Genomic DNA, 230,686 nt, shown 5'->3' with positions numbered 1-230,686 from the left:
ATTTAATTGTTCGTGCAGTACTTGAATCAATTGTGTCTCGGTCAAATAGTTCAATCGCATGAGCGCATCCCCGAGCTTTTCCCCGGTCCGCTTTTGAACGAGCGCTTCGTCGAGTTGTTCTTGCGTAATTAACCCCGCCTCGACGAGCATCTCGCCAAGTCGTTTTTTCGTTCGTCTCACCTTACTTCACCATCCTCTGTGGTTCCTCCTGAGGCACCACCTGTGCGGAGCCTCGTTGTTCAACGAACGAACTGAGCGCCGCACCGCTAATTAAAACGAGTGCAAGGAGGGCCCAAATCCACCACGTTCGCTCGAGCCCTTCGTTATAAACGCTGTATACTCCAAGTGAAAGCAAAGCCACAAAAAGTGAAATAATACCTTTCGTCTCACGCTTTCGTGTGTGTGGAATGGATAAGGCGAACACGGTCAGAGTTGCGAGTACCCAAAAGGCAACCAATATCAAATATCCAATCATCCGACTGCCCCCTCATTTGGTACCGCGGTTGGATCTTCTTGTTGAACCGGCGGCTGTTGTTCATATCCGTCGTCGTTGTTATCTTGTACATCGTCATTTAGTAGCCATTCATTTAGCCATTCTTCCGGATTATCCGGCAAAATTGGAATAATAATCGGTTCAGTCGGTTCTGGTTCAGGCTCGGGCTCAGGAACCGGTACAGAACTCTTTGTCACGATTTCCGGAATTGGTTCGTAGAAATCAAAACCGAGAAGTTCTAATGACTCACCAGTCTCCGTAATACGGACACGATATAACTTGCCCGACTCACCCGTCTGTCCAGACTGAGTGACAGATGAACTGCCTGCTGTGAGTGCAGATGAGAAGCGAACGACATTCTGGAACGGTACGCTTGTCACGTCTTCGACACGTGACTCATAAGCTCCAACGAATGCTTTACCGAGCAATTGAATTGTCATTGTGTTCCCTTCTTCTAATACGATCAGCGCATATGAAGTTTGTTCCGTATTCTGCACAGCGAAGTTCGAACGATCGTCGATTTTGACATCGTAGCCGAGCTCAACGCCGGCCGGTAGCGTCTCATGTTGTACACGTTCAAGGATTTGGAACGGTGTCGCTGCGAACAGTTGATACATAGACGAACCAAGCGTACTGAGTGCGTCAAAGTCTTCTCCGAACGTCTTCAGACTGAAAATATCTCCAGCCTCCATCTCGAAACCATTCATGCGTTCAACTGCTGAACGCATCGCAGGCGTCGGACTTATAGTTATGGATGAGACAACTTCGCTCTCGGTAGCCGTCATCTCTAAAATAACATCTGAATTAAAGTTCGAAGCTGCTTCAACGAGGGGGGGCGTGACCATGGTGAGCGTCACCGGTTGATTATTGAGGTACGGAGTAAGTCGTTCTTCATCAACCGTCGTAACGAGTGAATAAGTACCGGACTCTGTTACTCCGTCGAGGGTTGCCTCGACATTATAAGCGACGGTATCCTTACCGACCTCGAGTACCGTTCCATCGACTAGTGTCAATGCGAATGGTGTATTATTAAAATCTTTGATTGCATTATCAAGTCGAATGATCGCCTCTTCTCTCGTCATCCCTGATACATCGATACCGGCAACCGTTGTCTCTTTATATGTAGCATTTGTCTTCGCTGATGCTTCGAGATAATTGACAAGACCAATCGTTGGCAGCGATACGAGTAAGACAAGTCCGATGAGGATGGAGACATGCATTCCAAACTGTTTCATTTAAATTCCTCCACTTTGTAAAAGTTCTCATGGGTTAGCAATTTCTCTAACAGTCCCTTTCTTTACAATCAAGTTTGTTTCTGAACTTGCCTCTCCGAAGAAGGGTAAGTCGTCTAATTCAATTGATGCTGCATTGACTTTCGCTCCACCGCTAATTGTAAACGTGTCGGAAACAATACCACCGTTTACCGTACCGCCTTCAATAATCTCGACATGGGCGTTCGGAGCAAAAATTAATTTTTTTGGTACATTGATTTGAGTCCCACCGGTAACTTTCACATTTTCCCCACCTGACAAAATACTTCCATTCAGGGAGGCCGAACCAACGAACTCTAAGTTGGCATCTTTCGCATAAATCGAGGCATTAAATTTCCCATAACCAGAACTCTTTACTAGTTTCGTTTGACCATTAGAAGGTCCGATATACATGAACAAATCATTCCCATCGCTTTCGTTCACATGACCGTTTAATGAAATGTTGTCAGCTAGGTACATCGTCAAACTCCCACCCGGTTGACTCTTCACATCTAAATGTCCGGTTCCTTGAATCGAATTAACATATAAGGACACATCCTTATCTTTCACGTTAATCGTCAAACGATAGTTACTACTCAAGTTAATGTCGTTCACTTTATAATCTTGATCCAAAATGAGCTCATAATCACTGACAATCCAGTTCGAAATATTGATGTTACCTTTTGAAATCACTTGGTATTGACTGCTGCCCGCTTTAAAAGTAGTATCGGGAATCATCTTATAATTGAAATCATTTGCTGACGGAAAGTCAGGAAGTGTTACACCTAAATTAAAGTTTTCTTTGTAAATTGTAGGTCTCTTTTGATCCAGCCACCAATTCGGCGCCAAAATAGTTTTGGAATGAGACGAGGGTAACGTGTAGACAGCTCCGTTGATTGTCGGATTTCCAGTAACCTCTAACATATTTTGAGCGTTCGATTCTAGGAGGATATTACCTGTCACAACTCCGTTAGCGAGCTTCATTTTTCCTTTGGAGTATATTCCTAAGTTGGAAGGAAGGGTTGGTCCTGGCGTCCGCTCGAGATCCAACGAGTAACTTGTTTGCAACGTTTTTTTTCGCTCACCGACCTGACCAGTCGATGTGATAATGTAGTCTCTAACCGTTCGATCAGATGAAACATTACTCATCTTTACAGTTACCATAGCCATCGGTTGAATGCCTTTCTGTTTCTCAAACGAAGAAAACACTCGAGGTTGAGTACCAGTTAAAATGTTGGCATTTACATAGTTGTAGTACTGTTCATCCGTCATTTTGTTTAAATCTTCCACCTCGTCGAGCGCTTGTTGAATCTGATCAAGTGTATACGTGATTCCACTTTCAGCGATGTAGTAGGCAGATTGTTCTTTGACTTCCCCATCCGAAAGCGACACAGAATTCAAACTAGACTGAATCATGCTTAAACCAATTGAAGAAAACAGTAAGATCACTATCAAGACTAAGATGAGAGTATTCCCTTTTTCTTCTTTGGCGAGGCGCCAATTATTCCAAGTTTTCAACTGCCACACCTTCCCCGATAAACAGTTTTGTCGTTACGACTTTTGAAGGTTGATTAACACCCTCAAGTTTTAAATCGATTGTTAACATTTGATCCTTGAAATTAAACGTCAACGATTCGATGCCTCGCGCAATCACTTCATTGTTTCGATAAATGACTCCATTACTCTCTTTGTATGTACGACTATTCACAGTCAAAGCTGAGGAATTCATTTCAAACGTGCTGCTTCTGCGAACATCAGTAGTAATCATCTTAATGACTAATCGCATCTCTGCCGTCTGATGATCTCGTACTTTTTCGGATTGATTGAATTGAACAAGACCAGTCAAAATATTTGCCAATACGATTACAACAATTGAGCTAATGACTATTGTCACCAGTAGTTCGACTAAAGTAACGCCTTTTGATTCATTACGGATTTTGATAACAAATTGCTTCATCCCCACCTCAAGACGCCCTCCAGTTTTGTATTAGAGTCAATCGTTGCCTCTTCAAACACTTCGATAATGATTCGATTTAAAGCTGAGGGACTATTCTCCACCCTTAAAACGATGCGCCGATTATCAAGTGGAATCGGTTTTGAGAATTCCAGCCATACCGTCCCATTTATTAAGGACGTTTGTCGATAGGTATAGCCGAGTTCTTCAACTATTTGAATTCTCGTCTTGGCACTAGTCTCCTGCCCTTTTGCTTTCATCAACTCGAATTCATTTTGAGCAACGTAAGATAAATCCATCATCGTCCGAGAAACCGTATTCGTTTGGGCACTTTGAACGAGAAGTCCATAAAAACTTGTAAAAATAATACCGAGGAGAACAATAGAAACTAATACTTCTACTAATGTGAAACCTTTCTCACTCTCCATATTGCACCTCACTACTCCTCAAAGTGGATTCCCATTCAGTTTATCCCAATCTAAGCCTATTATCCCACACCTATAATCTTTTTCTTACATTTTTTGAATATCTTTAGCTAAATGATTTCTGACCGCACTGATAAAGTAGAGCGACCCGGTCACGACAAGCGTCTCGGATTTCGGTGTCTCCAGCCATGCGGCCAACCAGTCTTGCCAGTCCACATAGCGGGCCCCGTCGGCAATTAGACTTTCTTTCGTCCGGGTGCGCGGGAAATCGAACGTCGTCTCATAGACATCCGCCACCATCTGGAGCGACGCGATCATCGCTCCCCGGTCCTTGTCGGCAAGAATGGCCGCGAGGACCGTCACGTCACGCTCGAGCTTCAACTGTTCAACGAGCGCGGCGACCCCTTCCGCATTATGCGCCCCATCGAGCACGATGCGGGGCTGTCTCGAGATGAGCTCATAGCGACCTGGGTGTTGTGCCGCCTCGAGCCCCGCTCGAATAGCTTCCGCCTTCCAGCCGAGGTGGCGCGCGACGGCGACGGCGCACGCCCCGTTATACGCTTGATGGTGTCCGGTCAATCCGAGCGTCACCGACTTCATCTCGTCATACGTGACGACCGTGTCGGTCCCGTCCTCGATTGACGTGACGAGTGGAGTGACGTCGTGAATCGATGCGTCCATCGCCTCTCCTTGTCGCTTGAGCAACGCGATCAACCGTTCATCCGTCAAACTGTGGAACATCGGCACGCCCCGCTTCATGATGCCAAACTTTTCGAGCGCGATCTCTTCGAGCGTGTCGCCGAGAATCCCTTGATGGTCGTGCCCGATCGACGTCACGACCGTCGCGAGCGGTCGCGTCAACACGTTCGTCGAATCAAGGCGGCCGCCGAGACCGACTTCCCAAATGACGAGGTCAGGTTGTTGCTCATGGAAGTAGAGCCACGCCATGACCGTCAGCAGTTCAAACTCCGTCAACGTCTCCGGTGACGCACTCGCACAGTCACGGACCCGATTAGCAATTCGGACGAGGTCGTCTTCCCGAATCGGCTCCCCGTTCAACATGATCCGTTCCTCGAACTGGATGATGTATGGCGAGATGAACGTCCCGACGTTCAACCCCTCCGCGAGCGCCATCGTCCGCAAGAAAGCGACCGTCGACCCTTTTCCGTTCGTCCCTGCCACGTGGATTGACGGCAACTCCTCGATTTGTAGTGCGTTCAACATCCACTCGATGCGTTCGAGTCCGGGCTTGATCCCGAACCGCAGCTGCCCGTTCAGCCATTCCAATACGTCTTGTCTCGTCTCCATCTTCCATCACTCCTGTTTTCACACTTCCCTCTCATCTTACCAAAATTCGCGAAGCGCTATGCAAGGAATCGGCTGTGCTATACTCGAGGCGAAGAAGGGGGAATTACTATGACCAACAGTTGGAACTTCGAGGCGACCTACCTCGATCTCCGTGACATTTTTTACGACCGGGGACCGGTCCATCCGGTCGACAAGCCCGAACTCGTCCTGTGGAACGAAGCACTCGCCAAGACGCTCGGTCTCGACGCCGAAACGTCTCAAGACGTCGCACTCTTCGCCGGGAATCGTCAGACCGACACGTCGTTCTCGCAAGCGTATGCCGGCCACCAATTTGCCCATTTCACGATGCTCGGTGACGGACGGGCGCTCGTGCTCGGGGAACACGTCGCCCCGAACGGAAAGCGTGTCGACGTTCAATTGAAAGGTTCGGGTCCGACCGAGTACTCGCGTGGCGGTGATGGACGGGCCGCCGTCGGTCCGATGGTGCGTGAATTCCTCATCAGTGAGGCGATGCACGCCCTCGGCATCCCGACGAACTGGGCGCTCGCCGTCGTGACGACCGGTGAGCCGATCATGCGCCAAGGACCGAAGCACGGCGCCGTCTTGACGCGCGTCGCAGCGAGCCATTTACGTGTCGGCACGTTCCAATACGCCGCCGCGGCCGGATCGATTGATGACGTCATCGCCCTCGCCGACTATGCGATTCAGCGCCACGACCCTGACCTTGCAGGACAACCGGACCGCTATGAACAGTTCCTCGGCCGCGTGATTACCCGGCAGGCGAAACTGATCGCGGATTGGCAACTCGTCGGGTTCATCCACGGCGTCATGAACACGGACAATACGTTTATCAGCGGTGAAGGGCTTGATTATGGCCCGTGTGCGTTCATGGATACGTATCACCCGAATACCGTCTTCAGCTCGATCGACCGCGAGGGACGCTACGCCTATGCGAATCAGCCGTATATAGGGTCATGGAACTTGGCCCGCCTCGCCGAGACGTTGCTCCCGCTCCTCGCCGCCACACAAGAAAAGGCCGTCGATATCGCCAACAAGCTGTTGAACGACTACACGGAAACGTATAAAGAGGCGTACTTTACTGGGCTCGCCCATAAAATCGGACTTTACGTGCGAAAAGACGGAGACGACGAACTGACGGATGAACTGCTCCGGCTCATGATGGAGTCCGAGGCCGACTTCACGAACACGTTCCGCGCCCTCACACTCGGCGACACGGAAGCGCTCGTTTTCGCTAAACAGGACGACGGCAAGGCGTGGCTCGCCGCTTGGCGGAAACGCCTCGGGGAACAAGGTCTTCCTGATGAGGACGTCATCCGCCTCATGCGTCAGCACAACCCGGCCGTCATCCCGCGCAACCATCACGTCGAGGCCGCCCTCATGGCAGCCGAACGCGGTGACTTCAAGCCGACGCATGCACTGCTCGACGTATTGCGGAAGCCATACGACTACGAAGCCGACTACGGACGCTACGTCTCACCCGGACCGCCGCGGACGTATCCGTATCAGACTTTCTGCGGCACATGAACCATCTCGCTTTCGGGGGATGGTTTTTTTGGAACCTTTTGGCTATTCGCCACGTAGAATAGACAAAGTCCGTTTGGAGGTTTTATAATGCGACTACTCGCTTCACTTATTTCGTTAGGCTTTGCCTGCATGATTTCGCTCGAGCTCTGGCAAGGTCCGTTTCTAAGCAATTGGGTCTGGACAATGCCGGCTTTCTTCCTAGGTGTCTCGTTTGTCCAGTTCATGAAGCATTTGAACGAGCTCGAATGGAGTGAAACAAAATGAAAATGACACTCTTGCTCATGACAATCATCGTAAGTTCAACTTCCTACCTCGTCTACAGTTTTTATCTGTCGTTGACAAGTCAGCCGATTCAGTCGCAAGTAAATGGACTCGCAATCGGCGTCCTGCTCGCGTCGTCTTACTTCGTGACGACCGGACGATTACCGTTTTGGACAGACCCAGAGGAAGAAGACGTATGAAAGTTCTTTTTTCCATCTCACTAGGATTCGGCAGCATCCTTTATGTCGTCTATGCCATGCACCTATTCCGCATTGGTTATCCTCAACCGCTCCTCTTGCATGTTTTGTTTGCCGCCACTGTATTTGGCATAATCTACATCGAACGCAAACGAAACCCCGAACATCGATGACGATGCTCGGGGTCGTTCTTTTCTATAGACTCATAGTCCGAAATGAATCATGTCCTTCTTGTCTACTTGGGCTTGTGTGATTTTGGAAATAAGTCGATTCAGTTGTTCCGACTCATGCGTGTACATCATCGCTTTGACGACTTGATAGAACAGCGCCAGTGACTCATATGGAATGAGCGTGATCCCGCATTCGTCTAATCCGAATCCAGGACGGTCATAGGAGTGGAAATACGTGCGCATCTCGTTCAGCTCCTCGATAAACTCATCCACCCACTCCCCATCCACCGAGACACAATCGAAGTGTTCAGGTGTATACGTATCATATGATGATTGACGATTTGTTGAATCCAATACACCGAATTCTTGTGTGTACGGCATGGCATTCCCTCCTCTTGAATAGTTGATGTCACAAGTATGATCAGTTCATCGGAAAATCCACCGACCACGCCTCTGGTAGCGAGTCCGAGAGGTCGAGCAACACCTCTTCCGACACATTGCCCGTCACGACGATGAGCTTGCCCTGGTCTACGTAAAACAAGCCGTTCCCTTCCGGTTGATTCAAGCGATACCGTTCATTTGAATCGTCTCGCCGGTCAATCAATTCTCCGTCTGCCACACTGGACGCATCGGTCACTAAAATCGTGATGCATTGCGTCTCATCATACAACGTCCACATCTCCACCGGCCGCTCGAGCTGACTCATCTCGAAGTTGGCGACAAACAGCTCTTCTTCAGGCAAGTCCAACCCGTGTCGGACTTTTTCGGCCGCCTCGGGAATCGTAAAGTTTTGAATCCCGTGCAACCCCCACTCCTCGTCCCGTGAATAGTTGAACACGCCAAACGCATCGTCGCGGTTTGGTAACTTAATGGCAATGAGCCCGAGATCATCGATGACGGTTTCATAGATTACACCGTCTCTCGCTGGTCGCTCGGACGTGCCATCCGTATATTGAAGCGTGTATTGGGCCGTGACCGCATCAACTAATCGAACGGTCCCTTTTGGCACGTCCTCGATGATCGAGCCGAACACTTCTTTGTCCGTCGTTACGGGAATATCTTTGGAAGACGTCTCTTCTGCACTTTCATTAATTGTCACTCCTGATTCCGTCGGTTCGATCGGTTCAGCTCGTTCCGCCACACACCCACTCAGTCCCATAACTGCCAAACTTAACATCATTCCGATTCGTCTCATGTCACACCACCTTTATATCGTCTCCTCTCCTAAATTCCACCAAACGACAAAAAAACCTTCTTCGGAGAACAAGTCTCCAAAGAAGGTTGATTCATTATTTACGCAACTCTTCCAAACGGGCACGGACTGCGTCACGCTTGTCGAGGTAGTCTTTCTCTTTCGCCTTCTCTTCGTCGATGACGTGAGCCGGTGCCTTGCCAGTGAAGCCTGGGTTGCCGAGTTTCTTCTGAACGCGCTCGACTTCCTTCTCGTACTTCGCCACTTCTTTTTCAAGACGGGCGATTTCTTCCTCAAAGTTGATGAGGTCGGCGAGCGGGATGAACAACTCCGCACCCGTCATGATGGCCGACATCGACTTATCAGGAGCCGCCAAGCCGCGTCCGATTTCGAGCTCGGTCGCGTTCGTGAACTTGCCGATCGTCGCTTCGTTTTCGCTCAAGTAACCTTGTGTCGTGTCGTCACTTGTCGCGATGAAGAGCTGAATCGGTTTCGACATCGGGGCGTTCACTTCCGAACGGATGTTACGGACCGAACGGATGACGTTCATGACCGCTTCGAACGCTGGTACCGAGTCCGCGAAGTGGAGCTCGTCGCGACGTGTCGGGTAGCTCGCACGGACGATCGAGTCGCCTTCGTGCGGCAAGTGCTGCCAGATTTCCTCTGTGAGGAACGGCATGAACGGATGCATGAGACGCATGATCGAGTCGAGCGTGTAGGCGAGCACAGAACGCGTCGTCGCTTTCGCCGCCTCGTCCTCACCGTAGAGCGTGAGTTTCGCCATCTCGATGTACCAGTTACAGAACTCTTCCCAGATGAAGTTGTACAAGTAACGGCCGGCTTCGCCGAACTCATACTTGTCGACGAGACGCGTCACTTGGTCGATCGTGTCGTTCAAGCGTGTGAGAATCCACTTGTCGGCGAGCGTCTTCTCACCTGACAAATCGATATCCTCATACTTCATGCCGTCCATGTTCATGAGGGCGAAACGGCTCGCGTTCCAAATCTTGTTCGCGAAGTTCCATGTCGATTCGATCTTCTCCCAATAGAAGCGAAGGTCGTTCCCTGGTGTCGATCCTGTAAGGAGGAACCAGCGGAGCGAGTCCGCGCCGTATTGGTCGATGACTTCCATCGGGTCGACGCCGTTTCCGAGCGATTTCGACATTTTGCGGCCTTCCGAGTCGCGGATGAGACCGTGGATGAGCACGTCGTTGAACGGCTGCTTCCCAGTGAACTCGAGCGATTGGAAGATCATGCGCGATACCCAGAAGAAGATGATGTCGTAACCCGTGACGAGCGCGCTCGTCGGGAAGTAACGTTTGAAGTCTGCTGAGTCCGTGTCCGGCCAGCCCATCGTCGAGAACGGCCAGAGCGCTGACGAGAACCATGTGTCGAGCACGTCTTCGTCTTGGTGCCAGTTCTCACTGTCAACCGGTGCTTCTTTCCCTACATAGATCTCTCCTGTCTCGTTGTGGTACCAAGCCGGGATGCGGTGGCCCCACCAGAGTTGACGGCTGATACACCAATCGCGGATGTTCTCCATCCAACGGAGGTATGTGCCTTCGAACCGCTCTGGGACGAAGTTGACTTTCGTATCGTCATGTCCTTGAGCTTCGAGCGCTGCTTTCGCGAGCGGCTCCATGTCGACGAACCACTGTTTCGAAAGATACGGCTCGATGACTGCGCCTGAACGTTCCGAGTGGCCGACCGAGTGCGTGTGCGGCTCGATCTTGACGAGCGTGCCGTCCGCTTCCAAATCTTTCACGAGTTGCTTGCGGCATTCGAAGCGGTCGAGCCCTTCGTACTTGCCGGCGTTCTCGTTCATCTTGCCGCCTTCATCCATGACGAGGATGCGCGGGAGCTCGTGGCGGTTCCCGATCTCAAAGTCGTTCGGGTCGTGCGCCGGTGTGATCTTGACGCAACCTGTACCGAACTCCATGTCGACGTAGTCGTCGGCAACGATCGGGATCTCACGGTTCATGACCGGAAGCATGATCGTCTTGCCGACGAGGTGCGCGTAACGCTCATCTTTCGGGTTGACGGCAACGGCCGTATCGCCGAGCATCGTCTCTGGACGCGTCGTCGCGATCTCGATGTGGCCTGAGCCGTCAGCGAGCGGATACTTCATGTGGTAGAATGCGCCTTCGACTTCTTGATAGATAACTTCGATATCCGAGACGGCTGTCTTTTGCGCCGGGTCCCAGTTGACGATATACTCGCCACGGTAAATCAAGCCCTTCTCATAGAGACGGACGAATACTTCTTGGACCGCTTTCGAGAGTCCTTCGTCGAGCGTGAAACGCTCACGTGAGTAGTCGAGACCGAGACCAAGTTTTGACCACTGGGCACGGATTGTGTCCGCGTACTCGTCTTTCCATTCCCACGTCTTCTCGAGGAACTTCTCGCGTCCGAGGTCGTAACGCATGATGCCGTCTTCACGGAGTTTCTGTTCGACTTTCGCTTGCGTCGCGATACCGGCGTGATCCATCCCTGGGAGCCAGAGGACGTCATAGCCTTGCATACGCTTGAGGCGCGTCAATAAGTCTTGGAGCGTCGTGTCCCATGCGTGTCCGAGGTGAAGTTTCCCTGTTACGTTCGGTGGCGGGATGACGATCGTGTACGGCTGTTTTGAATCGTCCTCGTCTGCTTTGAATACGTCGTTCTCTAACCAGTAGTCATACCATTTCGCTTCCGTCGCACTTGGATCGTACTTCGTCGGCATGGTGATTTCGTTTGTCTCGTTGGCCATATGCCCAACCTCCTCTAATAATGTGGACAAAAAAACGGCTACTCTCGTCCTTAACGCTAAGGACGAAAGAAGCCGTATCTTCCGCGGTACCACCTTAGTTCGCCAACAGGTGGCGCCCTCAAAATCGAATAACGGTCGATGGACCGGACCTTCCTACTTCGTTCAAAAGGTCAGCTCCGAGGCGACTTCCGCACCATCCTTCGCGGCCTCGCACCAAGTGGCCGCGTCTCTGAAAAAGGATGTCGATTGCGTACTATTCCTCATCGTAGCTTTTAATCGTATCTGTTAAACAATTGTAGCGACAGAAGATGTTTCCGTCAAGATTACAATGAAAACTCTTGTTGCAGCTCTTTGAACGTCGCGTCGACCGCTGCGAGCGTCAAGTCGATGTCTTCGTCCGTGTGCACGGTCGAGAGGAATAAGCCTTCGAACTGTGACGGTGGCAAGAACACGCCGCGCGCCGCCATCTTCTGATAGTAAGCGCGGAACAAGTCGAGGTTCGCCGTCTTCGCCTTCTCGAAGTTCGTTACTTTCTCGTTCGTGAAGAAGAATCCGAACATCGATCCGGCCCGGTTTGTGTCGTGCGGGATGTTATACTTTTCGGCCGCTTTCGTGTAGCCTTCGGCGAGACGGTCCGCTTTGCGTTCGAACTCGGCGTAGTGCTCAGGCTTGAGTTGCGACAGCGTCGTGTAGCCGGCGATCATCGCGAGCGGGTTCCCCGAGAGCGTCCCCGCCTGGTAAATCGGTCCTTGCGGCGCGATTTTTTCCATGATCTCGCGTTTCCCGCCATAGGCACCGACCGGAAGGCCGCCGCCGATGACTTTTCCGAGGCACGTCAAATCCGGCGTCACGCCGAAGTAACCTTGGGCACAGTTGTAGCCGACCCGGAACCCGGTCATGACCTCGTCAAAGATGAGGAGCGCGCCGTATTGTTCCGTGATCTCGCGGAGTCCTTCAAGGAATCCAGGTTGCGGTGGCACGAAGCCCATGTTGCCGGCCGCCGGTTCGACGATGACCCCAGCGATGTCGTCGCCGAACTTCTCGAACGCGACGCGGAGGGCATCCAAGTCGTTGTACGGCACCGTGAGCGTCTGGCTCGCCAAGTCTTTCGGCACGCCCGGTGAGTCCGGGAGACCGAGCGTCGCGACGCCCGAACCGGCCTTGATGAGGAGCGAGTCGCCGTGACCGTGGTAGCAGCCTTCGAACTTCAAGATTTTCGTCTTGCCCGTGTAGCCGCGTGCGAGGCGAAGTGCCGCCATCGTCGCTTCCGTACCCGAGTTGACCATGCGCACCATCTCGATCGATGGGACGCGCTCGATGACGAGCTCGGCCATTTTCGTCTCAAGCTCGGTCGGCGTCCCGAACGTCCAGCCTTTCTCGGCTTGCTCTTGAATCGCCTTCGTGACGACCTGGTCACGGTGGCCGAGGATGAGTGGTCCCCATGAGAGGACGTAATCGATATATTCGTTGCCATCGATGTCGTAGACGCGTGATCCTTCACCGCGTTCAGCGAAGATTGGCGTCATGCCGACTGATTTATAGGCACGGACCGGGCTGTTCACCCCGCCCGGCATGAGCGGACGTGCTTGTTCGAACGCCGCTTCTGAGCGTGTTTGTTTGTAGGTCATGAATAGTCTCCTTCCAAATAGCGACAGACGTCTTTTGCGAAATACGTGACGATGAGGTCCGCACCGGCCCGTTTGAAGCCGACCATCGTCTCCATGACGATCCGTTGTTCATCGACCCAGTCGTTCAAAGCAGCCGCTTTGACCATGGCGTACTCTCCGCTCACGTTATACGCCACGATCGGCATATCGAGCGAGTCGCGCATGTCACGGATGATGTCCATGAACGCGAGCGCCGGTTTGACGATCATGAAGTCGGCGCCTTGCTCGACATCCGATTGGGATTCACGGAACGCTTCACGGCGGTTGGCCGGGTCCATCTGATAGCCTTTGCGGTCACCTTCACCAGGTGCCGATTGGGCTGCGTCACGGAACGGTCCGTAGTACGCCGATGCGTACTTGACGCCGTAACTCATAATTGGGATATGGTTGAATCCGTTTTGGTCGAGCCCTTCACGGATGGCGGCGACGAAGCCGTCCATCATCGAGCTCGGTGCGATGATGTCAGCGCCTGCTTGCGCTTGCGTGATCGCCGTCTGGACGTGAAGCGGTAGCGACGCGTCGTTGTCGACGTCACCGTTCTTCACGATACCGCAGTGGCCCGTCGACGTGTATTCACATAGGCATGTGTCCGCGATGACCGTGAGCTGTGGCGCCCACTCTTTCACTTTACGGATCGCTTCTTGGACGATGCCGTGGTCATGATACGCTTCCGTACCTTCCGGGTCTTTATGTTCCGGCACGCCGAACAAGAGCACTGATTGAATGCCGAGGTCGACGATCTCCTTGATCTCGTCCTCGAGACGGTCGAGCGAGAAGTTGAAGACGCCAGGCATCGAGCTGACTTCACGTTTAATATCTGTCCCTTCGATGATGAAGAGCGGGTAAATCAAATCTTCTTTCCGAACATGGTTTTCACGTACGAGTGCACGCATCGACTTCGATGAACGAAGGCGACGGTGACGGTCGAACTGGTTCATGAAAAATCCTCCCCTATACACTGTATTAATGCATCCATAGTATAACACTCAGGCACTCGGACCGGTAATGTCGACACTTCCCGGACGGCGCGCTCGGTCACTTCACCGATGGCGTACCACGTCCCGTGGAAGTGTTCAAGGTACGGTGTGATCGCCTGGACGGCGGACGGACTGAGGACGAGGAGCGCGTCTACGTTCTCGAGCGCCTCGACTTCCGTCTCTGTCAGTTCACGGCCGATCGTCTCATAGACGACCCAGTCGTGGACGTTTTCGAGTTGCTTCATGTGGTCCGTGTTCGCCAAGTCGCCCCGGGCGAACAAGACGACCTCGCCTGCTGTTACGACGTCCGCGAGGTCGCGGAACAGCGCCTCGCCCGTGAACGTCTTCGGCATGAGTGCGACGGTGAAGCCCTCGCCCTCGAGTGCTTGTTTCGTCTTTTCCCCGACGGCCGCGACCCGGACGTCGCGCGGGACGTCACGGAGCGCCGGTACCGCCGTTTGACTCGTCACGACGAGCCAATCGAACCGGTGAATCGGCATCTCGCGATGTGTCAATCTCGTCTCGATGAGCGGGACGTGATGCACGGAAAGACCGCTCGCGGCGAGTCGGGCTCGCTGCGAAGCGGTCAGTCGTTTTGTCCCTGTGTACCAGACGTCACGCATTGACCGAGGCGAGAATTTCGCGCCCGCCGCGTCCGAGAAGATCGTCTGCTACCTCGTTCCCGAGTGCGACCGCGTCAGACGACGTCTTCGTCACGCGGAGCACTTCTTTGCCGTCGACCGAGGCGATGAGGCCTGTCAGTGTCACGTCGTCCCCGTTGACCGTCGCATAACCGCCGACCGGCACGTGGCAACTTCCTTCGATCGCCTTGAGGAACGTCCGCTCTGCCGTCGCCGCTTTCGCCGTCACGTCGTCATGCAGGAGTTGCAAGACGTTCGTCACTTCAGCGTCGTCTTTCCGGCTTTCGATGGCGAGCACGCCTTGACCGACCGCCGGGACCATCATGTCAGCGTCAAGCGCTTCGAAGTCGACGCGGTCCGTCCAACCCATGCGTTCGAGCCCGGCTTTGGCGAGCAAGATGGCGTTGAAGTTTTCCGTCTCAAGTTTTTTGAGGCGTGTGTCGATGTTGCCGCGGATCCATTGAATCTCGAAGTCCGGGCGTGCGGCGAGCATCTGCGCACCGCGACGAAGTGAGCTCGTCCCGATGACGGCACCTTCCGGGAGCGTCTCGAGCGTATAGCCGTTCTCGCAGATGAGCACATCACGGGCGTCGACGCGTTTCGGCATGCAGCTGATAAAGAGCTCTTCCGGCAACTCGGCCGGCACGTCTTTCATGCTGTGGACGGCGAAATCAATTTCCCCGGCAATCATTTGTTGCTGGATCTCTTTGACGAACAACCCTTTGCCGCCGACTTTCGATAACTGGACATCGACGATTTGGTCGCCTTTCGTCACGATCTCCTTAATCTCGAACTCGTTTTGAGCCCCGGCTTTCTTCAATTGCTCGATGACCCATTTCGTCTGTGTCATCGCAAGTTGTGAACGGCGTGAGCCGACGATAATTTTACGCATAGTCCATATCCCCTTCATAGAAAAAGGCGACGAGATCCGCCGCCTTTTTTGATTTTGTATTAGCGCATCAAAGCGCGGAGTGGTGCTTTCGCTGACATCGCTTCTGTCTCTTCCATTTCCGGCTCGACGTCAGGGACGTCGACATCAAGGCCGAACGTCTCGACGAACTGGTTGATACGTGTGTTCGCATCCGGTTGCGCCGCGGCGTCTTTGATGTAGTCGATCGGTTCACGAAGCATCTGGTTGATGATCGACTTCATATGTTTGCCGATGACTTTTTTATCCCGGTCCGATAGATGGTCAAGCTTACGCTCGAGGCTTTCCATCGTCTCTTCTTGAACAGTGAGGGCGCGGGCGCGCAACTCGTTCATGATCGGGACGACACCGAGTGTGACGAGCCACGTTTGGAACTCTTGAATCGCTTCGTCGATTTTGATTTCAATCTTCTCCGCTTCGACGAGACGGGCCGCCAAGTTTTTGTTGACGATCCCGTTCAAGTCATCCACATCGAACAAATGGACGCCCGGAAGCGCCCGGACCGCTGGATCGATATCTCGCGGCACGGCAATGTCGATTAATAACAGTGGACGTTCACGGCGAAGCAGTTGTGCGGCGGCGACATCGTCATAGCCGATGACCGCTTCTTTGGCGCCGGTCGAACTGATCAAAATATCGGCGTCGAGCAACCCACAGGCGATCTCACGGATCGAGTGGGCCCGGCCTTGGAACTTGTCGGCGACCGCTTTTGCTTTGCTCTCGGTCCGGTTAAAGACGGCAATCTGTTTCGCACCGGCCTCGAACAAGTTGAGCGTCGTCAACTCGCCCGTCTCACCGGCACCGACGACGACGACTTGTTTGTCATCGAGACGGTTGTACATCCCTTGAGCGAGCGTGACCGCTGCCGAGCTGACCGATACCGACATTTCCCCAATTTGTGTGTCGGTATGGGCGCGTTTGGCGAGCGTCACGGCCTCTTTGAACAGTTTATTGAACACCGTTCCCGTCGTTCCGTTCTCTTGGGCGCGGAAGAAGCTTGATTTCACTTGTCCTAAAATTTGTGTTTCCCCAATGATCATCGAATCGAGTCCAGACGTGACACGGAACAAGTGGCGAATTGCCTCTTCTCCTTCACGAATCGATAAATAAGGGGTGAATTGGTCCATCTCTAAATCAAACCAGTTCGCTAAAAAGCGTTTTGTATAATAACGTCCGGTGTGGAGCTGGTCTGTGACGACGTATAGCTCCGTCCGGTTACAAGTCGACAAAATAACCGATTCAAATATGCTCTTCTCTTCGCGAAGTGCAATCATCGCGTCCACGATTTCTTGCTCCCCAAACGAGAACTGCTCCCGAATCGCGACAGGGGCTGTCTTGTTATTTAGTCCAACGACGACAATATGCATGTACCTCTTCCCCTCATCCAAAATCCACCGACGGTTGTCTCTTCTTTTTCACATCTCTACCGTACATTATAACAATTTTTATTTAGGAACTATAATCTTCTGTTCGATTTTTGTGAAATAATTTAAGAACTTTTTGTGACAGAAAAAAGTAGAAACGGACATGGAGACCATTTCTACTTGTTTAATCATTTCAGAGACGACGGATCGGTGATGATTTGACTCTCTGGTTTCTCATCTTCCTCTTCCGCTTCGAGGTAATGTTTTCGCTCCCTCAGCTTGTAAATCCGGACGATGTTTTGAACGACGACTTTCGCCACCGCATAGAACGGCACCGCGATGAGCATCCCGATAATCCCGGCCAAGTTTCCGGCGACGAGCAAGACGATGATAATCGTCAGTGGATGCACCTTGAGCGACTTGCCTTGGATGAGCGGCGAGATGACGTTCGATTCGATTTGTTGAACGATGATGATGACGACGATGACCCAGAGCACTTTGATCGGGTCTTGGATGAAAGCGACGACGACAGCCGGTGCCGCACCGAGGAACGGTCCAACGTACGGGATGATGTTCGTCACCATCATGAAGAGCGCGAGCAAGATGGCATAGTCGAGTCCAATGATCCATAGCCCGATGAGCGACGTGATCCCGACGAAGAACGCCACGATCAACTGGGCATGGACGTAGTTTTTAACCGTCGTATGCATGTCATGCAAGATTTTACGAATCTCCGTCTCGTAGCTCGACGGCAACAATTTCACGATCGAGTCTGGAAGACGTTTCCCGTCAAGGAGCATGTACAAAAGCATGAACGGGATGACGACGATCGTAATGACGGCCGACGTGATGAAACCGACAAGACGACCGAACGATGAAGCGACATTCCCGAAGACGTCTCCGAGATACGACGTCACATTATTCGTGAAGTCGGTGAACATATCGTCATTCTCGGCGATAAAGCGTGACAAGAACTCGTTTTGCATGAGCGAGTCACGGACGGCGAACGCCTGTACTTGCAACTCCTTGGCGATACTCGGCATCGCGTTGACGAGCGACGTCACCTGTTCCGCGAGCACCGGTCCGAGGATGCTGAAGACGAGCGTAAAAATCAGCACGAGTCCGCCGAGCGTGATGCCGACGGCGAGCGGACGTTTGCCGTCCATCCGTTTTTCTAAGAAGTCGACAATCCCGACTAAGAAATAATAGAAAAGTCCAGCAATGATGAGTGGTACCGTGACGAGCGCCAAAATGACTTGAATCGGTTCGAACACGAAAGAAATCTCCGTCCCGACCCAGATGACCAAGAAAATCGTCAGCGTCCAAAATAAGAAGCGGTACCATTTGTTTTGAAACATGATTTGCATCTTTCCACCTCGTTCTCTATTCTCTTGTCTTATGTAATTAGGACAATTATACGATAATTACCCGCTCTCGTAACCCTGAAAACAAAAAAGACGAGGGGTTGCCCTCGTCTTCGGTCAATCTTCTTCGCGTGTCAATAAATCGTAAATCGCTTTCCACGCTTCGTCTTTGCCTTCTGCCGTCTCCGCCGAGAACGCGACGAACCGGTCAGTCGATTCAAATTGAAGCTTGCGTTTGACGGCCGCTTCATGTTTTTGACGCTGCGCTTTTTTGATTTTATCGAGCTTCGTTGCCACGACGATGACCGGAATCTCGTAATGCTTCAAGAAGTTGTACATCGTCACGTCGTCACTTGACGGCTCATGACGGATATCGACCAACAGGACGACGCCGCGAAGCGCGCTCTGTGACGTCAAATATTGCTCCATCATGATGCCCCACTTCTCCCGCTCCGTCTTTGAGACTTTCGCGTAGCCATAGCCCGGCACGTCGACGAACATGATTTCATCGTTGATGTTGAAGAAGTTCAGCGTCTGCGTCTTCCCTGGCTTTGAAGACGTGCGCGCGAGTGCTTTCCGCTGACAAATCTTGTTGATGAACGACGATTTCCCGACGTTCGAACGTCCAGCGAGTGCGACTTCCGGCAACTCGTGAATCGGATAATGGTCCGGTGCGACGGCACTCGTGACAAATTCTGCTTTAGTGATTTTCATTATTTAATTTCCTCCAAATGCTACTTCTAATACTTGATCGAGCGTCGTGACCGGGACGAACGTCAATTTCTCACGGACGGTATCTTGAATGTCATCGATGTCCCGCTCGTTGTCTTTCGGGATGACGATGGTCGTCAAACCGGCGCGGTGTGCGGCGAGCGCTTTCTCTTTCAATCCACCGATCGGCAGGACGCGGCCTCGGAGCGTGATCTCTCCGGTCATGCCGATATCACGGCGGACTTTCTTACCGGTCAATGCCGAGATGAGCGCCGTCGCGATGGTGATACCGGCCGATGGACCGTCTTTCGGAACGGCACCTTCTGGGACGTGGATATGCACGTCTTGGCGCTCGTAGAACGTCGGGTCAATCCCGAACCGTTCCGCGTTCGAACGGACATAGCTATACGCCGTCTGCGCCGACTCTTGCATGACGTCACCGAGTTTCCCGGTCAACTGGAGCTTGCCCTTACCAGGTGCGAGTGCCACTTCGATCGTGAGCGTGTCGCCCCCGAACGCCGTGTAGGCGAGTCCAGTGACGGCTCCGATTGAGTCTTCCGTCTCGCCTTTGCCGTAGCGGTACTTCGGTTTCCCGAGGTAGTCGCCGAGGCTCTTCAACGAGACCGTGACGCGTTTTTTCTCGCCGATCGCGATTTGCTTCGCCGCTTTCCGGCAAAGCGAACCGATGACGCGTTCCAAGTTACGGACGCCGGCCTCACGCGTGTAACGGCGGACGACCTCGTAAAGCGCGTCTTCTTTGATCGTGAGCTGGCTCTTTTTCAAGCCGTGTTCTTTATACTGCTTCGGCACCAAGTGACGTTTGGCAATCTCGACTTTCTCGAGTTCCGTGTAGCCGCCGATTTGGATGAGTTCCATCCGGTCGAGTAGCGGAGCCGGGATTTGCGAGACGTCGTTCGCCGTCGCGATGAAGAGCACGTTCGATAAGTCGAACGGTTCTTCAATATAGTGGTCCGAGAACGAGACGTTTTGTTCCGGGTCGAGCACTTCGAGCATGGCCGACGCCGGGTCGCCCCGGAAATCTGACGCCATCTTGTCGATCTCGTCGAGCAAGAAGACCGGGTTTTTGCTTTCGGCCTGCTTCAAGCCGCGGATGATACGGCCTGGCATCGCCCCGATGTACGTGCGACGGTGTCCTCGAATCTCAGCTTCATCGCGCACCCCGCCGAGCGAGACGCGGACGAAGTGACGCTCAAGCGCCGACGCGATCGACCGGGCGAGCGACGTCTTCCCGACCCCTGGAGGTCCGGCGAGACAAAGGATCGGTCCACGGAGCGAGTTCGTCAATTGGCGGACGGCCAAGTACTCGAGGATTCGATCTTTCACCGACTCGAGGCCGTAGTGGTCGTCGTCTAGGACGTCGGCCGCATGCTTGACGTCGAGTTTATCTTCCGTCTCGATGCCCCATGGGAGCGAAGCAATCCAGTCGAGATAGTTGCGGATGACCGCGTACTCCGGTGACGTCGCCGGGACGACGTTCAACCGTTCGGCTTCGCGCATGACGTTCTTCCGTGTCGTCTCAGGCAAGTCGAGTGCCTCGAGCTTCTCACGGAGACGATTCGGTTCAGACTCTTGCGACTGGTCGCCGAGCTCTTGCTGAATCGTTTTCATCTGTTCGCGCAAATAATACTCTTTCTGCGCCTGCTCAATCGTCTTTTTCGTCCGTTCGCGCAACTCTTGCTCGAGCTCGATGATTTCGACTTCATGCGTCATGATCTCGAGCAGCTCTAAGCCGCGTTTGACCGCGTCGGCTTCTTCGAGCATCGCTTGGCGAATGTCGACGTCGACATCAAGTTTCGAAGAGATATAATCGGTCAACGACTCGAGTCGCTCATACATCTCAAAGCGGCGCCGTTCGTCCGGAGACAACCCTTTGATCGTCCCGACGAGTTTGCCAAACTGTTCTTTCAATAGGCGCACGAGTGCCGTCCGTTCGACTTCTTCCCCTTCGACGAGGTCAAGCGCCTCGACGTCGGCGAACCAGCCTTCTTTCGTCTCTTCAATCGAGTTGATCTTGACGCGCTCTTTCCCGACAAGACGAACACGGACCGTCTCGTTCGACAGCTCGCTCATCTTGGCGATATGGACGCGTGTCCCGATCGCATATAAGTCTTCCGGTTCAGGTGATTCTTTGCCTGTCTCTTTTTGTGTCACGACAATCAAATCTGTCTCGTGTTCCTTTGCGGCAAGGAGTGCCCGCAGGGAGAGCGGACGCCCTACGTCGATCGTCACGCCGATGAGCGGATACACGACGACTCCACGCAAAGGAAGGATAGGTAACTGTTCCATTACAACGCCTCCTGTGCAAAAAGGCCCAAAACTCGGAGGTGCCGAGTGTTTGAGCCTTTTTCGTTAAAAATTATGCTGTCTCTTTATTGTCGCCTGTCTGTTCGACAGTACCATCGCGAAGCACGTATTTCGGACCGGCAAGACCCGTAATCGTTTCATCCGTGATGATGACTTTCTCGATATCGTCGCGCGATGGGACAGTGAACATCACATCGAGCATCATTTCTTCGATAATCGAGCGGAGACCGCGTGCGCCTGTCTTACGTTTGATCGCAAGCTTGGCGATTTCAACCAACGCCTCGTCAGTGAACGTGAGTTCGACATCGTCGAGTTCGAGCATTTTCTCGTACTGACGAACGAGGGCGTTCTTCGGCTTCGTCAAAATCTCGACGAGTGCTTCCTCGTCAAGCGTCGTGAGCGTCGCCATGACCGGTAGACGACCAATGAACTCCGGAATCAATCCGAATTTCTGAAGGTCTTCCGGAAGCGCGCGGGCGAGCAAGTCTTCTTGCGTCATCTCGCGGTTTTCTTGGTCGTTCCCAAATCCGATAACTTTTTTCCCGATACGGCGTTTGACGACCGCTTCGATGCCAGCGAACGCGCCGCCGACGATGAACAAAATGTTCGTCGTATCGATTTGGATGAACTCTTGATGCGGATGCTTCCGTCCACCTTGCGGCGGTACGCTTGCGACCGTACCTTCCAAGATTTTGAGAAGTGCTTGTTGGACACCTTCACCAGATACGTCACGCGTGATCGATGGGTTTTCCGACTTACGGGCAATCTTATCGATCTCATCGATATAGATGATCCCTTTTTCAGCCTTCTCGACATCGTAGTCCGCCGATTGGATCAGCTTGAGCAAGATGTTCTCGACGTCTTCCCCGACGTAACCGGCTTCCGTCAAGCTCGTCGCATCCGCGATTGCGAATGGGACGTTCAAGACGCGGGCCATCGTTTGAGCGAGAAGCGTCTTACCGCTACCAGTTGGTCCAATCATGACGATGTTCGATTTCGAAAGTTCGACATCATCAGAACGGCCACCGGCGTTGATGCGTTTATAGTGGTTGTAGACGGCTACCGAAAGCGCACGTTTCGCCCGGTCTTGACCGATAACATACTCGTCTAAGATGTTACGGATCTCTTGTGGTTTTGGAATGTCTTTGAATTCTACTTCTTCTTCGACACCGAGCTCTTCCTCAACGATTTCATTGCAAAGCTCGATACATTCGTCACAAATGTATACGCCAGGACCGGCGACTAGTTTACGGACTTGTTCTTGCGATTTCCCGCAAAACGAGCATTTAAGTTGTCCCTTTTCCTCGTTAAATTTGAACATTCGGTACACCCCTTCTGAATGAAAATGGATGTAAGTGCGATAAATCGCCTATTTGTATTTTCAGGTGCAAAGCACTCTCGAAAAAACATTTACATCTCTGCGTTGCAATAATTGTAGCATGAACAAATCACTTCATCAAAGATAAACACATGCAAAGTGTCGTGACGAAAAAAAGGACGACTGCTGAGCAGCCGTCCTTCTGTCATCCGATTACTTCGCTTTCCCGTTTTCAACGAGAACGTCGATCGCTTTACGGAATTTGAGGTCACCTTTAAGTGTCTCGATTCCGCCTTGTGGCGCGAGCATTGTACGGAGTTGATCCGGTGCGATGTTGTAAAGTTTAGACATTTCTTCGAGTTCTTTCTCAGCATCTTCGTCAGACACTTCGATCGCTTCTTTCTCAGCGATTGCTTTCAAGACGAGACGAGCTTTAACGCGCTCTTCAGCTTGCTCTTTCATCTCTTCGCGCATCGCTTCTTCAGAAGTACCAGTGAGTTCGAAGTACATGTTGAGGTCGATTCCTTGTGAAGAAACACGTGTGCCGAACTCTTGAACCATGCGGTCTACTTCTTGGTCAACGAGTACTGCAGGTACGTCGATTGTTGCGTTAGCTGTTGCTTGCTCGACGAGTTGGTCGCGCATAGTGCCTTCCGCTTCTTGTTTCTTCGCAGTCTCTAAGCGCTCACGGATTTTCGCTTTCAACTCGTCGAGTGATGAAACTGACTCGTCGATGTCTTTTGCGAACTCGTCGTCGAGCTCAGGAACTTGCTTCGCTTTGACTTCGTGAAGTTTGACTTTGAATGTCGCTGGTTTACCCGCCAAGTTGTCAGCGTGGTACTCTTCAGGGAATGTTACTTCAACGTCTTTTTCTTCGCCAGCCGTCATGCCAACCATTTGCTCTTCGAATCCAGGGATGAATTGGCCTGAACCGATTTCGAGTGTGTAGTTTTCAGCCGTGCCGCCTTCGAATTGCTCTCCGTCAGCGAAACCTGCGAAATCAAAGACAGCTGTATCGCCGTTTTCGATTGCGCCTTCTTTGACAGCAAGCTCTGCGCCTTGCTGTTGAAGCGCGTCAAGTTCAGCTGTAACTTCTTCGTCAGTGACTGTTGTTTCAACAGCTTCGTACTCGAGACCTTTGTATTCGCCAAGCTCAGCTTCTGGCTCAACAACGAACGTTACTTTGAACGTTACAGGTTGACCTTTTTCGAGCGTGCCGTCTACATCGATGTTTTCGAGAGCGATTGGTTCGAAACCAGCTTCTTCGACCGCACCTTGAACTGTGTCACGGTAGAGGATATCGAGCGCATCTTGATAGAGTGCTTCTTCTCCGTACATTTTGTTGAACATTGGGCGTGGCAATTTCCCTTTACGGAAGCCAGGCACGTTCAAAGTTTTGACGACATCTTTGAATGCGGCGTCAACTGCTTTATCAAAAGCTTCTGCAGGTGCTTCGTACGTGAGTACGCCTTGGCTACCTGATGTTTTTTCCCATTTTGCTGTCATGCTAAGTCCCTCCAACAATTCGTTTATACGTACAAAAATGTACAACAATCCGTATTATAGCATAAATCCGACGACTGCACACAAGGATTTAGTCTAGAAACGCCTCGGTGAAACGCATGTCCGCCTCAAGAATTTCGGCGGCGAGGCCGTCCGTTTCCTCATGTTGCAGGATGGCCGTTTTCGCTTGAGCGATCGCCGTCTCCACGGCAGACGCTTCCTCAGGCGTGAACGGGTAGTGCGTATACATGTAGTTCATGAGCAGCTGCGTCGCGATCTCGTCACCATATACCGCTCGCTGCAACCCGTTGACCATCGTCTCCCACGCTTCCGTGTGGATTTTCGCTTCGTCATGCGTCAATCGGTGACGCGTCCCGAGGTCGGTCCATTCGATGACCGGCAGCTCGTCGAACGCCTTTTGGAGCACGATCAACTTCATCAACTTCGGCCGTTCCGCGACGAGAAGCTCTTTCAAGACGTTGTCGAGGACGTCATCGATATTGAAATGGACGTGTTCGAGCGTCTCGATTTGTTCGCCGATCCCGCCCCGGTTAAGGATTCGCTTCACTTTGGCGATCGCGGCCGGGAACTCGGTCAACTTCAGCACTTGGAGCACTTGATGTGCTTGCGTGTTGACGTGATCGGTCTTTTCTTGCCACTCGAGATACAGGTTGATCCAATGGGCCGCCTCGAACGGTTGGTCACGCATGATGTAATACTGGGCGATTTGAAGCCCGCCGGCTGCAGGTTCTTCTGCCACCGTCATCTGTGTCGTGACGAGCTCTTCGAGTTTCTCGAGCGTCTCCGGTTCTTCCGGTCGTTCCATCAGACATTGGAATATTTCCATGAAAATAAATGGATCGCCGGGCACTGCCTCGTACCAATCCCACAGAATCGGTTCGACCCGTTGCCGTTCCCCGGCCGTGTCTGCCTCTTGAATCATCTTCTGAAGCCGCGACCAGTTCCCTGGAAACGGGTACGCTTGCTCTTTTGCCATCTCCCCACACCCTTTCCATTCATCTCCATCTTCCTTTAGGAATCGATTCGTTGTCAATCAATACCCCGAAAAACGAAAAAAGAGACAACCTCCGTGGAGGCTATCTCTATTTTAAATGGAAGTGTCCCAAGAGGGATTCGAACCCCCGACCGACGCCTTAGCTTACCACCATGGCTTTCGCCACCAACGTGTGTTGTTTGTAGTCTGGACTATATCTTCACCATTTCAGGTGCGACACGTGTAGTCTCTACGGAACCTCACGAGCAAACTGCTCCTTCAATGGCTCTACCTCTAAAGGATGACCTTTAGTCCTTCGAACCACCTTGTCCCCGAAAGGAAATAAGTTTCCTCGGTATTACCATCAGCATCATCTGTTAAGGCTTCACCGATATAGTGTCGTCCACTCTATAGGTTTCTGTTTCCCTATAAAGGCTCCTATTTGTCTTGAAGGGCGTTGCTCTATCCAGCTGAGCTATTGGGACATTGACAAGAAAACTATAATAGAAAAATGGTTTGCTGTCAATTCCTTCTTTTCATTCCGTCACAGCTTTCCGCTCACATCGAGATCTTCGACGGCCGAACCGTCCTCTGACCGATAAAAGCGGACCGTTGCCTGTCCGTTCTCGAGATCCATCAGTACATACGTCTTGTCACTCCGTCCGCGCGGCATGCGAATCGAACCCGGGTTCACGTAAAGCACCCCGTCCTCAATCACAGCTCCGGCGACGTGCGAGTGGCCGAATAAGACGACGTTCGCACCGACCTCTTCAGCCCGGTAACGCAACCGGTTCAAGTCGTACTTCACGTCGTGGTGATGGCCGTGGACGATGAGAATCGTCCCTTCAGCCGTCTCCTCGATTCGTTCGAGCGGAAGGTCGCCGCCGAAGTCGCAATTACCGCGCACCGTACGATATGGGAGCAGATGTTCATCGACGAGCGCGAGCTGGGAATCCCCACAATGGAACGCGTCATCGATTTCTTGTTCGTGCCGGTTGAAGATGATTGATAGTTCTTCTGTCAATCCGTGACTGTCACTGACTACGAGAAAACGCATACAGGTCACCCCTCCATAAACGGAATAATTTCTGCCTCTAACTTTCGTAGTGCTTGGCCGCGGTGACTGACCGCCGCCTTTTCGTCGCGTTCAAGTTCTGCTGCCGTCTTGTGAAGTGACGGAACGATGAAGAGCGGGTCGTAACCAAACCCGTTCTCCCCATGAGGCGCGTAGCCGATCGTCCCTTCGATCGTACCGCGTACCGTCAATGTCTCCCCTGTTGGTTTGGCGAGACAGAGGGCACAGATGAAACGAGCCGTTCGGTCGGTCGCTCCGTTCAACTTCTCGAGAAGAAGCGCGTTGTTCGCTTCATCCGACTTCTCCGGTCCGGCGAAACGGGCCGAATGGACACCGGGTGCCCCGTCGAGCGCATCGACTTCGAGTCCAGAGTCATCCGCGAGGACGGCGTGACCGAAATAGCGGGCCGCCTCCGTCGCCTTTAACTCGGCGTTCGCTTCAAACGTCGTCCCAGTTTCGTCCGTCTCTGGTGCGTCCGGATAATCAAGAAGTGATTCGACTTCGAATCCGAGCGGCGTGAGCATTCCTTCAATTTCTGCGACTTTTCCTTTATTGCGTGTTGCGACGATCAGTTTCATGTTGTTTCCTCCAATTGTTCCCCGACATACCACCACGAGGCACCGAGTGCGTCTTCGGCCGCTTTGAACAGCGTCTCGATCCCGCTTTGGGCCATGTGGAGCATCTCGTTCATCTCGAGCAACGTGAACGTCGCTTCTTCCCCTGTCCCTTGCACTTCGACGAAACGTCCGCTCGCCGTCATGACGACGTTCATGTCGACCTCGGCCGCGGCATCTTCTTCGTAGTTCAAGTCGAGGAGCAATTCGTCGGTCCGTCCGACCGAGATGGCAGCGACGCCTTCTTTGATCGGCGTGTCGTCGAGCTTGCCTTGCCGGATGAGCGCGTCGACCGCGAGGACGAGCGCGCAGAAGCCGCCTGTGATCGAGGCCGTGCGGGTGCCCCCGTCCGCTTGGATGACGTCACAGTCGATCCAAATCGTCCGTTCACCGAGCCGTTCCAAATCGACGACCGAACGGAGCGACCGCGAAATCAACCGTTGAATCTCCATCGTCCGGCCCGACTGTTTGCCGCGGACCGATTCGCGGACCGTGCGGTTACCGGTCGCACGCGGAAGCATGGCGTACTCGGCGTTGATCCAGCCTTGCTTCTTGCCGCGCAAGAAGTTCGGGACGCGTTCTTCGACGGTGGCCGTGCAGATGACTTTCGTGTCCCCGATTGAGATGAGGACCGACCCTTCCGCATGTTTATTCACATGGGGAACGATCTCGACGGGCCGGAGCTCGTCATGTTGTCTTTCGTTACGCATCGACACCGGACACCTCTACTTTCTCCGCTCTCACGGGTTGACCGAGCCATTCTGTCGCCAAACGGTCAAAGATGACGACATCCCCGGTCGCATAAAACTGGTGCACCGGGACCGTATCCAAATCGTTCTCGAGCTCTTTAAAGTCAAGGATGGCCGCTACTTCGAGCGCCGTCTCGTCACCGGACGAGATCAAATGGACGTCGGGTCCGACGGCGTCTTGAATGACCGGTGCGAGCAGCGGATAGTGCGTACAGCCGAGGATGAGCGTGTCCATCTCGGAAGACTGAAGCGGACGAATCGTTTCAGCGACGATGTCGCGGACGCGGTCCCCATCAAGTTCGCCGGCTTCGACGAGCGGGACGAACGGCGGACAGGCGAGCGAATATACATCGATCTCGCCGGCCACGTGCCGGAGTGCCGTCTCGTACGAGTTGCTTTCAATCGTCATCTTCGTTCCGATGACGCCGATATGTTTATTGCGCGTTCCTTTGACGGCCGCTCGTGCCCCCGGATCGATGACACCGATGACCGGAATATTGAGGCGTTTGCGCGCTTCTTTCAAGATGACCGCGGTCGCCGTGTTGCAGGCGATGACAATCATCTTCACGTTCTTACTTAACAGGAACTCGATCAGTTCCCACGTATAGGCTTCAATCTCATCGTGCGGGCGCGGGCCATACGGGCACCGTTCCGTGTCGCCGATATAAATTATTTCTTCTTTCGGTAGTTGGCGCATCAGTTCTTTGACCACAGTCAAGCCGCCAACTCCTGAATCGAGTACTCCAATCGCTCGTTTCATGATCATCACTTCCATTCCCATCTATCTTACCAAAAAAGCCGATTCTGAAAAAGAAACGGTCTCGTGACAAACAAAAAAGACGAGGTAGCCGATTGGCCGCCTCGTCCGTCGCTCAATTACTGAGCAAGACCTTCGCTTGTGAGCATGTCAGAAAGCGTGTTAACCGCTTCTTCTGCATCGTCACCAGCTGCAGTGATTTTGATTGTAGAATCTTTTGCGATTCCGAGTGAAAGTACACCCATGATCGACTTGAGGTTTACTGTCTTACCGTTGTACTCAAGGTTGATATCTGATTGGAATTTAGAAGCTGTGTTTACCAACTGTGTAGCTGGACGAGCGTGAATTCCTGAATCTGCAACGACTGTGAACGTTTTTTCCATGACGTGAGGTCTCCCTTCAAATTTCAATTCTACAGGCGAACCCGCAGAATAATTGTTTGTGAACTCATTATCAAATGATAGCGGATTCGCAAAAATTCTGCAAGCGATTTTTATATTCTGGAGTCCATTCGGTCGGACGACCGGATTTCGACAAGTGCACGAGGCTCGTACGCCCCGCAAACATGAGCTGGTCTCCATCATATGCCCCGTAATGAATATCACATGAAGTGTTTCCGACCGTCAAGACATTGGCATACACCACGATCGATTGCCGTGGCATCACTTGGCGAACGTAGTCGCACTGGGCATCTGCCACGACGACAAATCCATCTTTCAACGAAAAACCTGTCGCTTCAAGCAACTCGATCCGCGCGTCTTCGAAATAGATGAACGGAATTGTGTTATTCATGTGACCGTACGGGTCGCACTCCGAGAATCGGACTTTGACGTCTAGCGCGACCCCTGCTCTGACACGTGTTTCCCAATCGGCTTCCCGGAAGTACTTCGTCATCCGTAGCCCTTACGCCTCGACCGCAGAACCGGTGCGGCCTTTGTCGCTACCGAAGAACGATTTGAACGAGTGAAGCGTCGTCTGACGGTTCATCGCGGCGATTGATGTCGTGAGTGGAATACCTTTCGGACAAACTTCGACACAGTTTTGCGCGTTCCCGCACTGTGCGAGGCCGCCATCTTCCATGAGCGCTTCGAGACGGTCCTCCGCGTGGAAGGCGCCAGTCGGATGCGAGTTGAAGAGACGGACTTGCGAAATGGCGGCCGGTCCGATGAAGCTCGATTTGTCATTGACGTTCGGGCACGCCTCGAGGCAGACACCGCACGTCATACATTTCGATAGTTCATACGCCCATTGACGTTTGTTCTCTGGCATCCGCGGTCCTGGTCCGAGGTCGTACGTTCCATCGATCGGAACCCATGCCTTCACTTTTTTCAACGCGTCGAACATGCGCTGACGGTCGACTTGAAGGTCACGGATGACCGGGAACGTCTTCATCGGAGCAAGGCGGATCGGCTGTTCGAGCTTGTCGACGAGCGCCGTACACGATTGGCGCGGCTTGCCGTTGATGATCATCGAGCAGGCACCACACACTTCCTCGAGACAGTTCATATCCCAGTTGATTGGTGTCGTCTTGTCCCCGTTCGCATTGACCGGGTTTCGGCGGATTTCCATCAACGCCGAGATGACGTTCATGTTCGGGCGGTACGGGACGGTGAACTCTTCCGTATAAGCGGCTTGGTCCGGTCCGTCCTGGCGTTCAATGATAAAACGAATATCTTTTTGTTCAGATTGCATCGGCGTCGTCATTTCGTCTTCGCCCCTTTCTTCGAGTAATCCCGTTTGCGCGGCGGGATTAACGAAACGTCGATCTCTTCATACGAGATATCGACTTCCCCTGCGTTGTAACGTGCCATCGTCGTCTTCATGAACTTGTCGTCATCACGTTCCGGGAAGTCCGGTTTGTAATGAGCACCACGGCTCTCGTCGCGTTTCAACGCGCCAAGCGTGATGACGCGCGCGAGGTCGAGCATGTGGTCGAGTTGTCGGATGAACGATGCCCCTTGGTTGCTCCAGCGAGCCGTGTCGGTCGCGGAGATGTTGTTATAGCGTTCACGAAGCTCACGGAGTTTGAGGTCCGTCGCCTCGAGCTTGTCGTTGTAACGAACGACCGTGACGTTGTCGGTCATGAGTTCGCCGAGCTCACGGTGGATTTGATACGCGTTTTCCGTACCGTCCATCGCGAGGATATCGTTGAACCGCTCGATTTCTTCACGTTCGTTGAAGTTAAAGAGCGCTTCTGGCACGCTCTCTGTCGCCTGGTCGAGACCGCGCATATAGTGAACGGCCGCCGGACCGGCTTCCATCCCGCCGTATACGGCAGACAAGAGCGAGTTGGCCCCGAGACGGTTCGCACCGTGCATCGAGTAATCGCACTCACCGGCTGCGAACAAGCCTGGGATGTTTGTCATCTGATCATAGTCGACCCATAGTCCGCCCATCGAATAGTGAACGGCCGGGAAAATCTTCATCGGGACTTTGCGTGGATCGTCGCCGACGAACTTCTCGTAAATCTCAAGGATGCCGCCGAGTTTGATGTCGAGCTCTTTCGAGTCTTTATGCGACAAGTCAAGGTACACCATGTTCTCGCCGTTGACGCCGAGCTTTTGGTTGACACAGACGTCGAAGATTTCACGCGTCGCGATATCACGCGGCACGAGGTTTCCGTAGGCCGGATACTTCTCTTCAAGGAAGTACCATGGCTTGCCGTCTTTATACGTCCAGACACGTCCGCCTTCACCGCGCGCCGATTCACTCATGAGACGAAGTTTGTCGTCCCCTGGAATCGCCGTCGGGTGGATTTGGATGAACTCACCGTTCGCGTAGACCGCCCCTTGACGATAGACCGCTCCAGCCGCTTGGCCGGTGTTGATGACCGAGTTCGTCGATTTGCCGAAGATGACACCCGGGCCGCCTGTCGCGAGGATGACCGCGTCCGATGGGAACGCTTTAATTTCCATCGAGCGCAAATCCTGACAGACCGCACCACGGCACACACCTGCTTCATCGATGATGGCCCGGAGGAACTCCCAGCCTTCATACTTCTCGACGAGACCTTGCGCCTCGTAGCGACGAACCTGCTCGTCTAGTGCGTACAGGAGCTGTTGCCCCGTCGTCGCACCGGCGTAAGCCGTACGGTGATGGAGCGTGCCGCCGAAACGACGGAAGTCGAGAAGACCTTCTGGCGTCCGGTTGAACATGACGCCCATGCGGTCGAACATGTGGATGATCTTCGGTGCCGCTTCCGCCATCTTTTGGACCGGCGGTTGGTTGGCGAGGAAGTCGCCCCCATAGACCGTGTCATCAAAGTGTTGCCAAGGAGAATCCCCTTCCCCTTTCGTGTTGACGGCACCGTTGATGCCGCCTTGTGCACAAACTGAATGTGAACGCTTGACCGGTACAAGCGAGAATAGTTTTACCGGAACACCCATCTCAGCCGACTTGATTGTCGCCATGAGTCCAGCCAGACCGCCACCGATGACGATCAAACTTTGATTTGCCATGAACTTTTCCCCCTAATTACAAGATGCCCGCGAACGTCAAGATAGAACGGATGCCGACAAAAGATAGTGCCAAGAAGACGACGCCTGAGACATAGCTCATGAAGCGCTGTGAACGAGGCGACTGTGTGATCCCCCACGTGATGGCAAACGACCAGAGACCGTTCGCGAAGTGGAACGTAGCCGAGAGGATCCCGACTATGTAGAAGATGAGCATGAGCGGATTGTCGACGATGTTTTGCATCATCTCCGCGTTCACTTCGACGCCACGCAACTTCGCCAAGCGCGTTTCCCAAACGTGCCATGCGATGAAGATGACGAGGAAGACGCCCGTGAAGCGTTGGAGCATGTACATCCAGTTACGGGCGTATGAGTAACGGTTCGTGTTAATCGAACCGAGGAACGCGTAATACACGCCATACACTCCGTGGAAGATCATCGGCAAAGCGATGATGGTCACTTCAAGGAAATACAAGTACGGTAAGCTCTCCATAAATTTTGCTGCCTTGTTGAACGACTCCACCCCATCGACGATATAGTAGTTGACCGACAAGTGAACGATCAAAAACAAGCCGATTGGGATGACCCCAAGTAGCGAATGGACTTTACGACTGAAATAGTCACGACGCGCTGCCATTCTAGTTCCCCCTTTTCACGAGCCCTTGGCTCGTTTTGTAAATAAAAGCGTTTTCAAATGCAAATATAGCTTTCTGTCTCCTATTCTACTCTTGTGAAATTTGTATGACAAGACAACCCGACCGATTTGTGCCACATTCTTTTGCAAAATACCCGGTGACCAAAAGGCGAATCGTCGTTATAATGGTATAGAGAGAATGGAGTGATGGAAGAAGATGGAAACGATGAGCCAACCCACTTTCGCGATCGAACTGCTTCGCGATTATGTGTTGACGGATTTGCTCGGGGACGATTACGCCCAAGTCATCTATTGGTCGGGCAAACGGGTCGCACGCAAGTTCCCGGTCATGACGAATGACGAACTGAGCGCCTTCTTTATGGAGGCTGGCTGGGGGCAATTGACGCTCTTGAAAGAAAAAGGAAATAAGTTCTTGTTCGAACTACTTCCCCCGCCTGCGACCCAAGAAAAGGCAACCGGCTACTTCCAGCTTGAGGCTGGCTTTTTAGCCGAACAAATTGCCGGTCGTTTCCAATGCGTCGCCGAGGGCTACGCCGATGTGGCGCGCCAGGCCGTCCAAATCACCGTCCAACTAGACCGAAAAGATACGTATGAATGACGAAGAGCCGATGCGAACTGACCGCATCGGCTCTTTTTATATGTGTTGAAGGTGGTCCCGGGCGAAGTCTCGGAAGACATTCAGTTCATCTGCTATGAAGCTTACATCATTCCCGGCGTAAGCCGCTGCCGCTTTCTCGATTGTCGGTAACACATCGGTCGAGAAGCCTTTCGCTGTCGACCACTCAAACGCCTCCTGTTTCGATAAGACGAGGTCGTCGGAACAATACGCCAGGACACGCGTCAGATTGAGCACACTATACATCGGCGTGTCGTGGATCGAATCGAGACAGTCTCGCGCATCAAACAGGATGGCATCTCGATAGTCGACTTCATTGAAGCCGATGATTACGTCCTTGAGCGGACGACCGTAGAGCACGATGCCTCGCTCGCTAGTGATTTTTATATGGGCGGCCAAGTCGGGATCGGTCATTCCGGATTGTATGGTCGCTATTTCCCCCGTTTGAAGCGCCGATTCGAAACGCGAACGCCAACCCTCGCTGTAGTGAAAATCAAATGGACTCGGGTGCCTCCAAGCTGTCAGGTCACCCACTGTAAGGACACTCAACTCAATCGGATAGGGTTCGTTCGATGACTCAAGACAGAGACGTGTCAGTCCCACCTTTGTTTCAAGCGTTAGCGGACGACTCGTGACAATCAGAAAATCAAGGTCGCTATGATCCGGATGAAACCCTCCCATCGCGGCCGACCCATGCAAATAGAGGTGCTCAAGCGATGGGAGCACACCGTCGACCCGCTCGATGAACGCCTCGACGACCGGACGGATGATGGCAGGCATCTCGGAGGATGCCCCTCGACTCATTCGTCCGTCTCCTCATGAACGTATTGCAAAACGGTCTCGGCCAACTTCTCGGGCAGGCCTGCTTCCTTCAACTGTTCGAGCGAGGCGAGGCGGATTTGTTTCATCGAGCCGAAATGGCGGATCAACTGCTGACGCCGCTTCGGCCCGACGCCCGGGATATCATCGAGCACCGACTTCGTCATCTTCTTCGTCCGCAAACTGCGGTGGAACGTGATGGCGAAGCGGTGGACCTCGTCTTGCATACGTTGGAGCAAATAGAACGCGCTCGAGCGCGAATTCAGTTCGACGACCCCGCCGCCTTCCCCGAACAAGAGTTGGCTCGTCCGGTGACGGTCATCTTTTTTGAGCGACCCGACCGGCAAGTCGAGCCCGAACTCGTTCTGCAGGACGTCGAGGGCGGCGTTCAATTGCCCGATGCCCCCGTCAATCAACAGCAAGTCCGGTAGACGCTTCTCTTCCGTCAACAGGCGACGGAACCGACGACGGACGACCTCTCGCATCGTCTCGTAGTCGTCCGGTCCTTGGACGGTACGAATCTTGTATTTCCGGTATTCCTTCTTGAGCGGCTTCCCGTCTTCGAAGACGACGAGTGCCGAGACGGCGTCCGCCCCTTGGATGTTCGCGTTGTCGATGATGTCGACGCGCGACAAGTTCGGGATGCCGATCGCCTCACCGAGTTCACGCATGGCGAGGAGTGTCCGCTCTTCGTCGCGGGCGAGCAACTCGAACTTCTCGTTCAAGGCGATGCCCGCATTTTTCGTCGCCAAGTCGAGCAGCTGTCGCTTCGCGCCGCGCTTCGGTTGCATCACTTTCGTCCCGATCGCCTCGTTCAATAAATCGATGCGGACGATCTCGGGGACGAGCACTTCCTTCGGCAATACGTTCTGCTCGTAGAACTGGACGATGAAACTCTCGAGCTCCTCGGACGGCTCGCCGTGGAGCGGGAACAGTGATACGTCGCGCTCGATCATCTTGCCGCCCCGCATATAGAACACTTGGACGCACATCCAGCCGCGGTCGAGCGTATAGCCGAAGACATCGCGTGCTGTCGGGTCGGCCGTGATCATGTTCTGTTTGTTCATAATCGACTCGACGGCCCGGATTTGGTCACGGAGCTCAGCAGCTCGTTCGAATTGCATGTCTTCGGCCGCTCGTCCCATGTCGACTTGGAGCTTGGCGAGCGTTTCGCTCGTCTCCCCGTTCAGGAAGCGGCGAATTTCATGGACGATCTCTTTTTGCTCGTCCGTGTCGACGGCGAGCTCGCAAGGTCCGAGGCACTGCCCGATATGGTAATACAGACAGAGCTTGCGCGGCATCGGTTGGCATTTCCGGAGCGGATACAGTTTATCGAGCAACCGCTTCGTCTCGTTGGCGGCATAGGCGTTCGGGTACGGGCCGAAATAGAAGCCGCCGTCCCGCTTCAGCTTCCGCGTCGTGAGTAACCTCGGGTACGGCTCGTTCGTGATCTTGATGTACGGGTACGACTTGTCGTCTTTGAGACGGATGTTGTATTTCGGGTCATGCTTTTTGATGAGCGTCATCTCGAGCAGAAGCGCCTCGAGTTCGCTCGCCGTGACGATATACTCAAAGTCGCGAATCTCAGCGACGAGGCGCATCGTCTTGATGTCATGCGCCCCGGTAAAATAAGACCGGACCCGGTTTTTCAGATTTTTCGCTTTCCCGACGTAAATGATCTCGCCGTACTCGTTCTTATGCAAGTAACAGCCGGGCTCGTCCGGGAGGAGCGCCAATTTATGTTTAATGTGGTCAGAATGACTCAAATTCAATCACCTCAGTTTAAGTTCCTTCCAGACGGGAAAAATTTTGATGAAGTCTCAGAGGGAGGGTTTTGTTATGAAACGGTACGATGTCATCATCATCGGCAGCGGCTCGGCAGCGAGCCAAGCCGCTAACGTATTATGCGACGCCGGTAAACAAATTGCCATCGTCGAGAATTGGACGTTCGGCGGGACGTGTCCGCAACGCGGATGTGACCCGAAAAAGATGCTCGCGGAAGGAGCAGAGCTCATTGCCCGTACGGAACGGATGAAATCACTCGGTGTCCACGGCGAGCTCACGCTCGATTGGCACGCCTTTAAACGGCGTATCGACGAGTATCGTTTCGCCATCCCGACGACGAAGATGCATCATTGGAAAGAGCACGACATCGACTTGTTCGAAGGCGAACCCCATTTCATCGATGAAGACTCGATTGTCATTGATGGGCATGAAATCTCGGCGCATCAGTTTTTAATCGCTTCAGGCCTCATTCCGCGACCGCTCGACATCCCGGGTGGCGACTTGGCCATCACGAGCGACGACGTTTTCGACCTCGACGACTTGCCAAAACACGTCATCATCATTGGGGCCGGCTATATCGCGTTCGAGTTCGCTCATATCCTCCGCCGCTTCGGGAGCGAGGTGACCCTCCTCATCCGATCGCGGGCACTTAAACAATTCGATCGCAAAGTCGTCAAACGTCTCGTCGATGAGACGATTCGGATCGGCATCGATGTCCGTTACGGCATCGAGCCCGTCCGGATGGATGGGGACGTGCTGACGTTATCAAATGACTCTACCCTCGAAGGCGTCGTCCTTAACGCCACCGGGCGAATTCCGAGCATCGAACGGCTCCGTTTGGACGCAGCCGGTATCGAGTCCGACCACGGCGGCGTCCTCGTCAATGAGTTCCTGCAGACGACGAATGCGAACGTATATGCAGCCGGGGACGTCGCCAAGAGCCGCAACCCGGCCCTCACCCCGTTTGCGGGGCAGGAAGGACGCATCGCCGCGCTCAACCTGCTCCGCAACAACACGCGTCCGCTCCCCGAGCGTCCCGCCCCGACGGTCGTCTTCACGACACCACCGATCGCCAAGGTCGGGCTGACGGTCGAGGAGGTGAAAGCGCGCGGCATCGACTATGAATGTAAAGACAACGACTTGTCCCATTTCCTCACGTATGAGCGGATCAACGACACGACGGCGTTCTCCCGCATATTGTTAAGCAAGGACGGTCATGTGCTCGGCGCCCACTTGATTGGGCAACACGCGCCGGAACTGATCAACCTGTTCTCGTTTATTATACAAAACAATATGACCCATCAACACGTCAAACACTTGGAGTTCGCGTATCCGACGTCCGCGTCCGATATCTCGTACATCATCTAAAAAAGGCTCTTCCATCGTGCGATGGAAGAGCCTTTCGTCATTCGATTCCTTTGTCCTTATCTTCTCGAAGTGCATCTTGGAGCGATTTCTTCCAAAGCGGGACACCTTGAGAATGGGCCGCGCGGGCCACCAAGTGACTGCCGACCGGCGCCGTCAATAAGACGAAGAACAGTCCGAGCAGAAGCCGTGCGTCAAAGATGCGCTGGTCGACCCAGACGTGCAAGAGCGCCGCGAACAGGACGAACATGACGCCGAGCGTCGCACTCTTCGAGGCCGCATGGGCGCGGGAATAGATGTCCGGGAGCCGGATCAGACCGATCGCCGCGACGACGGTGAAGAACACCCCGATGATCGTGAAGACACCGGTCAAGATGTCATAAATCATTGTTGCGGTCATGTTGGATGATCTCTCCCTTCTCGAGGAATTTCGAGAACGCCACCGTTCCGATAAAGGCTAAAATCCCGAGCAAGAGGATGACCTCGAAGAACATCGTCGTATCGAGCAAAATTGATAACAACGACACGACCGAGATCAACCCGATGCCGATCGAGTCGAGGGCGATGACTCGGTCCGCTGTCGTCGGCCCTTTGACGACCCGGTACAGCATACCGAGCATGGCGAGCACGAGGATGGCGAGGGCGACGTAAATAATAATATTTAACATTAGCTGGTCGCCTCCTTGATGTTCGACTCAAAGTTATCGTAAATGTCTTGTTTGAGCGACTCTTTATCCGGCATATGGAGCGCATGGATGTAGAGCGTCTTATTGTCGTCTGACACTTGGACGACAAGCGTACCTGGTGTCAGCGTGATGAGCATCGATAGCCAACTCACTTTCCAACCGGCATCGAGTTCGGTGTGATACCGGAAGATGCCCGGTTGGATTTTTAGTTTCGGGCTCAAGACGAGCCGGAGCACTTCGATGTTGGCTACGACGAGTTCGCGACAGAAAATCAAGAACAGTTTAAACAGTTTCAAGACACGGGTGAAATAAAAGTCCGTGTTTTTGAAGAAGCGGCGCATCATGAAGATGACGAGTAACCCGAGCAAGTAACCGATGATGAATCCGCTCGTCGTGAACGTACCCGTGAAGAACATCCAAATGAACGCCAGGAAAAAGTTGATGAGTAGTTGGTAAGCCATCTCTAAATCACTCCTTAATCACGGCATCGATATAGATTTCGGGTTGCACGAGCGGTTCGATTGCCTGGGTAATGAACGGATGCATCGCTTCGGCACCAAACCCGTAGGCGACGGCGACGGCGACGAGCAAGAACGTCGGCACGATGAGGCGGTTCATATACGGCACGAGCGGACCGTCATAGACTCGTTTCTCTTCTCCCCAAAATCCGTACAAGAAGATTTTGATGACCGAGAAGAGGACGAACAGACTCGACAGCAAGATGAGGAGCGGCCCGAACAGGCTGCCTTCCCCGACCCCGCCTTGAACGATCAAAAGTTTCCCGAAGAATCCGCTGAGCGGCGGAATCCCGGCGAGCGACAACGCTGCGATGAAGAACGTCCAACCGAACAATGGGAAGCGGGTGATCAAACCGCCCATGTCGCGCAGTTGACCGGACTTGGTGATGCCGATCATCATCCCGACGAGCATGAACAAGGCGGCCTTGATCAACATGTCATGAATCAAATAGTAGAGCGCCCCTTCGAGCGACGTCTGCGTGTTGAGTGCGATTCCGTACAAGATGACGCCGACGGCGATCATGATGTTGTAGATGATGATCAACTTGACGTCGTTATAGGCGATCGCCCCGATCATCCCGATGACGATCGTCAACACGGCAAGGATAATCAAGAAGTTCTGCATGAACGCACTTCCACCATCAAACAGGAGCGTATACGTCCGCAAGATCGAGTAGACGCCGACTTTCGTCAACAGCGCCCCGAACATGGCGAGAATCGGTGTCGGCGCCACGACATACGAGCCCGGGAGCCAGTAATGAAGCGGCACGAGTGCCCCTTTCAAGCCGAAGACGATGACGAAGAACACACCGATGACGGTGATGACGCTTTGATTCTCCACGAGCGGAATCTTTTGCGCGAGGTCCGCCAAACTGAGCGTACCGACCGTCCCGTAAAGAAGCGCGACGGCCATGACGAACAGCGCCGAGGCGATGACGTTCACGAGCAAATACTTGATCGACTCGCGTAACTGGACGCCCTTCCCGCCGAGCACGATCAATACGTACGACGAGATGAGGAAGACTTCAAAGAAGACGAACAAGTTGAAAATATCGCCTGTCGTGAAGGCACCGTTCACCCCGACGAGGAGGAACAGCATCGCGACGTAGACGTAGTTCGATTCATAGGCGTCTGAGAAGTAATGGGTCGCAAACCAGACGATGAAAAAGACGAGCAACGTCGACGTGGCGACGAGTAGTGCCGACAGCATGTCCGAGACGAGCGTGATGCCGAACGGTGCCGGCCAGTTCCCTAAGTTGACGGTCATAATGCCGTCTTGAGACACGGTGAAGATGAGCAGCACCGTCACTGCAAACGTTACAAGTAAAGCCCCGAGTGCCACTCCGCGTTGCAGACGAACTTGCTTCGGTGCGAAGAGAAGAAAGATGGCCGCAAGCGCCGGGATGACAATCGGAAAGATCGGTAAGTTAATCATTCGATTCCGTTCCTTTCATTTCCTCAATATTATCCGTGTTCAGTTCCTGGTAAGCCCGATACGCGAGCACGAGGAAGAACGCGGTCACCCCGAAGCTGATAACGATCGCCGTCAAGACGAGCGCTTGCGGGAGCGGGTCAGTATATTCCGTGACCCCATCGACGAGGACGGGTGCCGCTCCGGTTTTCAGTCCACCCATCGTCAAGACGAGCAAGTGGGCAGCGTGGCTGAGCAACCCGGTGCCGATGATGATGCGCAACAAACTCTTTGAGAGAATCATATAGACCGCGCTCATCGTCAGGACACCGATGATGATGCTAACGAAGATTTCCATTATTCACTCTCTCCAATCGTTTGAATGATCGTCATCGTCACACCGATGACCACAAGGTAAACGCCAAGGTCAAAGGCGATCGCCGTGTGAAGCGTCTGTTCGCCCAAGAGCGGCAAATCGAATTTGTCATAGGCGTGCGTCAGGAACGGACGGTCCCAAAAGATGCTGTGCAGCGACGTCAGTAACGCGATGGCGAGACCGAGCGCCGTCATCTTGCGATAATCGAACGGGAGCACGTCAGCGAGCGTCTTCGAATCGAAGGCGAGCAACAGCAACACGAGCGCCGCGGCCGTCATCAAACCACCGATGAACCCTCCGCCCGGCGAGTAGTGCCCGGCGAAGAAGAGGTTAATCGAGAACACGATGATGATGAAAAAGATGATCACCGCGGCCGTCTGTAAGATGACGTCATTGACTTGATCATTTTTTCGGTTCATGTTCACGTGCTCCTTTCGTACGTTCTGTCGTTCTGAATTTGATCATCGTGTAAATCCCGATGGCCGCGATGGCAAGGACGACGATCTCGAACAACGTATCAAAGCCACGGAAGTCAACAAGGACGACGTTGACCATGTTTTTCCCGGCTGCCAAATCATAGACGTTTTCTTTATAATACTCGGAGATCGACGACAGGGAACGGTTCGATAGCGCCATGAAGCTGAGGAGCGTCACCGTCACCCCGACGAAAATCGAGACAATCGCATTCTCGATTTTAAACTTAACACGCACTTCTTTCTTGCTGATCTCCGGCATATGGTAGAAGACGAGCAAGAACAACGCGACCGATACCGTCTCGATGACGAGCTGCGTCAACGCGAGGTCCGGTGCATTGAAAAAGACGAAGAACAACGCGACCGAATACCCGACGACACCGAGCAAGATGATCGACGGCAGACGCGAACGCATGAACAGAATCGCGAGCGATGCCAAGATGACGACCGCCCCGAGGACGTATTCATACGGTGCGACAGGTTCCATCTCGCCGAACGAGAAGTCGAATAAGTCGAAGCGATACATCGAGAACAACATCATGCCTGACAAGAACAAGAAGATGTACACCAAATACGAGCGGATGAAGCCCGTCATATAGTTGTCTTTAAAGCGATACGCCGCCTTGTTCGACCAGACGAGCGTCCCGTCGTACATGCCATTGAGCGTCAAGCGATGCGGGATATGGTTGTAGATGCCCATCCACTTGTTGATCGTGAAGAACATGAGCGTCCCGAGCAGGACGATACCGATCGTCATAAGCAACTCAGGTGTGATGCCATGCCAGAAGTAGATGTCGACTTTCACGTCCTGCCCGCTCGCGACGAGCGTCGGATAGATCGACTCGACGGCCGGCTTGATGAGCGAGTTCGACAACACGTTCGGTACGAAACCGAGAACGACGACGAGGATAGCGAGAATCGCTGGCGAGATGAGCATCCCGATCGGTGCCTCGTGCGGCTGTTTCGGTAACCGGTCGAACTGGGCTTTGCCCATGAACGTCCGGGTGAAGATAATCAAGCTGTAGATGAATGTGAACACGCTCGCGATGAACGCGACGACCGGGATCAAGATGCCGATCGTATCGAGCGCGAAGAAGTCCATCGAGAACACTTTCGTGGTTGCCTTCAAGAACATCTCTTTACTGAGGAAGCCGTTGAACGGCGGCAATCCTGCCATCGACAACGAGCCGATGACGGCAATCGTGAACGTGATCGGCATGACGGTCATCAGACCGCCGAGCTTACGGATGTCACGCGTCCCCGTCTCGTGGTCGACGATCCCGACCATCATGAACAGCGACCCTTTGAACGTCGCATGGTTGATCAAGTGGAAGATTGCCGCGATCGTTGCGACCATATAGATGTTGTCATCCATGCCGTCATAATGTAGCGCCGCGGCCCCGAGGCCGAGAAGCGACATGATGAGACCGAGCTGACTGACCGTCGAGAAGGCAAGAATCCCCTTCAAATCGGTCTGTTTGACCGCGTTGAACGAACCCCAGAAGAGCGTGAACGTCCCGACCGAGGCAATAATCCATAGCCAGAGTGACGACTCTTGGAACACCGGACTCATCCGTGCGACGAGATAGAGACCGGCCTTGACCATCGTCGCCGAGTGGAGGTACGCACTGACCGGGGTCGGTGCCTCCATCGCATCCGGCAACCAGATGTGGAATGGGAATTGCGCTGACTTCGTGAAGGCGCCGAGCAAGATGAGAATCATCGCCGCGATAAAGAACGGGCTGTCGGCGATGAGTGCCTGATTGGCGACCATGTCGCGGATGCTGAATGAGCCGACGATCGACTCGAGGATCACAATCCCCCCTAGCATCGACAAGCCCCCGAACACGGTGATGAGCATCGACTTACGTGCCCCGTAGCGTGAGCGTTCTTTCTCGTACCAATACCCGATCAACAGGAACGACGAAATCGATGTGAGTTCCCAGAACATGTACATGACGACCATGTTATCCGAGAGGACGACACCGAGCATCGCACCCATGAACAAGAGCAGGTACACATAAAAATGACCGAGCGACTCTTTGTCTTTATTCAAATAGTAAATCGAATAGAGGACGACGAGCGCTCCAATCCCTGTAATGAGGAGGGCAAACAATAATCCGAGCCCGTCCACGTAGGCCGTGAAGTTGATGCCGAGCGATGGCATCCATTCGACCGTCTCCGTCACGACGTCCCCTGCGCTCGTGATTCCGATGAAGCGGAAGAAGTACACGAACAGGACGACCGGAACGATTAACACGAACCAACCCGTATGGATTCGCTTCAGCGCCCGGAACAAGAACGGGATGAACGGTGCCGCGAGAAGCGGCAATAAGATAGCTAAATGTAACACCGACAAGAAAATTCCTCCTTCGAACAGAGTCTTACAAACGATGGGCCAATTATTAAGGTCACTTGACGCCATCATGTCTTCCTCATGAGTATAGCGTAAATTTTCAGTCTGTTTCCATGATAAAACCTTGCCGCATTTTCCAGTCTCCTCAAAAATTCCCGAACTGTTAAATATGAAGATAGTCGACAAAAAGCGACGAAAAAAAATCTGATCAAGCGTCGTATGTATCCGTTTTCAGATAGTGATTTTTCCGGATTCCCCGCTAAATCCGTACTGAACCTTAACCGTTGTTATTCCATGCGAAACGACTAAACTCCTTCTTCCCTAACGAGCCCAACAAAAAACAGCCGACTAGTTCCCCGGTCGGCTGTACGTGATTATTGTGCTGTTGCGATAAACTCTTTGAGTGCTTCTTTTGGTTGGAAGCCCATTGTTTTCGAAACAGGTTGTCCGTCTTTGAACATCATAAGTGTTGGGATACTTTGAATTTGGAAAGCGCCCGCTACTTCTGGGTTCTCGTCAACGTCGAGTTTAACGATTTGGACTTGGTCGCCCATCTCTTGGTCAAGCTCTTCGAGTACCGGTGCGATCATGCGGCACGGTCCACACCAAGCTGCCCAGAAATCGACGAGGACGACGCCCTCTTTTACTTCTTGTTCGAATGTTTGAGTCGTTGCGTGTTTAATAGCCATTTGGTAAATACCTCCCCAGTAAGATGTGAGAGCCGATTAAGAACTCTCATGCATTTCATGTTCAGAGTATACCACGGAGGGTACGTTTCCCCAAACATTCTGCATATCAGCTATTGACGAGGTGTTTGCGGAACTCTTCCGTCAAGAGCGGGACGACGTCGAACAAGTCACCGACAATGCCGTAGTCGGCCACGGTGAAGATGTTCGCTTCCGGGTCTTTGTTGATGGCGACGATGACTTTGGCGTTGCTCATCCCGGCCAAGTGTTGGATCGCCCCAGAGATGCCGCAGGCGATATACAAGTCCGGCGTGACGACTTTCCCGGTCTGCCCGATTTGTAGCGCGTAGTCACAGTAGTCGGCGTCACATGCTCCACGTGAAGCACCGACGGCCCCGCCGAGCAATTCCGCGAGCTCTTCGAGCGGCTTGAAGCCGTCCTCGCTCTTGACGCCGCGCCCACCGGCGACGATGACTTTCGCTTCCGTCAAATCGACTTTCCCCGTCGCCTTGCGGACGACTTCTTTGACGATCATGGCGAGGTCCTTGAGCTCAACGCTCGGTGTCTCGACCGACACACTCGCTCCAGCCGTACGCGGAAGAGCGTCGATGTTGTTCGGACGGATCGTGAAGAACATGACCGAGTCTTTGAATTTCACTTTCTCGAACGCTTTCCCTGAATAGATCGGGCGGACGAACTCGGCGTCTTTGCCAGATCCTTCAATCGAGACGACGTCACTGATGAGGCCGGCGTCCAGACGAGCCGCAAGTTTCGGTGCGATATCTTTTCCGAGTGCGGTATGACCGAGGACGATCATGTCCGGCGACTCCTGGTCGATGACTTGGCGGAGCACTTGTCCGTAACCGTCTGGCGTATAGTGTTTGAGACGCTCGTCTTCGATGACGAGGACGCGTCCCGCGCCGTATTCCCCGAGTTCATTGGCGAGTGCTTTGACATCATCCCCGATGACGACCGCCGTCACGTCGTCCGTCAATTGCTTCGCTGCGGCGATTGCTTCAAATGATACGTTCCGTAACGCGCCTTCACGCGCTTCTGCGAGTACTAGAGCTTTCATCTATGTGTCCCCCTTAAATGACTTTGGCTTCCGTGCGAAGTAATTGAACGAGCTCGCTCACTTGTGACGACGTATCCCCTTCAAGGATGCGCCCAGCTTTCTTCTCTTCTGGCAAGAAACGTTCGATCGTCTCGATTTTCGCTTCGATCTCGTCTTCATCGAGGTCGATGTCCGACAGTTCGAGTTCTTCGAGTGGCTTCTTCTTCGCCTTCATGATGCCTGGAAGGCTCGGGTAACGCGGTTCGTTCAATCCTTGCTGCGCTGTCACGAGGAGCGGGAGCGCCACTTCGATCACTTCAGTGTCCCCTTCGACGTCGCGTGTGACCGTCGCTGTCGCGCCGTCGATATCGAGTTTCGTGATCGTCGTCACGTAGTTCATGTCCAACAGTTCAGCGACACGTGGTGCGACTTGGCCGCTACCGCCGTCAATGGCGACGTTCCCTGCGAAGATGAGATCTGGCGCTTGCTCTTTCAAGTACGTGGCGAGCACTTTCGAAATCGTCACATGGTCTGCGTCCTCGACGTCATCCTCGATTGAGATGCGGACCGCTTTGTCCGCACCCATCGCGAGCGCCGTCCGAAGTTCTTTGTCCGCGTCTTCTGGTCCGACCGTCACGACCGTGACTTCTCCCCCGAGATCGTCACGTTTACGGATGGCTTCTTCGACCGCATATTCGTCATACGGGTTGATGATGAACTCAGCGCCGTCTTCTTGAATTTCCCCATTCTCGAGCTGAATCGCTTCCTCTGTATCGAACGTACGCTTCAGCAACACAAAAATATTCATCGTAGTTCCCCCTTATAAGTTGTTCGCACCATCATTCATGAATCAGCGTTCATTTTTTGAGCTAGCGAGAGGGCTTACGGTTAAGCAAGCCCTTTTTTTAACATATGGTGTACTTTCGGTAGCGTCGACATCAAATCATACTTGAAGCCGCTCGCCATCCAACTCGTGACCACTTCATCGATCGTGCCGAAAATCATCTGGCGAGCCAGGCGATAGTCGAGTTCGCGATCGAATTCGCCGGTGTCGATCCCGTGTTGTACGACCGTGTCAATTAAGTTCAAGTACGGTTTGAGTACTTCGCTAATCTTTTGGCGGAGCGCCAAATTCGACTGCCGGAGCTCGATTTGCGTCACGACGGCGAGGTCGTAATCGGCCGATAGTTGTTTCAAATGCGACTCAATCAACTGATACAGCTTGTCGCCGGCCGTCGTCTCCCGCTCGATCTGTTGTTTCGAGTAGTCGATGAACAGGCCCATCTTCGTCTGGAACAATTCAATCAACAGATGTTCCTTGTTTTTGAAGTACAGATAAATCGTTCCGTCGGCGACGCCCGCTTCTTTGGCGATGGCCGTCACCTTTGCACCGTGATAGCCATGGTCCGCAATCACTTTCACTGCCGCATCGATAATGCGGTCACTTTTTGATCCATTCTTTGTCATAAACACCCAAGCTCCTTACCGCTGCATAAAAATGAATGATGGTTCATTCATTTATTATTCTATCATGTGACACCGTTGTGTCAACTGCTTTGTTTTACTTGTTTCGCCTTCTCTTCGTCGACGAGGATGCGGCGCAAAATCTTACCGACGAACGTCTTCGGCAACTCTTCCCGGAACTCATATAACTTCGGCACTTTATACGCGGCAAGCTTCTCGCGGCAGTGCTTGTCAAGCTCTTCTTCCGTCACGCTGGCCCCGTCCCGCATCACGATGAACGCCTTGACTGTCTCGCCGCGATACGGATCCGGCACGCCGATACAGACCGCTTCCTTGACGGCCGGATGTTCGTAAAGCACTTCTTCGATTTCACGCGGATAGACGTTGAAGCCACCGGCGATAATCATATCTTTCTTCCGGTCGACGATATAGAAGAAGCCGTCCTCGCCCATATAGCCGAGGTCACCCGTCGCGAGCCAGCCGTCTTTCAAGACGGCCGCCGTGTCTTCCGGCTTCTGCCAGTACCCTTTCATCACTTGCGGGCCGTGCAGCATGATTTCCCCAATCTCGCCGATATCGGCCAGCGTCTCTCCGTCTGCCTTTACAATCTTAGCAGAAGTGTCCGACAACGGCACCCCGATTGAGCCGACGATCCGTTTATCCCATAAGAAGTTCGCGTGCGTGACCGGTGACGTCTCCGATAACCCGTACCCTTCGACGATGCGACCGCCCGTGATGCTCTCGAACTGCTCCTGCACTTCGACCGGGAGCGGCGCCGACCCGGAGATACACGCCTCGATTGACGACAGGTCATATTTCTTCGATTTCGGGTCGTTGAGGATGCCGACATACATCGTCGGTGCACCTGGGAAGAAGTGTGGCTTCTTCTTGTGGATCGTCTTCAAGACGTCGGTGACGTCAAAGCGCGGGACGAGGACGAGCTCATATCCGTTCGCCATCCCGAAGTTCAGACAGCATGTCATCCCGTAGACGTGGAAGAACGGGACGACGCTCAAGACACGCTTTAGGTCGCCTCGGCTATATCTATAGAAGAAGTTCGAGATTTGGTCGACGTTCGCCGTCAAGTTGAAGTGGGACAGCATGACGCCTTTTGGCAACCCCGTTGTCCCGCCCGTATATTGCAAGACAGCGACATCCGCTTTCGGATCGATTGCGATCGGGGTGATCGGCCCGAAGTTCTTATAGTCTTTGAATGCGACCGAACCTGTCGTGTCGATGACGATGTTGTTCTCACGTTTCACTTTGATCGGGTACAGCTTGTTCTTCGGGAACGGAAGATAGTCGGCGATGCTCGTCGTGATGATCGTCTTAATGTCCGTCTTCTGTTTCACACGAAGCGATTTCGGATAGAGGAGGTCGAGCGTGATGAGGATGTTCGCACCTGAGTCGGTGATCAAATTCTCGAGCTCATGCTCGGTGTAGAGCGGGTTCGTCTGGACGACCGTTCCACCAGCGTACAAGACGGCGTAGAATGAAATGACGTATTGCGGACAGTTCGGGAGCATCAGGCTGACGCGGTCCCCTTTTTGCAGGCCTTTCGATTGGAGCATCGTCGCGAGTCGCTTCGCCGCGTCATCGACCTCGGCGAACGTCAACTCTTTGCCGATGAAAGAGACGGCGGTCCGGTCCGGATAATCGGAAGCGGCCCGGGATAGCGCCTCATAGAGCGGCTTCACCTCGTAATCAATCGTTTCTGGCATGTCAACTGGATAATCTTGCAACCACGGTTTGTTCATTGATTCTCCTCCTTGGAATGAATAGTCATTCAGTTAACTCTATTATAATGCCAAGAAAACGCTTTCATCTACCCTTTACCCGATAATTTTCAGAAAATATCGAAAAAACGTGTGCGGATGAAAGTTTCCGCACACGTTCAGATTCTCTTGAAATAGGCTTCGGTCTGCTCTTGGTTGCTGATTTTCTCGTCTAAGTGATCCTTTAACTCTTTTTCCCACTTGATCGTCGAGAAGTCGATGTCGAGCCACGCCTCCATCTCCGGACGCGAGAACGAATATGTCCGGTTCGGGAAAGCGAAGCGGACAATCTCCGTATTTTGCACGAGTGTGAAGTACGTCGCCGCATTCCGAATCGCGAGCCGCTCCTGTTCGATCCGTTCAATCTCAGGATCACTGTAACGAATCGTCAGCCCGTAAGGACGTTTTTTCGTCTGCAGCTCGATCGACTTGTAGCAGTCGTGCATCGGCAACGTCTGGGCGATGCCGGCGACGGCGCTGTTGTCCCCGACGTAAGACCCTTTGTATTGGAAAGCGTTCGATCGTTCGGTGTCCCCGCATCCAGCGAGCACGATGAGCAAGACGACGAGCAGAATGAGCCGTTTCATGAGAATCCTCCTATCAAGATTTTAGTTTCAAGTTCAAGCGATAGAGCAGACGTTTCGCAAGCAAGTGGGCGATGAAGCCGCCAATTAGGAAGCCGACGATGTATAGTGCAAAACCTGACTGCATCGAGAATGCTGAGAGAATGATTCCTCCTAACATGGCGAAACAGAGAACCATGATGATGTGGATCAGCCATAGCCAATTCGAGAACATAAAAAATCGTCCGTTGTTTTCTTGCGGTGCTCGGTTGAACATCCAAATGCCCAGCCCGAATGATAATGCGATGAAAGCTAGTGCGCTCCATGGCGCAATTGCTAAGAATTTCTGCCATTCAGCTTGGTTCGTAAAGTATTGATACATGTCTACGTTTGCCAAGTTCGAGAATGGCGATAAAACACGTAAGAACGTACTCTGGAATAAATCGTCGAAGAATGCATACCTAGAATCATACTGTTGCGAGAACGCATAGACGGATCCTTGTACGAGCGCAATCAAACCAATTGGGAAGATTAACGCAATGAACGTCCAAATTACTTGAGAAATCGATTCTCCTCCGAACGATCCCATCCATAGAGCAGCTGAGAAGAAAGAGATACCACTAAGCATCATAAGCACGACGAGCGCGATGACTCGATTCGTGCTTCCTTCCATCAAAAAAGCGTAGTCCGAGAAGCGAATCATCATTATCATGAGCGTCCCACCGAGCACAGACGACACAATAATCCCTACCGTCCCAATTAACCATTTCGATATGTAAAGCTGGTTCCTTGTGAACGGGAGAGACATCGTGAAATCGGACATTTGACTGTTCCGTTCTGCACCAATCAAGACGGATGCCATGAGAGCACCAAAAATAACGAATAAAAACAATACCCCACCCATAGGAATGAGCGATTGTAAGTCACCAATCCAATAGCCTGTTCCATTATTTTCGTTAAAAAAGTCTTGGACGGACAAATCAGACGAATCCCCATCGATCCAATCGGCATATTCACCTGGATTTTCTTGAATGTTACGAAGTTCCTGGTCAAAGTATTGCATCTGTGACCAAACTGGTACCGTGAAGGCAATCACTCCGAGAAAAACGAGCAACAGCCATAAAATCGATACTTGTTTCCAATCTTTCTTTAATAAGATTTTAAAAGACACTTGCCTCACCTCCTAATTGGACCCGGAAAATGTCTTCGAGCGACATTGGGATTTCTTCGACGAGCATCGGGTCGTGTGCATCGACGAACGTATCGAGTTCTTTCGTCCGTTCTTTCGCCATGAACAAGGCGACGCGTCCGGTCACATTGATGATTTCGATGTCCTTGCGCTCAAGCAGCTCGACCGGTACTTGATCGTTGAAGACGACTTGCAGTTTGACGCTCGTCTCTCGCGCCTCCTCGAGCGACATGATCGCTTTGACGCGTCCTTTCTCGATCATGATGATGCGGTCGGCGATTCGTTCGAGCTCATGCAACTGATGGCTCGAGACGATAATCGAACAGTTGCGTGCCTCGACTTGGGCGATCATCAGCTTCAAGACGTCGGATTTGGCGACGACGTCGAGTCCGTCCGTCGGTTCATCGAGCAGATAATATTTTGCTTGGACGGCGAACGCGAGCGACAGCGTCACCATCGCCTTCTGCCCTTTCGAGAGCTGGCGAATCTTCTTGTTGTCGATGTTATATCGTGTGAGCGTCTCTCTAAAGGTTGAACGGTTGAACGTCGGATAAATCGATTCGTAGAGCGCTGCCGCCTCGTTGACTGTGTAATGCTTAAGCGCGTCGGCCGAATCTGGGACGAAGATGACGTCACGCTTTAACTCTGCTTTTTCAAAGATGCTCGATGGACCGTAGCGGACGTCGCCCGTGTCCGGTCGGATGATGCCGACCATCGTCCGGAGGAGCGTCGTCTTGCCGGCCCCGTTCCGTCCGACGAGGGCGATGATTTCTCCTGCGCCGACGGTGAAATCGATATCATCTAGCACTTGCTGTCGATCGATTTTCTTACTCAGTTGCTGGACTGTCAGCATGGTTCTCCCCTACTTTCTTATACTCTGTCTCAAATAGCGTCAGCGCTTCAGTGAGCGCGATGTTCGCGTAATGGCAATCGATGGCGAGCTTCTTGATCGCCTCTAGAATTGGGGCGCGCGGTGAGTCCTGGTCGATCCAGTCCTCGGAGACGAACGTCCCCCGCCCGCGGTGCATCTCGAGCAATCCGAGCCGCTCGAGTTCCTGATACGCCTTACTGACCGTGTTCGGATTGATGACGAGGTCGGTCGCAAGTTCGCGCACCGACATGACTTTGTCGCCCGGCCGTAAAATCCCGCGGATGACGAGTGCCTTCGTCTGATTGACGATTTGTTCATACAAAGGTTCCGCGCTTTTCATATCAATTTTATATAACATGGGTCACACCCTCTCTTGTGTACGTGGTATAAGTGTATTATATGTATTAGTACACGTAAATACAATAGTTCTTAAAGGGCACTTTCAGTTTACAGGCATTTGGGAATAAATTGAATACGACTTTGGACCGAGGTAGTACACTTCCATTTCAGGTACATTGGTAGAGAGGTGAATCAGAAATGAGAAAACGATGGTTAGTCGCAACCGCTGTCGCCGTGACCGCGCTTGGCACGACATGGTCGACTTACGCAAAACAAGACGAGGAAGAACGATACGCGACCTATATTGAAGATACATATGGAGAAGACGTCGAGGTCACGCTCAAGCGCGACTGGAAGATGGGCGGCTATGCGGCCGAATTCACCCTGACCGATCCGATACTCGAAGGTGACTATTGGGCTGAGACGTATCAGACTGATCAAACGATCCATGACAACGTGCTCGAACATGTCTGGCAGCAAGAAGCCGAAGACACGTTCAAGGAGCGTCTCGAGCAACTCGACTTGTTGACGGAGGCGGAAACGGTCCGCGCGAGTGTACCGACCGGTGTGGATGAGGATGTTGCGACGACCGTACGCCCTACCCCGACGTCCGTCTTCGACGTCGAGTCAAAAGAGTTCTTGGACGTGTCCATCATGTTCCACGAGAAGTGGTCCAACACCGATGCGCAGAAACAACGGATGCTCGGCGTGATACGAGCTTTGGAAGATGACGTCTACTCGATTCATTTCTCATTCGACGGGACACCGTATGAGGATGACGACTTCAAAGAACGCTACATGAATGTCTCACACGACTCGTTCCCCGGCGAACCGGCGATGCATGAGATTCAGACAATCGAGGACTTGAATCGCCATGATCGACTGTATGGCTTCGACGAGACGACGTTCATCCATGACTACCACTTCGATGGCACCAAATATGAAGACTGATCACCATTCGCACGAGCGGATGGTTTTTTTGTGAGCAATCTCCTTTACAGCACAGCGTGAATGTTTTACATTTGACGAGTCAACAATTGACTTATCAAATGAGAGGGGTGAGACACCACAGATGGAATTACGAGATATCAGCCGACTGCTGTACCAAATCAAACTGGCGGACCAACGCGTCGCGACCTCGTTCGAGAAAGAGACGGGCTTCAGCCTGACCCGCTACGAAATGCTCATGATTGTGCATGACAAGGGCGTCTGTTCGCAAAGCGAGATTCAGCAGGCGATGAAAATTGACAATGCGGCCATCACCCGCCATTTGAAGATCCTTGAAGAAAAAGGCTACGTCCGCCGGGAACGGAACACCGCGAACCATCGTGAAGTGTTCGTCCATTTGACCGACGAAGCCAAACATGACTTGACGAGCTGTGAACAAGACCACGACCGCAGCAAGCATTTGATCACGAAAGTGCTGTCCGAGTCAGAAATCAATCAGCTGTCGAGTCTGCTGCAAAAGCTTAACCAACTATAACAAGAGAGAAAGAGGTAATATCCATGGCAACTACATTCGAAAACAACACATTCACTGACGTGATGCTCGGTCGCAAATCGATCCGCGTCTACGACGAGAACGTCAAAATCTCACAACTTGAAATGCTTCAAATGATCGAGGAAGCGACAACAGCCCCTTCTTCAGTCAACATGCAACCGTGGCGCTTCGTCGTCGTCGAGAGCCCAGAGGCGAAAGAAGCGCTCAAGCCGCTCATCCGCTTCAACGTCCGTCAAAACGACACGTCGGCTGCGATGGTCCTCATCTTCGGCGACATGGAATGCTACGAGCTCGGTGAAGAGATTTACGATCAAGCTGTCGCGGAAGGTAAAATGCCTCAAGAAGTGCGCGACCAACAGCTCGCTGCCATCCTCCCATACTACAAGAACTTGTCGACACAAGAGATGAACGACATCGTCAAAATCGACTCGAGTCTCGCTGCGATGCAGTTCATGCTCGTCGCCCGCGCTCACGGTTACGACACGAACCCAATCGGCGGTTTCGAGAAAGACCAACTCGCGGAAGCGTTCGGTTTAGATAAAGACCGTTACGTGCCGGTCATGATCCTCTCGGTCGGTAAAGCTGCAGAAGAAGGCTACCAATCGGTACGTCTCGACGCTGAAAAAATCACATCATTCAAATAATCGGAGGATACCCACATGATCTTAATCAATGCCATTTTCGACGTGAAAGAAACAGAGTTTGACAACTTCTTGGCCGACATCAACAAGCTTATCGACTCGTCGAAACAAGAAGCCGGTTGCTTGAGCTATGAACTGTTCCAATCGACGACGTCGGAGAACCGCTTCGTCATGATTGAGAACTGGGCCGACCAAGCGGCCGTCGAACAACACAACCAAAACCCGGACCTCATCGCGTTCGCCCAAAACGTAGGCAACTACGTGACGGCGAAACCAGTGCTCCATGTGACGGAAGTCGCGACGGCCAACTAACGTGTCCGGGCTCACCCTCGTCCTCGGAACACTCGTCGCCATCGAGTTCTTCTACATTATGTATTTAGAGACGTTTGCCACGCGTTCGAGAACGACGGCCCGTGTCTTCAACATGACGGAACAAGAGCTCGCACGCGACTCCGTATCGGTGCTGTTCAAGAACCAAGGCGTCTATAACGGGTTGATCGGCGTCGGCTTGCTGTACGGTCTGTTCGTCAGCCAGTCGATTGAGATCGTCACGATGCTTCTCATCTATATCGTGCTCGTCGCGTTGTACGGCAGTATCACGAGCAACAAAAAGATCATCCTCACACAAGGTGGATTGGCGATTTTGACGCTGTTATCCATGTTGTTGTGAGCTTGAAGCGGTCGACCTCGTGTCGGCCGTTTTTTTGTATGCGGCGTGCGCTATACTGAAAAGTGAGGTGATGTTCGATGACATACACATGCCCTTGTTGCGGCTATCAAACACTTAACGAAGAACCACCCGGCACGTATGACATTTGCGGCATCTGTTTCTGGGAAGACGACGGTGCTCAGTTCAGCGATCCAGATTATGAGGGTGGTGCCAATACGGTGTCGCTCCGACAAGCGCAACAGAACTACATTCATTTTGGCGCATGCGATCGAGGTTCGCTCAAATTTGTCCGGACTCCGAACGGGCACGACGTCAAAGACCCAAAGTGGCGGCCGTTCGCAGAAAAATAAGCACAAAAAAAACCGCTTCTACGCATTGGTAGAAGCGGCTGTTTGTTATACGCCGAGAACTGCGAACGAGACTCCAACGACACCGATTAGCGCCATCGCGTAAACTGGTACGCGCGGCATTTCACCGTTGTTATCGAGCGCCTTCCCGAACATGTAGAACACGAGCGGGTGGACGAGGAACGGCATCGAGAAGATGAGCGGGATAAGAAGCGACGCTTCCGTCCCGAACATGCCACCTTGGACGGCTGCGAAGAGACCGAAGTGCGAGATGGCTGACGATTGAGCCATCGTCGTGTAGTCGAACGCGATCGTGCTGAACGTAAGAAGGACGAGTCCACCGAAGACCGCCATCATCTGCCAACCGAACGAGAACTGCATGAGCGCCTTCACTTCTTTGAAGTCTTCGCCGTTGGCACCGCGCAAGTTTTTGAGCGAGAGCGCCGTCAACGTGAGACCGACCAAGACGATGATCGCCGTCGGCCAAATCCAGAGCGCCCCATTGTCGGCACTGACTGCCAAAATCGAGAACACGAAGATGTGACCGAAGAACGGGATGTTGATCATGATTGGGGCACGTTTCGCGGCCACTTGACCGAAGTCACCGGCCGTACATGCGCCTGTGAGACCACTGTGCGAGAGCGAGCCGGCCATACCTGGTGCGAGGTTGCGGATGTGTCCTGTGCGGGCGAACCACATGAGGAGCGCAATCCCACCGAACATCCAGAACAACTGACCGAAGAAACCGTACACGAGAATCGAGTTCATGCCTTCGATGGCGAACGCATCACCGATTCGCGAGCCACCGACCATGAAGTTGGCGGCCAAGACGACCGGGATTCCGGCGAACAGAAGCGCACGGACGGTCGGTCCATACGTCCAGTTGTGGAAGATGGCACCGAGTGCTGACGAAAGCAACATGGCGAAGAAGATTTGCGGCAGCGCGATAATCGGTTGAACCGCCACGGCGATGCCGTACGACACGAACAAGATGACGAGCATCAAGACTGTCTCGATGACGCCTTTACGCATGTATACATTCTTATCGTCGATTTGAGCCTTGTGGTCGATCAAGAGGAACGATGCCGCGAGACCGATCAACGCGAGGATCGGGTAATAGAGCATGATGCCCTCTGCCGCGCCCGGTTGAATCATCATGCGGAAGAACCCTTCGAGACCGACGAGCAAGAAGAATGAACGGAGGATGAAGATGAACTGTGTCCGTCCTGTTCCGAGGAACATCTCTTCTTTCGATGGCACGACGATGTCTTTCATGTCGAGCTCTTGCTTGCTTAAAATCTTGCGAAGTTCTTGTCCACCGACGAAGAACGATACGACGAGCGCGATGATCGTCGTCCGTGACATGAAGTCGACGAGCGGGAACTCAGGGAGACCCGGTGTCGCGATGCCCATCTCGACCATGGCGAAGCCAAGTCCGAGACCGAAGATGACGATGACGAGGATTGGTGAGAACCGTGAACCGGCCACGACCATCCGCGATAAAATGACCATTGGGATGACGAAGGCCATGAGCAACCAGAATTGGTTGAGTAATTGTACTTGCGATAATTGCTGAACGATTTCCATGGATAAACCCCTTATACATTTTTTTCACACTGTTTCGAAGTTTACAGGATTGAACATTCTGTGACAAGGGGGTGTGATGTTTTGTAAACATTGAAAGCGGAACCAACTGAAATGGTTCCGCTTTCGGTTAGTTATTCGATTGGCGAAGGCCCCAGATACCCTTATTTCCTGTGGAATAAAACAAGTCTTCTTTCCCCGCGAAGCTGGCCGAATCACTTGAATGGGCCCGAATCTGTTTATTGACGTGAGCCTTCCAGTCTTTATACCGATCGAGCTCGAGTTGATAGTATGACCGCTCGATATATGCGTTGATTTCTTTCAATGAAGCCGTCCCGCCATGATGCTGGAGGGCGAATTGGATTTTGCGAAGTAACATTCTTTTCAATGTAATCTCTCCTTACTATGTATATAGTCATTACATGGTTTATTTATCCAAACCCTTTCTAAAAAAGTTACAGGTTTTTAGGTTATTTTCCTTTATAATAACAATATAGTCCCAACATACTATTTTCTAGAAAGGATTTTACTATGAACCACAAGTTTTATGAGAATGAGCAAGAAATTCTAAAAGAAGTCTCTGCTCAACATGACCTATCTCCTAACCTACTTCAAAACGTTCTCACTACTTCAAAGGCCAATTATTACGGTGAAGCAACATCCCCTACCAAACGCCAAAAAGAATTAGAAGAAGAACTAAAATACCTAATAAAAAAAGGGAATTCGTTAACCCACCCTACTTCATCTGGAAAAAGGTCAGGGTTAAAGCTAGTACGTATTCAATTAAATAATTACAAAACATACTTAAATTCACAAACAATTAATTTCGATACACATTCTGAGGATAAAAACATCATTCTCATCGGTGGCTTGAATGGTGCCGGGAAGACCACGATTTTAAAGGCCGTAAGATACCTACTCTACGGAAAACGAGGAATGACTGATTCTGAATTCCAACAACAGTTCACGAACACCATTAATAATTCGTTCTTTGAACAAGGTGGACGTGAAGCCAGTGCGTCTCTAGTGTTTGAACCCGGAGATGGTCACCACTACGAAATTAAAGTCGTGTGGCAATACAATAGTAAGAAACAAGTTGTAAATGAAAATAAAACATTTAGCAAGCGCACCATTGGCGCGGCTCGCCCTAAACGGAACGAACAAATCGGTCCACACAATGTTGACGACTTCAACCGAACAATCGATAAATTGATTCCATTTGAAGCTTCGCAATTCTTAATCTTTGATGGTGAAGAGATTCGACGGATTATTTCGTCACGTAATTCAGCAGACTTTAAAGCAACAATCCGACGAATGAATGGGATGTCATACTTTAACGAACTTAAAGGTGATTTGGACAAAATCTATTCACGAAAAGTCAATGAGTTGGCCACTGCTCAAAAAAGCACCGAGCTATTAAAATTCAACAAAAAAATCTCTGAATTAAAAGACCAATTAAGTGAACTGACGGAAAAAAGAATCAAAGCTGAAGGACGTGTTTCAACATATAACAAGCAACTTGATCAATTCAAGAAGCTTCGTAATGAGAAACAAATGCAAAACAACGAATCACGAGAGAAGTTTATCTCAACGATGAGTTCGTTAACAGCTCAGCATGCGCAAATCATGGATCAAATCTCAAAACTGTTTAGCGAGCAAGGAATTCCGTCCTTTGCTCCTAAAAAAATTGATGCTTTAAAGAAACGGTTAAATGTAGAACAACAATATGTTTCTGACCAGCAAAGAGTTGAACAAATCTTGACCCCTTATCATCAATTTATGTCAAAACTTCTCTCAGAACCAATCAATCCGCCTTTGACTGAAGACCAATTACATCAAGTTGAAGAAATCGGAAAAACAATTTGGTTATCAAAGGAGAACTATAAGGCTACGACAGGAGTAGAGAATCAACAGACTTGGCATGACATTTCACCGAAGGATCGCAGATTTATCATGGGTGTTAATGCTTCTTCTGTTAAGCAACAAATTGTTGAGCTGATTAAGAAGGCAAACAACATTAAGCACTCTATTGATTCATTACAACAAAAAATTGATTTAGCCCCTTCGGCAATCAGTGTTGAAGAAGAAGATAAAAAAATTCAAGAAATTACCGAAGTGCTTGGAAAAACGAAGAGCATTCATATGAATATCAAGAAGAAAGAACAAGAGTGCGTCCAAGAGATTCGTTCGTTGGAAGCCAAGTTAAAAGGAACTAAATCTACAGCTTCAAATGCTGTTGAGTTGGCAGATGACGTTCAGATCTACGGTAAAATCAAAGAAGCCATCGATAAATACTCAGAAAAAGTTTTAGGCTGGAAAATTGATTTGATCAGTCGCGAATTCGATAAAATGCTCAATAGACTCATGCGAAAGCAAGATGAGTTTGGTCGTGCTTTCGTCGATCGTCATAAGATGATGATTCGAATCGAGAATGAGCGCGGTGCTGAAATTTCCGTTGAGGAACGTTCCGCCGGCGAGATGCAAATCATTTCTTCTGCATTTATTTGGGGAATGATTAAAGCAGCCGATTTGGACTTACCGATGATCATCGACACCCCGCTCGGCCGTTTGGACAGCTATCACCGTAAAAACTTAGTTGAACATTTTTATAAGCACCTTAGTAAGCAGGTCGTTATTCTTTCGACAGATACCGAGATTACACCTGAGTATGTGGAGCTGATGAAAGAATACACGTCTAAGCAAATCATGTTGGACTATAACCAAAAAGAGAAATATACACTGATTCGTGAAGGTTACTTCGAACTAGTGAAAGGATAAGATTATGGACTCAAAAGGAATTAAGCTATCAAAAGTAAGTAAAGACAGAATCGACAACATCATTAGTCATTTGGAGCACTATGTACCGAAAGATCCGAGACCATTTATAGTTAAGCTTAGTTTGATGCATGGAATCGAAAACTACTCTGTCACATCCGACCTCCCTTCTGAACTAAGTTCTGGAGCATGGGACATGGGTTCGATCATTAACGGCAATGACTACCTGCTCGCAAAACACCTCATCATTAATGAACTCCAAAAAGAGATTGAGAACGAAAAAATAATCCGAGATTATATGAAGAAGTTCATTGAATTGGGGGTAGCACATATTGCTTCTTTACTTGAATCAGACGATGCCATTTTTGAAGAAGAGTTTTTAATTAAACTATTGACTGCATGATCTCAGCGAATTATCGCTGAGATTTTTCTTACTATAAATTCTAATTTAATTGAGCTTTCCGCTATTTTTGAAAAGAATCATATGATAAACTTTACCTAATAAAACATTGTACTTTCTTTAAATTACGTACGTAATTTATTTTAAAGGAGATTGGCTATGGATCCTAATTTCAGTTATAACTTCCCTGCTTTACGAGGCCATCAAGCCGAAAAAGAATACTTCGTCGTAATGTGCCCCTTAAAATTGATTCCAAAAATCTTTTTATTTGATGAGGAAGAAGTTCCTCCACAATACCGTTCGCAACGTATATTGAATAAATCTCGAGTTCCTGAAATTACAAATTATATTGTAGATCAATCAAAGGATTATGTCTTTTCTTCTTTGACTGCATCTATTGATGGTGAGATTCAATTTACTCCCTTTTCAGATGAGCCAAATTTTAAAGATTTAGGAAAACTCTCTATCGCGCTAGATTCACGCTTTTTAATCAATGACGGTCAACATCGACGAGCCGCCATTGAAGAAGCTTTGAAGATTATGCCTGAGTTAGGTAATGAAACGATTTCGGTCGTCTTTTTCCATGATGAAGGATTAGAACGTTCTCAACAGATTTTCTCGGATTTGAACCGTCATGCCGTGAACACTACGTCTTCGATTGGAATTTTATATGATCACCGGGACCAATTGTCACTTTTGACAAAGGAACTTGTCGAAGAAATCCCGCTTTTAAAACGCTATACAGAAATGGAAAAGACTTCGCTGTCTAAAAATTCACCAAAACTATTGGCATTGAATCATATTTACAATGCGAATAAGCGCTTAATCAACAAGAAAAAAGGTGCGCTTCTAACTGAAGAAGACGCATTGAACATTAAAACGTTTTGGATGACTCTATGCAATAGTATTCATGAATGGGAGCAGGTGTTTAATAAAGAAATCTCTCCCCGTGATCTCCGTATGATTTCAATTGCCGGTCAAGGTCTATTCATCGAGGCTGCAGCAGAAGTAGCTCGTGCATTGATCGAACAGAAACCTGATACATGGACTGCATATCTTTCAAAATTCAAAGACATCGATTGGAGTCGATCGAATGAGAAGGATTGGAAAGGTCGTGCTTTTAATGAGAATGGAAGAATATTAAAGAATAACTATACGATTCGTTTAACTGCCATTCGCATCAAATCTTTACTTGGCATCGAACTTACTAAAGAAGAGAAAGACTTCGACCAACAAAAATCCAGCATGAACGTTATATAACTGTTTTGGCACGAGAGGATGATGATTTATGACACAAGGTATTATTAGTAATTTATTTACTCAGCATGAAGGAGACACGGTCTCTAGACGCTCTATCGATTTGATTAAACGAGTCTATTTAAATGACTCACGTCCCTGGGTAGTCGGATTCAGCGGCGGAAAAGACTCAACACTGACGACACAACTTATTTTTGAAGCGCTATTGGAGCTTTCACCAGAACAACTCCACAAAAAAGTATTTATCATTTCATCTGATACATTGGTCGAGAACCCGCTCGTCGTCTCGATGATTAATGGATCACTCCATCGGATGCAGGAAGCCGCGTTAAAATATAATCTCCCGATTGAAACTCAGAAGGTCAAACCGCTTACGGAAAAGACCTTTTGGACGAATATTATCGGCCGTGGGTACCCTACCCCTAACCAGACATTTAGATGGTGTACCGATCGATTAAAAATCGATCCAGCCAACCGTTTTATTAAAGATAAAGTTTCGAAGTATGGTGAAATCATCATGGTACTTGGTGTCCGCTCATCTGAGAGTACGAGCCGTGGTCAATCAATTAAAGATCATGAAATTTCTGGTAGCGAACTGATGCGACATACCTCATTGGCCAATGCGTATGTATTTGCTCCAATCAAAGAGTTCGTTTTAGACGATGTATGGAGCTATCTGCTTCAAAACCCTGCTCCTTGGGGCGAAGATCATCACAAACTTCAGAAGATGTATATGGACTCAAGTAGCGAATGTCCTTTAGTCGTAGACCAGAATATTAAGGAAAGCGCCGGTTCATGTGGGAATAGTCGCTTTGGCTGTTGGACATGTACCGTCGTCAACCAAGACAAATCGCTGACTGGTTTCATTCAAACTGGTGAACATGACTGGTTGAAGCCTTTATTGAAATTCCGTAATAAGATGGTACTTATTCGAGACGACCGTTCGAAACGGATGCATAAGCGGATGAATGGTGCCTTCTACTTGCTAGAAGTTCCACACGAAATTAAAGAAGATGGTATCTATATCGCTCAAAAGAAAAAAGGTGGTCGTGCAGCCACTTCTCATAAAGTTGTAGATCGTATTGAGGACTTAACAGACGAGAGCGTTCTTGCAGTTCCAAAACGTCAATTAAGTCAGTTCATTGCGACACATAATATTGATTTGAGTAAACCAGAGGAGTTCAATATTCAATTTGTCGTTCTTGAAACGAATGACGACGGGCAAGCTGTTTACTCACATCTTGGACTCGGACCGTTCACGTTAGCTACTCGAATTGAACTGATGCGTGATTTGCTCATCCTACAACGTGACTTAAAAGTTCCAAACTCGGTGGAGTATAAGTTGATTCAAAACGATGAACTACGTGCAATTCGTCGTCTATGGCTCCGTGAGGGTGATTGGAAAGACACGTTACCTGGACTATATCGTGAAGTATTCGGTGTCGATTTGGATTGGGAACAAGACGATCGCCAAATCTTGACGAGTGATCAAGCAAATGACTTGGAGCTACTCTCTCAAAAGCATGGTCTTGATTTCAACATGGTTCAAAAATTATTTACGACGGCAAATGATTTTCTAGGTGTAAAAGTAAAGCGTGGATTCAATAAAGATGTTGCTGCATTATTGAGCCAAGATTATTTGAATCTGTATAAAGAGCAAGGAGATTTAAAGAACTATGAAGATTGAATCGATTGTCCTGAAAAACATTGGAGCCTATAAGAATCAAACGTTTGATTTTACGAATCAAAATTCTAATAAAAATGTTGTTTTAATCGGAGGGAAAAATGGCGCAGGTAAAACGACATTTTTGAATGCTCTCCGCACAGGTTTATACGGGAGTCAGGCGTTTGGAATCAAAGCGCCAACTCCCTCTTATTTCCGTGAGATTGAAAAGTTAATCAATAGCGAAATTCGAGACCAGCGTGAATGGTATAACGTGAAAAAAGTGATTTCAAAAATTCAAATCACGTTCACTACGACTACAAACCAAACAACGTCTCGCTATCTGTTTGAACGATCTTGGGGAATCGACGCAAAGAATATTAAAGAATATTTTAATATCTATCGAGACGGGAGTACCCTTCCATTAGCAGAAAAAGATCAAAGCCAAGTCTATTCATTATTCTTGGAACGAACCCCATTATATCTCTTCAATGTCTCTTTATTTGACGGAGAGACAATTAACCAAATCATCAACGAAGGAAAACTTTCGGAATACCTTGATAACTTAATGAAAAGTGCCTTCAAGTTGGAAATTCCTGATTTATTAACTGAGACCATTGAAACGCTTGTTCGCGATGAAGCGAAAACGAAACTGAGTAAAGAAAAATCAAAACGTTTGGATGAAATCAAGGGTGACTTGATTGAGGCCGAACAAAAGCTTCAAAAAAATCAGATTGAAAAATCACAAGCTCTTCAGAAAATTGAAATCAGTGAAGCTGAAGTCGCCTCTTTCTCTGAATCACTAAAATCCCATGATGTGATTAGTAAAGAAGAAGAAGCGAAATTAAAAGATGACATTAGAAGACTCGAACATGAGCGTCAATCGTTGAAGCAATCGACTTCAAACTTCTTTAGTGAATATTATGCCTTTACGATTAATCACGACTTACTTAAGCAAGCTGCTGATCAAGTGGAGTCAGAATTATTAGTGCGAAGTGTGGAGGACTTAGAAAAGGTCTTCTCCGATGAGTTCTATAAAAATGTCTCACGCAACTTAGGCGGTACGGTTCAACATGATTTGTTAAAGAATGAATTCAATGCTGCTTTAAAAATGGCGGTTCCATCTACTGAAATCATTCACGATGCTTCATTCAGCTCGAAAGCAAAAGTAGAAAATATGCTCTCGCTTGTTGATGCTAATTCATCTGAAAATTTATTGTCAAACCTCAACCGAGATGATGAAATCATCGACGAATTGAAAACGTTGCGAAGAAAACTGATCATTCGAGAAGAGAATCATATCGATTTCGAGAAGCAGTTTGAAGAGCTAAATCGATTAAAAGTAAATCACCTTCACTTAAAAGAACGTTTTGAACACATCGTTCAAACTGAAGATGAACTTCATGCTCAATACTCAAATTTAGTAGAAGAAAATGCCCTGCTCAAGCAAGAAATTGAGAAAATCACTTCAAAATCGAGCCTTCTTTCGCAGAACGCAAATCTTACATTAGCTTTACTCGAAGACTTTAGACTACAACAACGCTACAAAGTCATTCGCAATGTTGAAGAAAATGCTTTACGGATGTTAAAAACATTGATGCGCAAAGAAGATTACATTGAGAAGCTATCGATTATGCCTGAAGATTTCTCTTTGACTTTATTATCCAAAGATCAATCTCGAATCTCTGTGGCCACTTTGTCTTCTGGTGAGAAACAGATTTTATTGCTTTCATTGATTTGGGCAATCTTTAAAGTTTCTGAAAACCAGATGCCATTTATTTTCGATACGTTGTTAGGTCGCCTGGACCGAGACCATCGTTATAATATTCTTCGCAACTTGCTGCCTAACTTCGGTGAACAGGTCTTAGTGCTATCTACTGACTCAGAAATCAGTAAAGATTACTATGACGTACTAAAACCGTCTATTTCTAGAGAGTATAGTCTCCAATTTGATAACGAGCTTTTAGAAACACAAGTCATTCCATCGTATTTTGAATTTGAAAACGCGCAGGTGAAAACTAATGAATTACCGTCTTAAACTAACTGAGCAAACTCATCTCTATTTTAAAGAGATTTCAAACTCGACTCATATCACGCCAAATATACTGGCTCGTTTTGCCGTGGGTATTTCACTAAAGAACAAACAAACTCCAACCAGCATTAAGGGCCAAACGATTTCAAATTTCGAAATCAATCGTGCGACGTTAACTGGTGAGCATGATGAGATGTTCAAAATGATGATTCTCCAACATGCAAATATGCACATTGAGGAAGAGCATTACTTTCCTGACTATTTCAATGCGCACATTACTAGAGGCGCTGAAGAACTTTATCAAATGTTTCAGTTCTCAAGAAGTACGAATCAATTCTTAAGAGAGTTATTGGCTCTACAGGAGGGGTAACATGCTATACCTAGACAACAGTTCGACGACACCTGTTTATCCTGAAGTACTTGAAGCGATGCTCCCCTACTTTCTTGAAGAATTCGGAAACCCTTCTAGTAAGTATTACTCGCTCGCAGAGAACTCCAAGAATGCTGTTGAACAGGCTCGAGAACAGTTAAGTAAGTTTTTTAACTGTTCTTCCACAGAGCTCTATTTCACTTCGGGAGCCACAGAAAGTAACAATTGGATTTTAAAAAGTGTGAGTTCTTCTCAACCGAACCATCAAGTGATTACAACGGTAGCCGAACATTCATCTAACTTGGAAATTGCCAAGTATTTGAGTGAACAATTGAAAATTCACGTCGAGTATCTATCTGTTGATCAGTTCGGAAGAATCAATTTCTCTGAATTAGAATCCCTACTAAAAAAACGCCCTACTTCACTCGTTTCAATCATCTGGGGAAATAACGAGTTAGGGTCGTTAAATGACATTCAGAGAGCTTCTGAACTAGCTGCTCAATATGGTGCACTCTTCCACACCGATGCGACACATGTCGTCGGGAAGATGAAAATCAACCTGTCAGAACTGACGAACGTTCATTTCTTATCCGCTTCTGCGCATAAGTTCAACGGTCCAAAAGGTGTCGGCGTAGCTTATGTGCAAAAGGATGAGGATGGTATTCCAAGAAAGTTGACACCCTTAATACACGGTGGTGGCCAAGAACAAGGCGTGCGCGGTGGAACGTTAGCGGTTCCTTTAATCGTAGGAATGGGGAAAGCCGCTGAAATGCATCAGGCATCTTTGTCTAAGAATATTCAAAAATTACAAAAACTTGAACAGCATTTGGTTCAACTTTTATCCCAAAAATTCGGATCGAATATTCGATTCAACAGTGATCATACTGATAAAATACCTGGTATTGTTAATGTTCAATTCGTCGGGATTAACAATGAAGTGCTCGTGAAACAGCTTGCGCCCGTGATGGCTGTCTCTACTGGTTCGGCATGTAGTTCGAGTAAGCCAAGTCATGTGTTACAAGCGATTGGATTAACATTGGACGAAGTGCGATCTTCGATTCGATTCTCGCTATCTTCAAGCATCTCTTTAAAAGATTTAGATATTTTCAAAGAACTTTGAAAGTATTTTGAAAGTATACAAATAAGACCGGCTCAATTGAAAATGAGCCGGTCTTCCTAATTTAAAATTTATTAATTTTAAATGTCTCGAGCATTTCTTCTCTAGGAATATCCTTTTTCCCGTGAACAATTGATTGTCGAATCTCTTCAATCGAATATGAACCACCACTGATTCCATATTGTTCTGGTAAATTGAGCAACAGGATGTCATCCTCGATTCGTTCTACTGACGAAATGGTCTCTTCGGTCTTGAATGACACGACCACACCTTTGTTGAAGTAATCTGCTAATTCGTTAGAGATCTCATAGTCGCCTTTCATCAGTTTCTCGACGACTGAAAGGCGTTCATTTTCAAAATCATAGTCGTTATCTTTTTCGCACCACAAGTTCCCTTCGAACAATTTCTTGGCATTCGCTAAGAATAAGTGGGCAAAGAACATCCGATAGTACTGTTGCGAGAATGTAGTCTCTCTCTCCCCAGCACCCAACTCAGTATCGAAAAGTTTTTTCGTCTTTATAACTTGTTCTCGTGCTTTATCTAGTACATTGCTCAAGTTTCTACCGATTTTCACTTCAATCGGATAGAAGTGCATTTTTAATTTGCCTTCTGTCTCTTGAATACCAATCAAGAGTAAGTCGTCTGAGTAGCTTCCTGACTTCCCTAGCGCTTTAACGGTGAACGGTGAACTTGCGTGGTTCAACCCGATTGCTTTTGCCACACGTAAAATTTCCTCTAGAGAGATTGGAACCCAGGTGATGTCGTCGGTTGTGAACATAGCCAACGAATATTTCACAGCGGCCAACAAACTGAATTTTTCTCGACTCTTATGAATATTTCGAGCCGTCTCATTGCTGAGCCCTTGTTGAATCATAGACAGCAGCCATTCACCGTTAATGACGTTGAACGTTTGAATAATCTCTTTGATACTCTCATCTGTATTCAAATCAGGTTTTTCATGGTTTAAATAATCTTTAATAACGGCTTGATATTGCGCTGTTTTTTTCGTAACAGTAATCGCATCATACCGATAAGAAGAAGATTGATCGTTATAGTGAATGATGATTAATTCATTATCTGGGTTTCCTTGCTTAGATGAAAAATATCCAAGGTCAACAGTCGGTTCAATTAACGTGACCCAGTGAGAACTTTCATAGATATTCTGCAACTTATAGCCATCTCTAGCATCAGTAATACTAGCCAGTGCCGTAACACCATGTGCGAATGAACTACTACCGTTGTCCTTCATATGAACGTTCAATTCATTAAATGACTTAGCACAGCGCAAGAGTAAATCATTGTCTTCAATTTCATAGCCGCGAAGTCCAAAGCCCATACTAAATTGACCGTCTTTGATGGTCGGTGCGAGCGTCGAATACAAACCACTCATCGCATTTCCGCTCTTAATGTACTCCATTTTATCGGTAATGACTTGCTCCTCACCACTCATCTTATAGAAACTGATGTGAGCATAATCAAAATCATTAAATTGCTCATTTTGAATATGATAGTGATTGATGAACGATTGAATCTTCTCTGCCACTTCTTGTGGAGAAAGAATAAAGTTTTTGGGAATGAGCGTGTATAAATACTCAAACTGCTCCCAATCGTCTTCCATAAAATCTTTAGCTGCAAATTGATCGAATGCACTTCTGTATCGACCGGAATCACAATAAAGTTTTACTTCAACCGGAATCACTTCATCTTTATTCTTTTCATAACTATCTTTCAGTTGACGGAAAATCCATTCAACAACACCTTTTAATACCATCTCATCATTTTTTATCTCAATCACATTTAAATATAAAGGAGCTCTAACGACTTGATTTGTCTGATAAAAGAGTGAGGTGAAATGGTCTACAAACTGATTTAACTTTTCTTTGACCACTTCTGACAGGAAGCGGTCAGCCTCAGCTACAACAACTTCTTCCTTTACTCGATAAATCATCCATTCCGGTAAATTCGACTGAGCTTCTGCTTTATATGCTTTACCTTCAAACCAAAGGTATGGGGCCAGTGCATCAGCACGTAAACGTTTAAGCACACTTTCCGACACTTCTTCATCCCCAAGTTGAGTGTTCAACTCTAATTGAAACGCAACGTTAACCGGATGGAATGGAGTGAAGTAGACGATTTCCTCTTTTTTGTTAAACAACACACCTAATTTTAAAATCGAGTGACCGACTTCAAATAACCGATCAGCCTCTTGAATCGATTCAATCGCTTTTACATAGGCTTCCACATAATTCAAAGCAACTCGTTTATATTCATCATCCCAAAATGCTAACATCGGGACAGTCTTTTTGATTTTAAAGTGATTTAGGAAGAGATTGTACGCTTCTCTCAACTCATAGAAAGCACCAAACTCCAAATTGACAGGACTGATTACACCTGAAGACAATACAGCTGTTTGCATACTTTGCTCAAGCCATTCCATTTCATACTCTAAAAAATCTTTATATTCATTTTGTGGATAGTAAATTTGGTTCTTTAAAATTAGTTTTCCATCCGTGCCATGGACAATCGAAGAACGCTTCTCACGTTTCTCTTTATACAATCTAATATTTGCGATTGGATGCGGTTTAGAGGCATCAACACTCAGCTTGATATTAATTGGAGTTGATTCTCCAACGCTTAATTGCAAAAATTGATCTTCTTCAAACAAATCTTGATCAAAATGATACGTGATGTTCGGTTCATCATCTACTTTTACCAGTGCTTGCTCTTGATACACAGGCGTTTGTGAACCGTCTCCTAATCGCAGCTCGCCTTCTTTGTTCCCTAAAATCAAATATTCGGTATCGCTTCCTTTTACTCGCTTCACTTCATAAGTTCCAGCGTAGTCTTTAAATACCTCGCTTGAGAATGGGAACACCATGATATTTAACTCTGAATACAGTGTATTTTCATTTTTCACTTTATATTTCACCGTACATTGTGTAGCGCTTTGGGTTTGAGTAGAAGAGAGCGTCACATATAGATTGTTTGTTTTCACACTTGGCGTCACTTCGAGCAATGGATTGCAATACTCAATTTTGACTTGTGATTCTTCCAAACTCTTGCGAACACCTTTTCCTTCAATTACATACTTAGCTCGCAATTTAATTTCTTGTTCGTGAGACGGATTGAAAATCGCGACATAGCGCGTACGTTTTCCAGTCTTAGTCGTTTTGTGTGGACGATCCCAAACAACTACTGACGAATGTTCATTGACGATTGTAATTTCATCAATTTCAAACACTTTATTGTTTTTTTCAGCTTTCAGCTTGATGACATCATGTAACGTGAGTTCATTCCAATGGTCATGCTTGAGTTTATTGACACCTTGTTCATTGAACTTTTTAGGTAATTGCGTCTCCGTCGTTTCGTTGAAATGACTATCTTGAACAAACTCAAATAAATCTCGGTTTTCACGCAGTCTCTCTCGTATTTCTTTTTTGGAAGATGTCTGCACGAATGATTCGAGCTCTTGGTCATGGAAAAATCGTAACGTTAGAAAATCAGACTTTGAAAGTTCTGATTTTTGCATGAGGGATAAGATTTCTTCAAAATCAAAGAACGAGACACCTTTGAACGAGCTGAATTCTTCTTCAATTTCTTTCAAATGAAAATCAATTACTTCAACTAACGCGCCCTTACGTTCGGCCATCTGTTTTAATTCACTCTTCAGTTCTTCTAGAATTTTTTGTGGGTTCAAAGGCATTCCTTCTTTTTGAAGGTTGGCGCCACCACCATCAATACTGTCGAGCTGTCCATGGTAAATCACAAGGAGTGAGCGGTTCACGCCTTCCCCTTCTTGTTCACTGACCAAGTTGCGAAGCTTAACGAAGAAATCGGGTTGGACGCCTTCGATTTGAGTCGCAATAATCAACTCGCTTGTCCCGTAATCAATTGCAATCGTGCGGTATTCAGTAACACCGTTCAGCTCGTACTCAAACATTCTTACTCGTTCGCTTGCTTCTTGTTCAAGATAGTCTTTCAAATATTTAACATGACTTTCTTCTTCTAGCTGCAAGTAATATTTGTCTCCAGGTTGCGGAGTGTTTACTAAAAAATGACCGTTTATTTTCTTGGTGACGTACTCATAAAATTGGTTTGACATACTGCGCCTCCCCACTATCGCTCTTCTTATCGATGACGTTTATTTTTTCTAATAATTGTAAGAGTGCTGTTGATGATTCGTTGTCAAAATTGATGCCTCTTTGACTCAAACGCTCCAGCAGCTCTACAAATGTAATTCGATCGTCTTTACAACTAACGGCACACATCAAAATCAGCATTTCTTGGTTCAACGATAATACGTATCCTAGACGTCCTCGACGTTTCGTAAAGTGCGACTTTGCAATGTTCTTGACGTGATCGCCATAACGTGACTGCGCCTCTTTAGGAGTCGTAATTTTCATCGTGTTGAACAATTGTTTAACCGCTTCGTTAAATGTCACACTACGTTTCACTTGATTTTCTAAGCCAGCGTATGTGAGAATCCGTTCACTTTGCAAATCAATATCATTTAAAAATTGATTTTGGTCCGCCTCTTCTAGGGATTCAAAATACTTATAAATCTCATCATAAGTCATGATTTTAGACTTATCTTGCTCTAATGATGGGTTATGAGAATTACAACTTAACTGTGCCATCGTCAACTCATGTACAAATATATTCTCACTAGCACTATTTAATAGCCCCATACCAGAGTTCATCGTCTTCCGTCTTGAAGTAACAGTCGTTTCATGATGAATGGTATAAAACAACTTAGATGGCTGATGCCAATTAGACGTTTCAAAATTATTAATCTTAATTGTCGTCTGGGAAACAACATAGTGTAAGTAGTACTTAAGTAAGTGGTTGATTTCTTTCAAAAAATATTGAGGATGCTGTGCTAAATAAATCAAATCTTCGCCCAGTAATTTTATTGGTAACGAAGAATAAAGAGCATGCTCCACGCTATACTTCTTCTCAGTAAGTTTAGGCAGTAAATTCACAATCATTTTGTCTAACAACGTCTCATTTTGCTCAGACATAAAAATTTGTCTAATCTGTTTGATTTGTTCTTCCTCCAAAGCATGATGTGTCAAGTCTGCTAAAAAAGTCCCTAATTTTTTCTTTGTAGCAGGATTTCCTTGAATGTACATGAACATACTCGGATGAGTAACATTCAATCCACCGTCTCTTTGAAGAAGCAAATCACTGAAAAAGGTATGGATTTCATCTTCGTGTTCAGGTAAACTCTCGACTCGATCCAAGACTCCTTCTAAAAGGTGATCTGTATTGAATGATTTGGCTGATAAATCTTGATTGAGAAGTCTTCTAGAGAACGCTCCGACTTCTTTTTCCCAGTCTGAAAGGGCATTTTTAATTGAATCACTCTTCCCTGTAGTAAAAGGAAGAACTTGATAAAAATTTGAGGTTTGACGTTTTGCTATTTTTTTTCGATCTTTATCTAGCACAATCACTTGTTTCTCATCAAATATTTTTTCTGGTAATAATCTCATCATTTACACCTGCTTTCAGAACTTACAATTTACTGAACACAATTTTTTCTTCACTACTAAATGGATCTGCTTCTTGTTTTAAGACAAATGTTTCTCCCGTTTGAATTACATAAATCAACACTTCTTCATTGTTTGAATTATATGTGCGGATGGCATTTGCAAATTCGCTGAATCGAATCGCATCATCAAAATCAATCTTGGATGGTTGGTAACCTTGATCAATTTTCGTAATCAAATTGAACATTTTATAATCGATTTCAAGTTTGATTCTTTGTTTATTTTCACCTACTGCGAACTGAATAAATAATGAGTTGCGGAACTGAACGACTTGTTCTTCATTCTTCGCCACCATGCTGATTGGATCTAACGTAAAGCTGACCGGTTTTGCAATGCGATAACGTTTTGAAACTTTTGCACTTGTGTCAAATAGATATTTCTTTTGGTCTTTTTTGAAACCAAACCATAGCATGAGCGCATTTTCAAATTTCTCATAAAGTGATTTGAGATCATATCTTTGTCCTGTGTAATAGGCATACAGATATTTTGAAAATGTCTCAATCGTTGTTTGAGAAATATTCATCTCTCGAGGGTTAGATAGATAAAGTAACCGCAACAACGATTGCGTATGTTCGGTGACAAGTGCTCGATCCAATAAATCAAGTTGATACGTTTGTCTAGTCGACTCATCGAACCTAGAAACGAAACCACTTACGTCAGCTTCAAGATTAATTTGAAGGATGATTTGATCAATTTCTTGAGAACGATAAGCAATTGGATCCTCATTTCTTAACATGACGGAAATCGGAGAATCATTTTGACTCGTAAATAGCTTTTGATGAAGACCATGAATTAGTAACGTTTCAAGTACAATTTTCTGTTTACTAATGTTTGACCAATTTCCTGGAACCATTACTTCATAAATTAAATTGAAAAATTGACGCATCGATAAAACCGCTTTTTCCTTCAAGAGAGAACGGGCGATCAGATTCACAAGGTTGCGCCGTGCATTCAAATTGTTCATGAGTAAAAAGTTACGATGTACGATGGAGTCAATGCCTTGCCTCATGTCCTCCTCATATGCCAAATAAAATGGATTGTCATCGTTTTGGTCGAACATCTTCGATAAAATTTGCATTAAGAAGTTCGACTCCACTCCACCCTTAGTGAGTTCGTACATTGGATAGTCCGAAAAACTAACCATTGAAAAACACTCATGCTCCGAAGCTTGAGAAATTTCATTCTCAAAGATTCCTGATTGTTCGACGTATGCGATCAACTCGTTAAATGTATTTTCACTGTCCAATGAGTTCACATAATCATACAAAAACTTATGTAATACACCTAAGTTTATAGCCAAAACAAACTCATCTGAGCCTTCCGTCAATCGTTGGTCTGAAAATGGAATGAGCTTCTCAAATAAGGTTTCCATCGCTGTCTTATGAGGAGAAAGACTTTCCGTCGCATCATTCCAAATTTTATTTTTGTATCGGTTCATCAATTCAGGCTCAGCAGATTGTAGATGTGATAGGATATGTGACTTTCCATCACCTACACTTCCAATCAAGAGTGTTAATCGTTTTTGCTCAGGCTGCTGTAAAAGCTGAACTAATTTTTTCTCAATTGGTCGTTCAACGTGTAGATACTGCTTTAGAGAACTTAATGGAAGTTCGGCACTTTCAACTGCCTCTTTTGAAGACTCGTTCAGCCTTGATAAAAGATTATACAAATAACTCTCATTTCCACTCTCAACCTGAGGTATAAATTCATATAATTTATTTTTTTCAGTTGCTTGTGAGTCATTTCCGGCGGAAGAACTCTCCCCTTTGTTACTCACATTTAAAGCTTTAATTTTAGCCTCAAGCTGTTCTTCCAAAATCTTTAAAATATCATCATGACCCCGACTACCATTTTTTTCTGCTGGATGTGTGGGTGGCGCATATTTTGGAATGGCTGGCGGATTTGCATAGTTAAGAACGTACGACTCTACGATGTCATATAGCTTTGACCATATTTGAGGTAAGATTTCATGAGCTTCTTTGGTAAACAATTCATGAGCTGCACTATTTCCATTTTTACGAATGTAATGAAGATCTGATGCAATTTCACGATTTATAATCCCTTCTGACTGAAGTAATCGTATATTATCATTTAAGTTATATGTATTATGTAAATCATTTACCTTTATCCAATCATTCACAATAACTTCAATCATTTTTCTTGCGTTTAGTAATGCAAATTCTGTTTCCTTCGAATAATATTTGTCCTCTATAATCTGCGCCAATTCTTCGGCTTTTGGATTAATGGGTTTTAGAAATGAGAAAAAATATTCCATGTCATTCATTCCTTTCAATCAACCTTAATAACTTTTTTATTAACTATATCCTTTATTATATCTATAATAAGAGTATATGGTAGGTTTTACCTACTTCTATATATGATAAAGGAGCTATAATATGGATTCAACCACTCAATTCCCTTCTTTACCTACATGGTTTATGCCTCGAGACTATCAACTTGAAGCAATCTCCAAATGGCGAGCCAATAATTATCACGGTCTATTAGAGATGGCTACCGGTACTGGGAAAACCCTTACGGCTCTTACTGCTATCACAAAACGAGTGGAAGAGACTGGGCGACTGGCCGTCATCATTTTATGCCCTTACCAGCACTTAGTAGATCAATGGGCAAAGGATGCAAGAGCCTTTGGCATGGATCCAATTCTATGTTACGGTTCAAAGTCCCAATGGAGCACTACTCTTTCAGGAAAAATCACGCAATATAATTTTAAAATCAAAAACTTCATGTGCGTCATTACTACCAACAGTACATTCAAAAATGATCATTTCCAGGCTCAACTTAGTAGAATTTCAGATGCTGGCATGCTTGTCGCCGATGAAGCACACAACTTGGGTACTAAACAATCGTTACAGTCTCTCCCAACACAATTTAAAAATCGACTAGCTCTCAGTGCTACGCCGATTCGACATCATGATGAAATTGGAACCGAGCAACTGCTAAATTATTTTGGTGGATCAATATATCAGTTTACTTTGGAAGAGGCCATTCAAAAAGGGTTTTTGACGAAGTATTATTATTATCCTCATTTGGTGTCCCTTACTGAAGAAGAGCTTGAAATTTATCATGAGCTTACAAATAAAATCTCAAAATTGATTAATCTTTCTGAGGACAAATCAATCGAATCTTCCGGAAGTGACACTGGAATGTTGGAAATGCTATTAATTAAGCGAGCCCGTTTAATTAATGCGGCGCAAGAAAAAGATATATTGTTGAAACAGCAACTTAGTACCCAAGATAACCTAACTCATACCATTGTGTATTGTGGTGATCATTCTAAGGAAGATCAACGTCATGTCGATCATATTGCTCAATTCTTAAACGACAATTTGAGGATTGTAGCTAAAACCTTCACTTCGACTGAAACAAAAGAACTTCGGCAGGAGCTCTTAAAAGATTTTTCAGAGAACACCATTCAGGCGCTTGTTGCCATTCGTTGTTTGGATGAAGGCGTAGACGTCCCTTCTGCTGAGACCGCTTACATTTTAGCGAGCACGACTAATCCTAAGGAGTTTATCCAACGCCGCGGAAGAATATTAAGAAAACACCCGGGAAAAGAGTACGCCTACATTCACGACTATATCGTTATTCCACGCCCCTTGTCAGAAATTGACTTGCTGACTGACAAAGAGTTTAACATTGAAAGACGACTTTTAATGAATGAACTGAAACGAGTTAATGAATTTGCATCAATATCTGAAAACCATTATCAAGCACTTCGTGTCTTAACTCCAATTAAAGAAGCATTTAATTTAGTCGATCTATAACGAACTATGAGGTGAATTCAATGAATCCGAACCAATCATCTAATGAACAAGATGTGTATGCATTATTAAACAATCTAACAGAAATAGAACAACAAATTCTTCAAAATATTATTCGATTAGAAAAAGACTACTTAGACAAAGAAGGATCATTTACCGCTGCACAACTGCCCGATGAATTCTCAAAACTCATTAAAAAGGAGTACATCTGACATGATTCTTAAGCAAATCGTCATTGAAAATTTTCGTCAGTATTATGGCCAGAATGAAATTGAATTTGCTCACGGATCAGGAAAAAATGTTACTGTCATCCATGGAGAAAATGGTAGTGGTAAAACGGCACTATTGACCGCATTAATTTGGGGGTTTTATGGCCGAGAACTCAAACTACCGAACCCTGAGTCTATTTTTAATAACAAAGCCATTCATGAAAGCACAAATCATCAAGAAGATTTAAGTACATCAGTTCGAATTAGATTCGAACACAACGACTACGAATATGACCTTCGTCGGCTTCTACATGCAAAATATGATGACGAGACAAACGTACTCAATCTCCCAAAAAATAAGACTGTGAATCAAAAAGTTGAACTTACTAAGCGTAATATTGCTACAAATCAATCAACAAAAATTAGAGATATTGCTTATGAAATTAATCGAATTTTACCATACAAACTCCATACGTTTTTTTTCTTCGATGGAGAGCGGATGGACCACTTAGGAAAGAAAGAGGCTTATTCTGAAATTCGAGACTCCATCAAACGAATGATGGGATTAGAACTATTTGATAATTCAATTGAGCATCTAAGTAAAACCATCGTGAAGTTACGTGACGAAGTATCAAAAAACGTAAAAAGTGAATTGAGCGAGAAATACTTGCGAATCAATCAACTTGAAGAAGACAAAGTAAAAAAGAAACATCAGTTAGCTGAAACAAAACAAGAACTGTCAGCCGCTCAAAACGAATTAAAAAGCATCGAGAATGCGCTTCGAAATGGAGAGGAGACTAGAACTTTTCAAACAACTCGGGACCATCTGGTTGAATCCATTACCGAAACGAAGAATGCATTTGATGACAAACTAAAAGAACTAAGAACTCAGTTGTCCAATTCCGGGTACCTTGCTTTCTCGAAGTTACCAATCAAGAGATTCCAGCGGATCGCCCGCACAGATCAGCGAGATACAATTGAGAAGTTGATTCATCCCGAGCTGATTCCATCTTTACTTTCAAATGGAAAATGTCTTTGTGGACATGAACTCGAATCAGCCTCTATTTCAACATTAGAAAAAGTACAAAATGAAGTGTTGGATTTATCAACATCGAAAAACGAAATGGATCATCTTTATTTTCAGTTAAGCGGTTGGGAAGTTGCTAGAACACATTTTTACTCAGAAATAAAACGATTGATTAGCGAGCGCGAAGAATTGCGAGCAACACTTCAAACATTTGAAGAGGAATTACGAGAAATTGAAGAGCGGATGAAGACGAGTTCACGCAATATCGAAAACTCTAGCAATTTAATTGAAAAAGAGTCAGCAGTCCGAACTGCTATTGTTAAAGCTGAGACACAAATTGACGATTTAATCCGTTCCATTGATGAACTTTCAAAAGAAGAAGAGCTTTTGAATAAAGAAGTAAGTAAATTAACTAAGGCCGAAGAGCGACAACTCAAACTTCAACTTGCTCTAGAGTCTGCGACTAAAGTAAAGGATACTTTGGTCGGTCTATTAAAATTAAGAGAATCTCAAGTTAAATCTGAATTAGAAGAGAAAATTAAGTTAACCTATTCGCAGTTGTTAAGAAAAGATTATCCGATTTCATTGACCGATAATTACGAGTTACTTGTGTCTGATGTGAATGGAGGAAATATCGGGCTGTCTCAAGGTGAATCTCAAATCACAAGCTTGGCTTTTATCGGAGCTATTGTAGATTTAACGCGGGAATATAAAGATAAAGAAAAAGGTCATGCTTTAGATGAAGATTTAAAGCTCGGAAACATTTTCCCCCTCGTCATGGATTCTCCGTTTGGAGCACTTGATGCCGATCATCGTTCTCGGGTAGCTACGAATCTTCCTAAATTATCTGATCAAGTAGTTGTAATCGTATCTACCTCGCAATGGCGTGGCGAAGTAGACGAAGCGATTAATCACCGGGTAGGTAAATCTTATAAACTTCTCAATCACACGAATGAAGTTTCAGGAGAATATACTGAAATTGCGGAGGTAATGTAATGGCAAAGCGATCAGTTCGTCGTGATAGCACACAAGATCATATGTACACGGCGTTAAGAGAAGATGCTCAATTGTTTGAGACATACAAAGACACATTTATGGCAGCGTTATTGTTTGGCTACAGTAACGAGCGTAGAAAGAAAATTAAAGCCGGTCCAGAAATTTTGCTAGGAATTTTTTCAGAACAAGATTTACAGTTCATGAAATTAATTATGCATCTAGAAGACGCATTTGAAAGCTTTTCAGTGAATCACGATGCAAGTGATGACACAGAAGATGCTCCTCTTGATAACTTTGAAATCATTGAGGAGTATGCAGCTGGTGGACTGGACATGCTTTACAAAAAGCTAGAAGTATTCTTGACCGACCCTGAAACTGCTCAAAATGCATATCTAGATTTGATGAATGAATATGAGAATCGAGAGTTTCACACTGAAGATTTAGTTAAAGAATTGCCATTTAATTAAAAGACAGCCTGCAAACTCATTACTAGTTTGCAGGCTGTAACTTTTCACTCTAGAACTTCCTCCAAAAACAATCCCTTCTCAAATCCACCTTTCCGTTCCCGCTTCTCGGCACGAATCGCATTCATCTCTTCAAACGAAGCCCCATGCATCTTCCCTAGTTCATACGCGAGTTCAAGGATATCTGCCAGCTCTTCAAGGCACTCCTCATCAATATTCGTATCTTCATACTCTTTTAATTCTTCATATAGCTTCAGTCGTGCTTGTTCGAAATGTTCGGCCTGATTCAAGTGCTTGACGATGACCTGCTTCCCTTCTGCTTGAATCAGTTCAGGCACACGGTCTCGAACCAACTTGTTATGCTTCACCATAGCTGCCCCCTACTCTACAATCTCAAACGCCTTCACATACACGACATGGTCGAGAAAGATGATCCACTCATTCTCGAACTGAACGAACCCGTCCGTCGCATGACGGAACGACTGATAAATCGATTCCAGCGCCGCATAGCGACTCTCCGCTTCCACCACTTGCGTCAACACTTCATCATTGATCATATGGAATTCAATTTCATACGATTTCATGTCGTCTCCTCCGTTACACTCATGATGTCCTTCTACCGCTCGTCACCGTCTGCCAAACTTATTTTCATCTCCTTGTTTACACGCTCGCTTGCAAAATTCCGAAATCTTTCTCAGTCACGTTCAGAATTTCTTGTTTCATCTCTTCGATACTCGCTACAAGTTCCTCATCAGAGAGATCCATGCTTTCCTCAAGTGCTGTCAGTAGTCTATTTCCCATTTGATGCATGGATGAATACGTGATCCAACCTGAAATCATACCTCCAGCAATCGGAATCACTTTAGAGATTCCTTGTGCGAAAGATTTTCTCGTCATCTTCAATCCGATGTAGCTTCCCATCTTCTTAAGAATCGGATAATAAATCGTCTGCATCATTGCTCGATTCGGAATTTTCTTTAATGCTTGTTTGGATAATTGCGAAGACAACACTTTAATGGTGGCCGTCGCTCCGCCGACACCAAACATGACACCGAGAAACAAAATCAATTCTCCGCTCACTCGATTGACATCTAGGCCATTCTCACTCCAAAAATCTTCATATCCATAGATATAACCAATTTCTTGAGCCACTCGAAGCGCTACACCAAAGAATTGAGTCGTGTCCGCTGGAACAGTGGCCGCCATGACCACCCCACCAGGTAACCCCGCAGCAAACGAAGCCGATGAACTTTTCATCGTTCGATTCAAGATGGTCTTCTTTGCGACTCGTCGAATCAATTTTTTTGAAACGTTTGATTGAACCGGTCCTTTTTCAAGGATGTCTGCTAATTGTCTTGCGGTCACGTGCTTACTAAAACTTTTTGCTAAAAACTCTGTTCGATCTACTTTCACCCCTGGCAATTTCACGACATTGATCACTAACTGTTCGAAAAATTTTGCCCCGTTCAACATGGTCCACACCTCGTCCCCTTTTATAGCACTCATCATCACTAAAATCCTACTCAGCTATATACTGTTTCCTTTAAGCTCGTCTAGAGAAACATTTCAGTATAGATTGATTGCCTTCTTAAGGGTTGATTTCTGTCACCAACTAAAAATCAAAAAACCTCACTACGAATTACGTCACCTAGCTGCGTTTAGGGCTGTGCGATGTAATCTGTAAGATTGAGGCTTCTTGAATACGCTGATATAGAGGCTGAAAACGTGTATCACATCTTCTGCATACACGTTTTCATACTCTGACTTTATGAAATAGCCGTTTATTTGGGCTCATATCGGAAGTCTGACACTTTTGCGTTTATTCGCGAGTAGAGCGACTCCATCGAAAATCGACTTGGGCGGCTCGTGCCTCCACCGTATAAGGCCTCGATGGTTTGATCGATATACGCGTTTTCAGCTTCTAAATATTCGACAATGAGGTCTTTGAACTGAACGGCCGAGGAATCCTCATGTTGCAAGCCCTCCAGTTCGGTCGAGTATATGTCGTTGTCTGCTTGCATGCCCTGCAACTCTTTAACCGCTCCGGATATGGCAACGACATCGGTCGGAACACTCGATAGCGTGAGCATCTTGATTTGATGGTCGCGTGCTGACGAAATGATTGTACCGGCATCGAAATGAATAACGGGTCTGTCGTCAATCGTTTCAACCATGTCCGTTCCTCCGCAACCGGTTAAAGCAAGCATTGCTCCTGCGAACAGAGCGACGGATAAGAGTAACTTCTTCATCATCGAACCTCCTCCGCATCTGCTAGATTTTTTAAGAAAGTTCATCTATAGTTTCGACCACAACCCCTGTATCCCCGGCTTTCCCCAAGTCGAGCACGGTCGGCTCTTCGTATGCCAAGATGTGAAACTCTTGCTCAAACGTCCGAATCACATAATGAGATAATTCGCCTCGGTACGTGTTGACACGTTCTGTCCCCATGTTCTCTGCGGCGAATCGTGTGAATCGGGACGTCTTCAGTTTCACGATTGGGTAAGCATTGCGTAGCCCTTCTTCATGAATACTATGGTACTCGATTGTCCCAAGAAACACCGCATATTGCTCGAAACGGATCCTGATGCGGTCGCGTTTCGCGTCCCACGTCAAGAGCATCGTCGGGTCGCTTGCCCCGAAAAACGTCCATTCGAGTGGATAATAGGTGACGCCCTTCATCTGGAACGACTCCGTCTCGAGCACATAGTCTTCCGTCGTCATCAAAAAGTTCAAATCGATTGCCACACTTGTCTCCCCCTTTCAAAAAAGCGACGTCCGAAAACGTCGCTCATTCTTCATTCATATCCCTTCTTCGCGCAAAAGCTCCTCGATTTCCACAAATTCAGCCTCAATGATGTCAAAATTCTCTCGCTTCATTTCTGCAAAACTCTCAACTAGTTCTTCTTCTGTCATATTTAAGCTGTCTTCAAGCGCATGCAAAAGACGGTTTCCCATCTTTGTCATCGAAGAGAAAGTGAGTCCCCCCGAAATGACGCCTCCTGCAAGTGGGATCATCTTCGACACACCTTTAGCGAACGTATCTTTTGTCATCTTCACCCCAATCATCGCTGACATCTTCTTAATGATTGGAAAATATACAGTTTTCGTCAACGCTTTCTTCGGGAGTTGTTTCAAGGCTTGTTTCGACAGTTGAGCGGACAAGGCTTTGATAGTTGCTGCCGCGCCTCCCACACCAAACATGACGCCCAAGAACAGGACTAAGTCCCCGTTTACCCGTTCGGCGTCAAGTTCTCCATTTTCCCAAAAGTCATCGTAGCCGTACAAATATCCTGTTTCTTGCGCCAAACGTAAAGAAAACCCAAAAAACTGTGCGGTATCTGCCGGAATCGTCGCTGCTAGTCCGATTCCTCCAGGTAATCCCGCTGCAAAAGAAGCACTCGAACTCTTCATCGTTTGGTTAGCGATATTGCGTTTCGCGATTTTTTTAATCAGCGTGAGTGGCACGTTCGCTTCAATCGGCCCTTTTTCAACAATATCCGCCAACTGACTGGCTGGAACGTGCTTACTGAAACTTTGAGCTAAAAACTCTTTTCGATCGACTTTCACCCCCGGTAATTTCACCGCATTTGTCATCAATACCTCAAACATTTCTGATCCATTCGACATCGTGTACACCTCATCTTTTGATTCGTTTTTACTATTTGACCTTCATATGTATATAATTCCAAATTCTAGTTTTAGTATAAATCGTTTCATATATAAAATGTAAAATATTTTCCTTTCACCTAGATATTTTATATTATAGGTTTCTAAAATCGAAAAAGGAGCGCCCATCTCGGACGCTCCATGCTTCGAGTTAATAAAAGATAAACCACAGTCCCGCTGCCACCAAAAACAGGCCGGCCCCGATGAAGAGAATCTTCGCTAGTCTCTCATATACCATGTCTTCACCTCACCAACGCCGCGCCGACGACGAGCGAGACCCCAATCGAGAGCAGGAACGCCATCAGGCCGACAGCGATATTCCCTTTCCCGATCTCCTCGTTCACTTTGAGCGACGGCGTCAAAAATTCGAATAACCAATACGTCGTCAAGAGAAGGAAGAAGCCGAAGCTCCCCCCGACCAACACATCCATCGTTTGGTCGTGATGGCTCTCGACGACACGGAAGATGTTGGCGAGACCGACGATTTTCCCGCCGGTCGCGAGTGCGACGGCGATGTTTCCTTTTTGAATCTCGCGCCAATTGCTGTACGGTGTCGTCACCTCGAAGACGGCGAGACCGACGACAATCATGAGTCCGGCGATTGAATACAGACCGAGCGATTCAAGCAATACACCAAACGTTACGTTCCCCATTATCATCATACCCTCACTTCAGTTCGACGACCGTGACACCGAGTCCGCCTTCACCCATCCCACCGGGGCGCTGACTCTTCACGTGACGATGTCCTTTTAGGTACTCTTGCGTCGCCTGTCGCATCGCACCGGTCCCGAGACCATGGATGATACGGACGTTGTCATACCCGGACACGAGCGCCTCGTCGATATATTTGTCGAGGCGGGAAAGCCCTTCTTCGACCCGGACGCCGCGCAGGTCGAGCTCCGACTTCGTCGAGCTCTGACGCTTGAGCGAGCTGCCTTTCGACTGGAGCGACTGCTCTTTCGATGGGCCGATCTTCTGAAGGTCGTCCGCTTTGACGTTCACTTTCATGATCCCGACTTGGACGTTGTACTCGTTGTCGTTCAATTGCTTCACGATATAGCCCTTTTGGTTGAACGTCGTCACTTTCACTTCTTCGCCTTTACTGAACGTACGTTTCTGTTGCGCTTTTTGTTTCACTTTTTGGATCTTTTTCTCTTGGAGCGTCGGTTTTGCCGATTCGAGCTGCTTCTTCGCGGCGATGATCTCGTGCTCTTTGACGATCCCTTCTGCGCGCAGCTTCTTCAAACGGTCGATGACTTCGTTCGCCTGGCGCTTCGCCTGTTCGACGGCCTTCTCGGCACGAGCCTCGGCTTCGCCGTACATCGTGTCGCGTTCGCGCTCGAAATCGGTCAGCTTCGCCTCGAACGCCGCCTGCTCTTCTTCAAGGTCGTGGCGTTTGACGATGAGTTCTTTCTCGAGTTGTTCGGCGCGTTGCTTGGCCGCCTCGAGCTCATTGATCATCGATTCGACCGATTCGGCGTCGGTGCCGACATGGCTCCGCGCCTTGTCGATGACTTGTTCCGATAAGCCGAGACGTCGACTGATCTCGAACGCGTTCGAACGACCTGGTACGCCAATCAACAGGCGATACGTCGGGCTGAGTGATTCGATATCGAACTCCATCGAGGCGTTCATGACGCCTTCGCGGTTGTAGGCGTAAGCCTTCAGTTCCGAGTAATGCGTCGTCGCCGCCACGCGGGCGCCGCGTCGTTTCACTTCGTCGAGGATGGCGATGGCAAGGGCCGCCCCTTCTTGCGGGTCGGTCCCGGCACCGAGCTCATCGAACAGGACAAGTGACATGAAGTCGATCTTGTCGAGCATGCTGACGATGTTCGTCATGTGCGAGCTGAACGTCGACAAGCTCTGCTCGATCGACTGCTCATCCCCGATGTCAGCATAGATGGCGTCAAAGACGGACAGCTCCGTCCCGAACTCAGCCGGTACGTACAGACCTGACTGCACCATCAGTTGGAGCAATCCGAGCGTCTTGAGCGTCACCGTCTTACCGCCAGTGTTCGGTCCGGTAATGACGAGCGACGTGAATGCCTCACCGAGCTCGACCGTGATCGGCACGACCTCATCTTGCGGGATGAACGGGTGACGCGCCTGTTTCAACTTGATTTCGCGTTCGTCGTTCAATTTCGGCTCCGTCGCTTTGAGCTGATGGCCGTAGGCGACTTTCGCGAACACGAAGTCGAGCGTGGCGAGCACGTCGAGATTGATTACGACCGAATCGGCGACACCGCCGACGAGGTTCGACAGTTCGCTCAAGATGCGGTCGATCTCGGCACGCTCTTTCAAGCGGACTTCTTGAATCTCGTTGTTGATCGACACGATTGCCTGTGGCTCGATGAAGAGCGTCTGGCCCGATGCCGATTGGTCGTGGACGATCCCGCCGAACGTTTGGCGGTACTCCATCTTGACCGGGACGACATAGCGGTCGTTCCGAATCGTGACGATGGCGTCTGACAGCATCTTCGCGTTGTTGCGGAGGATGTTGTCAATCCGTGAGCGGACGCTGCCTTCAAAGCTACGGAGCTGGGTCCGGAGACCACGGAGACGGTCGCTTGCTGAATCTTGGACCGTGCCTTGGTCGTCGATGGCGTGACGGATCGACTGTTCGACCTCGATCAGCTTCGTCAAACGCTCGGCATACTCGTCGAGGCGCGGGATGCGGAGGTCTTCATTGTCTTCATGAAGCTTCTCGAAGAAGTTCTTCACTTGGCGACCGCTGTACATGACGGCGGCGACGGCGAGCAGTTCGCTCGTCGACAGGACCGAGCCGATGGCGGCCCGTTTCACTTCACTGCGGACGTCGGTCAGCCCGCCGAGCGGGAGACGATCCCGAAGACGGACGACCTCGGTCGCCTCACGAGTGACGTTCAAGTTCGACAATACCCGGTCGTACGTATAGTCGGGCTGCATGTTGTGCGCCCGTTCTTTGCCGAGCGAGCTCGCGGCGTGGTCAGCGAGCTGCTGGCGTAGTTTTTCATATTCTAAAACGCGTAACGCGTGATCCATCTAGCATGTTCCTTTCTGTCGCTTCGCGTCGATGAACGCCTTGGCGTCCTCGAACGAGAGGCAGTTGATGATGTCTGACGGTTCGAGATAGGCTTTCCGGGCGTGCAGGACGCCGAGTGCCATATCTTCCATCATATCAGGGTGGTGCGTGTCGGTGTTGATCATCAGTTTGACGCCGGCCGCCTTCGCTTTCTTCAGCGTCGAGGCCCTCAAATCGAGCCGGTTCGGGTTCGCGTTCAACTCGAGCGCCGTCCCCGTCTCTTTGGCGAGGGCGATCAAGCGCTCCTCATCGATCGGATAGCCGTCACGTCGCCCGATGAGGCGACCGGTCGGATGGGCGATGACGTTGACGTACGGCGAGCGGCAGGCGTTCTCGAGCCGGGCCATGATCTCGTCGACGGATTGGTCCATCTTCGAGTGAATCGAAGCGACGACGTAGTCGAGCGTCGCCAAGAACTCGGGCTCATAGTCGAGCGTCCCGTCCGGGCGGATGTCCATCTCGACACCGCGCAGGACGTGCATCTCGTGTTTCTTCGCGGCCTCAAGGATTTCTTCCCCTTGCGCCTCGAGCCGTTCCTCGGTCAAGCCGTTGACGAACGACATGTATTTGCCGTGGTCGGTGATGGCGATCCACTCGTAGCCGCGCGCTTTCATCGCCGCGACGAGCTCGTCGACCGTCAGCTTCCCGTCCGACCAGACCGTGTGCATATGGGCGTCGGCCTTGATGTCCTCGAGCGTCACGAGCTTCGAGATGTCGTGTTCGAACTCAAGATTCCCTGCCCGGAGCTCTGGCGGGATGAACGGCAGACCGTATCGCTCGAACAGCTCGGCTTCCGTCTCTGGTTGCCAGAGGCCGTCCGCCGTCTCGACGCCATACTCGGAGATCGACTCACCCTTCGCCTTGGCGAGCTGGCGCATCCGGACGTTATGGTCTTTCGAGCCGGTGAAGTGATGGAGCGTCGCGGCGAAGGCGCCCGGTTCGACCATGCGGAAGTCGACCGACACCATCTCCTCGCGCTCAAGGACGAGCGACACTTTCGTCTCGCCGGCCGCGATGACCTCGTTGATGAACGGGAGGGCGAGCAGCTTATCGCGGAGGGCGACAGGTTCCTCGGTCGCGATGATGAAGTCGAGGTCTTTACACGTCTCCTCGGCGCGGCGGAAACTGCCGCCGACCGAATGGCGCAAGACGAGCGGCTCGGCTTCGAGCACCGTCTCAATCTCTTCGACGACCGGACGCATCATGGCGTACGCCAAACGTTCCGGACGTGACTCGAGGTTCCGTGCCGCCGTGAGCAACTTCTCGACGCTCTTCGCCCCGAATCCCGGCAGGCTCGCGGCCGTGCCGTCCTCTAACACGGTAATGAGTGTCTCGAGGTCGACGACGCCGATTTCACGGAGCTTGGCGAGCTTCTTGCCGCCGAGTCCTTGGATTTTGAGCAGTTTCATGAGACCGTATGGGATCTCTTCTTGGAGTGACTCGAGCACTTCGCTCCGCCCCGTGTCCCGCCACTCTTGCAGGACGGCAGCCGTCCCTTTGCCGATCCCAGAGATTGTCGTCAAATCCTCGATGTCTTCGAGTTCGAGCTCCGTGTTCTCGAGCGCCGTCGCGGCTTTCCGGAAGGCGTTGATTTTGAACGGGTTCTCCCCTTTAATCTCCATATATTGCGCGATTTTTTCTAACAGCATCATCGCTTCAACTTTATTCATTGAAATTCCCCCTTTTCCATACAGAAAAGGCCGAGACACAAGCACTAGCTTGCATTCCGGCCTGTCGTGTTACAACATCTTATTCGAGAACCATTCTGAGAGGTATGGCGTGTCTTGAATGATGTACGTCGCGAGCGACGAGTTATCGACCGCACTTTGGACGCTTGCCATCGGCACGAAGGCGATGACCCATAAAATGAAGAACGTGATCACATACGCCTCGAAGAAACCGAGGACGGCACCGATGATGCCTTTCAATTGGCGCAAGATCGGCAAGTCCGTCAAGAAGTCGAGCATCGATAGAATGAGATGCAAGACAAGTTTCGTGATGACGAACAAGACGACGAACCAAAAGACGTTATAAAATGTCATCTCGAGCCCCGTGAGCGCGTTTAAATCGATGACACCTTTCGGAAGCGTTCCATCGAGTTGCGACGGATACGGAATCCAAAGCTTGAACGCTTCGGCGAGATCACGGTAGTATGCATTGGCGACGAGGAAACTGATGATGAGCGCGACCCAATGGCCGAGCTGCAAGATCGCCCCGCGACGGAACCCGTTAACGATTCCGATGAACAAGAAAAACAGTATAAGTAGAGTAACCATAAAGTGATTTATTCTCCCGTATTTCGTTTAGTTTTGACGTGATCGCTCGCGATTTGGATAGCGGCGAGCACCGCTGCCTGACGAGCGTCTAGATGAGGGGACTGTTCACGAATCTCACGGATTTTGCTATCGACCAGAAAGCCCACTTCCCTCACATGATCGGCCGGCTCTTCGCTGACGATCGTATAGTCTTGACCCGCGATATGAATTGTTGTTCGTTGTACCTGCACGCGTCACCCCTCCTTATACGTCTATTCAAAATTAATCATAACATCGTTTGTATATTAGGAAAAGAAGAAGGTCCCTCCCTTTTCCACTCCAACATTTTGTGATACCCTATTTCAAAGTTGTCAAACGTCAATCTTCGTTGAAAAATGAAAGATAGGGTGGCAACACCGCATGAAATGTGCGAAAATAGCAACAATTCAAACATTTAGAGAGGATGATTTATTTGAAATTACGCATTGGCCTTCTAGGTCGCATCATCATCGCTATCGCATTCGGGATTCTACTCGGTAGCATCGTACCAGAAAGCCAGAACTGGATTGTCCGGACGTTCGTCACGTTCAACACGGTCTTTGGACAGTTCCTAGGCTTCGCCATCCCACTCATCATTCTCGCCTTCATCATTCCAGGAATCGGGGAACTTGGAAAAGGCGCTGGGAAATTGGTCGGTTTGACGGCACTAATCGCATACGTATCGACAATCGCTGCCGGGACGCTCGCCTACTTCGCGACGAGCAACCTGTTCCCACAAATTTTGACACGTAACAACGCGTCAGCTGAAAGCCCGGAGGAAGCGCTCTTAAAAGGCTTCATGGAATTCGAGATCCCACCGGTATTCGGCGTTATGACGGCGCTCATTCTCGCATTCGTCATCGGCATCGGGATTGCCGCCATCGAAAGCAAGCGCTCGCTCGACCTAGCCATGGATTTCCGCGATATCATTGAACTACTCATCAGCAAAGTCATCATTCCACTATTACCGATTCACATCGCCGGAATTTTCATGAACATGACGTATGCCGGACAAGTCGCTGAGATTCTCTCGGTGTTCTCGCTCGTCTTCGTCACAATCATCGTCCTACACTTGACGATGCTCTTGATTCAATACTCAATCGCAGGGGGTCTCAACAAAGAGAACCCGCTTCGCCTCTTGAAGACGATGATGCCGGCTTACTTCACGGCCATCGGGACACAGTCGTCAGCGGCGACAATCCCGGTCACGCTTCGCCAAGCGAAAGCGAACAACACGGACGAGGGCGTCGCCAACTTCGTCGTCCCGCTCTGTGCGACGATCCACTTGTCAGGGTCGACCATCACGCTCACATCGGTCGGTGTCGCCCTCATGTACTTGAACGGCATGCCGATGTCTTACGCGATCGTGCTTCCGTTCATCCTCGCCCTCGGCGTCACGATGATCGCGGCACCAGGCGTACCAGGTGGAGCCGTTATGGCCTCACTCGGTTTGTTCGGTTCAATCCTCGGGTTCGATGCGACGATGCAAAGTCTCGTCATCGCTCTCTATTTGGCACAAGATAGCTTCGGCACGGCGACGAACGTCACGGGAGACGGGGCCATCGCCAAGATCGTTCACTACTTCAAACGCAACACGAAACTCCTCGACGACGCCAAAGCGCGCGAAGAGATCGCATAATACGCTCCAAAATTTGATAGAATGAGGAAAACGGGCAGGCCACGCGGTTTGCCCGTTTTTCATACATACGAAGAAAGGGTGTTTACATGGAACTGATTCGTTGGAACGACCTATCCGGATTTGAAGAACGTGTCATGCCCCACCTGCTCGAACATGAGGCCGAGAACAGCTTGATGATTGGCGTGCTCGATGCCATCAAGCAAGGCCGATACGAGTCGTATCATCAACTGACCGTCGAAGATGACGGTGATGTGCTCGCGATCCTGCAAGTGACGCCGCCCCATCCGCTCAACTATGTGCTCGTTACGCCCGAGCGAGAGGATGACGTCCTTCGTCTGCTCGTGCCTGAACTATTAAATGGTGATATCCCATTCACCGAGGTCGTCTCGCAAGCCGATCTAGCGATGAATTTCTACACGCTCTGGTACATCCTGACGGCACGAGAGCCGAAAGTTTTCATGGAGCAAGGTCTGTACCGTCTTGATCACGTCAACGACATCCCGCTGTCGGAAGGGTCGATGCGACGTGCCACCGAGGAAGATGAGACGTTCCTCGTGAAGGCGTATAACGCGTTTGAAAAGGAAACTGGTTTGCGGGTCTCGTCGAAGAAGGAAGCGAAACAAAAGATCGCGACGATGCTCGAGAATCAAGAAGTGTACGTCTGGGAAGTCGACGGCAAGGTCGTTTCATGTGCGAAGAAATCGCGTGAGACCGCAAACGGCGTCACCGTCTCGTTCGTCTACACGCCAAAAGCGTTGCGCAAGCGCGGCTATGCACGCTCGCTTGTCGCCGAGCTGAGCCGGGAGCTCTTGACGTCGAAACAATATTGTACGCTCTATACGGATTTGAGCAACCCGACATCGAACAAGATTTATAAAGAAGTCGGGTATCAGAAAATCTTCACCTCGGCGTGGATTCGATTGCCTAGCTGATTTGATGCGTCTCCCCTATACTGTAGGGGGAGGCGATTTTTGATGAACAGATTATTCGGTTGGTGGCTCCGCATCCCGCGCCGGGTCCGGATGACCGCCTTGACAGTCGTCACGCTCGCCGTGCTCAGTTATATGGTGGTCCTCGGTGGAAGAAGCATGGTTAACGACCCGAACTGGGATACGCTCTGGCTGAGCGTCATCGGTGCCGCCCTGCTGACCTTGATCGCGTATAAGGCAACAAAAAAGTGATCGACGCGTTCGTCGATCACTTTTACTATACGTTTAGAAGAATGAAGCTGGGTTGACCGTGTTGCCCGCGCTCGAAGACGAGTACGAGTAGCCGCCACGGTGAATCTCAAAGTGCAAGTGTGAGCCAGTCGAGTTCCCTGTGCTACCCATCGCGCCGATGTTTTGGCCTTGTGTCACACGTTGACCGGCTGATACCGATACCGAGCTCATGTGTGCGTACACTGTCGTCCAGACCTGCCCGTTCAACACATGCGTGATGATGACGTGGTTGCCGTAGGCCCCACCCCATCCAGCACGTGTGACCGTACCTGTTTGTGACGCATTGATCGGCGTTCCGACTGGTCCCGCGATATCAAGTCCGTTGTGGAACGAGTAGCCGTTCGCACCGCTCGCCGCGCCCCAACCTTGTGAAAGACGACCGTTCGCCGGGCGTTGGAACATGCCACCACTTGCCGGTACAGATGTCGCAGCCGATGCTTGCGGTGTGCTGACTGCGCCAGAGTTTGAACTCTGTTGTTTCTTCGCAGCCGCTGCTGCCGCTGCCGCACGTTTGGCTTCTTCCGCTGCACGACGTTGCGCTTCCATTTCAGCTTTGATGGCTTTCTCTTGTGACTTGAGTGTTGACTCCATTTCTTGGAGGCTCACCAATTTCGATTCGAACTTCACTTTTTCAGCGTTGAGTTTCTTGATTTTCGCTGCGCGCTCTTTCATTTTCTTGTTGAGCGTCTTTTGACGTTGTTCGAGTTCTTCTTTTTGTTTCACGAGAGCATCGCGCTCGGCTTTCAACTCAGCTTGCGCTGCAGCCAATTTGTCTTTCGTCGCTTGGTATTCTTCAAAAATCTGCTTGTCGTTCTCTTGAATCGTACCGGCTGTGATCATTCGTGTGAGTAAGTCACCGAAGTCTTTTGAACCGAAGATGAATTCAGCCCAGTCGATCGAGCCACCGCCATTTTTTTGCATCGTGGCCATGCGCTCTTTCATCAACTCTTCTTGCGCCTTCATCTTTGCTTCGTATTGCTTGATTTTCTTTTGAAGGGCCGCAATTTTTTGTTGTGTCGCACGAATCTCAGCTTTTTTTTGAGCGACGTCATTGATGACGTCTTGGAGTTCGGCATCTAACTTGTTGATTTCTTGCTGCTCTTTGCTGATTGCCTGTTCACGTTTTTGGATCGAGGCGTTCGCTTTGCTCTGTTCACTGCTATTCTTTTGTTGTTGCTGCTGCACCTTTTTCTGTTTGTCTGTAAGTGACGCTGCATAGCCAGGTGTCGTGCCGCTAATGAGAAGAGCTCCTAAAGTGACGGTTGCTGCAAGTTTCTTAAAGTTAACCAATGTGCTTCCCTCCGCTGAGTTCTGTGAATTTCTATATAAAATAGATCGAATAATTTATAAGTTAAAACGCGAATTCCTGTATCGCTCTGAGACTCATTATAGCAATCTAAACCTAAAGTTATTTTACACTTATATTTCATTCGCATTACATTGACCTGTTTTAGGTTATATACGTTTAAAAATGGGGGTATAAAGGGATTTCTCATTTCCCCATGTCACAAAAACGTTATAAATAAAAAAGAAAAGCACTTCTTGAAAGCGCTTTTCAAATAACTACCTATATGATTTTTTTACCACCTTGGGGAGACATACCCCGATCGCGACCGGTTCGTCCGGCCGTGTTTCCACAAATAATAACCGCCAACGAGAAGGACGCCACAGCCTGCCCCGAAACTGTCGAGCAGGATATCCTGAATGAGCGGCGTCCGCTCCGGCGTCAGGCTTTGATGGAACTCATCAAAGATGGCGACCGTATTCGCGAGCGCCCAGGCAAACAAGATCGTCAGACCGGCATGGAGTCTCGTCCGTGACACGGCTTTGACGAGAAGTGCTCCGAGAGCGAAGAAGACGGTGAAGTGCGCCGCTTTCCGAATCAAGAACTCAATCAAGCCGACGCTCCCTTTCGCCTCGAGCGATACTGGTCCTCCGGCGTACTCGAAGTCGACGGTCGAGAGTACCGGTTCGGCCCACGTCCAATCGAACCGTTCGAGCGGTGAGACGATGCTCTGGTCCGAATACGGGGTCGCGCTCGAGAAGAATAAGCCAATCAGGATCAAACTGATCCATATAAATTCATTTTTCAGTATGTACATAACACCGTTCCTTTCTACAACGAGTCTCATTATACGCCGTCCATCATGTTTCATTGTAACAACGACTTCATCATTTCATGACAATTTGATTGCGAACAACCGGTTCAAAGTCGTGTCTTGAAATCCCGATTGGTATAATGAAAACAAAAAGGGGGAATCAGCATGATCTATCAATATGAAGCGGCCGACATGAGCGGCAAGCTCCAACCGCTATCCAAATACGAGGGGGACGTCCTGTTGATCGTCAACACGGCGAGCAAGTGCGGTTTCACACCACAGCTCGACGGGCTCGAGAAATTATATGAACGTTACCAAGGGCAAGGTTTCCATATCCTCGGCTTCCCGTGCAACCAGTTTGGCAATCAAGACCCGGGCTCGAACGAGGAAATCAGCGAGTTCTGTCAATTGAACTACGGCGTGACGTTCCCGATGTTCGCCAAAGTCGACGTGAACGGGAAAGACGCCCACCCGCTCTTCCAATACTTATCGAAAGAAGCACCTGGCCTGCTCGGCTCGAAGACGATCAAGTGGAACTTCACGAAGTTCCTCGTCGACCGGAACGGCAACGTCATCGAACGGTTCTCGCCGAAGACGACACCGGACGAGATCGAGACGGCGGTCAAACGCCTGTTATAAGGAAAAGGATGGTCCACCGAAATCCGGCGGGCCATTCTTTTTTTAGCGTGGGGTGATGAAGTTGATCGTGTAGAACGGACTTGATTCTTCATTATAGACGAGGCCGACCGACACGTGCGTGAAACCATCTTTCAAAATGTTCTCCCGGTGGCCGAGCGAATTCATGAGTCCCCAGTGGGCGTGAAAGACGCTCATCTGTCCCATCGCCAAGTTCTCTCCGGCGAGGGAGTAGGCGATGCCGGCCTCATTCATCCGCTCGAACGGGTCGCGGCCCTCGGGATCGGTATGGCTGAAGAAGTTGTTGCGGGCCATGTTCTCACTATGGGCGCGCACGACCGGGAGCAGCGGTTCGTAGTCAGCGAGCGCCGACAATCCAAACTTCTGACGGTCCCAGTTCATGAGCATCCGCATCAATTGTTCGTTCGCGACGAGATTGTCTTTCGACACGTCGCCGTAATAGCCGTCGCTCGACTCCTCGACGTCCCGGTCGACGGTGAGCACGGCCTTTAGCTTGTCCTCATCGTGCTGATCGAAGAACAGCGTCACGTAGTCATCATCAATCGCATAGACGTTGAACGACGGGTCGTCCGGAATCAAATAGCGTTTGAGTCCCTTATTATACGACTTGACCTCATCGAAGCCGATTTGCTCGACTTGTTGTCGTGTCGTCTCGCCCACGATGAGCCCTTCAAAGATGCTGCCCGTCTCGAACTGGTAATGGCCTTTCTTCGAACCGTCAGCATCGATCAACTCGAGGCTACGGTCACCGCTCTTCTCGAGCAAGTACCAGTCATGCCCTGCGTATTGGCTCGTGAAGCGCGGCGCATCGGTCGCACGTTCCTGTTGTTCTTCCGCCACTTCCGTCGACTTCACTTGAACGCTCGTCGGCGCCGACACGTTCGGCACTTCATACTTCCAGGCCGCATACATGCCGATCGCGAGCAATAGAATCACTAGTTTACGAAACATCGCGTCTCCTTTCGAAAAAACTACTCCTGTCGCTCACCGAAGTCACGCAGTCGTGTCTTGATATCGATGAGCATCTCCATATAAGCGACGTACGTCGCTTCATCTATATTCAGCATACCACTCACTTTGACCGGTACGTCTTCGGCCTGCTCACGCAGTGCGCTGCCGGACGGCGTGAGGGATAAGAGGACACGGCGCTCGTCGTCGGTCGCCCGCACTTTCTCCACGTAATCGAGTTGCATGAGCCGCTTGACGAGCGGTGACAATGTGCCCGAATCGAGCGTGAGCCGCTCCCCGAGCTGTTTCAAATCGATATTGTCCTCTTCCCATAAAACGAGCATGACCAAGTACTGGCTATATGTCAGGTTTAACGGCGCCAAGATTGGGCGATATAATCTTGTAAGCTCTTTTGAAGCGGTATAGAGCTGAAAACAGATCTGATGCTCTAATGTTAACGAACTTTTCATAGTATTTCCTCCGGCTATAGTCTTAGGACAAGCATATCATTTGATTATCTGTTTGACTGCTCTATAATTAGATTGTGCACAACTTAATTGCCTAAAAACGAAATGGAGGAATTGAATCATGAAACCATTATTCACAGCTTCTGCAACTGCAATTGGTGGCCGCGAAGGTCGCGTCACATCGACGGACGGCGTCATCGACTTGAACGTTTCGATGCCTGGCTCAAAACACGCGGACGAAGCGACGAACCCAGAGCAATTGTTCGCAGCAGGTTACGCGGCATGTTTCGGTAGCGCTTTGAACCTCGTCATCGGCAAAGAACGTATTAAAACAGACGGCACGAACGTCACAGGACACGTGACGCTTAACCAAGACGATGAAGGCTTCTTCATCTCGGTCGAACTCGAAGTCGAAATCAAAGGTGTCGACCAAGCGACGGCGGAACGTCTCGTCGAAGCGGCACACCAAGTTTGCCCGTACTCAAAAGCGACACGCGGCAACGTCGACGTCAAGTTGACTGCTAAAGCAGCATAATTCGATGGCCCGCTTCCGAGCGGGCTTTTTTTTGCGTCTCCCTACTCTACGGAGTAGAATGAAGGAACGATAGACAAGGAGAGGAGGCGGACGATGTTCAAAGGTAAACGCAAATATGTGACGATCGGCGTCGGGGTCGCATTCCTCTTCGCCGCTTTCTATAATGGTCTGACCATCCGAAACTACGCAGTCGAGTCCGACAAAATCGCATCGGGACAATCGTTCCGGGTCGTTCTGTTGTCCGATTTGCATGGCTACTCGTACGGGGACGACCAACGCGTCTTAATCGACAAGGTGCGGGAACAAGCACCGGATTTGATCGCCCTACCCGGCGATATTCTCGACCGCTTCCGCTCCCCCGACGCCTCGTTTGAATTGATCGAGGGGCTACAAGGGATCGCGCCGATGTATTTCGTGACCGGCAATCATGAGATCGACGGCTCGGACGATTTCGTCCGCCACGACGTCAAGGACGTATTTCGCTCCTATGGTGTGACCGTGCTCGAGAACGAGACCGCGTCGATCAATGTCAACGGCGTCGACGTCCTCATCGGCGGGCTCGAAGACCCGCTCCGGACATACACGGAAAACATTCATGCGAGCTGGGAAGAGACGGCATTGACCTCACTCGGTGATGTCGACACGGAGACGGCGTTCAGTCTGCTCTTGTCACATCGGGCCGAGCAGGTCGAGACGTACGCCGCCTTACCGTTTGACCTCGTCCTGTCAGGCCATGCCCACGGCGGACAGGTTCGAATTCCCTATTTATTGAACGGGCTGTACGCGCCGGACCAGGGCTTCTTTCCGAAGTATGCCGGCGGTCTGTACAAGCACGAGTCGTTCACTCACGTCATCGGGCGCGGCTTCAACTATAGCGTCAGCGTACCACGTGTATTCAATCCACCGGAGATTGTCGTCATCGACGTCACTGGGACCGGGGCTCCTCAGTGAGCCCCTTTTCCTATTTTCCCCAAAAACCGGATTCGCATGCGTGTGAAACGGGTAGAATACTCTTGTTGTGACTTACCTGTTTTCAAAAAAAGGAGGAAGTGAACATATGCGTGCTGTAACCTATCAAGGAGCAAAGAACATCGAGGTCAAGGACGTGAAAGACCCGGAGATTGAGAATCGGGAAGAGATTATCGTCAAAATCACCTCAACGGCCATCTGCGGATCAGATTTGCACATCTACTTAGGCAATATGCCGACGCGACACGGCTACGTCATCGGCCACGAGCCGATGGGCATCGTCGAGGAAGTCGGACCGGATGTCACGAAAGTGAAAAAAGGCGACCGGGTCGTCTTGCCGTTCAACGTCTCATGCGGCCATTGTTTCTATTGCGAGAACGAGATGGAAAGTCAGTGTGACAATTCGAACCACGCCCCCCATACGGACGCGGGCGGCTACTTTGGATTCACCGAGCAATTCGGGAACCATCCTGGGGGGCAGGCCGAGTATTTGAAAGTTCCATATGGAAACTTCATGCCGCTCGTCATCCCGGAGTCGTGCGAACTCGATGACGAGGCGCTCCTCTTCCTCTCCGACGTCATCCCTACGGCGTGGTGGAGTTTGGACAGTTCCGGGATGAAAGCCGGCGACACGGTCGTCGTCCTCGGCTCAGGGCCCGTTGGCCTGATGACCCAAAAGCTCGCCTGGGTGCGCGGGGCGAAACGCGTCATCGCCGTCGACCCGGAATTGTATCGCTTGAACCGGGCCAAACTGTCAAACAACGTTGAGACCGTCCTCATGAAAGACCCGGTCGACACGGGCAAATACATTCATGAAATCACGAACGGCGGGGCCGACGTCGTCATCGACTGTGTCGGCTTCGACGGCAAGATGTCCCCGATCGAGAAAGTCGAGCAAAAGTTGATGGTCCAAGGTGGCACGCTCAGCGCCATCAAAGTCGCCAAAGAAGCGGTCCGGAAGTTCGGGACGGTCCAATTGACCGGGATATATGCGATGAACTATAACCAGTTCCCACTCGGCGACTTCTTCACCCGCAACGTCAGCATCCGGACTGGACAAGCGCCAGTCATCCACTATATGCCTGAGCTGTTCCAAATGATCGTCGACAAGAAGTTCGACCCGACCGACATCATCACGCATCGCCTGCCACTCGAACAGGCGGCGGATGCCTACAAAATCTTTAACGACCATTTAGATGACTGCGTCAAAGTCGTCTTGAAGCCATAAGGAAAGCGGTCCCCGACATTGTCAGGGACCGCTTGTTCGTTTACCAAATCGTTCGTTCCTCACAACATTGCGCTTCCCGTTCGATTTGAACGGTCGAACGCTCGAATGTGGCGAACTGCCGGATTCGTTTCGTCACCTCACGCAAGACGCGCTGGTCGTCCGTGTCCGCCTCGATCAAGACGTGGCACGTGACGGCGAATTCGTTCGATGAGATTGACCAGACATGTAAGTCATGGACTTCTTTGACGCCATCGACGCTACCGAGTTCACGTTGCATCGCCACGACGTCGATTTGGTCGGGTGTCCCTTCCATCAAAATATGGATCGCCTCCCGCGTCACGCGGTAGCCGCTCAATAAAATCAGGACAGCGACGAACAGACTCGCGATCGGGTCGGCAAGCGTCCAACCGAACGCCATAATCAATACGGCCGCCGTGATGGCACCGACCGAGCCGAGCAAATCGCCGAACACGTGCAACAGTGCACTGCGGACGTTCAAGTTGTCACGTTCCCCCCGCATGAGCAGCCAGGCCGCAAGTACGTTGACGAGCAGTCCGATGATGGCGACCGTGAGCATGCCCCCGCTCAAAATCTCAGGCGGGGCGAACAAGCGCTGATACGCCTCGATGATGATGTAGATGGATATGACGAGCAGCGTCAATCCATTGACGAACGCCGCCAAAATCTCGAACCGTCGATAGCCGAACGTGCGCTCCGGCGTCGCCTGCCGTGCCCCGAACCGAACGGCGAGAAAACTGAGACCGAGCGCGGCTGCGTCACTGAGCATGTGGCCCGCATCCGACAAGAGCGCCAAACTGTTCGTCCATAATCCGCCGATGACCTCGACGACCATGAACGTCGCAATCAGGACGAACGACCAGAATAATGCCCGTTGGTTCGTCGTATGATGATGGTGATGGTCGTGCCCGTGATGATCGTGATGTGCGCCCATTGTTTCTCCCCCTCTCTCTATATAGTCTATACCTTCCACCTCAAACATTCAAACGTTAATTTGAATGAATACATAAAAACAATCGCCGAAAGGGATGTCCTCTCGACGATTGTCGTTATTTCTGTTCGAGCCGGACCCGCATGACGCCGTCATAGGGGAACAACTTCAACTGGCGAGTCTCACCTTCATACCAACTGCCGGCGTTTTGACTGCTCGTCGCCGTCACATCAGGCGTCGCGACCGCTTGGCGGTCCCAGTCGATCGCCCGCACTTGTTGGTCACGTACCATCAAGAAGAAGCCGTCATAGAAATGGTATTCGTTCACTTGGTCACGCTGGACCGCTTTCGGGGTACCGAGCGTGGCCCGGACACTGTCGATGTCTTGGCCGAGCACTTCGATTGTCGCCGCATCCGCCGTCGGGACGACGGTCTTCCATGCCGCGGTCACATCGTCATCGGAAATGCTCGTCGCTTCTCCCGTCACTTGTGCTTCCGTCACCCATCCCGTCGTCCGCTCGTTCAATTGGAGCTTGACGAAACCACTGACGGCCTCGAGTTGTTCGAAACGGTCGCCGAGGTCGGCCTCATAGATGACCGTCACCCGGTCATCGGCGAACACTTTCGTATACGGCGCCGCGATATAGACGAACACCCCGTCGGTCTCGTCAGCCTCTGCTTCCGCCTCGGTCTCCTCTGTCGCTTTCGTCTCACTGTTGACCGATTCGGTCGCGATGTCGTCCGTCTCCGGCAACGCCGACTTCTTCGAGTCCATGAGCGCCGCGAAAGCGATGACGCCGATGAGCGAGGCGATCAACAACACCACCGTCGCTGATTGCCAAAACCGTTTCCGTTTCCGTGACGCTGCCCGTGATACCCGTACTTCTTCTTTCATGTTCTTCCACCCCTATTTGTTTCGTCCCTTCTCCGATTCGGCAAGGGGGATCCCGTTTCCTGCCTCGTCGAAGAAAATTTGCGGCTCGCTCGTCAACGTCTCGAGCGTCCGCAGCGTCGCGTCGACGTCGACCGGAGGTTTTGTATCACCCGACTCAAGGACGCGCACCGTCTTTCCGAGCTCGATCGTCCGGTCCGTCAATCGATGGAACGTCCGGTCGTGCGAGATAAGGATCAACCCGCCCCGGTATACGTCGAGTGCGGCTTCGATTTGTTCTCGCGTCGCCACATCCAAATAGTTCGTCGGCTCATCGAGCGCGAGCAAATCCGCATCCGAGAAGTAGAGGATGAGGAAGGCGATGCGGCACTTCTCCCCCATGCTCGCGTCACGGATCGGCTTATACACCTCATCGCGGCGGAATAAGAAGTGCGCCAAAAGCGTCCGTGCCTCCGTCTCTGTGATGTCACTCTCGGCGAGAAGTGCGTCGAGCAACGTCCCGTCTTTCGGCAATCGCGCGAGCGTCTGCGAGAAATAGCCGACCTTCAGTTTCGGATGACGCTTGACGTCCCCTGCCTCCGGTGCGAGTTCGCCGATCAATAGTTTCAAAAGCGTCGTCTTCCCACTTCCATTCGGACCGACGATGGAGATGCGGTCACCCCGGTTCACCGTGAACGAGAGGTGCTCAAAGAGGGGTTCCTCGTAACCGAACGAGACGTCGTCGACCGTGATCCACGTCTTCGCCTCGAGCGGGTCGGCTTGGAAACGGACGGAGACGTGGGCCGCGTCTTTCGGGCGATCGGGCCGAGAACCTTCGAGTTGCTCGAGCTTACGTTCCCTTGCCTTCATTTTGACGGCGAGGTTCGCCGCTCCTTTTTGCGCGCCGGGACTCCGTACGCTCGCCGTCGCTTTCGCTTTCAAATGCCAGCCTTTATATTGGGCGATCATATCGAGCAGCTCCGACTTCCGCGCTACGTAGCGGGCATGGGCCCGCTCGTCACGTACACGTTCCTCTGCCTTCTGGTGTTTATAGGCCGTGTAGTTGCCAGGATAGCGGACGACTTTCCCATCATCTAACTCAAGGATGACCGTCGCGACATCGTCGATGAACTGACGGTCGTGGGAGATGGCGAGCACCGTACCCGGAAACTCGTTCACCCAGCGCGTCAGCCACTCGATTGAGTCGACATCGAGATGGTTCGTCGGCTCGTCGAGCAGGACGATATCGACGTGTCGCATCGTAAGCCGAGCAAGTTGGGCCCGTGTCTGTTCACCGCCGCTCAACTCTCGGAGCCGGATTGAGTCCTGTGCGTCGAGACCGAGCCGTTTGAGCGCTCGTCTCGCTTCGGTCTCGAGTCCGAAGGCGTCAGTTGCGAGCGCCTCGTCGTATGCTTCAAGCACGCGCGCCGTGTCACCTGATGTGACATCCATGTAGAGCGGATAGCGCTGCGGGTCGCCTTGCATGACGTAGTCAAGCGCAGTCTCTTCTCCGTCAAACACCGTCTGTTCGACGACACCGACCGAACCTAAGACGTCGATCGTGCCTGCCTGCGGGGTCAGCTCGCCGATAAGCAGCTTGAACAGCGTCGTCTTGCCGGACCCGTTCTGTCCGAATAAGATGGCCCGTTCTGCTGCCGCCACGTCGAACGAGACGTTGTCGAATAATGGTTGCCGGTCGTGGTCGAACCGGACTTGTTGGATTGATAACATATTGTTTCACCTCGCTAATTGTTCGGATACGCGATGAAACAAAAAACACCATCCGCTCAAAAGCGATGGTGTGAAGAGCTCCGGTCAAGCGGAAAGAAGGGTTACCCCCGTAGCCTGAAATTGGACACACTTCACCCGTGACTGTTCGTGCGAACAGTGATGATTCGTTTCATCAGTTGAGGGCGTGTGACTTTTTCATGGCACGTTGTACCTTCCTTTCCTAAGTTATTGCAACCGTACCAAATTGAAAGCGGATTCGCAAGAGGTGCCCCACAATCTCCGATTTTTTCTACACCTTCCGGCGGATGCAAGCGCGTCATGCGAGCGGTATGATTAAACCAACTTAGATGATGAGGTGACTGCCATGAAATTACGAAACCTACTCGTCCCGAGCGCTGTCCTAGCGAGCGTCGGTACGTTCTTATATACACGATTCAAACAAAGACTGCCTCGCCCCGCCTTCAAAGTCCCGACGGTCAAGCCGGACCTCGCCTCGTTCGATGAGACGATGGTCGGCGCCACCTGGGTCGGCCATTCGACCGTGCTCATCCATTGGTACGGATTAAAGATTTTGACCGATCCGGTGTTCTCGAACCGGATTGGGGTCCACGTCGGCCCGGTCACGTTCGGGATGAAACGCCATACCGCCCCCGCCCTCTCGATCGAGGAAATCGGGCACGTCGACGTCATCTTGCTCAGTCACGCCCATATGGACCACTTCGACCATAAGAGCCTGAAGCGACTCATCAATCGCGATACGGTCGTCATCTCGGCTCCAGGGACGAGCAAACTGTTGCGTAAATATCCGAGCTTACAGACGCTCGAGATGCATCCACACGACAAATTGACGCTCGCGAACGGGCTCCACGTCCAAGCGATCCCTGTCGCCCACTGGGGCAATCGTTTCCCATGGGACAAACATATGGGTTATAACGGCTACGTCTTGAAATATAAAGGCGTCCGCATGCTGTTCGCCGGGGATACGGCGTACACCGAGTCGTTCAACGGGCTCGCGAACAAAGAGCCGATCGACCTCGCCTTTTTCCCGATCGGGGCCTATCAACCCGAGTCGTTCGAGGAAGCGCACTGCACGCCGGAACAGGCATGGACGATGTTCAAACAGAGCGGAGCAAAACGCTTCTTCCCGATGCATTGGGACACGTTCGTCTTGTCATATGAACCGGTCGAAGAGCCGTATGAGCGACTCGTCGCCGCGGCAAAGCTTGAACGTGATCAAATCGTGATCAAGGCGCACGGCGAAAGTATTCGGCTGTAGCTTTCGCTTTCACTTCCGGACGATTTTCGGTAACGTAAGAGGTGAGAGGGAGGGAATCAATTTATGGAATGGACCACACTCAACAATGATGTGAAACTGCCGATGCTCGGACTCGGCGTGTACAAAGTGGAAGACGGTGCAGTCACGGTCGACACGGTCAAAGCGGCGCTTGACACCGGCTATCGGTTAATCGACACGGCGGCCATCTATCAAAACGAGGAGAGCGTCGGCCAAGCGATTCGCGAGTCAAGCGTCCCGCGGGAAGACATCTTCGTGACGACGAAACTGTGGAACGAGTTCCACGGCTATGACGAGGCACTCCAAGCGTTCCAAGATAGCCTCGACCGGCTCGGGCTCGAGTATGTTGACTTGTTCTTGATTCACTGGCCGATGCCGCGCTTCGGCAAGTTCGTCGAGACGTATAAAGCGCTCGAACAGTTGTATGAGGAAGGCAAGGTTCGGGCCATCGGGGTCTCGAACTTTGAGATCAGCCACCTCGAACAGATCATCCAGTCATGCTCGATCGTCCCGGCGGTGAACCAAGTCGAGATCCACCCATACCTGTCCCAAAAAGAATTGATCGCGTTCTGCCAGCGGTACGATATCCAGATTCAGGCGTGGAGCCCGCTCATGAAAGGGCGTGAGGCGCTCGAGGACCCGGTCATCACCGAGATCGCTGATAAGTACGGGAAGTCGCCGGCTCAAGTCATCTTGCGTTGGCATTTGCAGAACGGCGTCGCCGTCATCCCGAAATCAGTCACGCCGAGCCGGATTCGCGAGAATATAGAGGTATTCGACTTCACGTTGACGAAAGAAGAGATGCACGCGATCGATGGACTCAACCGCGACGAGCGGACCGGGTCTGACCCGAACGAGATGCACAAAATCCACTACTGAGGAGAGATTGTACATGTTCAAAAAACTAGCTTCTGATTTGACAGGCTTCAGCGATATCGGCGAAGTCATCGACCCGAAAGATTTCGATAAAGCGGATTCGGATGATTACGTCCTGCATGAGGACAACGAGAAGATTTATTTCTTAATCAAATCGAAATCGGACGAGTACTGCTTCACAAACTTGGCGATGATCCACCTCGACGGGACGAGTGCGATGAGTTCGAAACGCGTCTTGTACCGTTATCCTTACGCCCATTTCCCATTGAATAACGTGATGTTCGAGACAGCCGGTACGGTCGACATGGACGTCGAGATCAAGTTCACCATCGGCGACAAGCCGTACTCGATCGACGTGAACAAGAAACAAATCGAGCATGTGAAAGACTTGTACAAATCGCTCCTCGCCATCGCTGAGAAGCAACGTGAAGGCCGGAAGATGATGGAGTATGCCAACGCGTCACTCACGCACTCGGTGTCGATTTTGAGCGGGCTCCGCCAAGGCGACATGAACGTGGCGTCGACGTTCAAGGAATTGAACGAACAAAGCTTCGACTGGCTCAGAGGTCACTATCACGAGTGGAACCGCAAAGACTTCGGTGACGTGTTCGAGAAGTACATCAATAATTAACCAGGCGGTGACTTATGGATTACATGTGGTTGTTGATTGCGTTCGGCTTGTTCATGCTCGTAATTTTGACTGTATTCATCAGTAGTGTGCTCAACGCCTTGTTCCGGCACCTCCACCCGGTAATTCATATCGCTGTCATCTTGTTGTTATCGTTTGCGTATGAGCGTCTCATGTTAGATTATAATCTCTTCTGGACGCTACTCGTTCTCGTGACCATCAGTTATGCAGCACCACTTCTTGTCATCAAACTGTACAACAAAGGTGAGCGCTTCGAACGCGATCGTCTGAAATGAAATGTCCCCTAGACTCCAATGGGATTCTAGGGGACATTTTTATTTGCCTTCATCAATCAACTGTTCAGCGAGCCGTTGGAACAAGTGGCTCATATGGACGGCCGAGGCGATGGCGAGCGACTGTTGGATGCCGTTCGTCTCGTTCGTGCGTACGTTGGCGAGGAGCGTCTCGGCTTGCGCCTCGAACGCCTGCATGTTCTGCTCTTTCTGAACTTGGTACGCGTCATAGAAGTCCTCGAGCGAGAAACCCTCGTCCGACTCGTTCAACGGCCGGAGCGTCTCTTTGATGTCATTGATCGAGAGCAATCCTTTCATCTCGTAAATCAGGCTGAGCAACATCAAGTGCTCGTTCGTGTATTTCTTGTTTTTGACGGGGTGGAACAGTTTGCCCTTGGCGTAGTTGTTGATCATCGTCTTCGTCAAAATCGTCTCATCGTCGCTTCGTTTCATCTTGCCGTAATGTTGCTCGAACAACTGGATGACCTGGTCCATATATAAGTCAATCGTCGGGAGCACCTGCTTCGGCAGCGTCCCTTCCGTCTCTATTATCTCGTGCGGTTTCATTCAATCACCTCCCCTTCAGTATACGGACAAACCGGATTTGTCGAAACAAAAACCTTGTTGTTTTTCAGTATACAGCTTATCATGTAGTTATGGATACTACATGACGTAATAAGGAGTGTTTAGCATGAATTCGATTTTTCGGGAACCGATTAACGCACTGACCCACTTGGCCGGTGCCGTGCTCGCGTTCGTCGCGTTGATTGCGATGACGGTGAAAGCGTCACTGCTCGGCGAGCCGCTCGCCATCATGGCCGCGATTTTGTTCGGCATCAGCCTTGTTTTCCTCTACTTGTCGTCCGGCCTCTACCACAGCATCATCGCCTCACCGAACGTCATCGCCTTCTTCCGGAGAATCGATCATGCGATGATTTACGCCTTGATTGCCGGGACGTATGCCCCGCTCACCTTGCTCGCGCTCGAAGGTCCGACGCGCTGGGTATTGTTCGGCACCGTCCATGCGCTCGCCTTGTTCGGCATCGTCTTCAAGCTCGTCTGGTTCCATGCCCCGCGCTTCTTGTCGACAGCGCTCTATATCGGCATGGGTTGGTTATCGGTGTTCTTCATCGGACCGCTCCATAACGTCATCGGCAACGCCGGCATCTTCTGGCTCATCCTCGGTGGCGTCATGTACACGATCGGCGGACTCATCTACGGCTTCAAGCCGAAGTTCGTCAACTGGCGCGGTTGGGGCTTCCACGAGGTGTTCCACTTGTTCATCTTGTTCGGCAGCTTCGCCCACTTCGTCTGCGTGTTCTGGTATGTCTTCTAAGTCCTCCTCGTGAGGGCTTTTTTTCGTGAGCACATTGATTTACTTCGAATTCAAGACATCCTACACTGACTGTAGGAGGGATTGAAAATGAAAATTGAAGTTTGGTCAGACTATGTCTGCCCGTTCTGTTATATTGGCAAGCGTCGTCTAGAAGAAGCGCTCGAACAGTTCCCGCACGCGGATAACGTCGAGGTGGAGTTCAAGAGCTTCGAGCTCGATCCGAACGCCCCGACGACCGACTCGCGTTCGATTTACGAAGCGCTCGCGAAGAAATACAGCATGCCGCTCGAGCAGGCGAAAGGCACGACGGCACAAGTCGCCGCTCAAGCCCGCACGGTCGGTCTCGACTACGATTTCGACAACATGGTCGTCACGGGCACACTCGACTCGCACCGATTGACGCACTATGCGAAGACGGTCGGCAAAGAGAAAGAACTGTCAGAAGCGCTCCTCAAGGCGTACTTCGTCGACGCGAAACATATCGGCGACCACGACGTCCTCGTCGAGATCGCGACAAGTGTCGGACTCGATGCTAACGCCGTGAAAGACGTGCTCGCTTCAGACGTATACACGGAAGACGTTCGCGCTGAAGAGAAGCGTGCAAGCGACCTCGGCATCACCGGCGTCCCGTTCTTCGTCTTTGACGGAAAATATGGAGTCTCTGGCGCGCAACCGACCGAGGCGTTCACGCAAGTACTCGAGAAAACTTGGTCCGAATCGGCACCGACGCTTCAAGTGCTCTCGGGTGGCGCGACGTGCACGGACGATAACTGCGATATCTGATGTTAAACGAATAAAAGCAAAGCATTCGCCCATATTTGGACGAATGCTTTTTAGGGTTTTCTTAAAAAAACCTTATGTATACGCAATTTTTTACTTGTAGATATCTCTGCGATGACCGATTTCTAAAATGAGAATTGTGATTGTCTCGTCTTGAATATCTGCAATTAGACGATAATCACCAATGCGATACCGCCATTCGCCAGAGTGATTGGCAACTAACCCTTTCCCATGACGGCGAGGATCATCTGTTCCGACCAAGTTTTTCTTGATCCAGGCCATGATGATCCGCGCCTGTTGGGGATCCATCTTTTTCAATGTTTTTTGAGCATTTCGTTCGAATGCGACTTGATAAACTTTCATTTCAAGTTTAAATCCTTCATCATGTCGTCAAATGAAATTGCCTCAGAATGCTCTTGATGAGCCTTCATCGCTTCATGATACAATTTTAAATCGAGTTCATCCTCAATTCGTTCTAAAACAGCATCGCGGACGAGAGTGGAAAGGGTAAGATTCTTTGTTTTCGCATACTCTCTAATGAGACGAGCATCCTCTTCGTCGAGTCGAACAGATATTGTACTCATATGATCGACCTCCTTTGTAATACATTGTATTACAAAAATGCATATTTGTATAGCCGAATCCCGGCTTCTTTTTTTGTAGCTTTCTAAATCGTTCTGAAGGATAATTATTATTACCTAATAAGAATCGAGGACTTAACCATATGTGGAAAAATCGCAACGTCTGGATCATCTTGACCGGGGAGTTCGTCGCCGGTCTCGGGCTTTGGCTCGGCATCATCGGCAACTTGGAGTTCATGCAGGAGAAAGTGCCGTCTGACTTCGTCAAGGCGCTCATCCTCGCTGGCGGACTGCTCGCCGGGGTCGCCATCGGGCCGCTCGCCGGCCGTCTCACCGACCAAGGCTCGAAAAAGAAAATCATGCTCATCTCAAGTATTGTCCGGGCGCTGAGCGTCCTGTTCATGTTCATCGCCATCGAGACGGGAAGCGTGCTGTGGATGGTCGTCTTCCTCGTCTTCCTGCAAGGGTCGGCCGCGTTCTACTTCCCGGCGCTCCAGGCGGCCATCCCGCTCATCGTCAAGGAACGGGAGTTGCTCGCCTTGAACGGGGTGCATATGAACGTGTCGACGCTGTCGCGGGTCATCGGGACGGCCATCGCCGGCATCTTGCTCACGCTCATCTCACTTCGGGACGTCTACGCGCTCTCGCTTGTCGCTTATCTGCTTCTCGCCGTCGCGACGTGGTTCTTGAAGATCGACGAGACGACCGTCCCGTCTGCGAAGAAAGTGGACGCCAAGTCGTCCGGCGGGTTCAAGGACGTCTTTCCGATCATCAAATCGATTCCGGTCATCTTTATGACACTCGTCATGACGCTCATCCCGCTCCTCTTCATCGGCGGGTTCAACTTGCTCGTCATCAACATTAGCGAGCTGCAAGACTCGACGGCGATCAAAGGATGGATTTACACGGCCGAAGGGATTGCCTTCATGGTCGGTGCGTTCCTCATCAAACGGATCGGTGAGAAGTTCTCCGTGTTCTCCATCTTGTTCACGTTCTCGTTTTTGATCGGGGTCGCCCAGCTCATGCTTTACTTCGCCGACATCCCTGCCGTCTCGATCGCCGCATTCGTCTTGTTCGGCTTCTCGGTCGGCTGCTTCTTCCCGACGGCCGTGACGATTTTCCAGACACGGATGCCGAAAGACTATCACGGCCGCTTCTTCTCGTTCCGGAACATGCTCGACCGGATCGTCTTCCAAGTCGTGTTACTCGTCACTGGCTTCTTCCTCGACTTGATCGGCTTACAGCTCATGGTCGTCTTGTTCGGGATCAGCTCGATCCTCATGACGGGTGCGTTCCTCGTCTACACGCGCAAACACAAACTTCATATCGAAACGGACGAGGCCGAACGCCTCTCTTCGTGACAAAAGCGGTGACCGAATTCGGTCACCGCTTGTTCATGTCTTCGATGTCACGCCACCAGTTGGTCGTGTCGTTCCGTCCGTCGAGCGTGATCCGCTCACCGATTCGCGGCGTGAGCACGTCCTCTCGTGGTAAGAGCCCCACCATCTGTTCGGCTGGGTCGAACCAGGCATGGAACGATAACGTGAACGCGCCCCAATGGATCGGGAGCATCTTGTCGGCCCGCACGTCCCGGAACGCCTGTGCCGTCTCAGTCGGTTGCATGTGCACGTCCGGCCAGCGCTCATCGTATTGTCCGCACTCGAGCGCCGCGAAATCGAACGGTCCGTACGCATCGCCGATTTCTTTGAAGTGTGGCCCATACCCGCCGTCCCCGCTGAAGAACAGGCGGTCCGTCTCGCCAAGGACGACCCATGACGCCCAGAGCGTCGCGTTGCGGTCGGTGAGCGAGCGACCGGAGAAGTGCCGAGCCGGCGTACAAACGAACGTCCATGAGCCGAAGTCAAACGTCTCGCCCCAATCGCGCTCGACGATGCGTTCCGCCCCGACGCCCCACCGTTTTAAGTGGCTGCCGACGCCGAGCGGGACGATGAAGACGGCGACCTTGTCTTGAATCGCTTGAATCGTCGCATAGTCCAAATGATCGTAATGGTCGTGCGTGAGCAAGACGACATCGATGTCCGGCAAGTCGTCGAGCTCGAACGGCAAGTCTTCGCTGAACCGCTCGTTCTTTGCGAACGGGAGCGGCGATGGGTTCCGGCCGAACATCGGGTCGACGAGCATCGTCTTACCGTCCATTTGGACGAGCATCGCCGAGTGTCCGAGCCAATAGATGCGTGTGAAGCTTGAACCGAGTTTCTCGCTGAAGTCGATCGGGACGACCGGTAAGCGCTCGCTCGGTTTCCGGAGCGAGTCCGGATTCAAATATTCCTTCGACATCGAGATCATGTCGTCCGATGAGAACCGCATCGGCGTCTCGAGCTGATTCTGGAACTTTCCGTTCACCAGGTTCGGCGACCGGAGCGCCTTCGGCTTCTTCCCGAGCGGTTTATATTGCGTGAGCACGGTACCTGTCACGGCAGCCAGGCCCATCAATGAAAATAATAGTGTCTTCTTCAATTCCATCCACTCCTCTACCTTATTCATTATACGGCACCAACGCCGATTCCCCTGTTTTCGAATACAAAAAAGACGGCACGGGCCGTCTTATGAGTTCTGTAAAATCTTGATGTCGCTGACGATGTCCTCGATTGGCACGTCTTGGAATCCTTGATACGCCTTGATGATTTTCCCGTCCTGGTCGACGAGATAGAACCACGTCGCGTGATCCACTTGGGTGCCTTCTGACGGTTTGCGGACGAGCGCTTTGAAGTTTTGTTGCGCGAACGCCTCAATCTCTTCTTGCGAATAACCCGTCAAGAATTGCCAATCGGCTTTCGCCAAGTCGTAGTCAGCCATGAACGCTTGAATCTTGTCCGGCGTATCGACGGTCGGGTCGACGCTGAACGACACGAACTGGACGTCTTCGACGCCTTCCTCGACGAGCGCTTCATTGAGTTTCGTCATGTTGTACGTCATCGGTGGACAGACCGTCTCACAGCTCGTGAAGACGAAGTCGGCCATCCAAACTTTGCCCTTCAAATCGTCCAGACTAACCATCTCTTCATTCTGATTCATATAGTCGAACGACTCGATCTCCCAATTGAGCGGGTCTTCAATCTCCTGGCCGCACGCGGCGAGCACCGCCATCAAGCTGATCAATCCGATGAGCATCCATTTCTTCACACGTTCCATCTCCTTCGTTGTCAATTGCGTCTCACGCGCCAGACGAGGAGCGTGATCAAAGTAAATGCCGTCAAGGCAAGGAACGGAATCGTCACGAACCCGAACCAGTTGATGTATTGCACGTTGCACGGTACGCCTTGCACGCACGGCTTGATATCGGCGAAACCAGGTACTTTTTGAACCAAATAATGGTACAGTGAAACCAGACCTCCGAGGATGGAGAGCGGCAATACATACTTCTTCACCGCCCGGTCGTCCGTGAACACGGCGACCCCGAGCAAGATGACGAGCGGATACATGAAGATGCGTTGAATCCAGCAAAGCTCACATGGCACGAACTCGCGAATCTCACTGAAGTAAAGACTGCCGAGCGTCGCTGCGAGAGCGACGAGCCAAGCGAGATACAGACCATAACGGGTCAAGAACGACTGCTTCATGGTGTGCCTTGCTCAATCAACCGCTCAATCGTCTCATAGTCAAACGGGTCTTCGAGCATGACGCCGTTGATCATGATCGATGGCGTGAACTGGACACCGTGCTCTTTGACGAGCCCGTCATCGAGGCTCACTTGGTCGAGCACCGTCGAGTTCTCACTCAAGTCGTCCTCGAGCTTCGCCACGTCGACCGATGTCGTCTCGCTCGCAATCTCTGTCAACCGCTCGACCGTGACCCATGCCTCGTCGTGCTGCTGACTCGCCGGTTGCGCGTCGTAGAGCGCCTTATGGAAATCCCAGAACGCGTCCGGGTCTTGTTTATACACCGACTCTGACGCGAGTGATGCCAAAATCGACTCTTGTCCGTGGAACAGGACGTTGATGTAGCTGAAACTGATTTTCCCTGTGTCGATATAGTCTTGCTTCAACTTCGGATAGACCGTCTCACCCCACTGTTTACAAGACGGGCATTTATAATCCCCGAACTCGACGACCGAGACGGGTGCGTCCGCATCTCCGAGCGTCGGCTGTCCTTCGGTCGACACATGCTCTGCCTTTACCGGTGCCGCCGTCTCCGCTTGTTCGGCCGGCCGGTTCAAGAGAACGACCACGACGGCCACGAGGGCGACCGCGAGCAGCGTCGCGATGACCAATAGTTTATTCTGTTTCATTTGTCTCACCTCTATTTGTATCGATTCGTCTTTCATTATAACGAAAGCGCTATCTGTTTCCACGAAATCGACCTTGTTTTTTTATAACTTCGCTTCATGTCACGGAAAAGATGACGATGAACAGAGTGGAGATTGTCACTGTAGGAGGAATTTGTTCATGAAATCATTTTCGATGCGCCTCGGCCTGATCTTGGCGCTCAGCATCGCCACACTCGTCTTTTTGCTCACCATCACGCTAACGTACATGACCAGCCAACGCTCCGCCGCCTCGCTCGAAGCAGAGATCGGGGAACGGTTGTCGATGACGTCGCACCAGCTCGTCGATAAGCTCGACTTTTACATGTGGTCGCGCTATCAAGAAATCCAATTGCTCCAAGGACTCGACGCCTTGAACGAACCCGCCTCGAGCCGGGCCCTGCTCGACCAAGTCCAAACGAACATCCCCGCTTTCTCATGGATGGGCGTGACCGATGCGGCGGGGAACGTCGTCGCTTCGACGAATGGAATATTAGAAGGCGCTTCAATCAGCGAACGCCCTGTCTTTCTAGAAGCCCAGGATGAGCCGTTCATCGGGGATGTCCACGAGGCCGTGTTGCTCGCGGAGCTGTTGCCGAACCCGACCGGTGAAGTCCTTCAGTTCGTCGACATCAGTGTCCCGCTGTTCCGTGACGGGGCCTTCCAAGGCGTGCTCGCGACTCACCTCAGTTGGGAATGGGGGAAGGAAGTGCTCCGCCACTTCAACCGGACGCTCCACCATCAGTCCGAGTATACCGACCTCTTCGTCGTCAGCGGACGCGACAACACCGTGTTGCTCGGCCCGGACCATCTCGTCGGGAAACCGCTCCCGACGAAACTAGACGACGGATGGCACGTCGACACGTGGGCGGACGGGAAATCCTATTTGACGGGCGTCGCCACCGGGGAAGGGTATGAAGATTACGCCGGCCTCGACTGGAGTGTCGTCGTCCGCCAACCGGCCGAAGTCGCTTTCGCCCCGGTTGCCTCACTCGAGCGGAACATCTTATCGATCGGCCTCGTCGCCTCGTTCGTGACGGCCATCCTCGGTTGGCTCCTCGCCTCAGTCGTGACCCGGCCGCTAAAACGGATCACCGAGACGGCAGCCCTCATGAAACAAGGCAAAGCGAAGACGTTTCCACACCAATCAGGGATTCATGAGATCGAGTCGCTCGCTTTCGCCTTAGAATCGCTCGTCACGTCACTCACCGAATCCGAGACGGAGCGGGTCCATTACGAGTCGCTCGCCCATCGCGACGTCTTGACCGGGCTCGCCAATCGGACGGCGCTTCGTCACTATTTGAACGAAGCCCAGGCGACAAAGAACGAATACGTCTGTTTCTATATCGATCTCGACGGTTTCAAAGCAATCAACGATACATACGGGCACGCCGTCGGGGATGACGTCTTGATTAAGATTGCCGAGCGATTGAAACGAGTGACGCTCGATGGGTCCTATCCGGTCCGTTTGAGCGGTGACGAGTTCTTCCTCTTGTTCGAACGGAACGGACAGAACGGACACTCCATCACACGCATCGGCGAAGACATTATCGCGTCCCTGTCCAAACCGATCGCTATTGAAAGCGGGACGGCAACCGTCGGGGCCAGTATCGGCGCCTCGCTCTGGCAGACAGAAACGGTGCCGCACGCCGCCATCAAACGGGCGGACCAGGCGCTCTACCGCTCCAAAGCGAACGGAAAAAATCAAATCACGCTCGATGAATCGCTCACATAAAAAAATCCATGTCGCCGACGCGACATGGATTTTTTGCTTATGCTTCGAACAACAATTGTTCTGGGTCTTCAATCATGTCTTTGATGTGCTTGAGGAACGTCACAGCCTCACGACCGTCGACGATACGGTGGTCATACGAGAGGGCCACGTACATCATCGGACGGTTCTCCATCGTCTCTGCGTCGATGGCAATCGGACGGAGTTGAATCGAGTGCATCCCGAGGATGGCGACTTGTGGGCCGTTCAAGATCGGTGTCGACAAGAGTGAGCCGAAGACGCCACCGTTTGTGATTGTGAACGTACCACCTGTAAGGTCGCTCAACCCGAGCTTGTTGTTGCGGGCTTTATCGGCGAGGTGCAAGATGTCTTTCTCGATCTCACCGAAGTTTTTGCGATCCGCTTCGCGGACGACCGGGACGACGAGGCCGTCCGGAGCCGACACGGCGATGCCGATGTCATAGTATTTCTTCAAGACGATCTCGTTGCCTTGAATCTCTGCGTTCAAGTAAGGCATCCGTTTGAGCGCCGCGACGGCCGCCTTCGTGAAGAACGACATGAAGCCGAGTTTGACGTCGTTATCTTTGACGAACTTCTCTTGGCGACGTTTGCGGAGCGCCATGACAGCCGACATATCGATTTCGTTGAACGTCGTCAACATCGCTGCCGTCTGTTGCACCTCGACGAGGCGGTTGGCAATCGTTTGACGACGACGCGTCATTTTGATGCGCTCTTCATCTTTGCCGCTCGCTGCCGGCTGCGGTGCTGCTGCCGGTGCTTTTGGCGCTTGTGGTGCTTGTGCCGGTGCCGGTTTCGACTCGTGGTTCGTCACGTCATGGACGTTGATGCGGCCGATCGGGTCGTTCGTTTGGATGGCCGACAAGTCGATGCCTTTCTCACGGGCCAATTTACGGGCCGCAGGTGTCGCGATTGGTCCTTTGCCTGGGCTCGCCACGTGCTCTTCACGGCGTTCGACTTTCTTCGCTTCGCCGACTTCCTCTGTTTTTGTCTCGGCCGGTGCCGGAGCTGTCTCTGTCGCCGCTTCCGTTTTTGTCTTCGTCGCGACAGCCGTACCGCCGCCCGATCCTGAGCTGAGGCGGGCGATCACTTGTCCGACTTGGACCGTGTCCCCTTCGGCCGCCAATTGCTCGTCGAGCGTGCCCGACTCATCGGCCGGCACTTCGATGTTGACTTTGTCCGTCTCGAGTTCGACGATGGCTTCCCCTTTTTCAACGTGGTCGCCTGGCTGTTTAAGCCACGACGCGACCGTTCCTTCCGTAATGGACTCTGCTAATTCCGGTACTTTGATTTCGATCACAATGAGTTCCCCCTTAACTTATTTACGATCTTTTTGATATGTGCTCGTGCCGGCAGCAGCCGAGACGGCGTCACGTGAGATGGCTTCACGGATGATGCGTGCTTGTTCTTGTTTATGGGCCGTCGGATTTCCTTCGGCCGGGCTCGAACGGCGGCGGCGGCCGACGTAGCGGACGTTCAATCGGTTCGATGTGACCGCTTCGAGACGAGGCTCGATGTACGTCCATGCCCCCATGTTCTTCGGCTCTTCTTGGACCCAGACGATCTCTTTCGCGTTCGGATAGCGGCTGATCAATTCACGGATCTCACGGACCGGGAACGGATAAATTTCTTCGACACGGATGATGTGCAGGAAGTCGAGTGACTCCTCTGACTTCATCGTCGCTTCTTGCAAATCGATTGCCATCTTCCCTGAACAGAAGACGAGACGTTCGACTTGATCCGGATTCTCACCGAGACCAACTTGTTCGATGATCGGGCGGAAGTTATTGTCGGACAGTTCATCGACCGATGAGGCTGCGAGCGGATGACGGAGCAGGCTCTTCGGTGTCATGATGATCATCGGACGGACTTGTTCTGTACCGAGCATCTTCGCCTGACGACGCAAGATGTGGAAGTACTGCGCGGCCGTCGACAAATTCGCGACCGTCCAGTTCTTCTCTCCGGCGAGCGTCAAGTAACGCTCCATCCGGGCGCTCGAGTGCTCTGGCCCTTGACCTTCATAGCCGTGTGGCAACAGCATGACGAGACCTGATTTTTGGCCCCACTTGGCGCGACCGGCCGAGATGAACTGGTCGAACATGACTTGCGCCGAGTTGGCGAAGTCACCGTACTGTGCTTCCCATAGCACGAGCGTGTCTTGGGCGAACACGTTGTATCCGTATTCGAAACCAAGTACCGAGCCTTCTGAGAGCGGGCTGTTGTGGACCGAGAACGAGGCGTTCGCCGTCGACAAGTGATGGAGCGGTGAGAACTTCTTGCCAGTCTCGACATCGTTCAACATGATGTTACGTTGCGCGAACGTTCCGCGCTCTGAATCTTGCCCGCTCAAGCGGATCGGCGTGCCGTCCGAGATGATTGAGGCATAGGCGAGCGTCTCAGCATGGCCCCAGTCGACTTTCCCATTGTCCGCGAACGCGTCACGGCGACGGTCAAGCACTTTTTGAAGTTTATGGAACACGCCGAAGCCTTCCGGCCAGACGAGCAATTCGTCGTTCAATTGTTGGAGCACATCACGTTCCACGCCCGTCTCGACGAACGGGAATCCTTTATGGACCACTTCCGGCAAGACGATGTCAGCATCTTCTTCTTCGGCCGGGACGAGGTCACGGGCCGACTTGAGACGATCCTCGATCGACTGTTCGATCGTCGCCTTGTCTTCTTTCGACATGACACCTTCCGCTTCGAGCACATCTGCGTATACGTGACGGACCGATTGATGTTCTTTGATGGCTTTATAGAGCACCGGGTTCGTGTTCATCGGTTCATCCATCTCGTTATGACCGTAGCGGCGGTAACCGACCAAGTCGACGAGGATGTCTTTATGGAACTTGGCGCGATACTCGCTGCACAGTTTGGCGACGGCGACACACGCTTCCGGGTCGTCCGCATTGACGTGGAACACTGGAATCTCATAGCCTTTGGCGATATCGCTCGCATAACGTGTCGAGCGCGAATCGCTTGGGTCGGTCGTGAAGCCAATCGTGTTGTTGGCGATGACATGGACCGTCCCCGCTGTACGATAGCCTTGCAAGTTCGTCATGTTGAGCGTCTCGGCGACAATTCCTTGACCTGGGAACGCGGCGTCTCCGTGAATCAAGATCGATGCGGCCTTGTCGTCATGTTGGACCGCCATCCCTTTTTCTGAGCGGTCGTCTTGCGCGGCACGCGTATACCCTTCGACGACCGAACCGACGAACTCGAGGTGACTCGGGTTATTGGCGAGGTTCAAACGGACCTCTTTCTTCTCTTCTAACACTCTGCGGTCGAGACCGAGGTGATATTTGACGTCGCCGGACCAACCGAAGTTGATGCCGATCGATCCTTCCGACGGGATCAACTCTTTGTTCGGGGCGTGTTGGAACTCGGCGAAGATCATCTCGTACGGTTTGCCGAGCACGTGCGCGAGTACGTTCAAGCGTCCGCGGTGGGCCATCCCGATATTGATATGTTCTGACCCGCTCGAGATGAGGCCGCCGACCATGGCGTCAAGGAGCGGCACCATCGCGTCGAGCCCTTCGATCGAGAAGCGTTTCTGTCCGACGTATGTTTTATGAAGGAACGACTCGAACAACTCTGTCTCGGCTAGACGCTGGAACAGCTCGATTTTCTCGTTCTTCGAGTACTTCGCTTTCAATGCGCCTTGCTCGATGCGGCGGCGAATCCAACGCTTCTCTTCCATATCGTCCAAGTGGCGGAGCTCGATGGCAACCGTGCCCGTATAGACGTCAAGCAAATGACGAACGAGTTCGAGCGCGTTCGCGCCCGGTTTTGGCACGTCTTCCGACAACAAGTGAGCTGGTACTTGCTCGAGGTCGGCCTCACTCAATCCGTAACGGTCAAATGCAAACAAGCCGTGTTCGCGCGGGTGGTCTTTGAGCGGATAAATATCGGCCGCTTTATGGCCGAGTGCCCGGATATCATTGACCAACCGTGTCGCTGCCACGACTTTCTCTAAATCAAACGATGCAGCCGACGCGACAGGCGCGCTCGCTTCCGGTGCCCCGTGTTCGTCAAAGTATTGACGCGTCTCCGCGTCGACCGATTCTGGGTCTTCAACGTATTGCTCATATAATTCAACGATGTAGCCTAAGTTTGGACCATAAAATGCTTGCACTTGTTCGCGACCGTTCGACGACTCTCCCATTGAATAAATCCCCCTATCCGTTCCTGTGCGTCCGATGTGTGAACGCTTTCATTTTAACATTAAGCACGAAGCAGTTCATCCATCTGATTCGTCCTGCAAAAAGAGCCAAATCTTGCCTCTTTCTCTCCTCTTCATACTACACCTTTCCCTGTGGAAAGACCCTTTCAAATTCACAATTCGTCCATACTATTTCAATAAGTTTTCCTTATCAACTAATTGGGAAATCACCGCTTTGTTTCAACAGTTTCAAAAAAAGGTGAAACCTTGTTTCAATCCAGTCCGTATATAGGGGTGTCCAGTTGGAAAATACTCTAAACGAAAGCAAGGTGATCCTATGTTATCCGTACAAAATGTACACAAGAAAATGGGCCAGACGAACGTCCTGACGAATGTCAGTTTTGACGTCACGCCCGGAGAAATCTTTGGCTTCCTCGGCCCGAACGGCGCCGGGAAGACGACGACGATTCGTATTATCACCGGCCTCATGCCAGCAACACACGGCAAAGTGACCGTCGACGGATTCGACGTCTCGACAGAACGCCAACAAGCGCTCAGTCGCATCGGGGCCATCGTCGAAAACCCGGCTTTCTATCCGTATTTGACGGGCCGCGAGAACCTGATTCACGCGATGAATTTGATTCCTGGTCTAAAGAAAGTCGACTTGAACGCCCTCGGTGCCCTCGTCGGACTTGAGACAAAGCTCGATATGAAAGTGAAACAATACTCACTCGGGATGAAACAGCGACTCGGCATCGCCCGTGCCCTGCTCCATAACCCGAAAGTATTGATCCTCGACGAGCCGACAAACGGTCTCGACCCAGCAGGCATCGCTGATTTGCGCAACTACTTACGGCATTTAGCCGACCACCGCGGCATCGCCATCCTCATCTCGAGTCACTTATTGAGCGAGATGGAACTGATCACCGACCGGTTCGCCATCATCGATCAAGGACAAATCAAGTCGGTCCAAGGCGGAGACGGTGAGGCTAAGACGGAAAGTGTCATCCTCTGTAAAGTCGGCCGCGAGCAGATGAACGAAGCGCTCGATGTCGTGGCACTCGCTTTTGATGATGTGAAAATCATTCAACAGTCAGCTGAGACGTTCATCGTCCCGCGTCCGGAAACCGATATCCCGCATTTGTTGAAACATCTCGTCGAACGTGACATCGCCGTCTATCAGATCGGGATGAAACACGAGACACTTGAAGAACAGTTCTTGAAATTGACGAAAAAAGAAGGAGGCACGAACAATGCGTTCATTACTAGCCAATGAGTTCATGAAATGGCGACGTACGATCAAACCGCTCATCGCACTCGGTATGTACACTGGGATCATCGTCTTAACGTACTTCATCGTCCGGAGCGGCAACAACCCAGGTGACGCGGAAACGTTCGTCAACTATGCGACGATGGCGGCGATGACGTTCCTCGGCATCTTCACGATCGTGTTCACCGCTGAGATGATTGGGAACGAGTTGAAATTTGATACGTTGAAGCATTTGCTCATGAGTCCTTACTCGCGCGATCGAATTTTACTGTCGAAACTTGTGGCCGCCCTTCTCATCATGCTCGCCCAGTTCGTGTTCATTCTTGCCGTCACGTACGGTTTTGCGTTGACGCTCGACGGGGAGTTGACGCTCGAGCAGTTCCGCAATGTCCTGCTTAGCGTCTCGAGCGGCGTGTTCGTCATCTTCTTGACGCTCATGTTCTCGGTCGTCTTCAAATCGGTCGGGGTCGTGATCGGCTTCACCGTGCTCGCAAACTTCGTCTCGACGATGATCGGTGGTCTTCTCATCGCGTGGAAACCGGCCATCGCCAAATGGATTGTCTTCCTACACACGGACTTGTCGATCTACTACCAAAGCCCAGGTTTCATGGAGACGATGGACGTGACGATTTGGTTCTCGGCGTTCTACGTCTTGATTCACATCGTCGCCTTCTATATCATCACGGCGTTCATGTTCCGCAGCAAAACGTTTGCTGAATGACGATTAACGTCTGAACGAGTGTGGTACTTCCTATACAGAGACTTCTTTGAATGGAGGGACCACGATGCCAAAGACGGCGTTACTCATCATCGATCTGTTTAACGACTTCGATTTCGTCGGTGGGGACGACCTGATTCGACATACGGAGCCGATTGTCGACCCGATTTTGAAACTGAAACGTCACTTTAAAGAGAACGACTGGCCGGTCATCTACTGCAACGATAACTTCGGGCAGTGGAAAGACAGCACCGAGGATATCATCCGGCACGTCGAGTCTTCAAAAGGCAGCGCCATCGCCAAGCGGATCGCGCCGGAAGAAAAAGAATACTTCATCATCAAGCCGAGACACTCGACGTTTTACGGGACACAGCTCGACATCTTGTTGCGTCAACTTGACGTCACATCGCTCGTCCTGACCGGTGTCGCCTCAGATATCTGTATCCTGTTCTCGGCGAATGACGGCTATATGCGTGAGTATGAGCTTCATGTCCCGCGCAACTGTGTCGCCGCCGAGACGGACAAGCGCAACGACAGCGCCTTGATCGTCATCCACGAGGCGCTTGGCATTCCAATCGATGATGCCGACACATATATAAAAAATACCCAGGTGTGATAAAAGCCTCTGACTGTTGGACACACAATCCCAACATTTCAGAGGCTTTTTCGTCACGTTTTCAGCTATGCTTGATATATGAAAAAACAATGAAGGATGTGACAATATGTATCTCACAATCGGATTATCGCTACTCGTTTGCTTGATTGCCCTCGTCTTCACCATCATGGTCGGACTCGGGAAAGACAAATCAGACTACAGTCAAAAGAAAAGTTGGTCGATGGTGTCGTGGACGTATATCGTCCTGTTCCCAATCTCCTTCGTGGCGCTCGGCCTGTTATACTATTTCATTACCCGATGACCTCGTTCATCGGGATTTTTTTATTTAACCGCGACGGTGATCCCGATTGGATAATGGCGTGCCCCCCGTTTCGGTTCGACGAGCACACCTCGTTGATAATAAAATTCGGTCGACGTGAATGACGTAAATAATTCCTCAAACTCGGCCTCGGTGAACTGGTGGACATGGAACAGTTCATTCGTCGGTTGCCCGACCCCTTGCCCGAATGGCGTCGATAACACCAAGATGCCCCCTGGCTTCAAGAGTTGCCACACGTTCGCCATGAACGCCTCATAGTCGGTCACGTGTTCGATTGTTTCGAAGCTGACGATGCAGTCGAACGTCCCGAGTTTCTCCGGCAACGTCCGGTCTAACACGTCGCCTACTACATAGGCCACGTTCGGATGGTGATAGCGGCCTTTCGCATAGCGCGTCGCCTCTTTTGACAAGTCGAGCGCGACGACCTCGGTCACGGTCCCTTTCAAGTTCTTGGCGATCAATTGACTGCCGTATCCGCTCCCGCTCGCAAAATCGAGGACGCGTCCGTTCATGTATAAGAGGGCGAAATGGTAACGGGCGATATGTTCAAGCAACAAGCCGTTCAGCGGGTCCATGCGATCTGGGATGACCCGTTCTCCCGTATAATCTAATGTCATCTCGTTCTCCTTTTCTGATGTGCACTTCTTTCATCTTAGTCTTCCTAAGGCGCGACGACCACAAAAAAAGAGAAAAGACTGTTTCCAATCTTTTCTCTCTTCATTATTGAGCTTGTTTGAAGCGGAGTAAATCTGAATAGATGAGCTGGTCGTTCATCTCGAGGATTTTGTTCGCTTCTGATTCAAGTGGTGTACACGCCTCACCGTCTTCTGCGACTTCGCCAGTCTTGGCGTCATAGCACATCGACTGCGTGAACAGATGGTCTTGCGTCACGACCGTCCCATCACGGAAGATGGCGCGGTCATAATGCTCTTTCGAGAACAAGTCGTTCCCGAATCCGACCTGTTGTGACGTATCGATTCCAAGCAAGTGCTGAATCGTCGGGTTCATGTCGACATGACTTCCAATCGTCTCGTGCACTTCACCTTTGTCTTGTCCCGGCAAATGAATCGCGAACGGGACCGCTTGGAGCTTGGCGACGTCGTATGGCGTCAACTCGTCTTTCCCGAGCAAATCCGCCATGGCGGCGTTATGGTTCGTCGAGATGCCGTAATGGTCGCCGTAGACGACGAAGATCGTGTCATCCCACATGCCGTTCGCCTTCAACTCGTCGATGAACAACCCGAGCGCGTAATCCTGATAGGCGAGCGCCTGCGGGAAGTTGTTGAGTGTCGTCGAGTTCGTCTCAAATTTCGGGACGAGCTCGTGCTTCTCACTTGGCATCGTGTACGGGAAATGGTTCGTCAGCGTGATGAACTTCGCATAGAACGGTTCTGGCAGCTCTTCGAGCATCGGTACCGATTGGCGGAAGAACTCATCATCGAGCAGACCCCACTCCGTCATATCCTCAGGGTTCCCGAGGTCGTAGCTGGCTTCGTCAAAGAACTTGTCGACGCCGATGTTTTGATACATCTGGTCGCGGTTCCAGAACGACTTGTTGTTGGCGTGGAACACGGCCGAGTAGTAGTTATCTTCTTTGATGACTTCTGGTAACGCGTTGTATTCGTTATCGGCGTTCGTGAAGTAGACTCCTCCACGCGAGAGGCCGTAGAGCGAGTTATCGAGTGCGAACTCGGCATCTGACGTCTTCCCTTGGCCGGTCGTATGGTAATAGTTCGGCCAGTAGTGGGATTCTTCGATCAGTTTGTTCAAGTTCGGCGTGATGTACTCGCCGTTCGACGCTTTCATGTTGTGCGTGAAGTTTTGAGCCGACTCGAACGAGACGACGACAACGTTTTTGCCTTTATACTTCCCGAACATCTCCGGGTCTGGAGCCGCATAGTTCTGACGTGTGAAGTTCTCGACTTCATCCAATTCAGATCCGTCTGCGAGCGCCTTTTGGGCCGATGTCTTCGTTTGAAGCATGGCATCGTAGACGTGGAAATTGAACGTTCCTAAGTTTTTGACCAACAGTTCCCGGTCGAACGAGCGCGTGAGTAACTCTGGACGCTCCGTTTCCGCAAGGACGAGGTTGAACCCGAACATGGCGGCGGCTGCCGTAAATGTGATCAAGACGCGGCGCTGTGACGCTTGGCTCGTCTCTTTCATTTTCCATAGTAGGAACGGGAGCACGACGAGATCCCCTAACAAGAGCAAGTCTTTCCATTCGAGAAGCGAGAGGAATGACGACGAGAGCGTCTCCATGTTCGACGATTGGAATAGGACTGGTACGGTCAAGAAATCCGTGAACTCACGGTAATAGGTCGTATCCGCGAACAAGATGAGCGAGGAGACGAGATATAGACTATACAGCGCCCACTTCCTCTTATTTCCCCCGAAGAAGAAGCTGAAGGCGAACAAGAACAACGTGAAGCTGAGCGGGTTGATGATGAGAATGAATGCCTGGACCAGATTCTCGGCCGGCATGTTGAAGAAGAACTGATACGCGATCAGCGACTTCGTCCATAACAAGATGGTGAACATCCAGAACAGACGATGTGTTTTGAACGAGTCGAGCGCCGCTTGGCGGAATCGGTCCATTCTTCCTTTCGATTGATTCGTGCGATTCATGTAAACACTCCTTATATGGAATTCAAGTGAAAGGTTCATTTTCTTTTTTAGACGTATAGCCTCTATTTTAACGTTCTTGTGAACCCGATTCAACTAATTGACGTTTACAACTATACATAAACTTAACAATTCCATTGCAGTCTTTACACAAAAAAAGGCTACCAAGTCGCCTCAGTAGCCATTTAACATTGATTCGCTTAACCGATAATGTCCATCCAAATTTTTACTGTACTCGCTAAAATCAGTAACGCCAAAATCATTTGAAGTGACTTCGTCTTCATGTTCTTACCGACGTTTGCGCCGAGCGGTGCCGCAATCAAACTCGCGATGATCATGATGACGGCAGGTTCCCACACGATTTGATCGGTGATGATTTTCCCCGCTGTCGAGCCGATTGACGAGATGAACGTGATGGCAAGCGAACTCGCGATCGCCATCTTCGTCGGAATCCGGAGCACGACGAGCATGATCGGCATCAAGATGAACGCTCCTGCTGCCCCGACGATTCCTGCTGCCACCCCGACGATGAACGCCGAGCTCGATGCAATCACTTTATTGAATGTGACTTGGTCGAGCGGAACATCCTCGACATTCTTTTTCGGTAAGAACATCATGATTGTCGCAATGGTCGCGAGCACGGCATAAACGACGTTAATCAAGTTCTCAGACAATAGCGTCGAGCCGTAGCCACCGATGAAACTCCCGATCAAGACGGCGACACCCATATACAAGATGAGCTGTTTGTTCAAATAACCGCCCTTCCGGTATGCGTAAATTCCGCCGATCGTCGCGAAGAAGACTTGAATCGCGCTGATCCCCGATACTTCATGGGCGCTGAACGCCGCGAAGCCGAGGAGCGGTGGAATATACAACAACATCGGATATTTAATAATCGATCCGCCAATTCCGACCATCCCTGAAATGAACGACCCGATAAAGCCGATCAAAAAGATGGTGATGATAAATCCAAATTCCATATCAATTCCTCCCATTCCCTACCCTATATAATAAGTAAGTTTTTATTTTTGTTCCCAGGCAATCATGCCGCCCGAGACATCATAAATTTCAGTGTAGCCACGTTCTTTCAACAGTTGTGCCGCTTGGGCACTTCGATTTCCGCTCCGGCAGATGACATAGATCGGTTCATCTTTCGGATAAGGCAATTCGGTTTCATTTAATGAAGAAAGTGGTGCGTTCACCGCTCCTTCGATATGCCCCCCCTCGTATTCGTCCACTTCTCGGACGTCTAACAAGGTTATTTCTTCGTTTTCCAATCTGTTTTGTAGTGTTTCCACGTCGATTTTTGTGATTCCAGTCTCTTTGGACGTGAAAAGGACGATTCCGATCGTCACCAGCACCAAAATCGATAAAATCATCATGAATTTCTTCAATTTTCGACCTCCGATTCTTTTTCTTGCATTCAGTATACCTCAGGGGGTATATTGAAAACAACGAAAGAAACTCACTTCAAAAATTCTACAATCACAAAGGAGATCAATGACTCATGAAAACCATTTCGACAACTGAACTAGAAACACTGCTTCAATCTGACGAGACACTCAACTTGATTGATGTTCGGGAGACAGACGAATTTGCAGGTGGCCACATCAAGCAAGCGAAAAACGTGCCACTCTCTGAATTCGGTGCGAAAGTCGATGAGCTCGATCGTTCGAAACCGATTCACGTCATCTGTGCAGCAGGCGGACGAAGCATGAACGCTTCGGCTTACCTTGATTCACTCGGCTTCGATGTCATCAACGTCGATGGCGGCATGATGAGCTGGACGGGCGAAACAGTCTAACAATCTTCTATATATATATTTCAAAAACGACAATCGTTTACAGTCAACTATTCTTAGGGGGTATTTCACATGTTATTACGTTATTTCTATGATCAAAAATTAGCACAAGCATCTTATATGGTCGGTTGCCAAATGACCGGCGAGGCCGTCGTCATCGACCCGGCCCGTAACATCACACCTTATCTTCAGGAAGCTGAAAAAGAAGGCATGAAGATCGTCGCGACGGCTGAGACTCACATCCACGCCGACTTCGTCTCAGGTTCACTCGAGCTTGCGAAACGTACCGGTTCAACGGCTTATCTATCAGACGAAGGCGACGCGTCATGGAAATATGCATTCGCGAAAGACATCGACTCAAAACTTGTCAAAGATGGCGACACGTTCAAAGTCGGTAACGTCACACTCGAAGTTATGCATACACCAGGTCACACGCCAGAACATATCTCGTTCTTGCTCTACGACCGGAACCAAACACAACCAATGGGTATCTTCACAGGCGACTTCGTCTTCGTCGGCGATATCGGTCGTCCTGACTTGCTCGAAGAAGCAGCCGGTGTAAAAGGAACGACAGCAATCGGTGCCGAGCAAATGTTCGACTCGCTCAAGAAGTTCAAAGATCTTCCTGACTTCGTTCAAGTTTGGCCGGGCCACGGTGCCGGAAGTGCCTGCGGGAAAGCGCTCGGCGCCATCCCGACATCGACGGTCGGTTACGAGAAAGCGACGAACTGGGCACTTCAGATGACAGACAAAGACGCGTTCATCAAAGAGTTGACGACGGACCAACCAGAACCGCCGAACTACTTCGCGATGATGAAAAAAGTGAACAAAGAAGGCATCCAAGTCACGAACGAAATCGCTCGCCCAGAAGTCGTCGGTTCGGACCGCCTCGATACGCTCGTCGAGGAAACACAAGTCGTCGATACGCGTAAAGGGGAAGAGTTCGCCAAAGGTCACGTCCCAGGCACAATCAACATCCCTTACAACACGAAGTTCGTCTCATGGGCCGGCTGGCTCGTCAACTTCGACAAAGACATCACGCTCATCGCGAGCGCGGAAGATGTCGATCAAGTACAGACGGACCTCCAATCAATCGGTCTCGACCGTCTCCGCTTCGTCGTCCCAGTCGAAGAACTCGGTCAAGAACTGTTGACGGAAACGTACACAGATGTGACAGCGGAACAAGCGATCGAGTCGGCAGAAAAAGGTGACGTTTTCGTCCTCGATGTCCGAAATGCGACAGAATGGAACGCGAGCCACTACGAGAAAGCCGAGCGCATCCTACTCGGTAAACTGGCACGCGACCATGAAGGTCTCCCGACAGATCAAACAATCGCCGTTCACTGTGCATCTGGCGTCCGTTCACGAATGGCCGCGAGTGTGCTTCAATCACTCGGCTACAAGGATATCCAAAACATCCTCGGTGGCTATGGCGCGATGAAGACTGTCCTCAATGCAGAACAAATCGGCTAATGCTATACTACAAACAAAGAAAGCGCCCACTCGTTTGGGCGCTTTTTCTCTAGGAGGGATTCTGTGATTGCCATCGGTCCATTGAACGTTCGACTCGATTTGCTGGCTATGATGGCCAGCCTACTTATTCTCTACATCGGCTTTAAAAAAATCGGCTTGTCGGAAAAAGAACGCGACGCCGTCCTCGGCACCTGGTTCGCCGGCTTTCTCGCATGGAAAGGAAGTGCGATCGTCCTCGGTCTCGCGTCGACGGGAAGTTTGGCCTTATCCCTTTATGCGACCGGCGGCACGTGGTCACTCCTCATTGCCGCTGCCGTGATTGCTATTTTTGTATTCCGGCTCACGCCTAGCCTTCGTGGCTATTGGTTGTTCTCGGCCTTGGTCTTTTGGTTTGCGGTGACGCTCGTCGTCCCCAAATATGGGATGCTCCCACTGCTCTCATCTCCGCAACCGCTCCATATCTATATGGCCGGCCTAATCACCTTGCTGCTCGTCACGACATGGCGCTGGATGCAGAGTCCTACGCTCGGATTGTTACTCTGGACCGTGGTCGGTGCGTTCGCGATTTGGTCGGTCGGGTCGCTTGTGACCGATACATTCGAGTTGTGGTCGCTCATTCCGCTCTTTCTTCTCATCGCCGTCGCCACATATGTAGCACGGCCATCTCAAAAGGCGGTCCAATACGGACTCGGGCTCATCGTCGTGCTCGCCGTCATCAATGCGAGCTTACCGGACGAGACGCCACGGCTCGAGGCCGACTCGTCCCAGACCGGATTGAACATCGGCCAAGTCCCACCGAATTTTGAGTTGAAGCGAACCGATGGGACGCCGTTCAACTTGGAAGATTTACGCGGTGAGCGGGTCGTCGTCAACTTCTGGGCATCCTGGTGCCCTCCGTGCCGGGCAGAGATGCCGGATATGGCCAAGTTTGCCCGAGAACAAGACGATGTGACCATCGTCGCCGTCAATACGACGACGAGTGAACGGGACATCGAGGATGCGCGGACGTTCGTCGCCCCATATGAAGATGCGTTCAAGGTCGTCTATGACGAGGAAGGAATCGTCGGTAACGCCTACCGGATTCAAGCGATGCCGACAACATACGTCCTTGATGAAAATGGGGTCATCATTGCCAAGCAATTCGGCGCGATCGACCACGCCTGGCTCGATGCCGAGACAAACTAAAAACCGCCTCCCGGCGGTTTTTTCATTGCTTCAAATAGCCTTGCGTCTTCAAGAAGTCTTTCACGTCGAGCCGGGTTGGTTTCGACAACATCCGTCCCATTTGTCCGGTCCACGTATCGCTTCGTTGGTTCGACCCGCGGGCCGCGTAGTAGTCATGAATCGTCGCATCATACGCATCGAGTTCTTGTTTCAGTTGCTCGGTGTCGGCGACGTATGTGTTCTCGTGATAAATATGTTCGAGCGGGAGGCGCGGTTTCTGGTCTTCGACGTGCTCCGGGACACCGACGGCAAGTCCGAAGAGCGGCAATACCCGCTCCGGTAAACTGAGCAGTTCCTTCACAGCGAACATGTCATTGCGGATTCCGCCGATATAGCAAATGCCGAGGCCCATCGATTCAGCGGCCACGACCGCGTTTTGGGACGCGAGCGCGGCATCGATGACCGCGACGAGCAACTTCTCGTCCGTCTCGAGCGTCGCATTCACGTCTGCCTCCCGCAGTTCTCCAATCAACTCGTGTCGATACAAATCGGCGCAGAAGACGAAGAAGTGACCGTTGTCGATGACGTATTGCTGGTTACCGGCGATTTCGGCTAGCCTTGCTTTCTTCTCCGGGTCGGTCACCCCGATGATAGAATAGGCTTGGATGAAGCTCGACGTCGAAGCGCGCTGGGCACTCTCGACGATGAGTCGGATTTGTTCGTCGGTCAACGTCTCATTCGTGAATGAGCGGACGGAGCGATGATTCAATAGTGTGTCGATGACTTGGTTCATGTTTAACATCTCCCTTTTTTCTTATCTTGGCATATGGACGGGCTTGGGACAATTTTTGAGATTCGAACCACTTATCCTCCTAAGATAAAAAAAAACAAAAACAGAGATGCAGCTACGCATCTCTGTTGCGGACAAGTTATTCCGTCACTTGATTCAAGAATGGTGTGATATCGACGTTGAGTGCTTCCGAGAGACGCGCGCCGAGGTCGCGGTCGGCCCGGTAGAAGTTGCAAATCAAGAGCAGCACCGTATTCTCGTGGCGAACTTCTTTAATGTGTGCCACCAAGTTGTTCACGAGTGCCGTTTTCTCTTCTTCCGAGTAGCGACGGTACACTTCACCCGCTTGACCGAAGTCGTTCGTCTTCTCGATTTTTTGACGACCGGCTACGCCTGTGAGCGGTTGTTCCGTCTCGATATAAGCCGCGTCCGGTTTCGGTGCGTCCTCATAGCGGTTTGGTTCATAGTTGACCGGGCTCGTCTGTTGTTTGAACGGCATCGCCCCATCACGCTGATTGTTCGACACTTGTGCGAACGGGCAGTTGATTGGGAGCTGCAAGTAGTTTGCCCCGATGCGGTAACGTTGCGTGTCCGAATACGAGAACAAGCGGCCTTGGAGCATCTTGTCTTCAGACGGTTGAATTCCAGGAACGAGCACACCCGGGTTGAAACCGACCGACTCTGTCTCGGCGAAGAAGTTGTCGACGTTCTTGTTGAGTGTCATCGTACCGACAAGTTGATACGGGATGACGTCTTCGAACCAATCTTTCGTCGCGTCGAGCGGATCGAAGTCAAAGTTGTCCATATCGGCCGGGTCGAGGATTTGGACGTAAAGATCCCACTCCGGGAAGTCGCCTTCCTCGATGGCGTTGAACAAGTCGCGTGTCGCATGGTTGAAGTCTTCGGCCTGCACTTTCGCCGCTTCTTCCATCGACAAGTTTTTAATACCTTGTTTCGGGACCCAACGGAGTTTTATGTACACCGTGTTTCCGTATTCGTTGACCCATTTGAATGAGTGGACCGATGAGCCGCGCATATGACGGTATGACGCTGGAATTCCTTCATCGCTGAACAAGTGGATGAGCATGCTCGTCGATTCCGGCGTGAGCGACATGAAGTCGAAGAAACGGTCCGGGTCTTGCAGGTTCGTCCGCGGGTCCGGTTTGAGTGAGTGGATTACATCCGGGAATTTGATGGCGTCACGGATAAAGAAGACCGGCAAGTTGTTTCCGACGAAGTCGTAGTTCCCTTCTTCCGTGTAAAACTTGACCGAGAATCCACGTGGGTCACGAAGCGTCTCTGGTGAGCCGAGACCATGAATGACGGTCGAGAAGCGAGCAAAGATTGGTGTCTCTTGTCCCTCTTCCTGCAAAAATTTGGCTTTTGTATATCGTTTCATGCTATTTTTAACTTTGAAGACACCGTGGGCTCCGGCGCCACGGGCATGAACGACCCGTTCCGGTACGCGCTCACGGTCAAAGTGGGCGAGTTTCTCAATTAGCTGATAATCTTCGAGAAGTGTCGGGCCGCGACGACCCGCTGTGATGGAGTTGGCGTTATCCCCGATTGGGACGCCTTGGTTAGTAGTTAGATGACGGTGTTGATCCATTAATATTGCCTCCTCTTAATAATCATTATTATAAGATTAATAATATTAAAAGATAATAATTATTACAAATAAAACGCTCGATGGACTCGAGCGTTTTTGAAATCGCTTTCAATTTTTATGTTTGTTACGTTGTTCTTTCCGATGGATTTCGGTCACAAGGAGAGCCGCAATGATACCTCCGAGTGATCCCGCGACGATGTCGACCATCGTGTCATCATTCCCGTTCCCTTGCATCGTCGTGTTCAACACCAAGTCCGATGTGAATTCATACATTTCCCAAAGCGCTGCCCCGGCCATTGCGAAAACAACGATATAGATGAAGACGAACCGCTTCGGCATCTCGAGCCGGATGTCCTCATCAAGTCGACTTAAGAAATCGAAGCCGAGAAACGCCAAGAACACGCCGCTCAACACGTGAAGAAACGTGTCCCACCAACCGTTCGAATACAATCCGACGATCGACCCCAAGTACTGCGACGCAAACAAGAATAAGATATAGGCGACTTTCATTTTAGCGTCGAACTCAGTTTTGAACGTCTTCTCGAGGATGAACGGAATCAAACCCGACACGATCCCCGCCCCGGCGACGCTCGCGTCAAACCACTCTCCTTCGATGATCGACGTGACGAGTATGACCGCCATGAACAACACGAACCCGGATTCCAATAGACGTCCTCGTGTCAGTTTCATCTCCTTACGCCTTCTTTCGTAAGAATGTCTCACCTACTCCATTCCCGTTTCAGCGACCGTTTCAACAACCTTGTCCGAAAATTCGTGCTTTTGTCGGATTCTTCCATCACCCGTTTGTCTCATACTGAAAGAAAAGATTCGAGGAGGAACACTCATGACGATCAACCCTTATCTCAATTTCAATGGCGACTGTCGCGACGCCGTCCTGTTTTATGCCGACGTCTTCGCCGAGCCCGCCCCGGATATCATGACGTTCGGTGCCCAGCCTGGACCGGACGGTGAACCTGTACCGGACGAGCTGGCCGACCTCGTCCTCCATGCCCGTCTGAGCGTCCATGGTACATCGCTCATGTTTTCGGACGCTATGCCGGACGGTCCGGTCACGTTCGGGCAGAACATCACACTCGCCGTCGTCACAGATGACCTCCACGCCATCCGTCGAGAATTCGAGGCTTTATCTGCCGGTGGCCGTGTCCTTATGCCGCTCCAAGAGACGTTCTGGAGCAAGGCGTATGGCATGGTCGAAGACCGTTTCGGTGTCCAATGGCAATTCAGTCACGAGGCTTGACCATGACAAAGACCCCATGCTACTTGCGATGGGGTCTTTCGACTCTTTTTATGATTAGCATTATGACGGGGCCATGAATCAACATTGAATTACTTGTGAACGGAGAAACAAGGCTGTAAGCAAAATGAGATAAAAATTATCTGTTTCTCTATATCGCGTTTAAAAATGAGATTCTGGGTATAAAGTGAAAAAAACTTTCAGGGAGATGGGATAAACTCATGAAAGAAGACAAACACGAACACTCAAATATTCCAATTTGGGCTTATGAGACTATTGAAATAGAAGATTCTAACGTGCAGTGGGCACGGTTAGGTCTACAAGAAACAAGAGAGTTGTTCGACTTACTTTCAAAGTTTGACATCAAGGAAGCAGAACACATAGGTAGTACGGCCGTTCCTGGTCTACCCGCAAAACCTATTATAGATGTGATGATTAGTATCGAATCGTTTGAAAAAATCCACGATATTGTTGATACATTAACGTTGCATGATTGGCACTATGTACCACCTGAACTAGATGGACAAGCCTGGCGGAGATTTTTTGTGAAAGTAAAAAATGATAAGCGAGTTGCTCATTTACACATCATGAAAGTGGCAGAAGATCGTTGGGGAAAACAGATTGAGTTTCGAGATAAATTACGAGACAATCCTTCGCTTGTAAAAGAGTACGGGCTTCTTAAAAGGCATTTAGCAAAAGAATTTCGTAATGACCGAGAAAAGTATACTCAAGCTAAAGCTGCCTTTATAAGTCAAGTATTAAACACCTGACTTGGAGGCACGGAAACACGAATTGGGCAAACATGACTGCAACAATGCTTCACTTCGGGCAGAACCATCAATAAAAAAAGAATCAGACCGCATGTTGCGATTTGATTCGGTAACAGCTCGAGACCCCATCGCAAATCCGCGATGGGGTCTCGTTTATTTCTGGGCGACAAAAAAGATTCGTTCTGCGTTCGGGCCCGGGGCTTGGTCCGTGAAGTCAGCGGTGACCGATTTCACATGGAAGCCGGCCCCGATGAGCCACTGCATATATTGCCCCGGCTCGTACGTCCGTTGCTCGTGTGTCTCTTCAACACGCTCATACGTGCCATCTTCGAGGGCGACGAAGAACGTCAAATCGTGAACGACCGAGAGCGGTGCTTCGCCTGGGTCGGCGAACCAGATGTACGAGCAATCTTCTCCGTTCGAGGCATACGTCTTCTGATTGAAGAGCGTCTGCATCTTGTTCGGCGAATGTACATCGAAGATGAACATGCCACCCGGTTTCAATTGTTCGTACACCGCCTCGAACGTGTCGATGACGTCGGCCTCATCCTCGAGGTAGCAGAGCGAGTCACAAAGGATCGTCACGGCGTCGACCGGGTGTGGCAATTCAAGCTCCCGCATGTCCTGTTGCCAGAGCGGGAGCGTGATGCCTGCCTCGAGCGCCTTCTCTTGGGCGACTTCGAGCATCGACTCGGATAAATCGAGTCCGATCGTCTCGTAATGTTCCGCCAAGCGAATCGTCGCCGAGCCCGTCCCGCATCCGACGTCAGCAAGCGATGCACCGTCTTGGACGTGGCGACGCACGAAGGCGACCCAATCCTCGTACGGGGCATCTTTCATTAACTCATCGTAGACGTAGGCGAACCCTTCGTACGCCATTAGCCGACTTCCACTTCAACGTGTGGCGCATCTGCCCACAATTTTTCAAGGTTGTAGTAGTCGCGGTCATCGCGATGGAAGATGTGGACGACGACGTTTTCGAGGTCAGCGAGCACCCAACGTGCCGAGTCCATGCCTTCGAATTTGTGGAGCGGAAGCTCATGCTCGCCGGCCACGTCTTTGATTTCGCGTGCAATCGCTTGGACTTGCTTCTCTGAGTTACCGTGGCAGATGACGAAATAATCTGCGACCGGTGAGATGCCTTCCATGTCGAGGACGACGATATCTTCGGCACGCTTATCGTCAGCGGCCTTCACGATTAATTCTAATTCTTCTTTTACAGTCATACTGTACCTCCTAGGGTGTTTTCACAAAATGGTTATACGTCTCAATCGTCAGTGGAAAGATTCGCACCGACTTCTTCAATAAATAATCGATTGTCTGACGCAACGTCGCGACGACGGCCGCTTCGAGCGAACGGTCCGCGAGGTCACGCAACGTGTCGACGCCCGGATACGACCGGTTCGGTTCAATCGCGTCCGCGACGAATAAAATCTGGTCGAGGCGTGACATGCCAGGCTCTCCGGTCGTATGGTTCTTAATGGCCGATACAACGGCCGGGTCAAGGTCATACGCCCGGTCTAACAGAATCGCGCCGACCGGTGCATGCAGCAGTTCGTCATCGAACGCAAGCAAGCTCGGGTCAAGGTTTTCCTCGACCACGACTTGGCGCATCATATCGCTATCCAAATATTTCGCATAGTCATGCAACATCGCCGCGAGACGTGCTTGCTCCACATCGGCACCGTATAAACGGGCCAACCGATCTGCCGTCTCAACGACACCGAGCGTGTGGATATAGCGTTTCTCCGGTAATGTCGCCTCAATCAATGATTGTGCTTCCTCATACGTCATACAAGTTGCGCTCCTTGATATAAGTTTCGACATCGCGTGGGACGAGATATTTGATTGACTTGTCCCGTTTCGCCCGTTCCCGGATATCGGTCGATGAGATCTCGAGTTGCGGCATATCGATTGTGCGCACATCTGCCTGTCTCGGGATGCGATACCGGCTACCCGGACGCGCAACGGCCCCGAACGTGACGAGGGTCACGAGCGTGTCGTAATCGTACCACTTCTCGAGCGACTCGAGCGAGTCCGCCCCGATCAAGAAGAAAAACGTGTCATCTGGGTACATGTCCCGCAACCGTCTCATCGTCTCGACCGTGTAAGACGGTTCGTCGCGTTCAAACTCGATCAAGCTCAGCTTGAAATCGGCTTGGTCCGCGATCGCCCGTCGTGTCATCTCGATCCGATCCTCGGCCGGACTGAACCCCGCCTTGTGAGGCGGGATCGCCGCCGGTAGAAACCAGACCTCGTCGAGGGCGAGCTGTTCACGTGCCTGCTCGGCAATCAACAAATGACCGAGATGCGGCGGGTCGAACGTGCCTCCCATCAGGCCGATGCGGCTCATGGAAGTTTAATTTGGCGATTTTCTTTCTCGGTCGCCTGTTTGTACAAGACGATGACTTTTCCGATCACTTGAACGACTTCGGCTTTCGTGCCCTCAGCCAATTCACCGGCTACATCTTTCGGCGTATCGGCACAGTTTTGGAGCACTTGAACTTTCAAGAGCTCACGTTTTTCGAGCGCGTCGCTGATGTCTTTGCACATCGCTTCGCTGACTCCATTTTTCCCGACTTGGTAAATCGGTGAAAGGTGGTGTGCTTCAGCACGTAAAAAGCGTTTTTGTTTACCTGATAACATACTATTTATTCCTCCAATAAGCTTTCAATTAACTTCATTCCGACAAGTTGATCCGGTCTCACACCTGTCCAATATTCAAACGCCAAAGCGCCTTGTCCGACGAACATGGCAGTTCCGTTGACGATTTTCGCGTCATTTTTGGCGGCTTCCTTTAAAAACGGTGTGACGAGTGGACGATATATGATATCACAAACGACGGTGTTTTGTCGTAAACCTTTTAATGATCGAGGCGAATGGATACCATCCATCCCCACCGAAGTCGTCTGGATGATCACGTCATAGCATGAGGGATCAACGTCGGTGAGCGCCTGCGCTTCAATGCCGAACGCCTCCGCGAGACGCTCCGCTCGTTCCATCGTTCGGTTTGTGACCGTGACGGCTCGGGTCGGCAAGGCGCTGATAATCCCGCGCGCTGCCCCACCTGCCCCGATAACGAGCACACGTCCCGTCCAATCGGTATGACGGTCGAGTGCGGTGACTAGACCCACACCGTCCGTATTCGTCCCAATCAGCTTTCCTTCCCGTTTATAGACGGTGTTGACGGCACCGGCGGCTTCAGCCGCCTGATCAAGTTCGTCGAGATACGGGATGACCGCCTCTTTGTACGGAATCGTGACGTTAAAGCCGTCCCAGACGCCGTCCCTCATCGCTTGAAACAAGTCCCCGAGCTCGTCCGGGGCGACGTCGAGTGCCTCATAGCGCCCGAAAAGCCCAGACGCGCTCAGCCACTGCTCGTGCAGGACGGGAGAGAGCGAATGAGCAATCGGGTGACCGAGGACGGCCAGTCTCATACGAGCGCCTCACGCAATGTGACGGCCACTCCTTTTGGTGCCCATGCGGCGATGCGTCCACCTTTTCCGTGAATCGCAACCCAACCGAGTCCGCTGAAGACGATGTCGGTCTTGACGCCGTCACGGAGACTGAACTCGTGACGCACGAGCGGAGGCAACATTTGTAATGTCTTCTCGTTCGGCGGGTTGAGCATCTTACCGATATGGTTTTCGTATAGTTCATCTGCTTTGTCGAGCTTCGTCCGGTGTGTCTTCAACTCGTTTGACATGTAGACAACGAATGAGCGCTTGTTGCCTTCCATGTAGTCGAGACGGGCGAGTCCACCGAAGAAGAGCGTCTGTTGCGGGTTCAACTGGAACACGTGCGGCTTGATCTCTTTTTTCGGGGTGATCGTTTTCAAATCTTTCGCATCGACGTAATGCGCCATTTGGTGACGATTGATAATCCCTGGCGTGTCATAAAGGTTCGCATCATCATCGAGCGGGATATCGATCAAGTCGAGCGTCGTTCCCGGGAAATGACTGACCGTGATGATGGCCTCGTCCTCTGCCCCGAAACGCTTGATGATTTGGTTGATGAGCGTCGACTTCCCGACGTTCGTACAACCGACGACATAGACGTCCTTGCCTTTACGATAGTACTCAATTTTCTCTGCGAGCTCGTCGATGCCGTGCCCTTTTTTCGCACTAATTAAGTGCACATCGACCGGGTTCAAGCCGAGCTCTTTCGCTTCAGACTTCATCCAGTTGGCCATCCGGTTCGGGTTGACCGACTTCGGTAATAAGTCGACTTTGTTTCCGACCAAGAGGACCGGGTTCGTGCCAACTGAGCGTTGAAGCCCTGGCAACCAGCTACCGTTGAAGTCGAAAATATCGACGATTTTAATGACGAGCGCTTCTTTAGCACTGATGCCGTTCAAGATACGCAAGAAGTCGTCATCTGTCAATTCGACGTCTTGAATTTGATTGTAGTGCTTCAATTTGAAGCAGCGTTGGCAAATGACGATCTCGCGATCGAGTGCCGATTTTGGTGCATAACCGACACCGGTCGGGTCTTCCGTTTGAATGGCGACGCCGCAACCGGCGCAATAACGTTTTGTTTCTTCCATAATGTTGTCTGCTGTCATTTGAGTTGCCTCTTCTTCATTCACCGTAGCGCCTCGCCGCTACTCCTGAAGCGTTAATTCCGACGCCTTACGCGCCGTACATGGACAGCCTCCTTCTTCCTGTGCGTTCGAGGTCCTTATTCATCTTTTTTATGTGAATCTTCGGAACGAGAGTGCATCGCTTCACCGATTTTCTCAGCGACCGCCACTTTGGCGCGCTTCGCATCGACAGCGATTTCCTCAACTTTTTTCGTGATCAACACGTACTTCCCGCGACGTTTCATATGGGCGAACACGACTTTTTCAAGCATGCGATTGAACTTGGTGACGAGTCCGTCCGTCTTGACGACCGGTTGCACGTGGATGACGTGAATCCCGGCCATATTGGCGCCGAGCACGTCCGTGAACAATTGATCGCCTAAGAAGATGGCTTCTTTCGTCGAGTATCCATATTTTGCGAGCGCCTGTTTGAATCCAGACGGCAACGGCTTTTTCGCACGCGCCACATAGTGAAGGCCGAGCGGTTCCGTGAACGTACGTACGCGGTTCTCGTTGTTATTCGAGACGACGATGACATCGAGTCCGTGTGATTTCACTTTTTCAAGCCATAGCAAAAGAAGCTCCGGTGCGTGCGGGACGTCCCAGGCTACGAGTGTATTATCAAGGTCCGTCAAAATGACGCGGACCCCACGGTCTTTCAATTCTTCAAGGTCGATGTCAAAAACTGACGCGACGAACTGTTTCGGATAAAGTCGATTAAACACGTTTAAATTCCTCCAATTAGCTAAAGCGATTCAACTACTATACATGTAGTGATATCCCTTCTATGGTAAACGAAAACCGACCAAACGACTAGTGTATCGTTCGGTCGGCCTGAAAAAGTTTTAAAAATCAATCGTTTTGCATCGTACCGATGACTTCTCCGAGTCGTACCGGACCGATTTTTGCTGGGTCGATCGTGACGCGGTCTTTCTCAAAACAGAGGATGACGGTCGAACCGAACGAGAAGTATCCGACCTCTTCTCCTTTGGCAGCGCGGTCGCCGTCGAGCGTCCATTCGATCGTGTTGACGTTTAAGGCGCCGACCATGATATGTTCGTACAACCCGGCCGCCGTTTCAAAGCGTGTGACGCGGCGATAGTTTCGTGAGAGCGGACGAACCGTCTCCGTCAAGCCGATGTCATTGACCGGGGCCGAACGGTCACCGAGCTCGTAGTGGCTGAGCACCCGCCCGGCGAGCGGGACGTGGACGCGATGATAGTCGCGTGGGCTCAAGTAGAGGACACAGACCGTGCCGCCGGCGTAACGTCTCGCTTCTTGTTGCGACCCGAGCAGTTCGGCGAGCGTGTACGATTGTCCCTTCACTTCGAAGCGGCTATCGTCCGTGATATCGGCCACGATGGATAGTTTCCCGTCACATGGCGAGACGACCGAGTCCGGACTTGCATCGATCGGCCGGACCCCTTCTTTCAAATGACGTGTAAAAAAGGCGTGCAGGCTCGGATAAGCCTCGATCGGCTCCGCCGCTTCATCAAGATTGATTTGATACGTTTTCGCAAACGAAGGGATGAAGGACCGGCTCGCTGACGATTCAGCGAAGGCACGGAGTCGTTTGGCAATGACCGGGGTCGCGTTCAACTCAAACAAAGTCTGATACAAGCGGCTTTTGATCACTGTGCGCCCTCCTCGTTTTTAAAGAACGTCTCGTATTGTTGTTCAGAGACGGCACCTTCCACACGACCGACTTCTTTTCCATCTTGGAAACGAATCATTGTCGGTGTTCCGTTGATGCCGTAAGTCGTCCAGACGTTGTGGTCGGCCAAGTTGATCGACACGGCGTCATATTCTTCGATGAGTGGCTCGACGTACGGTTTGACTTGCTCACAGTATTCGCAACCAGTCTGCCAGAAGTAGACGACGACTTCCTCTTCTTCTGAAATCTTCGTCTCAAGCTCGTCCGGTGTGACAGCGTTGACGCCTGTCTCCTCGTTCGCATTGTTCAAGAAGAACAAGAGAGCGATCCCGACGATGATGATGACACCGATGATGGCGAACGTGATGAAGTTCGCCCGTTTGGCACTATTTTTCATATTCGATTCCTCCTAAATAATATAAAAAGAACTGACTCGGATATGAGCCAGCTTGGTTGTGGACGTCTTACTTCTCTTGGGCGACGTCGCTAATCCCCATATCTTGGTTAAGCGTGTCCAAGAGTACAATAAAAATCGTGATGACGACGCCAAAGAATGTCGCGAGCATCGCGTTGAACGACACGCCATCGACAGCAGAAATGATAAAGATTGCTGTATTCGAAAGCAAGATCGCCCAGAACAATGTGACTAAGTAACGCATCGATAGTCCCCTCCATCTCACAGATGATTCATGAAAAATTCATACGACCTTAGTATAGCATTGTTACCGTAAAATGTGCGACCTCGATTGTATATTCTTTCCGTCGAAACGGGAAATATGGTACGGTTTGAGAAATAAGCATCTCGTAGAAAAGAGGAACCCTTTATGTCACGTTATTTAATCGCAGTCGATTTAGATGGAACGTTGTTGCGCGACGACAAGACGATCAGTGAGCGCAACGTGCGCGCGCTTCAAGCGGCCCGTGAGGCCGGTCATGAAGTCATGATCGCGACCGGACGCCCACAACGCCATTCGATCATGTATTACGAAGAGCTCGGCTTGACGACACCGCTCATCAACTTTAACGGAGCGCTCGTCCATCACCCGAAAGATCCGTCATACAAAGTGACGCACCGGCCGATCCCCCTCAAGACGGCGCACGAGATTATCGAGGAAGTATCGGAAACGAAAGCGCACAACATCGTCGTTGAAGTGACCGACCACGTCTATTTCCATAAAGATCCGCAAGAGTTTTACAGCCCGTACGCCGAGCGCGCGCTCAGCGTCACGTCGGGCAACTTGCTCAAGCACTTGCAGGAAGAACCGACATCGCTCCTCATCCACGCGACGAAAGAGCACGTCGACAACGTCCGCGCTCGTTTGAATAAAGTCCACGCCGAGGCCGTCTTGAACCGCCAATGGCGCATGCCGGAGCACATGATTGAGGTCATGAGCCAGAACACGTCGAAAGCGCTCGGGTTGCGCGAAGTGTCGAAACATCTCGGCATCAACCGCAAAAACATCATCGCGTTCGGCGACGAGGAAAACGACCTCGAGATGCTCGACTACGTCGGCACCGGCGTCGCGATGGGCAACGCCATCAGCCAGTTGAAAGCCGTCGCGGATGAAGTGACCGCGTCGAACATGGAAGACGGCATCGCCATCTACCTCGAAGAACAGCTTGGCATCAAAGCATAATCCACACACCGACTGTTCCTGCAGTCGGTGTGTTTTGCGATTTGCCTACAGAAAGCGCATCAAATAGTCGTCAAAAATCTTGGTCATGACTTTCGGGGTGTTCGCGATGTACACATTGATTTGCTCCGCGTTCGAGTCATACGGGTCCGCGTCGCGTTTATCCGTCGGGAAGTCAGAGATGCCTTTGATGATGATACACTCGACGTCATTTTTCTTGCAGATATAGGCGATCGCGCCTGCTTCCGTATCCGCGATGGTGATGTCGTGTCCTTTCAGTTCCAGGTAGTCGTTCCACATCACGACCGCTCTATCGGCCGTCGCAATGGTACCCGTCAAAAAATCGTCCCCGTAGTTCGCTAGTTCAATGTCGACGATGAACGATTGCTTGATCAGCGGCTCTACTTCTTTGACCGTGCAATCGTATTGAACAGCGCGATGAGGGATGAGGATATCCAACTGGTTGAACGTATCGTCGATTCCGGCGCACGTGCCAGCCACAATCACTTTCGTTAAATTGAAGCGAGACATCATATATTGATTAGCACCGACCCCGTTCGCTTTCCGCACACCGGTGCTGTAGAAAACGAGTTCGACATCATTAAGCGCCCTCTTGAAGTACTCGCCATAGGGATAACTGAACCGCTCATCCACTTTGACGTCATAATGCTCCAATGTCGCTTCATATTCCCACTTCGTCGCAATACTGACTCCAATCATCACACGTCCACCCCATCTCTTTTTATTCCTATCTATAGAATAACCCCCGCTGAGCGTTCAGCGGGGGTTCATTTCAGCGTCGGAACGCACCTTCGACATTTTCAGTCGGAACCATGTTGATGAAGACGCTTGGATCGGCGTCTTTACAGATTCGCGTGATTTCACGCACTTCGTGGCGCTGGGCGACCATCATGAGCGTCGCTTTCTCGACTTTCGAATACGTACCGATTGCCGGCATGAGCGTGATGCCGCGGAAAACATGCTGATGCAGTTCTTTCGTCACTTCGTCCGGATGACTCGTGACGATGAAGAGCGTCTGGCGCTGCGTGTTCGTATAAATTTCGTCGATGACTTTCGACGTGACGTATAAGAAGACGATCGTATAAAGCGCGGTCGGCCAACCGAACAACGCACCGGCCCAAAGCGCGATCATCATGTTCATGAGGAACAGATAGACGCCGACCGAATTGTTCGTGAACTTCGCCAAGATGAGGGCGACGATATCAAATCCACCGGTCGAGGCACCGAAGCGAATCGTAATCCCCGAACCGATGGCGAGCAAAACCCCGCCGAACACAGCGTTCAAAAGCGGGTCGTCCGAAATGATTGACGACTGCGGAAGCACGCGAATAAACACGGTAACTGCCGCAACACTGATCAACGTATGAATCATCATGTTCTTGCCGAGCATGAAGTAGCTGACGATCAAGAGCGGCACGTTCAAGACGAAGAACCAAATCCCTTCTCCGAGCTCAAACGGTGTCCCCGCAAACAGTTTCGTAAAGATTTGGGCGAGCCCTGTAAATCCGGTCGAGTATACCCCCGCCGGGATTAAGAATAATGTCATAGATAATGCAACGAACACTCCCCCGATAATCGAAACGATCCCGATGCGTGCGTGTTCTTTAACGGCTTCCGTCAAGTTTTGTCTCCCCTTTCAAAAATGGCTAAGAATCAAGATAACATAGTTTTCTAGTGCTGCCTACCATAAAAATAATGGGATGTGTTCGCGCTTCTCATAAAAAAAACAAGCCGGCCGAGGCCGACTTGTTGAGCTGATGCGTTTGGTCACGCTTTCACTGTCTCGATGGTCACCGCATCGTTTGCCGGGACCGTGACGACGTTTCCGTAGACACGGATCGATACGTCCGTACCGCCCGTCTGTTTGATTGTCACTTGTTCACGCGTCGACGTGACCGTCAAGTGATGACCGCGCCAGAGCATGTTGAACGAGTACCCGTTCCAGCCCTTAGGAATCATCGGGCTGAACGTGAGCTCCGACTCGAGGGCGCGCATGCCTGCGAAACCGTGAACGATCGACATCCATGAACCGACCATTGATGTGATGTGAAGCCCGTCTTCTGTATCGTTGTTATAGTTATCGAGATCGAGTCGTGCCGAACGTTGGTACAACTCGACCGCCTTGTCTTCGTAACCGACTTCGGCCGCAATGATTGAGTAGACGCAAGGCGACAAGCTCGACTCGTGGACCGTACGCGGCTCATAAAAGTCGAAGTTGGCCCGCTTCTGTTCGACCGTGAAGCGGTCGCTGAACGTATAGAGCCCTTGGAGTACGTCCGCTTGTTTGATGAAGTTCGAGCGGAGGATGCGGTCCCACGACCAGTTTTGGTTGAGCGGCAAGTGTTTCGGATCAAGGTCTTTCACCAAAATCTGTTCTTTATCCATGAAGCCGTCCTGTTGCATGAACACGTCTGGGACGAGGTCATCTTTCGGATAGTACATCTTCGTTTGGATATCGTTCCACTTCGCGAGTTCTTCGTCTGAAAGACCGAGCATCGCGACAAGTTCTTCAAGGCGCGCTGGCTCTGCTTCTTTCAAATAGTTGTACACTTCTTGCGTGTACTCGAGCGTCCACGCGGCAATCAAGTTCGTATACCAGTTGTTGTTGACGTTGTTGTCGTATTCGTTCGGACCTGTGACGCCTAGGATCATATACACGTCTTTGTGCGGGACAAAGTTGACGCGGCTCGCCCAGTAACGCGAGATCTCGACCAATACTTCAAGTCCGTATTGACCTAGGTATGACTTGTCGCCCGTGAAGTTCGTATAGTTGAAGATGGCGTGGGCGATCGCACCGTTCCGGTGAATCTCTTCATGCGTGATTTCCCACTCGTTGTGGCACTCTTCGCCGTTCATCGTCACCATCGGATAGAGGGCGCCTTCCATGCCGACGTTCTTGACCGAGTTCTCTTTTGCTTGCGGCAATTGGTTGTGACGATATTTGAGCAAGTTCCATGAGACTTCCGGTTTCGTCGTTGCCAAGTAGAAGTGGAGGCAATATGCTTCCGTATCCCAGTATGTGGCACCGCCGTATTTCTCACCGGTGAACCCTTTCGGTCCGATGTTGAGGCGCGAGTCTTCACCTGTGTACGTTTGATACATGTTGAAGATGTTGAAGCGGATGCCTTGTTGCGCTTCGGCGTCCCCATCGATGCGGACGTCGGCATCTTCCCAACGAGCGAGCCATGCTTCTGTCTGCTCGGCGAGAAGCGTTTCAAAGCCTTTCTCAAACGCCATCTCAACGCGTTGCATTCCCGTCGACTGCAATTCCTCGACTTCGTAGTCACGGTTCGTGACGACCGAGACGTATTTGTACGCTGTCGCCGTCTCGCCAGCTGCCGCCGTGACTGTGAATTTGTTGGCGACGTAAAGATCAGTCGCTTCGAGCACTTCACAACGGGCTCCTTCGACGTCTGCGATCATCGAGGCCGTGATGTGCCAGTCGAGCTTCTTCGTTTTCGTTGTCACGAATCCGAAACGTTCTTCAACACCATGCTCGACCGGTAACCAGAACTTCTCATCATAGTTCGAATCCTCATTGACGACATCGCCGTCCAAGTAAGGTGTGAATTCAACTTTCGCTTCGTAGTTCACCGGAGTGACGTTGTAACGGATTGCCAAAATCTCTTTATCGACAATTGAGAAGAAACGGACGACTTCGACGTTCGTCTCTTCCGTTCCGTTCACGAGCGTGAACGTCCGTGTGAGGACGCCGCGTTGCATATCAAGTTCACGCGTGAAGTCTTTCACTTCCCACTTCGCCAAGTCGACCGGCGTCCCGTTAATGGCGACACGAAGCCCAACGACGTTCGTCGCGTTCAATACTTTTGCGAAGTACTCCGGATAACCGTTCTTCCACCAACCGACACGTGTCTTATCTGGGTAATAAATACCGGCCACATAGAAGCCTTGGTGTGTATCGTTTGAATAATCTTCTTCAAAGTTGCCACGCATCCCCATATGTCCATTTCCGAGCGAGGTAATTGATTCCGCCAGGCGATTTTCTTCCGGATGTAGGCCTTTTTCCGTTACTTTCCATTCGTCGACTGCAAACAATCGTTTCATCTGTCTGCCACTCCTTTTTCTCTACAAGGCTACTCGTCATTAGACAATCGAATCATGCAACCGTTTGTCTATGAAAGCGCTGTATTTCAATCTCACCTTTCATTTTACACGACTCGCACGAGAATGCAATCGTTTGCATAAACTTTTTTTTACTTTTTGGAGCAAACAAAGAACCTACCACCTTTTCAAGAAGGCAGTAGGTGCTCTAGTCACTTGTCTTGGTCGCGCCCGAACGCCGCGTTCGCTTCGTGCCCTTCGAACGCCGGGTTGTTTCCGTCATTGAACCCCGTGTCCGGTTCATCGAGAATCAGGGCGTAGCCTCCGTTTAAAATATCTCCATACGCGCGGTTGACGTCGTCGTCAGCGAGACCGAGGTCCAGCAAGGCCCGCTTCACTTCCTCCTCGCCTTCCGCGACGCCAGTGAATTTCTGCATCCAGTTCGCGTTCGCTTCTTCCACTTTCGCATCGGTCTTCCGTTTGACGAGCGAGACATCGTCTTGATCTTTCGCGACGACGAACACATCACTTTCATCGTAACCTTCTTCGGTCAGTTGATCGATTTTGGCGACGAGGGCCGCCTCGTCTTGGTATGTGTCTACAAATCGACGTTTGCTCATCGAGTCTCATCCTTTCGGGTTGTCTGGTCATGAATCGTGACGTCGGCCTGGCCTACCTCGGTCACTTCAATTTCTTCTTTACGGAGCGTCTCCGTCATGGTTTTCACGTCTTCGGTCACTTGTTTCCGGACGATAATCTCTTCGACGACGACAGGACGTTTGACGATGAACGCCCGTTCCTCGATGACTTGAATCCGAAGATGGTCCCCTTCGTCGATCGTGCGAATGCCGGGCTGATTAAAGTCATAGTCCTCGAGCACGTCTTCTGACCCTGGTGTCCGCTCCACATGAACCTGTTCCTTGCGGACCGGGACTTCAATCTCTTGTTCGGTCTCCGCGACGTGTCGATTGATGACGACTTCTCCTGCTTGGACCGCTTGCTTCTCGATCGTCAACCGTTCCTCGTGTAAGGCGAGCGTCTGTTCCTCCGTCTTCGGCGCGGGTTCGGTCTTCGAACTCGTCGCATTAAACTGTTGTTCACTCCGGTCCGCGTCGACATAGAGGAAGAGTCTACCTTGTTCAACTTCTTTCGCAAAGCGGTCTTGTTGCTCTGACGTCAAGCGCATGCTTTTGAGCCAGCGTTCGATTGGCCGCTCACTCGACGTGACGAGCGAGGCGACCGTTCCCGGTTCATCGGTGACGAGAACATAGAGGTTCGAGTGACGGCGGACAGCGTCCGCCACATCGGCCCGCTTGACAAGGACGTACATGTCTTCTTCTTCATACCCTTCTCGTTTTAAATCGACCGTTCGATTAAGCAACGCATCGGGATGATCAAATACTTCTGAGATGATTGCATGTTTCATGGCGTTCGTTCCTCCTCTAGTCAATTGGCGAAAAAAAGGATGGTCCCTCAGAGAGAGCCATCCTTGTCGAGGTACTTAGTCAATCAGATTAGAAGCGGTCGCGCTCATCACGACGTGTATGGTCGCGGTCATGATCACGGTGGCGAAGGTCGTCTTCCCCTTCGACGTGCGCCTCTTCTTTACGTAACGTCTCACGTACCGTTTCTGTATCTTTCACTTTCTCTTTGCCGACGACGATTTCTTCGGCGACGACATCTTTCTTCGTCACATCGACGCGCTCTTCCGTGACCGGCACGCGAATCTCATCGCGGTCCGTTGTCGCATCGAATGAATGTCCTGTCGCTTCACGGTCCCCATCAACGCGACGGCGTTCGACGTAGACTTCGTCGCGCTCGACTTCGACATCGACACGTTCTTCGTGTTCGACGACATCTTTCTCGACGCGAACCTCTCCTGTTTGAACACGCTCTTTGTTCACTTGGAGACGCTCTTCATGCAATTCGAGCTTTTGCTCATCCGTCAAATCCGTGCGGTTACGAATGTCTTCATCCATATCGTTGAATCGTTCCGATGGAATACCAGTGCTTGAAGCTCCTGTCATCCCGACGTCACGTGCGGTCATGTTGCCTGCTTCGTTGCCTTCTGAACCGTAGCCAGCTGATGTGCGGCCACCTTCGAACGTCGAGTTACGACCGTCATCTAAGATGCCGTCGTTCGAGTCCAACAAGAGGACGAATCCACCGTTCTCGATGTCTTGACGGTGACGTGCTGTCTCTTCTTCTGAGAAACCGAGTTTATCGAACGTATGTCGAACTTCGTCTTCTCCGTCCGCGACTCCAAAGAAGCGATCAAGCCATGACGCTTTCGTTTCTTTTACTTCTGCATCCGTTTCGCCCCGAACCATCGAAAGGTTCGATTTATCTTTCACAACGACGTACAAATCGTCTTCGCGATGCCCCTCGGCACGAAGTTGATCAATTTTTGCCACGAGCTCTGACTCCTGATAGTAAGTGCCTACATAACGTTTGTTATCCATGATTGTATCTCCCTTTCACATTCTGTATTTTTTGGTTATTGGCTAGGCGGATTCGTAATGATCTGCCATTCGGCCGGTAATGTAGATATTCCCTTGCAACTCCGTTTCATGCATTTCTTTCATAATTGTAATCTGTTTGTAACGTCATGACTTTTGACCGATTGCTTTCGCTTCTACTATATGCATTGAGTATATGCATTGAGATTTTCCACAAAAAAAACCTTCCGCATGATACGGAAGGTTTGCACTCATTCAACGATTTCAGTCTTCTTTTTCTGACCGCACGACTGGCGGACGACCAAATAGTGCGGCACGATGACGCGTTTCCCGTAAGGTGGCGCGCTATCACCGATCTGTTCAATCAAACAGTTCGTCGCCTCGAAACCAAGGCCGAAAATGTTGATTTCGACCGAGGTGAGCGGCGGGTTCGAGTGTTCCGCGATGTAGACGTTGTTGAAACTGACGACGGCGACATCCTCAGGTATCTTAAGGCCCATCTCACTGAGCGTGCTGATGACACCGAGCGCCATCATATCGTCACTGACGACGACGGCTGTCGGTGGTTCCTCTAGTTGGAGCAACTCGCGCACGGCTTTGGCGCCGCCTTTCGTCATGAACTCGGCCCGGGCGATATAGTCTTCGCGAACCGGGATCCCTGCTTCCATGAGCGCCGTCGCATACCCGTTGCGCCGGTCTTGCGTGACCGCCAGTTTATCCGAGCCTCCGATGAAGGCGATGCAGCGATGGCCAAGATTGTATAGATGTTTCGTCACTTCTCGTCCGGCCAAATAGTTGTCCGTGTCGACGTACGTGATTGACGAGGCATCCCCGAACGGCTTCCCGACGACGACGAACGGGAATTTCGTCTGACGTAAGTATTGAACGACCTTGTCGTCTTCTCGTGAATACAAGACGATGACGCCGTCAACGCGACGTCCTTGCACCATCTCGATGACCCCGGACAATACTTCTTCTTCGGTCACACCCGTTGTCATATAGAGCGAGTAGCCATTTTGATGCGCTTTCGTACTGATCCCGCGTAACACTTCCGGGAAAAATGGATTTTGCAGCGTCTTCGTCGCCGCGCTCGGCATGACGAGACCAATCGACTGCGTCGAGCGGTTGGCAAGGCTTCGGGCGTGAATGTTCGGATGGTACCCGAGTTCTTCCATCGAACTGCGTACACGCTCTTTTGTTTTTTGACTGATACGCGGACTGTTGGCGATGACGCGAGACACGGTCGACGGTGCGACATTGGCGTGTTTGGCGACATCTTTAATCGTGATTTGCATGATGCTCCCCTTTGCTTCCGTTAGTTCAAAGTTCCCTATCACAGGGTATCCTCAGCTGCGCTCTTGCGACGCTTCCACATGACCAATCCAGTCAAGAAAATCGGGATGGCGACCACGAGTAGACCGATCGTCCACATGTTCACTTCCGATTCTTCAACGATGTAGGCGTTCGCACTTTCTCCTGCGAGTTTGATGGTGAACTTGCCACGGCTGTCCGTGACAAGTTGTGAGAACAAGAGACCACGAAGCCGTGTATCTTCTCCGACCTCGCTTACCTCGAATTCAATCTCTCTGTCCTCGGCGTTCATATTGATGGCGTACAGCGCGACATCTTCGCCGTCACGACGTTCAAACACGGCCATGCCGTCTTTCGAAGCGATCATCCGTTGTTCACCGGTCGCAAACACCGGGTATTCGGCGCGCATCCGGTTCATCGTCGCAACGTATTCATGGAGCTCTTCATTCCCAGGAAAATCGGTCATGACTCGGTTCGCGGGATCAGCCCCGCCCTTTTGTGCGTTCTCCGTTCCTTGGAAGACGATTGGCATCCCCGGTGACGCGTAAAGGGCGAACAATCCGAGGCGGAGCCTGCGTTCGGCCGACTCGGCACCACCTAGTTCCGCGACGTGCATGAAACGTTCGACGTCATGGTTATCGAGGAAGGTCGCCATTTGGTTCGGATCATTAAAGAACGTCTCGGCGTAACTTGCGGCCACGTCGATTTCGTCGACGTTCGCCGTCTTTTGCGTCATCGTCTTCGAGACGCGGTCATAAAACGTGAAATTGGTGATGCTGTTGAAGCCTAAGTCATCATACTCGGCGACATACTGCGGGTCCGGATCGAACACTTCGGCCAAGAGATAAAAATCTGGATCGACTTCACGGACCGCTTTGACGAAATCTTCCCAAAACGGCTTATCGACGTGGCGCACCGTATCGAGACGATAGCCGTCGATCCCGGTCTCTTCGATCCAATACGTGGCCGCCTCGAGCAAGTAGTCTTTCACTTCCGGGTCTTCGGTCTTAAAGTCGGGCAAATCGAACAGCCAGTGCGTCTCGACTTGTTCTTGATCGTTCCACAGCACAATCGGTAGCTCGTCATGGAACCAGTCTGGTTTTTCTTCGACCCACGGATGGTTCGGCCCGACGTGGTTGACGACAAAGTCGAGGATGACTTTCATATCCCGCTTATGCGCCTCATCGACGAGTTCCTGCAAATCTTCTTTCGTCCCGAATTGGGGATCGATGTCATAAAAATCTTTAATCCAATAGCCATGGTAACCGTCCGGCATGTTTTCAAACACCGGCGTCAACCAGATGGACGTGAATCCGAGCGACTCGATGTAATCAAGTTTTTCAATCACGCCTCGGATATCGCCCCCATGAAAGGCTTTCGGGTCATTCTGATCGACCTGGTCATTGTTGTCCGGATTCCCGTCAACGAACCGATCGACCATGATAAAGTACATGCGTTCCTGTTCCCACGATGCTGCTTCTTTCGCTCCGACGACTGTTGGAAACAAAAGAAGCGACAGAAGAACGAGCACGACGCCTCGCCTCATATCGCTTCCCCCTTAAGTGAGTATTATCCTTTCGTACCACCGGCAGTGAGACCCGAGACGAAGTAGCGTTGGAACATGAAGAACAAGAGAACGATTGGGAGGGCCGAAAGGACGGCGCCTGCCGCGAACAACGTGAAGTTGTTGTCGAACTGTCGAGAAATCATGTTGTAAAGACCAACCGCGAGCGTCTGTTTCTCTGGTGTCCGAAGGACGAGCGATGCCAAGATAAAGTCGTTGAACGGGCCCATGAAGTTGAAGAGGGCGATCGTTGCGACGATTGGCTTCGCGAGCGGCAAAATGATTTGCCAGAAGATACGAAGGTGACCGGCACCATCCATCCGAGCGGCTTCATCGAGCTCTTTCGGAATCGTATCGAAATAACCTTTTGCCAAGTACGTATTCATCGGAATCGCGCCACCGGCATACAGCAGAATGAGCGCTGTGTGCGTGTCGAGAAGACCGAGCATGTTGAGCAATACGTAGATGGCGATGATGGCGACGAATTGCGGCACCATTTGCAAGACGAGGAACAAGACGAGCGAGTTCTTCCGTCCGACGAAACGATAGCGCGAGAACACATAACCAGTGATCGTCACCAAGATGACAGCGAGCGCCATCGTAATGAAAGCGATTTTCAACGTGTTCACATACCATAAACTATAATCCGAAATCGTTAGATCAAACAAGTTTTTATAGTGAATGAACGTCGGATTTTCTGGAATGATTTTTGACGTGATGGTACGACCCGGGTTGAATGACGTCCCTACCACCCAAAGCATTGGATAGAGAATGATGATCGACGCAAGCGTCAAGATGACATAAGAGAACGCCAAATTGATTCGTTTTTGTTTTTTCATATCAAATCATATCCTCGTCTTTGAAAGATTTTGTCCGACGGAACTGGATGACGGCAAGTGTCATGATGAAGAATGACAAAATGAGCGTGATCGCAGCCGCAAGTCCGTATTGCGGGTTGGCTCCGAGAGACAATTTGTAAATCCATGAAATCAAGATATCGGTACCACCGGCAGTTTGTCCCGGTACAGCCGGTCCACCGCCGTTAAAGAGATAGATGATGTTGAAGTTGTTGAAGTTGAACGTGAACTGCGTGATGAGAATCGGTGCTGTTGCGAACAAGAGCATCGGTAACGTAATCAAGCGGAACTTGTCAAAGATGGTCGCACCGTCAATCGTCGCCGCTTCATATAAGTCGCCAGGGATCGATTGCAATACCCCAGTCATGAGCGTCATGATGAACGGGAAGCCGAGCCACCATTGAATCAAGATGAGCGCGCTGCGTGTCGCCGTCGGATCGGTCATCCAGTTGATCGGATCAAGTCCGAACGCTGGAAGGATCGTCGTGTTGAACACACCGAACGATTCGTTGAACATCGAACGGAAAATCAAGATTGTGATGAACGCTGGAACGGCCCATGACAAAATCAAAATCGAGCGGAACAAGCGGCGGAAGCGAAGGCCTTCTTGGTTCAAGAGGACCGCGAGGAAAATCCCGATCGCGATGACACCGACCGTCGAAGCGACCGTCCAGACGAGTGTCCAACCGAGAACGCCGACGAATGTGTCGCGCCAAATGTCGATTTCAAAAATTCGTGTGAAGTTCTCAAACCCAATCCACTCGACAAGTTTTGCCGGTGGCGCGTTGTTGTAACGATAGTTCGTGAACGCGATCAAGAATGTGAAAATGAGTGGTAATACGACTGTGAAAACGAGCAAGATGAGCGACGGGATCAACATCAAGTATGGGAATCCATGGTCGCGCAAGTTGCGGAGTTGCACTTGGAACGTTGGGACGTTTAGGTGCTGATCACGAATGCGACCGACTCGGTAGGCGTCACGAATGTTCCAGATGTAGAACGCGATTCCGAAGAAAAGTAAGATTAATGCGACAATCCCTTCTACCATCAAGAAGATGGAGTGGTCGTTACGAGGTCCTGCCACTTCGCCAAGCGTGATCAATCCCCAAAGGCCACCACGGTCGCCAGGTCCTGCGCCCGCTCCTTTGAAAAAGAGATCGTAGTTTACTGCAAAATAAGACATGATGACGATAAAGAAAGCGATCGCTTTCGCTTTTTGATTGTTATAGAATTGACCGGCTCCCGGAATGATCGAAAGTAATGCGGCGTTCCGAGCATGATTGGTCGGTTTTTCCGGACGTTGTTCCGGCGTTTTAGGGTTCGCGATTGAAGCCATCCTCAATTTCTCCTTTCAATTTGAGCAAATCAATCGAGCAAGCGTTTGCTCAATTCTAGAAAATGAGGGGGAACGCCAGTCGGCGTACCCCATCATTTCATATCCTTATTGGTTGTTTGCTTGGATTTGTTGCTCGATGACTTTAACAGCATCGTCAGCTGATTTTTGTCCATCTTGCTTGCCAGTCGCTACGAGCTGAAGCGCTTGTGCCATTGGCTCCCAAACTTGTCCCATTTCAGGAATGTTAGGCATTGGGATTGCGTTCGTTGCTTGATCGAATACCGCTTTCGCAACTTCGTTCGACGTGATTGTCTCGTTCGACTCGAGTGCTGCTACTGGTGGAATCTCGTTGTACGCTTCGAACATTTTCAATGCGTTCTCTTCGTTTGTAAGTTCTGCGAGGAACATTTCAGCCCACTCTTGGTTTTCTGTGTAAGCAGAAAGTGCGTATGTCTTCACGCCCATGAATGTCTTGATTGGCTCACCGTTTGGAAGTGTCGGCAATGCAGACGCTCCAAGGTTGACGCCAGCATCTTGGTAACCAGCTACGGCCCATGGTCCGTTCATGACTGTGTGTGCTTTCTGCTCAGTGAAGAGTTGGTCCATCGCTTGGCCGCCAGACTCGCCGATCAACCCTTTAGGGAAGAGACCTTCTTGGTACCATTTGCCGATGTAGTCGAAGCCTTCAACTGCGCCTTCGTTGTTCAAACCGATGTCTGATGGGTCGAGCGCGCCGCCGTCTTCTTTGAAGACGTAACCGCCGAAGCCAGCCACTACACCGTGTGCGAAGTAGAAGTTATCCCAAAGACCGAGGAAGCCGTACTCGCCTTTGTCTTTAAGATCTGTAGACAGCTTGTACAAGTCGTCCATTGAAGCAGGAGCTTCTGATACCAAATCCTTGTTATACATGAGGACTGGTGTTTCAACTGATTTCGGGTAGCCGTAAGCTTGTCCGTCGAACATGACAGCCGATTTCGAAGCGTCAGTGAACGCGTCAAGAGCGCCTTCGTCAGTAAGTGGAGCCAAGTGACCTTGGTCAGCGATCGTTCCGATTTGGTCGTGTGGTACGAGAACGATATCCGGACCTTTACCAGCTGGGCCATCAAGCGCCAACTTGTCTTTTTGATCCGTCATTTGGACTTCAACGACTTCAACTGCGACACCGTGTTCTTCTTCAAACGCCTTCGCAACTTCTTTCGTCGTTTCCGACTTTTCAATATCTTCCCAAATTACGATTTTTTCTGGCTTGTTCTCGTTAGTAGAACCGCCTTCGTTAGTAGAACTGTTGTCCGTACCGCCACCACATGCAGCAAGTGCACCGAAAGCGAATACTGCTGTTGAAAGTCCTGCTACCATTTTTTTCATCTTCATGATGAAAAACCTCCCCAAGGAATAGTATGGTCAGATTTGCGAAATCGCACCGACCTACTGATTTTAAACAACTCCGCTACAGAATCAGTAGGTTAGTGAAAACGTTTGCATCCTCACCTCAATTTTTATTATACAGTTGTGTAAGCGTTTTACAAGACTTTTTTTTAGGAATTTTTCCTGCTGTTGTCCCATTTATCTCTTTTTGAAGTTTTTCTAGGTGTTTTTCTTATAAAATGAGGAATCGAACGATTGACAAAATGTAAACGCTTTATTACCCTTTGCTTGAGCAAACGTTTTCACAACTATTGTTTCTTTTCTGAACAGACAGTGTAAAATGGTTATAACTCTTAATAGAGAAAGGAATTCAAACCCATGATCAAAGAAGCCATCTACCACCGCGCCATGTCACCTTTCGTGTACAAGTATGACCGAGAAACGATACATATTCGCTTCCATACGAAAAGAAATGATATCCAATCTGTTGACTTAATTTGGAACGACCCGTACGACTGGCACTCGGAAGACCCAGCCATGTGGAATTTCGACCCGGACAAGCCGAGCTTTTGGCGCACGTTCGAGACACCGATGGAAAAAATCGGCCATGATGATCAATACGACTATTGGTTCATCGCCATCAAACCGCCATTCCGCCGCCTCCGTTACGGCTTCCGGCTCCATGACGGCAATGAGACGGCCGTCTATACGGAAAAAGGTTGGTTCGAAGATAAACCGCTCGACGACACGGGCTACTATTTCTGCATCCCGTTCATCAACCCGGTCGACATCTTCCACGCCCCATCGTGGGTGAAGGACACAGTCTGGTATCAAATCTTCCCGGACCGGTTCGCGAACGGTGACCCTTCTAACGACCCCGAAGGTACGTTGCCGTGGAATAGTACCGAGCCGACGGTCACCAACTTCTTTGGCGGCGACTTCCAAGGAATCATCGATCATATTGACCACATCGTCGACCTCGGCATCACCGGCATTTACTTTTGCCCGATCTTCAAGGCAACGACGAACCATAAATATGATACGCTCGATTATATGGAAATCGATCCACAATTCGGGACGAAGGAGCAGTTCAAACAACTCGTCGATCTTCTCCACGAGAACGGTATCAAAGTCATGCTCGACGCCGTCTTCAACCATGTCGGGTACAACCACCCTTGGTTCTTAGACGTCGTCGAAAAAGGACCACAGTCAGAGTACCGTGACTGGTTCTATCTTCGCGACTTCCCGATTGAGACGACGCCGAAGCCGAACTACGACACGTTCGCGTTCGAGAAGAACATGCCGAAGATCAATACGGAGCACCCGGCGTTGAAAGCTTATCTATTAGAAGTGGCCCGCTACTGGGTCGAAGAATTCGGCATCGACGGGTGGCGGTTAGACGTGGCTAACGAGGTTGATCACGCGTTCTGGCGCGATTTCCGTAAAACGGTCAAACAAGCGAATCCGGATGCGTACATCCTCGGTGAGATTTGGCACGATGCCCAGCCATGGCTCAAGGGTGACCAGTTCGATGCGGTCATGAACTATCCGTTTACGAACGCGAGCCTCAACTATTTCGCGCTCGACCGGACGTCTGCTTCCGAGTTTCGCAATGAGTTGACACGCGTCGAGATGATGAACACGACGAACGTGAACGAAGTGACGTTCAACTTGATCGACTCGCACGACACCCCGCGCGCCCTCACTCGGGCAAAAGGGCATAAAGGGAAGTTCAAGTTGCTCATGACGTCGATGCTCACGTACACAGGAAGCCCATGCATCTATTACGGGGACGAGATCGGCCTCGAAGGCGAACAAGATCCGGGTTGCCGCCGTTGTATGCCGTGGGACGAAGCCGAAGAAGATCGCGAACTGTTCCGCTACGTGCAGAAATTGATTCGACTCCGCAAAGAGCATCCGGTGCTCGCGAACGGTGGCTCGTATCGTTTCAATCTCGTCGACGATGAGGATAACGCCCTCATCATCGAGCGTTGTACGAAAGATGAGACGTATTTGATATACTTCAATAACTCTGATTCCGTATCAAAACTTAATCCGCTCGGCCATACCGGAAGCGCTTACGATTTGCTGCGCGACCATGATGTAGACTCGCTCGAAGTCGAGCTCGCACCGTACAGCGCCACGATTTTAAAAATGAAATAAATTCCGTTTTGCACCCGTTTCGGCGGGTGTTTTTTTTGTTGAAAATAATTTGCCAAATCCCTTTCTTTTTCATTTCAAAAGGAGTAACATGACCCTTGTGATTTTGACAACGTAAATATTTCATATAGAGAATTGTAGAAACAAGGGAGAATACAACATGCCGACAAAAGACACCGAACAGCTCAGTTTATTTAAAATCTCGTGGCCGATTTTCATCGAACTCGCACTTCATATGGGGACCGGGATCATCGCCACGCTCATGCTCGCCCATTACTCCGATGCTGCCGCTTCCGCGGTCGGCGTCGCCAACCAAATCTTGAACGTCTTCTTAATCGTCTTCAGCGTGACCTCGGTCGGAGCGACCATTTTAATTGGTCAAGCGCTCGGTGCCAACCGGATGAAGAAGAGCCGCGATTTCGCCCGTTCTGCCGTCAGCTTGAATATGTGGCTCGGCGTGCTCATGGTCGCCGTCGTCTTTTTGTTCGGCGAGACGTTCCTTCGCTTGTTCGGTTTATCCGATGAGTTGTTCGACCACGGTTTGTTGTTCTTGCAAATCGTCGGGTTGTCGCTGTTCACTGAAGCGCTCATCATGGCGCTCAGTTCGGTTCTCCGGAGTCATGGGATGACGAAGCATGCGATGCTCGCGACGCTCCTGATCGATATCATCACAGCCATCGGAGCGATGCTCGCTGTCATGGGCTGGTTCGGTCTTCCGGTCACGGGTGTCGCCGGTGTCGCGTGGGCCATCGTCATCGCCCGCTTCTCGGCCATGGTCTTGTTATTTTGGATCGTCAAGAAGCGGCTCTTGCTCCGCTTCCCGCTCAAAGAATTGATTCGTCCGAAACGCGACGACATTCGTGCCTTGTTACAGATTGGCGTCCCATCGGCCGGAGAGAACTTGTCATATCAGTTCTCACAAATCATCATCACCGGTTTCATCGCTACGATGGGCGAGGCTTCCCTAGCCGCCCGGGTATATGTCATGAACTTGTCGATGCTGGCCTTCTTGTTCACGGTCGCTGTCGCCCAAGGGACGCAGCTATTGATTGCTCGTGACATCGGCGGAAAACGGTTCAAAGAAGCGTATACTCGTGCCGTGAAGACGTTGAAGCTCGCCATGTTCGCATCGCTCGTCGCGTCGCTCGGACTCGCCGTATTCGGCAAGTCGCTGCTCGGCCTGTTCACATCGAACCCAGACATCATCGCCGTCGGAGTGCCGATTTTATGGGCGACGCTCATTCTTGAGCCAGGTCGTGCCATGAACATCGTCTTGATGGGCTCGCTCAAATCGGTCGGTGACGTTCGCTTCCCGGTCATGATCGGGATCGCCTCGATGTGGGGCGTCGCCGTCGTCTTCAGTTATTTGTTCGGCCTCCAGATGGGACTTGGCGTCCTCGGAATTTGGCTCGCCTTCTCGCTTGACGAGTGGTTCCGCGGTTTCTTCGCCTTCCGTCGTTGGAAATACGGCACGTGGCAACAAAAAGGGTTCCAATTCGAACCGAAGCCTACTTCATAAATCGAGAAGGAAAACAGAGGAGCGTCATCCCAAACGGGACGACGCTCCTCTGTTCAAAATCATTTGAAGTTTTTCAGTGCCCTCCCATTGAAGAGTGTCTTTTCTCATTTGTTCACATGAACCGTTGACTGTGTTAGAAAACAAAACGGCTATTAGAGTGGGAAGGAGTCGGGCTCCTGGATAGATAGAACAGTTTTTTTTATGTATTGGGACGTCTTCTCTGAAATTCATTGTACACCGCATCGCCCGCTCGATAGCCGATAGTGTCTAGGACCATCAGAGTGGCTCCGTCGACTTTCTTCGGTAGATAGATGATTCGGATGCCGGCACGAAGTATCTTGATATAGACATAATCCGAATACTTCCCGTGGATCGGATTTGCAGTCCCATCTAGGGGCGCGAAGATGCCTTGACGGACTTGACGTTCGATATAGCCAGCAATCTCTTTATGGCGTCTTTCACGATAGAAATGATCGAGGTCACCTTCTGAGAAAGAGGTGACCTCGATTGTTACATCGTAATGAACTTTCATTTGCTCGAAGAATGTGAACCAGAACTTCTGTGCCTTGGCGATCATCGAAGGTCGCCCTCCTCTTCTTGAAGGGCAATCGGCATATAGATATCATCTTCATCGAGATCGACGTCCGGGACATCTTTTAACACGTAAGACTTGGATCCCAGCTCTTGACGACGTTCGAACTCATGGAAGACGGACGCATCGATGAATTTGTTAAACCGCTCCTCAAGGGCCATCAAACGTTCCGCGTTTGCGACAGACATGAGAACAATCTCTTCCTCTTCTCGAGGACTTCTCACCACAAAGACTTGTGAAGGATCATTCTGGATCGCGACTTTGACACGGGTGAATCCATCCTTACGCTTCAAATCTGTAGGGGTGAGCGTATTGCGATGTTCGATAATCATTGAATTGCCCCCTTTTAAAGCGTCACTTTAAGTGTCACTTCTAATGTACCTTGATTGTAACATGAATAATCGGGTCTAGCAAAGAAGACCTGCCGAGGAGGACGAGCGATTCCCACCCCTTAATTTTGGTGACCATGTTGTCCATAAATGCCAGCCAGCCATATCTGGTGCTGAAACGTTTAGTTGCCATCAGATTCATCTTTATACATTCCCGACCGCTTTCTCAACCTGACATGCTCGATCAACGCCTGCATCTTCGGGTTTAACTCGAGCTGACTGATCTGATGTTCGTTGAAGATGATTTTACTCATGGATGCGTTCCCCCGTCTGAATGAATAGGTTCATTATATCGATTCGACCGCACGCAAAAAAACCTGAATGCGCACTTTTGATCAAGTGTCTATCATTCAGAGTTCAGTTCACACTCCTTCATAGGGACGATTTTTAAATATTTATTTAGTGGGATGAATAGGATCAATTTTTTCAGGAAGGTGATTTTGTGACCCATTACTAACACTACCTTTTGCATCTATACTTGGTGAAAAACTGAAAACTGTCATAATTGTCATGATAATCAATATTTTTTTTACCATCTGATCATCTCCATAGATTCTTCATTTTGATGAAACGCTACTAATAATTTCTGATATTTAGAATGATTTTTATTTTTATAATAATCTAAGAGTTCCAAATATCTTTTTCTTATTTCAATATAAGAGTTTTCTTTCTCGATTAACCTTAAGTAATTAGTTTCAAGTAACCGATAATATTCTTTCTCATTTTTTTTACTCTTTAGAATCATTAAATCGGCATAAACCAAATATTTCTTATGAAGCTTACACTTTGAAGAAGTATTCTCGAAAGATGAAGTAAATTCTAAAATCTCTTCCTCTTGAAGATCGTTTAAATGGAGTTTGGTTTCCCACATAGCAAGAATCAAAAGACATCGATGTTCATTTTTAGTCGAAAAATATTCTTCGCAACTCTCAAAGACTTCAAATGCCTCTTCATATCGTTTTGCATTTTTCAAGAATATACCATAGTTATACCGCGTCTCGTGTAACATATTCTCGTTACGAAATTTTGATAGCATACGCAACAACTCAATATACTCTTTTTCTGCTTCTTTCATTAAACCCAATCTTGAGTAATTAATTGCCATAACCGACTTACAAGTTATCATTCTAGTGAAATTCGTCCCTTTACCAAAAGATTCATAGGCTTTATTCATATGAATTAAAGAAAGTGATGGACTGATGTTATAGCTGTAAATTAGACCTTTCTGGTAAAAATATTCTGCTTTGTCGTCACTCACTATGAGATCTTCATTTGATTCAGCGTATTCTGCAGCTTTCTTAGAGTCTTTATACTTATTCAAGAACGACATTTTTAAAACGACAAATTTACTCATGTCGGCATTGGACATTATCTCTAAATTATCAAGGTTGTATAAAAGAGATTCAGCCTTTTCATAATTTTTTTCGTTTAATTCATAGGCCAGTTGAGCCAATAGGTATCGATTCAAATAATCACTGACTATGTAATGTGACTCCTCCTTTTCCATCATTTCAAAAGTCGATTTCATTTGACTAACTTCACTGTAAGACCAATGGTAATAAAAGTCATCAATAAGTTTTACTAGTCTTTGATGCTGGTCTTTCTCAAAATCAATTTTTTTCCCAATTCTTTCGAGAAGCAGATGTAATGTCTCTTGATTAGGAAGGTACACACCTTTTTCGATTTTGCTTAAATGTGAGATAGAACATATCCCTGTTGCGACTTCTTGTTGGGTTTTCTTTGCTTTTATACGATTAAATCGGATGATATTCCCGATATATTTATGCAATTTAATCTCCTCCACCTCATATTATCCCAAATTTCAAATGGTAAATAAATGCTATATTTTGAATAAAGCTTAGTTCAAAAGTCAATTTTTTAATGTAAAGGAGACAATGATTTTTAGGATTTTTTATTTTCACCAGATTTTTCACAAAAAATATTGGAGGTTTTTTTAATGTTTAAGTCGAAAACAATTAAAATCTTAGGTTCACTAGCTTTGAGCGCATCGATTTTATCAGGAGTACCTAATTCAGTGTCAGCAGTAGAAAATGATGTGCCTATTTATGCCCCAGTTTACGATGGAACAGTATATCAATCCACACTCACTAATACATTAGTAAAGCTTCCTAAATGGACGCATATTGCTACAAAAACATCGTCTCTTGTAGACACAGTAAACTATGAGGTTTCTCGTCGTGTATTTGCTACTGGAACTCTTACAGGTGAAACAGAATTTAAAATTTTGCAAAATGGCCTAAAAGTAACAGCCGAGGTTTCTTATGGGACGGATACCACCACATCAACTAAATTCGCCTTTAATATTCCTCCAAAATCCACGCGTAAATTAGTTTATGGTAGCATCGGTGTTGATACCACAGGAAAATTAGTCACATACTCTAATGGTTTGGTATCAAGATCAAAAGCCGTTTCTGCAGACTACAGCCGTTACAGCTACTCTCAGAATCTTGCATACTGATATATGAAAAAGTATGTTGCTTTATACGTTTTAGCGAGTGCTTTAGTATTGGCATCATGTAGCGAAAACGATTCATCAAAGAGTACTTCTTTGGGTAAGGAGAAGTCTAACGAGAAAACTGAACAAACTACCCAGGATGTTTCAGGTACAACACAGTATGTATCTATTAATGAATACATCGATAGTATGGTAGCTCAACAATTTTCATTTATAAGTTTCGAAAAAGAAGTAGAAAACAATGAATTGATCACAACCGTAACGTTCTCAGTAGATAACATTCTAAGTCCAAAATTCACTTCTACTGAGCAACAGTTTTACTGGAGTGTTCAACTTCCAACTTCTCTTTTCGAAAAGGTCTCGGACGTACCTGAGCCGGTTATGTTTGTTTCTGTATCTGCGGAAGAGTTAACAAATAGTGAGCGAGAAAAATCTCGTTATGCTAACTTTTATCGGATACAACAACGATTTGAAGTCTCAGAAGAACACGTCGCGGAAGTAGAAGAGTTGATTCAAAAAAAGGACTCTGGATACGCATTTAAACTTCATGATGAAAATTATGAAGAAGCATTCGTATTTGTTGATTTAGAATCTTTTGTAAATATAGACTGATTATTCAACAGCAAAATAGATATTCTCAACAAAAGAATTCACTTCAATCCCGAAGAGAATTCTTTTTTTACTACGCGTACTTTAAAGAATTTAAATGGTGTTTTTGCGTGGCGTTAGACGCGCCCACGCTCGTGCTTTTGACGTTGTCCTTACGCTCCGTGCCTCCCGTCAGAAAGATCCAGGAACATAGAGATGCGGCGGTGAGCCAGCAGCTCTTGTTATCGGGCCGTCAGGGGGGCAGCGGTGCGATGAGCGACTTCGCCACAAGGCGTTAGACGCTCACGCATGAGCCCGGATCACCATTCCTTCTCCCATGCCCCGTCCTCAAAGACTCCCCAATCCTCGAAGCGATACGTGATGAGCCAATGGACATGCATCACTTCATATTCGAATACACCCTTGGGTATCTCTGAGACGACGAAACTGACGTCCCCATTCGCCACCACCCATGTCCCATATAGATACACAATCTTGATCGGACGCTCTTCTCCATCCAGATAGATCACCACACGGAAATAAGGCGAGTTCCGTCCTTCATCAAACCGTACGACCTTTTCGACGCAATGTCCTCTGTCGACGACACGCATCCACTCGGGATGTTCCATCAGTTCCAAGAACACCGTCCGGACGAACGGATCCAATCCCCCGAATGCATAGTCATCAAATAGATTACGCCCATGCCGGGTACACCGAATCAAAAAGAAGCGGTCGCCATGACCGCTTCTTTTTGATTCGATTTAGGAACGCCTGCATCGCCTGCCGATGAACGTCCGTCTGACCACATTTCCGTTGCCAGATGATTTCTTGCTCGAGCTCTTCCTCGAACGACTTGGCTCGGAACAACGCCTTCATGCCCTGTACCGCCGTCGGTGACTGGGCGGCGAGCGTCTCGGCATATGTCGTCAACCGCTCCAAGTACGCCTCATCCTCGACGAGCTCGGTGACGAGACCGAACGTCTCGGCCTGTTCGGCGCCGATCGTGCTCCCGCTCCACATCCAAGCGAGCGCGAGGTCTGGGCGCATCAGACGTCGTAAATGATACGGCCCCCCGGCATCTGCGACGAGACCAATCTTGATGAAGGCCGAACTGAACTTCGTCGACCTGGCGACGAGACGGACGTCCGCCGCGAGCGCTAGACTCAAGCCCGCCCCCGCGACGACTCCGTGAATCCCGGCGATGACCGGTTTCGGACAAGCTTCGAGCGCCCGGACGAGCGGATGGTAGACCTCCTCTAGATAGAGGCCATAGTCGGCATCCCCCTCGATCGTCAAATCCTGTCCCGATGAGAAGGCACGTCCTTGCCCGACAAGGACGATGACTTGGACGGTCTCGTCTGCCACGAGCCCCTCGACTGCTTCCCTTGCCTCGCGGAGCAGCGTCTCATTCAGCGCGTTCAGTTTCTCCGGTCGGTTCCATTTGAGCCAGCCGACCCCGTTATGTCGTTCTAGTTGAATCGTTTCCATCCCAATTCCCCCTTTACTAAAATGAATCACTATTCATTTCTATATCGTCCATTCTGTTTCCTTCTTGTCATGAAAACTTTCTGAGTTCGATTGCCCGACGCTACCACTATTTGCTATTCTTAAAAGAGTCGTTCAACGAAAGGGTGGGGCTGATGCAACTGACGAATGCCGCAAGACAATTGAAACAACGGAACATCCCGTTCACGTACCACTCCTATGAAGTGGACGCGTCCGACGTCTCCGCCAAACATGTCGCCGTGTCACTCGGTAAACCGCTCGACCAACTGTATAAAACGATTTGTCTCGAGAACGAGGAGCGGCGCTACGCCTTTTTCCTCATCTCAGGAGAGTTAGATATCGATTTGAAGGCGGCCGCGAAAGCCTGGGGTGCCAAAAAAGCCACACCCGTCCCGATGAAAGAGCTCGAGGCGCTGACCGGCTATATCCGTGGCGGTGTTTCACCGATTGGGGCGAAGAAACGGTTCCCTGTTTTTCTTCATGACAACGCCAGACAAAAAGATACGATCATCATCTCGGCCGGCAAACGCGGCTACCAACTCGAACTCACACCGGCTGATTTGCTTCGGTTCACGGACGGTCGCTGGTTCACTCAATAAAAAGATGGAGGCAACACCTATGTGGAAAGAACGAATCCGCTCGTGGATTCCTAACTCATTTACGTTCGGTAACCTGTTTTGCGGCGTCTTGGCGATTGTCTATGCCGCGCGAGGAGACTTTTCGAATGCCACGTTATTGATTATCATCGCCATGATGCTTGACAGTCTAGACGGACGGCTAGCCCGTATGCTCGGCGTGGCCGGTGATTTTGGAAAAGAACTCGACTCGCTCGCTGATGTCGTCACGTTCGGGGTCGCCCCGGCACTTCTCGCCTACTACACGTTCTTTATCGATTACGGCAACTACGGTCTCTTCTTCGCCGCCTTGTTCCCGTTATTCGGTGCTTATCGTTTGGCCCGCTTCAACTTGTCGGCGACGAACGTCACGGCCAGTTACTTCTCGGGTGTCCCGATTACAGCGGCCGGCGGGCTCCTCGCCGTCGTGACGACGTTCGGGGACCAGATCAACGAGCTCCTCACCCCGATCTTCTTCACGGGTCTCGCTCTGCTCATGGTCAGCCGTGTCCGTATCCCGAGCTTTAAAGATGTGCCGCTTCCGCGCCACTCGTTCATCATCACGGTCAGTCTCATTTATTTGACGTACATGATTTTCGCCCGCTGGAAAGAATGGCCATCATTTTGGTTCATCGCCGTCACATTCTATGTCTTGTTCATTGCCTTCTCGTTCGTCAAGAAACGGAAACGGATGGCGAATTGACGGGTCCCTCTCGAGGGGCTCTTTTTTTTGCATGCATTTATTAGACGGGAACCAAAAACCTCTCTAGAATGGGGGTAGAGGTGATGAAATGAAAGTGTATCCATGGATTTGGAAATGGTTTTTGGTTTGGTATGTCGTCGGGGTCGTCCTTGTCGGCTTTGATTTGTTGCCGAGTTGGCTCGAATGGGCGAACCCTGTCTTCTTGTGGCTCGCCGGTCTCATCGGCGGCTGGGTGATTGCGGACGGTGTCCGCCACGCCCGTCTGATCGTCCCGTTCATCTTTTTCGGTTCGATCGCCGTCGAGACGCTCGGTGTGAAAACCGGGTTCCCGTTCAGTGAGTACATCTATGCCGAGGCGTTCGGTCCCACCGTGTTCGGTGTACCGGTCACGATCGGCGCGGCCTGGCTCGCCGTCATCGGCGCCAGTTTTGCCGTCGCCCGCCTATTCTCATTCAAGAACCGGACGCTCTGGCTCGTCCCGTTCCTCGCTGTTTGGCTCGACATGGCAATCGACCCGGTCGCCGCGAACGTGAAAGGGTACTGGGAATGGGCCAATGACGGTCTCTACTATGACATCCCGACGCAAAACTTCGTCGGTTGGTTCGGACTGTCGCTCATCTTCTCTTGGTTGCTTGACCGGTTTGAAGTCGAGGCGGAACCGTTGCTACTCGGACATGGACGTTATTTGTTCGTCATGCTTCACGCCTTGTTTGGCGTCACGGCCGTCAACGCTGGCCTCTACGGCATCGGTGTACTCAGCATCGTGACAGCAGCAGGCCTCATCTTGCTAGAACGGAGGAGCCGACATGATCGAAGCGAGCAAAAAGAAATGGTTCAATAACTTGTTTTCGACGTTCGTGAAAGAACGTCAAATCCGTCCGTTTTTCCATACGATTTACGTCCGGGCCGATGATGTGCCGACACCAGGATTGTTTTTGAGCACCCACAGCTCTTGGTGGGACGGGATGATCTTGCTCATGTTGAACGAATACTACTTGCGCCACGACGTTCACGTCTTGATGGATGAGGACGGGTTGCGCCGCTTTCCGTTCTTCCGTCACTTGGGCGCGTTTTCCATCAAAAAAGGCAAACTGTCGGATGTGCGCGCTTCTCTCGACTACGCCAATCGGCTGTTACTCGCAGGCAAATCCGTCTGGGTATTCCCGCAAGGACGCGAGTATCCACAAGAACATCGTCCGCTCGAGATTGGCTCAGGTGTGACGATGTTGCTCCGCCAGCCCGAAGTCCGGCTGTGCGCCATTTATTACACGTTCGCGTCGCACGCCGCCCCGCTCGTCTATGTGCGCTTCCGCAACCATACGGTCGTCTCCGAGACGAGACGGCTTCAAAAACAAGAGCTCGCCGAAGCAATCGAACGCCTATATGACGATACGCGCGACGACGTGATCACGCAGTCTGACCGCTATATCGCCTTGTTCCCGCCAAAGCGCAGCCTCGCGGATTGGACGGAACACTTGCTCCAAATTGGAAGAGGCCGCTGATGGTGATTTTATCGCTCACTTTCCTTATGTTCGTGTTCACACTCGTCAATTTACTATTTTTACGTCCGCTCACCGCACCCGTTCCCGCTCCTCCGACTGCGGTGTGCATTCCACTTCGGAACGAAGAACGGAACGTGCCAAAACTCATCACGAGTTTGAAGGCCGCCTTGCCGGATGAATGTCGCGTCTATTTATACGAGGACCGGTCTGAGGACGATACATACGAGGCACTCGTTCGAGCCATCGCTGATGATGTCCGCTTCACCATTTTCCGTGGTGTGCCGTTACCTAAAGGGTGGGCCGGTAAAGTCCACGCGTGTCACCAGTTGGCGAGCCGGACGACCGAGCCGTACGTATTGTTCCTCGATGCTGACGTCACAATCGATTCTACGTTCATCGGACGACTCCATGGCACACTCGCCCGTGAAGAGGCGGTCTTCTTGTCTGGTTTTCCACAATTCCCGACTCCGACATGGCTCGGAAAATTGTTGATTCCGATGCAACACGTCCTGATCGCTCAGCATTTGCCGTTGTTTTGGCGCAAAGTGCGGCACCCTGCCTTTGCCGCGGCCAATGGGATGAACGTTCTCGTTGAACGAAAAAGTTATAATGACGTCGGGGGACACGCCTCCATCCCCGACTCGTTAATCGACGACATCGACCTCTGCCGCGAGTTCAAACGACGAAAAAAAGTTACCTCACTCGTCAACGTTTCACCTTACATCACATGTGATATGTATGCGACGAACGAAGAAGTGTGGAATGGGTTTTCAAAAAACGTATTCAAGGGAATGAATGAAGCAGTGGGCATCGCCCTTTATTTTCTCTTATACTACGGCACCCAGCTCTCTGCTTTCCTCGCCTTCCTCGTCCGCATGGATTGGGTATCGTTCTTGGCGTGCGTGTTCGTCTTACTTGCTCGACTCGCAGTCGACGTCAAATCGGGAGGACGTCACTTCTGGCTCCATCCGTTCAGTCTGATCGCCTACTTGTTGCTCTTGTCGAGCGCGGTCGTACGCAAGTGGCGACGAAAGCCGATTTCATGGAAAGGCCGTACGTATCAATAATCTCGCTAGGAGGCACAACATGAAACAGATCGCTATTATTGGAGCGGGGCTCGGCGGCTTGAGCGCCGCCGTCACCCTTGCCGCCCGTGGTTACGACGTGACTGTCATTGAGAAGAATGAACACGTCGGCGGAAAACTCATGCCAATCGTCACTGATGGACATCGTTTTGACTTCGGACCGAATACAATCACGATGCCGGACGTGTTCCGTTCCGTCATCCGCAACAGCGGGGCTAACCCGGATGATTATTTTGAACTTGTCAAACTCGAATCGCATACGGTCAATCACTTTTCTGACGGTTCAACGTTCACGTTCCATTCAGACCGAGAAAAGATGGAAGGCGAGGTCCGCCGTCTGACCGGTGACAAGGCCGATAAAAATCAATTGGCCGCGTATTTAGACGAAGCAGAGAAACTGTTCGAAATCGCCAACAACCGCTTCTTCACGCGAATGGACTCGAAAATCGATACAGGGCTCTGGGCCGATATGATGAAAGTACATCCGCTCAAGAGCCTTCATGCGCTCCATAAAAAATATTTTAAAGATCCGCGCATCATCCAAGCGCTCGACCGCTATGCGACGTATATCGGCAGCAGTCCGTACGTCACACCGGGCACGTTCGCCTTGATTTCGCACCTGGAACTGGGTGACGGCGTCTATTTCGCCAAAGGCGGGAACTGGACGATCGCGAAAGGCTTCGCCAAACGGGCAAGCGAACTCGGCGTCGAGTTCCGGCTCGGTCATGAGGTCACGAAAATCGAAGTGACGAACGGGAAGGCGCACGCGGTCGTCATCGACCACGAAGAAGTCATGTCTTGCGACGCCGTCTTGTTGAACGGAGAGTTGCTCACGCAATATCCACGGCTCGTCGATGCTTCCGCTCGGCCTTCGTTCCCGGTACCGACGCGCGATACGATTGAACCGTCCGTGTCTGCTTTCGTCATCATGGTCGGCTTGAACAAGCGATTGAACTTGGCGCACCATAACGTCTATTTCTCAGACGACTATGAAGCGGAGTTCCGGGCGCTGTTCGATGAGGAACGGTATGCGGATGAGCCGACGATTTATATCTCGAACTCGGCCCATACGGACCCATCGATGGGAGAAGCTGGCGACAACTTATTCATTCTCGTCAACGCGCCGGCCCATATGACCGACATCGATGCCGAGACGTATGAACATTTGATTCGCCGATGTCTTCGAAAATTCGGTGTCGATTGGGAAGACCACGACGTCGTCTTCCACCGCCGTGTCACCCCGCTCGATTTGACGCGTGATTTTTACGCGTATTACGGTGCCCTTTACGGGACATCGGCCAACTCGAAAAAAGGAGCGTTCTTCCGACCTTCGTCTCGCTCGGAAGATGTGTCGAACATCTGGTTTGCAGGCGGCTCGACCCACCCGGGCGGCGGCAGCCCGATGGTGACGCTTTCAGGACAATTTGCGGCCCGGTCGATGTTAGAGGACATACCTCTGACAATTTGAACATTTTGTGAACAGAAGATTCGACACTTGTCGACACGGGATAGACGTGATAACATCATATTCGAGTTCAAGCAGTTTTGTAACGTTTGTTACACCTGTAGCGATCGAATGGCTTCCCCGAGCCTATCGCGTTTTGAACTTGTCACACCCGAGAAAAAAGTGATGAGCGAGTTTCCCCACTCGTATCCCGCGGCTGGAACAGCATGCATTATGATGTTCCCCCTTAGTCCATCAAGCATCCTGCTTCAGCGAAGATGCCCCATTGTTTCATTCCCCATGAAACGAGGCACATCTTTAGGGTTCATCACGTCCGATTCGTTCGTTTCCCCGATGAACGAATCACACAACGCTTACACCACTTTTGGTCCCCCGCCAAAAGTGGTTTTTTTTGTGCACAAAAAAGGCAGCCGTTTTGCGACGGCTGCCTGATTTTATAACTTGGCCAACAGTTTCCCTTTTTGAATCGTCGAGACAAACGCCCGTTTCGTGAAGACGTCGTGCCCATTATGCCGGGCCGCGTCCAAGATGCCTTCATAGAGCAATCCCGCCGCGCTGACCGGCTTCCGGCTCGTCGCAGGGTACAAGTGATGCGTCTCCCGGGCCCGTACGTATAGAAGTTCGGCCCGGCGCGCCATCGTCTCCCAGACGTCAATGAAAGCCGGGGTCACTTGTCGCGCGAACAAGTCTGCTTCCGAAATACCAAACTTCATCAATAACGACTGTGGCACATAAATTCGGTCACGGTCGAGGTCTTCTCCGACGTCACGTAGGATGTTCGTCAACTGCATCGCGATGCCTAAGTCGATTGCGCCTTGTTTCAACTGATGCCGCCCTGTCGCGTCCACGTCCGGCGCGAGAATCGGCAACAGCATCAAACCGACGGTGCTGGCCGCATAGTAACTATATTGCTCCGTCTCCTCGAGCGTCGCGTAGCGCGTTTTATGTAAGTCCCACTTCATGCCTTCAGCCAATTCAAAGAACGGTTCGACGTCCATGTCGTACCGTCCCCAAACGTCACGCAACGCCACCCAGAGCGCATCGGTCAGATGTTCACCGGCCAAGAAGCGATCGAACTCGGTCAAAAAGTCCGTCAAGCTCTCTTCAGGACGGTCGGATTCATCGACCGCGTCATCGAGCGTCCGACAAAACGCATAGACCGCGGCCACGGCCTGACGGTCTGGTTTGGAGAGCAAAGAAAAGGCCCGATAAAACGTGAGCGAGCCTTTTTTCATTACGTCTTCACAGTGACGATACGCTTCTTGTGTCGTCATGGTACAATGCCCCCCATTTCTTCTTCCATTCTCTTCACTAACAGCTGCGAGCCGATCATGACGATCGGGACGCCTCCGCACGGATGCACCGATGCTCCGACAGCGTAAAGTCGATCGATATGCGCATACGGGCGAGCCTGTGGTTTGTACGCGGCCGATTGGGCCAATTTCGGAGCGATGCCGAAGCTCCCGCCTTCGAATAACCCAAATCGTTCCGCATCCATCGGCGTCCGAACTTTCATCTCAATGACACGATCCCTGAAGTCGGGGACCATCTGTTCGATCCGGCCAATCAAATGCTCGATCGCACCGCTCATTTCAAAGTCCTCACGCTCCAATTTACGTGGGACCGGCACGAGGACATAGAGAACGCTCATCCCGTCCGGTGCCAGCGTGTCGTCCATCAAAGACGGATTGAACGTATACATCGCCGGATACTTGCTTAGTTTACCATCTTCGAAGATGGTCCGCATCGACCCCGCAAAATCATTCGGCAAGTCGAATTGGTGGATCGGTAAATCGATGTCCCCGGTCACGGTGAAGTAAAGCAGGAGCGTCCCGCTCGACGGTTCGTATGATTTCGGCTTGACGCCATCAATCAACCGTTCCATGAGCGGGAAGTCGCCGTTGACGACGACCGCATCATACGGATGAACGACACCATCCACGATGACCGCGTTCGCCCGGCTTTGTTCCACCTGCACCCGTTCGACGTTCGCGTTCAACTCGAACTTGACGCCGCGTCGTCTCAACTCTTGTTCTACTTTCGTCGCAAGTGAGAAATATCCTCCCTTGACGTACCAGATTCCTTCTTCTTGTTCGCGGTACGGGATCAAACCATAGAGGGATGGGGTATCATATGGGTTCCCACCAATATAGAGCGTTTGGAGGCTGTAGGCGACGCGCAGACGCTCGTCTTTAAAGAAGCGTTTCATGTTCTCGTGGGCCGTCTCATACGCCTTCAAGCGCATGAGGAGCATCAATAGTTTCGGTTCGAACAAATCGGTCTTGCCTTTATAGCCCCGGTCTAAGAATGCATCGAACCCGAGGCGGTACTCTTCCCGTTTTTGAGTCATATACTTTCTAAAGCCGTCGCCCTCGTTGAACAGACGGTCGATTTCGGCCGCCTGACGTTCGATGTCACGGTATTTGTAGAACGTCGTGCCATCCTCGTAACGGAGGCGATAAAGCGGGTCGACCTCGATCAACTCGAGCTCTCGCTCCGGGAAACCGGCCTCGAGGAGCTGACTTTTCAATTTTCCGGGCAATAAGACGATGGTCGGCCCTTCATCGACGCGGGCACCGTTCTCGAACTCGACATAATTGAGCCGGCCGCCGACACGAGCTTCTTTTTCATAGATGGTCACGTCCAGCGACGGATATTTGTGGGTCAGGAGCAAGGCCGCGTAAAGCGACCCAATTCCGGCACCGACGAAACTGATGTTCATTGGCCGACACCTGCCCGGTCACGCAACAGGTTGGCGGTGATGCGCGCCGATTCAAAAATCGTCGGCAGTCCGCTGCCTGGATGTGTCCCACCGCCGACGAGCCAGACGTGGTCGAGCTCCTCGAACTGGTTATGAGGACGGAAATACATCATCTGTGACAAGTTATGTCCTAAGTTGAACGTCGCCCCTTCATAGACACCGAACGCTTCCCAATCGTTTGGCGTGAGCGGCTGCATCACCTCGATATGGTTCCGGATCTCACGATACGGCGAACGAGTCTCAAGTGCATCGAGGACGCGCTCGGTCATCGTCGTCTCGAGCGTCTCCCACGGTAAATTCGACAGGTTGTTCGGCACCGGGACGAGCACATAAAGCGAGGATTTCCCTGACGGTGCGAGTGTTGGATCAATCCGTGAAGCATTTTGGACATAGAACGAGAAGTCTTCGCTCAGCTTCAGGTCTTGCGTCATCTCTTTCACATTACGCTCGTAGTCGTCGGCGAAATGGATCGAATGGTGTGCGACATCATCATAGACACGGTCGAGTCCAAGATAAAGCATGAACGTCGAACACGAGTAGCGTTTCTTCTTCAGCTGTTTTGGACTCCAACGTGTGAGTGCGTCGCTTGGGACGAGTGTCGTCATCGCATGTGCGAAGTCGGCACCGACAATCACTTCGTCAAAGGCATAGTGGACATTGTTCGCTACGAGTCCGTTGACGCGTTTCCCGTCGAGCAAGAGCCGGTCGACGCCTTCTTTGAGACGAATCTCCCCACCCTCTTCTTCGATGACACGGGCCATCGCTGTGCAGAGTTGATTCACGCCGCCGATCGGATGATGGACGCCGTAAGCATGTTCCATATATGACAAGATTGAGAAGCCACCCGGGCAATCCCACGCGGACATGCCGAGGTATTTCGCTTGGAACGTGAACGCGTACTTCAGCTCTTCGCTCGTGAAATACTCCGACAAGACGTCGTATAACGACTTGCCGATCGATAAGAACGGGAGCGCCTTCAAGACGCGCGTCGCCACGTAATCGGTCAGTTTGTCATGTGCCGTCTGGAGCACCGGCATCAGTTTCGACAGCTTGATGGCTTGTTCGGCCATGAAGCGTTCGTACCCTTCCCCGTTGCCTGGGAACTGCTCTTCAATCGCCTGATGCATTTGATCGCGATCGGTCGTCATCGATAGGACCCGATTTCCTTTATCGAAATAAAGATCATACATCGGCTCGAGTCGTTTCATCTCGACATAGTCATGTAAATCTCGACCTGTCTCTTCGAAAATCTCTTCTAAAATGTATGGCATATTTAAAAAAGTCGGGCCACGATCGAACGCGAATTCTCCGACTTGCAGACGCGACGTCCGTCCACCGACGAACGCCTGCTTCTCAAACACTGTTACCTTCACACCACGGCTTGCGAGCAGCATAGCGGCCGCAAGTCCTCCTGGTCCGGCACCGATTACGGCGACTCTTTTTTCCGACACATTGAACAACTCCCTATGTGAAAAGTCTCTTATGCTTCTATCCCATTATAGAAATGACTGGAGACAAGTTCAAATCTGAATCGGCTCGTCGTGTGTCCGCGATGTGTCAATTGTCGCGTTTCGCGATGACAATGTACCATGACCCTTCTGGGATGAACGGGATGAAACGGACATTGTCAAAGCCGACCTTGTGCATTTGACGACGTAACTCACGAATCGTTGGGAGCGGATAGAGGTTATCATGCAACGTCATGAACGCATTGAACGCTGAGGCAAATCGAGCACCGAGCGGCGTCTCGGCGAGCGGAGTGACGAGTACCGCGACACCAGCTTCGTCTAAGTTTTCAAGCATCCGTCCGAGCAGTTCGATTCGTTGTTCCGGAGAGAAATAATACAACATATTATTCATCATGACGGCATCAAATCGTTCGTCGTGATCCCACTCCATAAAATCGGCTACTTCATAGCGAATCTCACCGGACTCATCTTGTTCCCGCGCCTCTGCGATCACGTCTTCCTCGAGATCGATGCCGGTCAACTGCCAATCGGGTTCGAGTCCGTGCAGTTTGCGTAAATAACCCCCGTGGCCGCACCCGATATCGAGCATCGTCTTGACGTCGGCTTGCCGCAACAGCTGCTGCACGACCGGGAACGCGACCGTCTCGACGAGGGTCGACGTCTGTGCGACGACCTGGCCATGTGTCGCCCCATCGAACGTTTTCTGTTTGCCCGACTCTAAAAAGTCAGGATATGCGATGAGTGCCGGAATATGAAGTTCCATCATCTCTTGGAGCATAAAGCCGATGCTGCGCTCATCTTCGTGCGACAACTGATATTTCAAACTACGGGTCGGGAAATAGCGCCAACCTTTCTTCTTCAAATGGCGCACGGCGACCCCGACGTCGAGCCAACGCTCGAGCGCGAGTTTCGTCAACGGTTGCTTCAAGCGAAGCGTCATCTCCGCAAAGCTCGCCCCGCCTTGGAGCGCATCGAACAACCCATATTTATAGCCGATATATCCGTGCCAGAGCGGCAGGAACGATTCGGTTTGTTTCATCCATCTGCGTGCGTGCAAGACGCGTGACCATTCATTCATCTGTTGTTCCATCGTTTCACCTCATCATCGTTATCACTGATTTTTTTATTTTCCCCTAATAATTTACGGACAAACAAAAAATCCCACTCCGATGTGCGAAGTGGGAACCATACTTAAATGAAGTTGCTGAAGAACGACTGTCCATACGGCAACGCATAGCCGATGAAGATTGTCACAAGCGCGAGAATCGCAAAACCGCCGAACATCGTGCCCGCAGGTTTGTTCTTCTTCACACGGATGAGCGTCATCTCACCAAAGATGAGTGTCAAGAGTCCGACCGTGATCTTCACGTGGTAGAACATGCCGCCTTCGAGTAATTGAAGATACAAATAAAGTCCCGTGCCGAACGCGACGAGCAACATGAGTCGAAACGCCATGTGGGCGATTTTCCCGCTCTTGTTGGCATTTTTGTAGCCGATATAGGCGACAGCGAACAAGACGAGTAACAAGACCCAGCTCGTGACGTGCGTGTGTAGAAATGCAATCAATGGCATTCTAAATCCCCCTTTCCATTATGTACAACCTCTATTGTACACGAGTCGCTCTGATTACGGTCAAGCAGGACACTGAAAAATCTGATCGCCTATCAAAAAGAGGCCTGATCGAGGAATGATCAGGCGCCTTGTCGTATTTCATTTATTAAGCTGTCGTTGACTCTTGTTCGCGAACCGCGTATTCGAAGCTCGGAATCACGACCGTGAACGTCGACCCTTGATGTTGGACCGACTCGACATGAATCTGTCCGGCGTGACCGCGCACGATCTCTTGACAGATCGGAAGACCGAGTCCGGTTCCGCCGATTTCTCGGCTATCGGAATTGTCGACCCGATAGAACTTGTCGAAGAGACGGTCGAGCGCGTCGCTCGGAATACCGATACCTTGGTCCTTCACTTTAATCGACACCGATTGATCGTGGTGGGCCAATTCGACGGTGATCTTTCCGCCGCGTGGTGAATACTTCACGGCGTTCGAGAGCAAGTTGCTCATCAACTGCTTGAACTTTTGACAGTCGGCGAACAGTTCATACGGTCGGTCATCGGCCGTGATGAGTTCAAACGTATGCTTCAGCGAAGAAGCCTCATAGAACGTCATCATGTCGCGGATGACCGGCTCGATATCGAGCTGTTCGCGGTCGTACATCTGACTGCCGGCTTCCATCCGTTGCACGTCGAGGAAATCGTTGACGAGATGCGTCAGGCGCTCCGTCTCGGCGTGAATCGTCTGCAAGTACTTCGCCTGCTTCTCGTTCGGCAACTGCTTCTTGACCATGAGTTCGGTGAACCCGTAGATCGACGAGAGCGGTGTCCGCAACTCGTGGGAGATCGTCGAGATGAATTCGCTCTTCAAGCGTTCCGCCTCGGTCTCGCTCGTGATGTCACGGAAGACGAGCAACGTCCCTTTCGACAACCCGCCGACGACGATGCGTTCCGCATACATCTGCAAGTTCATCTCGCCTTTACGGATCGAGAAGCTGACGCTGTCATGCGGGAAGTCGTCGGTGAAGAGGCGATCGGTATACTTCAAGAAATCATCTTCTTGGTCGACTGTCGTCGAAATCGTCTCTCGCCATTCGTTCCACGACAGTTCCGCGAGTTCTCTCGACGTGATCTCATCGAGTTCAGGGAACATTTCATAAAGCGGTCGGTTGACGAAGACATCATCGGTCGAATGCTCGACATAGATGACCGCCTCGCGAATTGAATCGAGGATCCGTTCCGTCTTCCCTTTCTCACGGGTCATCTCTTCAAACAGACGCATCCGGAGAAGCGAGAGCGACAACTGACGAGCGAACGACATGATGTCACCCATCTGTGTCTGCGTAAAGCGATCTTTATAGCGGACGAGATAGATGAACGCGATGATCGAGTCATCTGTCGGGTCATGGACCGGTACAGCCGTCTCATACATATAGTATGGGTACGGGAGCGGGTGGTCGCTTGCGACTTGTTTCGACGAATGGACTGTCGTCCGAAGCGTCATCGCCCGCGTCAAGACTGAGTTCTCGCTGTCGAGCAACTGACGCGTGAGCGTCTCGTTCAATCCGTGGCTTGTGATTGAGAACGAGCCTGTCGCATCGACGAAGACGAGCGCGCCGACTTCTGAGTCGGTGATGGCGACGAGCTTCTCGATAATTTCTGGATAGGCCGTGAGCGAATCGCGGGCCGCGAGCGTCTCGGTCAATTCGTTACGATAAGCCAAGTGTTGCTCGTTCTGTTGCGTCTGCTCCAAGATTTCTTCAAGTTCTTGCTGTTGCGCTTGAAGTTCTTCTTGTTGTGCAATCAATTCTTCTTGTTGCGCCTGTAACTCATGGTTTTTCTCAATCAAGTGACGTTCATTGTCACGAAGCGTCTCGGCCATCTTATGGAACGACCGTGACATCGTCCCAATCTCATCTTCGCGTCCCATCTGATCGCTCAAATCGACGATCTCGCCCTTGAGCAGACGGTCAGATGCGACCGAGAGACGTGAAATCAAACGCGTTTGACGGCGCAAGAATGGTTGGATGAACAACAAGATCAATGCCGCGAACGACAAGATGCTCGCGATCCACAAGAATTGAAGAATATCACTGTTTAACTTCCAAGCGTCATATACTTTCTGCTTCTCGCTATTCATCAATGATTTATAATCGTCTAACGCCGTCTCGATCTGTTGGATTGGGCCGAGCGTGTCGATGCCGCGTTCTGGACTGTACGGGACGACGCCCTGCTCAATCAAGCGCTGGGCGGTCGGTAAGCCTAATACGGTCTCCGGGTCAATCGTATCTTCGGTAATCTCACCTTCGGCGCGCAATTGTCCGTATTCTGTTGTCACCGGAAGGATGACGCCAAAATAGAAGTCGTGGAATTCTTGCAAGTCGTCTGCAAAAATTTCACCTTGCTTCGTTTGGACGACGCTCTTGAACCAGTTGATTTCTTGCTGGAACTCGTTCTCTTTCGACTGAGCCCGTTCAAGCGAATCGGTGTCTCCGAACAAGAGATAACCGCGCGAATCATACTGGACGCCTTGCCACTCATCCCACAGCGTGTTCAACCGCTCAATCCGTTCATCAACGTCTTGTAGCCGTTGTTCGTTTTCAGCAACTCGCTCTTGCATGTACGTGTACATAATTATCGATCCGACCAGCGCGAGCGCGAGGAAGGAATAGAGAACGACCATGAGGTCGCGACCGAGTTTTTGTTTAAACCATCTGTTCAATTCACGATTCCTCCTATAATCTTCACCAACTCAAGTGGACTGAACGGCTTAGATATAAAGTAGTCGACGCCAATCTCGTTCGCGCAATCACGATCAGATTGTTGGCTCTTCGCCGTGAGCATCATCACTTTTGTATGTTGACGTCCCGGTAGTTTCCGAACTTTCTCGATGACCTCAAGACCTGTCATGCCTGGCATCATATGGTCGACAATTACGAGGTCATACTCGTTCTGTTCGATTAGCCGGTAGGCTTCAAGGCCGTCTGGCGCTTCATCAATGTCATATCCTTCATCTTCTAATGTATCTAAAACAAGCATCCGTAATACTTCTTCATCTTCTGCTAGTAAAATTTTTACCATGACGATTCCTCCATTTTTTATCCCATTCCATTATTTTACCGGATTCAGTTCGTAATCACAAAAAATAAGGGTGTACGGTGTATAACCGTACCCCTTTTTCTTCACAACGTCTACATTATAATACAACAATTTCCTGTAATTCGAGCGAATAAATGAGCATCTGTCCGACCGTGATCCCCCAAATCGTCTCGATGGCCTCGCGATAGAGCGATAATTGGACATGATAGCGGTCGCGCAACATTTGTTTCGCCGCGTCACGGGATTCGCTCGAAAAGAGCACGGAGTCCGATTTATAGTCGAGAAGCACGTATGTCTCGCCGTCATGGAACAGACAATCGATAATCCCTTGAATCAGCACATGTTCGTCAGTGAACGTCCCGCTCGGATTGACCCGTTCGGCCGGAACCGTGTACGTAAACGGCAACTCGCGCCAGCCTGTCCCGGTTTGAAGCGCTGCCGTTAACGCGCGCCCCGTGTCTGAAGCAAAGAACGCCTCGATTTCAGGGATGGCAAGCCTTGCCGTCTCGGCCTCGACCGGGCTGAGCATGCCGTCGGCTTCCCAGCGATCGATTTGTAAGGCGAGTGGTTCCGACGGGTCGATCAATTGAAAGACAAGGTGTAACGTCGTACCCCGCTCGGCTCCCGTCTGTTTCGATTGTTTCCACTTCGGCTCTCGGTACGGGGTGTCACTCGCCCGGTACGTCTCTTCAAACGCCGCCTGCTCGAGTTGGAGCGCGCGTTTCAGCTCCGTGACCGTTTGCTTGGCAGCCGTCTCGGTCGCGGCTTGGGCCGGATATTCATAAGTGAACGCCCGGCGGACAAAATCTGTGACGTTCGCCTCGTCTTTGACCGGAAAGTCAATCGCTTCGAACTGTTTGACGTGATGGAGCTGCGCCATCATCTCTTGGAGCGTGGCGACTTCCGCCAAGTCCTCTTCGCCGATGATACGGTACGTCCACGGGGTCGATTCCGATTGGGGTGCGATCATCGGCAACCCTTGCTCTTCTAAAAACGGGGCCGCTCCTTCAAGTTTTAGGAGCGCCGGAGCGACCCAATCGAGATACGTCTTCGCCTCACGACGCGCATCGGCCGATAAAGTCGTCCCGGTTTGCTCAACGTGCAACCATTGCCCGATCTGTTTCTCAGGCTCTTTGACCGTCCCGACCAAAATCAGTTTTTCTTTCGCACGCGTGAGTGCGACATACAAAACGCGCATCTCTTCGGCTTTCATCGTCGCATCGAGATCGCGGCGAATCATCTCTTTGACGAACGTCTCCGTTTTCGTGCGCGTGACGACATCAATCGCGTCGAGGGAGATTCCGTAACGTTTATGGAAGATGACGCGCTGCATTTGATCGCGCTTGTTGAACTGCTTCCCTAGCTGAGCGACGATTGTGACCGGAAACTCGAGTCCTTTCGACTTATGGACTGTCATAATCCGGACGACGTTTTCTTCTTCACCGAGTGAACGCGCCTCGGACAAGTCCTCGCCGTTATCCTGAAGCCGATCCATCACACGGAGGAAACGATACAAGCCGCGGTAACCACTCCGCTCATACGACAACGCCCGGTCATAGAGCGCCTTCAAGTTTTCTTGGCGCCCTTTCCCGCCCGGCAGTCCGCCGGCAAAATCATAAAATCCTGTGTCGTTGAACACTTGTTGAATCAATTCTGACAAGCTATGGTTGCGAGCGAACGTGCGCCACGCTGATAACGCGTCAAGAACATCGCCACACTTCAGACCGAGATCGTCCTCATCATCTGCTTTCGCTTTGAGCGCCTCAAAGAATGACTCTTCCGACTCAAGGCGGATTTTCGCCAACTCTTGGTCGCTGAACCCGAACATCGGCGAGCGAAGTGCCCCGGCAAGCGGGATGTCTTGGAGCGGGTTGTCGATCAGTTTCAACACCGCGAGCATCATCCGAATCTCCGTCGCTTGGAAGTATCCCCCGTCCGAATCGGTGTAGGCCGGAATGTTGTACTGTGTCAAAATATCCATCAACTGTTCGACCCGCTCTTTCTTTGAACGGACCAAGATGACAATGTCACGATATTCACACGACCGGAGCAAACCTGTCGCTTCATCGGTCACTTTGAACGGTTCCTCGCCCGAGACGAGCTCTAAAATCCGGGTCGCGATGGCCCGGCCTTCGAGTTCTTGTTTCGACAAGTCGCGGCTCTCCCCGTTGACGAGAATGAGTTCAGGACTCGCCTCGAGCGCCTCATAGTCACGCCCCGGGACGAGACGTGCCGCCTCATCGTATTCAATCTCACTTACTTCCTCGTCCATCAGCCGGACGAACAAGTCGTTAATGCCGTGAAGTACCTCGGCTCGGCTTCTGAAGTTTTGGGACAAGTCGATCCGTTGTCCCGACCCATTCTGTTTGAAGCGCGTCGCCTTCTCGATGAACAAGCGTGGTTCGGCATGACGGAACCGGTAAATCGACTGCTTGATATCGCCGACCATGAACAGATTTCCAACATGCTCGACTTCATTGCTGACAAGCCCGATGATCGTCTCTTGAATCTCGTTCGTGTCCTGATACTCATCGATCAATACTTCGGCGAAGCGTTGTTTGTAAAGCGAAGCGACCGAAGATGGTCCTCCCCCGTCTCGTAAAATGGCGAGCGCATAATGCTCGAGGTCGCTGAAGTCGACAAAGGCACGGTCCCGCTTCGCCTGTTCATAGGCGGCACCGAACGTCCGAACGGTCTTAACGAGCGTCTCGACGAGCGGACGTTGTGTCATCAACACGTCCAAATAATCTGCCCCACTCGTGCTCGCTTGGGCGATGGCTTCACTTAACTTCTTCTTCGCCTGATCGTATGTCGGCTTCAATACCGTGTGATAGACGTGATGTTCTTCTTTCTTTTGAACGGATTTCATCGTCCCGAACTTGACGGCGCGGGAAGCCGTCTCGAGCTCGCTCCACTTGAACGAGTCCGGATCGAGATTCACAAATGGTAAAATCGCCTGTTGCACGTTCTCAGATTGCGCCTCATAACCGGCGAGCCGAAGTTCGATGGCGACGCGACGGAGCTGACGCAATGCTTTTTCGATGTCTACCCAAAGCAGGCGCCCGAATTCAATCAACAGTTGTTCCTCGTCAGGATCCCCATCGAACTGATACAACGACACAAGTTCGTTCAAGTACGCTTCCGGGTCTGGTAGCGTCCGTGCATAGTGATAGAGGCCGAGAATCAATTCCTCGATCTCACTGTCGCCCCGGTCCGACGTATAGGCGTCAATCAAAGCGAAGAAAGCTTGGTCTTGTTGACCGTACGCCTCCTCGAGCACATCTTCGAGCACATCGTCCTGCAAGAGCACCAAGTCCCGTTCCTCGGCGATTTTGAACGCCGGGTCGAGGTCGAGCAAATAATAATTCTCCCGAATCACTTCGAGACAGAACGAGTGAATCGTCGTGATGAGTGCCCGGTTGAGCATTTGGCGTTGCTTTCGAATATATGCGTTCTCGGGATCATCACGGAGTGCCCCGTCGAGTGCTTTGGCGATTCGACGTTTCATCTCGGCCGCCGCCGCATTCGTGAATGTGACCACGAGCATGCGGTCCGCCGTCAATTCGTCCGTCTCATCCAAGAGACGGCTCGCGAGCCGTTCCACGAGGACGGCCGTCTTCCCGGAACCGGCTGCCGCCGAGACGAGCACGTGCGACCCTCTGGCATCAATGGCCGCTTGTTGATCATTCGTCCACTTCATCGACGTCACCTCCTAATCTTGACAAGACGTCATCTTTTTCTAATTTCTTCAATTGCCGTGGCTCGTTGGACAGCGCCTCATCAAAGTGACAGACACTTTGGAACGGGCACGTCTGGCAGGGCCGTCGTTCTTTATATTCATATGGCTCGACTCCGATTTCGCCATCGTACATCGCCTCGGCGCTCGCCTCCGCCAAATTAAGGGCATGGTCCATCAATTGCTCGAGCTGTGGCGGGGAGACGACTTTTTTCGTCGTATTCGCATCGATCGTCCCATCTTTCTTGTACTTGACCGGGATGACGATTGATTTTTTCTGATCGAGTTTCGCTGTCCGGTCCATCGCCTCTAAAATGGCAGGATCGTCGACGAGCAATCCTTGCATCTGATACGATTCGAGCACCTTCCGCTCGGTGTCCGTGTCCGTCTCGGCCGGTGCGACGAGCGGCCGGTGGACGTGGAAATAAAGCGCCGCTGCCGGCGCGACATTCTCTTGTGTCCACGCGTTCGCCTGCTCGATCAGTACTTTCAAATAGATGAGCATCTGCATGGCGAGCCCGTAATAGATTTCGGCGAAGTCGATTTCTCGTTTGCTCGACTTATAGTCGACAATCCGGACGTAAAGCTGATCATGGACCGAGGCCGTGTCGACGCGGTCGATGCGACCGACAAGTTCACACGTCGCCCCGTTACTGAGCGTGAACGACACGGGCGGGAAATTGCCGCTGCCGAAGGCGAGTTCGAAAGCGACGGGGTCGAATCCGTCCCGTTTCGATTGCTCGATCAATACTTCCGCCGTCTTGCTGACGACATCGGTCAATTTCTTCTTCAAATAGCCATACCGGTTCGAACTCATCAAAATCGCATTTTGAATTTCCGGCGTGACGAGTTCGACGGCCGCCTCGGCGAGTGACGAACACTCGTCGCGGCTCACATCCCGCCATTCTTTCCCGTCCATTTTCACGGTCTGGGACATATGCTCGATTGTGCGATGGTACAAGTTTCCGATATCCGGCGCTTCTAACCGATACAGGCGACGTTCTTTTAAACGGAGCCCATAGCTCGCAAAGTGACGGAACGGACAAGCCTGGAACGTCTCGAGCCGCGATACGCTCGCTCGAATCGAGTTTGTATAAAGTGACTTGGCGACATCTTCCGGCAACGGTTGTGGCACGTTTTGATAGAAGAGTGCACTCGTCAATAAGCGAATCCGTTCGCGGCCTTCCGGATGTTTCAACAGTTCGTTGTACACCGTGAACCACGTATCTTGAATCGGATAATGCCGGCTGAGTCGTTGCAGTTCGAGCGCTGTCACCGCTGCCGTCTGATTCACGTTCGTGATAAAAGACAGCTGGTCGCTCGGGCGATGTTCCCCGGCTTCCGCGAAATGGGTCGTCACGACTTTCCCGCCACTGAGGCGGGCTTTCAGGTCAGCGATAAAACTCGCCGGTTGAATCGCCTTGCCGGCCCGGTCGACGAGGGCATAGCTGACGAACACACGATGGCTCGGTGCCGTGAGCGCCTTGTATAAATAGTACGTCTCGTCATCAAATAAATGCTCGGTCGCTTTCCCGGCCCGAACGCCGTTGTCATGCATGAAATCAAGGTCCTGGTCGGTCAACAGTTTCGACTGGGTCGCTACGAGCGGGATTTGATCTTCGTTTGCCCCGAGTAAGAAGACGACCTTTTTATCAATCAAGCGGCCCCGGACGTAATCAGTGACCGTCAATTGGTCCAGAGATGGCGGGACGAGCGCGTAGCGCAAACTGTCGAGCCCGGTATCCATCATTTGCAGGAACAGTTCGGTCGAGAGCGTCTCATCTGGCGCCGCCGCTTCCAACTGCTCGAGCAAGTGCAACACGGCATCCCACACTTGGGTATGTTCTCTCGCTTCGAGCAATCTTGATTCCTCGAGCGCCTCCTCGCGCCAATAGGCGAGACAAGACGCCACATCAACCCGTTCTAGAAAGGCATAGATGGCGTGCGTGTAAGCTTGCATCGTCTTCGCCGCTTTTAAATCTGCCAACAGCGGGTCGAAGGTGTCAACGACGGTTTGGCGGTAACGATTGAGTGCCGTCTCCAAGTCAAGTTCTTCCCCGGTCAGCCGTGCCTCTTCTTCGGCTCGGCGTCGCAAATACCAATCCTCGTGCCAGTGATAATGTTTGATTCCGCGCTCGATGACGAACGCCTCGAGTCGGTCGACCGACGTGCGTCGATGCTCCGCATCGAGCAAAATCAGTTCGGTTTTGAGCGCCCGAAACACCGGTTCTTCCCGGTAGCCGCGCATCGCGACCTCAATCGTCGCCTTCAGTAATTCGACGACGGGATGATCGAGCATCGGTTGCCGCTCATCGAGGAAGAACGGCAACTGCATTTTTCGGAGCGCTTGTGTCGCCAAGTCGCCGTACTCCTCAAGCGAGCGTGACACGAAAGCGATATCGCGATAGCGGAATCCTTCCTCCCGGACGAGCCGCACGACCTCACGGACGGCTGCCTCGACTTCTACCGACCGGTCGACGGCCGCGTTCAACACCACGTTCGAATCAGGACGCGTGTATGGAGCTGCCGTCACTTGCCCGAACGTCGCCTCGAGATAGGCCAGGCTCGGATGTTGGAAGCGCGGAGATCCTGTATGAGGGTGGTCGTTTGACGAGAGACCGCGCTCGGCCAACAGCTCTTTGAAACGCATGAGTGTCCGTTGCGTCGGTCCGAACGACGGATGAGGCCGATAGAGCGAATCCGGGTCAATCGTCAACAGCACGTCGAGCGGCGCCTTCTCCGCTAAAGCGACGAGCACGGCTAGCTCCTGTTCCGAAAATTCATTGAACCCATCGACATAAAACTGCGTCCCGGTCAAATCGATGTCCGGCAACAGTTGTAGCAACACGTTGAAATAGTCTTCCGCGTGGAGCGATTTCCCTTCCGTCATCATCAAGAAACCCTCGTAAAGAATCGACAAATCTTGGAGTTTGAGGGACCGATGTTGGTCTTGCTCGCTTAAGCGGAGCAACTGCTCGGGATCGACGAGGCCGCGCTTGAGGAGCGTGATCAACTGGTTCAGTTCCTCGTAAAAGCCGAACTGGTTCATCGTCCGGCGGAACAACGTCAATCGTTCCTCGTTCATCTCGACGACGCGGCGCAACAGCAAGTGCGTCCCTGTCTGATCTAAAAACTGTTCGGTCGCGACGCCCCGGTCGCGCATCATCAAAAAGGCGAGTCGACGCATTGATAAGACTTGAATCCGGGTCGACCCGTTCAAGCCGTCCGTCATCGCCATCTTCCGTTCCATCTCAAACGACATTTGGTCTGGGACGAGCATATAGATGGTCGGTCCGCTCGGGTCACGCTTCAGCTCTTCGATGACATGTTTCGTCATCCATTCGCTTTTTCCGCTCCCGGAACGCCCGACATGAAAAGTGACCGTCATTTAGGCGAACACCCCTTCCCTTTTTTCTTTATTATGACCCATTCGACCTCGTTTGTAGAGGGAAATCCTTCAACAGCCCGGGAAGAAAATTGACCAGCCCGCTTCAGTCCCCTTTTCCGCAAAAATCGATTAGACTGAACGTATGAGGGGGAAAGAAGATGAGTGCATATGAACAATTTGGAGGCGAACGTGGCGTTCAGCAACTCGTGGACGCTTTTTACGACCTCGTCTACGCCGATCCGATCTTATTGCCGTTGTTCCCGGACGACAAAGACCGGGTCAAAGCGCATCAGTTTGAGTTTTTAACACAACTGCTCGGGGGACCGAAACTGTATACGGAACGTCGCGGTGGCGGCAACTTGGCGATGATCCATCGCGACCACCCGATCTCGGAAACGCACGCCGGCCACTGGCTCGGCTGCATGGAGCAAGCGCTCAAAACAGTCGATGCCCCCGAATCGGTCAAGCAACAACTGTTCCATCGTTTGATCATGTCATCCTCGAACGTCGTCCGCGTCTGCTCCCACCATTTTGAGTAGTCAGCCTTTCGAAAAGCGGGTATGATAAGAAAGTAAGTAAAGGAGGTCGTTTTTCATGACAGAAGAAGAAAAAAAAGAGGCCGTTTCCTCTGAAGAAGAAACGGAAGAAGTAGAACCGACGGCAGTCCTCGCCGACGCCCTCGCAGAGGATGAAGAGGAAGAAGACCAACCCGAAGAAAAGAACATGGACCATATTAAAGGCGTGTTCAACTATCCACATGAGAATGGACGAGAGTACCGCGTCGTCTTCTATAACGATCGCAAAAACCTCGTGTTCCGTGAACTCGGGAACGGGAAAGTCGAATTCGTCGGCCGTTTCACAGACGAGTCGTATGACCAAGAGAACGAAGCAGAGATGCGTGAACTCGGCGAGCAACAGCTCGAACGGATTCTCGCAGATCGCCTCAAATAAAAAAATCGCCCGCGGGCGATTTTTTTATTTGTGCTTGTTTTTGTTTTGTTTTTTCTTACGAAGCGCGTAAATCGCACCCGCAAGTCCCCCGGCGACAGCAATCCCGGCCATGACCGGCACGAGCACTTTTTTCGTCGGAATCATCTCTTTCACCCGTTCATACGGTGTCGGCACCGACAGCTCGAGTTGAACCGCCGACTCGCCGTGACCGTGCGCACGCGCCTGACGAGCCGCATCGGTAATGACGACACGTCCCGTCGTATAACGACGAACACCGTGTTCATCGGTGTACGGGCGACGGACACGTTTGACGCCACGCACGGTGCGCCCACGAGCCGCATCGGGTCGGACTATCCGTTCACTCGTCCACGAGCGACCCCCTGTCGCGCTATAAGCAGGGCGCATCTTGCGCCGATTGATCCATGTGTACGAATCATTCATGTCTATTCCCTCCAATATACTGAAGTACCTTTTCTTATTATACCCATACAACATCTGGGGGAAACATGAGTTGTCGTGAACGTTCGTTCACAAAAACAGAGGATGGCCCGGTTCGGACCACCCTCTGTTTGCCACATTACTCCGTGAACGGCTTATCTCGATGGCGACGTTTCGCCAAAATCAAGTAGTAAGCTGGAACGAGTACGAGCGTCAATACGGTCGAGAAGAGAATTCCTGACACGATTCCGATAGCAAGCGGTCGGAACAGTGGGTCTTCTCCAAGCGCGACCGGCAAGAGTGCCACGACAGCGGTCAACGCCGTTAACAGAATCGGGCGAATCCGGGCGCGTCCCGCCTCATAGACGGCGGTCGTGACGGCCATGCCGTCGCGAATTCCTTGCTCGATGAACTCGAACAAGACGACTGCGTTCCGAACGACGATCCCGGCTAGTGAGACGATCCCCATCGAGGCCATGAAACTAAATGGTGTCTGGGTGACGAACAGTCCGACCACAGCACCGGCAATCGCCAAGTAAATCGTGAACAAGACGAGGAGCGGAAGTGACAGTGAATTGAACTGGAACGCGATGATCAAGAAGATCAAGAACAAGACGACGACGAACAACGTAGCAAGTTCAAGGAAGAACTCGTTTTGTGTGTCGCTCGCGCCGGATTGGTCGAACGCGATTCCTTCATCGGTCAATGACGCCTCGGCGTCAGCAAGCACGCGGTCGACGTCTTGTTTGAACGCCTCTTCGTCCATGCCTTCGCTCGCATAAATTTGGAGCGTCACGATCCGTTCCCCGTTCTCACGCGGAATCTGTTGAATCTGTTCTGTCGTCGTCTCAGTGACGAACGTACTGAGCGGTGCGACCGGAGGACCCGTCTCCGTCTGAACCGGGACGAGGATGTCGTCTAAGGCGAGCGCCTCACGGTTCGCTTCCGCATCGACGACGATTTTCACATCGCGTTGTTCGACTCCGTCATCAAACGTGCCAATCGGGATGCCGTCCGTGACGAGGCGAATCTGGTCACTGATTGATTTCGCGGTCACACCAGCGGCCGCCATGGCGTCACGATCAAGTTCATACGTGAGCGTCTGGAACGGCTCTTTAATGTTGTCGAGCACGAGTGCACCGTCGATGGCTTCGAGGTCCGCTTTCACGGTATCCCGGGCCATGACGAGTTGCTCGATCGTTTCACCGCGCATCGTGAACTCGACTGGTGCCGAAGTCGGCGGCCCTTGTTGCTGCGTATCCAAGAAGATTTCAGCATCCGGGTTGTTTTCCCGGATTTGTGTCGTATATTCGTCGATCAATTGAATCGCGTCAATCGTCTCGTTGTCGACACGAACGACGATTTGACCCGTGTTTTCACCGGTCTGATCGAGCCCTCCCGTGAAGAGGCTCGGTAGGCCGCCACCCGCAAAGACAGATGTCTCGACGACACCATCAATACTTTGGAACTCTTCCTCGATCGCTCGAAGTCTCTGTTCCGTCTCCTCAAGGTCGGTTTGGACCGGCAAGGTGACACTCGTCACGACTTCTGGCCGGTTCGCAGCCGGGAAGAATTCGAACGGCGTCAACAAGATCAAGCCGTACAATGCGGTCGTGATGACGAAACCGACGAGACCGAACGTCCATGGACGCTTCGCGACTTTGGGTAATAACGTATCTGCATAGAAATTACTGAGACGGTTCAGTGGCCTACCTAACCAACCCGGCTCGCGTTTCGATACTTTCACTTGCTTCCGATTCAACCAGTACTGGGCGATCGGCACGAGCGTCAAACTGATGAGCATCGAAGCGAGCACCGACAAGGCCAAGACGGTCGGCAAGGCACGGATAAAGTTCCCGTTCGCTCCCGAGAGGAGTGTCAATGGCAAGAAGGCGAAGACGACGGCGAGCGTCGATGTGACGATCGAGCCCCACACTTCTTTCGTCCCGCGTACGGCACCGCCCATCGCCGTGTCACCTTTTCGGTAACGGCGCAGGATATTGTCATTGACGACGATGGCGTCATCGACGAGGATCCCGAGCGCAATGATGGCCCCGATGATTGAGATTTGGTTCAAGTCGACTCCGGTGAAACGAAGTGGAATCAACGCGAGCAAGAACGACAATGGAATCGCTAAGCTGACAATCAGCGAGCCTGAGAACGTGAGCCCGATCGTCGTGACGACGATGACCGCAATCATGGCAATGATGAATTCACGAGTGAGGGATGAGAAAATATCATCGACCGCTTTGGCCTGCTCGTAATATGGAACAAGTTCGACACCATTCACGTCCCCGACTTCATCCGCAACGACTTCGTCGACGCGTTCTTGAAGAGTCGGAATATCTTGACCCGATTCAATCGTGACCGTCAAGGAAACGGCAGGTTGTCCGTCGAGTGAAACGAGGTCCGTGACCGCTTTCTCCGTCTCTTCGACCGTGCCGACGTCTTCAAGCAGGACAGGCGTCCCATCCACTGAGCCGACGACGACTTGGCCCATGTCATTGACGTTCGTCAAACTATCGATCGCCAATTGGTAAATACCATCTTCAGTCGACTGGCGACCGAGCGGGGTCGTCTTATATTCTTCATTGATCGCCGTCAAGACGTCCGGAAAAGCAAGTTGACGCTCCCCGAGTTCCGCCGAGTCGAGCGAGACGACGAATTCCGTTTCCGGTAGTCCTTTGATCGTCACACCGGTAACCCCATCTGTCCGCAACAGACGTTCCTCCAACCGCTCGATATCTTCACGCACTGTCTGGAGTGTTTGGCGATCATCTGCCGTCAACAAGTAAGAAGCGACCGGCAACTGCCCGATCGAGTCATTGACGGTCGGGGCCAGCGCATTTTCTGGCAAGCGAGGCGCAGCGTCTGAGATCGCTTGGCGTACATTCGACTGCAGCTCACTTCGATCGAAGCCGTCTTCATACTCGACGGTGATATTCGAGAACTCGGATGCGGATAATGATGACACATTCTCGATACCATCGAGTCCTCTCAATTCAGTCTCCAAAATATTCGTAACGTTCCGTTCGACCGTCTCTGCGGTCGCGCCCGGATATGGCGTTTGAATCAAGATGATATTGACACTCGTCTCTGGAATTTCACGCTTCGGAAGTTGGAAGAACGTGAGCACTCCAACGACGACTGCGACGAGCAAAAACACGATGACCAGTTTTCCTCGTTCAATCATTTTTTGAAAAAACATGTTGACCCCTCACTTTCAGATAATGTGCAAATACACATATGAACTATTCTTCTTTATCATAGAGGGGTTCACCATTCATTTCAATCTTTAAACACAGTTGAATGTGCTTCAGTGAAAGCGTTTTTGAAACGAATACGATAACTCGATGGACCGTTGCTTTTGCTTATAGACGGTATGATTCGAGACCGGGACCTCGACCGACTCACCCGAATGAAAGATAATCCGACTTCCTTTACCACTCTTCTTAGCATCGAGGACTTGAGAAAAATTTATCCAGGCACAGTCCGGACTCTCTTTTGCAATCGTCGGGAAAAAGATCGCATCTGCATGCCAATCCATGATGACAGGTGTCTTCCGGTGCGGGCCGAGTACGTTACGAGCCGCCTCGATCCGTCCTTGAATGCTTGAACCGTAATACAGACAGGCCGATTCGAGTAAATACAGGGGCGATCCCTTCATTCGCGATACACCGTCGGATTGATAGACGAGCGTCTCCGCCTCCCCATACTCATTGAAAACTGGAATCAAAGCTCTTGTTTCATTCGTCAACTGAGTCATCTGATTTGCCTCCATCATGGATATAGTGACTTACATGTCATTCATACCAAGAAATGAAGACTTAAACAAATCTCGTTCATATATTTCCCACTAAAAAAACCAACCGATTATCGGCTGGTTTTTTAATTTCAGTGATCTAATTTCTTATTCTGTAACGATTTCGATTGGGGAAATTGAAAATGTACACGTACTCCGTCTTTTGTATTTCCCAAGGCGACCGTCCCCTCATGAAGTGTCACGATTCGTTGAACGATGAACAGGCCAAGACCGAACTTCCCTTGTTTCCCTCGCGAAAACTGATGGAACAAGTCGAGGTTCGCGTCGACCGGGGGACCGTCATTCTCAATGGTGATGTCGACACCCGCCTCGGAGCGCGTCAGTTCGATTCGAATCGTCGACTCGGCATAGCGCAAGGCATTATCGAGCACGTTCTCGAAGGCGACACGGATTTGTTCTCCGTCCCCGAGCATCTCGCCGGCATGTCCTGTCACCGACCAGTCCAAGTTGCCTCGCAGTTTGAATCGGCTGACGAGCAGTTCCATCAACTTATCGAGATTAATCGGTTCAAGCCGCATTTCTTGGCCTTTGAAGTATTCGAGCTTCGTGACATATAACAAATCGACGACTTTCTTCTCGAGTCGGGACGCCTCTTCGTCGATGACTTCGGCCGACCCTTTCAAATCCCCGGTCGGATAAATCCCGTCCCCGATGGATTGAGCGTAGCCGCGGATGACCATGATCGGTGTCTTCAAGTCGTGCGAGATGTTTTGGAGCAGCGCCTGTTGGGCCACGTCTTGCTCTTGCAACTCTTGCCGCATCGCGTCAATCGAGCGGGCCAACTGCCCGAGCTCATCTTGACGAGCGAGCGGGAGCACCGTCTCCCATTGTCGGTTCGAGATTTTCTCGACCGCCCGCTCCATCTCGACGATCGGTTTCGTCAACTCTCGCGACATCCATAAAGCCGGGATTAACGACAACAGGCTGATGACGCCGATTAAAATCGAGATGCGCCAGTAGAGCGTCGAGACAAGTTCACGCCGGTAAGCGTCCCAGGCGTAGGAAGCTTGGTAAATCAGAGCCCCATCGTACTCGTTCTGCCGGATGATATAGTAGACGTCCTCTCCATCAATCGTCGTCTGGTATTTGGCGACCTCGCTCGTCTGTGTGAGCGCCTCTTGATACATCCGGTTCGTCAATTCAAGCGGGGCCGAACCATAAATGATGCGTCCATTCGGCAAAAAGATGAGCTGGTTGACCGAACGGGACTCTTGTTGGCGACGGTCATATTCAATCGGATTTTGCGGGATGTTTTCTAGCTCATTCGTATTCCCCAGGTAATAATCGACATCTTGTAACGTCTCATACACTTGTTCATCGATGAACTGCGTGATCGAGGAACGAATCGTCAACAAAATCATCAAGGCGAGCGTCACGATGATCAGAAGGATCAATACCCAAATCTTCCACATGAGCCGTTTCGGCTGGAGACGATCGAGTTTCATGGCTTAACGAGTCGGTAACCGACGCCATAGAGCGTTTCGAGCTCAAGGCGATGCAGTTTCTTCCGGAGACGGCGTACCAAGTCATCGACGACGCGGTCCGAGCCGAAATAGTCATGGCCCCATACCCCTTCTAAAATCTGTTCGCGTGATAAGGCCGACCCCGGATGTTCGAGGAAGAGCAGCAACAAGTCGAACTCTTTTGATGTCAAATCGATTTCATCTTGTTCATGCTTGATGAGACGTTTTTCAGGATAAATTGTATATTCTCCATATTCGATATGCTCATTCGATTTCGAACCGTAGACACGGTCGATCAATTTTTTGACGCGGATGACCAGTTCCCGTGGCAAGAACGGTTTCGCGATGTAATCGTCTGATCCCATCTCGAGTCCGATAATTTTATCGATATCCTCATCTCGCGCCGAAATGAAAATCGTCGGCGTGAACGCGTTTTTCGCTTTGATTTGTTTCAGTAATTGGAACCCATCGAGGTCGGGGAGCATGATATCGAGCACCCATAAGTCTGGTTCGTCTTTAATTGCGGCCTGGGCCGAGGTCCCGTCGGTGAACGAACGGACCTGATACCCTTCTTGCTCTAAATACGTGACGAGCATCTTATTTAAATTGATTTCATCATCGACTAAATAGATTGTGTACATTCCAGTCACCTCTGCAACGTTTTTTGTTTATCATATCAAACAATTGTGGATGAATGATGGGAATGCAGCCGTTTCCTCCGCGCTCAATGTGTTCACGACACGCAAACAAGCTCACAAAAAAAAGAAGGGTTCCCCCTTCCTTACCGCGTCGGCCGAGTGCGCATCTGTTGTGCGAGGAATACCGTGCCGCCACTAAGGAGGGCCAGTACACCGCTGATCATCATGAGTTCCATCATGTTCCACCTTCCTACTGATAGCGATTCTCATTATCACCTATAATATAGCATACTTTTCTTAGCATGAACATGACAAAAAAACTCCCGCCATGGTAGGCGGAAGCTCTCGATTATGCGTTGACGTCGTAACCCTGTTCTTCGATGGCTTCGATCATCGTTTTCACTGAAATTTTATCGTTGTGGATGACATCGACCCGATGGTCCTGTAACGAGACGATCGCTGACTCGACGCCTTCAAGTTCTGTCAAGGCGCCTTCGACCGCCGCCTTGCAGTGATTACATGTCATACCTTCTACTTTTAATGTCGTTTCATTCATTTTGATGTTCCTCCTTGTGTTTTCAATCGTAACGCGTTCAAGACGACCGAGACCGAACTGAACGCCATGGCCGCCCCGGCAATCCATGGGGCGAGCAAACCGGCCGCTGCGACCGGGATACCGAGACTGTTATAGGCAAGCGCCCAGAACAAATTTTGACGAATGTTACGCATCGTTAACGCACTCATCTCGATGGCACGGTTCACCCCATCGATATCTTGCCCCATCACGGTGACATCGGCCGCCTCAAGGGCGATATCCGTCCCGCTTCCGAAGGCGATGCCGACGTCAGCGACAGCAAGCGCCGGCGCGTCATTCATCCCGTCCCCGACCATGGCCACACGGCCCTGGCGTTTCAGCGCCTCGACATGATCCGCCTTCTCGACGGGCAATACCTCGGCGATGACATTCGTTTCCGGAATCCCGAGTTGACGGGCGACGTCGAATGCGACTTCTTTCCGATCACCGGTCAAGACGTAGACTTGTCTCGTCTTGGCAAGTTGTTGGACGACGGCACGGCTTTGGTCTTTCAACCGATCTTGCAGACCGAACGCCGCAACGACCCCAGACTCGTCGGCCACATAGACCGGCGTCATCGCCTGCATGTCCCACTCCGGTAATGCAAATCCGGCTTCTTGCATCATACGGACCGAGCCGATAAGAAGAGGTTTCCCATCTACGACCGCTTTCAATCCTCGACCGGCCAACTCTTCAACGCGTTCGACCTGACCGTCCCCTTCGCCCCGACCGATTGCCTCGGCGAGCGGGTGCGTCGACTGACGTTCGGCCATGACGGCTTGTTTCAAGAACGACGCGTCTCCGAACGTCGCCACGACTTCCGGCGTACCTTTCGTGAGCGTCCCCGTCTTATCGAAGACGACGATATCGACACCATTCAACGATTCGAGCTGACCGCCACCTTTGAACAAGACACCACGTTCGGCGGCACGACCCGTCCCGACCATGATCGATGTCGGTGTCGCGAGACCGAGCGCACACGGACAAGCGATAACGAGAACGGCAATCGAGGCCCGGATCGCCATGTCCAAATCATTGAAGCCAAGCGTCCAGACGGCGAACGTCAAGGCACTGATGGCGACGACGATTGGAACGAACACACCGGAAATCCGGTCCGCTTGCCGTTGAATCGGGGCTTTGTCCGTCTGCGCCTGTTCAACAACACGAACAATTTGGGCGAGCATCGTCTCGCTGCCAACACGTTCGGCGACCATCAAGACCCGGTGCGAGCGGTTAATCGTTCCGCCGACAACATCGGCGCCGACACTTTTTTCAGATGGGATTGATTCCCCGGTCAACATCGACTCATCGATGACTGTCTCACCTTCGACGATTTTTCCATCGACCGGCACTTTTTCGCCAGGGCGGACGACGATGACGTCACCGGCTTTGACCAAGTCGATCGCGACTGGCCGTTCCACACCGTCAACAAGTAAAATCGCTTCTTTCGCCTGTAACGATAAAAGTGACTTGAGCGCGTCCGTCGTTTTTTCTTTCGCTCGGGCCTCTAACCATTTCCCGAGCAATACGAGCGTAATCAAAACGGCACTCGTCTCAAAATAGAGCGACGGATGCATCGGATGCACGAGCATCTCGAAGACGGAATAAAAGTAAGCCGCCGATGTCCCTGTCGCCACGAGCACATCCATGTTGGCCGCGCCGCTCTTCAGGCTCTTATACGCCCCTTTATAAAACTGGGCCCCGATCCAGAACTGGACCGGTGTGGCGAGCGCGAATTGCCACCACGGATTCATGAGCCAATCGGCATGGAACGTCACACCCGGGATGTGCGTAATCATGACGAGCAGAAGCGGTGCTGACAATAGCGCCGAGATGAGCACTTTTCGTTCGAGCGGGCGGAGGTCGTGTTTCGGGGTCAATTCCGCTTTCCGTTCTGCGCCGTAGCCGATCTTCTCGATTCGGGCAATCAACTCTTCTTCAGTGATACCTTCCTCGACGCGAATCGTCGCCGTTTCAAGCGGCAAGTTAACGGTCGCTTCGACGCCGTCCATTTTATTCAACACTTTTTCGATTCGGGCCGAACATGCGGCGCATGTCATCCCTTGAATCGACAGTTCGACGGTTTTCATCGGTCCACCTCCTTACTTTTTGATGCGGCTGACGATTGTCATCAATTCGTCAATGTATGGGTCCATGTCTTCCGTTTCGCTGGCATGGACTAGACATTTGCGCATGTGGCGTTCGAGCAGTTGCATCTCAACTTGTTTGAGCGCAGCTTGAATGGCTGACGTCTGAGTCAAAATATCGACACAATAACGGTCGCTCTCGACCATCTTTTGAATCCCTCGTACTTGTCCTTCAATCCGGCGCAGCCGTTTGCTGAGCGCTTCACGCTCCGCGTCTTCGCGCGGAACAATCGGTTCGTCATGCATGAATTCTTCCATGGTTATCACCTCACCTTCAATATACCCCTACCCCGTAATGGTGTCAAATCATTTAATCAAAAAAAGAGCGACTGATTTGTCGCTCTTGTCCTAATCAATTGCGTTGGAACGCCTCGCTCTTCAAGACGGTCCGTAAAATTTTTCCGGTCGTGTTCCGAGGCAGTTCATCAATGATTTCAATCTGTGTCGGCTGTTTATACTTCGCCAGTTTCGTCGCTGCGAACGACCGAATCTCGTCGAGCGTCACATGCTCGTCACGAGTGACGATGAACGCTTTGACTGCTTCCCCTTGTTCTGCGTCTGGCACCCCGATGACGGCCGCCTCGACGATCCCCGGATGCTGATACAACACTTCTTCGACTTCGCGCGGATAGACGTTATATCCCCCGACGATGACCATATCTTTCTTCCGATCGACGATATAGAAGTATCCGTCCTTGTCCCGCTTCGCCAAGTCGCCGGTGTAGAGCCATCCGTCCCGAAGTGTCATCGATGTCTCTTCTGGGAGTTTGTAATACCCTTTCATGACGTTCGGCCCACGGACGATCAGTTCACCGACCTCGTCGATCCCGACCTCTTCCCCGAGTTCGTCGACGACTTTGTTCTCGACGTGGACGATCGACGGACCAATCGAACCTGCCTTCCGCTCCCCATGGAGCGGGTTGAAGCAGGTGACCGGTGACGCTTCCGAGAGGCCATACCCTTCAAGGATCTTACACTCGAACTTTTGCTCGAACGATTCGAGCAACTGTACCGGCAGACTCGCCCCACCGGAAACGAAGACGCGGACGTGCTTGAGTGCCGAGGCGTAGGCCGGGACTTTCATCGCCGTCTGTAACAAGAAGTTGTACATCGTCGGCACCCCGGCGAAAATACTGACGCGGTGTCTCGGGATGAGGTCGAACACGTCTTGCGGCGAGAATTTCGGCAAGATGACAATCGTCGCCCCGCGAAGGAGTGGGGCATTGACGATGACGGTCAGACAGAAGACGTGGAACATCGGCAGCGCCGCGAGCGCTTTATCTTCCGGCGTGATCTCCAAATATTCGCCGATCGAATGGGCGTTCGAGAACAAGTTGAGATGCGTCAACAACGCTCCCTTCGGTTTCCCGGTCGTCCCACTCGTATAGAGGATGACGGCGACGTCTTCCTCATCGACCGTGACGAGTTCCCCTTTCGTCGTCGCGAACGCCTCCTCGAACGGCAAGAACTCGATGTCCCCGTCCCGTTTCAACGCCGGTACGTCCGCGTACGGGACCGAGATGACGAGGCGGAGTTGCGGTAACTTCGTGAGCGCGGCTTCTGCTTGCGCGACGAGCGGTGACAAGGCGACGATTGCCTTCACATCCCCATCGACTAAAATATAGGCCATCTCATCTGGCGTGTATGTAGGGTTGATCGGAATGACGACCCCACCTCGTGCGAGCACCGCAAAATAGGAAATCAAGAATGCCGGGCTATTCCCGAGGACGATTGCGACGTGGTCGCCTTGTCCAATCCCTTTTTGCTCAAGTGTCGCCGCCATCGCCTCGATTTGACCGAAAAACTGTCCGTAGCTGACCGTGTCTTCCCCAAACACGTAGGCCGCCTTATTCGGATGCGCGGCCACAACGCCCTGTAGTGCCGTGACTAAGTTTGCCATGGTAATCCCCCTTTGAAAATGAATGACTATTCACTTTTGACCCGTAAAAAAGAGCACGGTATCCGCGCTCTTTTTCAGTTATCTTCATTGTACATGAAACGGCTCAATAAGAAAACGCTTTCAAGTCCATCGTCTTCAAATGATACAAACCGGTCCGGCTCTGTACGTGGACGAGCGCCTGCAGTGTCTCGTCATCCATGAGCAAATCGTCCATCAATTTGTGGAGCGCCGACTTCTTCGCTTCGGTCGTTGCCGTGATGAAAAAGACCGCCTCGGCCCGAATGGTTTCAGCAGCAATCGTCTGCATCGCAAACGGGTGATTAAGATGTAACAACGTGATTCCATCTTGTTTCGAAACGTGGAGCGGTACATCGACGACAGCGACCGGTACGGCGACATCTGTCACGCCAGACGGGATCGTCCGCTCTTGTTCGATGACGACGCGCGCGAATGACTCATCGACAATCCCTCTTCCTTCTAACTCAAGACCGATCGCGCGGACAGCGAGGTCAAACGTCGGTTGCTCCGTCACCCACATCCAATTCGCGTCCATCCACTCTGTGATAAATCGGTACATATTGTTTCCTCCTATTGGTTGAACCCAATTTACGAAAGCGCTTGCATTGATTATGATACGCCTCGTCGAAACGACGCGCAACGGTCCACACAAGATGTCACGAAAACGCCAAAAAGAAGGGACCCTGTTCAGAGCCCCTTCTTCCCTCAAACCCGCTTCAGCTAATGAGATCGACGAGTTCTTCGAGCTCGACGTTGCCAAAGTAATGTTTGACGTCAAGCTGTGACAATTGTTCCCGAATCGCGCCGCGTTCGAATCGCGTCCCGACGAGTACTTGTTCGACATCATGGATATCACCGACGCCGAAGAAGTCGCCGTAGATTTTTGCTTCCGTGATCGTCCCTTTGTTGACGTTCAAGCGGACATCAATCGTGCCGATCGGGAAACGACGTTTCGACTCGACATCAAACTTCGGCGATTTCCCAAAGTTCCAATCCCAGTTCGCGTAGCGTTCTTTCGAGATGTCCTGAACGATCTCCCAGTCCTCATCGCGAAGCACGTAACGCTCGGGTTCTTGTCCGTCATAGATTGAGTGAAGGAGTGCCTCGACGAAGTGCTCCATCGCCATCTCTTCTTCTAAAAACTCGGTGATGTTGGCGACACGGCTCCGGACCGACTTGATTCCTTTCGAGCGCATCTTCTCTTCTGAGACGTTGAGCGAGTTGACGACTTCCTCGATGTTCGAGTTGAACATGAGCGTCCCGTGGCTGAACATGCGGCCGCGCGTCGTGAACTGGGCGTTACCGCTGATTTTGCGTTCGCCGACTTGGATATCGTTACGTCCCGTCAACTCCGCCTCGACGCCGAGCTGTTTCAAGGCATCCACGATCGGTTGCGTGAACTTCTTATAGTTATTGAACGAGTTGCCGTCATCTTTTGTGATGAAGCTGAAGTTCAAGTTCCCTTCGTCGTGATAGACGGCCCCGCCGCCCGAGAGGCGACGGACGACGTCGATCCCGTTCTCTTCGATATACTTCAAGTTGACTTCTTCTGACGTGTTTTGGTTCTTACCGATGATGATCGACGGGCCGTTAATATAGAACAAGAAATAGTCCTCATGCTCGACGTTCAAATGTTTGAGGATGTACTCCTCGACCGCCAAGTTGAGTTTTGGGTCCCGGATGTCCGGGTTGAAAATAAATTTCACAGTAAGTTCCTCCTAAGGATGTTCGTTAGTTGTATTATACGAGACGTCGGCCCGGCGCTACAACTCGTTTACTTCCATTCTCCTGTCATGACGCGTTTCAATGCGTTCGCGACACCATATTCGTCGTGACGCTCGGTGACGTGATGGCTGATGGCGATCAAGTCTTCGTGACTATTGCCCATCGCGATGGCTTTGCCGGCGACCTCAAACATCGGAATGTCGTTCAAGTTGTCGCCGATGACGACGACTTCTGACAAATCGACACCGAAATGCTCGGCCAGTTTTTTGATGCCGTGCCCTTTGTCGGCCCCGTTCGCCATGACCTCGATGTTATCGTTGCCTGAAGACGTGACGTAAACGCCTTCGACGCGCTCATCGATTTCCGTCCAAAGTGACGACATTTTCTCAAAGTGGCTCGAGAAAGCGATGAATTTATAGACGCGTCCGGCCTCATTCTTGATGAAGTCCTCGATGTCTTCGACGAGACGAACGTCCTCGTTAACGTAATATCGTTTGCGGAAAAACTCATACATCTCGAGCGACCGATCGTCCCCGTTCTGTTTCAAGTTCTCCATCGTCGCATCGATCAAGTCGAGTCGACTCGCGACGAGTCCCGCCTCTGAGTACATCTCATAGAAGACGTCCGAGTATTTATGGTCTTGATGCAACACCGATACGACCTCGAGCGCTTCTTCCATCGTCAAATCGATTTCATGTAGCACGTCGCCGGTTTCCGTCAACACTCGTCCGCCGTTTGAAGAGACAATCGGGCACGTGAGGCCGACCTCATCGAGGATTTCTTTCGCATTGAAGTAATTGCGTCCCGTCGCAATCGCAAAGCGAATCCCTTGCGCTTCTGCCGCACGGACGATTTCTGCCGTCTCGGGTGCGATTTTCGTGTGGTTGTGCAGGATCGTGCCGTCCATATCAGATACGAACAATTTATACGTTGTCATCAACATCCACTCCTCTTTTTCTGTTTCGCTTATAACTATAACAAAAAGAGAGGCCATCGGAATAATCCGACACCTCCCTTCATAAATCTTTAATCTTCTTCCGAGAGCGCCTTGATCTGTTCATGGACGCTCTTGATGCAGTCCGGCATGCCGATCCCGTCGTAGGCGATGCCCGCGAGCAGGATGCCCGGATAGACGCGGCCCATCTCGGCGCGTAGCGCGCGGACCCGGTCGGAATGGAAGACGGCGTATGGCGGCAGCCCGTCCCGGAGCCGGCTGACGACCGTCTCGAGCGGGGCTGCTTTAATCGTCATCAAGCCGCCAAGGTCCCGAAGTGCGGTCGTCACAATCTCGTCATCAGACGCATCGACGATGTCATCGGCGCCCGGTCGTCCGAGAAAGACGCGCAGGACGTGATACCCTTCCGGCACGGCGTGCGGCCATTTTTGGTCGATGAACGTGCACGCGGTGATCGTCACGTCCGCCTCTTGGCTCGTGACGAAACCTGTCCCGACGAACGGCAGCTCGATATCGTCTTGTTTAAACACGAGCGAGCACGTCGCCGTCGCGTGCGGCTTCATGTCCGCGAGAAAATCGCTGTCGACTTTCGGCAAGAACTGGCGGATGAGCCGGGGCGGGACCGTCAAGATGAGGTGATCGGACTCGATATCCCCACGGTTCGTCAATAGTCGATAGCCGCCCTCAATCTCCTCGACTTGTTCGACCGAACAGTTCAAGACGATTTCAGTGCGCTCTAGCCGTTCGGCTAGACGGTCGGTGAGCGACTTCAACCCTCGTTTGAGTGAAGCGAACTGTCCGACTTTCTTCGCCCCGACTTCAGCGACCCGCTGCTCGGGACGAAGGTGACGCATTCCCTCATACAAGTTGCCGTATTTCTTCTCGCCTTCGATAAATTGCGGGAACGTCGACAACGCACTCATCTGATCGATATCTCCCGCATAAATCCCGGAAAGAAGCGGCTCGATCAACCGGTCGACGATCGGGTCCCCGACGCGCTCGCGTAAATAAAGCCCGAGCGAGACGTCCGTCTTCGGCGCTTCGACGTCCGGGGGCGACAACAGCATCTTCCGAAGCGTGGCGTGTTCTTCCTCGGACAAGAGTGTCGTATCCTTGAACGCATCGACGTCGAGCGGAATGCCCATGACCGTCTGCTTCGGAATCGGATGTAATCCGTCATGATGGAGCACGTACGCTTGGCCGACGCCGTTCCGGACGATCTCATCGCCGAGCCCGACCTCATGAATCAAGTCGGTCATCGCCGTTTTCCGGAACACATACGAATCCGGCCCTCGTTCGACCGCAAATTCCCCGGTCTCGAACGTATCGATTTTTCCACCTAAACGGCCGCTCGCTTCGACGAGCTTGATGGTGACGTCTTCCGGCAAATAACGCTCGGCATAAAAAGCGGCGGTGAGACCTGTGATCCCACCACCGACAATCGTTACATTACGCATGATGTACAATCACGCTTTCCATTCGATCGGCGATGGCTTCAATGAAGCTACGCTCCGCGTTTGGCATGTTTGGACGTGCATAGTGGACGCCTAGGCGGTCACAAACGACTTTACATTCCACGTCGTTATCGAAGAGCACCTCGAGATGATCCGCGACGAATCCGACCGGCGTATAGACGAACGCCTCATAACCATGCTTTTCATAAAGTTCAGCCGTCAAATCTTGGACGTCCGGTCCGATCCACGGGTCAGGCGTGTTGCCCTCTGACTGCCAACCGACCTCATAGTTCGGTACGCCCGCCGCTTGGGCGATTTTATCCGCCGTCTCTTTCAATTGATCCGGATACGGGTCGCCGCCTGCCAAAATCTTCTCTGGGAGACTGTGTGCCGAGACGATCAAGCATGCCTTCTCGGCCGGCACCGGCAAGTTCGCAAACGTCGCCTTGATTGCTTCCGCCCACCATTTGATGAATTTCGGCTCATCGTACCACGATTCGACCGAACGGATCTCGATGCCGTATTTCGCGGCTTCTTCATGCGCCCGCCCGTTGTACGACTTGACGCTGTATGACGAGTAGTGCGGAGCCAATACGACCGACACCGCTTCTTTGATGCCGTCGTTTGCCATTTGCGCGACCGCATCTTCTACGAACGGTTCGATGTGCTTGAGCCCGATGTAGAGCTTGAAGTCGATCTCACCGGCGTGACGCTCGTTCAAGATGTCACGGAGCGTCTCCGCTTGGTCGATGGTAATCTTCGCGAGCGGTGACACGCCACCGATGGCCTCATAGCGCTCCGTCAAGTCTTGGAGTGCTTCCGGTGATGGTTTACGGCCATAGCGGATGTGTGTGTAGTAACGCTCGATATCTTCAGGTTTGTATGGTGTCCCATAAGCCATTACGAGTAATCCGACGGTTTTCATAATGATTTGCCTCCCATTTTTTCACGTGAGTAGTCATGGATAAATGCTGTCAATTTGACGAGCACGGACGGATCGACTTCCGGGAACACCCCATGTCCCAAGTTGAAGACGTATCCAGGTTGCTTCATCCCCTCGTCGAGGATTTCTTTCACTTTCGCTTCGATGACCGGCCACGGGGCCAGCAAGAATGACGGGTCAAGGTTGCCTTGGACCGCTTTCGTGATGCCGCGGTCGCGCGCCTCTTGAATCGATAGGCGCCAGTCGAGTCCGACGACGTCGAGCGGCTGGTCTTGCCACTCTTCGACGAGATGGCTCGCTCCGACACCGTGCATGATGAGCGGGATGTCGAGCTTGCGCAACTCGGTGAAGATCCGTTCAGTCGTCGGTTTGATATAACGGACATAATCCTTACGGCTGAGCGTCCCGACCCATGAGTCGAACAATTGGAACGCCTGGATCCCGGCTTCTGCCTGCGCCGTCGCATATGTGATGACCATGTCGCCCAGTTTCTCCATGAGCGCGTTCCACACGTCCGGCTCGGCGTACATGAGTGCTTTCGTTCGGTGGTAGCTCTTCGAAGGACCACCTTCAATCATGTAGCTCGCAAGCGTGAACGGTGCGCCTGAGAATCCGATGAGCGGAACTTCCAAACGTTCCCGAAGCAAACGGATCGTCTCGAACACGTACGAGATGTCGTCCGTGTTGAGCGGTTTTAAGCGTTCCACGTCTTCCATCGTCCGGTACGGGTTATCAATGACCGGACCGATGCCGCTCTTGATTTCTACATCCACGCCCATCGACGGGAGTGGCGTCATAATATCTTTATACAGAATGGCCGCGTCGACTCCTAGTTGTTTTACCGGGAGCTCTGTCACGTAGGCACACAATTCGGCATCATGCGTGATTTCGAATAATGTCCTCGTTTTTTTGATCTCACGATATTCTGGTTGGTAGCGTCCGGCTTGGCGCATGTACCAGACGGGCACATAGTCTGTCGCCTCTCCTTTAAACGCCTTCAAAATAGTATCGTTCATACGTCGCGTCATTCCCCTCTATAATTCTCCTACACTCTTCTTCTATAGGTATGTGAACTCAAAAACATTATACAGAAATTAATTAGAATAATGCTAATGTGAAGCATTTTCATTGTGTTTTCTTTGTGTCATTTCTTTGGCGGATACGTGCGGAAGGCTGAATTGAGCTGACCTCGAATCAAATCGTCACGCTGTTTCGACGACAGACGCTTCTCGCGCTCTTTGATGTCTTGAATTCGCCAGCCATCCTCAAGTTTCGACGCTACATCGACCAATCGCTCGACGTCATGGAAGGAATATTTACGTGACCCACCTTTTGTCCGATCCGGAAAGACGAGCCCTTTCGCTTCATAATAACGGACTTGTCGCTCCGAAAGTCCTGTCAGCTCAGTGATGACGCCCATCCCGATTACTTTCTTCGACTTATAGTCCATCGCTCGTCCTCCTCCTTCATAAAAAACTATGTCAGATAATCTGACAAATTGCAATCCAAGTCGAATTTTTCGTCTTACACTGAAAACAACTTTTGAATCATCAATCGCAAAAAGGAGGAATCGCAACATGGAAGACATCTTATATTATATGGACACGCTGTTCGTACTCATTGCTGCACTGCTCGTCTTAACGATGCAACTTGGTTTTGCCTTGCTCGAGACGGGGACGCTCCGGGCTAAAAACGCCGGGCACGTCGCAGTCAAACAAATCATCAGCCTCTCTGTGGCGGCACTCGCCTTTTGGGCCGTCGGCTTCGGCCTCTCCTTCGGGGACGGAACCCGCTGGTTCGGGACGGAAGGATTCTTCATGAACGGATCGTTCACAAGCCTTGATTGGGCCAACGTCTCGATTGACATCAAATTCTTGTTCCAGTTGTCGTTCGTCGCTGTCGCACTCGCCATCGCCTGGGGCGGTTTCGCAGAGCGGGCCAAACTTTCCGCGTACGTCTTGTTCGGTATCTTCTTCGTCGCCATCCTGTATCCGATCGTCGCCCGCTCTGTATGGGCTGGTGGACTTCTCGGAACGATGGGCATGCAAGACTTCGCCGGTTCAGCTGTCGTCCACCTTCAAGGCGGGATGGCTGCACTCATGGCCACGATCATCTTGAAACCACGTCGTAAAACGGAATCACTCGCCGGTCATAACCACGTCTTGACGGTCGTCGGCGGACTCGTGCTCTGGCTCTGCTGGTTCGGATTCAATGCGGGGTCGACGATGTCGGTCGCGGACGGATTCTTCGGTTACGTCGCTCTTACGACGATGCTCGCCACGGCTGCCGGTGCCCTCGGCGCCCTCGCCATCGTCATGATGCATAAGAAGACAGCGGACATTCCGACGATCGTCAACGGTGTGCTCGGGGCACTCGTCGCGATCACTGCTGCCTGTGCCTTCGTCGAACCATGGGCCGCCGTCGTCATCGGTGCCGTCGCTTCGATCGCCACATACGGCACGAGCATCCTCATGGCAAAATATGTCGATGACCCGCTCTGTGCTTTCTCGGTACACGGGGTCGCCGGAATCATCGGGACGCTCGCGCTCGGATTCTTCGCCTCGCCTCGTTTGGTCGAAATCACGGGCATCGGTTCGGCCGGCCTCTTCTACGGCGGCGGCTTGGGTCAACTCGGTGTTCAATCACTCGGCGTCTTGATCGCAATGGTCATCGCTGGTGGCGGTAGCTACGCCTTCTTGAAATTGCTCGACGTCACGATCGGTCTTCGCGTCACGGAAGAACAAGAAGATATCGGTCTCGATATCGCTGAACACGGTGTATCGGCATATGGCGAAGTCGAGCCAGAAGCAGAGACACCAGCACGCCTCCCGAAAATTCTCGGGTCGAGTGTATCGGTCATGTCACCGAAGAAATAACGACAACAGTCAGGGACATCCAAAGCGGGTGTCCCTGTTTCATGTCAGTCGGCTCAAATAGTACCGGACGACCATATAAGCGAGCGCGAGACCGACGAGCGCGTCCCACGTCGCCCCGAACATGAGCGAAGCCGCGCCGAGGGCGAGCATTTGCGCGAACAACATCCGTGTCGCCCACCATTTATAGGCGACGAGCCGCTCGGCACGTGTGATCGGCAACCACGACGCCATCGACACCGTGTCGAGTCGTTTAAACAACGGGACGAGTTGCAAGGCAGTCAACCCGACGAAAAGCGGGACGACCAACCCAACGTACCACCCGCCCGAGAGCCACATGACGACGAGCGCGACGGCGGAAAGACGTAACACGAGATCGAGCGAATCGTTCGAGCGCATGACCCGGAGGCCATAGACGTACCGTGCCGCATCGGCCCGTTTCAAGACCGAGCGCTCGAGCAGGCTGACGATGAGCGATCGTTCCCGCACATCTTCCCGCATCGCCGGGACATCGACGAACCAACTGACGACCCGGTTGAACTGGGATTTGCTCTTCTCTTCAAGCAAGAGCCAATCGAACAGCGGGATGCGTCGATTTCGTCGCACGTGGAGCAAGATGAATGGGACGAGTGCCGGCACCGGTGTCAACATCGGCACACCAAACAGGATGAGAAAGCCGCTCGCGAGCGCGCTCGGCAAGACGACATATTTGACCCCCTCCAACTTGGCGAGCCGTCCCGCCACCGAGATCAGGACACTCGTCGCGATGATGGCCCCGACTTCTACCGAGGTGAGCGCTTGCGTCCGGACGAGCAACGGCAACACGACGAGCATGATGAGGACGGCACGGACGGCAGCGAAGACGACGTTGAATAGTCGAACGCCATTCATGAACGTTTGCATCTCACCGAGTCGCGGCAATAAGAAGACTTGGTCCGCTTCTTGAATCAATGTGCGGGGGCGATGCCCGAGCGGCAGAAGCAACCAGAGGAGCGCCACAATCCATTCACTCGGGAATGCCGGGTCCAAGTCCGTCAAGAACTGGTTGTAAACGAACGCTCCGTAAATGAGCGTGAAATAAAGTGTGAACAACAAACCGCCGTTCGCCACGTACCGGCTGTATTTCACGACGTCCTCCACCCAGACGCCAAATCGTTGTTTGAACACGTTCATTGCTTCCGCTCCTCGGCCTCAATCGCCTCGACATAAATGTCATCGAGCGTGGCGTCCGGACGAAGACCATATGTCTCGCGCAACTGCGCCGCCGTACCGGTCGCGATGACCGACCCCTGGTGCAAGAAAACGAAGCGGTCGCAGTGACGTTCCGCCGTCTCCAAGATGTGGGTCGACATCAAGATGGCGCAATCTTCCTTATACTCATCAAACAATCTCAATAGTTGACGAATCGCGAGTGGATCGAGTCCGACGAACGGCTCATCGACGATGAGGAGCGGCGTCTTTGTCACGAGTGCACAGAGGATCATCGCTTTTTGCCGCATTCCTTTTGAAAAAACGGACGGAAACCAGTCCAATTGCTTCTCCATCCGCATATCTCGGGACAATCTTTCGGTCCGGATTTTCAGGTCGGCCTCGTCGATGTCATACGCTTTCCCGATTAGCGTCAAATGTTCACGCAACGTCAATGTGTCGTATAAAATAGGGGTCTCGGGTATATAACTTATTTTTTTACGATAGTTATTTTCCGAAGAAGCGAGTGTCTCACTATCGACTTCGACCGATCCCGAAATCGGATCAAGCAATCCTAAAATATGTTTGATCGTCGTCGATTTCCCGGCGCCGTTTAGCCCTATGAGCCCGACGAGCTCACCTTTTTTCACTTCAAACGAAACATCGTGTAACACTTGTTTACCTATATAACCGCCGTTCAACCGGTCGACGTGCAACATGAAAACTCCACCCCTCATTTTCAACTTTTTTTCGTGATATATGTTTTAAAAGCTGTCACATGGGAATAATCTGAACTGTAAGGCATTTTAAAACTTATTCATTACTTCCATTGTTCCATAAAATTGTTAGGAAGAACAATGGACAAAACAGAAAGGAGAATGTTTTTATGGGTTGGATTATCACTTTAATCGTCGGGGGTATTATCGGTTGGTTAGCAGGTCTTATTTTAGGTAAGGATGTACCAGGTGGCGTCATCGGGAACATCATTGCCGGTATCATCGGTGCTTGGCTCGGTGGCCTCATCTTCGGAGACTTCGGTCCTGCAGTTGGCGGCATCGCGATTATCCCAGCACTTCTCGGTGCGATTATCTTGATCTTGATCGTATCGTTCGTTATGAAGTCAATGAACAAAAAGCGCTAATCCAGTGCTAGAAAAACGGGACCCTCGCCGAGGGTCCCGTTTTTTGTCATGTGAGGATGAGATAGAGGGCCTCATCCCGCTCGATGAATCGTTTCTCGCTCTCCAAGCGCAAAAACGTGAAAATCGACTCGAGCAGCGTCCGGTCGTAGCGCCATTCGACACCGAGGTCCGTTTCGACTCGCTCGTTCGGTTCACCTAAAAGCGCAATGAGGTCATCCGGCCGCTTCTGTAAATCGATGTCGATGCGTTCGACGCGCCCGTCAACAAACCGTAACTCCATCCCCTCATAGAGCCAAACGTCCCCTCGCTCCATCGGTTCACCAATCTCGTCGAGGACGGTTTGTTCACGTTTGTTCATCAGCCCTTCGATCGTCTCAATCGAGTGACCTGTCTGAGCTTCGACTTCGATTTCAATCAACTCGGCCCGATCAAGATCGAACTGCCCGGCGACGGTCTCAGCTTGTTCCGGCAACAAGGCAAACGCCAAGTCATCGTCTTCTGTCAGCGTCACGACCTCAGTCTCGGTCACCGTCGACCCATCGATGACGGCGACGGCTTTCACGTCATAACGACCCGGCATACGCTCGAGTGCCACCTCACCGCCCCCTTCATCAATTCGACCGACTTGTGCACCGTCCACCCACACGTTCGTCAACGGTACGTCCGATGTCACAACGAGCGTCTTCGGCAACAATTCAATCCGATAGTCCGAGAAACCAAATCGTCCTGCCCCCGTATCGACGAGCCGGAACAACCCATCCGTCTCCATACCTTGCTCCCGGTCGGCGCGGTCCTGCGCTACTTCCGAGATGCCCTCGCCCCGAATCGTCTTCTCTTCATTCAACCAGCCCATGAAGCGGAGCGCCTCGGCTCGCGTCAGCGGTTCTGATTCATACTCGACGTTCTCCTCGAAGAAGCTGACATCCTCGTTCAACAGCGCCTCTTTGAACCGGACATGAATCTTGTCATTGGCGGCTGCCGGTTGATATCCCCAGCGATAGACGGCCCCGGCGATCAGCCCGAGCACGATTGTCGCAAGGAGGACATAATAGATTCGCCTCCGCCGTACCGTTTTTTTCGATCGTACATACGCCATCCGTTTACTTCCTCTCTTGATTGCTGTTGTTTCTAGTCTAAGACGATTCATCCTCCCGGACAATCATTCTTCCGCCTGAATTTCCATGTTATGATGAAGTGGAATAGTCATTTACGAATGGAGGAACCCACATGCACACTGAAGCCAACTGTATTTTTTGTAAAATCGTCCAAAACGAGATTCCTTCTTATAAGGTATACGAGGACGACGCCGTCGTCGCGTTCCTCGATATCTCGCAGGTCACGAAAGGCCACACGCTCGTCATCCCAAAACATCACGCCCGAAACATTTATGAACTGCCAGCCGATGTCGCCCGGGACGTCTTCCAAGCCGTGCCTGCTATCGCAAACGCCATCCAGCGCGAGACGGGCGCGATCGGCATGAACATCCTATCGAACGCCGAAGCAATCGCCGGACAAACGGTTTACCATTTCCATATGCATCTGTTGCCACGCTATGGCGAGACAGATGGATTTGACGCAAAATGGGAGACGCACCAAGACGATTACTCCACTGAAGACATGCAAGCCATCGCTGCCGGCATCAAAGCGAAGCTATGAAAAAATGGACCGCCGCTCCTGGAGCGACCGGTCCATTGTCTTATGTGCCCTTATGACGAATTGATCGAATCGAGATGACGTTTCCGCTCTTCCTCAATTTGGGCCCGTTCGACTTGTAATTTAATCGCTTGCTCGTACAACTGTTGCCGCGATTTGACAGATTCCGCTTGTTCGAATTCTTTTCTTAACAAATTTAGACGGGCGTCTATTTCAACGAGTCGCTTTTCAAGCAAAGTTTGTTTACGCGTCTGTTCATTCTGTTCCGACGCTTCATATCCCGCCTCGAGTGCTTCCATTATTGTCTGTGCCCAAGTGTCATCTCCCAGTCGCTTGGCCGCGTTATACAGGTCTAGCATGTCATCAACCCAACGCTTTTGCATGTTCACTGGAGGTCACCTTCCTTTACCCATAGTTTAAAATAAAATGATTTTTCGGTCAAAATTGAATGTTCTGAAAAATTTTATTTAAGATATAGGTTTTTAATCACTCTTTTTTGGTAAAATAATATGAAAAGAATGTATTGTAGCATCAGTGTGCTTGAGGAGGGGAATGTATTGTCGAGTCACAATCGTCGAGAGTGGGTTGCATTTGGCTTCGTCGTAGCGTTTTTAGGGGTTGCGACCGTGAAGAAAATCGCCCGTGGAACGGCAAATGACGCCGCGGCCAATCAACACCGGGCGTCCACAATCACTACGTTGAAAGAACAATTCCAAAAAGTTGCCAAGGACGCGTCGCAAGTAGCCGCGGCCGGTAAATTGCAAGGGAAAGAATTGACGGATCAAGTGAAAGCCGAAGTCGAACGTTATCAACAAGACATTCAGCCTTCAATCGAGCGGATCCAAGGAAACCTAGACGAGCTTTCGAACGTACAGTCAGACATGACCGAAGCGAAAGCGGAAAAGACCAACTGACCGGTCTGTTGTCATCGCCCGTCGTTTTAGTCACATTGTATCCGGAAAGGATGGATCGACATGGAACATGAAAAAGAATTCACTGGCCCTGAGGCCATGCTCTATAGTCATAAAATCATTCAACTTAGTAAGGCATTGTGGAAGACGGTCGAGAAAGACTGGCAGAATTGGATCAAGCCGTTCGATTTGAACATTAACGAACACCATATTTTATGGATCGCTCACGCCCTCGGCGGCGCCTCGATCTCAGAGATCGCCAAATATGGGGTCATGCACGTATCGACGGCGTTCAACTTCTCGAAGAAACTCGAAGACCGCGGTTTGCTCACGTTCTCGAAAAAGGAGACGGACAAACGAAACACGTACGTCCAATTGACGCCTGAAGGTGAAGCGCTCTTGCTCGAGACGATTCATGCGTTCGATCCGGAAGAGAACGGCGTCTTCCGCGCTTCGCTCCCGCTCCAAGAATTGTACGGGAAATTCCCGGACTTGACGGACATCACCGCGATCGTTCGCCGCTTGTATGGCGACAACTTCATGGACATCTTCGCTGAAACGTCGAAGATGATCACAGAAGAAGCCGGACGTCGCCCTGAGGACGACGAGATCAGTAAAGAAGCTTGACCTGCCGATACAGCGGTTCCGTGACGTCTAGCGCCATCCCTTGGCGCACGCACGCCGCGAGAATCGTCTCGGCCTCTAAATGAGGATGAAGCATGCCGACGAAATGAACGAGCAAAGGCTCTATGGACGACAGACCGTAGCGCGCTTGCTCGTTTTGTCGTTCTCGAATATCATCAAGCAGTGCGAAAAACGCGACGACTTCTTGCCGTGTCAGATTCGCCTTGAGCACCTCATGTTCAAAGGGCCGCTCCGACCAATCGACCGCCCCGAGCAACAGTTCCATTTGAAACGATAATTGATTGATTTTCTCTTCTAACGACACGTTCTCCACCCCATCATTTCACATTCTCTTTCATCATTATACGACACGTTTCTGTGCTATGATACTACACAGGCAAGAGAACAGCTGTTATCATTAACAAAATGTGGTATAGTCGGATTTAGAAACTTATAGATTTTTAGGGGTGGAATATATGTCAAACGGAATGACGAACGAACCGAACAAACAAAACAAGAAGTTTTCAACAGGCGCCCTCGTCGGCGCATCAGCGATTGCACTTCTCATCGGTGTCGGCGGCACATATGCGGCGACAAACGGCGGGTCTTCGGACAACTCAACAGTTGTTTCCTTTGAAGGCGGCGAAGTGACACGCGGCGAGATCGCGGACATGAGCTACGACCGTATGGTCCCACAACTAGCTTTCCAAGAAACGATGAACGAGTTGCTTGAAAAAGAATACGGCGACAAAGTCGAACAAGACAAAGTTGACGAAGAGTTCAGCAAGACTGAAGAGCAGTTCAACTCGAAAGAAGAGTTCGAGCAAGCGATTCAACAAGCTGGCATGACTGACACGGACGAGTTCAAAGAAGCGCTCCGCGGACAAATGCTCGTCGATGCAGCGAAGTCAGAACTCGTCGAAGTGACGGACGAAGACATCGAGGCACAATTCGCGAAAGAGAACGTCGAAGTCAAAGCGAGCCACATCCTCGTTGAGACAGAAGAAGAAGCCCAAGCGATCATCAAAGAATTGAACGATGGCGCTGACTTCGCAGATGTCGCGAAAGAGAAATCGACAGACACAGGTTCTGGTGAAAAAGGTGGCGACCTCGGTTACTTCTCAGCCGGCGCCATGGTCCCAGAGTTTGAAGAATACGCGTTCCAAGAAGACGTGGTCGGCAAAGTCTCTGAGCCGGTCCAATCACAATTCGGTTTCCACGTCATCAAAGTCATGGATCGTAAAGAAAAAGATCTTAAACTCGAAGACGAGAAAGATCGCATCCGTGAAGAATTGGCAACTGAAAAAGCAGCCTCTGTCGACGCGAACAAGATCTACGCCGAGTTGATCGAGAAATATAACGTCGACGTGAAAGATGCGAAAGCTTCAACACAGTTCGACGCTGTGAAAGACGCCATCAAAGCGTCAGAAGAAGGTACAGAAGAAGCACCGGCCGAAGAATCGACCGAGCAATAAGCAAAAGACGTCCCGCGGGACGTCTTTTTTTATGCCTTCATAGCTTCGGTTTATAAAACGCACGGTTATCGAGTGGCATGACCCGCTCAGTGAACGCTCCGGGTTCAATCCCCTCGAACGCCTTCTCGAACATGTTCATCCGGGCATCGATGTTGTCGATGAAGAACAACATCTCGGCTTCCGGGAGCTGTGGCGCGTTCGCCGATCCCCACTCCGGTTTCCCGTGATGACTGAGGACGAGATGTTGGAGCAACGTCACGACTTCGCGGTCGGTTCCGAGTTCTCGGGCCACGACCTCGATTTCAGACGCCATGAGCGACAAGTGGCCGAGCAGTTTACCTTCAAGCGTATACTCCGGCGTGATCGCATCCGACAACTCGATCACTTTCGCCAAGTCGTGGAGCACGACACCTGAGACGAGCAAATCACGATTCAATTGCGGGTACAGGTCACACATCGTTTCAGCGAGTTTCAGCATCGACAAGACATGGAACGCCAGGCCCGAATAGACCGCATGGTGGTGTCGCACCGCGGCCGGATACGTGAAGTAAGCCTCTTCGTTCCGGTCGACGAGCGCAGTCACGAGCTCACGCATGCCCGCGTGTCCGATTGCATCGATATAGCCGCGGATTCCCGTCTCGAGTTCCGACTTCGGTACAGGTGCCGAACGGACGTAAGGCGCGATGTCCGTCTCCCCTTCGATGATGGAGATTTGTTTGAGCTTCAGTTGGGTCCGCCCGCGGTAATCCATCACTTCTCCGGAAGCGTGGACGATTTTTTTCGTCGCATATTTATCCGTGTCGGCGCTATCCCATACTTTCGTCTCAATCTCTCCACTCTCATCGCAAAGAATGAGCGTCAAATATGGTTTGCCATTTCCGGCGAGTCCTCGATAGGATTGTTTGATCATGACATATTGGTTTAACGTGTCGCCCACTTTGAGCTGACCGATTTTAGTAGTCGTCAAAAAAAGCACCTCTCTTCTTGTCAGTACCTTCATCTTAACGAAAGTTCACGTGAGATGCCAACTTTCTTAGGAAAGCGGGAATACTTGAGGGAGAAGGAAATTGGGGGAATGGAAGATGAGTTGGAAATGGTATACACGACCCGAAGAAATCGTACAGGTCGACAATCATTATGAAGAAGCGTACACGTATTGGCTCGAGCAGTTGACGACGGCGAAAGTCACAAAAATCATTGTCGAGCAAGACTATATGTATGGCTCGCTCACGCTCGACTATGAACAGCTCGAGCGCGAACCGCAAAAGATCGGGCACTACTTCGTGACCCGGGATTTCTTATGGACGATCGGGTTTGATGACATCTATTGCCAGTCAGTGGCGGCCAAGCAATACGATACACCAATCGAGGCGTTCTATGATTTGCTCGCTGAAAAGATGGACTATTACTTTCATGGCATCGATGAATATGAAGAACGGTTGATGGTCGCCCAGCGCGAGATGAGCGGGCAAGTGCCGCCCCAGTTCATGAATGAGATTTTCGGGCTCCGCAGCGAGATCGAACGATGGTCCGATACCGTCGTCCCGTACCGCGAACTGCTCATGGCCGGGCGCGAGGCGTTTCTCGACATGGACCTAAACGAATTGAGAGCGTATCGTCTCGCCAAATATCGAGTCAATCGGCTCCTGACGTTGATTGAACATTACCAGGAAGACATCATCGCGATGACCGATTTGGCCGCGACGTTGTCAAACTTCCGTGGCAACGAGATCATGAAGGCGCTCACCGTTTTCACGGCCTTGACGACGCCCGTCGTCGCGTTCGGTGCGGTCTGGGGCATGAACTTCAAACAAATGCCCGAGCTCGAGTGGCCGCTCGGCTATTTGTTCGCCTGGCTTATGATCATCGGCTTCACGGTTTTGATTTATTTCTGGTTGAAGCAAAAAAATTGGATTGGGTCACTCCTGCAATTCCCGAATCAAATCCGTAGCCAAGAAAAGTTGGATAAACAGCGCAGCAAACGAAATAAGCAAAACTAGCAAAAAACGAACAAAAGTTCGGTATACTGAAAGGAGCAGATGATACAGAAAGGTGATGTTCATGGAACGATTGATCATCCATGTTGATATGGACGCGTTTTACGCCTCGGTCGAACAACGCGACCGCCCTGACTTGCGCGATAAACCGGTCATCGTCGGTGGCGCCCCTCACAGCCGTGGGGTGGTCGCCACTTGTTCTTATGAGGCGAGAAAATACGGCGTGCACAGCGCCATGTCGTCACGGCGGGCGTTCGCACTCTGTCCGCAGGCGACGTTCGTCAAACCGCGGTTTCACGTCTATCGGCACGTCAGCCAACAAGTGATGGCCATTTTCAAATCGATCACGCCGCTCGTCGAACCGCTCTCGCTCGACGAGGCGTACTTGGACGTGACGGAGAATACGCTCATGAGCACGTCCGGCCCTTATATCGCGCGTTACATCCTTGGGGAAATCAAACGCCGGACCGGACTGACCGCTTCGGCCGGGGTCGCCCCGTCGAAGTTTGTCGCCAAAATCGCCTCAGGATTCAACAAACCGAACGGACTGACGGTCGTCGAGGCGGATGACGTCGAGGCGTTCCTCGCCCCGCTCCCGATCACGACGATGCACGGGGTCGGCAAAGTGACCGCGCAGACGTTGTTCAAGCACGACTACCATACGATCGCCGATTTGCAGGGCACCCGCCCCGAGCAGTTGAAGGCCATCTTCGGCCACGACCGGGGAAATCAGTTATATGAGCTCGCCCACGGTCGGGATAGCCGCCCCGTCGTCCCGACCCGGGAACGAAAATCGATCGGCTCCGAGACGACGTTCGCGTTCGACCTCGACGACCCGGAAGAAGTGTACGAACGCGTCATCCCGGAAATCGAAGACGTGCTCCATCAGCTCGACCGCCGTGAGCTCAGCTGTCAGACGGTGACAATCAAAATCAAGACGAGCGAGTTCCAGGCCCGGAGCCATCAAATCAAATTGAACCATCCGACGCACGACCATGACGAGATTAAACGGCTCGCCCGCCGTCTGTTCGACGAGATGGCGATCACCGAACCGGTCCGCTTGATCGGGATGACGGTCTCAGAGTTGATTCCGCGTACCGAAACGGCCCGTCAGCTCACGTTCGAGGAGCTGACGAAACCTTCGCTTGAAGAATGAATAGTCATTCAGTACAATGGAAGCAAAGGGGGCGAACGGATGGAACAGTATACGATCACAGCGTTCGAGAACGACGGCACGGTCGTCTTGAACGATTCATTTACCGCGGCAAGCGATGACGAGGCGAAAGCGAAAGGGCTCGCGATGCTCGAGGAAGCCGGGCACCTCCATAAAGGGGCCCGCATCGCACGTCGCGGTCAACTCATCTACTTCGAGCGCTGTAAACTGCCAGGAAAACTGAAAGGCACGGCCTCATAATAGAAGCGCCTCGGGAATCCCGAGGCGCTTGTTCATTCGCTATATTTGGCTTCCCACTCGCTGCGCCACTCCATGTAATCGGGATGCAGCTCTTCCGCCGTCTTCCCATCGAGTGAATAGCTCGCTCCGGTAAGCGGCTCGGCCGAATCCGGATATGACGTCCCGCCGATGATCTCGCCGTCCACCATCATGACCGAGACGTTCGTCTGGCCGAGTTCTGCGACTTCATCGAGCGGATGGTTGCGGACGATGAAGTTCTCATGTCGAATGTCACGTCCAATATAGTCATCCGGCGGCGTCATCTGGACTTGCCACGTACTTTGCGTTGGCAACTCAAGCAGGTCTGCCTTTTCAAAGCTCAACGTTCTATTCCCTTTATAAGAGACGACGTCATAGCCTTGCTCCTCTAAGTACGCCTTGGCCACTTTGGCGTCCGCCCCGAGCGTCGGTGCCGGCTGTTCGCTCTCATTCGAGCAGGCCGCCAGCAAGAACACAGCCAAAATCATCCCAACTCGTTTCCACATCATCTCTCACCTCACCGTTTAGCATTTTTTTACACATTCGGCAGAGCAAACAACATTTCCTTCAAAACGGGAAGATGAACAAAATCGTGAAGATGGCGATGACCGCCGTCACGACCTGAAGCGGCAAGCCGACTTTGACAAAATCGAAGAAGCGATAGCCGCCGATGCCGAACACCATCGCGTTCGTCGGTGACCCGAATGGTGTCATGAACGCGAGCGAGGCCGCGATGGCGACGGCGACGACGAGCGGGACGGGACTGACTTGGAGTGCCGAGGCGAGCGACAGTGCGAGCGGAGCGAATAAGACGGCCGTCGCCGTGTTCGAGATGATTTGACTCAGCACCATCGTCGCGACGAAGAGCGCAACGAGCACCCAGACCGGACCAGCCTGCCCGAACGACTCACTGATCCATGTGACGAGCCACGTCATGATCCCAGCATTGTCGAGCGCTTGGCCGACCGGGATCATCGCTGCGATCAAAAGAAGCGAGGACCATTGAATCGATTGATACGCGACGTCCATTTGGCGGACGGCTCCGGTGAGCACCATGGCGAGCGCCGCGAGCCATACCGCTACCGTCGGGTCGACCCACTCGAACACGAGGAGCGTGACCATTCCGAGCATGATCAATCCCGCTGCTAGTTGATGACGTTCGGATACGGCCCGATTAGCCACGTCGGTCACGTGCTCATTGGCAAGCAAGAGGTGCGTCTCGTTTCCGACCCGCTCTAAGTCGGCCCACTCCCCTTGGGCGACAAGCATGTCGCCTCGTTCGAGCGGCACATCTTTCAATCGGGTGATGGCGATCTCCTCGTTCGGGCGTACGACTTGAAGCACGTTCAATCGATACTCATTGCGCAACCGGCTTTCGGACAAACAGCGGCCGACGAGCGGGCTGTCGGTCGGAATCGTGAAAACGGCGACGCCCGACTCTTTGCCGTAGACATCTTTGACGTTAACCGGCTTGACGACCAATCCTTCTTGTCGGGCGATGCGGTGGACATCCGTCTCATCACCACTGACGAGGACACGCCCTTCCGTAAGCACCGTGTCGGCTCGGGCCGTGATAAACCGATGAACCACTCCTTTTCGGTGTTCGCCGACGACGACCAGGCCGTCTCGTGACCACTTGACGTCACTAAGCGTCTGACCGACGAGGCGATGTTCTTTCGTGATGGACAGCGCGTAGACGGCTACTTGCGGTATCATCAACGGATGAGCCGCCGACGAACGGACATCCCCCGCCCCGAGCAGACGGTTCCCAACGACATAGAAATATAACAGTCCGACCACAGCCACGACGAGACCGATCGGCAAGAGCGCAAAAAATCCAAGCGTTCCCCCCGCCCCTCGAAGCGTCTCCGCGGCGACTAGGTTCGGCGGCGTTCCGATAAGTGTCATCGTCCCACCGATGCTTGAGAAAAAGGCGAGCGGCATGAGCAATTTCGCCGGGCTCGTCCCCATCTGCCTTGACATGGCGAGCACGACCGGAATCAACAAAGCGACCGTTCCCGTGTTCGACATCAGGCTCGACAGAAACGTCACGGTGACCATGAGGACGAGAAAGAGACGTACTTCACTCCCTTTCGCGTACGGGATGAGAGCGGCCCCTAACCGTTCGGCGAGTCCGGTGTGAAACAACCCGGCACCGACAATGAACAGTCCGGCGATCATGAGCACGACCGAATTCGAAAAACCGGCCATCGCTTCGACCGGTGTCAGTTGATTTGTCAAAACGAGCAAGAGGAGACCAATCAGCGCGACCAAGTCGGCCCGAAGCCAACCTCCGATAAAACCGATGATCATGACGGCTAAAATCACCAAGGTGACCATGACGTCCACCCTTTCTTGTGAAATGACCTACAAATAGAATATACCACGCTTTATGTAAGCGCTATCATGAATTGGGTGACAATCTAGGCAACAAAAAAGCGGATGGCTCGATTGCCATCCGCTTCACTGTTATTGAACTTCGTTATCATTCACCATCGGAGCGTAGAGCTCTTCAAGTGGCTTCATGATGATTTTCGTCACTTCTGTGACCAGTTGATGCATGCGTTGCTCTTCTTGCATGAGCTCCATGATCAATTCGTTTTGTTGAACGCCCATCATTTTTGTCTGCGCATCCATCATCTCTTGTTCAGAGATTTCTTCGCCTTGCATTTGCTTCTGTTGAAGCGTCATTTGGATATCACGGAAGTCAGCGAATAACTGGTTCGCTTCTGCATCCGCATTGACACGGTCGTATAGTGAAGAGAGATTTGTGAACTCCTCAGAATCGCGAAGTGCTTTTTCCAATTGGTAAGCATGATCGTACAAGTTTGATTGTGACATGTGACGTCCTCCTAAAAACTATTAGGGCGTGCCGATCAAACGATGGCAATCAACCCTTGAATCAATCCAATCATACCACCTAATAAGGCGCCAAGCCATGTTATTGCCCGGAACTCTCGTTTTGAGATCGAAAGGACGATCTCTTCGAGGTACGAGGTATCGAGCGAGCTCACTTGCTCTTGAACGATTTGATCGATTTTCAGGCGATCCATGACCGTCTCCATTTGATCCGTGAAACGCGTGATGACGAGCCTCACGCCGTTCGGCACGAGTTCTTCGATGACACGGTCTTCGACGTCCCGCGTATAGGAGTGGACGGTCCGATCGAGCAGTTCCCCAACCGGGAGACGCGAGACGACTTCCGTCGTCACACCGTCAATCAACCGTTCCTCTAATCGGTCGTCGAGCAGTGTATCGACCGAGCGTTCACTGAACCGCTCGAATTCGCGCGTGATCATCGTCGCCATGCCAGACCGAGTCGAGCCACCTCGCAAGATATTGATAATCTCCGGACGAATCATTTCGACGAAATTCAAGTTTTGAACGAACCCGGCGATGAAACCAAGCCGACGTTGGACGAACGAGTCGACCATGTGCCGAAGTTGCGCCTCGCCTTCAGCCGAATAAAAGTATTCTTCTGACTTGACGAGCAGGGCGTCCACGATTTCGGGGATGATGCCGCGGACACGGTCCATCCCGTCTTCACCGAGAAGCTCATATAGTTGACGCGACTTCACATCCGCAAGGACAAGTCGGAGCTCTTGACGGAGCTTCGTATCCGCTTTTCCCAACACACGTGTCTCCGCATCGGGATAGAGCGGTTCGATGAGCGAACGAATCGTCTTGTCTGAACGAAGCATCGTCCGAACCTCACCTTGCACGAAGTGGGTAATATGACTACCGACTTGTTCATCGAGCAGGCGCTTACGCATCCCTTCAGGCGTCAACAAGTGCTTGACGACCGTCTTCCCGAGGCTAGTTGCCAATTCGTCGCGACGTTTCGGGATCAACCCTGGGGTGAACGGAACTCTCATCTTCCCGATGTATTTAGGATGATGGGGCCGAAACAACATTTTGATAGCGAGAAAGTTCGTGACTCCCCCGATTGTCGCCCCGATGGCGATCATGATGAATATTTTTAGTAGACTGTCCAAACTGCCTGCCTCCGTTCTGAAATATGATACATTGTTTGAAGAGGTGATTGTATTGACTACGTATGATCGTATTAAATCGATTTTCCCGACCGTTGTCCATCGGTCGGAAGATGCATCCGGAGACTACATCTGGTACCAAGCACACGATGGGACCGTGTTTGGACTACCCAAAATGGAATTGAGCGAGCGTGAACGACAGCTCCTTGAATGGTCGGCGACACCGTTTGTGACGACGCGTGATCCGCGTCAAGAGAAATGGCAAGACCGCTTGCTCACAGATTCGTATCGGATTACCCAGCCATTTCGGTTGTTGTCGCTGTCGCTCCATTATCAAGAGCCGGAATCGCTCGAGCAATTTTTAGAGATATTGCACGATTTCATGCCTGAAGCGGAAATCGTCGTCATGACGCGACATCACGTGGAAATCATCGAGATGAATCAACTCGTCGATTTGTCCGAGTTCGAGGACGTGTTACGGGCCGTGGCGAGCGATTGCTACGTTGAGGCCCATGTCATCTATAGCGAGCGACCGCTCGGTGTGTTAGGGACACTGTACCAACAACATCAAACGCTGCGCCCGTTCGCGAGACTCTCTACTAAAGCTTACCCTGCTAGTCAACTATTATACCATTACTTGCTAGAAGACCATGAGACTTTTGCCGAACGTCTCCAATTGATCGAGGCCGTATATACGACGCTCGACAAGACGAACATCGAGCTGTTAGAGGCATTATTCGCCCACTCTTTAAACGTATCCCATACGGCTAAAGCACTGTTCATGCATCGAAATACGCTCAATTATCGGCTCGATCGGCTGTACGAACTGACTGGATACGATGCCCGCCAATTCTATGATGCGAGTTTGCTTCAACTCATTGTCACGTTGCACAAATCTGAGTAAGCGTTTTTGTGCAACGTGTACATATACAATGCAAGCGGTTTCACCGTATAATCAATCTTGTAAGCGCTATTATACAAGAGCAGATTCCCAGGAGGCTAACGACATGGCAGAAATTCAATTGAACCACATTGATAAAATATACGAAGGTGGCGACTCAAAGGCAGTCAGCGATTTTAACTTGCACATCAAGGACCGCGAGTTCATCGTCTTCGTCGGACCTTCAGGTTGCGGTAAATCGACGACACTCCGTATGATCGCCGGACTCGAAGAAATCTCGAGCGGGGACTTCATCATCGATGGAAAGCGCATGAACGACGTCGCACCGAAAGACCGCGACATCGCGATGGTCTTCCAAAACTATGCCCTTTACCCGCACATGAGTGTGTATGACAACATGGCGTTCGGTTTGAAACTTCGCAAGTTCCCGAAAGATGAAATCGATCGTCGCGTCCAAGATGCGGCCCGTATCCTCGGACTTGAAGAATACCTTCAACGTAAGCCGAAAGCACTCTCTGGTGGTCAGCGTCAACGTGTCGCCATCGGCCGTGCCATCGTCCGTGATGCCAAAGTGTTCTTGATGGATGAGCCGCTCTCAAACTTGGATGCCAAGCTTCGCGTTCAGATGCGTAAAGAAATCATCCAATTGCACAACCGTCTCGACACGACGACGATTTACGTTACCCATGACCAAACGGAAGCGATGACACTCGCGACTCGCATCGTTATCATGAAAGACGGAATCATCCAACAAGTCGGTTCGCCGAAAGAAGTATATGAAAACCCGGACAACATCTTCGTAGCCGGCTTCATCGGATCACCTTCAATGAACTTCTTCCGCGGTAAATTGGCTGATGGGAAGTTCCTCGTCGGTGGTGAAGAAATCAACGTCCCTGAAGGCAAAATGAAAGGTCTTCGTGACCGCGGTTACGTCGGTAAAGAGCTCGTTCTCGGAATCCGTCCAGAATCGATCCACGATGAGCCGATCTACATCGACTCACCAACGACGCACACGTTCCGCACACATATCGACGTCGCCGAGCTCATGGGCGCTGAGTCATACTTGTACGCTGAACTTGGCGGCCACCAGTTCACGGCTCGCATCGATGGACGTTCGAACATCCACATGGGTGATGACGTCACACTCGCACTCGATATGACGAAAGCTCACTTCTTCGACACGGAAACAGAACAAGTCATCCGTTAATACAAAAATCCCTTCGATTGGTTGCAATCGAAGGGATTTCTTTGTGTCAGCGAATCGCATACCGACGTTCGAGACGATGCTGCCCCGCCTGGATGAGCGTCGACAAGATCCAATAGATCGATGCCGAGAACAAGAGGAGCGGCATGACGAGATACGTCGTCGCGGCAATTTGGTCCGACACGTACGTCAACTCTTGGACGGCGATGACCGAACCGAGCGACGTCGATTTGATAATATCGATGACCGAGTTGGACACCGGTGGGATCGCACGCGATAGCGCCTGGGGGAAGATGATATCCTTGAAGCGCTTCGCACGCGGGATGCCGAGGGCGACACTCGCCTCGACTTGTCCTTGGTCGACCGAATTGATCGCCGCCCGGAACGCTTCCGAGATATAGGCCGCGAAGTGAAGGCCTAACCCGAAGATGAGCGCCTGCATCCCGCTCAACTGAACGAATCCGGTCAAACCGACGTACAAGATGAGAAGTTGCAACAAGAGCGGCGTGCCCCGGAAGAACGAGATATACGTGCGCGTGAACAAACGAACGACTTTGACAGGGCTGCTGTGTAAGACAGCGATGATCAGACCGAGCACCAAGGCGAGGAGAATCGACAGGATACTGGCGATCAACGTCAATTGTACGGCTTCGATATAGGCCGAACGGTTCTCGATGACGGTCGTGATCAGTTCACTCATTGACTGATGTCCTCACCGAAGTACTTCTCACCGATCTCAGCCATCGTGCCGTCTTCTTGCATTTCAGCGAGCGCCTCGTTCAAGCCTTCGAGCACGTCCGAGTCTTGACGTGTCATGAAGCCGGCTTCGCTCTTGTTGAAGACGTCACCGACCGCTTTCACGTCGTAACCTGTCTTCTCTAGCTCCGTCAAGATGAAGAGACGGTCGTTGAGCGCTGCGTCAAGACGTCCGACTTGAAGGTCTTGGAGCACTTGGTTCGCGCCTTTGTAGAACTTGACTTCAGCACCGGCTTCTTCAGCGAGCTTGGCGTAGACCGATCCTTGTGTCGAGCCGACGACTTTGCCGTCGAGGTCATCGATGCCTTGAATGTCTTCGTTGTCCGAAGCGACGATGACTTGCGCACCTGATACCGCGTACGGAGTTGAGAACGCGTATTTCTCTTCACGTTCTGGCGTGATACTCATTTGGTTGGCAATCATGTCGATGCGTTCTGCGTCGAGGGCCGGTACGAGTCCTTTGAAGTCCATCGGCTCGTATTCGACCGTGTAACCGGCACGCTCGGCCGCTTCGTTCAATACGTCGATGTCATACCCTGTGATTTCACCTTTGTCTTTGTACGTGAATGGCGGGTACGTCGCTTCTGTCCCGACTGTGATGACGGCTTCTTCTGAGCCGCTGTCTGTCTCTGTCCCGCAAGCCGCGAGCACCCCGAACGATGCTCCGATTGCAAGTACTGCTGTTAATGATTTTTTCATGGTAATTTCCGCCTTCCTGATAATCCGTATATGATTACATGGTTATGAACAATACACTCATCATACTGACGGGGGCATATCTTGTCAAACAAAAGACACCACCCTCGTCAGGGCGGTGTCGTCGATTAATCGATTGCTTTCGCTTGCTTCATGACATCGCGTTCAATCGCTTCCCGTTTCACTGTCGTTTTCTCCGCGCTATCGGCGTGGACGCTTAAGTAGAACTTGATTTTTGGCTCCGTTCCAGACGGACGCAGGCAGAACCATGAGCCATCCTCGAAGATGAACTTGAGTACGTTCGACGACGGCAACTCGATTGCTTCCGTCTCTCCTTGACGCAAGTTCGTCGCGACTTGTTGCTTATAGTCTTCAAAGCGGACGACTTCGTAGCCGCCGACTTCTTGTGGCGGATTGGCGCGGAACGCCTCCATCATTCGACCGATTTGTTCGAGACCGGCTTTCCCTTTCAACGTCATCGATTGGAGCGACTCCTCGTAGAAGCCATACTTCTCATAGACGGCTTGGAGGGCATCGTACAACGTGCGTCCCTGCTGTTTATGGAAAGCCGCCATTTCTGCGCCGAGCAAGCACGCCTGGACGGCATCTTTGTCACGGCAGAAGTCTCCAATCAAATACCCGTAGCTCTCTTCGTAGCCGAACAAGAACGTATATTCACCAGATTCTTCATATTGTTTGATCTTCTCACCGATGAACTTAAAGCCGGTGAGCGTATTCTCGAGGTGAACCCCATACGCCTTGGCGATGGCCGCGCCAAGTTCAGACGTGACGATCGTCTTCGCGACGAAACCGTTCGTCGGAAGCGTCCCCGTCTCGACTTTCTGAGACAGAATGTAATCCATGAGGAGCGCCCCGGTCTGGTTCCCCGTCAAGACGAACCATTCGCCGTTGCGGTCACGGACCGTGAAGCCGACACGGTCGGCGTCCGGATCCGTCGCCATGAGCAAGTCGGCGCCGACGCGGTCGCCGTACTGCATCGCGAGCTCAAACGCGGCCCGTTCTTCCGGGTTCGGATAACTGACCGTCGGGAACGACCCGTCTGGCTCGGCCTGCTCCTCGACGATGGTGACATGTTCAAATCCATACGCCTTCAACCCTTCCATGACCGGGCGACGTCCCGTCCCGTGGAGTGGCGAGTAGACGATTTTAAGCGGGTCTCCTTGCACATCCGTATGAATGCGAATCGATTGAAGGGCCTCCATATAAGCCGCATCGACCGACGCATCGACGGTAACGAGCGTGCCGTCGGCGCGGAGTGGGGCTTCATCTTGGACTTCGATCTTTAATTCGTCTTCGATCGCGTTGACGTACGAGACGAGCTCATCGGCCTCAGCCGGCGGCAACTGTCCGCCGTCGGCGCCGTACACTTTGAAGCCGTTATATTCTGGCGGGTTGTGGCTCGCCGTGATGACGATGCCTCCAAATGCGTTTAAATGTCTGACGGCGAACGACAACTCTGGTGTGGCCCGCAGGCTTGGGAACAAGTATGTCTTAATCCCATTCGAAGCGAGCGTACGCGCCGCTTCGAGCGCGAACTCCGGCGAGAAGTGACGTGAGTCGTGGGCGATGACAACGCCGTGACGTTTCGCTTCTTCGCCTGAGGCAGCGATAAAGTCCGCGAATCCTTGCGATGCCTTACGAATCGTATACATGTTCATCCGGTTCGCACCTGGTCCGATTTCCCCGCGCATACCGCCCGTCCCGAATTCGAGCGTCTTATAAAAGGCGTCTTCGAGCGACGTCTCGTCTTGCTCCATTTCCTCAAGCTCGGCGCGCAAGTGCGGTTCGAGCGCCTCGTGTTGTTTCCATCGGTCATATGTCTGTTGCCATGTCATGGTCAGTTCCCCTTTCGACATTCAAAAATTCAATCGAAGTACTCGCCAATTTGTTCCATCTTGTATACGATGGGAGTAACGAAACTTCGAGGTGATACTATGTTTCCAACTATGCGTGCCCAAGAATTGAAACACATCGTCCATACGGACTCGATTCGCTTTATTGATTGTCGTTATTCATTAAACGACGCCTCATACGGAAAGTATGTGTATCGACAGGGACATCTCCCGAACGCCGTCTTCCTCGATTTGATGGAAGATTTATCTGGTCCCGTCTCCGAACATGGCGGACGCCATCCACTGCCGTCAAAAGAAGCATGGACCGAGACGCTTCGCCGGATCGGGATTCAAAAAGATGATTTGATCATCATTTACGATGACGGATTCCCTTATGCCGCCCGTGCTTGGTGGTTATTCAAATGGGCCGGCCATGAGCGTGTCATCGTGCTCGAGGGCGGGATTCAGTCCGGCATCACTTACTGCGGCGAGACGACGACGGACGTTCCGTCCTACCCCGCCTCAGATTACGTCCCAGCGTTCCAAGACGAGATGATTGCGACGATCGAAGACGTCCGTGCCGCCACGGTCACGGGCGGGCTCTATGATTCACGGACGGCCGACCGGTACGACGGCAGCCATGAACCGATTGATCGCAAACCGGGCCATATCCCGAACGCCGTCCTTTGTCCGTATACCGAAGCCGTCACCGACCTCGGCACGCTTCAAGATTTTCATGATTTGAGAGAGCTGTACGCCAACGTCCTCGACGTCCCCAACCCCATTTTCTATTGCGGGAGCGGAGTCACCGCCTGCGTGAACATTTTGGCGTTACACGCCCTCGGTAAAGATGACGTCCGGCTGTACCCAGGGTCTTACTCTGATTGGATCAGTTATCCAGAAAACACGGTCCACCCGTAACGGGTGGATCGCTTTTTTTATTTCACGCTCGTCGGTTTGATGTTCCAGACGGCGTTCGCGTATTCCGTGATCGTCCGGTCACTCGAGAAGATTCCCGATTTGGCCGTGTTGACGATTGAACTCTCGGCCCAGCGTGCTTTGTCCGAGAACACCTCGTCGACGCGTCGTTGCGCCTGCATGTAAGACGCGAAATCTTTCAACACGAGGAAATCATCATTATAGACGAGAAGCGAGTCGAAGATGGCTTGGAATTGGTATTCTCCGACCTTGTCGAACGTTCCGTTGACGAGGGCATCGACGACGTTACGCACTTCCGTGTTCGCATGATAGATGTCGGCCGCATGATAACCGCCGAACTTCTTGTAGTTCATGACTTCTTGCGGTGTCAATCCGAAGATGAAGATATGGTCGTCCCCGACCGCATCGCGAATCTCGATATTGGCCCCGTCGAGCGTCCCGATCGTGAGCGCACCGTTCATCATGAACTTCATGTTGCCGGTACCTGACGCCTCGTAGCTCGCCGTCGAAATCTGTTCACTCAAATCCGAACCTGGGAAGATTCGCTCCGCCATCGAGACGCGGTAGTTCTCGAGGAAGACAATCTTGATGAAGCGGCTCGCCCGCTTATCGTTGTTGATCATGGCCGCGAGCGCGTTGATATAGCGAATGACTTCTTTCGCGTAATAGTAGCCCGGCGCCGCCTTCGCACCGAAGATGAATGTCCGTGGCACCATCGTGAACGTCGGGTCCGCTTGAATCTTCTGATAGAGCGCGTGGATATGCATCGCGTCCATCAATTGACGTTTATAAGCGTGGAGCCGCTTGACTTGAACGTCAAAAATCGACTCCGGGTCGACGGCGATGCCCGTCTCTGCTTGAATGTAGCCGGCGAGGTCAAGTTTGTTCTGTTGCTTCACGTTCATGACCTGTTCTTGGAAGCTCGCGTCTTTTGACACACCCATCAACTTCTCAAGATCGTTCGGGTGTTCGATCCATGACGAACCGATTGCATCGGTAATCAAGTTCGAGAGTCGCGGATTTGACTTGAGGAGCCAGCGACGATGCGTGATCCCGTTCGTCTTGTTGTTGAAGCGCAGCGGGAACATCTCATACAAATGACGCATCTCACGTTGTTTCAAGATATCTGTATGGATGCGGGCGACTCCGTTCGTCGAGTGCGAGCCGACGACGGCAAGGTTCGCCATGTTGATGTGTTGGTTCGACACGATCGCGATCTCGCCCATGTGCGGCTCGAGATGTGGATAGTTGACGAGCACATCTTTACAGAAGCGACGATTGATTTCCGTGATGATTTGATAGATGCGCGGCAATAACCGTTCATACATCTCGACCGGCCACTTCTCGAGCGCCTCGGCGAGGAGCGTGTGGTTCGTGAACGACATGACGCTCTTCGTCACACGCCACGCCTCATCCCACCCGTAACCGTGGTCGTCCATTAAAATCCGCATGAGTTCGGGGATGGCCACGACCGGATGCGTGTCATTGATGTGGACGGCGTAATGGTCGCCCAAGTGCTTCAACGATTTATTATGACGTAAGTAAGACGCGATCATTGACTGAACGCCCGCCGAAACGAAGAAGTACTGTTGCTTCAAGCGCAACACTTTTCCTTCATATGTCGTGTCGTCCGGGTAGAGGAACTCAGAGATGGTCGCAATCGACTGCTTGTATTTGAGCAAGTCTTTGTACGAACCTTTCGTCCGTTCCATGTACTCCTCGTCATCAAACGGTGACTCGGCGTTCCAAAGACGGAGCGTATTGACGACATCGTTTTTGTAGCCGATGATCGGCATGTCGTAAGGCACGGCTCGGACGACTTCATCCGGATGGTGGACGACGCGAAGCCGGTCCCCAATTTGTCGCATCTCGATCCAACCGCCGAAATTGACGTCGACAGCCCGGTCAGCCCGGCGTGTCTCCCACATGTTGCCATCACGGAGCCAGTTGTCCGGCAACTCGACTTGATAGCCGTCGACGATCTTTTGTTTGAACAAGCCGTAACGGTAACGAATCCCGTTCCCGTGCCCAGGCAGGCTGAGCGCGGCGAGGGAATCAAGGAAACATGCCGCCAAACGACCGAGTCCGCCATTCCCAAGCCCCGGTTCCGGTTCATATTCCGTGATGTCGGTGAAGTTGAAACCAAGTTCGTCTAACCCCTCTTGCACGACTTCTAAGACGTCCATGCTGAGCAAATTGTTATACAGAAAACGACCGAGCAAAAATTCAAGTGAGAAATAAATGACTTGTTTACTCTGTTTTTCTTCGTGCTTGTCGCGGGTGTTGATCCATTTCGGGATCGCCTGTTCGCGCACCATCGTTGCCAACGTTTGATACACTTCCTGCTCGGTCCCTTCATCAAACGACTTCCCGTTTAATGCGACGAATCTCTTTTGAAATGAAGTGACGAAGCTCTGTTTATCTGTAAACATATGTGTGTAAAACTCCTTCCGGTCATGCGAATAGGTGATACAACTCACGGTATTGCTTCGCGGATTGTTTCCAGCTAAAGTCCGCAGTCATTGCTTGATGGACGAGGGCGTTCCAATTGTTGTCGTCGTAGAAGACACGAATCGATTTCTCAATCGTCGCGAGCATCTCGTGGGCGTTGTAATTCAAGAAACCAAATCCCGTACCCTCTTGTGTGTACTCATTATACGGCTTGACCGTGTCGCGTAACCCCCCCGTCTCGCGGACGATCGGGAGCGTCCCATAGCGCATCGAGATAAGTTGGCTCAGACCGCACGGCTCAAAGCGCGACGGCATGAGGAATGCATCCGATCCCGCGTAAATCAAGTGTGCGAGTTCAATGTCAAAGCCGATATACGACCCGACCTTGCCTGGATGCGTCGCCGTCATCTCGTGAACGATGCCCTCGTATTCGGGTTGACCCGATCCGAGGAAGACGAACTGACAGTCCAAGTTTCCGAGCTCTTCACTCACGGCTTCGATCAAATCGAGCCCTTTTTGCTCGACGAGTCGACTGACAAAGCCAATCAACATGATGTCGTCACGTACTTCGAGACCAAACCGCTCTTGCAGGACGCGCTTGTTGACGAGCTTCCCTTCCTTCACCGTATCGAGGTCATACGTTTGCGCGATGCGCTTATCCGTGCTCGGGTCGTTCGTCGCTAAATCAAGGCCGTTCAAGATGCCCCGGACGTCAACTGACCGGTATCGAAGCGCCGCGTCGAGTCCTTCCCCGTAGTACGGTTCCATAATCTCGTCGCGATACGACGGACTGACCGTCGTGATTTGATCGGAATGAACGATTCCGGCCTTCATGTAGTTGACGAGACCGTTATGTTGAATCCCTTCTGCTGTGAAGTGTTCCGGACCGAACTGTAACAGCTCACCGAGGACTGCTTCCGGGAAGATGCCTTGATATTGCAGGTTATGGATGGTGAACACCGTACGGATGCGTTGGTACGCCTCCAGGTGTTGATAATGAATCCGTAAAAAGGCCGGGACGACGCCCGTTTGCCAGTCGTGACAATGGAGCACGTCCGGGATATCCTCTGCTTCGAGTTTCCCGATCATCTCAAGGACGGCCCGAGAGAAAAATGCGAACCGCTCGGCATCATCGTAATGGCCGTAGAGCACGCCTTCCCGCTTGAAATAATACTCGTTATCGATAAAGTAGAACGTGACCCCATCGCGCACAAGCTTCAGGACGGCACCAAACTGCTTGCGCCATCCGACCGGTACGATCAAGTCGAATAGATATTCCATCTCATCCACATATTCCTGAGCAATCGAGCCATACTTCGGCATAACGACACTCACATCTTCACCGAGGCCAGACACCGCTTGAGGGAGCGAGCCGATGACATCGGCAAGCCCCCCCGTTTTCATGAACGGTGCCGCTTCTGAAGCAACATACCATATTTTCATAATATCCCCCCTTTAAACCGTTGTTCGTTTTCCGATGACGATCGGTTCGTCGACCGTACCTCGAATGACTTGTCCTCGTTTGACGACCACTTCTTTATCTAAAATGGCGTTCTCGACGACAGCGCCTTCTTCGATAATCGACTTGGATAAAATGATTGAGTTTTTGACACGGGCGTGCTCACTGACGACGACACCGCGGAAGAGAATGCTGTTTTGAACTTCTCCGCTGATTTTACAGCCGTTTGCAACGAGCGCTTCATTCACTTTCGACCCTTTCAAATAACGGGTCGGCGGCTCATGTTTAATCTTCGTATAGATATGCGGAAAGTCATAGATAATCCCTTCCTGACGAAGTAAGCGCATACTTTCATTATAGTATGAAAGGACAGAATGAATCACCTGCATTTTTCCAGTATAGTGGTAGCCGTGTACGTGCAGACGATGAAGCTGCGGACGGATGACGCCGTCGAGCAAATCGTACTCGCCTCTTGATGTCGCTTCGTCGACGAGACGAAGGAACAAGTTTTTCGACATGATGATCGTCTCGGTATACGTATACTCATCGTCCGGGCTGTATCCGCGCTCGCCGATGCCGACGACACGATCGTTTTCGCCGAGACGAATCGGGCGGCAATAGCCGCATTTTTGTTCGTGAGCGGCGTAGCCGAGCGTGATGTCCGCACCCATTGATTTATGATGCTCGAGCATGTCTTGGAAGTCGATCGTCGTCAACACGTTTGATCCGGTGATCACGACGTACGGCTGTTTGCTACGTACGAAGTGTTCACGGTGCATCGAGAAGTTGGCCAAGTCGCCGAGGTACGCTTCCCCGTCAGGCTTGAGCGCCGGCGGGAAGATGTGTAGCCCACCTTGCGAACGGTCCAAATCCCATTCTTTCCCTGAACCCAAGTGGTCCATGAGCGAGCGATATTTATCGAGCGTGAAAATACCCACTTGGTTGATGCCTTGGGTAATCATATTCGTCAATGTAAAATCAATCAGGCGATAACGCCCAGAGAACGGGACAGCCGCTAAATTGCGATGTCCCGTAAATTCTGGAAACAAGCCCTCTTCGGTCCCTAAGTTGATGACCCCTAACAAATCATTCGTCAACAGTAACGCCTCCTTGCGTCGGTCTTTTTTTAAATTAAGCACGTTGTTTGAAGACTGTGCCGCTCTCGATATTTTCATGTGGTTCAATGACAACGATCTCACCACCCGGCTCACCGACCGTCGCACCGTCCTCAATGACGGCACAGCTCGCGACGATGGCTCTATGAATCGTTACATCTTTTCCGATTCGTGCTCCAGGCATGATAACCGAGTCTTTGACGAGCGAGCCTTCACCGACGCGCACATCATAGAACAAAACTGAATGTTGAACTTCGCCCTCAATCCGGCAACCTTCATTGATGACCGACTGTTCGACGCAGGCATCTTTGCCGATGAACTGAGGCGTCTGGTTCGGGTTGACCGAGTAGATTTTAAAGTCCGGATCATATAGATCGAACGGTGGATCTTCTTCGAGTAAATCCATGTTGGCTTCCCAAAGCGATTGAATCGTCCCGACGTCTTTCCAATAACCTTTGAATTTATACGCGAACACGTTTAAACCGTCGAGGAGGGTGTTTGGAATGATGTTTTTACCGAAGTCGAAGCTTGATGTCTCGTCTTCTGCATCTTGAATCAAGTGCTCCCGTAGCACTTTCCAGTTGAAGATATAAATCCCCATCGAAGCCAAGTTGCTCTTCGGTTTCTCCGGCTTCTCATCAAACTCATTGATGCGAAGGTCATCGCTCGTGTTCAAAATCCCGAAACGCGGTGCTTCGTCCCAAGGGACTTCCATAACTGAAATCGTGACGTCCGCTTGCTTCTCTTTATGGAAATCGAGCATCTTCTCATAATCCATCTTATAAATGTGGTCCCCCGATAGGATCAACACGTACTCCGGATCGTAGTCGTCGATATAGCTCAAGTTCCGATAAATCGCATTGGCCGTACCTTCGTACCAGTTTTTCCCCGACTGCGCTTGGTATGGCGGTAAGATGGCTAAGCCTCCATTGCGGCGGTCCAAGTCCCAGGCCGACCCGATGCCTAGGTAACGGTTCAATTCAAGCGGTTCATATTGTGTTAACACGCCCACCGTCGTGATTCCCGAATTGGTACAGTTTGATAATGGAAAATCGATGATCCGGTACTTCCCTCCAAAGTTGACAGCAGGCTTCGCTGTCTTCCGTGTGAGAGGCCCGAGTCGTTTCCCTTCTCCTCCTGCGAGGAGCATCGCAACCATTTCTTGCTTCATAGTACAGCCTCCTAAATTTATAATATAAACATCTATTACCCTCTTTCTCTACTTCCTAATGTATTCCTGCTCAAATTATTATATGATAACGTTTACATTTTGAATTTTATCGAAAGACTGACGATATAATGAATATAGAGAGAGGTGAGACGATGCGAGCGTGGATTGGGACACTATTTTTTGCCGGTTTGCTAGCCACCGGTCTGGCAATCAGCGGGGCGTTGAAAGAGGAGATTGAACAGACGAAGCAGATTTTGATGTGGGGCGAAAAGACGGTCGATGCGGCCCCGCTCGCTTCGAAGCATGCCGTCACATTGACGTATAAAGGCGGGACAGAACAGCTCTATTTGAGCGGCCGACGTGATGACGTCTCCGTCGCCCGCTTGCCGGCCCATATCCGGGAGGCGATCATGGTCATCGAAGATCGTAAGTTCAACGCCCACCCAGGGTACGATCTCGGCGGGATTGCCCGGGCGTTCATTCACAACGCCAATGAATCGTCATTACAGGGGGGAAGTACGATCACGCAGCAGCTGGCTCGTAACGTGTATTTGACTCATGAACGGACATATGAACGTAAAGTGAAAGAACTTTTACTCGCTCGAGCACTGGAAAAACAATATAGTAAGAAAGAAATTATGACCGCCTACAGTAATGTCATTTTCTTTGGACATAACGTTTATGGTATCCAAGCAGCTGCCGATACGTACTTCGCTCGTCCGCTCGTAGATTTAAATTGGAATCAAATCGCTTTCCTGTTGACCGTACCAAACAACCCATCCCTCTATGATCCGCTCCAACCTTCAGCCGGATTTTATGAGCGTAAGGACCGCATCCTCACTCAACTGCGGGATGCCGGCGTGCTATCGAAGCAAGCTTACGAGACGCACCACGGTGTGAAGCTGAAGGCGACCTATCGCCAGCACGTCGTCCGCTATCCCGATTATATGGATACGGTCATGAAAGAAGCGATCCGACTCGTCCGCTCACGCTACGACCTCGATGAAGACGCGGCCAGAGACTACTTGGCGACGAATCAAGCGACGATCGACACGTACCTGTCTGTCGCCCGACAGCAACAAGCAAAACAAGTGATGACGAAACTGCCGAACGGTTTAAACGGCGGCTATGCTGAATTGACGCCGAAAGGCCGGATCGTCGCCCTCGTTGATTCAGAAATGACTCAGAGCGGTGAATTCAACCGGGCCACGCAAGCTTTCCGTCAACCCGGGTCGGCCATCAAGCCGGTCCTCGTCTTCGCCCCTTTCATCGAAGAGACCGGTGCGAAACTCGATACGATCCTTGACGGCCGGCCGGTCTGTTACGGAACATATTGCCCGACGAACAGCGGCAATCGCGTCCTCGGGGATGTATCGTTCCGCGATACGGTCGCATATTCTTACAACACGCCGGCCCTCGCTGCCTTCACCGCGATTGACCAGGAAACGGCGTTCGCCACGGCCGACCTAATGTTCAGCCAATGGGACGCTAAAACGGATAACAGCCTGGCCAGTGCGCTCGGCGGGTTGACTCAGGGCGTGTCACCGAAAGAACTCGCCGCCGCCTATACCCCTTTCTTAAATCAAGGGGTGTACGTGTCAGGTCAAACCATCAAACAGATTCGTTTCGAGTCGGGAGCCCCAACGCTCACGCCAAGCGTGACGCAACAAGCCGTATGGTCGAAATCGACCGTCACGACGATGCGCGAGGCGTTGTCTTCCGTCACGACGTACGGGACCGGACGGTATGCCGGTCAAATCAAACGTCCTTATGTCGGCGGCAAGACCGGTACGACGAACTCGCATAAGGACATGTGGTACGTCGGCTTGACCGATGAGACAATCACGGCTATCTGGCTCGGTGCCGATACCCCGCGGCCGTTCCCGGAACTCGCCAATCGGGCCTATCCTGCCATCATTTGGACAGAAGCTCATCGCTAAAATAAGGTCAGGGACAGTTGTCCCTGACCTTATTGCTGTTTTCGATAAGTATGGCATCCGTAACTCCCCCATGACTCAAACAGTTCATCCTCATGAATCAGCTTCCACGGATTGAACATCGTCCGCCCATTCTTGTTGAAGAAGAGTCCGTTTCCGAGCGAGTATGTCGCGTGTTGGATTCGACCCGCATCATCAACGAACGTGAGCACGTCACCTCGTTCGGTCAGTTCCGACTCGATTCTCATTTGACACTCCCACGGCTAAAGTCGCAAGCCCATCCCTTCAGGATGGGTGGGATTCTGAAGTGCCCGTGCGGACGCAGGCCATTTCTGTTTTGTCCGAGCCTTCAGATGAGG

General features: G+C 51.1%; 230 protein-coding genes and 1 other annotated feature (1 of these 231 cut by a window edge). Of the genes, 72 read left to right on the top strand and 158 right to left on the bottom strand.

The genetic code is table 11. The annotated features are described in order from the left end of the window. From KNP74_RS05700 to KNP74_RS05670, 7 genes are all read right to left on the bottom strand, one after another. Window positions 1-150, bottom strand: partial view of a GspE/PulE family protein gene (locus tag KNP74_RS05700; RefSeq protein WP_251130118.1) — the beginning only. The gene continues 1,479 nt to the left of window position 1, outside the view; 150 of the gene's 1,629 nt are visible here — the first part of the coding sequence; its start codon is at window positions 148-150; its stop codon lies off the left edge, out of view. A gap of 31 nt (window positions 151-181) precedes the next feature. Then, window positions 182-475 (bottom strand): hypothetical protein, encoded by a 294-nt coding sequence (locus tag KNP74_RS05695; RefSeq protein WP_138859749.1) that lies wholly within the window; start codon window positions 473-475, stop codon window positions 182-184. Next, window positions 472-1,728, bottom strand: coding sequence for a VanW family protein (locus KNP74_RS05690; protein ID WP_138859750.1), 1,257 nt, complete (start codon window positions 1,726-1,728; stop codon window positions 472-474). Before KNP74_RS05690 ends, KNP74_RS05695 begins: the two co-directional genes overlap by 4 nt. Window positions 1,729-1,755: 27 nt before the next feature. Further along, window positions 1,756-3,261, bottom strand: a complete 1,506-nt coding sequence (locus KNP74_RS05685; RefSeq protein WP_214763796.1) for a DUF7305 domain-containing protein — start codon at window positions 3,259-3,261, stop codon at window positions 1,756-1,758. After that, on the bottom strand, window positions 3,245-3,700 hold the full coding sequence (locus KNP74_RS05680; RefSeq protein WP_251130117.1) for a prepilin-type N-terminal cleavage/methylation domain-containing protein: 456 nt from the start codon (window positions 3,698-3,700) through the stop codon (window positions 3,245-3,247). The genes KNP74_RS05685 and KNP74_RS05680 overlap by 17 nt, the downstream gene beginning before the upstream one ends. Beyond that, entirely contained in the window at window positions 3,697-4,125 is a 429-nt protein-coding gene (locus tag KNP74_RS05675; RefSeq protein ID WP_138859753.1) for a type IV pilus modification PilV family protein, read from the bottom strand. The genes KNP74_RS05680 and KNP74_RS05675 overlap by 4 nt, the downstream gene beginning before the upstream one ends. Before the next feature lie 84 nt (window positions 4,126-4,209). Then, the gene (locus tag KNP74_RS05670; RefSeq protein ID WP_214763793.1) at window positions 4,210-5,430 is read right to left on the bottom strand and encodes a bifunctional folylpolyglutamate synthase/dihydrofolate synthase; all 1,221 of its coding nucleotides are present in this window, start codon (window positions 5,428-5,430) and stop codon (window positions 4,210-4,212) included. A gap of 108 nt (window positions 5,431-5,538) precedes the next feature. On the opposite strand from KNP74_RS05670, the gene KNP74_RS05665 reads away from it, so the two are divergent. The 3 genes from KNP74_RS05665 (at window position 5,539) to KNP74_RS05655 (ending at window position 7,436) form a co-directional block, all read left to right on the top strand. Further along, window positions 5,539-6,975 (top strand): protein adenylyltransferase SelO, encoded by a 1,437-nt coding sequence (locus tag KNP74_RS05665; RefSeq protein ID WP_214763792.1) that lies wholly within the window; start codon window positions 5,539-5,541, stop codon window positions 6,973-6,975. An 87-nt stretch (window positions 6,976-7,062) separates the two neighbouring features. After that, the gene (locus KNP74_RS05660; protein ID WP_167491820.1) at window positions 7,063-7,239 is read left to right on the top strand and encodes a hypothetical protein; all 177 of its coding nucleotides are present in this window, start codon (window positions 7,063-7,065) and stop codon (window positions 7,237-7,239) included. After that, window positions 7,236-7,436, top strand: coding sequence for a hypothetical protein (locus KNP74_RS05655; protein ID WP_214763791.1), 201 nt, complete (start codon window positions 7,236-7,238; stop codon window positions 7,434-7,436). Before KNP74_RS05660 ends, KNP74_RS05655 begins: the two co-directional genes overlap by 4 nt. A 200-nt stretch (window positions 7,437-7,636) precedes the next feature. Here the strand turns inward: KNP74_RS05655 and KNP74_RS05650 are convergent, their stop codons facing one another. From KNP74_RS05650 to KNP74_RS05540, 23 genes are all read right to left on the bottom strand, one after another. Next, the gene (locus KNP74_RS05650) at window positions 7,637-7,984 is read right to left on the bottom strand and encodes a short-chain dehydrogenase (RefSeq protein WP_214763790.1); all 348 of its coding nucleotides are present in this window, start codon (window positions 7,982-7,984) and stop codon (window positions 7,637-7,639) included. Between the two features lie 40 nt (window positions 7,985-8,024). After that, window positions 8,025-8,798, bottom strand: a complete 774-nt coding sequence (locus KNP74_RS05645; RefSeq protein WP_214763789.1) for a hypothetical protein — start codon at window positions 8,796-8,798, stop codon at window positions 8,025-8,027. A 94-nt stretch (window positions 8,799-8,892) separates the two neighbouring features. Further along, window positions 8,893-11,544: a valine--tRNA ligase gene (locus KNP74_RS05640; protein WP_214763787.1), complete on the bottom strand. Its 2,652-nt coding sequence runs from the start codon at window positions 11,542-11,544 to the stop codon at window positions 8,893-8,895. A gap of 55 nt (window positions 11,545-11,599) precedes the next feature. Then, window positions 11,600-11,820, bottom strand: a binding site (T-box leader). A gap of 47 nt (window positions 11,821-11,867) precedes the next feature. Then, window positions 11,868-13,172: a glutamate-1-semialdehyde 2,1-aminomutase gene (gene hemL / locus KNP74_RS05635; RefSeq protein ID WP_214763785.1), complete on the bottom strand. Its 1,305-nt coding sequence runs from the start codon at window positions 13,170-13,172 to the stop codon at window positions 11,868-11,870. Beyond that, window positions 13,169-14,149 carry a porphobilinogen synthase gene (gene hemB, locus KNP74_RS05630; protein ID WP_034776821.1) on the bottom strand — a complete coding sequence of 327 codons (981 nt, stop codon included), beginning with the start codon at window positions 14,147-14,149 and terminating at the stop codon, window positions 13,169-13,171. Before hemB ends, hemL begins: the two co-directional genes overlap by 4 nt. Then, window positions 14,146-14,811: a uroporphyrinogen-III synthase gene (locus KNP74_RS05625; protein ID WP_214763782.1), complete on the bottom strand. Its 666-nt coding sequence runs from the start codon at window positions 14,809-14,811 to the stop codon at window positions 14,146-14,148. The genes hemB and KNP74_RS05625 overlap by 4 nt, the downstream gene beginning before the upstream one ends. Continuing rightward, a complete protein-coding gene (hemC, locus tag KNP74_RS05620) occupies window positions 14,804-15,721 on the bottom strand; it encodes a hydroxymethylbilane synthase (protein ID WP_214710479.1) in 918 nt (305 codons plus the stop codon). Before hemC ends, KNP74_RS05625 begins: the two co-directional genes overlap by 8 nt. 59 nt (window positions 15,722-15,780) lie before the next feature. After that, entirely contained in the window at window positions 15,781-17,124 is a 1,344-nt protein-coding gene (gene hemA / locus KNP74_RS05615; protein ID WP_138859763.1) for a glutamyl-tRNA reductase, read from the bottom strand. A 185-nt stretch (window positions 17,125-17,309) separates the two neighbouring features. Further along, a complete protein-coding gene (locus KNP74_RS05610) occupies window positions 17,310-18,488 on the bottom strand; it encodes an AI-2E family transporter (RefSeq protein WP_214763779.1) in 1,179 nt (392 codons plus the stop codon). Window positions 18,489-18,602: 114 nt separating this feature from the next. Next, on the bottom strand, window positions 18,603-19,199 hold the full coding sequence (gene yihA, locus KNP74_RS05605; protein WP_021066847.1) for a ribosome biogenesis GTP-binding protein YihA/YsxC: 597 nt from the start codon (window positions 19,197-19,199) through the stop codon (window positions 18,603-18,605). A 3-nt stretch (window positions 19,200-19,202) separates the two neighbouring features. Then, window positions 19,203-21,503, bottom strand: coding sequence for an endopeptidase La (lon, locus tag KNP74_RS05600; RefSeq protein WP_138859765.1), 2,301 nt, complete (start codon window positions 21,501-21,503; stop codon window positions 19,203-19,205). A gap of 70 nt (window positions 21,504-21,573) precedes the next feature. Next, window positions 21,574-22,842, bottom strand: a complete 1,269-nt coding sequence (gene clpX / locus KNP74_RS05595; protein WP_034776808.1) for an ATP-dependent protease ATP-binding subunit ClpX — start codon at window positions 22,840-22,842, stop codon at window positions 21,574-21,576. Between the two features lie 210 nt (window positions 22,843-23,052). Then, entirely contained in the window at window positions 23,053-24,345 is a 1,293-nt protein-coding gene (gene tig / locus KNP74_RS05590; protein WP_034776805.1) for a trigger factor, read from the bottom strand. An 88-nt stretch (window positions 24,346-24,433) separates the two neighbouring features. After that, window positions 24,434-25,339: a hypothetical protein gene (locus KNP74_RS05585; protein WP_214763777.1), complete on the bottom strand. Its 906-nt coding sequence runs from the start codon at window positions 25,337-25,339 to the stop codon at window positions 24,434-24,436. Between the two features lie 541 nt (window positions 25,340-25,880). After that, window positions 25,881-26,393, bottom strand: a complete 513-nt coding sequence (locus tag KNP74_RS05580) for a metallophosphoesterase family protein (protein ID WP_034776800.1) — start codon at window positions 26,391-26,393, stop codon at window positions 25,881-25,883. A 5-nt stretch (window positions 26,394-26,398) separates the two neighbouring features. Continuing rightward, window positions 26,399-26,989 carry an XTP/dITP diphosphatase gene (locus KNP74_RS05575; protein WP_034776799.1) on the bottom strand — a complete coding sequence of 197 codons (591 nt, stop codon included), beginning with the start codon at window positions 26,987-26,989 and terminating at the stop codon, window positions 26,399-26,401. Further along, window positions 26,986-27,735, bottom strand: coding sequence for a ribonuclease PH (gene rph / locus KNP74_RS05570; RefSeq protein ID WP_034776797.1), 750 nt, complete (start codon window positions 27,733-27,735; stop codon window positions 26,986-26,988). The genes KNP74_RS05575 and rph overlap by 4 nt, the downstream gene beginning before the upstream one ends. After that, entirely contained in the window at window positions 27,728-28,534 is an 807-nt protein-coding gene (gene racE / locus KNP74_RS05565) for a glutamate racemase (RefSeq protein WP_305827523.1), read from the bottom strand. The genes rph and racE overlap by 8 nt, the downstream gene beginning before the upstream one ends. 116 nt (window positions 28,535-28,650) lie before the next feature. After that, window positions 28,651-28,914, bottom strand: coding sequence for a phosphocarrier protein HPr (locus KNP74_RS05560; protein ID WP_021066838.1), 264 nt, complete (start codon window positions 28,912-28,914; stop codon window positions 28,651-28,653). A gap of 70 nt (window positions 28,915-28,984) precedes the next feature. After that, a complete protein-coding gene (locus KNP74_RS05555) occupies window positions 28,985-29,425 on the bottom strand; it encodes an acyl-CoA thioesterase (protein ID WP_034776794.1) in 441 nt (146 codons plus the stop codon). Window positions 29,426-29,434: 9 nt separating this feature from the next. Next, entirely contained in the window at window positions 29,435-30,223 is a 789-nt protein-coding gene (gene sdhB, locus KNP74_RS05550) for a succinate dehydrogenase iron-sulfur subunit (protein WP_200881496.1), read from the bottom strand. An 8-nt stretch (window positions 30,224-30,231) separates the two neighbouring features. Then, window positions 30,232-31,989 (bottom strand): succinate dehydrogenase flavoprotein subunit, encoded by a 1,758-nt coding sequence (gene sdhA, locus KNP74_RS05545; protein WP_034776790.1) that lies wholly within the window; start codon window positions 31,987-31,989, stop codon window positions 30,232-30,234. A gap of 16 nt (window positions 31,990-32,005) precedes the next feature. Next, window positions 32,006-32,623 carry a succinate dehydrogenase cytochrome b558 subunit gene (locus KNP74_RS05540; RefSeq protein WP_034776788.1) on the bottom strand — a complete coding sequence of 206 codons (618 nt, stop codon included), beginning with the start codon at window positions 32,621-32,623 and terminating at the stop codon, window positions 32,006-32,008. Window positions 32,624-32,846: 223 nt separating this feature from the next. Between KNP74_RS05540 and KNP74_RS05535 the strand changes: the two genes are divergently transcribed. Then, window positions 32,847-33,239, top strand: a complete 393-nt coding sequence (locus KNP74_RS05535; RefSeq protein ID WP_232939140.1) for a YslB family protein — start codon at window positions 32,847-32,849, stop codon at window positions 33,237-33,239. Between the two features lie 36 nt (window positions 33,240-33,275). On the opposite strand, the gene KNP74_RS05530 is transcribed toward KNP74_RS05535, so the two are convergent. After that, the gene (locus KNP74_RS05530; protein WP_214763776.1) at window positions 33,276-34,061 is read right to left on the bottom strand and encodes an aminoglycoside adenylyltransferase domain-containing protein; all 786 of its coding nucleotides are present in this window, start codon (window positions 34,059-34,061) and stop codon (window positions 33,276-33,278) included. Then, window positions 34,058-35,842: an excinuclease ABC subunit UvrC gene (gene uvrC / locus KNP74_RS05525; RefSeq protein ID WP_138859769.1), complete on the bottom strand. Its 1,785-nt coding sequence runs from the start codon at window positions 35,840-35,842 to the stop codon at window positions 34,058-34,060. Before uvrC ends, KNP74_RS05530 begins: the two co-directional genes overlap by 4 nt. A 73-nt stretch (window positions 35,843-35,915) precedes the next feature. On the opposite strand from uvrC, the gene KNP74_RS05520 reads away from it, so the two are divergent. After that, window positions 35,916-37,229, top strand: a complete 1,314-nt coding sequence (locus KNP74_RS05520) for a dihydrolipoyl dehydrogenase family protein (protein ID WP_214763775.1) — start codon at window positions 35,916-35,918, stop codon at window positions 37,227-37,229. A 37-nt stretch (window positions 37,230-37,266) separates the two neighbouring features. Here KNP74_RS05520 and mnhG read toward each other — a convergent pair whose 3' ends face one another. The 16 genes from mnhG to KNP74_RS05440 all read right to left on the bottom strand — a co-directional run bounded on the left by mnhG (window position 37,267) and on the right by KNP74_RS05440 (window position 51,006). After that, a complete protein-coding gene (gene mnhG / locus KNP74_RS05515; RefSeq protein WP_034776781.1) occupies window positions 37,267-37,626 on the bottom strand; it encodes a monovalent cation/H(+) antiporter subunit G in 360 nt (119 codons plus the stop codon). Next, complete coding sequence (locus KNP74_RS05510) at window positions 37,604-37,894, bottom strand: Na(+)/H(+) antiporter subunit F1 (protein WP_114165745.1); 291 nt, start codon at window positions 37,892-37,894, stop codon at window positions 37,604-37,606. Before KNP74_RS05510 ends, mnhG begins: the two co-directional genes overlap by 23 nt. Continuing rightward, a complete protein-coding gene (locus KNP74_RS05505) occupies window positions 37,894-38,373 on the bottom strand; it encodes a Na+/H+ antiporter subunit E (RefSeq protein ID WP_034776777.1) in 480 nt (159 codons plus the stop codon). The genes KNP74_RS05510 and KNP74_RS05505 overlap by 1 nt, the downstream gene beginning before the upstream one ends. Before the next feature lie 7 nt (window positions 38,374-38,380). Beyond that, the gene (locus tag KNP74_RS05500) at window positions 38,381-39,865 is read right to left on the bottom strand and encodes a Na+/H+ antiporter subunit D (protein WP_138859773.1); all 1,485 of its coding nucleotides are present in this window, start codon (window positions 39,863-39,865) and stop codon (window positions 38,381-38,383) included. Next, on the bottom strand, window positions 39,858-40,199 hold the full coding sequence (locus tag KNP74_RS05495) for a Na(+)/H(+) antiporter subunit C (RefSeq protein WP_021066825.1): 342 nt from the start codon (window positions 40,197-40,199) through the stop codon (window positions 39,858-39,860). The genes KNP74_RS05500 and KNP74_RS05495 overlap by 8 nt, the downstream gene beginning before the upstream one ends. Continuing rightward, window positions 40,199-40,636 carry a Na(+)/H(+) antiporter subunit B gene (locus tag KNP74_RS05490; RefSeq protein ID WP_138859774.1) on the bottom strand — a complete coding sequence of 146 codons (438 nt, stop codon included), beginning with the start codon at window positions 40,634-40,636 and terminating at the stop codon, window positions 40,199-40,201. The genes KNP74_RS05495 and KNP74_RS05490 overlap by 1 nt, the downstream gene beginning before the upstream one ends. Beyond that, window positions 40,620-43,049 (bottom strand): Na+/H+ antiporter subunit A, encoded by a 2,430-nt coding sequence (locus KNP74_RS05485; RefSeq protein WP_214763774.1) that lies wholly within the window; start codon window positions 43,047-43,049, stop codon window positions 40,620-40,622. The genes KNP74_RS05490 and KNP74_RS05485 overlap by 17 nt, the downstream gene beginning before the upstream one ends. A 371-nt stretch (window positions 43,050-43,420) precedes the next feature. Next, a complete protein-coding gene (gene trxA / locus KNP74_RS05480) occupies window positions 43,421-43,735 on the bottom strand; it encodes a thioredoxin (protein WP_021066822.1) in 315 nt (104 codons plus the stop codon). Between the two features lie 106 nt (window positions 43,736-43,841). Continuing rightward, window positions 43,842-44,807 (bottom strand): electron transfer flavoprotein subunit alpha/FixB family protein, encoded by a 966-nt coding sequence (locus KNP74_RS05475; RefSeq protein WP_034776767.1) that lies wholly within the window; start codon window positions 44,805-44,807, stop codon window positions 43,842-43,844. Window positions 44,808-44,820: 13 nt separating this feature from the next. Then, window positions 44,821-45,594 carry an electron transfer flavoprotein subunit beta/FixA family protein gene (locus KNP74_RS05470; RefSeq protein ID WP_214763773.1) on the bottom strand — a complete coding sequence of 258 codons (774 nt, stop codon included), beginning with the start codon at window positions 45,592-45,594 and terminating at the stop codon, window positions 44,821-44,823. Window positions 45,595-45,674: 80 nt separating this feature from the next. Continuing rightward, window positions 45,675-46,253 (bottom strand): fatty acid metabolism transcriptional regulator FadR, encoded by a 579-nt coding sequence (locus tag KNP74_RS05465; RefSeq protein ID WP_214763772.1) that lies wholly within the window; start codon window positions 46,251-46,253, stop codon window positions 45,675-45,677. A gap of 80 nt (window positions 46,254-46,333) precedes the next feature. Continuing rightward, window positions 46,334-48,007 carry an AMP-binding protein gene (locus tag KNP74_RS05460; RefSeq protein WP_214763770.1) on the bottom strand — a complete coding sequence of 558 codons (1,674 nt, stop codon included), beginning with the start codon at window positions 48,005-48,007 and terminating at the stop codon, window positions 46,334-46,336. Window positions 48,008-48,144: 137 nt separating this feature from the next. After that, window positions 48,145-48,612, bottom strand: a complete 468-nt coding sequence (locus tag KNP74_RS05455) for a DUF4825 domain-containing protein (protein WP_214763768.1) — start codon at window positions 48,610-48,612, stop codon at window positions 48,145-48,147. A 13-nt stretch (window positions 48,613-48,625) separates the two neighbouring features. Continuing rightward, the gene (locus KNP74_RS05450; protein ID WP_214763767.1) at window positions 48,626-49,759 is read right to left on the bottom strand and encodes an ABC transporter permease subunit; all 1,134 of its coding nucleotides are present in this window, start codon (window positions 49,757-49,759) and stop codon (window positions 48,626-48,628) included. Beyond that, window positions 49,749-50,630 carry an ABC transporter ATP-binding protein gene (locus tag KNP74_RS05445; RefSeq protein WP_214752485.1) on the bottom strand — a complete coding sequence of 294 codons (882 nt, stop codon included), beginning with the start codon at window positions 50,628-50,630 and terminating at the stop codon, window positions 49,749-49,751. Before KNP74_RS05445 ends, KNP74_RS05450 begins: the two co-directional genes overlap by 11 nt. Then, a complete protein-coding gene (locus KNP74_RS05440; RefSeq protein ID WP_034776753.1) occupies window positions 50,605-51,006 on the bottom strand; it encodes a GntR family transcriptional regulator in 402 nt (133 codons plus the stop codon). Before KNP74_RS05440 ends, KNP74_RS05445 begins: the two co-directional genes overlap by 26 nt. Before the next feature lie 179 nt (window positions 51,007-51,185). Here KNP74_RS05440 and KNP74_RS05435 point away from each other — a divergent pair, with 179 nt between their 5' ends. From KNP74_RS05435 to KNP74_RS05410, 6 genes are all read left to right on the top strand, one after another. Beyond that, on the top strand, window positions 51,186-51,938 hold the full coding sequence (locus KNP74_RS05435) for a hypothetical protein (RefSeq protein ID WP_214763766.1): 753 nt from the start codon (window positions 51,186-51,188) through the stop codon (window positions 51,936-51,938). A gap of 121 nt (window positions 51,939-52,059) precedes the next feature. Continuing rightward, window positions 52,060-52,470 (top strand): MarR family winged helix-turn-helix transcriptional regulator, encoded by a 411-nt coding sequence (locus KNP74_RS05430; protein ID WP_021066810.1) that lies wholly within the window; start codon window positions 52,060-52,062, stop codon window positions 52,468-52,470. A gap of 23 nt (window positions 52,471-52,493) precedes the next feature. Beyond that, complete coding sequence (locus KNP74_RS05425; protein ID WP_214763765.1) at window positions 52,494-53,132, top strand: nitroreductase family protein; 639 nt, start codon at window positions 52,494-52,496, stop codon at window positions 53,130-53,132. 15 nt (window positions 53,133-53,147) lie between these two features. Further along, a complete protein-coding gene (locus tag KNP74_RS05420) occupies window positions 53,148-53,441 on the top strand; it encodes a putative quinol monooxygenase (protein ID WP_021066808.1) in 294 nt (97 codons plus the stop codon). Window position 53,442: 1 nt separating this feature from the next. Continuing rightward, window positions 53,443-53,799, top strand: coding sequence for a DUF1304 domain-containing protein (locus tag KNP74_RS05415; protein WP_214763764.1), 357 nt, complete (start codon window positions 53,443-53,445; stop codon window positions 53,797-53,799). Window positions 53,800-53,876: 77 nt separating this feature from the next. Next, the gene (locus tag KNP74_RS05410) at window positions 53,877-54,149 is read left to right on the top strand and encodes a CPCC family cysteine-rich protein (RefSeq protein WP_214763762.1); all 273 of its coding nucleotides are present in this window, start codon (window positions 53,877-53,879) and stop codon (window positions 54,147-54,149) included. A gap of 45 nt (window positions 54,150-54,194) precedes the next feature. Here KNP74_RS05410 and KNP74_RS05405 read toward each other — a convergent pair whose 3' ends face one another. Beyond that, window positions 54,195-55,733, bottom strand: coding sequence for a hypothetical protein (locus tag KNP74_RS05405; protein ID WP_214763760.1), 1,539 nt, complete (start codon window positions 55,731-55,733; stop codon window positions 54,195-54,197). 127 nt (window positions 55,734-55,860) lie between these two features. Then, on the bottom strand, window positions 55,861-56,109 hold the full coding sequence (locus tag KNP74_RS05400; protein ID WP_251130115.1) for a hypothetical protein: 249 nt from the start codon (window positions 56,107-56,109) through the stop codon (window positions 55,861-55,863). 152 nt (window positions 56,110-56,261) lie between these two features. Here KNP74_RS05400 and dndD (KNP74_RS05395) point away from each other — a divergent pair, with 152 nt between their 5' ends. The 7 genes from dndD (KNP74_RS05395) to KNP74_RS05365 all read left to right on the top strand — a co-directional run bounded on the left by dndD (KNP74_RS05395) (window position 56,262) and on the right by KNP74_RS05365 (window position 65,347). After that, on the top strand, window positions 56,262-58,508 hold the full coding sequence (gene dndD / locus KNP74_RS05395) for a DNA sulfur modification protein DndD (RefSeq protein ID WP_214763757.1): 2,247 nt from the start codon (window positions 56,262-56,264) through the stop codon (window positions 58,506-58,508). Between the two features lie 4 nt (window positions 58,509-58,512). After that, on the top strand, window positions 58,513-58,908 hold the full coding sequence (locus KNP74_RS05390; RefSeq protein ID WP_214763756.1) for a hypothetical protein: 396 nt from the start codon (window positions 58,513-58,515) through the stop codon (window positions 58,906-58,908). A gap of 156 nt (window positions 58,909-59,064) precedes the next feature. After that, window positions 59,065-60,165 (top strand): DNA sulfur modification protein DndB, encoded by a 1,101-nt coding sequence (gene dndB / locus KNP74_RS05385; RefSeq protein WP_214763754.1) that lies wholly within the window; start codon window positions 59,065-59,067, stop codon window positions 60,163-60,165. Between the two features lie 28 nt (window positions 60,166-60,193). Next, a complete protein-coding gene (gene dndC, locus KNP74_RS05380; protein WP_214763752.1) occupies window positions 60,194-61,849 on the top strand; it encodes a DNA phosphorothioation system sulfurtransferase DndC in 1,656 nt (551 codons plus the stop codon). Continuing rightward, on the top strand, window positions 61,839-63,863 hold the full coding sequence (gene dndD / locus KNP74_RS05375) for a DNA sulfur modification protein DndD (RefSeq protein WP_214763751.1): 2,025 nt from the start codon (window positions 61,839-61,841) through the stop codon (window positions 63,861-63,863). The genes dndC and dndD (KNP74_RS05375) overlap by 11 nt, the downstream gene beginning before the upstream one ends. Next, window positions 63,847-64,227, top strand: coding sequence for a DndE family protein (locus KNP74_RS05370; protein WP_214763750.1), 381 nt, complete (start codon window positions 63,847-63,849; stop codon window positions 64,225-64,227). Before dndD (KNP74_RS05375) ends, KNP74_RS05370 begins: the two co-directional genes overlap by 17 nt. A 1-nt stretch (window position 64,228) precedes the next feature. Then, complete coding sequence (locus KNP74_RS05365) at window positions 64,229-65,347, top strand: cysteine desulfurase family protein (RefSeq protein ID WP_214763748.1); 1,119 nt, start codon at window positions 64,229-64,231, stop codon at window positions 65,345-65,347. A 61-nt stretch (window positions 65,348-65,408) separates the two neighbouring features. Here KNP74_RS05365 and dptH read toward each other — a convergent pair whose 3' ends face one another. From dptH to dptF, 3 genes are read right to left on the bottom strand one after another with little or no spacing between them, the layout of a single operon-like run. After that, window positions 65,409-69,446: a DNA phosphorothioation-dependent restriction protein DptH gene (dptH, locus tag KNP74_RS05360; RefSeq protein WP_214763746.1), complete on the bottom strand. Its 4,038-nt coding sequence runs from the start codon at window positions 69,444-69,446 to the stop codon at window positions 65,409-65,411. Next, window positions 69,427-70,836: a DNA phosphorothioation-dependent restriction protein DptG gene (gene dptG, locus KNP74_RS05355; protein WP_214763744.1), complete on the bottom strand. Its 1,410-nt coding sequence runs from the start codon at window positions 70,834-70,836 to the stop codon at window positions 69,427-69,429. Before dptG ends, dptH begins: the two co-directional genes overlap by 20 nt. Window positions 70,837-70,858: 22 nt before the next feature. Beyond that, the gene (gene dptF, locus KNP74_RS05350) at window positions 70,859-73,168 is read right to left on the bottom strand and encodes a DNA phosphorothioation-dependent restriction protein DptF (RefSeq protein WP_214763743.1); all 2,310 of its coding nucleotides are present in this window, start codon (window positions 73,166-73,168) and stop codon (window positions 70,859-70,861) included. A gap of 121 nt (window positions 73,169-73,289) precedes the next feature. Here dptF and KNP74_RS05345 point away from each other — a divergent pair, with 121 nt between their 5' ends. From KNP74_RS05345 to KNP74_RS05330, 4 genes are read left to right on the top strand one after another with little or no spacing between them, the layout of a single operon-like run. Continuing rightward, window positions 73,290-74,678, top strand: a complete 1,389-nt coding sequence (locus KNP74_RS05345) for a DNA phosphorothioation system restriction enzyme (RefSeq protein ID WP_214763742.1) — start codon at window positions 73,290-73,292, stop codon at window positions 74,676-74,678. A gap of 20 nt (window positions 74,679-74,698) precedes the next feature. Beyond that, a complete protein-coding gene (locus KNP74_RS05340) occupies window positions 74,699-74,887 on the top strand; it encodes a hypothetical protein (RefSeq protein ID WP_128122838.1) in 189 nt (62 codons plus the stop codon). Window position 74,888: 1 nt separating this feature from the next. Then, window positions 74,889-76,907 (top strand): AAA family ATPase, encoded by a 2,019-nt coding sequence (locus KNP74_RS05335; protein ID WP_214763741.1) that lies wholly within the window; start codon window positions 74,889-74,891, stop codon window positions 76,905-76,907. Next, window positions 76,907-77,374, top strand: a complete 468-nt coding sequence (locus tag KNP74_RS05330) for a hypothetical protein (RefSeq protein WP_214763740.1) — start codon at window positions 76,907-76,909, stop codon at window positions 77,372-77,374. The genes KNP74_RS05335 and KNP74_RS05330 overlap by 1 nt, the downstream gene beginning before the upstream one ends. 44 nt (window positions 77,375-77,418) lie before the next feature. Here the strand turns inward: KNP74_RS05330 and KNP74_RS05325 are convergent, their stop codons facing one another. From KNP74_RS05325 to zapA, 11 genes are all read right to left on the bottom strand, one after another. After that, entirely contained in the window at window positions 77,419-77,742 is a 324-nt protein-coding gene (locus KNP74_RS05325; protein WP_214763739.1) for a nucleoside triphosphate pyrophosphohydrolase, read from the bottom strand. Between the two features lie 9 nt (window positions 77,743-77,751). After that, entirely contained in the window at window positions 77,752-77,955 is a 204-nt protein-coding gene (locus tag KNP74_RS05320; protein WP_214763737.1) for a hypothetical protein, read from the bottom strand. A gap of 76 nt (window positions 77,956-78,031) precedes the next feature. Next, window positions 78,032-78,844: a bacteriochlorophyll 4-vinyl reductase gene (locus KNP74_RS05315; protein ID WP_214763736.1), complete on the bottom strand. Its 813-nt coding sequence runs from the start codon at window positions 78,842-78,844 to the stop codon at window positions 78,032-78,034. Between the two features lie 308 nt (window positions 78,845-79,152). After that, window positions 79,153-79,620, bottom strand: coding sequence for a hypothetical protein (locus tag KNP74_RS05310; protein ID WP_214763735.1), 468 nt, complete (start codon window positions 79,618-79,620; stop codon window positions 79,153-79,155). Window positions 79,621-79,651: 31 nt separating this feature from the next. Beyond that, the gene (locus tag KNP74_RS05305; protein ID WP_214763734.1) at window positions 79,652-80,116 is read right to left on the bottom strand and encodes a hypothetical protein; all 465 of its coding nucleotides are present in this window, start codon (window positions 80,114-80,116) and stop codon (window positions 79,652-79,654) included. Between the two features lie 54 nt (window positions 80,117-80,170). Then, on the bottom strand, window positions 80,171-80,980 hold the full coding sequence (locus KNP74_RS05300) for a pectinesterase (RefSeq protein WP_251130104.1): 810 nt from the start codon (window positions 80,978-80,980) through the stop codon (window positions 80,171-80,173). A 299-nt stretch (window positions 80,981-81,279) separates the two neighbouring features. Then, window positions 81,280-81,690, bottom strand: a complete 411-nt coding sequence (locus tag KNP74_RS05295) for a DUF350 domain-containing protein (protein ID WP_240731249.1) — start codon at window positions 81,688-81,690, stop codon at window positions 81,280-81,282. Window positions 81,691-81,703: 13 nt separating this feature from the next. Continuing rightward, a complete protein-coding gene (locus tag KNP74_RS05290) occupies window positions 81,704-84,058 on the bottom strand; it encodes an endonuclease MutS2 (RefSeq protein ID WP_214763732.1) in 2,355 nt (784 codons plus the stop codon). Then, window positions 84,059-85,774, bottom strand: a complete 1,716-nt coding sequence (gene polX / locus KNP74_RS05285) for a DNA polymerase/3'-5' exonuclease PolX (protein ID WP_214764017.1) — start codon at window positions 85,772-85,774, stop codon at window positions 84,059-84,061. 63 nt (window positions 85,775-85,837) lie between these two features. Further along, a complete protein-coding gene (locus tag KNP74_RS05280) occupies window positions 85,838-86,374 on the bottom strand; it encodes a CvpA family protein (RefSeq protein ID WP_034776712.1) in 537 nt (178 codons plus the stop codon). Between the two features lie 8 nt (window positions 86,375-86,382). Then, entirely contained in the window at window positions 86,383-86,604 is a 222-nt protein-coding gene (gene zapA / locus KNP74_RS14915; protein ID WP_021066785.1) for a cell division protein ZapA, read from the bottom strand. A gap of 212 nt (window positions 86,605-86,816) precedes the next feature. On the opposite strand from zapA, the gene KNP74_RS05270 reads away from it, so the two are divergent. From KNP74_RS05270 to KNP74_RS05260, 3 genes are all read left to right on the top strand, one after another. Then, window positions 86,817-88,031, top strand: a complete 1,215-nt coding sequence (locus KNP74_RS05270) for a dicarboxylate/amino acid:cation symporter (RefSeq protein WP_138859807.1) — start codon at window positions 86,817-86,819, stop codon at window positions 88,029-88,031. Window positions 88,032-88,117: 86 nt separating this feature from the next. Further along, window positions 88,118-88,963, top strand: coding sequence for a GNAT family N-acetyltransferase (locus KNP74_RS05265; protein ID WP_214763731.1), 846 nt, complete (start codon window positions 88,118-88,120; stop codon window positions 88,961-88,963). A gap of 42 nt (window positions 88,964-89,005) precedes the next feature. Further along, window positions 89,006-89,212 carry a hypothetical protein gene (locus tag KNP74_RS05260; RefSeq protein WP_114165934.1) on the top strand — a complete coding sequence of 69 codons (207 nt, stop codon included), beginning with the start codon at window positions 89,006-89,008 and terminating at the stop codon, window positions 89,210-89,212. A gap of 33 nt (window positions 89,213-89,245) precedes the next feature. Here KNP74_RS05260 and KNP74_RS05255 read toward each other — a convergent pair whose 3' ends face one another. Then, complete coding sequence (locus KNP74_RS05255; protein WP_214763730.1) at window positions 89,246-90,541, bottom strand: murein hydrolase activator EnvC family protein; 1,296 nt, start codon at window positions 90,539-90,541, stop codon at window positions 89,246-89,248. 290 nt (window positions 90,542-90,831) lie between these two features. Continuing rightward, the gene (locus KNP74_RS05250) at window positions 90,832-91,353 is read right to left on the bottom strand and encodes a VanZ family protein (protein ID WP_214763729.1); all 522 of its coding nucleotides are present in this window, start codon (window positions 91,351-91,353) and stop codon (window positions 90,832-90,834) included. A gap of 162 nt (window positions 91,354-91,515) precedes the next feature. Here KNP74_RS05250 and KNP74_RS05245 point away from each other — a divergent pair, with 162 nt between their 5' ends. Continuing rightward, complete coding sequence (locus KNP74_RS05245) at window positions 91,516-91,989, top strand: glutathione peroxidase (RefSeq protein ID WP_214763728.1); 474 nt, start codon at window positions 91,516-91,518, stop codon at window positions 91,987-91,989. Window positions 91,990-92,031: 42 nt separating this feature from the next. Here KNP74_RS05245 and KNP74_RS05240 read toward each other — a convergent pair whose 3' ends face one another. Next, window positions 92,032-92,958 carry a CAP domain-containing protein gene (locus KNP74_RS05240; RefSeq protein WP_214763726.1) on the bottom strand — a complete coding sequence of 309 codons (927 nt, stop codon included), beginning with the start codon at window positions 92,956-92,958 and terminating at the stop codon, window positions 92,032-92,034. A gap of 20 nt (window positions 92,959-92,978) precedes the next feature. After that, window positions 92,979-93,425, bottom strand: a complete 447-nt coding sequence (locus KNP74_RS05235; protein WP_214763725.1) for a MarR family winged helix-turn-helix transcriptional regulator — start codon at window positions 93,423-93,425, stop codon at window positions 92,979-92,981. A 118-nt stretch (window positions 93,426-93,543) separates the two neighbouring features. On the opposite strand from KNP74_RS05235, the gene KNP74_RS05230 reads away from it, so the two are divergent. The 3 genes from KNP74_RS05230 to KNP74_RS05220 all read left to right on the top strand — a co-directional run bounded on the left by KNP74_RS05230 (window position 93,544) and on the right by KNP74_RS05220 (window position 96,154). Next, entirely contained in the window at window positions 93,544-93,957 is a 414-nt protein-coding gene (locus KNP74_RS05230) for an organic hydroperoxide resistance protein (RefSeq protein WP_021066776.1), read from the top strand. A gap of 93 nt (window positions 93,958-94,050) precedes the next feature. Beyond that, window positions 94,051-94,908 carry a metallophosphoesterase gene (locus KNP74_RS05225; RefSeq protein WP_214763723.1) on the top strand — a complete coding sequence of 286 codons (858 nt, stop codon included), beginning with the start codon at window positions 94,051-94,053 and terminating at the stop codon, window positions 94,906-94,908. 106 nt (window positions 94,909-95,014) lie between these two features. Continuing rightward, complete coding sequence (locus KNP74_RS05220; protein ID WP_029595905.1) at window positions 95,015-96,154, top strand: zinc-dependent alcohol dehydrogenase; 1,140 nt, start codon at window positions 95,015-95,017, stop codon at window positions 96,152-96,154. Between the two features lie 40 nt (window positions 96,155-96,194). On the opposite strand, the gene KNP74_RS05215 is transcribed toward KNP74_RS05220, so the two are convergent. The 3 genes from KNP74_RS05215 to abc-f all read right to left on the bottom strand — a co-directional run bounded on the left by KNP74_RS05215 (window position 96,195) and on the right by abc-f (window position 99,705). Continuing rightward, window positions 96,195-97,106: a cation diffusion facilitator family transporter gene (locus tag KNP74_RS05215; RefSeq protein ID WP_214763721.1), complete on the bottom strand. Its 912-nt coding sequence runs from the start codon at window positions 97,104-97,106 to the stop codon at window positions 96,195-96,197. Between the two features lie 115 nt (window positions 97,107-97,221). Further along, a complete protein-coding gene (locus KNP74_RS05210) occupies window positions 97,222-97,998 on the bottom strand; it encodes a hypothetical protein (protein WP_214763720.1) in 777 nt (258 codons plus the stop codon). A gap of 12 nt (window positions 97,999-98,010) precedes the next feature. Continuing rightward, complete coding sequence (gene abc-f / locus KNP74_RS05205; RefSeq protein ID WP_214763719.1) at window positions 98,011-99,705, bottom strand: ribosomal protection-like ABC-F family protein; 1,695 nt, start codon at window positions 99,703-99,705, stop codon at window positions 98,011-98,013. A gap of 364 nt (window positions 99,706-100,069) precedes the next feature. Here abc-f and KNP74_RS05200 point away from each other — a divergent pair, with 364 nt between their 5' ends. The 4 genes from KNP74_RS05200 (at window position 100,070) to KNP74_RS05185 (ending at window position 102,799) form a co-directional block, all read left to right on the top strand. Further along, window positions 100,070-100,981 carry an MBL fold metallo-hydrolase gene (locus KNP74_RS05200; protein ID WP_214707985.1) on the top strand — a complete coding sequence of 304 codons (912 nt, stop codon included), beginning with the start codon at window positions 100,070-100,072 and terminating at the stop codon, window positions 100,979-100,981. Between the two features lie 63 nt (window positions 100,982-101,044). Then, on the top strand, window positions 101,045-101,878 hold the full coding sequence (locus KNP74_RS05195) for an aldo/keto reductase (protein WP_214763717.1): 834 nt from the start codon (window positions 101,045-101,047) through the stop codon (window positions 101,876-101,878). Window positions 101,879-101,891: 13 nt separating this feature from the next. Continuing rightward, entirely contained in the window at window positions 101,892-102,506 is a 615-nt protein-coding gene (locus KNP74_RS05190) for a PH domain-containing protein (RefSeq protein ID WP_214763716.1), read from the top strand. Between the two features lie 14 nt (window positions 102,507-102,520). Then, on the top strand, window positions 102,521-102,799 hold the full coding sequence (locus tag KNP74_RS05185; RefSeq protein WP_034776686.1) for a hypothetical protein: 279 nt from the start codon (window positions 102,521-102,523) through the stop codon (window positions 102,797-102,799). Between the two features lie 39 nt (window positions 102,800-102,838). Here the strand turns inward: KNP74_RS05185 and KNP74_RS05180 are convergent, their stop codons facing one another. Continuing rightward, window positions 102,839-103,363, bottom strand: coding sequence for a DUF1836 domain-containing protein (locus tag KNP74_RS05180; protein ID WP_214707982.1), 525 nt, complete (start codon window positions 103,361-103,363; stop codon window positions 102,839-102,841). A gap of 124 nt (window positions 103,364-103,487) precedes the next feature. Between KNP74_RS05180 and trhA the strand changes: the two genes are divergently transcribed. Beyond that, window positions 103,488-104,132, top strand: coding sequence for a PAQR family membrane homeostasis protein TrhA (trhA, locus tag KNP74_RS05175; protein WP_021066766.1), 645 nt, complete (start codon window positions 103,488-103,490; stop codon window positions 104,130-104,132). Between the two features lie 87 nt (window positions 104,133-104,219). Next, window positions 104,220-104,915, top strand: a complete 696-nt coding sequence (locus tag KNP74_RS05170; RefSeq protein WP_214763715.1) for a DsbA family oxidoreductase — start codon at window positions 104,220-104,222, stop codon at window positions 104,913-104,915. 90 nt (window positions 104,916-105,005) lie between these two features. Here the strand turns inward: KNP74_RS05170 and KNP74_RS05165 are convergent, their stop codons facing one another. Together KNP74_RS05165 and relB are read right to left on the bottom strand one after the other, a co-directional pair. Next, window positions 105,006-105,275 carry a type II toxin-antitoxin system RelE family toxin gene (locus KNP74_RS05165; protein WP_214710439.1) on the bottom strand — a complete coding sequence of 90 codons (270 nt, stop codon included), beginning with the start codon at window positions 105,273-105,275 and terminating at the stop codon, window positions 105,006-105,008. Beyond that, window positions 105,272-105,496, bottom strand: a complete 225-nt coding sequence (relB, locus tag KNP74_RS05160) for a type II toxin-antitoxin system RelB family antitoxin (RefSeq protein ID WP_029335717.1) — start codon at window positions 105,494-105,496, stop codon at window positions 105,272-105,274. The genes KNP74_RS05165 and relB overlap by 4 nt, the downstream gene beginning before the upstream one ends. A 140-nt stretch (window positions 105,497-105,636) precedes the next feature. Between relB and KNP74_RS05155 the strand changes: the two genes are divergently transcribed. Continuing rightward, window positions 105,637-106,854 carry an MFS transporter gene (locus KNP74_RS05155; protein ID WP_214710438.1) on the top strand — a complete coding sequence of 406 codons (1,218 nt, stop codon included), beginning with the start codon at window positions 105,637-105,639 and terminating at the stop codon, window positions 106,852-106,854. Between the two features lie 22 nt (window positions 106,855-106,876). Here KNP74_RS05155 and KNP74_RS05150 read toward each other — a convergent pair whose 3' ends face one another. From KNP74_RS05150 to KNP74_RS05135, 4 genes are all read right to left on the bottom strand, one after another. After that, the gene (locus KNP74_RS05150; RefSeq protein ID WP_251129604.1) at window positions 106,877-107,977 is read right to left on the bottom strand and encodes an MBL fold metallo-hydrolase; all 1,101 of its coding nucleotides are present in this window, start codon (window positions 107,975-107,977) and stop codon (window positions 106,877-106,879) included. Window positions 107,978-108,058: 81 nt separating this feature from the next. Beyond that, entirely contained in the window at window positions 108,059-108,646 is a 588-nt protein-coding gene (locus KNP74_RS05145; protein ID WP_214710628.1) for an SCO family protein, read from the bottom strand. A gap of 11 nt (window positions 108,647-108,657) precedes the next feature. After that, window positions 108,658-109,074, bottom strand: a complete 417-nt coding sequence (locus tag KNP74_RS05140; RefSeq protein ID WP_214763714.1) for a disulfide oxidoreductase — start codon at window positions 109,072-109,074, stop codon at window positions 108,658-108,660. Continuing rightward, window positions 109,071-109,742 carry a DsbA family protein gene (locus KNP74_RS05135; protein WP_034776675.1) on the bottom strand — a complete coding sequence of 224 codons (672 nt, stop codon included), beginning with the start codon at window positions 109,740-109,742 and terminating at the stop codon, window positions 109,071-109,073. The genes KNP74_RS05140 and KNP74_RS05135 overlap by 4 nt, the downstream gene beginning before the upstream one ends. 157 nt (window positions 109,743-109,899) lie before the next feature. Between KNP74_RS05135 and KNP74_RS05130 the strand changes: the two genes are divergently transcribed. Continuing rightward, window positions 109,900-111,492, top strand: coding sequence for a diguanylate cyclase domain-containing protein (locus KNP74_RS05130; RefSeq protein ID WP_214707968.1), 1,593 nt, complete (start codon window positions 109,900-109,902; stop codon window positions 111,490-111,492). A 37-nt stretch (window positions 111,493-111,529) separates the two neighbouring features. Here the strand turns inward: KNP74_RS05130 and odhB are convergent, their stop codons facing one another. Further along, complete coding sequence (gene odhB, locus KNP74_RS05125) at window positions 111,530-112,807, bottom strand: 2-oxoglutarate dehydrogenase complex dihydrolipoyllysine-residue succinyltransferase (RefSeq protein WP_214710435.1); 1,278 nt, start codon at window positions 112,805-112,807, stop codon at window positions 111,530-111,532. A gap of 18 nt (window positions 112,808-112,825) precedes the next feature. Then, window positions 112,826-115,672, bottom strand: a complete 2,847-nt coding sequence (locus tag KNP74_RS05120) for a 2-oxoglutarate dehydrogenase E1 component (RefSeq protein WP_214763713.1) — start codon at window positions 115,670-115,672, stop codon at window positions 112,826-112,828. 364 nt (window positions 115,673-116,036) lie between these two features. Here KNP74_RS05120 and KNP74_RS05115 point away from each other — a divergent pair, with 364 nt between their 5' ends. The 4 genes from KNP74_RS05115 to KNP74_RS05100 all read left to right on the top strand — a co-directional run bounded on the left by KNP74_RS05115 (window position 116,037) and on the right by KNP74_RS05100 (window position 118,574). Further along, window positions 116,037-116,945 (top strand): ABC transporter ATP-binding protein, encoded by a 909-nt coding sequence (locus KNP74_RS05115; RefSeq protein WP_251130102.1) that lies wholly within the window; start codon window positions 116,037-116,039, stop codon window positions 116,943-116,945. Next, entirely contained in the window at window positions 116,923-117,660 is a 738-nt protein-coding gene (locus KNP74_RS05110) for an ABC transporter permease (protein ID WP_214763711.1), read from the top strand. Before KNP74_RS05115 ends, KNP74_RS05110 begins: the two co-directional genes overlap by 23 nt. A gap of 64 nt (window positions 117,661-117,724) precedes the next feature. Then, a complete protein-coding gene (locus tag KNP74_RS05105; protein WP_214763709.1) occupies window positions 117,725-118,273 on the top strand; it encodes a cysteine hydrolase family protein in 549 nt (182 codons plus the stop codon). Window positions 118,274-118,379: 106 nt separating this feature from the next. Beyond that, on the top strand, window positions 118,380-118,574 hold the full coding sequence (locus tag KNP74_RS05100) for a hypothetical protein (protein WP_138859834.1): 195 nt from the start codon (window positions 118,380-118,382) through the stop codon (window positions 118,572-118,574). Window positions 118,575-118,594: 20 nt separating this feature from the next. Here the strand turns inward: KNP74_RS05100 and KNP74_RS05095 are convergent, their stop codons facing one another. The 4 genes from KNP74_RS05095 to KNP74_RS05080 all read right to left on the bottom strand — a co-directional run bounded on the left by KNP74_RS05095 (window position 118,595) and on the right by KNP74_RS05080 (window position 122,596). Then, window positions 118,595-119,209: a class I SAM-dependent methyltransferase gene (locus KNP74_RS05095; RefSeq protein WP_138859835.1), complete on the bottom strand. Its 615-nt coding sequence runs from the start codon at window positions 119,207-119,209 to the stop codon at window positions 118,595-118,597. A 103-nt stretch (window positions 119,210-119,312) separates the two neighbouring features. Next, complete coding sequence (locus KNP74_RS05090) at window positions 119,313-121,220, bottom strand: LTA synthase family protein (protein ID WP_214763708.1); 1,908 nt, start codon at window positions 121,218-121,220, stop codon at window positions 119,313-119,315. A 197-nt stretch (window positions 121,221-121,417) separates the two neighbouring features. Beyond that, entirely contained in the window at window positions 121,418-122,197 is a 780-nt protein-coding gene (locus tag KNP74_RS05085) for a sulfite exporter TauE/SafE family protein (RefSeq protein WP_034776656.1), read from the bottom strand. 42 nt (window positions 122,198-122,239) lie between these two features. Next, the gene (locus KNP74_RS05080; RefSeq protein ID WP_034779784.1) at window positions 122,240-122,596 is read right to left on the bottom strand and encodes a rhodanese-like domain-containing protein; all 357 of its coding nucleotides are present in this window, start codon (window positions 122,594-122,596) and stop codon (window positions 122,240-122,242) included. Between the two features lie 128 nt (window positions 122,597-122,724). On the opposite strand from KNP74_RS05080, the gene KNP74_RS05075 reads away from it, so the two are divergent. The 3 genes from KNP74_RS05075 to KNP74_RS05065 all read left to right on the top strand — a co-directional run bounded on the left by KNP74_RS05075 (window position 122,725) and on the right by KNP74_RS05065 (window position 125,676). Beyond that, window positions 122,725-123,021, top strand: coding sequence for a rhodanese-like domain-containing protein (locus tag KNP74_RS05075; RefSeq protein WP_029595926.1), 297 nt, complete (start codon window positions 122,725-122,727; stop codon window positions 123,019-123,021). Between the two features lie 69 nt (window positions 123,022-123,090). Further along, window positions 123,091-124,491: an MBL fold metallo-hydrolase gene (locus tag KNP74_RS05070; protein ID WP_034776653.1), complete on the top strand. Its 1,401-nt coding sequence runs from the start codon at window positions 123,091-123,093 to the stop codon at window positions 124,489-124,491. Window positions 124,492-124,554: 63 nt separating this feature from the next. Beyond that, the gene (locus KNP74_RS05065) at window positions 124,555-125,676 is read left to right on the top strand and encodes a redoxin family protein (RefSeq protein WP_214763707.1); all 1,122 of its coding nucleotides are present in this window, start codon (window positions 124,555-124,557) and stop codon (window positions 125,674-125,676) included. Window positions 125,677-125,698: 22 nt separating this feature from the next. Here KNP74_RS05065 and nfsA read toward each other — a convergent pair whose 3' ends face one another. The 3 genes from nfsA to KNP74_RS05050 form a co-directional block, all read right to left on the bottom strand. Further along, on the bottom strand, window positions 125,699-126,448 hold the full coding sequence (nfsA, locus tag KNP74_RS05060; RefSeq protein WP_214707950.1) for an oxygen-insensitive NADPH nitroreductase: 750 nt from the start codon (window positions 126,446-126,448) through the stop codon (window positions 125,699-125,701). Window positions 126,449-126,584: 136 nt separating this feature from the next. After that, entirely contained in the window at window positions 126,585-128,054 is a 1,470-nt protein-coding gene (locus tag KNP74_RS05055; RefSeq protein ID WP_214763706.1) for a catalase, read from the bottom strand. Window positions 128,055-128,162: 108 nt separating this feature from the next. Continuing rightward, entirely contained in the window at window positions 128,163-128,744 is a 582-nt protein-coding gene (locus tag KNP74_RS05050) for a DUF2238 domain-containing protein (RefSeq protein ID WP_214763705.1), read from the bottom strand. Window positions 128,745-128,898: 154 nt separating this feature from the next. On the opposite strand from KNP74_RS05050, the gene KNP74_RS05045 reads away from it, so the two are divergent. Together KNP74_RS05045 and KNP74_RS05040 are read left to right on the top strand one after the other, a co-directional pair. Then, window positions 128,899-129,312 carry a VOC family protein gene (locus KNP74_RS05045; protein ID WP_214707944.1) on the top strand — a complete coding sequence of 138 codons (414 nt, stop codon included), beginning with the start codon at window positions 128,899-128,901 and terminating at the stop codon, window positions 129,310-129,312. A gap of 218 nt (window positions 129,313-129,530) precedes the next feature. Beyond that, window positions 129,531-130,079 carry a GrpB family protein gene (locus tag KNP74_RS05040; RefSeq protein WP_214763704.1) on the top strand — a complete coding sequence of 183 codons (549 nt, stop codon included), beginning with the start codon at window positions 129,531-129,533 and terminating at the stop codon, window positions 130,077-130,079. 153 nt (window positions 130,080-130,232) lie between these two features. Here the strand turns inward: KNP74_RS05040 and KNP74_RS05035 are convergent, their stop codons facing one another. The 11 genes from KNP74_RS05035 to KNP74_RS04985 all read right to left on the bottom strand — a co-directional run bounded on the left by KNP74_RS05035 (window position 130,233) and on the right by KNP74_RS04985 (window position 136,974). Beyond that, window positions 130,233-130,958, bottom strand: a complete 726-nt coding sequence (locus tag KNP74_RS05035; RefSeq protein WP_034776641.1) for a class I SAM-dependent DNA methyltransferase — start codon at window positions 130,956-130,958, stop codon at window positions 130,233-130,235. Further along, a complete protein-coding gene (gene rsfS / locus KNP74_RS05030; protein ID WP_034776639.1) occupies window positions 130,958-131,305 on the bottom strand; it encodes a ribosome silencing factor in 348 nt (115 codons plus the stop codon). The genes KNP74_RS05035 and rsfS overlap by 1 nt, the downstream gene beginning before the upstream one ends. A 10-nt stretch (window positions 131,306-131,315) precedes the next feature. After that, window positions 131,316-131,873 carry a bis(5'-nucleosyl)-tetraphosphatase (symmetrical) YqeK gene (gene yqeK, locus KNP74_RS05025; protein WP_214707941.1) on the bottom strand — a complete coding sequence of 186 codons (558 nt, stop codon included), beginning with the start codon at window positions 131,871-131,873 and terminating at the stop codon, window positions 131,316-131,318. Next, complete coding sequence (locus tag KNP74_RS05020; protein ID WP_138859847.1) at window positions 131,863-132,432, bottom strand: nicotinate-nucleotide adenylyltransferase; 570 nt, start codon at window positions 132,430-132,432, stop codon at window positions 131,863-131,865. The genes yqeK and KNP74_RS05020 overlap by 11 nt, the downstream gene beginning before the upstream one ends. Then, complete coding sequence (gene yhbY, locus KNP74_RS05015; protein ID WP_034776635.1) at window positions 132,429-132,725, bottom strand: ribosome assembly RNA-binding protein YhbY; 297 nt, start codon at window positions 132,723-132,725, stop codon at window positions 132,429-132,431. The genes KNP74_RS05020 and yhbY overlap by 4 nt, the downstream gene beginning before the upstream one ends. A 5-nt stretch (window positions 132,726-132,730) precedes the next feature. After that, the gene (gene aroE / locus KNP74_RS05010; protein ID WP_214763701.1) at window positions 132,731-133,516 is read right to left on the bottom strand and encodes a shikimate dehydrogenase; all 786 of its coding nucleotides are present in this window, start codon (window positions 133,514-133,516) and stop codon (window positions 132,731-132,733) included. Beyond that, window positions 133,513-134,625, bottom strand: coding sequence for a ribosome biogenesis GTPase YqeH (yqeH, locus tag KNP74_RS05005; protein ID WP_214764016.1), 1,113 nt, complete (start codon window positions 134,623-134,625; stop codon window positions 133,513-133,515). The genes aroE and yqeH overlap by 4 nt, the downstream gene beginning before the upstream one ends. Window positions 134,626-134,759: 134 nt before the next feature. Then, a complete protein-coding gene (locus KNP74_RS05000; protein WP_034776630.1) occupies window positions 134,760-135,386 on the bottom strand; it encodes a YqeG family HAD IIIA-type phosphatase in 627 nt (208 codons plus the stop codon). 127 nt (window positions 135,387-135,513) lie between these two features. Further along, window positions 135,514-136,296, bottom strand: a complete 783-nt coding sequence (locus KNP74_RS04995; RefSeq protein WP_214763700.1) for a phosphatidylserine decarboxylase — start codon at window positions 136,294-136,296, stop codon at window positions 135,514-135,516. Further along, on the bottom strand, window positions 136,293-136,712 hold the full coding sequence (locus KNP74_RS04990; protein ID WP_034776627.1) for a thioredoxin family protein: 420 nt from the start codon (window positions 136,710-136,712) through the stop codon (window positions 136,293-136,295). Before KNP74_RS04990 ends, KNP74_RS04995 begins: the two co-directional genes overlap by 4 nt. 67 nt (window positions 136,713-136,779) lie before the next feature. Beyond that, complete coding sequence (locus KNP74_RS04985; RefSeq protein ID WP_034776626.1) at window positions 136,780-136,974, bottom strand: YjzD family protein; 195 nt, start codon at window positions 136,972-136,974, stop codon at window positions 136,780-136,782. A gap of 165 nt (window positions 136,975-137,139) precedes the next feature. Here KNP74_RS04985 and KNP74_RS04980 point away from each other — a divergent pair, with 165 nt between their 5' ends. Beyond that, entirely contained in the window at window positions 137,140-137,952 is an 813-nt protein-coding gene (locus KNP74_RS04980; protein ID WP_214763698.1) for a Cof-type HAD-IIB family hydrolase, read from the top strand. Between the two features lie 45 nt (window positions 137,953-137,997). Here the strand turns inward: KNP74_RS04980 and KNP74_RS04975 are convergent, their stop codons facing one another. From KNP74_RS04975 to KNP74_RS04925, 11 genes are all read right to left on the bottom strand, one after another. Further along, window positions 137,998-138,669, bottom strand: a complete 672-nt coding sequence (locus KNP74_RS04975; protein ID WP_214763696.1) for a 5'-methylthioadenosine/S-adenosylhomocysteine nucleosidase family protein — start codon at window positions 138,667-138,669, stop codon at window positions 137,998-138,000. 73 nt (window positions 138,670-138,742) lie between these two features. After that, window positions 138,743-139,591, bottom strand: coding sequence for a YitT family protein (locus tag KNP74_RS04970; protein ID WP_034776620.1), 849 nt, complete (start codon window positions 139,589-139,591; stop codon window positions 138,743-138,745). 146 nt (window positions 139,592-139,737) lie between these two features. Next, window positions 139,738-142,035 carry a glycoside hydrolase family 65 protein gene (locus KNP74_RS04965; RefSeq protein WP_214763695.1) on the bottom strand — a complete coding sequence of 766 codons (2,298 nt, stop codon included), beginning with the start codon at window positions 142,033-142,035 and terminating at the stop codon, window positions 139,738-139,740. Window positions 142,036-142,244: 209 nt separating this feature from the next. Further along, window positions 142,245-142,652, bottom strand: a complete 408-nt coding sequence (locus KNP74_RS04960) for a general stress protein (protein ID WP_214763694.1) — start codon at window positions 142,650-142,652, stop codon at window positions 142,245-142,247. Continuing rightward, entirely contained in the window at window positions 142,649-143,458 is an 810-nt protein-coding gene (locus KNP74_RS04955; RefSeq protein ID WP_214763693.1) for a YsnF/AvaK domain-containing protein, read from the bottom strand. The genes KNP74_RS04960 and KNP74_RS04955 overlap by 4 nt, the downstream gene beginning before the upstream one ends. Before the next feature lie 88 nt (window positions 143,459-143,546). After that, window positions 143,547-144,494, bottom strand: a complete 948-nt coding sequence (locus KNP74_RS04950) for a YsnF/AvaK domain-containing protein (protein WP_214763692.1) — start codon at window positions 144,492-144,494, stop codon at window positions 143,547-143,549. Between the two features lie 248 nt (window positions 144,495-144,742). Beyond that, window positions 144,743-145,786: a LacI family DNA-binding transcriptional regulator gene (locus KNP74_RS04945; RefSeq protein WP_021066665.1), complete on the bottom strand. Its 1,044-nt coding sequence runs from the start codon at window positions 145,784-145,786 to the stop codon at window positions 144,743-144,745. 38 nt (window positions 145,787-145,824) lie between these two features. After that, window positions 145,825-147,348 carry an alpha-amylase family glycosyl hydrolase gene (locus KNP74_RS04940; RefSeq protein ID WP_214763691.1) on the bottom strand — a complete coding sequence of 508 codons (1,524 nt, stop codon included), beginning with the start codon at window positions 147,346-147,348 and terminating at the stop codon, window positions 145,825-145,827. 23 nt (window positions 147,349-147,371) lie between these two features. After that, entirely contained in the window at window positions 147,372-148,205 is an 834-nt protein-coding gene (locus tag KNP74_RS04935) for a sugar ABC transporter permease (RefSeq protein WP_034776607.1), read from the bottom strand. 1 nt (window position 148,206) lies between these two features. After that, window positions 148,207-149,559, bottom strand: a complete 1,353-nt coding sequence (locus tag KNP74_RS04930; protein ID WP_052090084.1) for a carbohydrate ABC transporter permease — start codon at window positions 149,557-149,559, stop codon at window positions 148,207-148,209. 105 nt (window positions 149,560-149,664) lie between these two features. Further along, window positions 149,665-150,930: an extracellular solute-binding protein gene (locus KNP74_RS04925; RefSeq protein WP_214763690.1), complete on the bottom strand. Its 1,266-nt coding sequence runs from the start codon at window positions 150,928-150,930 to the stop codon at window positions 149,665-149,667. 372 nt (window positions 150,931-151,302) lie between these two features. Between KNP74_RS04925 and KNP74_RS04920 the strand changes: the two genes are divergently transcribed. Both KNP74_RS04920 and KNP74_RS04915 read left to right on the top strand, forming a co-directional pair. After that, complete coding sequence (locus KNP74_RS04920; RefSeq protein WP_214763688.1) at window positions 151,303-153,087, top strand: glycoside hydrolase family 13 protein; 1,785 nt, start codon at window positions 151,303-151,305, stop codon at window positions 153,085-153,087. Window positions 153,088-153,244: 157 nt separating this feature from the next. Next, window positions 153,245-154,603 carry an MATE family efflux transporter gene (locus KNP74_RS04915; RefSeq protein ID WP_214763681.1) on the top strand — a complete coding sequence of 453 codons (1,359 nt, stop codon included), beginning with the start codon at window positions 153,245-153,247 and terminating at the stop codon, window positions 154,601-154,603. A gap of 199 nt (window positions 154,604-154,802) precedes the next feature. Here the strand turns inward: KNP74_RS04915 and KNP74_RS04910 are convergent, their stop codons facing one another. The 4 genes from KNP74_RS04910 to KNP74_RS04900 form a co-directional block, all read right to left on the bottom strand. Further along, the gene (locus tag KNP74_RS04910; protein ID WP_214763678.1) at window positions 154,803-155,180 is read right to left on the bottom strand and encodes a hypothetical protein; all 378 of its coding nucleotides are present in this window, start codon (window positions 155,178-155,180) and stop codon (window positions 154,803-154,805) included. Then, window positions 155,177-155,527 carry a hypothetical protein gene (locus tag KNP74_RS04905; RefSeq protein WP_214763675.1) on the bottom strand — a complete coding sequence of 117 codons (351 nt, stop codon included), beginning with the start codon at window positions 155,525-155,527 and terminating at the stop codon, window positions 155,177-155,179. The genes KNP74_RS04910 and KNP74_RS04905 overlap by 4 nt, the downstream gene beginning before the upstream one ends. Window positions 155,528-155,706: 179 nt before the next feature. Then, window positions 155,707-155,838, bottom strand: a complete 132-nt coding sequence (locus KNP74_RS15025; RefSeq protein WP_256441338.1) for a hypothetical protein — start codon at window positions 155,836-155,838, stop codon at window positions 155,707-155,709. Window positions 155,839-156,113: 275 nt separating this feature from the next. Continuing rightward, window positions 156,114-157,373, bottom strand: coding sequence for a helix-turn-helix domain-containing protein (locus KNP74_RS04900; protein WP_214763673.1), 1,260 nt, complete (start codon window positions 157,371-157,373; stop codon window positions 156,114-156,116). Window positions 157,374-157,541: 168 nt separating this feature from the next. On the opposite strand from KNP74_RS04900, the gene KNP74_RS04895 reads away from it, so the two are divergent. Together KNP74_RS04895 and KNP74_RS04890 are read left to right on the top strand one after the other, a co-directional pair. Beyond that, window positions 157,542-158,063, top strand: a complete 522-nt coding sequence (locus KNP74_RS04895) for a hypothetical protein (protein ID WP_214763671.1) — start codon at window positions 157,542-157,544, stop codon at window positions 158,061-158,063. Window positions 158,064-158,066: 3 nt separating this feature from the next. Next, entirely contained in the window at window positions 158,067-158,672 is a 606-nt protein-coding gene (locus KNP74_RS04890) for a hypothetical protein (RefSeq protein WP_214763669.1), read from the top strand. 296 nt (window positions 158,673-158,968) lie between these two features. Here KNP74_RS04890 and KNP74_RS04885 read toward each other — a convergent pair whose 3' ends face one another. After that, entirely contained in the window at window positions 158,969-159,313 is a 345-nt protein-coding gene (locus tag KNP74_RS04885) for a hypothetical protein (RefSeq protein WP_214763668.1), read from the bottom strand. A 28-nt stretch (window positions 159,314-159,341) separates the two neighbouring features. Then, window positions 159,342-160,136: an enoyl-CoA hydratase/isomerase family protein gene (locus tag KNP74_RS04880; protein WP_214763667.1), complete on the bottom strand. Its 795-nt coding sequence runs from the start codon at window positions 160,134-160,136 to the stop codon at window positions 159,342-159,344. A gap of 152 nt (window positions 160,137-160,288) precedes the next feature. Between KNP74_RS04880 and ybaK the strand changes: the two genes are divergently transcribed. The 6 genes from ybaK to KNP74_RS04850 all read left to right on the top strand — a co-directional run bounded on the left by ybaK (window position 160,289) and on the right by KNP74_RS04850 (window position 165,526). Continuing rightward, the gene (gene ybaK / locus KNP74_RS04875) at window positions 160,289-160,753 is read left to right on the top strand and encodes a Cys-tRNA(Pro) deacylase (protein ID WP_214763665.1); all 465 of its coding nucleotides are present in this window, start codon (window positions 160,289-160,291) and stop codon (window positions 160,751-160,753) included. Window positions 160,754-160,772: 19 nt separating this feature from the next. Continuing rightward, the gene (pssA, locus tag KNP74_RS04870) at window positions 160,773-161,471 is read left to right on the top strand and encodes a CDP-diacylglycerol--serine O-phosphatidyltransferase (protein ID WP_021066674.1); all 699 of its coding nucleotides are present in this window, start codon (window positions 160,773-160,775) and stop codon (window positions 161,469-161,471) included. Between the two features lie 88 nt (window positions 161,472-161,559). Further along, the gene (locus KNP74_RS04865; RefSeq protein ID WP_214763663.1) at window positions 161,560-162,312 is read left to right on the top strand and encodes a carotenoid biosynthesis protein; all 753 of its coding nucleotides are present in this window, start codon (window positions 161,560-161,562) and stop codon (window positions 162,310-162,312) included. Further along, window positions 162,278-162,973 carry a lysophospholipid acyltransferase family protein gene (locus KNP74_RS04860; protein WP_114166384.1) on the top strand — a complete coding sequence of 232 codons (696 nt, stop codon included), beginning with the start codon at window positions 162,278-162,280 and terminating at the stop codon, window positions 162,971-162,973. Before KNP74_RS04865 ends, KNP74_RS04860 begins: the two co-directional genes overlap by 35 nt. Continuing rightward, window positions 162,973-164,040 carry a glycosyltransferase family 2 protein gene (locus KNP74_RS04855; protein ID WP_214763661.1) on the top strand — a complete coding sequence of 356 codons (1,068 nt, stop codon included), beginning with the start codon at window positions 162,973-162,975 and terminating at the stop codon, window positions 164,038-164,040. Before KNP74_RS04860 ends, KNP74_RS04855 begins: the two co-directional genes overlap by 1 nt. A gap of 19 nt (window positions 164,041-164,059) precedes the next feature. Further along, window positions 164,060-165,526: a phytoene desaturase family protein gene (locus KNP74_RS04850; RefSeq protein ID WP_214763660.1), complete on the top strand. Its 1,467-nt coding sequence runs from the start codon at window positions 164,060-164,062 to the stop codon at window positions 165,524-165,526. A gap of 431 nt (window positions 165,527-165,957) precedes the next feature. On the opposite strand, the gene KNP74_RS04845 is transcribed toward KNP74_RS04850, so the two are convergent. The 9 genes from KNP74_RS04845 to addB form a co-directional block, all read right to left on the bottom strand. Next, the gene (locus KNP74_RS04845) at window positions 165,958-166,797 is read right to left on the bottom strand and encodes a phytoene/squalene synthase family protein (RefSeq protein WP_214763658.1); all 840 of its coding nucleotides are present in this window, start codon (window positions 166,795-166,797) and stop codon (window positions 165,958-165,960) included. Then, window positions 166,794-168,245 (bottom strand): phytoene desaturase family protein, encoded by a 1,452-nt coding sequence (locus tag KNP74_RS04840; protein WP_214763657.1) that lies wholly within the window; start codon window positions 168,243-168,245, stop codon window positions 166,794-166,796. The genes KNP74_RS04845 and KNP74_RS04840 overlap by 4 nt, the downstream gene beginning before the upstream one ends. After that, complete coding sequence (locus tag KNP74_RS04835; RefSeq protein WP_214752876.1) at window positions 168,242-169,768, bottom strand: phytoene desaturase family protein; 1,527 nt, start codon at window positions 169,766-169,768, stop codon at window positions 168,242-168,244. The genes KNP74_RS04840 and KNP74_RS04835 overlap by 4 nt, the downstream gene beginning before the upstream one ends. 73 nt (window positions 169,769-169,841) lie before the next feature. Further along, a complete protein-coding gene (locus tag KNP74_RS04830; protein ID WP_034776575.1) occupies window positions 169,842-170,843 on the bottom strand; it encodes a class I SAM-dependent methyltransferase in 1,002 nt (333 codons plus the stop codon). Between the two features lie 101 nt (window positions 170,844-170,944). Next, window positions 170,945-171,325, bottom strand: coding sequence for a YisL family protein (locus KNP74_RS04825; RefSeq protein WP_034776573.1), 381 nt, complete (start codon window positions 171,323-171,325; stop codon window positions 170,945-170,947). Between the two features lie 145 nt (window positions 171,326-171,470). After that, complete coding sequence (locus tag KNP74_RS04820) at window positions 171,471-174,029, bottom strand: sensor histidine kinase (RefSeq protein ID WP_214763656.1); 2,559 nt, start codon at window positions 174,027-174,029, stop codon at window positions 171,471-171,473. Continuing rightward, window positions 174,026-174,388 (bottom strand): response regulator, encoded by a 363-nt coding sequence (locus tag KNP74_RS04815; protein WP_021066686.1) that lies wholly within the window; start codon window positions 174,386-174,388, stop codon window positions 174,026-174,028. The genes KNP74_RS04820 and KNP74_RS04815 overlap by 4 nt, the downstream gene beginning before the upstream one ends. A gap of 115 nt (window positions 174,389-174,503) precedes the next feature. Further along, window positions 174,504-178,106, bottom strand: coding sequence for a helicase-exonuclease AddAB subunit AddA (gene addA / locus KNP74_RS04810; protein WP_214763655.1), 3,603 nt, complete (start codon window positions 178,104-178,106; stop codon window positions 174,504-174,506). Continuing rightward, window positions 178,090-181,530, bottom strand: a complete 3,441-nt coding sequence (gene addB / locus KNP74_RS04805) for a helicase-exonuclease AddAB subunit AddB (protein WP_214763651.1) — start codon at window positions 181,528-181,530, stop codon at window positions 178,090-178,092. Before addB ends, addA begins: the two co-directional genes overlap by 17 nt. A 158-nt stretch (window positions 181,531-181,688) precedes the next feature. Between addB and KNP74_RS04800 the strand changes: the two genes are divergently transcribed. After that, complete coding sequence (locus KNP74_RS04800; protein WP_138859867.1) at window positions 181,689-182,069, top strand: truncated hemoglobin; 381 nt, start codon at window positions 181,689-181,691, stop codon at window positions 182,067-182,069. Between the two features lie 55 nt (window positions 182,070-182,124). Next, window positions 182,125-182,481, top strand: coding sequence for a hypothetical protein (locus KNP74_RS04795; protein ID WP_034776562.1), 357 nt, complete (start codon window positions 182,125-182,127; stop codon window positions 182,479-182,481). Between the two features lie 24 nt (window positions 182,482-182,505). Here KNP74_RS04795 and KNP74_RS04790 read toward each other — a convergent pair whose 3' ends face one another. The 16 genes from KNP74_RS04790 to KNP74_RS04715 all read right to left on the bottom strand — a co-directional run bounded on the left by KNP74_RS04790 (window position 182,506) and on the right by KNP74_RS04715 (window position 200,009). After that, a complete protein-coding gene (locus KNP74_RS04790) occupies window positions 182,506-182,922 on the bottom strand; it encodes a hypothetical protein (RefSeq protein ID WP_034776560.1) in 417 nt (138 codons plus the stop codon). 136 nt (window positions 182,923-183,058) lie between these two features. Beyond that, a complete protein-coding gene (locus KNP74_RS04785; protein WP_214763650.1) occupies window positions 183,059-186,127 on the bottom strand; it encodes an efflux RND transporter permease subunit in 3,069 nt (1,022 codons plus the stop codon). A gap of 108 nt (window positions 186,128-186,235) precedes the next feature. After that, a complete protein-coding gene (locus KNP74_RS04780) occupies window positions 186,236-186,685 on the bottom strand; it encodes a competence protein ComK (protein ID WP_034776556.1) in 450 nt (149 codons plus the stop codon). A gap of 128 nt (window positions 186,686-186,813) precedes the next feature. Next, on the bottom strand, window positions 186,814-188,187 hold the full coding sequence (locus KNP74_RS04775; RefSeq protein WP_214707894.1) for a sensor histidine kinase: 1,374 nt from the start codon (window positions 188,185-188,187) through the stop codon (window positions 186,814-186,816). Beyond that, window positions 188,184-188,846 carry a response regulator transcription factor gene (locus KNP74_RS04770; RefSeq protein ID WP_034776554.1) on the bottom strand — a complete coding sequence of 221 codons (663 nt, stop codon included), beginning with the start codon at window positions 188,844-188,846 and terminating at the stop codon, window positions 188,184-188,186. Before KNP74_RS04770 ends, KNP74_RS04775 begins: the two co-directional genes overlap by 4 nt. Window positions 188,847-189,192: 346 nt before the next feature. Further along, window positions 189,193-189,399, bottom strand: coding sequence for a copper chaperone CopZ (copZ, locus tag KNP74_RS04765; protein WP_029595964.1), 207 nt, complete (start codon window positions 189,397-189,399; stop codon window positions 189,193-189,195). Beyond that, window positions 189,396-191,507 (bottom strand): heavy metal translocating P-type ATPase, encoded by a 2,112-nt coding sequence (locus tag KNP74_RS04760; protein WP_214763649.1) that lies wholly within the window; start codon window positions 191,505-191,507, stop codon window positions 189,396-189,398. Before KNP74_RS04760 ends, copZ begins: the two co-directional genes overlap by 4 nt. Before the next feature lie 12 nt (window positions 191,508-191,519). Next, entirely contained in the window at window positions 191,520-191,822 is a 303-nt protein-coding gene (locus KNP74_RS04755; protein WP_034776552.1) for a metal-sensitive transcriptional regulator, read from the bottom strand. Between the two features lie 94 nt (window positions 191,823-191,916). Then, a complete protein-coding gene (locus KNP74_RS04750) occupies window positions 191,917-193,464 on the bottom strand; it encodes a fatty acid--CoA ligase family protein (protein WP_034776550.1) in 1,548 nt (515 codons plus the stop codon). A gap of 103 nt (window positions 193,465-193,567) precedes the next feature. Further along, entirely contained in the window at window positions 193,568-194,041 is a 474-nt protein-coding gene (locus KNP74_RS04745; protein WP_214763647.1) for a PTS sugar transporter subunit IIA, read from the bottom strand. Window positions 194,042-194,198: 157 nt separating this feature from the next. Then, the gene (gene lplA, locus KNP74_RS04740; protein WP_034776545.1) at window positions 194,199-195,188 is read right to left on the bottom strand and encodes a lipoate--protein ligase; all 990 of its coding nucleotides are present in this window, start codon (window positions 195,186-195,188) and stop codon (window positions 194,199-194,201) included. A gap of 68 nt (window positions 195,189-195,256) precedes the next feature. Then, complete coding sequence (locus KNP74_RS04735; RefSeq protein ID WP_240731253.1) at window positions 195,257-196,144, bottom strand: Cof-type HAD-IIB family hydrolase; 888 nt, start codon at window positions 196,142-196,144, stop codon at window positions 195,257-195,259. An 89-nt stretch (window positions 196,145-196,233) separates the two neighbouring features. After that, on the bottom strand, window positions 196,234-197,619 hold the full coding sequence (gene hemG, locus KNP74_RS04730; protein WP_138859876.1) for a protoporphyrinogen oxidase: 1,386 nt from the start codon (window positions 197,617-197,619) through the stop codon (window positions 196,234-196,236). Beyond that, window positions 197,612-198,541, bottom strand: coding sequence for a ferrochelatase (gene hemH, locus KNP74_RS04725; protein WP_214763645.1), 930 nt, complete (start codon window positions 198,539-198,541; stop codon window positions 197,612-197,614). The genes hemG and hemH overlap by 8 nt, the downstream gene beginning before the upstream one ends. Further along, the gene (gene hemE / locus KNP74_RS04720; protein ID WP_214709926.1) at window positions 198,538-199,587 is read right to left on the bottom strand and encodes a uroporphyrinogen decarboxylase; all 1,050 of its coding nucleotides are present in this window, start codon (window positions 199,585-199,587) and stop codon (window positions 198,538-198,540) included. Before hemE ends, hemH begins: the two co-directional genes overlap by 4 nt. A 116-nt stretch (window positions 199,588-199,703) precedes the next feature. Continuing rightward, complete coding sequence (locus KNP74_RS04715; protein WP_214763643.1) at window positions 199,704-200,009, bottom strand: MerR family transcriptional regulator; 306 nt, start codon at window positions 200,007-200,009, stop codon at window positions 199,704-199,706. Window positions 200,010-200,136: 127 nt separating this feature from the next. Between KNP74_RS04715 and KNP74_RS04710 the strand changes: the two genes are divergently transcribed. Beyond that, window positions 200,137-201,435 carry an ammonium transporter gene (locus KNP74_RS04710; RefSeq protein WP_214763642.1) on the top strand — a complete coding sequence of 433 codons (1,299 nt, stop codon included), beginning with the start codon at window positions 200,137-200,139 and terminating at the stop codon, window positions 201,433-201,435. 39 nt (window positions 201,436-201,474) lie between these two features. On the opposite strand, the gene KNP74_RS04705 is transcribed toward KNP74_RS04710, so the two are convergent. Together KNP74_RS04705 and KNP74_RS04700 are read right to left on the bottom strand one after the other, a co-directional pair. Beyond that, on the bottom strand, window positions 201,475-202,605 hold the full coding sequence (locus KNP74_RS04705; RefSeq protein ID WP_214763641.1) for an ABC transporter permease: 1,131 nt from the start codon (window positions 202,603-202,605) through the stop codon (window positions 201,475-201,477). Beyond that, the gene (locus KNP74_RS04700; RefSeq protein ID WP_214763640.1) at window positions 202,602-203,339 is read right to left on the bottom strand and encodes an ABC transporter ATP-binding protein; all 738 of its coding nucleotides are present in this window, start codon (window positions 203,337-203,339) and stop codon (window positions 202,602-202,604) included. Before KNP74_RS04700 ends, KNP74_RS04705 begins: the two co-directional genes overlap by 4 nt. 167 nt (window positions 203,340-203,506) lie before the next feature. Between KNP74_RS04700 and KNP74_RS04695 the strand changes: the two genes are divergently transcribed. Next, window positions 203,507-203,761: a GlsB/YeaQ/YmgE family stress response membrane protein gene (locus KNP74_RS04695; RefSeq protein ID WP_034776523.1), complete on the top strand. Its 255-nt coding sequence runs from the start codon at window positions 203,507-203,509 to the stop codon at window positions 203,759-203,761. A 46-nt stretch (window positions 203,762-203,807) separates the two neighbouring features. Here the strand turns inward: KNP74_RS04695 and KNP74_RS04690 are convergent, their stop codons facing one another. Then, window positions 203,808-204,857, bottom strand: a complete 1,050-nt coding sequence (locus tag KNP74_RS04690) for a hypothetical protein (protein ID WP_214763639.1) — start codon at window positions 204,855-204,857, stop codon at window positions 203,808-203,810. 131 nt (window positions 204,858-204,988) lie between these two features. On the opposite strand from KNP74_RS04690, the gene KNP74_RS04685 reads away from it, so the two are divergent. Further along, window positions 204,989-205,417: an HIT family protein gene (locus tag KNP74_RS04685; RefSeq protein WP_214712566.1), complete on the top strand. Its 429-nt coding sequence runs from the start codon at window positions 204,989-204,991 to the stop codon at window positions 205,415-205,417. 50 nt (window positions 205,418-205,467) lie between these two features. Here the strand turns inward: KNP74_RS04685 and KNP74_RS04680 are convergent, their stop codons facing one another. Next, window positions 205,468-205,797, bottom strand: coding sequence for a hypothetical protein (locus KNP74_RS04680; protein WP_251130100.1), 330 nt, complete (start codon window positions 205,795-205,797; stop codon window positions 205,468-205,470). A gap of 174 nt (window positions 205,798-205,971) precedes the next feature. On the opposite strand from KNP74_RS04680, the gene KNP74_RS04675 reads away from it, so the two are divergent. Both KNP74_RS04675 and KNP74_RS04670 read left to right on the top strand, forming a co-directional pair. Then, complete coding sequence (locus KNP74_RS04675) at window positions 205,972-206,328, top strand: hypothetical protein (RefSeq protein WP_235420126.1); 357 nt, start codon at window positions 205,972-205,974, stop codon at window positions 206,326-206,328. Window positions 206,329-206,388: 60 nt separating this feature from the next. Further along, window positions 206,389-206,952 carry an HTH-type transcriptional regulator Hpr gene (locus KNP74_RS04670; protein WP_021066715.1) on the top strand — a complete coding sequence of 188 codons (564 nt, stop codon included), beginning with the start codon at window positions 206,389-206,391 and terminating at the stop codon, window positions 206,950-206,952. On the opposite strand, the gene KNP74_RS04665 is transcribed toward KNP74_RS04670, so the two are convergent. Next, the gene (locus KNP74_RS04665) at window positions 206,936-207,274 is read right to left on the bottom strand and encodes a DUF1878 family protein (protein ID WP_308162321.1); all 339 of its coding nucleotides are present in this window, start codon (window positions 207,272-207,274) and stop codon (window positions 206,936-206,938) included. The genes KNP74_RS04670 and KNP74_RS04665 overlap by 17 nt on opposite strands. 151 nt (window positions 207,275-207,425) lie before the next feature. Here KNP74_RS04665 and KNP74_RS04660 point away from each other — a divergent pair, with 151 nt between their 5' ends. Then, window positions 207,426-208,424, top strand: a complete 999-nt coding sequence (locus tag KNP74_RS04660) for a peptidylprolyl isomerase (RefSeq protein WP_214763636.1) — start codon at window positions 207,426-207,428, stop codon at window positions 208,422-208,424. A gap of 37 nt (window positions 208,425-208,461) precedes the next feature. Here KNP74_RS04660 and KNP74_RS04655 read toward each other — a convergent pair whose 3' ends face one another. Beyond that, window positions 208,462-209,334, bottom strand: a complete 873-nt coding sequence (locus tag KNP74_RS04655; protein ID WP_371816325.1) for an HD domain-containing protein — start codon at window positions 209,332-209,334, stop codon at window positions 208,462-208,464. 172 nt (window positions 209,335-209,506) lie between these two features. Between KNP74_RS04655 and KNP74_RS04650 the strand changes: the two genes are divergently transcribed. The 3 genes from KNP74_RS04650 (at window position 209,507) to KNP74_RS04640 (ending at window position 211,835) form a co-directional block, all read left to right on the top strand. Further along, a complete protein-coding gene (locus KNP74_RS04650; RefSeq protein ID WP_214763635.1) occupies window positions 209,507-210,424 on the top strand; it encodes a magnesium transporter CorA family protein in 918 nt (305 codons plus the stop codon). 61 nt (window positions 210,425-210,485) lie between these two features. Next, window positions 210,486-211,577: a DNA polymerase IV gene (dinB, locus tag KNP74_RS04645; RefSeq protein ID WP_251126450.1), complete on the top strand. Its 1,092-nt coding sequence runs from the start codon at window positions 210,486-210,488 to the stop codon at window positions 211,575-211,577. A 39-nt stretch (window positions 211,578-211,616) separates the two neighbouring features. Beyond that, on the top strand, window positions 211,617-211,835 hold the full coding sequence (locus tag KNP74_RS04640; protein ID WP_029595983.1) for a YhzD family protein: 219 nt from the start codon (window positions 211,617-211,619) through the stop codon (window positions 211,833-211,835). Window positions 211,836-211,867: 32 nt separating this feature from the next. Here KNP74_RS04640 and KNP74_RS04635 read toward each other — a convergent pair whose 3' ends face one another. The 4 genes from KNP74_RS04635 to KNP74_RS04620 all read right to left on the bottom strand — a co-directional run bounded on the left by KNP74_RS04635 (window position 211,868) and on the right by KNP74_RS04620 (window position 215,821). Further along, window positions 211,868-212,362 carry a hypothetical protein gene (locus KNP74_RS04635; RefSeq protein ID WP_214763632.1) on the bottom strand — a complete coding sequence of 165 codons (495 nt, stop codon included), beginning with the start codon at window positions 212,360-212,362 and terminating at the stop codon, window positions 211,868-211,870. Window positions 212,363-212,420: 58 nt separating this feature from the next. Next, window positions 212,421-214,193 (bottom strand): SLC13 family permease, encoded by a 1,773-nt coding sequence (locus tag KNP74_RS04630; RefSeq protein ID WP_251130099.1) that lies wholly within the window; start codon window positions 214,191-214,193, stop codon window positions 212,421-212,423. Between the two features lie 129 nt (window positions 214,194-214,322). Further along, window positions 214,323-214,694, bottom strand: coding sequence for a YlbF/YmcA family competence regulator (locus tag KNP74_RS04625; RefSeq protein ID WP_034776512.1), 372 nt, complete (start codon window positions 214,692-214,694; stop codon window positions 214,323-214,325). 35 nt (window positions 214,695-214,729) lie between these two features. Next, window positions 214,730-215,821: a DUF445 domain-containing protein gene (locus KNP74_RS04620; RefSeq protein WP_138860334.1), complete on the bottom strand. Its 1,092-nt coding sequence runs from the start codon at window positions 215,819-215,821 to the stop codon at window positions 214,730-214,732. A 70-nt stretch (window positions 215,822-215,891) separates the two neighbouring features. Here KNP74_RS04620 and KNP74_RS04615 point away from each other — a divergent pair, with 70 nt between their 5' ends. Then, window positions 215,892-216,749: a PucR family transcriptional regulator gene (locus tag KNP74_RS04615; protein WP_371816318.1), complete on the top strand. Its 858-nt coding sequence runs from the start codon at window positions 215,892-215,894 to the stop codon at window positions 216,747-216,749. Window positions 216,750-216,852: 103 nt separating this feature from the next. Further along, window positions 216,853-217,953, top strand: a complete 1,101-nt coding sequence (locus KNP74_RS04610) for an ABC transporter ATP-binding protein (RefSeq protein ID WP_034776508.1) — start codon at window positions 216,853-216,855, stop codon at window positions 217,951-217,953. Window positions 217,954-217,999: 46 nt separating this feature from the next. Here KNP74_RS04610 and KNP74_RS04605 read toward each other — a convergent pair whose 3' ends face one another. From KNP74_RS04605 to KNP74_RS04595, 3 genes are all read right to left on the bottom strand, one after another. Then, window positions 218,000-218,650, bottom strand: coding sequence for an amino acid ABC transporter permease (locus KNP74_RS04605; protein WP_131472220.1), 651 nt, complete (start codon window positions 218,648-218,650; stop codon window positions 218,000-218,002). Beyond that, entirely contained in the window at window positions 218,647-219,405 is a 759-nt protein-coding gene (locus KNP74_RS04600) for a transporter substrate-binding domain-containing protein (protein WP_131472218.1), read from the bottom strand. The genes KNP74_RS04605 and KNP74_RS04600 overlap by 4 nt, the downstream gene beginning before the upstream one ends. A 125-nt stretch (window positions 219,406-219,530) precedes the next feature. Continuing rightward, complete coding sequence (locus tag KNP74_RS04595) at window positions 219,531-221,258, bottom strand: phospho-sugar mutase (protein ID WP_214763627.1); 1,728 nt, start codon at window positions 221,256-221,258, stop codon at window positions 219,531-219,533. 99 nt (window positions 221,259-221,357) lie between these two features. Between KNP74_RS04595 and KNP74_RS04590 the strand changes: the two genes are divergently transcribed. Next, on the top strand, window positions 221,358-222,176 hold the full coding sequence (locus KNP74_RS04590; protein WP_052090077.1) for a sulfurtransferase: 819 nt from the start codon (window positions 221,358-221,360) through the stop codon (window positions 222,174-222,176). 17 nt (window positions 222,177-222,193) lie between these two features. Here the strand turns inward: KNP74_RS04590 and KNP74_RS04585 are convergent, their stop codons facing one another. The 4 genes from KNP74_RS04585 to KNP74_RS04570 are packed head-to-tail and all read right to left on the bottom strand — an operon-like array spanning window position 222,194 to window position 228,390. After that, window positions 222,194-224,626, bottom strand: coding sequence for a glycogen/starch/alpha-glucan phosphorylase (locus KNP74_RS04585; RefSeq protein ID WP_214763626.1), 2,433 nt, complete (start codon window positions 224,624-224,626; stop codon window positions 222,194-222,196). Window positions 224,627-224,648: 22 nt separating this feature from the next. After that, on the bottom strand, window positions 224,649-226,088 hold the full coding sequence (gene glgA, locus KNP74_RS04580) for a glycogen synthase GlgA (RefSeq protein ID WP_214763624.1): 1,440 nt from the start codon (window positions 226,086-226,088) through the stop codon (window positions 224,649-224,651). Window positions 226,089-226,100: 12 nt separating this feature from the next. After that, the gene (glgD, locus tag KNP74_RS04575) at window positions 226,101-227,201 is read right to left on the bottom strand and encodes a glucose-1-phosphate adenylyltransferase subunit GlgD (protein WP_214763623.1); all 1,101 of its coding nucleotides are present in this window, start codon (window positions 227,199-227,201) and stop codon (window positions 226,101-226,103) included. A gap of 34 nt (window positions 227,202-227,235) precedes the next feature. Beyond that, complete coding sequence (locus KNP74_RS04570; RefSeq protein WP_214763622.1) at window positions 227,236-228,390, bottom strand: glucose-1-phosphate adenylyltransferase; 1,155 nt, start codon at window positions 228,388-228,390, stop codon at window positions 227,236-227,238. A gap of 152 nt (window positions 228,391-228,542) precedes the next feature. Between KNP74_RS04570 and KNP74_RS04565 the strand changes: the two genes are divergently transcribed. Further along, a complete protein-coding gene (locus tag KNP74_RS04565) occupies window positions 228,543-230,330 on the top strand; it encodes a transglycosylase domain-containing protein (protein WP_251126447.1) in 1,788 nt (595 codons plus the stop codon). A gap of 29 nt (window positions 230,331-230,359) precedes the next feature. Here the strand turns inward: KNP74_RS04565 and KNP74_RS04560 are convergent, their stop codons facing one another. After that, entirely contained in the window at window positions 230,360-230,575 is a 216-nt protein-coding gene (locus tag KNP74_RS04560; protein WP_214763619.1) for a hypothetical protein, read from the bottom strand. Window positions 230,576-230,686 lie beyond the last annotated feature (111 nt).

The organism is Exiguobacterium sp. s141 (assembly GCF_018618085.1).
Taxonomy (GTDB): domain Bacteria; phylum Bacillota; class Bacilli; order Exiguobacteriales; family Exiguobacteriaceae; genus Exiguobacterium; species Exiguobacterium mexicanum_A.
Note: the sequence above shows the minus strand (reverse complement) of the source record. Positions and strands in the feature narration are given on the sequence as shown.

Bases quoted from the DNA above. Each gene is read 5' to 3' on its own strand.
- KNP74_RS04680 (WP_251130100.1), bottom strand. From the start codon at position 205,797: ATGCAAAAGCGTTGGGTTGATGACATGCTAGACCTGTATAACGCGGCC.
- KNP74_RS04670 (WP_021066715.1), top strand. From the start codon at position 206,389: ATGGAACATGAAAAAGAATTCACTGGCCCTGAGGCCATGCTCTATAGT.
- KNP74_RS05075 (WP_029595926.1), top strand. From the start codon at position 122,725: ATGAAAACCATTTCGACAACTGAACTAGAAACACTGCTTCAATCTGAC.
- KNP74_RS04715 (WP_214763643.1), bottom strand. From the start codon at position 200,009: ATGGACTATAAGTCGAAGAAAGTAATCGGGATGGGCGTCATCACTGAG.
- KNP74_RS04925 (WP_214763690.1), bottom strand. From the start codon at position 150,930: ATGAAGATGAAAAAAATGGTAGCAGGACTTTCAACAGCAGTATTCGCT.
- KNP74_RS04565 (WP_251126447.1), top strand. From the start codon at position 228,543: ATGCGAGCGTGGATTGGGACACTATTTTTTGCCGGTTTGCTAGCCACC.
- KNP74_RS15025 (WP_256441338.1), bottom strand. From the start codon at position 155,838: ATGAGTAAAATCATCTTCAACGAACATCAGATCAGTCAGCTCGAGTTA.
- KNP74_RS04570 (WP_214763622.1), bottom strand. From the start codon at position 228,390: ATGAAGCAAGAAATGGTTGCGATGCTCCTCGCAGGAGGAGAAGGGAAA.
- KNP74_RS04595 (WP_214763627.1), bottom strand. From the start codon at position 221,258: ATGACATGGCAACAGACATATGACCGATGGAAACAACACGAGGCGCTC.
- KNP74_RS05505 (WP_034776777.1), bottom strand. From the start codon at position 38,373: ATGGCTTACCAACTACTCATCAACTTTTTCCTGGCGTTCATTTGGATG.
- KNP74_RS05330 (WP_214763740.1), top strand. From the start codon at position 76,907: ATGGCAAAGCGATCAGTTCGTCGTGATAGCACACAAGATCATATGTAC.
- hemB (WP_034776821.1), bottom strand. From the start codon at position 14,149: ATGAACCAGTTCGACCGTCACCGTCGCCTTCGTTCATCGAAGTCGATG.
- KNP74_RS05580 (WP_034776800.1), bottom strand. From the start codon at position 26,393: ATGCGTTTTCTCGTAGTCAGTGACAGTCACGGATTGACAGAAGAACTA.
- KNP74_RS05225 (WP_214763723.1), top strand. From the start codon at position 94,051: ATGTTCAAAGGTAAACGCAAATATGTGACGATCGGCGTCGGGGTCGCA.
- abc-f (WP_214763719.1), bottom strand. From the start codon at position 99,705: ATGTTATCAATCCAACAAGTCCGGTTCGACCACGACCGGCAACCATTA.
- dndB (WP_214763754.1), top strand. From the start codon at position 59,065: ATGGATCCTAATTTCAGTTATAACTTCCCTGCTTTACGAGGCCATCAA.
- KNP74_RS05215 (WP_214763721.1), bottom strand. From the start codon at position 97,106: ATGGGCGCACATCACGATCATCACGGGCACGACCATCACCATCATCAT.
- dptH (WP_214763746.1), bottom strand. From the start codon at position 69,446: ATGTCAAACCAATTTTATGAGTACGTCACCAAGAAAATAAACGGTCAT.
- KNP74_RS05035 (WP_034776641.1), bottom strand. From the start codon at position 130,958: ATGGCGTACGAAGGGTTCGCCTACGTCTACGATGAGTTAATGAAAGAT.
- KNP74_RS05300 (WP_251130104.1), bottom strand. From the start codon at position 80,980: ATGTTTGAGGTATTGATGACAAATGCGGTGAAATTACCGGGGGTGAAA.
- KNP74_RS04990 (WP_034776627.1), bottom strand. From the start codon at position 136,712: ATGAAAAATAGTGCCAAACGGGCGAACTTCATCACGTTCGCCATCATC.
- glgA (WP_214763624.1), bottom strand. From the start codon at position 226,088: ATGAAAATATGGTATGTTGCTTCAGAAGCGGCACCGTTCATGAAAACG.
- KNP74_RS05155 (WP_214710438.1), top strand. From the start codon at position 105,637: ATGTGGAAAAATCGCAACGTCTGGATCATCTTGACCGGGGAGTTCGTC.
- KNP74_RS04825 (WP_034776573.1), bottom strand. From the start codon at position 171,325: ATGCCATTGATTGCATTTCTACACACGCACGTCACGAGCTGGGTCTTG.
- KNP74_RS05680 (WP_251130117.1), bottom strand. From the start codon at position 3,700: ATGAAGCAATTTGTTATCAAAATCCGTAATGAATCAAAAGGCGTTACT.
- KNP74_RS04735 (WP_240731253.1), bottom strand. From the start codon at position 196,144: ATGACAACGTATAAATTGTTCGTATCTGATATGGACGGCACGATCCTG.
- KNP74_RS05675 (WP_138859753.1), bottom strand. From the start codon at position 4,125: ATGGAGAGTGAGAAAGGTTTCACATTAGTAGAAGTATTAGTTTCTATT.
- KNP74_RS04755 (WP_034776552.1), bottom strand. From the start codon at position 191,822: ATGGAAGAATTCATGCATGACGAACCGATTGTTCCGCGCGAAGACGCG.
- KNP74_RS04935 (WP_034776607.1), bottom strand. From the start codon at position 148,205: ATGAAAAAACAAAAACGAATCAATTTGGCGTTCTCTTATGTCATCTTG.
- KNP74_RS04915 (WP_214763681.1), top strand. From the start codon at position 153,245: ATGCCGACAAAAGACACCGAACAGCTCAGTTTATTTAAAATCTCGTGG.
- KNP74_RS05510 (WP_114165745.1), bottom strand. From the start codon at position 37,894: ATGTTAAATATTATTATTTACGTCGCCCTCGCCATCCTCGTGCTCGCC.
- KNP74_RS05135 (WP_034776675.1), bottom strand. From the start codon at position 109,742: ATGAAACAGAATAAACTATTGGTCATCGCGACGCTGCTCGCGGTCGCC.
- KNP74_RS05575 (WP_034776799.1), bottom strand. From the start codon at position 26,989: ATGAAACTGATCGTCGCAACACGCAATAAAGGAAAAGTCGCAGAAATT.
- KNP74_RS05460 (WP_214763770.1), bottom strand. From the start codon at position 48,007: ATGAACAAACCGTGGTTGCAAGATTATCCAGTTGACATGCCAGAAACG.
- KNP74_RS05145 (WP_214710628.1), bottom strand. From the start codon at position 108,646: ATGGAACGTGTGAAGAAATGGATGCTCATCGGATTGATCAGCTTGATG.
- KNP74_RS05435 (WP_214763766.1), top strand. From the start codon at position 51,186: ATGAGAAAACGATGGTTAGTCGCAACCGCTGTCGCCGTGACCGCGCTT.
- KNP74_RS05070 (WP_034776653.1), top strand. From the start codon at position 123,091: ATGTTATTACGTTATTTCTATGATCAAAAATTAGCACAAGCATCTTAT.
- KNP74_RS05340 (WP_128122838.1), top strand. From the start codon at position 74,699: ATGAATCCGAACCAATCATCTAATGAACAAGATGTGTATGCATTATTA.
- KNP74_RS04705 (WP_214763641.1), bottom strand. From the start codon at position 202,605: ATGAACGTGTTCAAACAACGATTTGGCGTCTGGGTGGAGGACGTCGTG.
- KNP74_RS05465 (WP_214763772.1), bottom strand. From the start codon at position 46,253: ATGACAAAGAATGGATCAAAAAGTGACCGCATTATCGATGCGGCAGTG.
- KNP74_RS04775 (WP_214707894.1), bottom strand. From the start codon at position 188,187: ATGAAACTCGATCGTCTCCAGCCGAAACGGCTCATGTGGAAGATTTGG.
- KNP74_RS05195 (WP_214763717.1), top strand. From the start codon at position 101,045: ATGGAATGGACCACACTCAACAATGATGTGAAACTGCCGATGCTCGGA.
- hemA (WP_138859763.1), bottom strand. From the start codon at position 17,124: ATGCATATTGTCGTCGTTGGACTAAATAACAAGACAGCCCCTGTCGCG.
- KNP74_RS05130 (WP_214707968.1), top strand. From the start codon at position 109,900: ATGAAATCATTTTCGATGCGCCTCGGCCTGATCTTGGCGCTCAGCATC.
- KNP74_RS04745 (WP_214763647.1), bottom strand. From the start codon at position 194,041: ATGTACCGATTTATCACAGAGTGGATGGACGCGAATTGGATGTGGGTG.
- KNP74_RS04590 (WP_052090077.1), top strand. From the start codon at position 221,358: ATGTTTCCAACTATGCGTGCCCAAGAATTGAAACACATCGTCCATACG.
- KNP74_RS05020 (WP_138859847.1), bottom strand. From the start codon at position 132,432: ATGAGCCGCATCGGCCTGATGGGAGGCACGTTCGACCCGCCGCATCTC.
- KNP74_RS04865 (WP_214763663.1), top strand. From the start codon at position 161,560: ATGAAAGTGTATCCATGGATTTGGAAATGGTTTTTGGTTTGGTATGTC.
- sdhB (WP_200881496.1), bottom strand. From the start codon at position 30,223: ATGCAATCTGAACAAAAAGATATTCGTTTTATCATTGAACGCCAGGAC.
- KNP74_RS05210 (WP_214763720.1), bottom strand. From the start codon at position 97,998: ATGAAAGAAGAAGTACGGGTATCACGGGCAGCGTCACGGAAACGGAAA.
- KNP74_RS05640 (WP_214763787.1), bottom strand. From the start codon at position 11,544: ATGGCCAACGAGACAAACGAAATCACCATGCCGACGAAGTACGATCCA.
- KNP74_RS04905 (WP_214763675.1), bottom strand. From the start codon at position 155,527: ATGATTATCGAACATCGCAATACGCTCACCCCTACAGATTTGAAGCGT.
- KNP74_RS05180 (WP_214707982.1), bottom strand. From the start codon at position 103,363: ATGAAACCGCACGAGATAATAGAGACGGAAGGGACGCTGCCGAAGCAG.
- KNP74_RS04980 (WP_214763698.1), top strand. From the start codon at position 137,140: ATGTCACGTTATTTAATCGCAGTCGATTTAGATGGAACGTTGTTGCGC.
- yqeH (WP_214764016.1), bottom strand. From the start codon at position 134,625: ATGGAAGAAACAAAACGTTATTGCGCCGGTTGCGGCGTCGCCATTCAA.
- KNP74_RS04845 (WP_214763658.1), bottom strand. From the start codon at position 166,797: ATGACGACACAAGAAGCGTATCGTCACTGTGAAGACGTAATGAAAAAA.
- dndD (WP_214763751.1), top strand. From the start codon at position 61,839: ATGAAGATTGAATCGATTGTCCTGAAAAACATTGGAGCCTATAAGAAT.
- KNP74_RS04790 (WP_034776560.1), bottom strand. From the start codon at position 182,922: ATGAATGATTCGTACACATGGATCAATCGGCGCAAGATGCGCCCTGCT.
- KNP74_RS05080 (WP_034779784.1), bottom strand. From the start codon at position 122,596: ATGATTTTATCGATTTTGGTGCTGGTGACGATCGGAATCGTCCTTTTC.
- KNP74_RS05230 (WP_021066776.1), top strand. From the start codon at position 93,544: ATGAAACCATTATTCACAGCTTCTGCAACTGCAATTGGTGGCCGCGAA.
- KNP74_RS04890 (WP_214763669.1), top strand. From the start codon at position 158,067: ATGAAAAAGTATGTTGCTTTATACGTTTTAGCGAGTGCTTTAGTATTG.
- relB (WP_029335717.1), bottom strand. From the start codon at position 105,496: ATGAGTACAATATCTGTTCGACTCGACGAAGAGGATGCTCGTCTCATT.
- KNP74_RS05585 (WP_214763777.1), bottom strand. From the start codon at position 25,339: ATGGCAAAAGAGCAAGCGTACCCGTTTCCAGGGAACTGGTCGCGGCTT.
- KNP74_RS04830 (WP_034776575.1), bottom strand. From the start codon at position 170,843: ATGGAACAACAGATGAATGAATGGTCACGCGTCTTGCACGCACGCAGA.
- KNP74_RS05240 (WP_214763726.1), bottom strand. From the start codon at position 92,958: ATGTTTCGTAAACTAGTGATTCTATTGCTCGCGATCGGCATGTATGCG.
- KNP74_RS04780 (WP_034776556.1), bottom strand. From the start codon at position 186,685: ATGACTCAGTTGACGAATGAAACAAGAGCTTTGATTCCAGTTTTCAAT.
- KNP74_RS05335 (WP_214763741.1), top strand. From the start codon at position 74,889: ATGATTCTTAAGCAAATCGTCATTGAAAATTTTCGTCAGTATTATGGC.
- KNP74_RS05535 (WP_232939140.1), top strand. From the start codon at position 32,847: ATGAGCCAACCCACTTTCGCGATCGAACTGCTTCGCGATTATGTGTTG.
- KNP74_RS05440 (WP_034776753.1), bottom strand. From the start codon at position 51,006: ATGTTATATAAAATTGATATGAAAAGCGCGGAACCTTTGTATGAACAA.
- KNP74_RS05265 (WP_214763731.1), top strand. From the start codon at position 88,118: ATGGAACTGATTCGTTGGAACGACCTATCCGGATTTGAAGAACGTGTC.
- KNP74_RS05120 (WP_214763713.1), bottom strand. From the start codon at position 115,672: ATGGGAGAGTCGTCGAACGGTCGCGAACAAGTGCAAGCATTTTATGGT.
- KNP74_RS05500 (WP_138859773.1), bottom strand. From the start codon at position 39,865: ATGATTAACTTACCGATCTTTCCGATTGTCATCCCGGCGCTTGCGGCC.
- dinB (WP_251126450.1), top strand. From the start codon at position 210,486: ATGGAACGATTGATCATCCATGTTGATATGGACGCGTTTTACGCCTCG.
- KNP74_RS05110 (WP_214763711.1), top strand. From the start codon at position 116,923: ATGCGTTCATTACTAGCCAATGAGTTCATGAAATGGCGACGTACGATC.
- KNP74_RS04880 (WP_214763667.1), bottom strand. From the start codon at position 160,136: ATGGAAACGATTCAACTAGAACGACATAACGGGGTCGGCTGGCTCAAA.
- KNP74_RS04930 (WP_052090084.1), bottom strand. From the start codon at position 149,559: ATGGCTTCAATCGCGAACCCTAAAACGCCGGAACAACGTCCGGAAAAA.
- KNP74_RS04965 (WP_214763695.1), bottom strand. From the start codon at position 142,035: ATGAAACGATTGTTTGCAGTCGACGAATGGAAAGTAACGGAAAAAGGC.
- ybaK (WP_214763665.1), top strand. From the start codon at position 160,289: ATGCAACTGACGAATGCCGCAAGACAATTGAAACAACGGAACATCCCG.
- KNP74_RS05470 (WP_214763773.1), bottom strand. From the start codon at position 45,594: ATGAATATTTTTGTGTTGCTGAAGCGTACGTTCGATACAGAGGAAGCG.
- KNP74_RS05250 (WP_214763729.1), bottom strand. From the start codon at position 91,353: ATGTACATACTGAAAAATGAATTTATATGGATCAGTTTGATCCTGATT.
- KNP74_RS05655 (WP_214763791.1), top strand. From the start codon at position 7,236: ATGAAAATGACACTCTTGCTCATGACAATCATCGTAAGTTCAACTTCC.
- KNP74_RS05085 (WP_034776656.1), bottom strand. From the start codon at position 122,197: ATGGAATTTGGATTTATCATCACCATCTTTTTGATCGGCTTTATCGGG.
- KNP74_RS04795 (WP_034776562.1), top strand. From the start codon at position 182,125: ATGACAGAAGAAGAAAAAAAAGAGGCCGTTTCCTCTGAAGAAGAAACG.
- KNP74_RS05345 (WP_214763742.1), top strand. From the start codon at position 73,290: ATGGATTCAACCACTCAATTCCCTTCTTTACCTACATGGTTTATGCCT.
- addB (WP_214763651.1), bottom strand. From the start codon at position 181,530: ATGACGGTCACTTTTCATGTCGGGCGTTCCGGGAGCGGAAAAAGCGAA.
- KNP74_RS05610 (WP_214763779.1), bottom strand. From the start codon at position 18,488: ATGCAAATCATGTTTCAAAACAAATGGTACCGCTTCTTATTTTGGACG.
- KNP74_RS05555 (WP_034776794.1), bottom strand. From the start codon at position 29,425: ATGACGAAGTACTTCCGGGAAGCCGATTGGGAAACACGTGTCAGAGCA.
- rsfS (WP_034776639.1), bottom strand. From the start codon at position 131,305: ATGACTGTAAAAGAAGAATTAGAATTAATCGTGAAGGCCGCTGACGAT.
- dndD (WP_214763757.1), top strand. From the start codon at position 56,262: ATGAACCACAAGTTTTATGAGAATGAGCAAGAAATTCTAAAAGAAGTC.
- KNP74_RS05690 (WP_138859750.1), bottom strand. From the start codon at position 1,728: ATGAAACAGTTTGGAATGCATGTCTCCATCCTCATCGGACTTGTCTTA.
- KNP74_RS04895 (WP_214763671.1), top strand. From the start codon at position 157,542: ATGTTTAAGTCGAAAACAATTAAAATCTTAGGTTCACTAGCTTTGAGC.
- KNP74_RS04695 (WP_034776523.1), top strand. From the start codon at position 203,507: ATGGGTTGGATTATCACTTTAATCGTCGGGGGTATTATCGGTTGGTTA.
- KNP74_RS04650 (WP_214763635.1), top strand. From the start codon at position 209,507: ATGAGTTGGAAATGGTATACACGACCCGAAGAAATCGTACAGGTCGAC.
- KNP74_RS04940 (WP_214763691.1), bottom strand. From the start codon at position 147,348: ATGAGGCGAGGCGTCGTGCTCGTTCTTCTGTCGCTTCTTTTGTTTCCA.
- hemG (WP_138859876.1), bottom strand. From the start codon at position 197,619: ATGCGTAATGTAACGATTGTCGGTGGTGGGATCACAGGTCTCACCGCC.
- KNP74_RS05260 (WP_114165934.1), top strand. From the start codon at position 89,006: ATGAACAGATTATTCGGTTGGTGGCTCCGCATCCCGCGCCGGGTCCGG.
- KNP74_RS04985 (WP_034776626.1), bottom strand. From the start codon at position 136,974: ATGCGTTACTTAGTCACATTGTTCTGGGCGATCTTGCTTTCGAATACA.
- KNP74_RS05170 (WP_214763715.1), top strand. From the start codon at position 104,220: ATGAAAATTGAAGTTTGGTCAGACTATGTCTGCCCGTTCTGTTATATT.
- KNP74_RS04770 (WP_034776554.1), bottom strand. From the start codon at position 188,846: ATGTACACAATCTATTTAGTCGATGATGAAATCAATTTAAATAAGATG.
- yqeK (WP_214707941.1), bottom strand. From the start codon at position 131,873: ATGACGTATGAGGAAGCACAATCATTGATTGAGGCGACATTACCGGAG.
- KNP74_RS05645 (WP_214763789.1), bottom strand. From the start codon at position 8,798: ATGAGACGAATCGGAATGATGTTAAGTTTGGCAGTTATGGGACTGAGT.
- clpX (WP_034776808.1), bottom strand. From the start codon at position 22,842: ATGTTCAAATTTAACGAGGAAAAGGGACAACTTAAATGCTCGTTTTGC.
- KNP74_RS05455 (WP_214763768.1), bottom strand. From the start codon at position 48,612: ATGAAACGGCTCATTCTGCTCGTCGTCTTGCTCATCGTGCTCGCTGGA.
- yihA (WP_021066847.1), bottom strand. From the start codon at position 19,199: ATGAAAATCACTAAAGCAGAATTTGTCACGAGTGCCGTCGCACCGGAC.
- KNP74_RS05235 (WP_214763725.1), bottom strand. From the start codon at position 93,425: ATGAAAAGTTCGTTAACATTAGAGCATCAGATCTGTTTTCAGCTCTAT.
- copZ (WP_029595964.1), bottom strand. From the start codon at position 189,399: ATGAATGAAACGACATTAAAAGTAGAAGGTATGACATGTAATCACTGC.
- KNP74_RS05165 (WP_214710439.1), bottom strand. From the start codon at position 105,275: ATGAAAGTTTATCAAGTCGCATTCGAACGAAATGCTCAAAAAACATTG.
- KNP74_RS05105 (WP_214763709.1), top strand. From the start codon at position 117,725: ATGCCAAAGACGGCGTTACTCATCATCGATCTGTTTAACGACTTCGAT.
- KNP74_RS05520 (WP_214763775.1), top strand. From the start codon at position 35,916: ATGAAACGGTACGATGTCATCATCATCGGCAGCGGCTCGGCAGCGAGC.
- KNP74_RS04960 (WP_214763694.1), bottom strand. From the start codon at position 142,652: ATGAGCAAACGTCGATTTGTAGACACATACCAAGACGAGGCGGCCCTC.
- tig (WP_034776805.1), bottom strand. From the start codon at position 24,345: ATGACAGCAAAATGGGAAAAAACATCAGGTAGCCAAGGCGTACTCACG.
- dptF (WP_214763743.1), bottom strand. From the start codon at position 73,168: ATGGAATATTTTTTCTCATTTCTAAAACCCATTAATCCAAAAGCCGAA.
- KNP74_RS04625 (WP_034776512.1), bottom strand. From the start codon at position 214,694: ATGTCACAATCAAACTTGTACGATCATGCTTACCAATTGGAAAAAGCA.
- KNP74_RS05370 (WP_214763750.1), top strand. From the start codon at position 63,847: ATGAATTACCGTCTTAAACTAACTGAGCAAACTCATCTCTATTTTAAA.
- KNP74_RS04685 (WP_214712566.1), top strand. From the start codon at position 204,989: ATGCACACTGAAGCCAACTGTATTTTTTGTAAAATCGTCCAAAACGAG.
- trhA (WP_021066766.1), top strand. From the start codon at position 103,488: ATGAATTCGATTTTTCGGGAACCGATTAACGCACTGACCCACTTGGCC.
- KNP74_RS04585 (WP_214763626.1), bottom strand. From the start codon at position 224,626: ATGTTTACAGATAAACAGAGCTTCGTCACTTCATTTCAAAAGAGATTC.
- KNP74_RS05045 (WP_214707944.1), top strand. From the start codon at position 128,899: ATGACGATCAACCCTTATCTCAATTTCAATGGCGACTGTCGCGACGCC.
- KNP74_RS04600 (WP_131472218.1), bottom strand. From the start codon at position 219,405: ATGAAAAAATCATTAACAGCAGTACTTGCAATCGGAGCATCGTTCGGG.
- rph (WP_034776797.1), bottom strand. From the start codon at position 27,735: ATGCGTAACGAAAGACAACATGACGAGCTCCGGCCCGTCGAGATCGTT.
- KNP74_RS04950 (WP_214763692.1), bottom strand. From the start codon at position 144,494: ATGGATAACAAACGTTATGTAGGCACTTACTATCAGGAGTCAGAGCTC.
- KNP74_RS05365 (WP_214763748.1), top strand. From the start codon at position 64,229: ATGCTATACCTAGACAACAGTTCGACGACACCTGTTTATCCTGAAGTA.
- KNP74_RS04920 (WP_214763688.1), top strand. From the start codon at position 151,303: ATGATCAAAGAAGCCATCTACCACCGCGCCATGTCACCTTTCGTGTAC.
- KNP74_RS05400 (WP_251130115.1), bottom strand. From the start codon at position 56,109: ATGTTACTTCGCAAAATCCAATTCGCCCTCCAGCATCATGGCGGGACG.
- KNP74_RS05185 (WP_034776686.1), top strand. From the start codon at position 102,521: ATGGATTACATGTGGTTGTTGATTGCGTTCGGCTTGTTCATGCTCGTA.
- KNP74_RS04910 (WP_214763678.1), bottom strand. From the start codon at position 155,180: ATGATCGCCAAGGCACAGAAGTTCTGGTTCACATTCTTCGAGCAAATG.
- addA (WP_214763655.1), bottom strand. From the start codon at position 178,106: ATGAAGTGGACGAATGATCAACAAGCGGCCATTGATGCCAGAGGGTCG.
- KNP74_RS05695 (WP_138859749.1), bottom strand. From the start codon at position 475: ATGATTGGATATTTGATATTGGTTGCCTTTTGGGTACTCGCAACTCTG.
- KNP74_RS04850 (WP_214763660.1), top strand. From the start codon at position 164,060: ATGAAACAGATCGCTATTATTGGAGCGGGGCTCGGCGGCTTGAGCGCC.
- KNP74_RS04840 (WP_214763657.1), bottom strand. From the start codon at position 168,245: ATGAACATCAGTTTCGTCGGTGCCGGAATTGGGTCGCTTTACGCGGCC.
- KNP74_RS05115 (WP_251130102.1), top strand. From the start codon at position 116,037: ATGGGCCAGACGAACGTCCTGACGAATGTCAGTTTTGACGTCACGCCC.
- KNP74_RS05270 (WP_138859807.1), top strand. From the start codon at position 86,817: ATGATTTATTTGAAATTACGCATTGGCCTTCTAGGTCGCATCATCATC.
- KNP74_RS04710 (WP_214763642.1), top strand. From the start codon at position 200,137: ATGGAAGACATCTTATATTATATGGACACGCTGTTCGTACTCATTGCT.
- KNP74_RS05405 (WP_214763760.1), bottom strand. From the start codon at position 55,733: ATGGAAATCGTTCAGCAATTATCGCAAGTACAATTACTCAACCAATTC.
- KNP74_RS04635 (WP_214763632.1), bottom strand. From the start codon at position 212,362: ATGATGTGGAAACGAGTTGGGATGATTTTGGCTGTGTTCTTGCTGGCG.
- KNP74_RS05245 (WP_214763728.1), top strand. From the start codon at position 91,516: ATGATCTATCAATATGAAGCGGCCGACATGAGCGGCAAGCTCCAACCG.
- racE (WP_305827523.1), bottom strand. From the start codon at position 28,534: ATGAAACGAGCGATTGGAGTACTCGATTCAGGAGTTGGCGGCTTGACT.
- KNP74_RS05410 (WP_214763762.1), top strand. From the start codon at position 53,877: ATGACATACACATGCCCTTGTTGCGGCTATCAAACACTTAACGAAGAA.
- KNP74_RS04630 (WP_251130099.1), bottom strand. From the start codon at position 214,193: ATGGTCACCTTGGTGATTTTAGCCGTCATGATCATCGGTTTTATCGGA.
- KNP74_RS05660 (WP_167491820.1), top strand. From the start codon at position 7,063: ATGCGACTACTCGCTTCACTTATTTCGTTAGGCTTTGCCTGCATGATT.
- KNP74_RS04760 (WP_214763649.1), bottom strand. From the start codon at position 191,507: ATGAAAACCGTCGAACTGTCGATTCAAGGGATGACATGCGCCGCATGT.
- KNP74_RS04855 (WP_214763661.1), top strand. From the start codon at position 162,973: ATGGTGATTTTATCGCTCACTTTCCTTATGTTCGTGTTCACACTCGTC.
- KNP74_RS05050 (WP_214763705.1), bottom strand. From the start codon at position 128,744: ATGAAACTGACACGAGGACGTCTATTGGAATCCGGGTTCGTGTTGTTC.
- dndC (WP_214763752.1), top strand. From the start codon at position 60,194: ATGACACAAGGTATTATTAGTAATTTATTTACTCAGCATGAAGGAGAC.
- KNP74_RS05490 (WP_138859774.1), bottom strand. From the start codon at position 40,636: ATGAACCGAAAAAATGATCAAGTCAATGACGTCATCTTACAGACGGCC.
- KNP74_RS05090 (WP_214763708.1), bottom strand. From the start codon at position 121,220: ATGAATCGCACGAATCAATCGAAAGGAAGAATGGACCGATTCCGCCAA.
- sdhA (WP_034776790.1), bottom strand. From the start codon at position 31,989: ATGGCAAATCAAAGTTTGATCGTCATCGGTGGCGGTCTGGCTGGACTC.
- KNP74_RS05530 (WP_214763776.1), bottom strand. From the start codon at position 34,061: ATGAGTCGAGGGGCATCCTCCGAGATGCCTGCCATCATCCGTCCGGTC.
- KNP74_RS05055 (WP_214763706.1), bottom strand. From the start codon at position 128,054: ATGGATCAACACCGTCATCTAACTACTAACCAAGGCGTCCCAATCGGG.
- KNP74_RS04955 (WP_214763693.1), bottom strand. From the start codon at position 143,458: ATGAAACATGCAATCATCTCAGAAGTATTTGATCATCCCGATGCGTTG.
- hemL (WP_214763785.1), bottom strand. From the start codon at position 13,172: ATGACCTACAAACAAACACGCTCAGAAGCGGCGTTCGAACAAGCACGT.
- KNP74_RS05390 (WP_214763756.1), top strand. From the start codon at position 58,513: ATGGACTCAAAAGGAATTAAGCTATCAAAAGTAAGTAAAGACAGAATC.
- KNP74_RS05665 (WP_214763792.1), top strand. From the start codon at position 5,539: ATGACCAACAGTTGGAACTTCGAGGCGACCTACCTCGATCTCCGTGAC.
- KNP74_RS05315 (WP_214763736.1), bottom strand. From the start codon at position 78,844: ATGTTGAACGGGGCAAAATTTTTCGAACAGTTAGTGATCAATGTCGTG.
- KNP74_RS04610 (WP_034776508.1), top strand. From the start codon at position 216,853: ATGGCAGAAATTCAATTGAACCACATTGATAAAATATACGAAGGTGGC.
- KNP74_RS05540 (WP_034776788.1), bottom strand. From the start codon at position 32,623: ATGGCAGCGCGTCGTGACTATTTCAGTCGTAAAGTCCATTCGCTACTT.
- KNP74_RS05475 (WP_034776767.1), bottom strand. From the start codon at position 44,807: ATGAAAGCTCTAGTACTCGCAGAAGCGCGTGAAGGCGCGTTACGGAAC.
- KNP74_RS04690 (WP_214763639.1), bottom strand. From the start codon at position 204,857: ATGGCGTATGTACGATCGAAAAAAACGGTACGGCGGAGGCGAATCTAT.
- KNP74_RS04655 (WP_371816325.1), bottom strand. From the start codon at position 209,334: ATGATCAAACAATCCTATCGAGGACTCGCCGGAAATGGCAAACCATAT.
- KNP74_RS04660 (WP_214763636.1), top strand. From the start codon at position 207,426: ATGTCAAACGGAATGACGAACGAACCGAACAAACAAAACAAGAAGTTT.
- hemH (WP_214763645.1), bottom strand. From the start codon at position 198,541: ATGAAAACCGTCGGATTACTCGTAATGGCTTATGGGACACCATACAAA.
- KNP74_RS04700 (WP_214763640.1), bottom strand. From the start codon at position 203,339: ATGTTGCACGTCGACCGGTTGAACGGCGGTTATATAGGTAAACAAGTG.
- KNP74_RS04785 (WP_214763650.1), bottom strand. From the start codon at position 186,127: ATGTTTTTTCAAAAAATGATTGAACGAGGAAAACTGGTCATCGTGTTT.
- KNP74_RS04860 (WP_114166384.1), top strand. From the start codon at position 162,278: ATGATCGAAGCGAGCAAAAAGAAATGGTTCAATAACTTGTTTTCGACG.
- KNP74_RS05445 (WP_214752485.1), bottom strand. From the start codon at position 50,630: ATGCTGACAGTCCAGCAACTGAGTAAGAAAATCGATCGACAGCAAGTG.
- trxA (WP_021066822.1), bottom strand. From the start codon at position 43,735: ATGGCTATTAAACACGCAACGACTCAAACATTCGAACAAGAAGTAAAA.
- KNP74_RS05430 (WP_021066810.1), top strand. From the start codon at position 52,060: ATGGAATTACGAGATATCAGCCGACTGCTGTACCAAATCAAACTGGCG.
- KNP74_RS04815 (WP_021066686.1), bottom strand. From the start codon at position 174,388: ATGGTAAAAATTTTACTAGCAGAAGATGAAGAAGTATTACGGATGCTT.
- KNP74_RS05425 (WP_214763765.1), top strand. From the start codon at position 52,494: ATGGCAACTACATTCGAAAACAACACATTCACTGACGTGATGCTCGGT.
- KNP74_RS05200 (WP_214707985.1), top strand. From the start codon at position 100,070: ATGAAATTACGAAACCTACTCGTCCCGAGCGCTGTCCTAGCGAGCGTC.
- KNP74_RS04640 (WP_029595983.1), top strand. From the start codon at position 211,617: ATGGAACAGTATACGATCACAGCGTTCGAGAACGACGGCACGGTCGTC.
- KNP74_RS05650 (WP_214763790.1), bottom strand. From the start codon at position 7,984: ATGCCGTACACACAAGAATTCGGTGTATTGGATTCAACAAATCGTCAA.
- KNP74_RS05560 (WP_021066838.1), bottom strand. From the start codon at position 28,914: ATGGAAAAAACGTTCACAGTCGTTGCAGATTCAGGAATTCACGCTCGT.
- KNP74_RS05280 (WP_034776712.1), bottom strand. From the start codon at position 86,374: ATGGTTACTCTACTTATACTGTTTTTCTTGTTCATCGGAATCGTTAAC.
- KNP74_RS05670 (WP_214763793.1), bottom strand. From the start codon at position 5,430: ATGGAGACGAGACAAGACGTATTGGAATGGCTGAACGGGCAGCTGCGG.
- KNP74_RS04605 (WP_131472220.1), bottom strand. From the start codon at position 218,650: ATGAGTGAACTGATCACGACCGTCATCGAGAACCGTTCGGCCTATATC.
- KNP74_RS05040 (WP_214763704.1), top strand. From the start codon at position 129,531: ATGAAAGAAGACAAACACGAACACTCAAATATTCCAATTTGGGCTTAT.
- KNP74_RS04945 (WP_021066665.1), bottom strand. From the start codon at position 145,786: ATGCAAATCACGATTAAAGATGTCGCCAAACACGCCAATGTCGCACCG.
- KNP74_RS05310 (WP_214763735.1), bottom strand. From the start codon at position 79,620: ATGAAGAAGTTACTCTTATCCGTCGCTCTGTTCGCAGGAGCAATGCTT.
- nfsA (WP_214707950.1), bottom strand. From the start codon at position 126,448: ATGAACCAAGTCATCGACACACTATTGAATCATCGCTCCGTCCGCTCA.
- KNP74_RS04800 (WP_138859867.1), top strand. From the start codon at position 181,689: ATGAGTGCATATGAACAATTTGGAGGCGAACGTGGCGTTCAGCAACTC.
- KNP74_RS05190 (WP_214763716.1), top strand. From the start codon at position 101,892: ATGTTCAAAAAACTAGCTTCTGATTTGACAGGCTTCAGCGATATCGGC.
- KNP74_RS04560 (WP_214763619.1), bottom strand. From the start codon at position 230,575: ATGAGAATCGAGTCGGAACTGACCGAACGAGGTGACGTGCTCACGTTC.
- KNP74_RS05100 (WP_138859834.1), top strand. From the start codon at position 118,380: ATGTATCTCACAATCGGATTATCGCTACTCGTTTGCTTGATTGCCCTC.
- KNP74_RS05220 (WP_029595905.1), top strand. From the start codon at position 95,015: ATGCGTGCTGTAACCTATCAAGGAGCAAAGAACATCGAGGTCAAGGAC.
- KNP74_RS05150 (WP_251129604.1), bottom strand. From the start codon at position 107,977: ATGGAATTGAAGAAGACACTATTATTTTCATTGATGGGCCTGGCTGCC.
- yhbY (WP_034776635.1), bottom strand. From the start codon at position 132,725: ATGTTATCAGGTAAACAAAAACGCTTTTTACGTGCTGAAGCACACCAC.
- hemE (WP_214709926.1), bottom strand. From the start codon at position 199,587: ATGACGCGACGTATGAACGATACTATTTTGAAGGCGTTTAAAGGAGAG.
- KNP74_RS05420 (WP_021066808.1), top strand. From the start codon at position 53,148: ATGATCTTAATCAATGCCATTTTCGACGTGAAAGAAACAGAGTTTGAC.
- KNP74_RS04975 (WP_214763696.1), bottom strand. From the start codon at position 138,669: ATGATTGGAGTCAGTATTGCGACGAAGTGGGAATATGAAGCGACATTG.
- aroE (WP_214763701.1), bottom strand. From the start codon at position 133,516: ATGAGACTGGCCGTCCTCGGTCACCCGATTGCTCATTCGCTCTCTCCC.
- pssA (WP_021066674.1), top strand. From the start codon at position 160,773: ATGTGGAAAGAACGAATCCGCTCGTGGATTCCTAACTCATTTACGTTC.
- dptG (WP_214763744.1), bottom strand. From the start codon at position 70,836: ATGAGATTATTACCAGAAAAAATATTTGATGAGAAACAAGTGATTGTG.
- lon (WP_138859765.1), bottom strand. From the start codon at position 21,503: ATGGAACAGTTACCTATCCTTCCTTTGCGTGGAGTCGTCGTGTATCCG.
- KNP74_RS05625 (WP_214763782.1), bottom strand. From the start codon at position 14,811: ATGCGTGACGTCTGGTACACAGGGACAAAACGACTGACCGCTTCGCAG.
- KNP74_RS05290 (WP_214763732.1), bottom strand. From the start codon at position 84,058: ATGGATCACGCGTTACGCGTTTTAGAATATGAAAAACTACGCCAGCAG.
- KNP74_RS05325 (WP_214763739.1), bottom strand. From the start codon at position 77,742: ATGGTGAAGCATAACAAGTTGGTTCGAGACCGTGTGCCTGAACTGATT.
- mnhG (WP_034776781.1), bottom strand. From the start codon at position 37,626: ATGACCGCAACAATGATTTATGACATCTTGACCGGTGTCTTCACGATC.
- KNP74_RS05320 (WP_214763737.1), bottom strand. From the start codon at position 77,955: ATGAAATCGTATGAAATTGAATTCCATATGATCAATGATGAAGTGTTG.
- KNP74_RS05295 (WP_240731249.1), bottom strand. From the start codon at position 81,690: ATGGGGAACGTAACGTTTGGTGTATTGCTTGAATCGCTCGGTCTGTAT.
- KNP74_RS04750 (WP_034776550.1), bottom strand. From the start codon at position 193,464: ATGGCAAACTTAGTCACGGCACTACAGGGCGTTGTGGCCGCGCATCCG.
- KNP74_RS05095 (WP_138859835.1), bottom strand. From the start codon at position 119,209: ATGACATTAGATTATACGGGAGAACGGGTCATCCCAGATCGCATGGAC.
- KNP74_RS04620 (WP_138860334.1), bottom strand. From the start codon at position 215,821: ATGATCGCCATCGGGGCGACAATCGGGGGAGTCACGAACTTTCTCGCT.
- KNP74_RS05495 (WP_021066825.1), bottom strand. From the start codon at position 40,199: ATGGAAATCTTCGTTAGCATCATCATCGGTGTCCTGACGATGAGCGCG.
- hemC (WP_214710479.1), bottom strand. From the start codon at position 15,721: ATGCGTAAAATTATCGTCGGCTCACGCCGTTCACAACTTGCGATGACA.
- KNP74_RS05140 (WP_214763714.1), bottom strand. From the start codon at position 109,074: ATGAAGCAGTCGTTCTTGACCCGTTATGGTCTGTATCTCGCTTGGCTC.